Source organism: Chitinophaga sedimenti (assembly GCF_023156195.1).
Taxonomy (GTDB): domain Bacteria; phylum Bacteroidota; class Bacteroidia; order Chitinophagales; family Chitinophagaceae; genus Chitinophaga; species Chitinophaga sedimenti.
Window position 1 is genome coordinate 5,082,987 of record NZ_JAKUKA010000001.1, and the last position, 226,571, is coordinate 5,309,557.

At 49.6% G+C, this 226,571-nt stretch carries 258 protein-coding genes and 19 pseudogenes (2 of these 277 cut by a window edge); 178 read left to right on the top strand and 99 right to left on the bottom strand.

Going from position 1 to position 226,571, the window contains the following annotated elements; all coding sequences use genetic code 11:
* Positions 1-807, bottom strand: partial view of a tetratricopeptide repeat protein gene (locus MKQ70_RS29165; protein ID WP_248077621.1) — the 5' portion only. It extends 255 nt beyond the left edge of the window; the window shows 807 of its 1,062 coding nt (coding positions 1-807); the start codon lies at positions 805-807; the stop codon falls past the left edge of the window.
* Positions 808-1,037: 230 nt separating this feature from the next.
* A complete protein-coding gene (locus MKQ70_RS29170; protein WP_248077626.1) occupies positions 1,038-1,325 on the bottom strand; it encodes a hypothetical protein in 288 nt (95 codons plus the stop codon).
* A 454-nt stretch (positions 1,326-1,779) separates the two neighbouring features.
* On the opposite strand from MKQ70_RS29170, the gene MKQ70_RS29175 reads away from it, so the two are divergent.
* The 15 genes from MKQ70_RS29175 (at position 1,780) to MKQ70_RS29235 (ending at position 12,095) form a co-directional block, all read left to right on the top strand.
* The gene (locus tag MKQ70_RS29175) at positions 1,780-2,391 is read left to right on the top strand and encodes a helix-turn-helix domain-containing protein (RefSeq protein ID WP_248077631.1); all 612 of its coding nucleotides are present in this window, start codon (positions 1,780-1,782) and stop codon (positions 2,389-2,391) included.
* Positions 2,392-2,647: 256 nt separating this feature from the next.
* Positions 2,648-3,061, top strand: a complete 414-nt coding sequence (locus MKQ70_RS29180) for a hypothetical protein (protein WP_248077632.1) — start codon at positions 2,648-2,650, stop codon at positions 3,059-3,061.
* Positions 3,062-3,249: 188 nt separating this feature from the next.
* On the top strand, positions 3,250-3,558 hold the full coding sequence (locus MKQ70_RS29185) for a carbamoyl phosphate synthase preATP-grasp domain-containing protein (RefSeq protein ID WP_248077634.1): 309 nt from the start codon (positions 3,250-3,252) through the stop codon (positions 3,556-3,558).
* A gap of 170 nt (positions 3,559-3,728) precedes the next feature.
* On the top strand, positions 3,729-3,866 hold the full coding sequence (locus MKQ70_RS41600; protein ID WP_308199563.1) for an ATP-binding protein: 138 nt from the start codon (positions 3,729-3,731) through the stop codon (positions 3,864-3,866).
* Positions 3,802-4,308, top strand: coding sequence for an ATP-binding protein (locus MKQ70_RS29190; RefSeq protein ID WP_282456861.1), 507 nt, complete (start codon positions 3,802-3,804; stop codon positions 4,306-4,308). Before MKQ70_RS41600 ends, MKQ70_RS29190 begins: the two co-directional genes overlap by 65 nt.
* Positions 4,305-4,826 (top strand): hypothetical protein, encoded by a 522-nt coding sequence (locus MKQ70_RS41605; protein WP_248077635.1) that lies wholly within the window; start codon positions 4,305-4,307, stop codon positions 4,824-4,826. The genes MKQ70_RS29190 and MKQ70_RS41605 overlap by 4 nt, the downstream gene beginning before the upstream one ends.
* Positions 4,805-5,821: a carbamoyl phosphate synthase preATP-grasp domain-containing protein gene (locus MKQ70_RS41610; RefSeq protein ID WP_248077637.1), complete on the top strand. Its 1,017-nt coding sequence runs from the start codon at positions 4,805-4,807 to the stop codon at positions 5,819-5,821. Before MKQ70_RS41605 ends, MKQ70_RS41610 begins: the two co-directional genes overlap by 22 nt.
* A gap of 17 nt (positions 5,822-5,838) precedes the next feature.
* The gene (locus MKQ70_RS29205; protein WP_248077638.1) at positions 5,839-6,060 is read left to right on the top strand and encodes a hypothetical protein; all 222 of its coding nucleotides are present in this window, start codon (positions 5,839-5,841) and stop codon (positions 6,058-6,060) included.
* A 266-nt stretch (positions 6,061-6,326) separates the two neighbouring features.
* Complete coding sequence (locus tag MKQ70_RS29210) at positions 6,327-6,545, top strand: hypothetical protein (RefSeq protein WP_248077640.1); 219 nt, start codon at positions 6,327-6,329, stop codon at positions 6,543-6,545.
* Positions 6,545-8,392 carry a ComEC/Rec2 family competence protein gene (locus MKQ70_RS29215; RefSeq protein ID WP_248077647.1) on the top strand — a complete coding sequence of 616 codons (1,848 nt, stop codon included), beginning with the start codon at positions 6,545-6,547 and terminating at the stop codon, positions 8,390-8,392. The genes MKQ70_RS29210 and MKQ70_RS29215 overlap by 1 nt, the downstream gene beginning before the upstream one ends.
* Before the next feature lie 16 nt (positions 8,393-8,408).
* The gene (locus tag MKQ70_RS39960) at positions 8,409-9,092 is read left to right on the top strand and encodes a hypothetical protein (RefSeq protein ID WP_282456862.1); all 684 of its coding nucleotides are present in this window, start codon (positions 8,409-8,411) and stop codon (positions 9,090-9,092) included.
* Positions 9,038-9,922: a hypothetical protein gene (locus MKQ70_RS39965; RefSeq protein WP_308199240.1), complete on the top strand. Its 885-nt coding sequence runs from the start codon at positions 9,038-9,040 to the stop codon at positions 9,920-9,922. Before MKQ70_RS39960 ends, MKQ70_RS39965 begins: the two co-directional genes overlap by 55 nt.
* A 195-nt stretch (positions 9,923-10,117) precedes the next feature.
* On the top strand, positions 10,118-10,702 hold the full coding sequence (locus MKQ70_RS29225) for an RNA polymerase sigma factor (protein ID WP_248077649.1): 585 nt from the start codon (positions 10,118-10,120) through the stop codon (positions 10,700-10,702).
* The gene (locus MKQ70_RS29230) at positions 10,699-11,874 is read left to right on the top strand and encodes a carboxypeptidase-like regulatory domain-containing protein (protein ID WP_248077651.1); all 1,176 of its coding nucleotides are present in this window, start codon (positions 10,699-10,701) and stop codon (positions 11,872-11,874) included. Before MKQ70_RS29225 ends, MKQ70_RS29230 begins: the two co-directional genes overlap by 4 nt.
* On the top strand, positions 11,856-12,095 hold the full coding sequence (locus MKQ70_RS29235) for a TonB family protein (RefSeq protein ID WP_248077653.1): 240 nt from the start codon (positions 11,856-11,858) through the stop codon (positions 12,093-12,095). The genes MKQ70_RS29230 and MKQ70_RS29235 overlap by 19 nt, the downstream gene beginning before the upstream one ends.
* On the opposite strand, the gene MKQ70_RS29240 is transcribed toward MKQ70_RS29235, so the two are convergent.
* From MKQ70_RS29240 to mutY, 8 genes and pseudogenes are all read right to left on the bottom strand, one after another.
* Positions 12,096-12,233 carry a hypothetical protein gene (locus MKQ70_RS29240; RefSeq protein WP_248077655.1) on the bottom strand — a complete coding sequence of 46 codons (138 nt, stop codon included), beginning with the start codon at positions 12,231-12,233 and terminating at the stop codon, positions 12,096-12,098.
* An 8-nt stretch (positions 12,234-12,241) separates the two neighbouring features.
* Positions 12,242-13,471, bottom strand: a complete 1,230-nt coding sequence (locus MKQ70_RS29245) for a LutB/LldF family L-lactate oxidation iron-sulfur protein (RefSeq protein ID WP_248077657.1) — start codon at positions 13,469-13,471, stop codon at positions 12,242-12,244.
* A gap of 73 nt (positions 13,472-13,544) precedes the next feature.
* Positions 13,545-14,122: pseudogene (locus MKQ70_RS29255) on the bottom strand (DUF3109 family protein).
* Between the two features lie 9 nt (positions 14,123-14,131).
* Positions 14,132-14,494 (bottom strand): gliding motility lipoprotein GldD, encoded by a 363-nt coding sequence (gene gldD / locus MKQ70_RS43450; RefSeq protein WP_443657968.1) that lies wholly within the window; start codon positions 14,492-14,494, stop codon positions 14,132-14,134.
* Complete coding sequence (locus MKQ70_RS43455) at positions 14,407-14,691, bottom strand: hypothetical protein (RefSeq protein ID WP_443657969.1); 285 nt, start codon at positions 14,689-14,691, stop codon at positions 14,407-14,409. Before MKQ70_RS43455 ends, gldD begins: the two co-directional genes overlap by 88 nt.
* 42 nt (positions 14,692-14,733) lie before the next feature.
* Positions 14,734-15,999, bottom strand: coding sequence for a gliding motility-associated protein GldE (gldE, locus tag MKQ70_RS29260; protein ID WP_248077668.1), 1,266 nt, complete (start codon positions 15,997-15,999; stop codon positions 14,734-14,736).
* A 208-nt stretch (positions 16,000-16,207) separates the two neighbouring features.
* Positions 16,208-16,675: a single-stranded DNA-binding protein gene (locus MKQ70_RS29265; protein WP_248077670.1), complete on the bottom strand. Its 468-nt coding sequence runs from the start codon at positions 16,673-16,675 to the stop codon at positions 16,208-16,210.
* Positions 16,676-16,910: 235 nt separating this feature from the next.
* Positions 16,911-17,951: pseudogene (mutY, locus tag MKQ70_RS29270) on the bottom strand (A/G-specific adenine glycosylase); the annotation flags it as partial.
* A gap of 255 nt (positions 17,952-18,206) precedes the next feature.
* Here mutY and MKQ70_RS29275 point away from each other — a divergent pair.
* From MKQ70_RS29275 to MKQ70_RS29290, 6 genes and pseudogenes are all read left to right on the top strand, one after another.
* Positions 18,207-18,494 carry an HU family DNA-binding protein gene (locus MKQ70_RS29275; RefSeq protein WP_029464490.1) on the top strand — a complete coding sequence of 96 codons (288 nt, stop codon included), beginning with the start codon at positions 18,207-18,209 and terminating at the stop codon, positions 18,492-18,494.
* A 24-nt stretch (positions 18,495-18,518) separates the two neighbouring features.
* On the top strand, positions 18,519-19,364 hold the full coding sequence (locus tag MKQ70_RS41615; RefSeq protein WP_248077674.1) for a tetratricopeptide repeat protein: 846 nt from the start codon (positions 18,519-18,521) through the stop codon (positions 19,362-19,364).
* 816 nt (positions 19,365-20,180) lie between these two features.
* A pseudogene (locus MKQ70_RS42885) lies at positions 20,181-20,363 on the top strand (ribonuclease E/G); the annotation flags it as partial.
* A gap of 71 nt (positions 20,364-20,434) precedes the next feature.
* Positions 20,435-20,860, top strand: a complete 426-nt coding sequence (locus MKQ70_RS39980; RefSeq protein ID WP_308199244.1) for a ribonuclease E/G — start codon at positions 20,435-20,437, stop codon at positions 20,858-20,860.
* 32 nt (positions 20,861-20,892) lie between these two features.
* Positions 20,893-21,357, top strand: coding sequence for a ribonuclease E/G (locus tag MKQ70_RS39985; RefSeq protein WP_308199565.1), 465 nt, complete (start codon positions 20,893-20,895; stop codon positions 21,355-21,357).
* A gap of 120 nt (positions 21,358-21,477) precedes the next feature.
* On the top strand, positions 21,478-23,121 hold the full coding sequence (locus MKQ70_RS29290) for a L,D-transpeptidase family protein (protein WP_248077683.1): 1,644 nt from the start codon (positions 21,478-21,480) through the stop codon (positions 23,119-23,121).
* On the opposite strand, the gene MKQ70_RS29295 is transcribed toward MKQ70_RS29290, so the two are convergent.
* A complete protein-coding gene (locus tag MKQ70_RS29295) occupies positions 23,122-23,892 on the bottom strand; it encodes a CPBP family glutamic-type intramembrane protease (RefSeq protein WP_248077688.1) in 771 nt (256 codons plus the stop codon). It abuts the gene before it with no gap.
* A gap of 185 nt (positions 23,893-24,077) precedes the next feature.
* Here MKQ70_RS29295 and MKQ70_RS29300 point away from each other — a divergent pair, with 185 nt between their 5' ends.
* The 7 genes from MKQ70_RS29300 to MKQ70_RS29330 all read left to right on the top strand — a co-directional run bounded on the left by MKQ70_RS29300 (position 24,078) and on the right by MKQ70_RS29330 (position 29,121).
* Complete coding sequence (locus MKQ70_RS29300; protein WP_248077690.1) at positions 24,078-24,458, top strand: RidA family protein; 381 nt, start codon at positions 24,078-24,080, stop codon at positions 24,456-24,458.
* A gap of 79 nt (positions 24,459-24,537) precedes the next feature.
* Entirely contained in the window at positions 24,538-25,170 is a 633-nt protein-coding gene (locus tag MKQ70_RS29305) for a 3-hydroxyacyl-CoA dehydrogenase family protein (protein ID WP_248077691.1), read from the top strand.
* Positions 25,154-25,840 carry a tRNA (adenosine(37)-N6)-threonylcarbamoyltransferase complex dimerization subunit type 1 TsaB gene (gene tsaB / locus MKQ70_RS29310; protein ID WP_248077693.1) on the top strand — a complete coding sequence of 229 codons (687 nt, stop codon included), beginning with the start codon at positions 25,154-25,156 and terminating at the stop codon, positions 25,838-25,840. Before MKQ70_RS29305 ends, tsaB begins: the two co-directional genes overlap by 17 nt.
* A gap of 209 nt (positions 25,841-26,049) precedes the next feature.
* Positions 26,050-26,409 carry an ArsR/SmtB family transcription factor gene (locus MKQ70_RS29315; RefSeq protein ID WP_248077696.1) on the top strand — a complete coding sequence of 120 codons (360 nt, stop codon included), beginning with the start codon at positions 26,050-26,052 and terminating at the stop codon, positions 26,407-26,409.
* A 279-nt stretch (positions 26,410-26,688) separates the two neighbouring features.
* A complete protein-coding gene (locus tag MKQ70_RS29320) occupies positions 26,689-28,011 on the top strand; it encodes an MBL fold metallo-hydrolase (RefSeq protein WP_248077698.1) in 1,323 nt (440 codons plus the stop codon).
* A gap of 211 nt (positions 28,012-28,222) precedes the next feature.
* Complete coding sequence (locus MKQ70_RS29325) at positions 28,223-28,711, top strand: BON domain-containing protein (protein ID WP_248077699.1); 489 nt, start codon at positions 28,223-28,225, stop codon at positions 28,709-28,711.
* A gap of 26 nt (positions 28,712-28,737) precedes the next feature.
* Positions 28,738-29,121 carry a LysM peptidoglycan-binding domain-containing protein gene (locus MKQ70_RS29330; RefSeq protein ID WP_248077700.1) on the top strand — a complete coding sequence of 128 codons (384 nt, stop codon included), beginning with the start codon at positions 28,738-28,740 and terminating at the stop codon, positions 29,119-29,121.
* A 286-nt stretch (positions 29,122-29,407) separates the two neighbouring features.
* Here the strand turns inward: MKQ70_RS29330 and MKQ70_RS29335 are convergent, their stop codons facing one another.
* The 6 genes and pseudogenes from MKQ70_RS29335 to MKQ70_RS29360 form a co-directional block, all read right to left on the bottom strand.
* Positions 29,408-30,280, bottom strand: a complete 873-nt coding sequence (locus MKQ70_RS29335; protein ID WP_248077702.1) for a lysophospholipid acyltransferase family protein — start codon at positions 30,278-30,280, stop codon at positions 29,408-29,410.
* Between the two features lie 10 nt (positions 30,281-30,290).
* A complete protein-coding gene (gene nadB / locus MKQ70_RS29340; RefSeq protein ID WP_248081735.1) occupies positions 30,291-31,826 on the bottom strand; it encodes an L-aspartate oxidase in 1,536 nt (511 codons plus the stop codon).
* 115 nt (positions 31,827-31,941) lie between these two features.
* A complete protein-coding gene (locus MKQ70_RS29345) occupies positions 31,942-32,595 on the bottom strand; it encodes a lysoplasmalogenase (RefSeq protein WP_248077704.1) in 654 nt (217 codons plus the stop codon).
* A gap of 54 nt (positions 32,596-32,649) precedes the next feature.
* Positions 32,650-33,035: pseudogene (locus MKQ70_RS29350) on the bottom strand (sensor histidine kinase).
* Positions 33,005-33,709, bottom strand: coding sequence for a sensor histidine kinase (locus tag MKQ70_RS29355; protein WP_248077712.1), 705 nt, complete (start codon positions 33,707-33,709; stop codon positions 33,005-33,007). Before MKQ70_RS29355 ends, MKQ70_RS29350 begins: the two are co-directional and overlap by 31 nt.
* A gap of 62 nt (positions 33,710-33,771) precedes the next feature.
* Positions 33,772-35,340, bottom strand: a complete 1,569-nt coding sequence (locus tag MKQ70_RS29360) for a sigma-54-dependent transcriptional regulator (RefSeq protein ID WP_248077714.1) — start codon at positions 35,338-35,340, stop codon at positions 33,772-33,774.
* 354 nt (positions 35,341-35,694) lie between these two features.
* On the opposite strand from MKQ70_RS29360, the gene MKQ70_RS29365 reads away from it, so the two are divergent.
* The 15 genes and pseudogenes from MKQ70_RS29365 (at position 35,695) to MKQ70_RS29435 (ending at position 47,441) form a co-directional block, all read left to right on the top strand.
* Positions 35,695-36,054, top strand: a complete 360-nt coding sequence (locus MKQ70_RS29365; protein WP_248077716.1) for an efflux RND transporter periplasmic adaptor subunit — start codon at positions 35,695-35,697, stop codon at positions 36,052-36,054.
* Between the two features lie 4 nt (positions 36,055-36,058).
* Complete coding sequence (locus MKQ70_RS29370; RefSeq protein WP_248077718.1) at positions 36,059-36,745, top strand: HlyD family secretion protein; 687 nt, start codon at positions 36,059-36,061, stop codon at positions 36,743-36,745.
* On the top strand, positions 36,715-36,873 hold the full coding sequence (locus tag MKQ70_RS29375) for a hypothetical protein (RefSeq protein WP_248077720.1): 159 nt from the start codon (positions 36,715-36,717) through the stop codon (positions 36,871-36,873). Before MKQ70_RS29370 ends, MKQ70_RS29375 begins: the two co-directional genes overlap by 31 nt.
* Before the next feature lie 47 nt (positions 36,874-36,920).
* Positions 36,921-37,609, top strand: a pseudogene (locus tag MKQ70_RS29380) (ABC transporter ATP-binding protein).
* 11 nt (positions 37,610-37,620) lie between these two features.
* Positions 37,621-37,824, top strand: a complete 204-nt coding sequence (locus MKQ70_RS29390) for a hypothetical protein (RefSeq protein WP_248077724.1) — start codon at positions 37,621-37,623, stop codon at positions 37,822-37,824.
* A gap of 3 nt (positions 37,825-37,827) precedes the next feature.
* Positions 37,828-39,063 (top strand): annotated as a pseudogene (locus MKQ70_RS29395) (ABC transporter permease); the annotation flags it as partial.
* Between the two features lie 359 nt (positions 39,064-39,422).
* Positions 39,423-40,247 carry an ABC transporter permease gene (locus tag MKQ70_RS29400; RefSeq protein WP_248077725.1) on the top strand — a complete coding sequence of 275 codons (825 nt, stop codon included), beginning with the start codon at positions 39,423-39,425 and terminating at the stop codon, positions 40,245-40,247.
* A 19-nt stretch (positions 40,248-40,266) separates the two neighbouring features.
* A complete protein-coding gene (locus tag MKQ70_RS29405; protein WP_248077726.1) occupies positions 40,267-42,111 on the top strand; it encodes an ABC transporter permease in 1,845 nt (614 codons plus the stop codon).
* An 11-nt stretch (positions 42,112-42,122) separates the two neighbouring features.
* On the top strand, positions 42,123-42,665 hold the full coding sequence (locus tag MKQ70_RS29410) for an ABC transporter permease (RefSeq protein WP_248077728.1): 543 nt from the start codon (positions 42,123-42,125) through the stop codon (positions 42,663-42,665).
* Positions 42,666-42,723: 58 nt separating this feature from the next.
* On the top strand, positions 42,724-43,173 hold the full coding sequence (locus MKQ70_RS29415; RefSeq protein ID WP_308199246.1) for an ABC transporter ATP-binding protein: 450 nt from the start codon (positions 42,724-42,726) through the stop codon (positions 43,171-43,173).
* A gap of 32 nt (positions 43,174-43,205) precedes the next feature.
* Complete coding sequence (locus MKQ70_RS41620) at positions 43,206-43,385, top strand: ATP-binding cassette domain-containing protein (protein ID WP_308199247.1); 180 nt, start codon at positions 43,206-43,208, stop codon at positions 43,383-43,385.
* Positions 43,386-43,535: 150 nt separating this feature from the next.
* Positions 43,536-44,966 carry a TolC family protein gene (locus tag MKQ70_RS29420; RefSeq protein ID WP_248077730.1) on the top strand — a complete coding sequence of 477 codons (1,431 nt, stop codon included), beginning with the start codon at positions 43,536-43,538 and terminating at the stop codon, positions 44,964-44,966.
* A gap of 67 nt (positions 44,967-45,033) precedes the next feature.
* Positions 45,034-46,380: an efflux RND transporter periplasmic adaptor subunit gene (locus tag MKQ70_RS29425; RefSeq protein WP_248077732.1), complete on the top strand. Its 1,347-nt coding sequence runs from the start codon at positions 45,034-45,036 to the stop codon at positions 46,378-46,380.
* A gap of 49 nt (positions 46,381-46,429) precedes the next feature.
* A complete protein-coding gene (locus tag MKQ70_RS29430; protein ID WP_282457707.1) occupies positions 46,430-46,771 on the top strand; it encodes an NAD(P)-binding domain-containing protein in 342 nt (113 codons plus the stop codon).
* Positions 46,737-47,441, top strand: coding sequence for an NAD(P)H-dependent glycerol-3-phosphate dehydrogenase (locus MKQ70_RS29435; protein ID WP_308199248.1), 705 nt, complete (start codon positions 46,737-46,739; stop codon positions 47,439-47,441). Before MKQ70_RS29430 ends, MKQ70_RS29435 begins: the two co-directional genes overlap by 35 nt.
* 370 nt (positions 47,442-47,811) lie before the next feature.
* Here MKQ70_RS29435 and hemW read toward each other — a convergent pair whose 3' ends face one another.
* Positions 47,812-48,936, bottom strand: a complete 1,125-nt coding sequence (gene hemW / locus MKQ70_RS29440; protein ID WP_248077733.1) for a radical SAM family heme chaperone HemW — start codon at positions 48,934-48,936, stop codon at positions 47,812-47,814.
* A gap of 117 nt (positions 48,937-49,053) precedes the next feature.
* On the opposite strand from hemW, the gene MKQ70_RS29445 reads away from it, so the two are divergent.
* The 13 genes from MKQ70_RS29445 (at position 49,054) to MKQ70_RS29500 (ending at position 59,430) form a co-directional block, all read left to right on the top strand.
* A complete protein-coding gene (locus MKQ70_RS29445) occupies positions 49,054-49,974 on the top strand; it encodes a DUF4271 domain-containing protein (RefSeq protein WP_248077734.1) in 921 nt (306 codons plus the stop codon).
* Between the two features lie 198 nt (positions 49,975-50,172).
* Positions 50,173-50,658 (top strand): uroporphyrinogen-III synthase, encoded by a 486-nt coding sequence (locus MKQ70_RS29450; protein ID WP_248077736.1) that lies wholly within the window; start codon positions 50,173-50,175, stop codon positions 50,656-50,658.
* Complete coding sequence (locus tag MKQ70_RS29455) at positions 50,655-50,843, top strand: uroporphyrinogen-III synthase (RefSeq protein ID WP_248077737.1); 189 nt, start codon at positions 50,655-50,657, stop codon at positions 50,841-50,843. Before MKQ70_RS29450 ends, MKQ70_RS29455 begins: the two co-directional genes overlap by 4 nt.
* A gap of 111 nt (positions 50,844-50,954) precedes the next feature.
* Complete coding sequence (locus MKQ70_RS29460) at positions 50,955-52,634, top strand: thioredoxin domain-containing protein (RefSeq protein ID WP_248077739.1); 1,680 nt, start codon at positions 50,955-50,957, stop codon at positions 52,632-52,634.
* Positions 52,635-52,702: 68 nt separating this feature from the next.
* Positions 52,703-53,011 carry a hypothetical protein gene (locus MKQ70_RS29465; protein WP_248077740.1) on the top strand — a complete coding sequence of 103 codons (309 nt, stop codon included), beginning with the start codon at positions 52,703-52,705 and terminating at the stop codon, positions 53,009-53,011.
* 176 nt (positions 53,012-53,187) lie between these two features.
* Positions 53,188-53,535, top strand: a complete 348-nt coding sequence (locus MKQ70_RS29470) for a hypothetical protein (protein ID WP_248077742.1) — start codon at positions 53,188-53,190, stop codon at positions 53,533-53,535.
* Positions 53,535-54,560 (top strand): T9SS ring complex lipoprotein PorK/GldK, encoded by a 1,026-nt coding sequence (gene porK / locus MKQ70_RS29475; RefSeq protein ID WP_248077754.1) that lies wholly within the window; start codon positions 53,535-53,537, stop codon positions 54,558-54,560. Before MKQ70_RS29470 ends, porK begins: the two co-directional genes overlap by 1 nt.
* Positions 54,561-54,689: 129 nt before the next feature.
* Positions 54,690-55,430, top strand: coding sequence for a type IX secretion system motor protein PorL/GldL (gene porL / locus MKQ70_RS29480; protein WP_248077756.1), 741 nt, complete (start codon positions 54,690-54,692; stop codon positions 55,428-55,430).
* Between the two features lie 53 nt (positions 55,431-55,483).
* The gene (gene porM, locus MKQ70_RS29485; protein ID WP_248077758.1) at positions 55,484-57,037 is read left to right on the top strand and encodes a type IX secretion system motor protein PorM/GldM; all 1,554 of its coding nucleotides are present in this window, start codon (positions 55,484-55,486) and stop codon (positions 57,035-57,037) included.
* 24 nt (positions 57,038-57,061) lie between these two features.
* Positions 57,062-57,193 carry a hypothetical protein gene (locus MKQ70_RS39990; protein WP_282456865.1) on the top strand — a complete coding sequence of 44 codons (132 nt, stop codon included), beginning with the start codon at positions 57,062-57,064 and terminating at the stop codon, positions 57,191-57,193.
* Between the two features lie 86 nt (positions 57,194-57,279).
* Positions 57,280-58,086 (top strand): type IX secretion system ring subunit PorN/GldN, encoded by an 807-nt coding sequence (gene porN / locus MKQ70_RS29490; protein ID WP_248077760.1) that lies wholly within the window; start codon positions 57,280-57,282, stop codon positions 58,084-58,086.
* A 74-nt stretch (positions 58,087-58,160) separates the two neighbouring features.
* Positions 58,161-58,709 (top strand): Crp/Fnr family transcriptional regulator, encoded by a 549-nt coding sequence (locus tag MKQ70_RS29495; RefSeq protein ID WP_248077762.1) that lies wholly within the window; start codon positions 58,161-58,163, stop codon positions 58,707-58,709.
* 106 nt (positions 58,710-58,815) lie between these two features.
* Positions 58,816-59,430 carry a DinB family protein gene (locus MKQ70_RS29500; protein WP_248077764.1) on the top strand — a complete coding sequence of 205 codons (615 nt, stop codon included), beginning with the start codon at positions 58,816-58,818 and terminating at the stop codon, positions 59,428-59,430.
* Between the two features lie 255 nt (positions 59,431-59,685).
* Here the strand turns inward: MKQ70_RS29500 and MKQ70_RS29505 are convergent, their stop codons facing one another.
* The 8 genes and pseudogenes from MKQ70_RS29505 to gpmI all read right to left on the bottom strand — a co-directional run bounded on the left by MKQ70_RS29505 (position 59,686) and on the right by gpmI (position 65,938).
* On the bottom strand, positions 59,686-60,375 hold the full coding sequence (locus tag MKQ70_RS29505) for an excinuclease ABC subunit UvrC (RefSeq protein WP_248077766.1): 690 nt from the start codon (positions 60,373-60,375) through the stop codon (positions 59,686-59,688).
* 122 nt (positions 60,376-60,497) lie between these two features.
* Positions 60,498-60,608, bottom strand: a pseudogene (locus MKQ70_RS42890) (hypothetical protein); the annotation flags it as partial.
* 229 nt (positions 60,609-60,837) lie between these two features.
* Positions 60,838-61,503 (bottom strand): GIY-YIG nuclease family protein, encoded by a 666-nt coding sequence (locus MKQ70_RS29515; RefSeq protein WP_248077776.1) that lies wholly within the window; start codon positions 61,501-61,503, stop codon positions 60,838-60,840.
* 2 nt (positions 61,504-61,505) lie between these two features.
* Positions 61,506-62,078, bottom strand: a complete 573-nt coding sequence (locus tag MKQ70_RS29520; protein ID WP_248077778.1) for a hypothetical protein — start codon at positions 62,076-62,078, stop codon at positions 61,506-61,508.
* Between the two features lie 110 nt (positions 62,079-62,188).
* Entirely contained in the window at positions 62,189-62,551 is a 363-nt protein-coding gene (locus tag MKQ70_RS29525) for a hypothetical protein (protein WP_248077780.1), read from the bottom strand.
* 485 nt (positions 62,552-63,036) lie between these two features.
* Entirely contained in the window at positions 63,037-63,840 is an 804-nt protein-coding gene (locus tag MKQ70_RS29530) for an LVIVD repeat-containing protein (protein WP_248077781.1), read from the bottom strand.
* Positions 63,837-64,058: a hypothetical protein gene (locus MKQ70_RS29535; RefSeq protein WP_248077791.1), complete on the bottom strand. Its 222-nt coding sequence runs from the start codon at positions 64,056-64,058 to the stop codon at positions 63,837-63,839. Before MKQ70_RS29535 ends, MKQ70_RS29530 begins: the two co-directional genes overlap by 4 nt.
* 356 nt (positions 64,059-64,414) lie before the next feature.
* Positions 64,415-65,938, bottom strand: coding sequence for a 2,3-bisphosphoglycerate-independent phosphoglycerate mutase (gene gpmI, locus MKQ70_RS29540; protein WP_248077793.1), 1,524 nt, complete (start codon positions 65,936-65,938; stop codon positions 64,415-64,417).
* A gap of 255 nt (positions 65,939-66,193) precedes the next feature.
* Between gpmI and MKQ70_RS29545 the strand changes: the two genes are divergently transcribed.
* From MKQ70_RS29545 to MKQ70_RS29560, 5 genes are all read left to right on the top strand, one after another.
* The gene (locus MKQ70_RS29545; RefSeq protein ID WP_248077795.1) at positions 66,194-66,589 is read left to right on the top strand and encodes a DUF4783 domain-containing protein; all 396 of its coding nucleotides are present in this window, start codon (positions 66,194-66,196) and stop codon (positions 66,587-66,589) included.
* 93 nt (positions 66,590-66,682) lie between these two features.
* A complete protein-coding gene (locus MKQ70_RS39995; RefSeq protein ID WP_282456866.1) occupies positions 66,683-66,874 on the top strand; it encodes a hypothetical protein in 192 nt (63 codons plus the stop codon).
* Positions 66,874-67,530: a carboxylating nicotinate-nucleotide diphosphorylase gene (gene nadC / locus MKQ70_RS29550; protein ID WP_308199249.1), complete on the top strand. Its 657-nt coding sequence runs from the start codon at positions 66,874-66,876 to the stop codon at positions 67,528-67,530. The genes MKQ70_RS39995 and nadC overlap by 1 nt, the downstream gene beginning before the upstream one ends.
* Positions 67,531-67,546: 16 nt before the next feature.
* Complete coding sequence (locus MKQ70_RS29555; RefSeq protein WP_248077797.1) at positions 67,547-68,422, top strand: diacylglycerol/lipid kinase family protein; 876 nt, start codon at positions 67,547-67,549, stop codon at positions 68,420-68,422.
* A 10-nt stretch (positions 68,423-68,432) separates the two neighbouring features.
* Entirely contained in the window at positions 68,433-68,765 is a 333-nt protein-coding gene (locus tag MKQ70_RS29560) for a translation initiation factor (RefSeq protein ID WP_248077799.1), read from the top strand.
* A gap of 425 nt (positions 68,766-69,190) precedes the next feature.
* Here MKQ70_RS29560 and MKQ70_RS29565 read toward each other — a convergent pair whose 3' ends face one another.
* Entirely contained in the window at positions 69,191-69,934 is a 744-nt protein-coding gene (locus tag MKQ70_RS29565; protein WP_248077801.1) for a biotin--[acetyl-CoA-carboxylase] ligase, read from the bottom strand.
* A gap of 284 nt (positions 69,935-70,218) precedes the next feature.
* On the opposite strand from MKQ70_RS29565, the gene rsfS reads away from it, so the two are divergent.
* From rsfS to MKQ70_RS29600, 7 genes are all read left to right on the top strand, one after another.
* Positions 70,219-70,503: a ribosome silencing factor gene (gene rsfS, locus MKQ70_RS29570; protein ID WP_248077813.1), complete on the top strand. Its 285-nt coding sequence runs from the start codon at positions 70,219-70,221 to the stop codon at positions 70,501-70,503.
* A 195-nt stretch (positions 70,504-70,698) separates the two neighbouring features.
* Positions 70,699-71,088 (top strand): hypothetical protein, encoded by a 390-nt coding sequence (locus tag MKQ70_RS29575; protein WP_248077821.1) that lies wholly within the window; start codon positions 70,699-70,701, stop codon positions 71,086-71,088.
* Complete coding sequence (locus MKQ70_RS29580) at positions 71,043-72,044, top strand: ATP-dependent metallopeptidase FtsH/Yme1/Tma family protein (protein ID WP_248077823.1); 1,002 nt, start codon at positions 71,043-71,045, stop codon at positions 72,042-72,044. The genes MKQ70_RS29575 and MKQ70_RS29580 overlap by 46 nt, the downstream gene beginning before the upstream one ends.
* Positions 72,008-72,502 carry an ATP-dependent metallopeptidase FtsH/Yme1/Tma family protein gene (locus MKQ70_RS29585; RefSeq protein WP_248077825.1) on the top strand — a complete coding sequence of 165 codons (495 nt, stop codon included), beginning with the start codon at positions 72,008-72,010 and terminating at the stop codon, positions 72,500-72,502. The genes MKQ70_RS29580 and MKQ70_RS29585 overlap by 37 nt, the downstream gene beginning before the upstream one ends.
* Before the next feature lie 118 nt (positions 72,503-72,620).
* Positions 72,621-73,256, top strand: coding sequence for a LutC/YkgG family protein (locus MKQ70_RS29590; protein ID WP_248077828.1), 636 nt, complete (start codon positions 72,621-72,623; stop codon positions 73,254-73,256).
* Positions 73,257-73,286: 30 nt separating this feature from the next.
* On the top strand, positions 73,287-73,436 hold the full coding sequence (locus MKQ70_RS29595; protein ID WP_248077830.1) for a hypothetical protein: 150 nt from the start codon (positions 73,287-73,289) through the stop codon (positions 73,434-73,436).
* Positions 73,436-74,062 carry a UDP-2,3-diacylglucosamine diphosphatase gene (locus tag MKQ70_RS29600; protein WP_248077832.1) on the top strand — a complete coding sequence of 209 codons (627 nt, stop codon included), beginning with the start codon at positions 73,436-73,438 and terminating at the stop codon, positions 74,060-74,062. The genes MKQ70_RS29595 and MKQ70_RS29600 overlap by 1 nt, the downstream gene beginning before the upstream one ends.
* A gap of 170 nt (positions 74,063-74,232) precedes the next feature.
* Here MKQ70_RS29600 and MKQ70_RS29605 read toward each other — a convergent pair whose 3' ends face one another.
* The 6 genes and pseudogenes from MKQ70_RS29605 to MKQ70_RS29630 form a co-directional block, all read right to left on the bottom strand.
* Positions 74,233-74,520: a DNA repair protein RecO C-terminal domain-containing protein gene (locus MKQ70_RS29605; protein ID WP_248077834.1), complete on the bottom strand. Its 288-nt coding sequence runs from the start codon at positions 74,518-74,520 to the stop codon at positions 74,233-74,235.
* Between the two features lie 101 nt (positions 74,521-74,621).
* Positions 74,622-74,798: pseudogene (recO, locus tag MKQ70_RS29610) on the bottom strand (DNA repair protein RecO); the annotation flags it as partial.
* A gap of 15 nt (positions 74,799-74,813) precedes the next feature.
* Positions 74,814-75,008 (bottom strand): hypothetical protein, encoded by a 195-nt coding sequence (locus MKQ70_RS29615; protein ID WP_248077836.1) that lies wholly within the window; start codon positions 75,006-75,008, stop codon positions 74,814-74,816.
* On the bottom strand, positions 75,005-75,619 hold the full coding sequence (locus tag MKQ70_RS29620; protein WP_248077837.1) for a two-component regulator propeller domain-containing protein: 615 nt from the start codon (positions 75,617-75,619) through the stop codon (positions 75,005-75,007). Before MKQ70_RS29620 ends, MKQ70_RS29615 begins: the two co-directional genes overlap by 4 nt.
* Positions 75,620-75,650: 31 nt before the next feature.
* The gene (locus tag MKQ70_RS29625; protein WP_248077839.1) at positions 75,651-76,823 is read right to left on the bottom strand and encodes a PorZ beta-propeller-like domain-containing protein; all 1,173 of its coding nucleotides are present in this window, start codon (positions 76,821-76,823) and stop codon (positions 75,651-75,653) included.
* On the bottom strand, positions 76,820-77,029 hold the full coding sequence (locus tag MKQ70_RS29630) for a hypothetical protein (RefSeq protein ID WP_248077841.1): 210 nt from the start codon (positions 77,027-77,029) through the stop codon (positions 76,820-76,822). Before MKQ70_RS29630 ends, MKQ70_RS29625 begins: the two co-directional genes overlap by 4 nt.
* A 113-nt stretch (positions 77,030-77,142) precedes the next feature.
* On the opposite strand from MKQ70_RS29630, the gene MKQ70_RS29635 reads away from it, so the two are divergent.
* From MKQ70_RS29635 to MKQ70_RS43920, 8 genes are all read left to right on the top strand, one after another.
* Positions 77,143-79,131 carry an efflux RND transporter permease subunit gene (locus MKQ70_RS29635; RefSeq protein ID WP_248077843.1) on the top strand — a complete coding sequence of 663 codons (1,989 nt, stop codon included), beginning with the start codon at positions 77,143-77,145 and terminating at the stop codon, positions 79,129-79,131.
* Positions 79,067-79,468, top strand: coding sequence for a hypothetical protein (locus MKQ70_RS29640; protein ID WP_248077845.1), 402 nt, complete (start codon positions 79,067-79,069; stop codon positions 79,466-79,468). The genes MKQ70_RS29635 and MKQ70_RS29640 overlap by 65 nt, the downstream gene beginning before the upstream one ends.
* 314 nt (positions 79,469-79,782) lie before the next feature.
* A complete protein-coding gene (locus MKQ70_RS29645) occupies positions 79,783-80,460 on the top strand; it encodes an IS1595 family transposase (RefSeq protein WP_248077847.1) in 678 nt (225 codons plus the stop codon).
* Between the two features lie 718 nt (positions 80,461-81,178).
* On the top strand, positions 81,179-81,568 hold the full coding sequence (locus tag MKQ70_RS29650; protein ID WP_248077849.1) for a carboxypeptidase-like regulatory domain-containing protein: 390 nt from the start codon (positions 81,179-81,181) through the stop codon (positions 81,566-81,568).
* A gap of 38 nt (positions 81,569-81,606) precedes the next feature.
* Positions 81,607-82,992 (top strand): TonB-dependent receptor plug domain-containing protein, encoded by a 1,386-nt coding sequence (locus MKQ70_RS29655; protein WP_248077851.1) that lies wholly within the window; start codon positions 81,607-81,609, stop codon positions 82,990-82,992.
* A 16-nt stretch (positions 82,993-83,008) separates the two neighbouring features.
* The gene (locus MKQ70_RS29660; protein WP_248077853.1) at positions 83,009-84,400 is read left to right on the top strand and encodes a TonB-dependent receptor domain-containing protein; all 1,392 of its coding nucleotides are present in this window, start codon (positions 83,009-83,011) and stop codon (positions 84,398-84,400) included.
* A 168-nt stretch (positions 84,401-84,568) separates the two neighbouring features.
* Complete coding sequence (locus MKQ70_RS43915) at positions 84,569-85,303, top strand: SusD/RagB family nutrient-binding outer membrane lipoprotein (RefSeq protein ID WP_308199250.1); 735 nt, start codon at positions 84,569-84,571, stop codon at positions 85,301-85,303.
* On the top strand, positions 85,240-85,929 hold the full coding sequence (locus MKQ70_RS43920; protein WP_282457718.1) for a SusD/RagB family nutrient-binding outer membrane lipoprotein: 690 nt from the start codon (positions 85,240-85,242) through the stop codon (positions 85,927-85,929). The genes MKQ70_RS43915 and MKQ70_RS43920 overlap by 64 nt, the downstream gene beginning before the upstream one ends.
* 879 nt (positions 85,930-86,808) lie before the next feature.
* Here the strand turns inward: MKQ70_RS43920 and MKQ70_RS29670 are convergent.
* The 5 genes and pseudogenes from MKQ70_RS29670 to MKQ70_RS29690 form a co-directional block, all read right to left on the bottom strand.
* The gene (locus MKQ70_RS29670) at positions 86,809-87,237 is read right to left on the bottom strand and encodes a helix-turn-helix domain-containing protein (RefSeq protein WP_248077855.1); all 429 of its coding nucleotides are present in this window, start codon (positions 87,235-87,237) and stop codon (positions 86,809-86,811) included.
* A 325-nt stretch (positions 87,238-87,562) separates the two neighbouring features.
* Positions 87,563-87,841, bottom strand: coding sequence for a VanZ family protein (locus MKQ70_RS29675; RefSeq protein ID WP_248077857.1), 279 nt, complete (start codon positions 87,839-87,841; stop codon positions 87,563-87,565).
* Positions 87,842-87,878: 37 nt separating this feature from the next.
* Positions 87,879-88,258, bottom strand: a pseudogene (gene gcvH, locus MKQ70_RS42900) (glycine cleavage system protein GcvH).
* Positions 88,259-88,357: 99 nt separating this feature from the next.
* Positions 88,358-89,019: pseudogene (locus MKQ70_RS42905) on the bottom strand (peptidylprolyl isomerase).
* Positions 89,020-89,039: 20 nt separating this feature from the next.
* Entirely contained in the window at positions 89,040-89,372 is a 333-nt protein-coding gene (locus tag MKQ70_RS29690; protein WP_248077861.1) for a hypothetical protein, read from the bottom strand.
* Between the two features lie 308 nt (positions 89,373-89,680).
* On the opposite strand from MKQ70_RS29690, the gene MKQ70_RS29695 reads away from it, so the two are divergent.
* The 7 genes and pseudogenes from MKQ70_RS29695 (at position 89,681) to rsgA (MKQ70_RS40015) (ending at position 94,566) form a co-directional block, all read left to right on the top strand.
* Positions 89,681-90,682 (top strand): AAA family ATPase, encoded by a 1,002-nt coding sequence (locus MKQ70_RS29695; protein WP_248077863.1) that lies wholly within the window; start codon positions 89,681-89,683, stop codon positions 90,680-90,682.
* A 122-nt stretch (positions 90,683-90,804) separates the two neighbouring features.
* A pseudogene (locus tag MKQ70_RS43460) lies at positions 90,805-91,558 on the top strand (DUF58 domain-containing protein).
* 57 nt (positions 91,559-91,615) lie between these two features.
* Positions 91,616-92,575 (top strand): hypothetical protein, encoded by a 960-nt coding sequence (locus MKQ70_RS29710; RefSeq protein ID WP_248077875.1) that lies wholly within the window; start codon positions 91,616-91,618, stop codon positions 92,573-92,575.
* A gap of 18 nt (positions 92,576-92,593) precedes the next feature.
* The gene (locus tag MKQ70_RS29715) at positions 92,594-93,013 is read left to right on the top strand and encodes a BatA domain-containing protein (RefSeq protein WP_248077877.1); all 420 of its coding nucleotides are present in this window, start codon (positions 92,594-92,596) and stop codon (positions 93,011-93,013) included.
* Complete coding sequence (locus tag MKQ70_RS29720; protein WP_248077879.1) at positions 92,962-93,603, top strand: VWA domain-containing protein; 642 nt, start codon at positions 92,962-92,964, stop codon at positions 93,601-93,603. Before MKQ70_RS29715 ends, MKQ70_RS29720 begins: the two co-directional genes overlap by 52 nt.
* 35 nt (positions 93,604-93,638) lie before the next feature.
* Positions 93,639-94,085, top strand: coding sequence for a GTPase RsgA (gene rsgA / locus MKQ70_RS40010; RefSeq protein WP_282456867.1), 447 nt, complete (start codon positions 93,639-93,641; stop codon positions 94,083-94,085).
* Positions 94,078-94,566 (top strand): ribosome small subunit-dependent GTPase A, encoded by a 489-nt coding sequence (rsgA, locus tag MKQ70_RS40015; protein WP_308199252.1) that lies wholly within the window; start codon positions 94,078-94,080, stop codon positions 94,564-94,566. Before rsgA (MKQ70_RS40010) ends, rsgA (MKQ70_RS40015) begins: the two co-directional genes overlap by 8 nt.
* Positions 94,567-95,029: 463 nt before the next feature.
* Here the strand turns inward: rsgA (MKQ70_RS40015) and MKQ70_RS29730 are convergent, their stop codons facing one another.
* Positions 95,030-95,479, bottom strand: coding sequence for a gamma carbonic anhydrase family protein (locus tag MKQ70_RS29730; RefSeq protein ID WP_248077881.1), 450 nt, complete (start codon positions 95,477-95,479; stop codon positions 95,030-95,032).
* Between the two features lie 234 nt (positions 95,480-95,713).
* On the opposite strand from MKQ70_RS29730, the gene MKQ70_RS29735 reads away from it, so the two are divergent.
* Entirely contained in the window at positions 95,714-96,733 is a 1,020-nt protein-coding gene (locus tag MKQ70_RS29735; RefSeq protein WP_248077883.1) for an aspartate aminotransferase family protein, read from the top strand.
* Between the two features lie 54 nt (positions 96,734-96,787).
* Here the strand turns inward: MKQ70_RS29735 and MKQ70_RS29740 are convergent, their stop codons facing one another.
* From MKQ70_RS29740 to prfA, 4 genes are all read right to left on the bottom strand, one after another.
* Entirely contained in the window at positions 96,788-97,243 is a 456-nt protein-coding gene (locus tag MKQ70_RS29740; RefSeq protein WP_248077885.1) for an OmpA family protein, read from the bottom strand.
* Positions 97,219-97,470, bottom strand: a complete 252-nt coding sequence (locus MKQ70_RS29745) for a YMGG-like glycine zipper-containing protein (protein WP_248077887.1) — start codon at positions 97,468-97,470, stop codon at positions 97,219-97,221. Before MKQ70_RS29745 ends, MKQ70_RS29740 begins: the two co-directional genes overlap by 25 nt.
* Before the next feature lie 143 nt (positions 97,471-97,613).
* Complete coding sequence (locus MKQ70_RS29750; RefSeq protein WP_248077889.1) at positions 97,614-98,180, bottom strand: hypothetical protein; 567 nt, start codon at positions 98,178-98,180, stop codon at positions 97,614-97,616.
* A gap of 152 nt (positions 98,181-98,332) precedes the next feature.
* Entirely contained in the window at positions 98,333-99,397 is a 1,065-nt protein-coding gene (gene prfA, locus MKQ70_RS29755; RefSeq protein WP_248077891.1) for a peptide chain release factor 1, read from the bottom strand.
* 178 nt (positions 99,398-99,575) lie between these two features.
* Here prfA and MKQ70_RS29760 point away from each other — a divergent pair, with 178 nt between their 5' ends.
* From MKQ70_RS29760 to MKQ70_RS29770, 3 genes are read left to right on the top strand one after another with little or no spacing between them, the layout of a single operon-like run.
* The gene (locus MKQ70_RS29760; protein ID WP_248077899.1) at positions 99,576-100,082 is read left to right on the top strand and encodes an amidohydrolase family protein; all 507 of its coding nucleotides are present in this window, start codon (positions 99,576-99,578) and stop codon (positions 100,080-100,082) included.
* The gene (locus MKQ70_RS29765) at positions 100,063-100,647 is read left to right on the top strand and encodes an amidohydrolase family protein (RefSeq protein ID WP_248077901.1); all 585 of its coding nucleotides are present in this window, start codon (positions 100,063-100,065) and stop codon (positions 100,645-100,647) included. The genes MKQ70_RS29760 and MKQ70_RS29765 overlap by 20 nt, the downstream gene beginning before the upstream one ends.
* 28 nt (positions 100,648-100,675) lie before the next feature.
* Complete coding sequence (locus MKQ70_RS29770; RefSeq protein WP_248077903.1) at positions 100,676-101,620, top strand: mechanosensitive ion channel family protein; 945 nt, start codon at positions 100,676-100,678, stop codon at positions 101,618-101,620.
* Positions 101,621-101,864: 244 nt separating this feature from the next.
* Here MKQ70_RS29770 and MKQ70_RS29775 read toward each other — a convergent pair whose 3' ends face one another.
* From MKQ70_RS29775 to MKQ70_RS29790, 4 genes are all read right to left on the bottom strand, one after another.
* The gene (locus tag MKQ70_RS29775) at positions 101,865-102,179 is read right to left on the bottom strand and encodes a YbbN family protein (RefSeq protein WP_248077905.1); all 315 of its coding nucleotides are present in this window, start codon (positions 102,177-102,179) and stop codon (positions 101,865-101,867) included.
* Positions 102,180-102,210: 31 nt separating this feature from the next.
* Positions 102,211-102,381, bottom strand: coding sequence for a hypothetical protein (locus MKQ70_RS29780; RefSeq protein WP_248077907.1), 171 nt, complete (start codon positions 102,379-102,381; stop codon positions 102,211-102,213).
* 13 nt (positions 102,382-102,394) lie between these two features.
* Positions 102,395-103,000 carry a MerR family transcriptional regulator gene (locus tag MKQ70_RS29785; RefSeq protein WP_248077909.1) on the bottom strand — a complete coding sequence of 202 codons (606 nt, stop codon included), beginning with the start codon at positions 102,998-103,000 and terminating at the stop codon, positions 102,395-102,397.
* A gap of 119 nt (positions 103,001-103,119) precedes the next feature.
* Positions 103,120-104,085, bottom strand: a complete 966-nt coding sequence (locus MKQ70_RS29790; RefSeq protein WP_248077911.1) for a M23 family metallopeptidase — start codon at positions 104,083-104,085, stop codon at positions 103,120-103,122.
* Positions 104,086-104,418: 333 nt separating this feature from the next.
* Here MKQ70_RS29790 and MKQ70_RS40020 point away from each other — a divergent pair.
* The 7 genes and pseudogenes from MKQ70_RS40020 to MKQ70_RS29820 all read left to right on the top strand — a co-directional run bounded on the left by MKQ70_RS40020 (position 104,419) and on the right by MKQ70_RS29820 (position 108,419).
* A pseudogene (locus MKQ70_RS40020) lies at positions 104,419-105,071 on the top strand (alanine--tRNA ligase-related protein).
* Positions 105,034-106,599: an alanine--tRNA ligase gene (gene alaS, locus MKQ70_RS29795; protein ID WP_308199254.1), complete on the top strand. Its 1,566-nt coding sequence runs from the start codon at positions 105,034-105,036 to the stop codon at positions 106,597-106,599. Before MKQ70_RS40020 ends, alaS begins: the two are co-directional and overlap by 38 nt.
* Complete coding sequence (locus tag MKQ70_RS29800; protein WP_248077913.1) at positions 106,596-106,784, top strand: hypothetical protein; 189 nt, start codon at positions 106,596-106,598, stop codon at positions 106,782-106,784. The genes alaS and MKQ70_RS29800 overlap by 4 nt, the downstream gene beginning before the upstream one ends.
* Positions 106,730-107,167 carry a hypothetical protein gene (locus MKQ70_RS29805; protein WP_248077915.1) on the top strand — a complete coding sequence of 146 codons (438 nt, stop codon included), beginning with the start codon at positions 106,730-106,732 and terminating at the stop codon, positions 107,165-107,167. Before MKQ70_RS29800 ends, MKQ70_RS29805 begins: the two co-directional genes overlap by 55 nt.
* A gap of 259 nt (positions 107,168-107,426) precedes the next feature.
* Positions 107,427-107,564 carry a hypothetical protein gene (locus tag MKQ70_RS29810; RefSeq protein ID WP_248077917.1) on the top strand — a complete coding sequence of 46 codons (138 nt, stop codon included), beginning with the start codon at positions 107,427-107,429 and terminating at the stop codon, positions 107,562-107,564.
* A gap of 1 nt (position 107,565) precedes the next feature.
* Positions 107,566-107,745, top strand: a complete 180-nt coding sequence (locus MKQ70_RS29815) for a hypothetical protein (protein ID WP_248077918.1) — start codon at positions 107,566-107,568, stop codon at positions 107,743-107,745.
* On the top strand, positions 107,712-108,419 hold the full coding sequence (locus MKQ70_RS29820; RefSeq protein WP_248077920.1) for a PDZ domain-containing protein: 708 nt from the start codon (positions 107,712-107,714) through the stop codon (positions 108,417-108,419). Before MKQ70_RS29815 ends, MKQ70_RS29820 begins: the two co-directional genes overlap by 34 nt.
* Positions 108,420-108,482: 63 nt before the next feature.
* Here MKQ70_RS29820 and MKQ70_RS29825 read toward each other — a convergent pair whose 3' ends face one another.
* Both MKQ70_RS29825 and MKQ70_RS29830 read right to left on the bottom strand, forming a co-directional pair.
* Entirely contained in the window at positions 108,483-108,656 is a 174-nt protein-coding gene (locus MKQ70_RS29825) for a hypothetical protein (RefSeq protein WP_248077922.1), read from the bottom strand.
* A gap of 32 nt (positions 108,657-108,688) precedes the next feature.
* Positions 108,689-109,855, bottom strand: coding sequence for an aldehyde dehydrogenase family protein (locus MKQ70_RS29830; RefSeq protein ID WP_248077924.1), 1,167 nt, complete (start codon positions 109,853-109,855; stop codon positions 108,689-108,691).
* A 78-nt stretch (positions 109,856-109,933) separates the two neighbouring features.
* Here MKQ70_RS29830 and gatB point away from each other — a divergent pair, with 78 nt between their 5' ends.
* Complete coding sequence (gene gatB / locus MKQ70_RS29835; RefSeq protein ID WP_248077926.1) at positions 109,934-111,388, top strand: Asp-tRNA(Asn)/Glu-tRNA(Gln) amidotransferase subunit GatB; 1,455 nt, start codon at positions 109,934-109,936, stop codon at positions 111,386-111,388.
* Positions 111,389-111,463: 75 nt separating this feature from the next.
* Positions 111,464-112,618: an AhpC/TSA family protein gene (locus MKQ70_RS29840; protein WP_248077928.1), complete on the top strand. Its 1,155-nt coding sequence runs from the start codon at positions 111,464-111,466 to the stop codon at positions 112,616-112,618.
* A gap of 65 nt (positions 112,619-112,683) precedes the next feature.
* Here the strand turns inward: MKQ70_RS29840 and MKQ70_RS29845 are convergent, their stop codons facing one another.
* The 4 genes from MKQ70_RS29845 to MKQ70_RS29860 are packed head-to-tail and all read right to left on the bottom strand — an operon-like array spanning position 112,684 to position 117,085.
* Positions 112,684-113,151 carry a RagB/SusD family nutrient uptake outer membrane protein gene (locus tag MKQ70_RS29845; RefSeq protein WP_282457724.1) on the bottom strand — a complete coding sequence of 156 codons (468 nt, stop codon included), beginning with the start codon at positions 113,149-113,151 and terminating at the stop codon, positions 112,684-112,686.
* A complete protein-coding gene (locus MKQ70_RS29850; protein WP_248077930.1) occupies positions 113,148-114,092 on the bottom strand; it encodes a RagB/SusD family nutrient uptake outer membrane protein in 945 nt (314 codons plus the stop codon). The genes MKQ70_RS29845 and MKQ70_RS29850 overlap by 4 nt, the downstream gene beginning before the upstream one ends.
* An 18-nt stretch (positions 114,093-114,110) precedes the next feature.
* Positions 114,111-116,342 carry a SusC/RagA family TonB-linked outer membrane protein gene (locus MKQ70_RS29855; protein WP_248081741.1) on the bottom strand — a complete coding sequence of 744 codons (2,232 nt, stop codon included), beginning with the start codon at positions 116,340-116,342 and terminating at the stop codon, positions 114,111-114,113.
* The gene (locus MKQ70_RS29860; RefSeq protein ID WP_248077932.1) at positions 116,309-117,085 is read right to left on the bottom strand and encodes a carboxypeptidase-like regulatory domain-containing protein; all 777 of its coding nucleotides are present in this window, start codon (positions 117,083-117,085) and stop codon (positions 116,309-116,311) included. Before MKQ70_RS29860 ends, MKQ70_RS29855 begins: the two co-directional genes overlap by 34 nt.
* Before the next feature lie 491 nt (positions 117,086-117,576).
* On the opposite strand from MKQ70_RS29860, the gene MKQ70_RS29865 reads away from it, so the two are divergent.
* The 9 genes from MKQ70_RS29865 (at position 117,577) to MKQ70_RS29905 (ending at position 125,568) form a co-directional block, all read left to right on the top strand.
* The gene (locus MKQ70_RS29865; protein WP_248077934.1) at positions 117,577-118,524 is read left to right on the top strand and encodes an endonuclease/exonuclease/phosphatase family protein; all 948 of its coding nucleotides are present in this window, start codon (positions 117,577-117,579) and stop codon (positions 118,522-118,524) included.
* A 390-nt stretch (positions 118,525-118,914) separates the two neighbouring features.
* Positions 118,915-119,661, top strand: a complete 747-nt coding sequence (locus tag MKQ70_RS29870; RefSeq protein ID WP_248077936.1) for a heme/hemin ABC transporter substrate-binding protein — start codon at positions 118,915-118,917, stop codon at positions 119,659-119,661.
* Positions 119,662-119,664: 3 nt separating this feature from the next.
* Positions 119,665-120,831, top strand: coding sequence for a FecCD family ABC transporter permease (locus tag MKQ70_RS29875; RefSeq protein ID WP_248077938.1), 1,167 nt, complete (start codon positions 119,665-119,667; stop codon positions 120,829-120,831).
* Positions 120,716-121,501: a heme ABC transporter ATP-binding protein gene (locus tag MKQ70_RS29880; protein WP_248077940.1), complete on the top strand. Its 786-nt coding sequence runs from the start codon at positions 120,716-120,718 to the stop codon at positions 121,499-121,501. Before MKQ70_RS29875 ends, MKQ70_RS29880 begins: the two co-directional genes overlap by 116 nt.
* Positions 121,502-121,566: 65 nt before the next feature.
* Positions 121,567-121,989, top strand: coding sequence for a ChuX/HutX family heme-like substrate-binding protein (locus MKQ70_RS29885; protein WP_248077942.1), 423 nt, complete (start codon positions 121,567-121,569; stop codon positions 121,987-121,989).
* Positions 121,977-122,597 carry a ChuX/HutX family heme-like substrate-binding protein gene (locus MKQ70_RS29890; protein ID WP_248077944.1) on the top strand — a complete coding sequence of 207 codons (621 nt, stop codon included), beginning with the start codon at positions 121,977-121,979 and terminating at the stop codon, positions 122,595-122,597. Before MKQ70_RS29885 ends, MKQ70_RS29890 begins: the two co-directional genes overlap by 13 nt.
* Positions 122,598-122,876: 279 nt before the next feature.
* A complete protein-coding gene (locus MKQ70_RS29895) occupies positions 122,877-124,751 on the top strand; it encodes a TonB-dependent receptor plug domain-containing protein (RefSeq protein WP_248077946.1) in 1,875 nt (624 codons plus the stop codon).
* On the top strand, positions 124,637-124,939 hold the full coding sequence (locus MKQ70_RS42910; protein ID WP_372490043.1) for a hypothetical protein: 303 nt from the start codon (positions 124,637-124,639) through the stop codon (positions 124,937-124,939). The genes MKQ70_RS29895 and MKQ70_RS42910 overlap by 115 nt, the downstream gene beginning before the upstream one ends.
* Before the next feature lie 32 nt (positions 124,940-124,971).
* Positions 124,972-125,568, top strand: a complete 597-nt coding sequence (locus tag MKQ70_RS29905; RefSeq protein ID WP_248077957.1) for an HmuY family protein — start codon at positions 124,972-124,974, stop codon at positions 125,566-125,568.
* 40 nt (positions 125,569-125,608) lie between these two features.
* On the opposite strand, the gene MKQ70_RS43925 is transcribed toward MKQ70_RS29905, so the two are convergent.
* Both MKQ70_RS43925 and MKQ70_RS43930 read right to left on the bottom strand, forming a co-directional pair.
* Positions 125,609-127,111 (bottom strand): DUF5686 family C-terminal domain-containing protein, encoded by a 1,503-nt coding sequence (locus tag MKQ70_RS43925; RefSeq protein ID WP_504909802.1) that lies wholly within the window; start codon positions 127,109-127,111, stop codon positions 125,609-125,611.
* A 27-nt stretch (positions 127,112-127,138) separates the two neighbouring features.
* Positions 127,139-128,121, bottom strand: a pseudogene (locus tag MKQ70_RS43930) (DUF5686 family protein); the annotation flags it as partial.
* 130 nt (positions 128,122-128,251) lie between these two features.
* On the opposite strand from MKQ70_RS43930, the gene MKQ70_RS29920 reads away from it, so the two are divergent.
* The 8 genes from MKQ70_RS29920 to MKQ70_RS29955 all read left to right on the top strand — a co-directional run bounded on the left by MKQ70_RS29920 (position 128,252) and on the right by MKQ70_RS29955 (position 133,728).
* On the top strand, positions 128,252-128,884 hold the full coding sequence (locus MKQ70_RS29920) for a hypothetical protein (RefSeq protein WP_248077962.1): 633 nt from the start codon (positions 128,252-128,254) through the stop codon (positions 128,882-128,884).
* Positions 128,885-128,979: 95 nt separating this feature from the next.
* Positions 128,980-129,258, top strand: a complete 279-nt coding sequence (locus tag MKQ70_RS29925) for a winged helix-turn-helix domain-containing protein (protein ID WP_248077964.1) — start codon at positions 128,980-128,982, stop codon at positions 129,256-129,258.
* 249 nt (positions 129,259-129,507) lie between these two features.
* Positions 129,508-130,818 carry a cell envelope integrity protein CreD gene (gene creD, locus MKQ70_RS29930; RefSeq protein ID WP_248077973.1) on the top strand — a complete coding sequence of 437 codons (1,311 nt, stop codon included), beginning with the start codon at positions 129,508-129,510 and terminating at the stop codon, positions 130,816-130,818.
* A 20-nt stretch (positions 130,819-130,838) separates the two neighbouring features.
* The gene (locus MKQ70_RS29935; protein ID WP_248077982.1) at positions 130,839-131,294 is read left to right on the top strand and encodes a cobalamin-dependent protein; all 456 of its coding nucleotides are present in this window, start codon (positions 130,839-130,841) and stop codon (positions 131,292-131,294) included.
* The gene (locus MKQ70_RS29940; RefSeq protein WP_248077984.1) at positions 131,261-132,253 is read left to right on the top strand and encodes a B12-binding domain-containing radical SAM protein; all 993 of its coding nucleotides are present in this window, start codon (positions 131,261-131,263) and stop codon (positions 132,251-132,253) included. The genes MKQ70_RS29935 and MKQ70_RS29940 overlap by 34 nt, the downstream gene beginning before the upstream one ends.
* 3 nt (positions 132,254-132,256) lie before the next feature.
* Positions 132,257-132,661, top strand: coding sequence for a hypothetical protein (locus tag MKQ70_RS29945; protein ID WP_248077986.1), 405 nt, complete (start codon positions 132,257-132,259; stop codon positions 132,659-132,661).
* A gap of 35 nt (positions 132,662-132,696) precedes the next feature.
* The gene (locus MKQ70_RS29950; protein WP_248077988.1) at positions 132,697-133,065 is read left to right on the top strand and encodes a diacylglycerol kinase family protein; all 369 of its coding nucleotides are present in this window, start codon (positions 132,697-132,699) and stop codon (positions 133,063-133,065) included.
* A 27-nt stretch (positions 133,066-133,092) separates the two neighbouring features.
* Entirely contained in the window at positions 133,093-133,728 is a 636-nt protein-coding gene (locus tag MKQ70_RS29955) for a DUF1361 domain-containing protein (protein WP_248077990.1), read from the top strand.
* 74 nt (positions 133,729-133,802) lie between these two features.
* Here the strand turns inward: MKQ70_RS29955 and MKQ70_RS29960 are convergent, their stop codons facing one another.
* Entirely contained in the window at positions 133,803-137,177 is a 3,375-nt protein-coding gene (locus MKQ70_RS29960; protein WP_248077992.1) for a beta-propeller domain-containing protein, read from the bottom strand.
* Between the two features lie 55 nt (positions 137,178-137,232).
* Between MKQ70_RS29960 and MKQ70_RS29965 the strand changes: the two genes are divergently transcribed.
* Positions 137,233-137,877, top strand: coding sequence for an MBL fold metallo-hydrolase (locus MKQ70_RS29965; RefSeq protein ID WP_248077994.1), 645 nt, complete (start codon positions 137,233-137,235; stop codon positions 137,875-137,877).
* Positions 137,878-137,918: 41 nt separating this feature from the next.
* Here the strand turns inward: MKQ70_RS29965 and MKQ70_RS29970 are convergent, their stop codons facing one another.
* From MKQ70_RS29970 to arfB, 3 genes are read right to left on the bottom strand one after another with little or no spacing between them, the layout of a single operon-like run.
* Complete coding sequence (locus MKQ70_RS29970; protein ID WP_248077996.1) at positions 137,919-138,446, bottom strand: lipopolysaccharide biosynthesis protein; 528 nt, start codon at positions 138,444-138,446, stop codon at positions 137,919-137,921.
* Complete coding sequence (locus tag MKQ70_RS29975) at positions 138,430-139,431, bottom strand: lipopolysaccharide biosynthesis protein (protein ID WP_248078007.1); 1,002 nt, start codon at positions 139,429-139,431, stop codon at positions 138,430-138,432. Before MKQ70_RS29975 ends, MKQ70_RS29970 begins: the two co-directional genes overlap by 17 nt.
* Positions 139,432-139,467: 36 nt before the next feature.
* Positions 139,468-139,872: an alternative ribosome rescue aminoacyl-tRNA hydrolase ArfB gene (gene arfB / locus MKQ70_RS29980; RefSeq protein WP_372490044.1), complete on the bottom strand. Its 405-nt coding sequence runs from the start codon at positions 139,870-139,872 to the stop codon at positions 139,468-139,470.
* 33 nt (positions 139,873-139,905) lie between these two features.
* Between arfB and dtd the strand changes: the two are divergent.
* From dtd to MKQ70_RS30010, 6 genes and pseudogenes are all read left to right on the top strand, one after another.
* Positions 139,906-140,357 (top strand): annotated as a pseudogene (gene dtd / locus MKQ70_RS29985) (D-aminoacyl-tRNA deacylase).
* A 75-nt stretch (positions 140,358-140,432) separates the two neighbouring features.
* Positions 140,433-140,885, top strand: a complete 453-nt coding sequence (locus tag MKQ70_RS29990; protein WP_248078009.1) for a hypothetical protein — start codon at positions 140,433-140,435, stop codon at positions 140,883-140,885.
* A gap of 85 nt (positions 140,886-140,970) precedes the next feature.
* Positions 140,971-141,297: a nucleotide pyrophosphohydrolase gene (locus tag MKQ70_RS29995; RefSeq protein ID WP_248078011.1), complete on the top strand. Its 327-nt coding sequence runs from the start codon at positions 140,971-140,973 to the stop codon at positions 141,295-141,297.
* 28 nt (positions 141,298-141,325) lie between these two features.
* Positions 141,326-142,276, top strand: coding sequence for a YihY/virulence factor BrkB family protein (locus MKQ70_RS30000; protein ID WP_248078013.1), 951 nt, complete (start codon positions 141,326-141,328; stop codon positions 142,274-142,276).
* A 71-nt stretch (positions 142,277-142,347) separates the two neighbouring features.
* Positions 142,348-142,596 (top strand): hypothetical protein, encoded by a 249-nt coding sequence (locus MKQ70_RS30005; protein ID WP_248078015.1) that lies wholly within the window; start codon positions 142,348-142,350, stop codon positions 142,594-142,596.
* The gene (locus MKQ70_RS30010) at positions 142,503-143,774 is read left to right on the top strand and encodes a glycine--tRNA ligase (protein WP_248078017.1); all 1,272 of its coding nucleotides are present in this window, start codon (positions 142,503-142,505) and stop codon (positions 143,772-143,774) included. The genes MKQ70_RS30005 and MKQ70_RS30010 overlap by 94 nt, the downstream gene beginning before the upstream one ends.
* A 212-nt stretch (positions 143,775-143,986) precedes the next feature.
* On the opposite strand, the gene MKQ70_RS30015 is transcribed toward MKQ70_RS30010, so the two are convergent.
* Positions 143,987-144,463 carry a ferredoxin reductase domain-containing protein gene (locus MKQ70_RS30015; protein WP_248078019.1) on the bottom strand — a complete coding sequence of 159 codons (477 nt, stop codon included), beginning with the start codon at positions 144,461-144,463 and terminating at the stop codon, positions 143,987-143,989.
* Positions 144,464-144,615: 152 nt separating this feature from the next.
* Positions 144,616-144,849, bottom strand: a pseudogene (locus tag MKQ70_RS30020) (FAD-binding oxidoreductase); the annotation flags it as partial.
* Between the two features lie 102 nt (positions 144,850-144,951).
* Between MKQ70_RS30020 and MKQ70_RS30025 the strand changes: the two are divergent.
* The 4 genes from MKQ70_RS30025 to MKQ70_RS30040 all read left to right on the top strand — a co-directional run bounded on the left by MKQ70_RS30025 (position 144,952) and on the right by MKQ70_RS30040 (position 148,305).
* Entirely contained in the window at positions 144,952-146,070 is a 1,119-nt protein-coding gene (locus MKQ70_RS30025) for a transcription-repair coupling factor family protein (RefSeq protein ID WP_248078021.1), read from the top strand.
* A gap of 119 nt (positions 146,071-146,189) precedes the next feature.
* A complete protein-coding gene (locus tag MKQ70_RS30030; protein ID WP_248078023.1) occupies positions 146,190-147,572 on the top strand; it encodes a DEAD/DEAH box helicase in 1,383 nt (460 codons plus the stop codon).
* On the top strand, positions 147,569-147,772 hold the full coding sequence (locus MKQ70_RS30035; protein ID WP_248078025.1) for a hypothetical protein: 204 nt from the start codon (positions 147,569-147,571) through the stop codon (positions 147,770-147,772). The genes MKQ70_RS30030 and MKQ70_RS30035 overlap by 4 nt, the downstream gene beginning before the upstream one ends.
* 131 nt (positions 147,773-147,903) lie before the next feature.
* Positions 147,904-148,305 (top strand): TRCF domain-containing protein, encoded by a 402-nt coding sequence (locus tag MKQ70_RS30040; RefSeq protein WP_248081743.1) that lies wholly within the window; start codon positions 147,904-147,906, stop codon positions 148,303-148,305.
* 38 nt (positions 148,306-148,343) lie between these two features.
* Here the strand turns inward: MKQ70_RS30040 and MKQ70_RS30045 are convergent, their stop codons facing one another.
* Positions 148,344-149,885 carry a PKD domain-containing protein gene (locus tag MKQ70_RS30045; RefSeq protein ID WP_282456869.1) on the bottom strand — a complete coding sequence of 514 codons (1,542 nt, stop codon included), beginning with the start codon at positions 149,883-149,885 and terminating at the stop codon, positions 148,344-148,346.
* Positions 149,863-150,285 carry a lectin-like domain-containing protein gene (locus MKQ70_RS30050; RefSeq protein ID WP_282456870.1) on the bottom strand — a complete coding sequence of 141 codons (423 nt, stop codon included), beginning with the start codon at positions 150,283-150,285 and terminating at the stop codon, positions 149,863-149,865. Before MKQ70_RS30050 ends, MKQ70_RS30045 begins: the two co-directional genes overlap by 23 nt.
* A 304-nt stretch (positions 150,286-150,589) precedes the next feature.
* Between MKQ70_RS30050 and MKQ70_RS30055 the strand changes: the two genes are divergently transcribed.
* The gene (locus tag MKQ70_RS30055; protein ID WP_248078027.1) at positions 150,590-151,225 is read left to right on the top strand and encodes an SIMPL domain-containing protein; all 636 of its coding nucleotides are present in this window, start codon (positions 150,590-150,592) and stop codon (positions 151,223-151,225) included.
* A gap of 200 nt (positions 151,226-151,425) precedes the next feature.
* Here MKQ70_RS30055 and MKQ70_RS30060 read toward each other — a convergent pair whose 3' ends face one another.
* The 5 genes from MKQ70_RS30060 to MKQ70_RS30080 all read right to left on the bottom strand — a co-directional run bounded on the left by MKQ70_RS30060 (position 151,426) and on the right by MKQ70_RS30080 (position 156,101).
* Entirely contained in the window at positions 151,426-151,638 is a 213-nt protein-coding gene (locus MKQ70_RS30060; RefSeq protein ID WP_248078029.1) for a hypothetical protein, read from the bottom strand.
* Positions 151,635-151,922 (bottom strand): hypothetical protein, encoded by a 288-nt coding sequence (locus tag MKQ70_RS30065; RefSeq protein WP_248078052.1) that lies wholly within the window; start codon positions 151,920-151,922, stop codon positions 151,635-151,637. Before MKQ70_RS30065 ends, MKQ70_RS30060 begins: the two co-directional genes overlap by 4 nt.
* Positions 151,923-152,226: 304 nt before the next feature.
* Positions 152,227-154,305, bottom strand: a complete 2,079-nt coding sequence (gyrB, locus tag MKQ70_RS30070; RefSeq protein WP_443657848.1) for a DNA topoisomerase (ATP-hydrolyzing) subunit B — start codon at positions 154,303-154,305, stop codon at positions 152,227-152,229.
* 147 nt (positions 154,306-154,452) lie between these two features.
* On the bottom strand, positions 154,453-155,649 hold the full coding sequence (locus tag MKQ70_RS30075; RefSeq protein ID WP_248078054.1) for a hypothetical protein: 1,197 nt from the start codon (positions 155,647-155,649) through the stop codon (positions 154,453-154,455).
* Positions 155,604-156,101, bottom strand: a complete 498-nt coding sequence (locus MKQ70_RS30080) for an AsmA family protein (RefSeq protein WP_248078056.1) — start codon at positions 156,099-156,101, stop codon at positions 155,604-155,606. Before MKQ70_RS30080 ends, MKQ70_RS30075 begins: the two co-directional genes overlap by 46 nt.
* 207 nt (positions 156,102-156,308) lie before the next feature.
* On the opposite strand from MKQ70_RS30080, the gene MKQ70_RS30085 reads away from it, so the two are divergent.
* The gene (locus MKQ70_RS30085) at positions 156,309-156,812 is read left to right on the top strand and encodes a hypothetical protein (RefSeq protein ID WP_248078058.1); all 504 of its coding nucleotides are present in this window, start codon (positions 156,309-156,311) and stop codon (positions 156,810-156,812) included.
* Between the two features lie 31 nt (positions 156,813-156,843).
* On the top strand, positions 156,844-157,239 hold the full coding sequence (locus tag MKQ70_RS30090; protein WP_248078060.1) for a helix-turn-helix transcriptional regulator: 396 nt from the start codon (positions 156,844-156,846) through the stop codon (positions 157,237-157,239).
* A gap of 623 nt (positions 157,240-157,862) precedes the next feature.
* On the opposite strand, the gene MKQ70_RS30095 is transcribed toward MKQ70_RS30090, so the two are convergent.
* Positions 157,863-158,327 (bottom strand): hypothetical protein, encoded by a 465-nt coding sequence (locus MKQ70_RS30095; RefSeq protein WP_248078062.1) that lies wholly within the window; start codon positions 158,325-158,327, stop codon positions 157,863-157,865.
* Between the two features lie 400 nt (positions 158,328-158,727).
* On the opposite strand from MKQ70_RS30095, the gene MKQ70_RS30100 reads away from it, so the two are divergent.
* From MKQ70_RS30100 to MKQ70_RS41635, 4 genes are all read left to right on the top strand, one after another.
* Entirely contained in the window at positions 158,728-159,333 is a 606-nt protein-coding gene (locus tag MKQ70_RS30100; RefSeq protein ID WP_248078063.1) for a class I tRNA ligase family protein, read from the top strand.
* Positions 159,323-159,697 (top strand): hypothetical protein, encoded by a 375-nt coding sequence (locus tag MKQ70_RS30105; RefSeq protein ID WP_248078065.1) that lies wholly within the window; start codon positions 159,323-159,325, stop codon positions 159,695-159,697. The genes MKQ70_RS30100 and MKQ70_RS30105 overlap by 11 nt, the downstream gene beginning before the upstream one ends.
* Complete coding sequence (gene ileS, locus MKQ70_RS30110) at positions 159,628-161,925, top strand: isoleucine--tRNA ligase (protein WP_248078067.1); 2,298 nt, start codon at positions 159,628-159,630, stop codon at positions 161,923-161,925. The genes MKQ70_RS30105 and ileS overlap by 70 nt, the downstream gene beginning before the upstream one ends.
* 369 nt (positions 161,926-162,294) lie before the next feature.
* A complete protein-coding gene (locus MKQ70_RS41635; RefSeq protein ID WP_248078069.1) occupies positions 162,295-162,957 on the top strand; it encodes a TraR/DksA family transcriptional regulator in 663 nt (220 codons plus the stop codon).
* 137 nt (positions 162,958-163,094) lie between these two features.
* On the opposite strand, the gene MKQ70_RS30120 is transcribed toward MKQ70_RS41635, so the two are convergent.
* Both MKQ70_RS30120 and MKQ70_RS30125 read right to left on the bottom strand, forming a co-directional pair.
* Positions 163,095-164,606: a glycosyltransferase gene (locus tag MKQ70_RS30120; protein ID WP_248078071.1), complete on the bottom strand. Its 1,512-nt coding sequence runs from the start codon at positions 164,604-164,606 to the stop codon at positions 163,095-163,097.
* A 107-nt stretch (positions 164,607-164,713) separates the two neighbouring features.
* Positions 164,714-166,561 (bottom strand): ABC transporter ATP-binding protein, encoded by a 1,848-nt coding sequence (locus MKQ70_RS30125; protein WP_248078073.1) that lies wholly within the window; start codon positions 166,559-166,561, stop codon positions 164,714-164,716.
* A gap of 157 nt (positions 166,562-166,718) precedes the next feature.
* Here MKQ70_RS30125 and rbfA point away from each other — a divergent pair, with 157 nt between their 5' ends.
* Complete coding sequence (gene rbfA / locus MKQ70_RS30130) at positions 166,719-167,084, top strand: 30S ribosome-binding factor RbfA (RefSeq protein ID WP_248078075.1); 366 nt, start codon at positions 166,719-166,721, stop codon at positions 167,082-167,084.
* 10 nt (positions 167,085-167,094) lie between these two features.
* The gene (locus MKQ70_RS30135; RefSeq protein ID WP_248078077.1) at positions 167,095-168,321 is read left to right on the top strand and encodes an FtsX-like permease family protein; all 1,227 of its coding nucleotides are present in this window, start codon (positions 167,095-167,097) and stop codon (positions 168,319-168,321) included.
* A gap of 148 nt (positions 168,322-168,469) precedes the next feature.
* On the opposite strand, the gene MKQ70_RS30140 is transcribed toward MKQ70_RS30135, so the two are convergent.
* On the bottom strand, positions 168,470-169,306 hold the full coding sequence (locus MKQ70_RS30140) for a transketolase (protein ID WP_248078079.1): 837 nt from the start codon (positions 169,304-169,306) through the stop codon (positions 168,470-168,472).
* Between the two features lie 471 nt (positions 169,307-169,777).
* Here MKQ70_RS30140 and MKQ70_RS30145 point away from each other — a divergent pair, with 471 nt between their 5' ends.
* From MKQ70_RS30145 to MKQ70_RS30215, 15 genes are all read left to right on the top strand, one after another.
* Positions 169,778-170,626, top strand: a complete 849-nt coding sequence (locus MKQ70_RS30145) for an MraY family glycosyltransferase (protein ID WP_248078081.1) — start codon at positions 169,778-169,780, stop codon at positions 170,624-170,626.
* 106 nt (positions 170,627-170,732) lie between these two features.
* Entirely contained in the window at positions 170,733-171,296 is a 564-nt protein-coding gene (frr, locus tag MKQ70_RS30150; protein ID WP_248078084.1) for a ribosome recycling factor, read from the top strand.
* 81 nt (positions 171,297-171,377) lie between these two features.
* A complete protein-coding gene (locus tag MKQ70_RS30155) occupies positions 171,378-172,130 on the top strand; it encodes a PPK2 family polyphosphate kinase (protein ID WP_248078086.1) in 753 nt (250 codons plus the stop codon).
* Positions 172,131-172,195: 65 nt separating this feature from the next.
* Positions 172,196-172,582: a large-conductance mechanosensitive channel protein MscL gene (gene mscL / locus MKQ70_RS30160; protein ID WP_248078088.1), complete on the top strand. Its 387-nt coding sequence runs from the start codon at positions 172,196-172,198 to the stop codon at positions 172,580-172,582.
* A gap of 17 nt (positions 172,583-172,599) precedes the next feature.
* Positions 172,600-173,535, top strand: coding sequence for a DUF3078 domain-containing protein (locus MKQ70_RS30165; RefSeq protein ID WP_248078090.1), 936 nt, complete (start codon positions 172,600-172,602; stop codon positions 173,533-173,535).
* An 84-nt stretch (positions 173,536-173,619) separates the two neighbouring features.
* Positions 173,620-174,411 carry a segregation and condensation protein A gene (locus MKQ70_RS30170; protein WP_248078100.1) on the top strand — a complete coding sequence of 264 codons (792 nt, stop codon included), beginning with the start codon at positions 173,620-173,622 and terminating at the stop codon, positions 174,409-174,411.
* A complete protein-coding gene (locus tag MKQ70_RS30175) occupies positions 174,404-175,315 on the top strand; it encodes a helix-turn-helix domain-containing protein (RefSeq protein WP_248078102.1) in 912 nt (303 codons plus the stop codon). Before MKQ70_RS30170 ends, MKQ70_RS30175 begins: the two co-directional genes overlap by 8 nt.
* 384 nt (positions 175,316-175,699) lie before the next feature.
* Positions 175,700-175,918, top strand: a complete 219-nt coding sequence (locus MKQ70_RS30180) for a hypothetical protein (RefSeq protein ID WP_248081895.1) — start codon at positions 175,700-175,702, stop codon at positions 175,916-175,918.
* Complete coding sequence (locus MKQ70_RS30185; RefSeq protein ID WP_248078104.1) at positions 175,828-176,574, top strand: pirin family protein; 747 nt, start codon at positions 175,828-175,830, stop codon at positions 176,572-176,574. Before MKQ70_RS30180 ends, MKQ70_RS30185 begins: the two co-directional genes overlap by 91 nt.
* 42 nt (positions 176,575-176,616) lie before the next feature.
* Positions 176,617-177,096 (top strand): YceI family protein, encoded by a 480-nt coding sequence (locus MKQ70_RS30190; protein WP_308199256.1) that lies wholly within the window; start codon positions 176,617-176,619, stop codon positions 177,094-177,096.
* A gap of 56 nt (positions 177,097-177,152) precedes the next feature.
* Complete coding sequence (locus tag MKQ70_RS30195; protein WP_248078106.1) at positions 177,153-177,782, top strand: NAD(P)H-dependent oxidoreductase; 630 nt, start codon at positions 177,153-177,155, stop codon at positions 177,780-177,782.
* Between the two features lie 131 nt (positions 177,783-177,913).
* A complete protein-coding gene (locus tag MKQ70_RS30200; protein WP_282456871.1) occupies positions 177,914-178,324 on the top strand; it encodes an OsmC family protein in 411 nt (136 codons plus the stop codon).
* 150 nt (positions 178,325-178,474) lie between these two features.
* Positions 178,475-179,161, top strand: a complete 687-nt coding sequence (locus MKQ70_RS30205) for a pirin family protein (RefSeq protein WP_248078108.1) — start codon at positions 178,475-178,477, stop codon at positions 179,159-179,161.
* 51 nt (positions 179,162-179,212) lie between these two features.
* Positions 179,213-179,689, top strand: coding sequence for a Dps family protein (locus MKQ70_RS30210; protein WP_248078116.1), 477 nt, complete (start codon positions 179,213-179,215; stop codon positions 179,687-179,689).
* Between the two features lie 256 nt (positions 179,690-179,945).
* Positions 179,946-180,314, top strand: coding sequence for a hypothetical protein (locus MKQ70_RS30215; protein ID WP_248078118.1), 369 nt, complete (start codon positions 179,946-179,948; stop codon positions 180,312-180,314).
* Here MKQ70_RS30215 and MKQ70_RS30220 read toward each other — a convergent pair whose 3' ends face one another.
* The 4 genes and pseudogenes from MKQ70_RS30220 to dxs form a co-directional block, all read right to left on the bottom strand.
* The gene (locus MKQ70_RS30220) at positions 180,315-181,349 is read right to left on the bottom strand and encodes a PAS domain-containing sensor histidine kinase (RefSeq protein WP_308199568.1); all 1,035 of its coding nucleotides are present in this window, start codon (positions 181,347-181,349) and stop codon (positions 180,315-180,317) included.
* Positions 181,326-181,649: pseudogene (locus MKQ70_RS40030) on the bottom strand (PAS domain-containing protein); the annotation flags it as partial. The pseudogene MKQ70_RS40030 and the gene MKQ70_RS30220, both read right to left, overlap by 24 nt.
* 309 nt (positions 181,650-181,958) lie before the next feature.
* A complete protein-coding gene (locus tag MKQ70_RS30225; protein ID WP_248078122.1) occupies positions 181,959-183,017 on the bottom strand; it encodes an iron-sulfur cluster-binding domain-containing protein in 1,059 nt (352 codons plus the stop codon).
* A 72-nt stretch (positions 183,018-183,089) separates the two neighbouring features.
* Positions 183,090-185,018, bottom strand: a complete 1,929-nt coding sequence (gene dxs / locus MKQ70_RS30230; RefSeq protein ID WP_248078130.1) for a 1-deoxy-D-xylulose-5-phosphate synthase — start codon at positions 185,016-185,018, stop codon at positions 183,090-183,092.
* 199 nt (positions 185,019-185,217) lie between these two features.
* Here dxs and MKQ70_RS30235 point away from each other — a divergent pair, with 199 nt between their 5' ends.
* From MKQ70_RS30235 to MKQ70_RS30245, 3 genes are all read left to right on the top strand, one after another.
* Positions 185,218-186,219 (top strand): sensor histidine kinase, encoded by a 1,002-nt coding sequence (locus MKQ70_RS30235; protein ID WP_248078133.1) that lies wholly within the window; start codon positions 185,218-185,220, stop codon positions 186,217-186,219.
* Between the two features lie 173 nt (positions 186,220-186,392).
* The gene (locus MKQ70_RS30240) at positions 186,393-186,812 is read left to right on the top strand and encodes a LytR/AlgR family response regulator transcription factor (protein ID WP_248078140.1); all 420 of its coding nucleotides are present in this window, start codon (positions 186,393-186,395) and stop codon (positions 186,810-186,812) included.
* A complete protein-coding gene (locus MKQ70_RS30245) occupies positions 186,803-187,120 on the top strand; it encodes a LytR/AlgR family response regulator transcription factor (RefSeq protein ID WP_248078142.1) in 318 nt (105 codons plus the stop codon). The genes MKQ70_RS30240 and MKQ70_RS30245 overlap by 10 nt, the downstream gene beginning before the upstream one ends.
* A gap of 41 nt (positions 187,121-187,161) precedes the next feature.
* Here MKQ70_RS30245 and MKQ70_RS40035 read toward each other — a convergent pair whose 3' ends face one another.
* Positions 187,162-187,527, bottom strand: a complete 366-nt coding sequence (locus MKQ70_RS40035) for a geranylgeranylglyceryl/heptaprenylglyceryl phosphate synthase (protein ID WP_282456872.1) — start codon at positions 187,525-187,527, stop codon at positions 187,162-187,164.
* A gap of 14 nt (positions 187,528-187,541) precedes the next feature.
* Positions 187,542-187,901 (bottom strand): geranylgeranylglyceryl/heptaprenylglyceryl phosphate synthase, encoded by a 360-nt coding sequence (locus MKQ70_RS40040; RefSeq protein ID WP_308199569.1) that lies wholly within the window; start codon positions 187,899-187,901, stop codon positions 187,542-187,544.
* 475 nt (positions 187,902-188,376) lie between these two features.
* Here MKQ70_RS40040 and MKQ70_RS40045 point away from each other — a divergent pair.
* From MKQ70_RS40045 to MKQ70_RS41640, 5 genes and pseudogenes are all read left to right on the top strand, one after another.
* Positions 188,377-189,452, top strand: a pseudogene (locus MKQ70_RS40045) (ribonucleotide reductase barrel domain-containing protein).
* Positions 189,449-190,459 (top strand): ribonucleotide reductase barrel domain-containing protein, encoded by a 1,011-nt coding sequence (locus MKQ70_RS40050; RefSeq protein WP_308199257.1) that lies wholly within the window; start codon positions 189,449-189,451, stop codon positions 190,457-190,459. The pseudogene MKQ70_RS40045 and the gene MKQ70_RS40050 overlap by 4 nt, the downstream one beginning before the upstream one ends.
* Positions 190,423-191,556 (top strand): ribonucleotide reductase barrel domain-containing protein, encoded by a 1,134-nt coding sequence (locus MKQ70_RS30260; protein ID WP_308199570.1) that lies wholly within the window; start codon positions 190,423-190,425, stop codon positions 191,554-191,556. Before MKQ70_RS40050 ends, MKQ70_RS30260 begins: the two co-directional genes overlap by 37 nt.
* Before the next feature lie 1,640 nt (positions 191,557-193,196).
* Positions 193,197-193,775, top strand: a complete 579-nt coding sequence (locus tag MKQ70_RS30265) for a hypothetical protein (RefSeq protein WP_248078146.1) — start codon at positions 193,197-193,199, stop codon at positions 193,773-193,775.
* 100 nt (positions 193,776-193,875) lie between these two features.
* Entirely contained in the window at positions 193,876-194,277 is a 402-nt protein-coding gene (locus tag MKQ70_RS41640) for a YcxB family protein (protein ID WP_248078148.1), read from the top strand.
* A gap of 8 nt (positions 194,278-194,285) precedes the next feature.
* Here the strand turns inward: MKQ70_RS41640 and MKQ70_RS30275 are convergent, their stop codons facing one another.
* The 4 genes from MKQ70_RS30275 to MKQ70_RS30290 are packed head-to-tail and all read right to left on the bottom strand — an operon-like array spanning position 194,286 to position 195,650.
* Positions 194,286-194,555, bottom strand: coding sequence for a GNAT family N-acetyltransferase (locus MKQ70_RS30275; RefSeq protein ID WP_248078150.1), 270 nt, complete (start codon positions 194,553-194,555; stop codon positions 194,286-194,288).
* The gene (locus tag MKQ70_RS30280) at positions 194,552-194,734 is read right to left on the bottom strand and encodes a hypothetical protein (RefSeq protein ID WP_248078152.1); all 183 of its coding nucleotides are present in this window, start codon (positions 194,732-194,734) and stop codon (positions 194,552-194,554) included. The genes MKQ70_RS30275 and MKQ70_RS30280 overlap by 4 nt, the downstream gene beginning before the upstream one ends.
* Positions 194,735-194,737: 3 nt before the next feature.
* Positions 194,738-195,004, bottom strand: coding sequence for a ribose-phosphate diphosphokinase (locus MKQ70_RS30285; RefSeq protein ID WP_248078154.1), 267 nt, complete (start codon positions 195,002-195,004; stop codon positions 194,738-194,740).
* The gene (locus tag MKQ70_RS30290; RefSeq protein ID WP_248078156.1) at positions 194,982-195,650 is read right to left on the bottom strand and encodes a ribose-phosphate pyrophosphokinase-like domain-containing protein; all 669 of its coding nucleotides are present in this window, start codon (positions 195,648-195,650) and stop codon (positions 194,982-194,984) included. Before MKQ70_RS30290 ends, MKQ70_RS30285 begins: the two co-directional genes overlap by 23 nt.
* 91 nt (positions 195,651-195,741) lie before the next feature.
* Here MKQ70_RS30290 and MKQ70_RS30295 point away from each other — a divergent pair, with 91 nt between their 5' ends.
* Positions 195,742-196,083: a carboxypeptidase-like regulatory domain-containing protein gene (locus MKQ70_RS30295; protein WP_248078158.1), complete on the top strand. Its 342-nt coding sequence runs from the start codon at positions 195,742-195,744 to the stop codon at positions 196,081-196,083.
* A gap of 70 nt (positions 196,084-196,153) precedes the next feature.
* Positions 196,154-196,501, top strand: a complete 348-nt coding sequence (locus MKQ70_RS30300) for a hypothetical protein (protein ID WP_248078160.1) — start codon at positions 196,154-196,156, stop codon at positions 196,499-196,501.
* A 37-nt stretch (positions 196,502-196,538) separates the two neighbouring features.
* On the opposite strand, the gene MKQ70_RS30305 is transcribed toward MKQ70_RS30300, so the two are convergent.
* Genes MKQ70_RS30305 through MKQ70_RS30315 form a run of 4 tightly spaced genes read right to left on the bottom strand, consistent with a single transcriptional unit; the run spans position 196,539 to position 202,122 of the window.
* The gene (locus tag MKQ70_RS30305; protein ID WP_248078162.1) at positions 196,539-197,960 is read right to left on the bottom strand and encodes a TolC family protein; all 1,422 of its coding nucleotides are present in this window, start codon (positions 197,958-197,960) and stop codon (positions 196,539-196,541) included.
* Positions 197,914-198,576 carry an efflux RND transporter permease subunit gene (locus MKQ70_RS40060; RefSeq protein ID WP_282456873.1) on the bottom strand — a complete coding sequence of 221 codons (663 nt, stop codon included), beginning with the start codon at positions 198,574-198,576 and terminating at the stop codon, positions 197,914-197,916. Before MKQ70_RS40060 ends, MKQ70_RS30305 begins: the two co-directional genes overlap by 47 nt.
* Entirely contained in the window at positions 198,537-201,047 is a 2,511-nt protein-coding gene (locus MKQ70_RS30310) for an efflux RND transporter permease subunit (protein ID WP_282456874.1), read from the bottom strand. The genes MKQ70_RS40060 and MKQ70_RS30310 overlap by 40 nt, the downstream gene beginning before the upstream one ends.
* Positions 201,048-201,069: 22 nt before the next feature.
* A complete protein-coding gene (locus MKQ70_RS30315; RefSeq protein ID WP_248078164.1) occupies positions 201,070-202,122 on the bottom strand; it encodes an efflux RND transporter periplasmic adaptor subunit in 1,053 nt (350 codons plus the stop codon).
* Positions 202,123-202,599: 477 nt separating this feature from the next.
* On the opposite strand from MKQ70_RS30315, the gene MKQ70_RS30320 reads away from it, so the two are divergent.
* The 4 genes and pseudogenes from MKQ70_RS30320 to MKQ70_RS30330 all read left to right on the top strand — a co-directional run bounded on the left by MKQ70_RS30320 (position 202,600) and on the right by MKQ70_RS30330 (position 204,844).
* Positions 202,600-202,836 carry an acyl carrier protein gene (locus MKQ70_RS30320; RefSeq protein ID WP_012788038.1) on the top strand — a complete coding sequence of 79 codons (237 nt, stop codon included), beginning with the start codon at positions 202,600-202,602 and terminating at the stop codon, positions 202,834-202,836.
* Positions 202,837-202,860: 24 nt separating this feature from the next.
* Positions 202,861-203,696 (top strand): annotated as a pseudogene (locus MKQ70_RS30325) (beta-ketoacyl-[acyl-carrier-protein] synthase family protein).
* The gene (locus MKQ70_RS41645) at positions 203,636-204,112 is read left to right on the top strand and encodes a beta-ketoacyl-[acyl-carrier-protein] synthase family protein (RefSeq protein ID WP_308199263.1); all 477 of its coding nucleotides are present in this window, start codon (positions 203,636-203,638) and stop codon (positions 204,110-204,112) included. Before MKQ70_RS30325 ends, MKQ70_RS41645 begins: the two are co-directional and overlap by 61 nt.
* Positions 204,113-204,373: 261 nt before the next feature.
* Complete coding sequence (locus MKQ70_RS30330) at positions 204,374-204,844, top strand: putative dsRNA-binding protein (protein WP_248078166.1); 471 nt, start codon at positions 204,374-204,376, stop codon at positions 204,842-204,844.
* Between the two features lie 56 nt (positions 204,845-204,900).
* On the opposite strand, the gene MKQ70_RS30335 is transcribed toward MKQ70_RS30330, so the two are convergent.
* From MKQ70_RS30335 to MKQ70_RS30360, 7 genes and pseudogenes are all read right to left on the bottom strand, one after another.
* The gene (locus tag MKQ70_RS30335; protein ID WP_248078168.1) at positions 204,901-205,500 is read right to left on the bottom strand and encodes a GyrI-like domain-containing protein; all 600 of its coding nucleotides are present in this window, start codon (positions 205,498-205,500) and stop codon (positions 204,901-204,903) included.
* A gap of 62 nt (positions 205,501-205,562) precedes the next feature.
* Positions 205,563-206,534, bottom strand: coding sequence for a helix-turn-helix transcriptional regulator (locus MKQ70_RS41650; protein ID WP_308199571.1), 972 nt, complete (start codon positions 206,532-206,534; stop codon positions 205,563-205,565).
* 623 nt (positions 206,535-207,157) lie between these two features.
* Positions 207,158-207,460, bottom strand: coding sequence for an EamA family transporter (locus MKQ70_RS30345; protein ID WP_248078172.1), 303 nt, complete (start codon positions 207,458-207,460; stop codon positions 207,158-207,160).
* Positions 207,393-208,031, bottom strand: coding sequence for a DMT family transporter (locus MKQ70_RS30350; protein WP_248078174.1), 639 nt, complete (start codon positions 208,029-208,031; stop codon positions 207,393-207,395). The genes MKQ70_RS30345 and MKQ70_RS30350 overlap by 68 nt, the downstream gene beginning before the upstream one ends.
* A gap of 16 nt (positions 208,032-208,047) precedes the next feature.
* Positions 208,048-209,277, bottom strand: a complete 1,230-nt coding sequence (locus MKQ70_RS30355; RefSeq protein WP_248078175.1) for an ABC transporter permease — start codon at positions 209,275-209,277, stop codon at positions 208,048-208,050.
* A gap of 26 nt (positions 209,278-209,303) precedes the next feature.
* Positions 209,304-209,546: pseudogene (locus MKQ70_RS42915) on the bottom strand (ABC transporter permease); the annotation flags it as partial.
* Positions 209,513-210,376, bottom strand: coding sequence for an ABC transporter permease (locus MKQ70_RS30360; RefSeq protein ID WP_248078177.1), 864 nt, complete (start codon positions 210,374-210,376; stop codon positions 209,513-209,515). The gene MKQ70_RS30360 and the pseudogene MKQ70_RS42915, both read right to left, overlap by 34 nt.
* A gap of 213 nt (positions 210,377-210,589) precedes the next feature.
* On the opposite strand from MKQ70_RS30360, the gene MKQ70_RS30365 reads away from it, so the two are divergent.
* The 11 genes from MKQ70_RS30365 to MKQ70_RS40075 all read left to right on the top strand — a co-directional run bounded on the left by MKQ70_RS30365 (position 210,590) and on the right by MKQ70_RS40075 (position 218,109).
* Positions 210,590-211,183 (top strand): response regulator transcription factor, encoded by a 594-nt coding sequence (locus MKQ70_RS30365; protein ID WP_248078179.1) that lies wholly within the window; start codon positions 210,590-210,592, stop codon positions 211,181-211,183.
* A 4-nt stretch (positions 211,184-211,187) separates the two neighbouring features.
* On the top strand, positions 211,188-211,532 hold the full coding sequence (locus MKQ70_RS30370) for a hypothetical protein (RefSeq protein ID WP_248078181.1): 345 nt from the start codon (positions 211,188-211,190) through the stop codon (positions 211,530-211,532).
* A complete protein-coding gene (locus MKQ70_RS30375; RefSeq protein ID WP_248078183.1) occupies positions 211,493-212,491 on the top strand; it encodes a sensor histidine kinase in 999 nt (332 codons plus the stop codon). The genes MKQ70_RS30370 and MKQ70_RS30375 overlap by 40 nt, the downstream gene beginning before the upstream one ends.
* Positions 212,492-212,735: 244 nt before the next feature.
* On the top strand, positions 212,736-214,613 hold the full coding sequence (locus MKQ70_RS30380) for a CHASE3 domain-containing protein (protein ID WP_248078185.1): 1,878 nt from the start codon (positions 212,736-212,738) through the stop codon (positions 214,611-214,613).
* Positions 214,523-215,335, top strand: coding sequence for an ATP-binding protein (locus MKQ70_RS30385; protein ID WP_248078187.1), 813 nt, complete (start codon positions 214,523-214,525; stop codon positions 215,333-215,335). The genes MKQ70_RS30380 and MKQ70_RS30385 overlap by 91 nt, the downstream gene beginning before the upstream one ends.
* Positions 215,305-216,033 carry a response regulator gene (locus MKQ70_RS30390; RefSeq protein ID WP_248078189.1) on the top strand — a complete coding sequence of 243 codons (729 nt, stop codon included), beginning with the start codon at positions 215,305-215,307 and terminating at the stop codon, positions 216,031-216,033. The genes MKQ70_RS30385 and MKQ70_RS30390 overlap by 31 nt, the downstream gene beginning before the upstream one ends.
* Positions 216,027-216,326, top strand: a complete 300-nt coding sequence (locus tag MKQ70_RS30395; protein WP_248078191.1) for a response regulator — start codon at positions 216,027-216,029, stop codon at positions 216,324-216,326. Before MKQ70_RS30390 ends, MKQ70_RS30395 begins: the two co-directional genes overlap by 7 nt.
* 11 nt (positions 216,327-216,337) lie before the next feature.
* Positions 216,338-216,709, top strand: a complete 372-nt coding sequence (locus tag MKQ70_RS30400) for a response regulator (RefSeq protein ID WP_248078193.1) — start codon at positions 216,338-216,340, stop codon at positions 216,707-216,709.
* Positions 216,709-217,446 carry a CheR family methyltransferase gene (locus tag MKQ70_RS30405; protein WP_248078195.1) on the top strand — a complete coding sequence of 246 codons (738 nt, stop codon included), beginning with the start codon at positions 216,709-216,711 and terminating at the stop codon, positions 217,444-217,446. Before MKQ70_RS30400 ends, MKQ70_RS30405 begins: the two co-directional genes overlap by 1 nt.
* A gap of 70 nt (positions 217,447-217,516) precedes the next feature.
* Complete coding sequence (locus MKQ70_RS40070; RefSeq protein ID WP_282456876.1) at positions 217,517-217,789, top strand: chemotaxis protein CheB; 273 nt, start codon at positions 217,517-217,519, stop codon at positions 217,787-217,789.
* A 38-nt stretch (positions 217,790-217,827) separates the two neighbouring features.
* Positions 217,828-218,109 carry a chemotaxis protein CheB gene (locus MKQ70_RS40075; protein WP_308199264.1) on the top strand — a complete coding sequence of 94 codons (282 nt, stop codon included), beginning with the start codon at positions 217,828-217,830 and terminating at the stop codon, positions 218,107-218,109.
* 128 nt (positions 218,110-218,237) lie between these two features.
* Here the strand turns inward: MKQ70_RS40075 and MKQ70_RS30415 are convergent, their stop codons facing one another.
* The gene (locus tag MKQ70_RS30415; RefSeq protein WP_248078197.1) at positions 218,238-219,383 is read right to left on the bottom strand and encodes a sensor histidine kinase; all 1,146 of its coding nucleotides are present in this window, start codon (positions 219,381-219,383) and stop codon (positions 218,238-218,240) included.
* A gap of 38 nt (positions 219,384-219,421) precedes the next feature.
* Entirely contained in the window at positions 219,422-219,610 is a 189-nt protein-coding gene (locus MKQ70_RS30420) for a response regulator (RefSeq protein WP_248078199.1), read from the bottom strand.
* Between the two features lie 393 nt (positions 219,611-220,003).
* Here MKQ70_RS30420 and MKQ70_RS40080 point away from each other — a divergent pair, with 393 nt between their 5' ends.
* Positions 220,004-220,519, top strand: coding sequence for a CshA/CshB family fibrillar adhesin-related protein (locus MKQ70_RS40080; protein WP_282456877.1), 516 nt, complete (start codon positions 220,004-220,006; stop codon positions 220,517-220,519).
* A gap of 40 nt (positions 220,520-220,559) precedes the next feature.
* On the top strand, positions 220,560-222,443 hold the full coding sequence (locus MKQ70_RS40085; RefSeq protein ID WP_372490045.1) for a T9SS type B sorting domain-containing protein: 1,884 nt from the start codon (positions 220,560-220,562) through the stop codon (positions 222,441-222,443).
* Here the strand turns inward: MKQ70_RS40085 and MKQ70_RS30435 are convergent, their stop codons facing one another.
* Both MKQ70_RS30435 and MKQ70_RS30440 read right to left on the bottom strand, forming a co-directional pair.
* A complete protein-coding gene (locus MKQ70_RS30435; protein WP_248078201.1) occupies positions 222,444-222,722 on the bottom strand; it encodes a hypothetical protein in 279 nt (92 codons plus the stop codon).
* 2 nt (positions 222,723-222,724) lie between these two features.
* Entirely contained in the window at positions 222,725-223,192 is a 468-nt protein-coding gene (locus MKQ70_RS30440; protein WP_248078203.1) for a CDC27 family protein, read from the bottom strand.
* Between the two features lie 150 nt (positions 223,193-223,342).
* Between MKQ70_RS30440 and MKQ70_RS30445 the strand changes: the two genes are divergently transcribed.
* From MKQ70_RS30445 to MKQ70_RS30455, 3 genes are read left to right on the top strand one after another with little or no spacing between them, the layout of a single operon-like run.
* Complete coding sequence (locus MKQ70_RS30445) at positions 223,343-223,648, top strand: ACT domain-containing protein (RefSeq protein WP_248078204.1); 306 nt, start codon at positions 223,343-223,345, stop codon at positions 223,646-223,648.
* Positions 223,593-224,171 carry a formyltetrahydrofolate deformylase gene (purU, locus tag MKQ70_RS30450; RefSeq protein WP_248078205.1) on the top strand — a complete coding sequence of 193 codons (579 nt, stop codon included), beginning with the start codon at positions 223,593-223,595 and terminating at the stop codon, positions 224,169-224,171. The genes MKQ70_RS30445 and purU overlap by 56 nt, the downstream gene beginning before the upstream one ends.
* Positions 224,172-224,218: 47 nt before the next feature.
* The gene (locus tag MKQ70_RS30455; RefSeq protein ID WP_248078206.1) at positions 224,219-224,926 is read left to right on the top strand and encodes a TIGR02117 family protein; all 708 of its coding nucleotides are present in this window, start codon (positions 224,219-224,221) and stop codon (positions 224,924-224,926) included.
* A 12-nt stretch (positions 224,927-224,938) separates the two neighbouring features.
* Here the strand turns inward: MKQ70_RS30455 and MKQ70_RS30460 are convergent, their stop codons facing one another.
* Positions 224,939-225,373, bottom strand: a complete 435-nt coding sequence (locus MKQ70_RS30460; RefSeq protein WP_248078207.1) for a hypothetical protein — start codon at positions 225,371-225,373, stop codon at positions 224,939-224,941.
* A gap of 225 nt (positions 225,374-225,598) precedes the next feature.
* Positions 225,599-226,571, bottom strand: the 3' end of a protein-coding gene (locus MKQ70_RS30465) for a glycoside hydrolase domain-containing protein (protein ID WP_248078209.1). 1,997 nt of this gene lie beyond the right edge of the window; only the last 973 of its 2,970 coding nucleotides appear in the window; the start codon falls outside the window, past its right edge; it ends in the stop codon at positions 225,599-225,601.

The following is a 226,571-nucleotide window of genomic DNA, read 5'->3' on the forward strand; positions in this document are numbered from 1 at the left end:
GTAATAATCTTCCAGGCTTTTGCTTTTGGCCAGTGTGATACAGGTTTGCAACAGCTCATTGCTTTTGTCGTATTGCTTCATGGCGCTATTGGCCAGGGCAGTGTAATAGAGCACGATTTCCGGCGTTTGGTTGCGCAATGCAAGATATTCATACACCTCCACGCATTTTGCGTATTGCTTGTTGTAGTAACTGGCCGCTACGATATAGGAAAATGTGGTGGGCGATACAATGTTCGACCGCATGAGGTAGTCGCCAAGAGCCGCTACGCGATTGTATTGTTTTTGAAAATAGGCGGAGCGAACGGAAGCCGCTGTCACCAAAAACTGGGTAGAGTCGATGGTTAGATATGCATTGAGTACACTATCGGCCTGAAGGTACATTTTACGGTCAAGAAAGGTGTTGCCGAGGTGACCGGCAGTTTTGCCGTCGCGCGGATTCAATCTGCCAGCTTCTTTCAGGAAGTAAAAGGCGGAATCTGGTTTTTGTCCTTCTGCACAAGCGTTGCTAAGCAGCCTGTGATAGTTAGCGCTGCTCGGCTGTAATGCTACCAGTTTAAAATAAAAGGGAATGGCTATTTCGGGTTGACTGCGTTGCATCGCAATGCCTCCGAGGTAGTAATGAGCTTGTATGTTGGCGGTATCAAGCTCCAGTACTTTCTGGAAAACGGCCTCGGCGTCCGGTAATTGGGCGGACATGTAATAGCAATATCCGAGTGTGCTGAGTTGTTTAGGGTTGTCTGGCTCCATACGCTCTTTCAGGTATTGTGCGGCCACATCGTATTGTTGTGACTGCATGTATTCCATCACTACGGCTGGGTTAACCGGGTCCGGTATTGCGCCCGGCTTAAAATGGGCAGTAAGGAAACTAAAATGCTGGATAGGAGGATGCGCTTCATGGTCGATACTTTTCTTGTATCAATATTAAACTAATTAATTAGTTTTTAAAAGAAGAATTTAGTTGATTGGAAAATTGCGCGGTAAAAACAGCATAAGGCGCCATGGCTCCGGCCACAGCGCCCCTGTTGGTGAAGGAATCATTATCCCGCTTCCCCCGGGGAAGCGATGATGGTAATCATGTTCCGGATCGGCGCTTCCACTACCAGTTCCCGGTAATAGAGCGTTTTGGTGTTTCCTGTATTTGGAATGGCTACAGCATGCGTCTTTTTACTCGTGGTAAAATGACTCACACATCCATGGATAGTAATGGTGATGTGTGAAATTCCCTTGCCGCCTGCCTCGTGAATGGTTTTTAGAAATTGGGAAACAATGGAACGCAGCTTTTCTTCGGGAATGGTTGGCCCGTGAATAGTATGCATCTGCAACATAAGTGTTTGGTGAACAAAGTGTCTTGGGGGCTATTGGAGTAAAGTTGGGTGGCAGGTTTTGGGTTTTGTTTACGGTTGTGTGTACTATCGGGAACGGTACTTGTTGTTCTCCTCGGCTGTATTATGAAGCAGCTTGTCGAGGATCATCATCATTTTATCTTTCTCGGCATTGCTAAAGGTGTTCTTGCCTTTTGCCTTCCTGTAAAAAAGGTTGCCTCGCTCCATCCGCATTCGGCGCAAATGGCCTCCCTGAAGGCTCTTGGCAGATTCAGCAGGCGGGTGTGCGTGTCCTGAAGGATGTTGCTGGATGAAATTTTTTTAGTTCGCATATTGATAGTTTTTGGTTTAAAATGAGAGTTTCAGTGTCAATCTGTTATTAAAATTCTTATTTTAATAAAGGTGATGTCATTTTTATGTTTTACTATTTACACAATTATACCAATTTTTATTTACATTGAGCACTCCTCATAAAAATATTATAAACGAAGGCGCCCGCCTCAGGCAGGTGCTGAAAGATAAGGGTATTAAGGTGATAGACTTCGCGGCGCGCGCAGGTTTCAGTAATCAGATTGCGCATTATTATTTGCGTAAGGAGTCAATAAAGCGTGCAAAGTTGGTTGAGTTTTGTGAGTTTATCAATATAAGTCTTGATGATTTTTATTCATGGCGGCAGCAGCCTGCTACGGATGAGCCGGAGGAAACGCACCACGGCAAACGGCTTTCTACGCTGATCGATCAAAAGGGTATTAATAAGACGAAGTTGGCAAAACGGGCCGGGCTTAGTCGCCGCGCGCTTTATAATCTGCTGGAGCGCGAGGTGCTTACCTCCGAACAACTCCGCAAGATTTTACCCGCTTTGGAAATGACCGCCGGCGAATTCTTCAGCCCCAAAGGTTCGTTATACGACGGCGGGGCCAGTTATAACCAGCCCGAAGCCTGGCGCGAAAAGTACTATCGAAGCCTGGAAGATTACAAATCGTTAACACAGGAGATTGCCACACTTCGCCAGGAGAATGAACGGTTAAGAGCCACCATCGAATCGATGGGGAGGAGTCCTGATAAATAAAAAATGCTGTTGTCTTTCACAACAGCATTGCGGTTCTCATAGGTTATAGGGATTGAGGGGAATAGGCTTGTATATCGTCGATGTATAAACGTAATGTTTGGAATCGGATGCAAAATATCATTCATATTTGGATTTTTTATATCTGAAGCGGTATTTTATTTTCGAGATGCGGAAAAAGTTTTTTTTTAGTGTGATTCGCAGGTATTTCGCGAAACTTTATATATATTAGAGTTTCGATATATTTAAATCCTGTCCTATGAAAAAGACCTTTCTCGCCTTATGCGCATCGTTGCTGTTGATCGCAACCGCCGCCAGGTCTGGTGATTCCGGGCCGAAAGATTTTGAAGCTTTCTGGAAAAAACTCCACAACGCCATTATCAAAAAGGATTATAATTCGATCAGTCAGTTCGTGGAATTTCCATTGGTCGTGGAATTGAAGAAGGAAAATGGCTCTGTGGAAACAGTGAAGCCCGAAAATTTCCGGGATTTTTTCAATCGTTATCTTTCCCGCGAACACGAGGAGATTAGCCGTTACGAAGAACTCCGTGCTAAAAAAGAGCTCTCTGAAGAAGATCTGACCCTCATTAACGACGGCTCCGCCACAATTGATGATATGGAGTTTCAAAAAATCGGCGGCGCACGGAAGCTGGTGTATATTTATGCTGAGTAAGATCCTTATCAGTTCTTCATATAAAAGTATATAGGTATAAGAAAAAATCTACTTCTATCCTTATTTGGGAATTTCTTCAAAATTAATGCGCTGAAAAACTTTTTATCCCGTAATTTTGCACGATTTTTTTGTTCATTCGGACACAAGGATCGAGGTTAGTTTTTCATTTTTCAATCGCAAATTAGAAGATGCCCAAAGACAACTCTATAAAGTCTGTTTTAATTATCGGTTCAGGTCCTATTATTATTGGTCAGGCCTGCGAATTTGACTATTCCGGCTCCCAGGCGGCGCGTTCGCTTCGGGAAGAAGGGATCAAGGTGATATTGATCAATTCTAATCCGGCCACGATCATGACCGATCCCATGATGGCGGATAAGGTGTACCTGCTTCCGCTGACGGTAGAAAGTATCGAACAGATCCGGAGGAAAACCAGATCGACGCCGTACTCCCTACAATGGGGGCCAGACAGCACTGAACCTTTGTATGGAGGTAGATGAGCTGGGCATCTGGGAAAGTAAAGGTGTTAAGCTGATTGGCGTAGACGTTAAGGCGATCAAAAAGCGGAAGACCGCGAACTGTTCCGCCAGTGGATGATCGAAATCGGTATTCCCGTGGCTCCTGCCAAAACGGCTAACTCGTTCCTGGAAGGCAAAGAGTTTGCCCAGAGATTGGTTTCCCGCTGGTAATTCGCCCGTCGTTTACGCTCGGTGGTACCGGTGGCGGTTTCGTACATTCCCGCGATGAACTCGACGAAGCCCCTGGACCGCGGTCTGAAAGCTTCTCCCATCCACGAAGTACTGGTTGAGAAAGCCGTGCTGGGTTGGAAAGAGTTCGAACTGGAACTGCTGCGCGATAAAAACGATAATGTAGTGATCATTTGTACCGTGGAGAACTTTGATCCCATGGGCATCCACACCGGCGACTCTATCACCGTGGCGCCTGCTATGACCCTGAGCGATACTGCGTTCCGGGACATGCGTAATAAAGCGATCATGATGATGCGCGACCTCGGCAACTTCGCCGGTGGTTGTAACGTACAGTTCTCCCTCAATCCTGAAAATGAGGAACTGATCGCCATCGAGATCAATCCCCGCGTAAGCCGCTCTTCTGCACTGGCTTCCAAAGCAACGGGTTATCCCATCGCCAAAATTGCCGCTAAGCTGGCGATTGGCTACACCTGGACGAGCTCCAGAATCAAATTACAAAAACAACTTCCGCATATTTTGAGCCCGCGCTCGACTACGTGATCGTTAAAATGCCACGTTGGAACTTCGATAAGTTCAAAGGCGCCGACGATACACTGGGGCTGCAGATGAAATCGGTGGGTGAAGTAATGGCAATCGGCCGTACTTTCCCCGAAGCACTGCAAAAGGCTTGTCAGTCGCTCGAAAACGACGCTATCGGTCTTGGTTACTATGGCAAATCACTGATGCGGAATGAACAGCTGATCGAAAAGCTGAAACGCCCGACCTGGGATCGCGTGTTCCGTATTAAAGACGCACTGATGGAAGGCAACTCCGTGAAGAAGATCCATGAAATGACGTATATCGACCGTTGGTTCCTGAACCAGATCAACGATATCGTACTCATGGAGAAAAAACTGATGGAGTATGAACTGAACGACGTGCCTGAACTACTCTTGAAAGACGCCAAAACAATGGGCTTCTCTGACAAGCAACTGGCGCACTTCTTCGGTAACTGTGACGAGCAGGATGTATATGAAAAGCGTAAATCCCGGGCATCGTGCGTACCTATAAGATGGTAGACACCTGCTCCGCGGAGTTTGAAGCAAAAACACCTTACTTCTACTCTACATTCGATACACAAAACGAAAGCGTCGTAACAGATAAGAAAAAGATTATTGTACTCGGTTCCGGTCCTAACAGGATCGGCCAGGGTATTGAGTTCGACTACTGCTGTACGCACGGTCTGCAGGCTATCCAGGAAAGCGGTTACGAGGCTATCATGGTAAACTGTAACCCTGAAACCGTTTCTACCGACTTCGATATGGCGAACAAGCTGTACTTCGAACCGGTTTTCTGGGAGCACCTGTGGGAAATCATCGAACTGGAAAAACCAGTAGGTGTGATCGTGCAGTTGGGTGGACAAACTGCGCTGAAACTGGCGAAAACGCTGACCGAGAGAGGTATCAAAATTATCGGTACTTCCTTCGATAATATGGATATCGCCGAAGATCGCGGTCGCTTCTCCGACATGCTGAAAGAACTGGGTATTCCTTATCCGAAATACGGTACCGCATATAATACAGACGATGCTATCGAAGTGGCGAAAGAAGTGGGGTACCCCGTGCTGGTGCGCCCGTCTTACGTACTGGGTGGCCAGCGTATGCGTATCGTGATCAACGAGGAAGAGCTGGAAGATTCAGTAGTTAGTCTGCTGCAACACCTGCCAGGCAACAAAATCCTGATCGACCACTTCACGGATCGTTGCCGGGAGGCGGAAGTAGATGCGATCTTTGATGGCGAAAACTTCCACGTGATGGGCGTTATGGAGCACATTGAGCCTGCAGGTATCCACTCCGGCGACTCTAACGCGGTGCTGCCTGCGTTCAACCTCAGCCCGATGGAAGTAACGACTATGGAGTATTATTCTGAAAAGATTGCCCGTGCGTTGAACATCAAAGGTCTGATCAACATCCAGTTTGCGATTAAAAATGGCCGGTATTCGTTATCGAAGCCAACCCGCGCGCATCACGCACCACGCCGTTCATCGCAAAGGCCTATCAGGTTCCTTACCTGAACATCGCCACCAAAATTATGATTGGTGCGAAGAAGCTGACGGATTTCACTATCGAGAAAAAACTCGACGGCTTCGCGATCAAAGAACCGGTATTTTCCTTTAATAAGTTCCCTGGTGTGAATAAGGAACTGGGTCCTGAAATGAAATCGACCGGCGAGGCGATCCGTTTCATTAAAGACCTGCGCGATCCTTACTTCAGGACTTTATATAAAGAAAAGAGCATGTACCTGAGCAAATAACTCCAGGTTTACAGATATTAAGAAGGTCGGTCTTTTATAAAGGCCGGCCTTTTTACTTTTAGGTAGATGGCGTCGTTAATTTCATTCTTGTTGTTCTTACACAAATTTTTTTTTCAGGTTGATTTGATCCTTTGAAGGTCGTATCTGTCTTATTTTTCCGTCGGCAACCTATATTGTAACTATAACACAATTGTAGTGAAACTGACTATTTCTCAACACGTTATATGAATCCCTTCCCTAATTTTATACTGATTAAAAAATCAGGCATGTTTGTTACTCAATTTAAACGCGCGCCTTTCGTGCGTTTACTGCCGCCACTGGTGGCAGGCATTCTTCTTCAGCATTATCTACATTTTACCTTGTTGCCACTGTTTGGGTGTATGGTGCTGGCGACGGTATTGCTGATTAGCATGCAGTTTTGGGGCAAACGGCTTGTATTCGTGCTCAAGTGGGGCCGGGGAGTATTGGTCTTTTTTTTGAGATAATGGGCTCCCTGGCCCTTTATGTGTACGACGCGCGGAATGGTCCCGGGTGGCTGGGTGGCGTGTTGGCAGATAGTAGTGTATTGCAGGCGGTGCTACTGGAACCGCCGGTGGAACGTGCCGCCTCGTGGAAAGTGTTGGCAAGGGTGCAGGCGCAATCGGTGAATGGCAGGCAAGCTGACTGTTTCGGGAAAGTGTTGCTCTACTTCGCAAAAGACAGCATCGATCTGCAATTGCAGTATGGCAGCCGGTTGTTGCTGTATAACAAGCTGCAATGCGTCGCGGCAGCGGGTAATCCAGGTGCCTTTGACTACCGTGCTTACTGCGCACGGAATAATATTTTTTACCAGGCCGATCTCCGCAGTGCCGATTGGCACCTACTGGCGGGCAATGAAGGAAATTGGCTGATGGCGGCGTTGCTGAGGACGAAGCAATATTGTTTGTCGCTGTTGCGAACCTATGTACGTGGCGAACAGGCATCCGGTCTGGCGCAGGCGCTGCTGATTGGCTACCGGGAAGAACTTGAGCGCGATATCGTACAAGCCTACACGAATACCGGCGTGGTGCATATCATTGCTATTTCCGGCCTCCACCTCGGGCTGATATATGTCAGTCTGCTTTGGCTCCTGCAATGGTTGCCTGAAAAAGTTTGGGTCAACTGGACAAAAGTGTTGATCATACTCATGGTGTTATGGGGTTTTTCTATTATTACCGGCGCATCGGCTTCGGTACTGCGTTCTGCGGTGATGTTTACCATGATCGCAATTGGTCAGTTCCTGCTTGCGCGACATACGAACATATATAACACCCTGGCCGCGTCGGCCTTCCTGTTGCTCTGTTATAATCCCTACTTTATTGCGGATGTTGGGTTTCAGTTGTCGTATCTCGCGGTGTTAAGCATCCTGCTGTTTTACAAACCCATATATGCGTGTTGGGAGCTGAAGTGGGTGTGGACGGATAAGCTATGGCAGATGGTGGCGGTATCGCTGGCGGCGCAATTGCTCACCATCCCGGTGTGTTTGTACTACTTTCACCAGTTCCCGAACTTATTTCTATTGGCCAACCTGGTGGCAGTGCCGTTGTCTACGGCTATTTTATATGGCGAGATATTTCTGGTCATATTTGGCGGCGTGCCGCTGATAGTGGGCTGGTTGGGCAAGGCGGTGGAGTGGGGGATCATGGTCATGAACTTCGCTGTGGATTGGTTAAACCGGTTGCCTTTCGCGGTAACCGATAACCTTTGGATGAACGGTTACGAGGTGATGCTCTTGTATGGATTGACCGGCTGCATAGCCGTGTGGTGGTTGATGAAGCAGAAGTATGCGTTCTTCATTTCCGTGGGAGTGTGGCTTGTGTTGGCTGCGATGCATACCGGTAACCAGCTGCGTGCCCAACGGCAAAGACTGTTAATTGTGTACCAATTGCCGCGTCAAAAGCTGGTGGCCCTGGTGGACGGGCAGCGGCAACAACTGATAGGCGATACCCTGAGCGCGCAGCAGATGAATTATAGCGTTCGCCCTGTTCAAATGTATTATCGCCTCAAAAATGATAGCGTGGCGTACAGGCGGCTCGGTAACTTTATTCAATTTTATCATATCCGCCTCGTTATGATCGATGGGCGCGATACTTATCAACTATCTTCCCACAAGCTAAAAACGGATTATATTTTGCTCTCACATAATCCTCATGTAAGTATCAGGCAGTTAACACAACAATTTGAGTTTTCGGCGGTTATATTTGATGCGTCGAACCATGCGAAACGCATTCAGCACTGGAAAAATGACTGCAAGGCGCTAACTTTGCGCAGCTTTTCGGTTCCTGAGCAAGGGGCCTTCGTTTTAAATCTCTAATTAATTATTACCATTCATGCAAAAGCAAATTAAATCTGCATTGATCTCCGTGTTCTATAAAGACAACCCGGAGAATATTGTTAAGAAACTCGGAGAACAGGGTGTAACTATCTATTCCACAGGCGGAACTCAGCAATTTATTGAAGCGCAGGGCGTGAAATGTGTGGCGGTAGAAGATGTTACGGCATATCCTTCTATACTCGGCGGCAGGGTTAAAACCCTCCACCCTAAAGTGTTTGGTGGCATCCTTGCCCGTCGCGAAAATGCGCAGGATCTTGAGCAACTGGCACAATACGAAATCCCGGAAATCGACCTGGTGATCGTAGACCTGTATCCTTTTGAAGAAACGGTAAAAAGCACCAAAGAAGAACAGGCTATCATCGAAAAAATCGATATCGGCGGCGTATCCCTGATCCGTGCGGCTGGTAAAAATTATAAAGACGTAGTGATCGTGGCATCGAAAGATCAGTATGCAGATCTGGAGCAGGTGCTCACCGATGGCAACGGCGCCACTACAATTGAACAACGTCGCAGCTTCGCTGCCAAAGCGTTCGAAGTATGTGCGCACTATGACGTGGCCATCGCTGGTTACTTCCTGAACAACGAGTCTACGGATTATTTCCGGTATCTGCTCCGGCAGGCCAGGTGTTGCGTTACGGAGAAAACCCTCATCAGAAAGGTGTTTTCTACGGTAACCTGAACGACCTGTTCGAGAAACTGCACGGCAAGGAACTGTCTTACAACAACCTGGTCGATGTAGACGCCGCCTGCCAGCTGATCGCTGAATTCAGCGACACTACTTTCGCGGTAATCAAACACACTAACGTTTGTGGTGTTGCTTCCCGTCCGACCCTGGAAGAAGCCTGGAATGCTGCACTGCAAGGTGACAAAGAGAGCGCTTTCGGTGGTGTGCTGGTCTGCAATAAAGTGGTAGACGCGGCCACGGCTAAAGGCATTACAGAAATTTTCTTCGAAATATTGATTGCTCCAGGCTTTGAGCCTGCTGCACTGGAAATTCTCCGGGCGAAAAAGAATCGTATCCTGCTGCAACAGAAACAAACAGTACAAGCTAAACACATGTATAAAAACATGCTGAATGGCGTGCTGGTACAGCAAAACGATGAAGGTAGCTTCGTTGAATGGAAAGAAGTGGGCGCGGCAAACAGCACAGCTGCCCAGAAATCCGACCTGGAGTTCGCAAACATTGTATGTAAACACCTGAAGTCCAATGCAATCGCACTGGTTAAAGATCGTCAGCTGGTAGGTAAAGGCTGTGGCCAGACCTCCCGCATCGACGCGTTAAGGCATGCGATCGAGAAAGCAGCCCAGTTCAAATTCGACCTGAAGGGCGCTGTGATGGCTTCAGACGCATTCTTTCCTTTCGATGATTGTGTTCGCATTGCTGATGAAGCCGGTATTACTGCCGTAATTCAGCCAGGAGGTTCTATCCGCGATAACGATTCAATCGAATATTGTAAGCAGCACGGCATGGCGATGGTGGTTACCGGTATGCGCCATTTCCGTCACTAAACGGATTATAACAAGCTGATTTTATAAGCCGGCTAAAGGCACAGCAGATGGACACCCTCGGGCACATCGCGTTGTGTTTTTAGCCGGCCTTTTTTGAAATGTAGAGCCGACCCACCGGCATCTCACCCCAATTGCATAAATATTACCGGAAATTTTATACTATTGCCACTGAGAGATGAACTTTTGCGCCAACATATGAAGCCTGATGCAGACGATGCTGCGTTGGTCCGGGAATACAAGGCTAATGGACAGCTGGACACCCTAGCGGCGCTGTATCAACGCTACATGGACCTTGTCTATGGTGTGTGTCTTAAGTATCTCGACCCGGAAACTGCCCGTGACGAAGTGATGCAGATTTTCGAAACGCTGATAACCAAGCTACAACAGCACGAAGTTCAGAATTTCAAGAGCTGGCTCCACGTGCTTACCCGTAACCACTGCCTTATGAAACTGCGCGCCGCAAAAGGCCGCGAAGGACTCGAAGTGCCGTACGATGAACGGCCGGTTATGGAAAACGAAGAAAAATATCATCATGCAGAAGAAAATGGCCCTGGTCTTGAAAACAACCTGCAGGCCATGGAGAAATGTCTTGAAACGCTGCCCGAGGAACAAAAAAGAAGTGTAGACCTGTTCTTTCTACAGGAAAAAAGCTACCGGGAAGTGGAAGCGCTGACGGGCTATGACATCAAAAAAGTAAAAAGTTATATACAAAACGGCAAAAGGAACCTGAAGCTTTGCATGGAAAAACAGGCACTTAAAGCGGAAGGAGGTGTGAAATGACGGAAAAAGGCAAACATATAACCCCCACTGCGGAACTCATCCGGCTTTACCACGAAGGAAAGCTGGATGACCGGACAATGCACGACCTGGAAAAACAGGCGCTGGACGACCCATTCCTGGCAGACGCGCTGGATGGTTTTGCCGCCGCTCCCGCCGCCGCGGAGCCACAACACATAGAAGATTTACAAGCCCGGCTGGCAAAAAGAGTCAATTCTCAACAGGGAGGGCGCGTACGCCGGATAAGTTATTATTGGGCGGCAGCGGCAGTCTCACTGCTCGTCATCACCGCCGGTTTGTTCTGGATGATGCAGGCACCGCAAGAGAAAGGTGTAGTGGCCAAGCAGCTAACAATAGAAAATCACCAGGAGGCCGATACCGGTAATCGCAACATGCTGAAGAATGGAGTAGTGCGGGATACGGCATCTGTTGCATTAAGCAGTGCTGCCGAATCTGCAGGTGAGCTCGGTCCTGTAGTAACACAGGAAAAGGTAGTGCCCGCGCCCGTCGTAACAGCAAAAGATGCGCCGGTGGCAGCAGCTGCGGAAGCGAAAAGCGAAGATTACCAGGGTTTTGCGGATGCAGTGCCGTCGGTCCCCAAAAAAGAAATGCGTATTGACACGGCCACAGCAGCGAATATGCCCCGTAGGCAGCAGGCATTGGCGGCAAGAGAAGTTGAAAGCCGCGAAAAGGCATATACTGCAAGTATCCTGCGGGATAGTATGATGTCGAAAAATGCCTTTGCCACCGGGATAAACGCAAACGGTCAGCGATTCCAGCAGAATATCGTGCAGGGCCGTGTAACCGATGCCAGCAACAATCCATTGCCCGGCGTTACCGTGTTCCAGAAGAATAGACGCAATGGCGTGGTAACCGACAATCTCGGTAATTTCCGCATGCAGCTGGATACGGGAAGAACCGCATCGCTGGCAGTAAATTATGTGGGGTATGACAAACAGGAGGTCGCGTTAAGGCCAGGCGATAATAACCTAAGCATCGTCCTGAATGAAAGTCATAACGCATTAAGCGAAGTGGTAACGGTTGGTTACGGAGCCCAGATGAAAAAAATGGAGCGCCCATTCAACCTCCCCGTCCAAAAGATGGTTTTGAGGAATATGATGACTATCTCGCCGCCAACACGCAGTACTCCCAGCATATGCGACTGGTCGGCGTAAATGACAGCGTACAGGTGTCGTTTGATGTAACACGTGACGGTAGATTGGAAAATTTCAGGATAGAGAAGGGGTCAGGACTGGCTACAGAAGTAGACAAAGCCGCCCGTGCGGAAGCTATCCGCGTGATTAAAGAGGGCCCGAAGTGGGCACCCGCATCAAACCATAAAAAGACAAGGGTAAAGATATTTGTGAGGTTCCGCCCCGCGAAAAAGCAAGAATAACTATTTCTTCCTGTCCTTCCACATCTGGTTAAACGACTTCGGCGCAAACACCGGCATATCACGCTCACTTCCCCAGGCTTTTCCAAACAACTTGCCGATTACCAGGTTCTTAACACGTCCACTTGCCAGGTTCATCATCTTCCTGCTCAGGCACGCCTGTTTCCAGCCATACCATCCCAGTTTTCTCCTCCGGAAGTATGATTTTCATCCACCGCGCGGGCACGGTTATGCAGCAACAGTTCGTGCAGGTTGATGCGCACGGGGCAAACTTCCGTACAATTTCCGCAAAGTGAAGAGGCAAAGCTGAGGTGCATGTATTCGTCCATTCCCTTCAGGTGCGGTGTAATCACTGCGCCTATCGGGCCGCTGTAAGTAGTGCCATAGGTGTGGCCACCAACGTTTTTATAAACGGGACAGGCGTTCAGGCAGGAGCCGCAGCGGATGCAATACAATGCCTCACGCGCCTCCACATCCTGTAAGATGTTTGTCCGCCCATTATCCAGCAATATCACGTACATCTCGTCCGGACCGTCCGTCTCGCCGTCCTGGCGTGGACCGGTAAAGATGGAGTTATAAGAAGTTACTTTCTGACCGGTTCCATATGTTGCGAGCAACGGCCACAGGAGCGCAAGGTCGGTCATGGCAGGAAGCACCTTTTCGATGCCCACGATTACAATATGTGTTTTGGGAAATGCGGTGGTGAGTCGGGCATTGCCTTCATTCTCGGTTACACAGATCCCACCAATTTCAGGAATAATAAAGTTTGCGCCTGTAATACCGATTTCGGCCTGTACATATTTGAGCCGCAATTTCTCGCGTGCTACTAATGTCAGTTGTTCCGGGGTGAGGCCGGGATCAGTACCCAGCTTCTCTGCAAATACGCGGGCCACATCTTCCTTACTTTTGTGCATGGCCGGCGTAACGATGTGATATGGTGGCTCTCCATCCAGCTGCTGAATATATTCGCCCAGGTCCGTTTCAATACTTTCAATGCCATTCTGCTCCAGGAAGCCGTTGAGGTGAATTTCCTCGGTCACCATGGATTTACTTTTCACCACGGTTTTGCATTGCTTTTCGCGGCAGATGTTGAGGATTTCCTGTTGCGCCTGTTCGGTTGTTTCCGCCCAAAGCACTTTCCCGCCACGCTTTATGAGATTCATCTCGAAATCTTCGAGATACTTATCGAGGTTTTCGATGGCCCTCCACTTAATGTTCTTTGCACGCTCACGAGCCATGGGCAGTTCCGCAAACTGGTGCTTGCCGTTCTTCACTGCCGCATTGTACTTTCCTATGTTGAAGTTGATGGTGCCGCGATGTTTGAGGTCTGCAGCCTTATCCTCACTCTTCTCCAAAAAAGTGGTTGCCGTCTTGTTCATAAACTTGTTTGGGTAGTATCGATCCGTAAAGATAGAGAACTTTCATATAGCAACCGGTCTGAATTACGGGCTGCTAAATCTCATTCTCATATTGCTTTGTTGCAATCTTGTCCAGCACTTCATAAAATTCCGTGCCATATTTACGCGTAATCGCCTCCTTCAAAAAACGATACACCGGAACTTTCAGCTTATTCCCGTTTTTACATGCGGGTTTGCATACGTCCCAGCGGTCGTAGTTCACGGCCTCAAAAGATTCGTACTTGGTAATGCGGATGGGATAAAGGTGGCAGGAAATCGGTTTTTGTAATCGATCACGCCATCGTAATAAGCCTTTTCAATCGCGCAGCCCACAATCCCGTTGGCGTCGATATGTGCGTAGGCGCAAATTGCCCCGTTGATGATCGGCGTTACATAACCATGTTCGGGATCGATGGTGTGGAGTCCTGTTTTTTCTATTTCGCGGATGCCCTCTTCACGGAGATAAGATTTGATCTTCGGATAAATTTCCTTCAATGCTTTCAGTTCCGCTTCTTCAAGCGGCGCTCCACAATCCCCGGCAACACAACAGGCGCCTTTGCAGGCGGTCAGGTTGCAGACGAAGTTTTTTTCAATCAACTCGTCGCTGATATATTTATCGTCGATCACTATCATAGTGCAAAGTTACCGCCATTTCAGCGTTCCGACAAGGTGCTCCATATCGGCCTGTAAAAACTGGACTACCGGGGCCAGGGAATCGGCGTTCGGCGGCGCGTAAAAGTAGAGCGCGCCCCTTAGAAAATGATGGGTAGAATCCGTTACAAAAAACTGTTTGGCAGAGGCTGCATTACCGCCTACATCATAGTACAGGCCGTAAACGCGGTTCTCCGTCGTAATGTCCCGCTCGTTAATATACTCGGCTTTATAAGTATGCTTATACGTCAGCCGGAAGGCGTCATTTACCAGTTGGTCGAGGTTATTTTTACCACCAATAGTTTTATAGCTGAGGTAGATTTTACTGTTGAATTCCGGGATTTCCAGGTTAATCCAGTACGGATTTTCGGGAGAAGCGTCAAAAACACGGTATCCTTCACAATGTTGCCATAAGCGGGGTATTCAAATGTGTAAGGATATCCCGGTTCGTCAAACACCTTGTATTCCTTCTCCGGAAGGGGTATTTTGAAGTATCCCCTCGGTTTCGGTGTGTAAGTACGCTGACAGGCAGACGCTGCAAAAAGCAGCATCAGCGCCCCTAAAATCGGATAGTATCGTCTGTTCACAGAAAATTATGCGGTTTCGATACCGGATTTAATGCTCACCTGTATTTTCTGGATGCGCATCTTATTTACTTCAAGTACGGTAAAATCATAAGCTCCGTAGCTGATCACGCTGTTTTCGTCGGGGAATTTACCCGAAATCTCCAGCAATAATCCGCCCAGGGAATCACTTTCGCCCTTTACCTCTTCAAAAGTATCCGGTGCTATGTTCATAATACGGCAAACGTCGTTTAACATCGTTTTGCCCTCAAATACATAAGTGCGGTCATCGACCTTGTTAAAGTTGAATTCATCTTCATCGAATTCATTGATATCGCCAATCACTTCTTCAATAATATCTTCCAGGGTTACGATGCCCGAGGTGCCGCCAAACTCGTCCACCACCACGGCAAAATGCATGTGGCGGGTCTGGAACTCGTTCAGAAGGTCTTCGATCAGCTTGTGTTCATGCACAAAAAATGGCTGACGCATTACCTCGTGCCAGTCGAAATTGGCGGGTTTTCCGAGGTGTGGTAGCAGGTCTTTTGTATGAATTACGCCTACGATCGTGTCAAGGTTATTTTTATATACGGGTAAGCGTGAATAGTGCAGGTCTGCTACCTGCTTCACCACGGTATCGAAGTTCGCGGTATATTCAATGCCGCTTACATCCAGGCGGGTATGCATGATCTGCTTCACCGCGATGTTTCCGAACTTCAGGATGCCTCTGACAATATTTTTCTCTTCCTGCGATGCATCGGGGTCTACACTCATGGCTATCACCTCATCAATTTCCTGGTAGTTTACCGGTTTGGTATTGCGGTGAAACAAACGGCTTTCGATGCCTTCGCTTAAGCTCACAAAAAAGTCGCTGATGGGCTCCAGTGTTGCGTGTACGAGGTTTACGAACCAGGCGAAATAGGTGGCAAACCGAATATTATTCTGCGCCGCCCATGCCCTTGGCAGTATTTTTCCGAAAAACAGCAGTACGATCGTGATCAGCGCTATGCGCACCACGGCCGAAAGTACCTGCAGGCTTTGCAGGGCCTCCATCTGGTTAATCAGGTAGTTCGTGGTAAAGATGAACGAAATGTTCATCACGATGTTGCATATCTGCAAGGATGCCAGTAACGATTTCGGTTTCTCCAGCAGTTTGGTGATCAGTTTGCCGCTCTGGCTCTGACGGGTTTTTAGTACGTTCAGGTCCTTGTAATTCAGGGAAAAGAAAGCCACTTCCGCGCCGGATACCATGAACGAGAATAGGAGCAACATGAATATGACCAGCAAAAACGCCACCAGGTTAGGGGTTGGCGTCGCCGGCGCCTGAAGTAAGATAGTGTCCGTAAAATGAATGCTAGCCGGATGGTAAGCCAAGTGATAACGCTTTGGTAAACAATCAAAAATAAGGGGAAAGTAATTCAGGTCATTAGATCAGAATCGCTTTCCCTTTATGCAAATATATGGAATGTATTAATGCGAAATGTGTTGCGTTTCCCCCGATTGGCTAAAAGGGAAGGTCGTCCGCAGGCTCATTGATTGGCGGTATTTCCATACCCGGGTAGCCTTCACCGCCGGCAGGCGTTGAGCCCGGCGTGCCACCCTGGTGATGATGTATCGAATGTTCGCCATTGCTTACGTCCATGCGCTTGTCCAGCATTACAAGATTGTCGCCCACCACTTCGGTAGCGAATTTTTTGTTGCCTTCTTTGTCTTCCCAACTGCGTGTGCGCAGGCGTCCTTCAATATAAACCAGGCTTCCTTTATGAAGATATTTCTGCGCCAGTTCGGCCAGCCCTCTCCATAAAACAACCGTATGCCATTCTGTTTGGGAAATTAATTTTCCGGCTCTGTCCTTAAATGTTTCTGTAGTAGCGAGGGAGAACTTGGCGACGGCAATGTTGCCTTCGAGGAATTGAACATCGGGGTCCCTGCCTAGATTGCCAATCAGAATCACTTTATTAACACCTCTCATGATTGTAGGTTTTAATCTATTGTTAAAAATTCTTCCTGTAATCAATCAACCTTTCTAAAGTTAATGTTTTTTCAAATCAATACACAAAATTTTCGTGCCAAACAGCGGTGGTACGTTATTCTGAGATTATTTTTCAGTGCAGGTTACCGGCGATGAGTATTTCCTTCAGTCGCCGTTGTATCACTCATTACATCGGCAGCGCGCTGTTCATCATTGTCGCAATCGCACCTGTGCATCACGATATCCAACCTAAGCCGGTTAAATAACTCACCATCGTTTTCGGGAACGCGTATTGGTCCAGGTTGCGCAAAGGTACTGCTGTAAAGCCTTCCAGCGGGGGCAGTGCTTTGGCGAACTGCAGGTGGATGAACCGGGCGAAGATCGTTTGGTGCGTCAGTTGTTGCTTTAATGGTGGGGATACTTCCGTAATCGTAAACGCCTGCTTCCCGACCATTTTTTTAAATGCGGGCAACTTTACCAATGCCGCAGGATCTGTTTCTTCCGGTGTTTCCAAAAGCACCAGTTCGTGTAAATTCTGCCATATATCTTTCTCCATCCGTTTGTGGATGTATACATGGCCATTATGTTCCATCAGCAGGTAGTTGAAGTACCGCTTTTTAATTTTCAGCTTTTTGCTTTTTACGGGCAGCGCGCTGACGGTTCCTGCTGAATAGGCTTCACAATGACTGTTCAAAGGGCACTTTTCACAATCCGGCGACTGTGGTTTGCAAACCACCGCACCAAAATCCATGATGCTCTGGTTAAATTCCGCGGCCTGTCCTGCCGGCAACATTTCATCCGCCAGGGCAGTAAATAACTTTTTGCCGGCAGTGGTGTCAATCGGCGTGTCTATATTAAAGTACCGCGAGAGCACCCGGTATACATTGCCATCCAGCACGGCATGCGGCAGGTTAAAGGCAAACGATGCGATGGCTGCCGCGGTGTATGCACCCACGCCTTTCAATGACACAATACCTTCATATGTATCTGGAAATCTACCGTTATGCACGGCGGCGACCTGGCGGGCAGCGGCCAGCATATTTTTACAACGGGCATAATAACCGAGCCCCTGCCACAGGCGGAAAACCTCTTCATCGGCCGCTGCGGCGAGTTGCAGCACATCAGGGTATTGGGAGGTGAAGCGTTCGTAATAGGGCCAGCCCTGCTCCACACGGGTTTGCTGCAGAATAATTTCTGAGAGCCATATGCGGTAGGGGTCCTTTTCGCCTTTCCACGGCATTTGGCGGCGGTTTTGGAGCTTATTCCAGCGTAAAAGAGCGGTCGAAAAAAAATTTTTGGCTAATCACAAGAATAAATCTTTATACATTCCAATTTTTTTATATATTCGTGTTCTCGAAAAGTCACTATTTAGTGATTTTGAGGGAAGAAAATGCTGGAACAGGGGCTAAAATAGCTGATTTTTGATGGTGTTTATCCATATGAATTTTTAGTAAATTTTAGTGGCTTGAAAATTCGGCAATTAAATTTTTTTGAATAACTTTGAAACAAAGTACTAATCCTCCGCTCTATTATGAGAAAAGCTGACTTAATAAACAACATTGCTGAGAAAACCGGCATACCCAAAGTAGACGTGTTAGTTACTCTTGAGGCCATGTTCAAGGAGGTGAAAGAAGCGTTAGCTAATGGCGAGCATATCTACATCAGGGGTTTTGGCAGTTTTATCACCAAGAAAAGGGCCGCGAAGATCGGCCGTAACATTAAAAAGAACGTGGCAGTGGAGATCCCTGAACACTACATTCCTGCGTTCAAGCCATCAAAAGAGTTTGTTGCCGAAGTAAAGAAGCTTAAAAGTTCTTAATTTCGCATCCTAACATTTTTTAGGGTGCAGAAATCTCAACTAATTCTTATTGGCGGAGCCATCGCACTGGTGGCTACCTTGTTCATTTATGGACGTACATCTCCTGTGGCCGACAAAAAGGCCGCAGGCGAAGCTATGCCCGGCCAACCCGCAACGGTGGCCGCGGCTAAATTTGAGGATATCCTTCAAAAAGCGAAGGAAAAGGCGCCTGCTGCCCAGCTGGCCGAGATCAACAGCCTTGAGCACGCTGTTGTGAGAGGCGATGTAAAGTCCCAACAAATCGCCGTTAACCGCAAGCTTTACGAAATCTGGGAAGGTCTTAACGAAGAGCCCGTAGCCGCATATTATGCCGGTGAAGCGGCTAAGTTGGAAAATTCCGAAAAAAGCCTCACCTTTGCAGCCAATTTATTTTTTAAGCATTATGGCCACGCCAAAGATGCTGCAGTGATGAAGTGGCAGGCAGAGCAGGCTGTGGATTTGTTTGATAAAGCAATCGCACTGACTACTCCTCCCAAATCTGATACACTCAAATATTATCAGTCCCAGATCCTGTTGGAAACGGGCGAACCGATGGCCGCTGTAAGTAAACTGCGCGAAATCGTTCAAAATAATCCGGATAACGAAGATGCCCAGATCACCCTGGGTAACATGGCAATCACTTCCGGACAGTTCGATAAAGCCATTGAGCGTATGGACGGTTTCCTGAAAAGAAATCCGAAAAACGCGAAAGCAATGTTCATCCTGGCTGAAGCTTACAGAAGCAAAGGGGACAAAGACAAAGCTATTGCGCTATTTAAGCAGAGCCGCGCGTTAATTGCGGATCCCACGTTGGGAGCTGAGATAGACAAGTATATAGAAAGTATTAAGTAATAGATTATTAAACATTTAAATTTCATTAAGCATGCCTTGCGGAAAGAAAAGAAAAAGACATAAAATTGCTACCCATAAAAGGAAAAAAGGCTGAGAAAGAACCGTCACAAGAAAGGTAAAAAATAATACTCCTGTTTCCCGCCATTTATACTAACAGGTATGTTTTGCGGCGCGACAAGAATTTTTTATACAATACTGCATGATTTTAGCGATTATTCTTAAATTGCTGAAGTCATGCAGGCTGTTTAAATGAAATCTGCCGGCAAAATTTCCGAACACGACCTGTATATATCACTAAACCCTTAAGCGATCTATCATCACACGTTATGTGAGAATGCCAGACAATTACGTATGACAACCGCGTAATTGGCTACTTCCTGCTTTTGAGCTCGGGCATTTACATACATAAAAGGTGAAGTATTAAATGGTTAAAATTTTGGACCCTTGAATAAGGAACTTATTATTAATGCAGCACCATCAGGTGTTGAAATTGCATTGCTGGAAGATAAGAAACTAGTGGAGCTGCATCATGAGAGCGGTAACCCAAACTTCGCGGTAGGCGACCTTTACCTTGGAAAAGTAAAGAAACTGATCCCCGGACTTAACGCCGCATTTGTTGATGTCGGTTTTGAAAAAGATGCGTTCCTTCATTACACCGACCTTAGCCCTTACGTTCGCTCCATCCTGAAATTCACCCAGCTCGCCATCAATGACAAATCACCGGAAGGCTTCGATTTTTCTAAATTCAAAAACGAAGCCGAAATCATTAAAACCGGTAAAATCACGGAAGTATTAGGTGGCAAACCTAATATCCTTGTGCAAATCCTGAAAGAGCCCATCTCTTCCAAAGGCCCCCGTCTCAGTTGCGAAATTTCTCTTCCCGGCAGATTCATCGTACTAACCCCGTTTAACGATATTGTTGCCGTTTCCAAAAAGATTCATTCTTCCGAGGAAAGAAAACGCCTGCAGAAAATAGTGGAAGCGATCAAACCGCCGAATTTTGGCGTGATCGTGCGTACCGCCGCCGAAGGAAAGAAAACGGCCGAACTGCATGAGGACTGGTAACGCTCGTGGAAACCTGGAAAAACATCCAGACCAATCTCCACAACGCACAACCGCCGCAAAAGATATTGAGCGAGCAAACGAAAACGACCAGCATTCTGCGCGATCTGCTCAACGAAAGCTTCAACCGCATCGTCATAAATGATAAAAACATTTATACCGATACGAAAACTTATATCCAGAAGATTGCGCCCGAAAAGCAGGATATCGTATCCTACTATCACAACGGCGCCCCCATCTTCGATAGTTTTGGCGTAACCCGCCAGGTGAAGGCTTCGTTTGGTAAAACCGTGAACCTGGACAGCGGTGTATACCTGATCATTGAAGCTACGGAAGCCCTGCACGTAATTGACGTGAACAGCGGTTACAAAAGCTCCAGCAACAACCAGGAGCAGAATGCCCGGCCAGCAATCTCGAAGCTGCGGCTGAAATAGCCCGCCAGCTGCGCCTTCGCGACTTAGGCGGCATCATCATTATCGACTTTATCGATATGAAGCTGCCCGAAAACAAAAAAGCGGTGTACGAGGCCATGGAGAAATTTATGGCGCAGGATCGTGCGAAGCACACCATTCTGCCCATCTCGAAGTTTGGTTTGATGCAGATCACGCGTCAACGTGTGAAACCGGAAGTAACGATCTCCGTTGCCGAAGATTGTCCGGCCTGTAAAGGCACCGGTAAAATCGGCGCTTCCATGTTAATCGTGGAAGATATCGAGAAAAACCTGCAGTACCTGATCAACCATCAGCACAAAGGACTCAGCATCCGCATCCATCCTATATTACACGCCTATCTGACCAAGGGATGGTTGACGTCACGCCAGTGGAAATGGTATTTCCGCTTCAAAAAATGGATCAAATTAGTGGGTGACTCCAATTATCACCTGACCGAATACAAGTTCTTCGACGCCAACGACGAAGAAATCAAACTGTAAAACATGCGATCTTATTCGAGACGTCCCATCTGGCTTTCCGGATGGGACGTCTTGTTTTGTATATTTACCGAACTAATGCACCCGGTACCCTGTTATTAGGCTTTAATTATTGTATCTCTCATGACTACACGTTCTGTATTATTCCTCGTCTTTACCGCTATGGTGGCTGTTTCGTGTCAGCGTAACGCGCCTAAAAAGCAATTGGCCGTAAGGGACACGTCTCACTACACCAAAGAAGAGTACATTTCACTCACACTCGACAGTAACCTGCTGAACAACTTCCTGGCCCGTGATACGCAGTACGCCGAATATATCCGCGACTTTTATCAACGCAGGAATTATCACTTCGCCTGGATTAACGCCTCGGGTGTTACGGAGCAGGCAGGTAGTTTTTTAAATATGATGGGGATGGACGCCTCGTACGGCATTACCGCCAAAGATTCTTCGTTGTCCACCTTGTATGACACGCTCATTGCACAGGGCGATAAGTTGAAAGCCTCCGACACCAGCATTCCCAGGGCGGAGTTATTACTCACCGCACGTTTCTTCGACTACGCAAATAAAACCTGGGGCGGTCTTACATCCGACAAAGCCCGTGACCTGGAGTGGTACATCCCCCGGAAAAAGATTGATATGAGCAGCCTGCTGGATTCGGTAGTAGCGTCCAAATCGGGCGACCTGGCCGGCAAGGAACCCGTGAATAAGGCGTATAACCTGCTGCGGGCAAGGCTTACAAAGTTATCAGCCTTAGAAAAATCCCCCTGGGATTCTATCCATATAGAAAAGAAGAAAAGTTATAAGAAAGGAGACTCCTCGTCCGTTATAGCCACTGTAAAAACACGCTTACTCGCCCTCGAAGATCTCAAAGAAAGTGATACTTCCCATTTGTTCACCGCAGCACTGGACTCGGCGCTGAAAATCTTCCAGACCCGCCACGGCCTTACTGTAAACGGCGTAATTAACCAAAGCACCGTAAACGCACTGAACGTGTCACCCGCCAAACGCATCCGCCAGATACTGGTCAACATGGAACGTATCCGCTGGGTACCCGTAGACCCGGGAGGGAATTACATCCTGGTAAACATCCCCGAGTTCCGCATGCATATTTATGAAAACGATAAACTCGCATGGAGCAGCAATGTGGTGGTGGGCACGCCTGCCAACAGCACCGTGATCTTCAGCCGCGAGATGAAATATGTAGTGTTTGCGCCGTACTGGAATGTACCGCCGGGCATTTTAGGCAGCGAAGTATTGCCCGGCATCAAACGTAATGCGGGATACTTGGCGCGTCATAATATGGAAGTGGCAGGCGCGAGTGGCAATGTAATACCGGCATCGTCGATTAACTGGAGTAAATATACCGCGCGCAATTTTCCATACATCATCCGCCAGAAGCCAGGTGGCGCCAATTCGCTGGGCCGCGTGAAGTTCCTGTTCCCGAACGAATACAATATTTATTTACACGACACGCCGTCGAAAGGGCTGTTCAACGAAACCAAACGCAGTTTCAGCCATGGTTGTATCCGCGTGTCAGAACCCCGCCGGCTGGCTACATACCTGCTGCGTAACGACAGCAGCTGGACCGAAAAACGGATCGATGCGGCGATGAGCGCCACCAAAGAACAATATGTAACACTGAAGTATAAACTGCCCGTATTTATCGGCTACTTCACCGCATGGGTGGGCAGCGACGGACAACTCAATTTCCGCGACGATGTGTACGGCCACGATGCTAAACTGGCAGCCGCCCTGTTTGGCAAGTAGTTACCGGCCGGCCATTTTTTCGTATACCCGTTGCAGTAAATAGTAGCCTGGTGGCAGCAGCATACATGCCGTGACTACCAGTACGAAGTAAAGGAATTCACTGTCCACTGCTTCCGCCAGGCCATGTTGCCCGAACGCAAGAAGTGAAACCACACCAATGTTGTATACCAGGTGTATGAGTATCGACGCATATAACCCGCGGTGCGTGCGGAGATAAAACAGCCCGCAAAGCAATCCCAGTAAGAATTTGGGTAACATGTAAGCCGGGTTTAACGTGGCCACCGCGTAGATGAGTGATGATTGTAACAGCGCATATGCAGGCGGGTGTTTCTTTACCAACCCGTTCAGGACGATACCGCGGAACAGCACTTCTTCAAGAACCGGCAGCAGCAAGGCCGAACCCATGATCGACAGCACATTATCTGCCTGTACCGTCGCGAAGCTTACGGCCAGGAACGAAGGGACAGGCAACAACTTCAGCAGGATATCCCGCAGCACGAACATGGCTAACCCCATGATAATAGCGAGTACTGCTACTGATGGTTGCAACCTTGCGCGGGTGGAAATTTGGAAGTTCTCTGATTGGGCGGTGAGCATGTATACAATGATCACGGCACAGGCGGGCAGGTAACTCCACAAACCGGGTTGAGGCGCGGGTGTAATAAATAAAAGAAAAAGTGTGGCGCTGAAGATGAACAGCACGATGTAAAGAATAGCCAGTATAAGCCAGGCCTCTTTTACGGACAGTCCGTTTTGGCTGCTGACACGCATATAGTTTTTCAGGTATCCGGTTATGGGTTAAATACAAATTTGTCTTTCTCTGCTAAATCGGGGAACGTACTAAAAGGCGCAAATTAGTATAAATAAATAAGTTATCGGCCTGTGGCATACCGCAGTTTCGTGCAGTAACTGTCGAAAATGATGGAAAGCCGCGCTGAACATGTTATTTTTGCGTCATGGAAAAACAGATCATTAAGACAGACAAGGCGCCGGCTCCTATTGGTCCTTACAACCAGGCGGTAAAAGCAGGCAATACGCTTTATATTTCCGGCCAGGTGGCCATTGATCCGGCTACGAACGAAGTGAAGAAGGGGGATGTGACGGAAGAAACGCACCTGGTGATGAAAAACCTGCAGGCTATCCTGACCGAAGCAGGTTACAGCTTCGGCGACGTGGTGAAGAGCACTATTTTTATCATGGACATGAACGACTTTGGCAAGATCAACGAAGTGTACGGATCTTACCTGGATGGCAACTATCCCGCCCGCGAAACCGTGCAGGTGGCCGGTTTACCTAAAGGTGTAAACGTAGAAATTGCTATGATCGCTGTAAAATAACTGTTGCGCATGAACATCCACGGTTATTGGTGATGCATGGCGTTGGGAACAGTGGAAGCAGGAAGCAGGAGCGGAGGGCATGGAGTGGGCAGCAATGCTTTCTGAAGTAAGGGCCGACTGGCAGCAATACCGGCTGGTGATCGACCTTACATTCGATGACTTCCCCGAACGGGCAGGTGTTTACCGCACGATGCCCTGGCTCACTGTTTTGGCGAACATGCCGAAAAGCTCGTGGAAAACACTGCGCGCTGCGGGACAAACATCGTCCAACATCATTGGCATTAATCTGCTGCCGGGTTTCATGCACATGAAAGTAAAAGAAGTAACACTGGCGTTTCCCGAACAGCAGGCCATACTGCCTGCCTTGCTGCAGCCACTCGGCTGGCAGTTCGAAGTGGTGGGCGACCAGGTGGGCATGGTGACCCCGCGCGTAGTAAGCATGATCATTAACGAGGCATACTATGCCGTGGAACAACAGGTCGCTTCCCGTGCAGATATTAATACCTCTATGAAACTGGGGACCAATTATCCCTGGGGGCCGTTCGAGTGGTGCGAAAAAATAGGTGTGCAGCAGGTATACGAACTGTTGCAGGCCGTGCATGCCGAAACCGGCAACGAACGATACAAGATTAGTGAACTGCTGCGCGCCGAATATCTCCGGCACAAGGAGGCGCTCGCAGCCAACAGTGAAAATAGTGGCGCTGATACTTAATATAGATACCGCAACCAGCATTGGCTCCGTTTGCCTCGCAAAAGATGGCGAAGTATTGCATACCATCCGGAATGCCGAACAACGGGACCATGCCGCCCGATTACCTTTATTTGTCCGGGAAGTATTGCAGACTGCCGGTATCACTTCCGCGCAGCTGGATGCGATTGCGGTAAGCGCCGGTCCAGGTTCGTATACGGGTTTACGTGTGGGAGCAGCCACCGCAAAGGGCCTTTGCTATGCGTGGAAAAAACCCCTTATTGCTATTGGAACGCTTGAACTGATGGCCAATGGCATGATCAACGCTACCGGCAATAAAGATGCCTTGTACTGCCCTATGATCGATGCGCGCAGAATGGAAGTGTTCACCGCTGTATATGATGCATCTATTACGCCATTGCTGGTACCCCAGGCGCTTGTGCTCGACGAACAATCTTATCAAAACTGGATCACAACTTCTGGCGATATATTATTTTTTGGTGATGGCGCCGCCAAGTGGCAACCAATGGTAGCCGGTGCGCAAAATGCAAAATTCCCCCATACGAGATTTCCGCCGCAGATATGGCCCCACTCGCAGATAAAGCCTTCATTCAGAATAAGTTCGAAAACGTCGCTTATTTTGCCCCCAGGTACCTCAAAGCCTTCTTCCATCCGGGAAGCAAATAAGTACTAAGCCGGTCTGTCATAGAATTGTCAAATCATACGATTTTGGCATCTAATCGGGCTTATATATTAAAAAAGAAGGTATAGAAATTTTTTTTTTATTGTGAGTAATATTATAATTTTGTCTAATAATCGATACCCGAGATTGTTTTCTAACAGTCGCGTTATTACTGTCCGTTGATCCCTGTCATTTCATTATTATTTAAAAATTATTTTGCGATGGAAAAAACATTATTAACTACCTCTTCTAATACTCTTATTATTTCTAGGGGTAACAATGAAAAAGATCAGATCAAATTGGATTACATTGCCGTTAAAAAGGCAGCAATGGTACTGAGAGCCATCAACCATAAGCTGCGCCAGCAGATGATCAAACTGTTGGAAGACCATAAACGCATGACCGTGACTGAGATTTACGTTAAATTACGCCTCGAGCAGTCTGTTGCTTCACAGCACCTGGCTATCCTCAGAAGGGCCGGAATCGTTATCACAGAGCGTGATGGCAAGTTTATCCACTACACCATCAACAAACAACGTATTGCTGAAGTAGCGAAGTTTGTTGAAGAGCTGGTAGGCTAATATCTTTTTCAAGTCCGCTTTGCGGCGCCAAACATATTGAAGGCTTTCTCACGCAGGTGAGAAGGCCTTTTTGGCTTTTTACGAACCGATAAGCCCATCAATAATACCCATATCTTCCATTAGTTATTAATCGTAACTTCATGCTCCCCGAAGCCCAACCCTTCGGCTTAGATTTATTAACTTTGTGAAAATCAAAAACCATGTTCATTAAGCAGTTATATACGAACTGCCTGTCAGAAGCAGCTTATTTTATTGAGTCTGACGGTGTAGCTGCCGTAATTGACCCATTACGCGACATCGAAGTTTACGGAACTGGCGAAAGAACGTAATGCTACCATTAAATACATTTTTGAGACACACTTCCACGCCGATTTCGTATCCGGTCACCTCGACCTCGCCACTGCCACTAAGGCCCCGATCGTTTACGGTCCTGATACGGTAGCGGGTTTCGACTTCCACAAAGCAGCCGACGGAGAAGTTTTCCAGATAGGTAAGATCAGCATCACAGCCTTACACACACCCGGTCACACACTGGAATCTACCTGTTATCTGCTGAAAGATGAAGCAGGCGCAGATCATGCCGTGTTTACCGGCGATACGCTGTTCGTAGGCGATGTTGGCCGTCCCGACCTGTTCAGCGGCAACCTGCAGAAGGAAGACCTGGCCGAAATGCTGTTCGACTCCCTGCAAAATAAGATCAAGACTCTGGCTGATAACGTGATCGTATACCCTGCGCACGGCCCGGGTTCGGCGTGTGGTAAAAACCTGGGACCCAATACCCATAGCACCATCGGTGAAGAAAAGAGTACCAACTATGCACTGAAGGCGGAAGATAAAGCCGCTTTCGTAGAGGAGCTCACGAGCGGGCTTGCCGCACCGCCACAGTACTTCCCCATCAACGCAAAGATCAACAAAGAGGGGTACGATGCGCTTAACAATGTAATGGAGAAAGCCAACGTTGCCTTATCTATCCCCGATTTCAAAAAGAAAGTAAAAGAAGGCGCCGTTATCCCGGATACGCGTCATGCCAATACGTTCACCGAAGGATTTGTACCCGGCTCTATCAGCATCGGCCTGGAAGGTCGTTTTGCAGAGTGGTCGGGCAGCCTGTTACCATTCGATGAGCCAATGGTACTGGTAACTGAGGCAGGCAAAGAAGAAGAAACGATTATTCGTCTCGCCCGTGTTGGCCTGGACAAAGTAGAGGGTTTCCTTGCCGGTGGATTTGAAGCCTGGCAGGCAGCCGGTGAGCGCATCGATATGATCATTACCGTTGATCCGGATGAGTTAGCCATGGATATTCCCCACGATAATAACCTCGTGGTAGTGGATGTACGCAAACCCGCAGAATATGCGGACGGTCACCTGAAAGCGGCCATCAACCTTACGTTGAGCGATATGACCGACCCTGGTAACCTGGCGGATTTTGAAGACACTCACAACCTGTATGTACATTGCGCAGGCGGTTACCGAAGCGTAATAGCCTGTTCTTTGATGAAACGGGAAGGCATACACAACCTGCGTAATGTAGCGGGCGGTTATGGTAAGCTGAAGGAAACGAAAGGCATAGAAACCGTACAGGAGAAGAACGTACTGAACTAAGTTTTCATACTAAGACAGAGCCGGGCAAACTAATTGCCCGGCTTTTTTATTGCATGCTCATGAATCAGATACGTATATCAATCTTTCTTATATAGCAAATATATTAATTATTTTATATTCCATATACTTCTGCGCAACAATTATTTAAATCTAAAAAAGTGAACCGTCTGGCGCGTGATTTGTTTTTCTAAGTGATAAAATTTCTACCATCATGAAAAACAGACTTTTCTTATTTGCCTGCCTTCTTACTTTAGGTCTGGCTGCCTGCGGGCCGAATGACACCAAAATTAAACAGGAAGTAACCGACAAACTGGCTTCTACTGCCCCGACTACTACTGCCGATGTGCAGAAAGGTGTGGTAACGCTAAGCGGTGAAGTAGCCGACGATGCCACCAAAACTGCTGCGGAAGAAGCCGCTAAATCTGTAAAAGGTGTAAAATCCGTTTCCAACAACATCATGGTAACACCCGCCCCGGTGATGCCTCCTCCTCCCGTTGAAATTAGCGCGGACGATAAGATAAGAATGAGTATCGATTCTTCTATTGCAGCTTCCGGTGTAAGCGGTGTAACCGTATCGGTAATGAACGGCGAAGTAACACTTACCGGCGAAGTATCGAAAGACGATCTTAAAAAGGCTCGTCAGGCTGCGGACCAGTCAAAGCCTAAAAAGGTAATCAACAAGCTGACTGTAAAAAAATAATCCGGTAATCCTGTAAATGTAATCCCATGGCATTAAAAGATAAGTACGCAGACGTGATTCTCGCCGCTAACAGCGCGGGAGTGGCGAATTTACAAGCCACCGAGCAGGAGGGCGTGCTGTATGTAACCGGCACTGCGCCCAGCTTGGCCGCTAAAGATCAAGTATGGCATGCTTTTGAAAAGCTGGATCCCGAATACCGGGCTTCAGACATCGTGCTGAACATTAGTCTGGCCGAAGGCGCCGCTGCCGCTACAGTGGAATACGAAGTGAAATCCGGCGACAACCTGAGTAAAATCGCTAAGAATTACCCGGGCGTGTCGTGGAAAGACATATTTGAAGCAAATAAAGACCAGATCAAGGACCCTAACATGATCCATCCTGGTCAAAAGCTGAAGATACCGACTGTTTGAGAATGCATCTTTAATAGCAACCAGCCCCGCGTATTACGCGGGGCTGGTTTGTTTATATAGTATTAATATCCCACTTTTCATCCTGTATCGAGTCTCTATGGATCCTCTATGGATCCTATATGCTCGTGCCCTGAAACTCTTTGTGGTGCTGAAGGGGGATATAGGAACCTTATAGGATCCATATACCTTCTGTACAGGAATGCTTACTGGTGGCGGGTTGTAAAAAGGTAACAGGGGCCCGGGATGGCAGATACGAAATTTTTTATTGATGATATTTTAGCGGGTTTTACACCTCCGTCTCCCCTGCAATCCATTTATGTTTCCACCGCCGATGCGTCCAAACCCAGGTTTCCGGTTGTTCTTTAATCTGCTGTTCCGGGAACTTCACAAACGCAGCGGTGATTTCACCCTCCTGCGTTTTGGCAGGTTCTTCAAAAGCCAGTTCCAGGTTGGCATGGTAGTAACCGCGTTTCACTTTGCGGATGTCTGCAAAAACAACCGGTATATCCGAACGGCGGGCCGACATTTCCGGGCCTTTATAGAATAGTGTTTTCTGGTGCAGGAAATCGAACCAGAAGGCGCGGCGGCGTTTGCCCGGGTTTTGATCGGCCACCGGGGCAATCAGGTAATTTTTTTCCTTCCATGGCTCCATTTCTTCGCGGATGTTCCGCGCATTGATAAGGATGCTGCCCGCACGTTCACGGAACCGGCGGAACAGCCTGTCCATCGGTTTGGAGGTAAGCGGCATATACACCACCGGGAACGGGTACGTTACATTCTGTATACAACCCAGGTTGGCCCACTCCCAGTTAAACTGATGACCGAGGTGCAACTGGCAGCTTCTGCCGGTTTTATGGAGTTCGTTCAGCAATTCGTAATTGCAGGTGAAACGCTTATCCAGCTGCGCTTTGCTGATGCTGAGCAGCTTGATGGTTTCTACCATCATATCGGTGAGGTTGTGATAATATTTACGGGCCAGGCTGGTAATTTCCGCTTCCGGTTTTTCAGGAAATGATTTACGCAGGTTCTCGAACACGGTCTTCTTCCGGTAACCAACTACATAATACATAACCAGGTAAAGAAAGTCGCTCAGCAGGTACAGCACCGGGAAAGGCAACAGCGAAATGCTGTATAATACCAACATCATCAAATAATACATGCTACACGTTTTATAAAATTATATTCTGCACCAGTTCACATTTGAATGGATAGTCGGTATTGAAGTGCAGGCCCCTGCTTTCTTTGCGGAAGGCAGCGCTTTTAACGATGAGGTACCCCACGGTAATAAGGTTGCGCAGCTCGCAAAGCTGCGGCGATACGGCCGTTTTCTCGTACAGGTCTTCTGTTTCTTCGTGCAATATGTCCGGGCGTTTCAGTGCCCGCTGGATACGGGTGTTGGTACGTACAATGCCGACGTAATCGCTCATTACCTGTTTTAATTCCTTCAGGCTTTGGGTAATGAGGATCATCTCTTTTGGGGCGGTCGTACCGCTGGCATCCCAATCGGGTACATCTTCGCGGATGGTTACGCCATCTATTTCTTCCACGGCTTTCAGGAAACTGCGGTGCGCGAACACCATGGCTTCGAGCAGACTGTTAGAGGCCAGGCGGTTGGCGCCATGAAGGCCCGTGCTGGCACATTCGCCGCTGGCAAACAGGTGGCGGATGGACGTGTGCCCCCATTCGTCTGTTTTAATGCCGCCGCAGCTATAGTGGGCCGCCGGTGCTACGGGAATCATATCTTTTGTTACGTCTATCCCTATTGATTTACATTTTTCATAAATGTTGGGGAAGTGATGAATGAACTTCCCGATATCCATATGCCGGCAATCGAGGTATACATGTTCGGTACCGGTGATTTTCATCTCACTGTCGATAGCACGGGCCACAATATCGCGCGGGGCGAGGGACAGGCGTTTATCGTATTTGTGCATGAAGTCTTCCCCGTTCTTATTCCGCAAAATGCCTCCATCGCCACGCACAGCCTCGGTAATCAGGAACGAGGGGTTTACACCTGGCTGGAACAGGGCAGTAGGGTGGAACTGGATAAACTCCATGTTCTCGATACGGCCTTTCGCACGATACAACATGGCTACGCCATCGCCCGTAGCAATAACAGGGTTGGTAGTGGTGCGGTACACCTGTCCGTTGCCGCCGGTGGCCAGCAGGGTAATGCGGCTTAGTATCTTTTCAATGCGGTTGGTCTGAAGATTCAGCACATACACGCCGAAGCATTCGATATCAAGGGTGGATTTGGTAACCAGGTAGCCCAGGTGGTGCTGGGTGATGAGGTCTACCACAAAACAATGCGTAATAATTTCGATGTTGGGCCGGGTACGGATAGCGGCCAGGAGGGCGCGTTCCATTTCTTTACCGGTAACGTCTTTGTGGTGGATCACGCGGAACTCGGAGTGCCCGCCTTCTTTCCCCAGAGAAAAATCACCATTGGGGTTGCGATCGAAGTTGGCGCCCCATTCAATCAGCTCGTTCACCCGCTCCGGGCCCTCTTTTACCACGATCTCGACTATCTTTTCGTTGCATAGTCCATCGCCCGCAATGAGGGTATCATCTATATGCTTTTCAAAACTATCGTTCTCCAGGTCGTTCACCACGGCCACGCCGCCCTGGGCATATTTGGTATTGGTCTCGTCTTCCCGGGTCTTGGTGATGATGGTCACCTTTTTATCCGGGCAACGCTCCGCCACTTTCAAAGCATACGTTAAGCCTGCTATGCCTGAGCCTACTACAAGAAAGTCTGTTTTTGCATATGCCTCCAAAATTACGGCAGAGAAGGCAAATATTGTTCCCGCAGGTAAAAAACTAGCTTTTCATCTGTTTCAATGAGCCTTCTACCAAACACCATTGCGCCACGCCGTACGTAATCATCACCCCGATACCCGCCACTTCGTTGGGCGAATAAAATTTCCGTACGGCCAGCAGCGTGTCCGACAGTACGAATAATATGGCCCCTAAAATGCACAGGAAGGCGGCCAGCGAGTTCTTGAACGCAAAGGCATAAATAGCGGAGAGCATCATGGCAGTGAGCACCCCGGCGTAAATAAATACCGGTATCCGCAGCCCCGCCATATTGGGGTACAGCAGGTACAATAACCCCATCGCATACACGATGGCGAAGCAGGTCCAGGCGATATGCCGGGGCCGCACAAAACGCTCCGTATGCTCTACCTGCGCAAAGAACAGGATGTAGGCAATGTGCGCCATCAGAAAGCTCGTAAGTCCGCCAATAAAAAAGAGATTGCTGTTATGCTCGAACATCAGCAAAACGTCGCCCCACCAGGAGAAGATGAGTGCCGCGAAAATCAGGTTCCGCACCGGTTGCTGAATATTGATCGCTTCTGACCAGTAGTGTAAAGCCAGCAGCACCATGAGCAACGGTTTGGTAAAGTAACGTGGAAAAGGTAGTTGCATTGCAATGGCCAGCACATCCATGCCCAGCGCGGTGAAATACAACATTCCCCAGATTTTTTTCTCATAGAGAATAGTCGAATGCTGCAACTTACTGACTATTTAACTATTTAACAACACATAAAAAGTTGTACCATTTGCAGCCGGACTTACGACCTTGAGCTGGCCACCGTGCATTTGTATGATTTGTTGCGAAAGACTTAAGCCGATGCCCGAGCCTTTTTCTTGGTGGTAAAGAACGGGATAAAGATGCGGTCGAGCGCCTCTGGCTCAATACCGGGACCATTATCCGCAATTTCAATACACACCTGTTGCATGTTGCTGATGTAGCCTTTTACCTGGATCAGTGGTTTGTCGGTATGCTCCAAAGCATCCATCGCATTTTTTACCAGGTTGATGAGCACCATCTGCAGCTGGGTGGCGTCGGCGTGTATTTCAATATTTTCCGGGGCAACATTCACCTGGTAGGTGATGCCGGCCGCACGCATATATCGGATTGGAGCAGGTTGCTCACCGAATTAATGAGCGTTTTTAAGCTGACCTGGGTGAATTGTGGTTCAGGCAGCGTGGTGTAATCGCGATAAGCATTCACGAAGTTCATAATGCCCTTGCTCCGGCTTTCCACGGTTTGCAGCGCCTCCTTTAAATCTGTTACCGCTTCGTGACCGGGTTCTGCAAGCGGCGTAATATCATAATCCACGATATCGGTCATCGTGCCGATCAGCGAAACGATCGGTGTAATGGAGTTCATGATTTCGTGACGCAGAATTTTAGTCAGGTTCTGCCAGGCTTCCAGCTCCTTTCTTTGCAGCTCGGCGTGGATGTTCTGGATCGAAATCAACTTCACCAGGCGCCCCTGTAAACGCACGCTGGCGGCGTTGATCGACAGCTGCTGGCCATTTTGGGTGGCGAACAGACTTTTATGTCCGGCTTCCAGGTACATCATCAGTTCCGGCAATTCGGGATGCGTATGTTTCAGTTCATCGATGTACCGCAGGCGGTAAATTCCCAACAAACGGAAAGCGGCCGGGTTAATCAATTCTATTTTCCCGTCATTATCAAAAGAAAGAATACCGACACTGATGTGTTGAATGATAGTATCGATGTATTTGAGGCTGGCCTCTTTCTGCCCGTGTTTGCCGAAAGGCTTCCAGTACTTCATTAAACTGGTGGTTCAGCGCACTGAAGCTCCTGCCCAGCTTATTATCCGCGCTAAAGCGAATGCTAAAATCCTCGTACCGGATCGATTCCGGGAACAGGGTAAGCTTCCGGTTCACGCGGTTCAAATAATAGTACAGGCCATAAATCTGTAAGGCCAGCAGCGGCAACATACAACCCGCCAGGAAGTACATGTGCTGCAAGCCGAACCACACGGCCAGCGCAACGTTGATCGATAACCCCGCGATGCGGAGCAGAATATTTAAACTGAACCTGTTCACTATCAGATGTTATATTTTTCCATGCGGCGGTACAGGGCCGCCCTGCTTTCAATCCCAGTTCCCTGGCAGCTTCGGTGATATTACCATTACACTTTTTCAGCGCCTGGTTAATCATGTTCTGCTCCATTTCCTCCAGGTTGTAGCCGGTGTTGAGTTTCTCATTGCCGTTGGCGGCGTTGTTCTTCATGAACACATCTTTCGGCATCAGCGTTTTGCCCTGCGACAATATCACCGCCCGTTCAATGGCATGCTGCAACTCGCGGATGTTGCCCGGCCACTCGTATTGTTCCATTTGCTGCACGAGCGAATCGTGCAGGAAGGCTACGGGACGGTTGTATTTTTTCCGGTACATGCCGAGGAAGTACTCGGCCAGGGGTACAATATCTTCCGTACGCTCGCGCAGCGCCGGCAGTTGTATTTCGATAGTGTTGATGCGGTACAACAAATCCTGCCGAAACAAATACTGTTGCGCCATTTGTGCAATATTGCGGTTGGTGGCGCAGATCAGCCGTACGTTAACGGCAGTGTTTTTATTGCTGCCCACGCGGGTCACCGAGCGGTTTTGCAGTACGGTCAGCAGTTTGGCCTGGAGGGGAAGGGTAATGTTCCCGATCTCGTCCAGGAAAATAGTGCCGCCATTAGCTTCCTCGAAACGGCCCTGCCGGTCGTCGCGCGCATCGGTAAAGGCGCCTTTGCTATGCCCGAATAACTCGCTTTCGAACAGCGACTCGCTGAGCGCGCCGAGGTCAACGCTTACAAATGCTTTATCTTTCCTTAAGGATAATTGATGGATGTGCCGGGCCAATACATCTTTACCGGTACCATTTTCGCCAAGGATCAGCACATTAGCGTCGGTTTCGGCCACGCGTGCAGCCGTGTCCAGGATATCCTGCATCACTTTGCTTACGCTGATAAGGTTGTTGCTGGCGGCAGGCGCCGGTGTTTTGTCGGCATTGCCTGCCTGGCGGTTATCAAAAGCCTTCTGGATGGTCGCTAGCAGCTTTTCGTTTTCCCAGGGTTTGAGTACAAAGTCTACCGCCCCGGCTTTAATGGCGCGAACAGCCATTTCTACATCGCCATAGGCCGTAAACAATACGACCGAAGCCTTCGGGTTAATATCCAGTATGCGGTCCAGCCACTCAAATCCCTCTTTGCCACTGCTGGAATCGCGGGTGAAGTTCATATCCAGCAAAATCACATCATAATCGAAGTTGGTAACGAAGTACGGGATCTTCTGCGGGTTCTTCTCAAAGTCTACCTGAGAAAAATGGCGCTTTAACAGTAGCCGTGCGGCGCGTAATACATCCGTATCATCGTCTACAATCAGTATTTTTCCTTGCTGAATAGTTGTCATATCATTTTAGGTTGAGGAGGGAACCGCAAACAATGTTCCTTTATTAAGGTCGACAGGCCGCCGGACCCGGTGAGCAGCCTGTAAAGCAAGATAAATAAAGATTTGACGCGTTACACGTTTTTCTTGGGCCGCTTCCCGCAGCCATGGCCAACTGTCCGGAAACGAACACCGCTTGTCCGCCACAGGACGTTTTTATCTTGCTGATTTTGCTGAAATCAGCCATGGTAAAGGAAATGGCTCTTTGGCATATGGATTGGCTACTCCTGGGTGCAAACACATTTAATCGATGGATCGAAAAATAGAAAAGAAGTTCTGGAACAAAAAGCGCATCCTCATGATCGGCGGCGGTACCTGGTGGTGTGCCTGCTGGCCTACCAGCTGATTTTTGCCGATCACCGTTCCAGGCTCAATGTAGAAAAGGAAAAAATCACCGTGTCAACCGTAACCAAAGGTACGTTTGATGTATATATCGTGGTAACCGCCACTGTACAACCGCTCAAAACCATTCGCCTCGATGCCATTGAAGGCGGGTACGTGATGCAGAAGTACCTTGAAGGCGGCAGCAGCGTGAAAAAGGGCGACTCTATCCTGCGCCTGGACAACCAGCGCCTGATGATGGAGTTCGTAAACCGTGAAACGGAAATGTACCGCCTGATCAATGAATTGCAAAACACGCGTCTCCGGTTGAAACAGGATCGCTTCACCCCCGGATAAAACCTTGAGCGACCTGGATTACAACCTGGACCAGGCGAAAGACGTGTTTGACCGTAACGACAAGCTGTTTAAGGATAAAGTGGTATCCGAATCCGACTACCTCAAATCCAAACGCGATTATGAGCGCCTGAAACGTTCCCGCGAAATTGAGGTACAGTCGCAGAAGTACCAGGAAGATAACAGCCGCCTGCAGATCGTGCAGCTTGAAGCTACGATCGACCGTACGCAACGTAACCTGCAGCTGATGAAGAGCAACCTGGCCAACCTCGTGGTACGTGCCCCCGTGGCGGGACAACTTTCCTCCATCAACGTGGAAGTGGGCTCGAGCATCGTAGCAGGACAAAACATCGGCCAGATTGACGATATGGACGGGTTTAAATTGCGCGCTGAAATCGACCAGCACTACATTTCCCGGGTATATGTGGGACTGAAGGCCAACTTCGAGTTCAACGGCAATGAAAGTACGCTGATCATCTCCAAAGTATATCCCGAAGTAAAGAACGGCCGCTTTGAAGTAGACATGATATTCGACGGCAAAGCGCCCGAAGGTATCCGCCGCGGACAGGACATGCCGATTCACCGGAGCTGGGCAAACCTTCGCAGGCAATACTGCTGCCAACGGGCGGTTTCTTCTCCGATACCGGTGGTAACTGGGTGTATGTGCTGGACAAAGGCGGTAAAAAAGCCGTGAAGCGCAGCATTTCCCTGGGCCGTAAAAACCCGCTGTATTTCGAGGTGCTGGACGGTCTGCAGCCTGGCGAACAGGTTATCACGTCATCGTACGAGAATTTCGGCGACAAAGAAGTTTTATCATTTTAATAAATTGAGATCATTCCATCCACCCCTATCAATCCAAAAAAGAAAACATGATTAAGACAGTCAATTTACAGAAGATGTTTGCGACCGAGGAAGTAGAAACCACTGCCCTTAACGGGATCAACATGGAAATACAGGATGGCGAGTTTGTGGCTATCATGGGCCCTTCCGGTTGCGGTAAATCCACGTTGCTGAACATTCTTGGCCTGCTGGATAATCCATCCGACGGCGAATATCACTTCTGGGGTAAAGAAGTAGCACGTATGAGCGAGCGTCAGCGTGCGCAATTGCGTAAAGGCGCTATTGGTTTCGTTTTCCAGAGCTTTAACCTCATCGATGAACTTACCGTGTTCGAGAACGTTGAACTGCCGCTGTTGTACCTGAAAGTACCGGGCGCCGAACGTAAGAAGAAGGTGGAAGAAGTGCTGGAGCGTATGAGCATCATGCACCGCCGCAACCACTTCCCGCAGCAGCTTTCCGGCGGTCAGCAACAGCGTGTGGCCATTGCCCGCGCGGTAGTCGCAAGGCCCAACCTGATCCTGGCGGATGAGCCTACCGGTAACTGGACTCCACCAATGGGGAAGAGGTAATGAAACTGTTGCAGGAACTCAATAACGCCGGTACCACCATGATCATGGTAACCCACTCTCCCTACGACGCAGGCTTTGCACACCGCATTGTAAACCTGTTCGACGGCCGGGTGGTAACAGAGAATATCAAGGAACAATTTCACGTATAACCTTTACAGTTATGACCAGCGAAATAAAACCCGTGCTGAAACAGCTTTTGGAAATACAGGCCTTTTCCGGTCGCGCGGGCGGCAACAGTCTGCCCGCGGCCGATGTGCTAAGTCTGTACTGCCTGTTTGTTTTTCTCGGCGGGATAATGTTCGCCGGCCTTGTTTATTACCTGTTCATGCGCCGTCCGCGTGAATTACAATCCCACGCCCTGTAACCTATGTTCTTCAACTACCTCAAACTCGCCTGGCGCAATTTGTGGAAGCACAAGTTGCTCAGCTTCATCAACGCCGGCAGCCTGGCCATCGGCATCAGTGCGGCGCTGGTGATTTTCATGATCGTCCATTACGATACCTCGTTCGATAAATCGCACCAGGATGCCGACCGCATTTACCGCGTGGTTACCGAAAGCAATTCGGGCGGTTTTAACATGAAGAGTGCCGGAGTACCGTTCGTGATGGTGCAGCATGCGTCGGCAGAATTACCCGAGGTGGAAGAAGCGGTGTTTTTCTTCCGTAACTACGACGAAGTTAAAGTGACCATCCCGGGTACAGCGCCTAAAACATTCTTAGGAGAAAATAAAGGCATTTTCGCGGATAGCAGTTACTTTAAAATGATAAGATACCAGCTGTTGGCCGGTTCGCTGTTGCCTTTACGGGAGCCCTATACGGTGGTGCTGCCGCAAAGTACTGCAGCGCGTTACTTCCCGGGTGTATCGCCCGAGGCGTTGGTTGGCCGCGAAGTTGTGTACAATGATAGCATTCACACGCGGGTCGCTGGCGTGGTGGCAGACTTAAAACAACCTACCGACTTTGGCTTCAATGCGTTTATATCTATGCCCACGCTGTCGGCCATCAACCTGTTGCGGCCGCAGCAGCGTACATCCTGGGGCAATATTACTTCCGCGTCTCAATTGTTCCTGAAGCTGCGTCATGGCGCATCGCCCACAAAAGTGGGCGCACAACTTTCTGCCATGCCTCCCATCCGGAAAAACCAGGCGGCGAACGAACGCAACCAGTTTATACTACAACCCCTCGAAGATCTTCATTTCGACAGTCTCTACGGCATATACGAAAGCCGCGTGGCCAGTCGCAGCACCCTGCTGGGTATGGAGCTGGTAGCCCTGTTCCTGCTGTTGCTCGGCTGCATCAACTTTGTAAACCTGCAAACCGCGCGGGCCGGCGCACGCGCCAGGGAGATTGGCGTGCGTAAGGTAATGGGCAGTTCGCAGGGAAAACTTATTACGCAGTTTTTAGGCGAAAGCCTGCTGTTTACGCTGGTGGCCATGGTATTATCCTTATTGGCAGTGCCTGCGTTATTACAGTTATTTAAAGGATTTATTCCCGATGGCGTTACGCTCGGACTGCTGTTGCAGCCTGCGGCGCTGGGTTTCATTGGATTGCTGGTGCTGGTCATCAGCCTGTTTGCAGGCTTTTATCCCGCTATCGTACTGTCGCGCTTCGAACCTTTGCTGGTATTGAAGAAACAGGTAGCCGGGCGGGCCGCTAGGTCGTGGTTCCGGCCGGTACTGACGGTGGCACAGTTTACGATCGCACTGGTGTTTATCATCGCCACGATCATCGTATCCCAGCAAACCCGTTATGGGCTCACCAAAGAAGCGGGGTATCGTAAAGACGCCATCTTGCATGCTACCATCGCCTATTCGGCCAAAGCAGCCGACCGGAAATATTTTGCGGAACAACTGGCGCAGGTGCCCGGGATCAAAACCATTGGGCGCAGCAGTCAGCCCCCGGCTTCCACCAGCAGCATGAACACCGAGATCGCGTGGTACGAGGGCAAGGAGGAAAAAAGGCCATGGTGCAGATCAAATACGCCGATACGCACTACGCCGATATTTACCAGCTACAGTTCGTGGCCGGCCGCAACCTGCAGCCTTCCGATACCATGCGCGAAATCGTTATTAATGAATCGATGGCCCGCGAGGCTGGTTTTACCCGTCCGGCCGAAGCGGTGGGCGCTACTATGAAACTGTGGGACCAGCAGGTACCCGTGGCCGGTGTCGTGCGTGACTTTGATGCTCAGTCGATCAAAGCGGGTGCGAGGCCGCTGGTAATTTGCAGCGAAGCAAGTACCTATTACAGTTACGATCTGCTGCTGGAGCCCGGCGGCGCGGCGGTATGGCAACCCGCCATTCAACAAATAACAGCGCTGGCTAAAACCACCTTCCCCGATAAACAATTCGACATCAAATTTTTTGATGATGAAGTGGCGGCCTTTTATAAATATGAACAGGAACTCAGTGCCCTCTTATCCTGGTCCATGGCGCTGATGGTGTTGTTGAGTTGCCTGGGGCTGCTGGGCCTCTCCATCCACGCCACTACGCAACGAACCCGCGAAGTGGGCATCCGTAAGGTGATGGGGGCCAGTGTGGCGGGCATTGTCGCTATGTTTACCAAAGATGTAATTAAACTGATCGCGATCGCGTTGCTGATAGCCGCGCCGGTGGCCTGGTACGCCATGCATACGTGGCTGCAGGGCTATGCGTTCAGGGTGCCGATACAATGGTGGGTTTTTGCTGCGGCAGGCGCCGGCGCCATATTGGTTGGGCTTTTAACGGTGAGTGTTCATTCGCTGAAAGCTGCATTGATGAATCCCGTGCGCTCATTGCGGACGGAGTAACCAAAATCCGTTTAAAGTTATGATCAAGAATTATCTCAAACTCGCGTGGCGAAATATCTGGAAGTCCAAAGCCACTTTCGGCATTAATGTAACCGGTTTGGCCGTAGCGGTTTGCGCGGCATTGATCCTGTCGGTAACAGCTTACTACCAGCTTACTTTTAACCGTTTTCATAAGGACCTGCCGTCATTGTACCAGGTATATCATTATGAAAACGAGGTAAGGGGAGCCGACGCCAAATCCAATTTGCCGGTATCTTTCCAGGATGAAGTGAAAAACGAGTTTCCGGAAGTGGTGATGTCTACCCGCTACATGAGTACCGGCGGACTATACCGGTTCGAGGGCAAATCGGGCAGTACAGGCATCCGCCTGGTAGACCCCGATTTCTTAAACATGTTTTCTTTTCCCATCCTGAAGGGAGATAAAAAGCCGCTGGACAACTCGCGCCAGGTAGCTTTTTCAGACAAAGCGGCGAAGGCGTTGCTGGGCACCGACGATGTAGTGGGCAAAACCATCGCCATGAAAATAGGGGAGGAGTGGGATAACTTCACCATCTCCGCGATCGTAAAGGCGGCGCCGGACAACTCCGACCTTAACTTCGCCGTGTTGATGCGGTTCGATGCGCATCCGGTGTACGCGCGTAACAAGGGAATATGGGACAACTTCAATACCGAGATGTTCGTGAAACTTGTGCCCAAAGCAACTGCGGCGGATTTTGATAAGCATAGCCAGTCGCTTGTTAACAAATATTACCAGGACCAGCTGACCCGACTGAAACGCGATGGCGCCAAACCCGATGCGGACGGTTACATCATGAAGTTTGGCGTAATACCGGTGCAGGACATGCATTTTAACGGCATCAGCGCCAGCGGCGGGGGCAGCAGGAAGGTGACTACCTATATGCTGTTTATCATTGCGGGCTTCGTATTGTTCATTGCCTGTATCAACTTTATTAATTTATCAGTGGCGCGCGCCTTCAGCCGCAGTAAGGAAATGGGCATGCGTAAAATGATGGGCGCCGTACGTTTCCAGCTGATCGCACAGTTGTGGGGAGAGGCGGTGCTCATTTGCCTGATCGCCGGTGCGGCAGGCCTGCTCCTTACTTCCATACTGATGCCCGAATATAACGCCCGGATGCATACATCGCTTACAATGAGTCTTGTACTTAAACCCGCCATGCTAACGGGCATTTTGCTGGTCTTTATCATTATGACCGTGGTCGCCGGCGTGTACCCGGCGCTGGTGATGACGCGTATCAATGCCGTACAGGCATTGAAAGGCAGCATCAAACCCGGCCGCAAACAATATGTGCGGAATTCACTGATCGTGGTGCAGTTTGCCTTTTCGGCGCTGTTGATCTGCTGTACCCTCGTAGCCTGGCAGCAGAGCGTATACCTGCGCTCCAAACCACTTGGTTTTAATAAAGAACAGGTGATCAGCCTCCCGCTGTCTGGCAGCGATATCAAAAGAGGTACGCTGGTAGAATTGCTGCGCGATAACCTGGCCGGACAAACGGGCATCATGAGCGTAAGCGCCGCGGACAATAACCTCGGTATTGGTAAAGACGGCTCTTCTATGACCTCGCAGATGACCTTTGACTACAACGAACGCCAGTTAGGCACACACTTAATGACCATTGATTACGACTATACAAAAACGCTGGGTATTAAACTGGTGGCAGGCCGCGACTTTGATCGCAACCTGGCATCCGACTCGGGCGCCATCATTATTAACCAGGAACTGGCCCGTCAGCTGGGCGGAGATACCATCCTGAACAAGTTTATCCGTTTCGATTCAGACTGGAAGCCGCAGCAGGTAATTGGTATCACCGAAAACTTTAACTTCAAATCGCTCAATAAAAAGTAGAGGGGCTCACCATGCTGCTCGACCCCAAGCGCGTCGATTACGCCTACGCCTATATTAAAGTAGTGCCCAACGATTTGCCGGCGTCTATGGAAAGAGTGGAAAAAGTATGGGCCACGCTGATGCCGGGTGCGGAGTTTAGGGGGTCCTTCCTGGACGAGAACGTGGAACGGCAGTACCGGGAAGAGAAGCGTACGTCGCAGTTATTCATGGTTGGCGCGCTGCTCACCATCATCATTTCCTGTATGGGCCTGTTCGCCGTAGCCATCCTGGCCATTGCGCAGCGTACCAAAGAGATTGGCATCCGTAAAGTATTGGGCTCCAGTATTGCAGGCATCCTGCTGCTGCTGTACCGTGATTTCCTGAAACTGGTGCTGCTCGCCATTGTCATCGCTATGCCACTGGCCTGGTTCTTCATGGGTAAGTGGCTGGATTCCTTCGCTTATAACGTAGGCTTGCAGTGGTGGGTATTTGTCCTGGCGGGACTTACCGCCATCGCTATTGCGATCGGCACGGTGAGCATTCAGTCGATCAGGCGGCGCTGGCAAACCCGGTGAAGGCCCTCCGTTCCGAGTAACCGTATATTATTTATATTTATCTGACTAGCTATTTATTATGATCCATTTAAAACATATCTCTAAGCATTACCCGGTTGGATTTGGTAAAAATGAAGTGCTGAAAGACATCGACCTTGCCATACATGAAGGCGAATTTGTATCCATCATGGGCCCGAGCGGCTCGGGCAAATCGACCCTGTTGCATATACTCGGCCTGCTGGAAGAACCTTCCGGCGGCGAATACTATTTCGACAATGAGCTGGTAAGCAAAATGAACGAGAAAAAACGCACCCAACTGCATCGGGGCAGCATTGGCTTTGTGTTCCAGGCGTACCACCTGATAGATGAACTGACCGTTTACGAAAACATAGAAACCCCTTTGCTGTATCGCAATGTGTCGGCGTCTGAACGTAAAAGCCGGGTGGCCGATGTATTGGACCGTTTCAACATCGTTGCCAAAAAGACCTGTTCCCGAACCAGCTTTCGGGTGGGCAGCAGCAACTGGTAGGTATTGCACGGGCCATTATCGGCGAACCGAAAGTGATTTTCGCGGACGAGCCTACCGGTAACCTGCATTCGGACCAGGCGCTTTCCATCATGCAACTTTTCAAGGAGCTGAACGAAAAAGATAAAATCACCATTGTACAGGTAACCCATTCGGACGTGAACGCGACTTACGGCAACCGGATAATCCGTATTATGGACGGCCAGGTACAATAGCCTGGCAAAAAAGCCTTTCGTATGATGTTTTCCTTTAAATTCGTATGGCCTTGCGCCATGCTCACCCCTAAATTGCCATTTATCAAGAAGGGGAGATCGGTGTCTTTACAATTATTATATTTTTGCCAGGCTATGAGATTAAATCGATGCATGAAAGCCGCCCTGCTTTCTTTTTTATTGTTTGTTGGTACCGTTTCTGCGCAGGCGCAGGATAAGTGGAGTTTTGAAAGATGTGTGGCGTTTGCATTGGAACATAACCTGACCATCAAGCAGTCGGAATTACAGAAGCGGCTGTCGGAACTTACCTATAAGCAGAACCAGCTTTCCCAGCTGCCCACGGTGAACGCGGGAGCCGACATCGGTTATAATTTCGGCCGTTCCATTAACCCGACCACCAACTCGTTTGACAATACCACCCTGTTCAGCAGCGGCCTTAGCCTCAGTGCCGGCGCCAACCTGTTTAACTTTATGCGGGTGCAGAACACGATCAAGGGAAGCAGATACGAACTCGAAGCCAACAGCTTCCTGCTCGAAAAAGCGCGGAACGATATGTCGTTCAACATTGCCAACGCGTTCCTGCAAATCCTGCTGGCCAACGAACAGGTGAAGATCAGCGAATCGCAGGTAAGCCTGTCGACCACCCAGCTGAATAACACCAAAAAGCTCGTAGCCGCCGGCTCCGTGCCTGAAAGCAATCAGGCCGACCTGGAAGCACAGCTGGCCCGCGACAGTTCTACGCTGGTGACTGCCCGCAACCAGGCGATCATCACGGTACTTACCATGAAGGCATTACTGAACCTTGATTTCAATATTCCTTTTGAACCGGAACTGCCGGGCAATATTAAGACTACGCCGGTATTAGATGTTGCGCAGACCGCACCGGAAATGGTGTTTTCCGCCGCACTGTCTAACCAGCCGCAAACAAAGGCCGACCGTGCTAACGTAATGGCTTCCGAACGTTACCTGGCCTCCGCCAAAGCGAACCAGTACCCCAGCTTACGCGCTGCGGGCAGTCTGGGGACCAACTACGCCGGTACCTCGCAGGAAGTATTTGGTGCGCCTGTATTCAGGGGCTTCGATACCATTGCAGCCGTAAACGTATCGGGTACAGAATATGGTGTTTACCAGCCGAACTATGGTTTCAATACGCGCAAAACACCCTTTGGCACACAGATCAGCAACAACTTCAGGCAGTACATCGGCCTAAGCCTGAATATTCCCATCCTCAACGGCTGGGCGAACAAAAGCGCCGTACATCGCGCCCGCATCGATCTCGAAAACCGTGAACTGACACAGGCGATTAACCGCCAGCAGCTGCGCCAGGATATTTATACCGCCCATGCCAATGCCGCCGCGGCCCTGCAGAAGTATCATGCCGCAGAATCAACCGAAGCTGCCTCCCAAAAAGCCTTCGACTTTGCGACCAAGCGGTACAATGTTGGTTTAATGAACTCGGTGGAGTATATTACTACGCAAACAAACCTGTATAAGGCACAGATCGATAAGGTATCTGCCCTCTACGATTATATATTCAAAATCAAATTGCTGGAATTCTACCGCGACCAGAAAATAACCCTGTAAACGCGCAGGAGCCCGGCCGAAACAGTCATGTTTATGAAAAAAAAGGAAAAGAAGAGTAGTCTACATTGTGCTGGGCCTGCTAGTCTTAATTGCCGCCATTTGGATCATTAAAGGCAGAAAAAAGGATGACGGGATTACCGTTGCTGTTGAAAAAACAGCCACGCGCGACATTATTGAAGTGGTTTCGGCTACCGGCAAAATTTACCCCGAAATTGAAGTAAAAGTAAGCTCCGACGTGTCCGGCGAAATTACCGACCTGCTCGTGCAGGAAGGCGATTCCGTAAAAAAGGGACAGGTGCTCGCCCGCATTTATGCCGACGTATACGGATCTGTAAAAGAGAAAGCATCGGCCATGGTAAGCCAGTCGCAATCGCAACTCGCCACCCGCGAAGCCACTATTGCTGCTTTCAAAGCACGGCTTGACCAGGCTAAAATCATCTACGATCGCAATAAGAAACTGCTTGAGGATAAGGTAATCGCGAAAACAGAGTTTGAAACAGCGGATGCCAACTACCAGGCGGCCCTGTCTGATTATAACTCCGCCATGCAGCAGGTGAACAGCGACCGCTTTGCTATCCGCAGCGCACAGGCAGATCTGAAAGAAGCCAATACCAATTTGGGGCGGACAACGATTTCCAGTCCCATGGGCGGTATCGTTTCCATGCTTCCTGTTAAGAAAGGTGAACGCGTGGTAGGTACGGCACAGATGGCCGGTACCGAAATGCTGCGCATTGCCAATATGAACGTAATGGAAGTACAGGTAGATGTGGGAGAAAATGATATCCCTAAAGTAAAATATGGCGATACGGCCGTAATTGAAGTGGATGCGTACAACAACCGTAAATTCAAGGGCCTGGTGACGCAGATCGCCAGCTCCTCCAAAGATGCGGCCAGCGCTACTGCCACCAGTTCCACCGAGCAGGTGACCAACTACATCGTACACATCCGCGTATTGCATAGTTCCTATGCCGACCTGTACGATCCGAAACACCCGAACATCTATCCGCTGCGCCCGGGTATGAGCGCCAGCGTGGATATACAGACCCGCTATGGTAAAGGGGTAACATCTATACCCATTACCGCCGTTACTACCCGCGATATGAACGATACGGGTAAAGTCCACGCTAAAGGCGGCAAAGGAACTAAAGGACCGGCTGCGAATGTGGACGAGGGGCCGGAAAAGAAGAAAGATATCCGTGAAGTAGTATTCGTATTGCAGCCGGATGGTACCGCTAAAATGCGCGAAGTAACCATCGGCATCCAGGACGATAATAATATCGAAGTACGCAGTGGCCTCAAGGTGGGCGAGCAGGTGATTGTGGCGCCGTACGCCGCCGTGTCGCGCGAACTGGAGAATAACAAAAAGGTGAAAGTGGTGCCTAAAAGCGAGTTGTTCACCGGGCCGGGCAAATAATATCCCGCAATATTATTTACATTGCAGGAAATTTCCTGGAACGTTGAGCATGGGTAATAAAATCGGTATTATCGGCAGCGGCAGCTGGGCTACGGCTTTAGCAAAAATCCTGACCGATAACGGGCACCAGGTGGGTTGGTGGATACGCAATGAAGATACCATCCGGCACCTGCAAACAAGACATCATAACAAGCATTATCTTACTTCTGTATATTTCGATACACAACTGCTGCACCTCAGCAATTCGGTGGCCGACATTATAGCGGCCAGCGAATACATTATCCTCGCCGTGCCTTCCGCATTCCTGCGCGAAGTCCGGCGCCGCTCTCCAATGATGCGTTGCAGGATAAAAAGTGGTGAGCGCCATCAAAGGCCTCATTCCCGGCGATAATATGCTGATCAACGACTTCCTGGCAGAAACATTCGATCTGCCAAGGGAACAGTATTTTACGATTACTGGCCCCTGTCATGCCGAAGAAGTAGCGGCAGAGAAGCTCTCGTACCTGACGTTTTCCGGTGTTGATCTGTCGGACACGCAACTGTTGGCCGACCTGTTCACCAATACTTACTTACAAACCATCGTGAATCGCGATGTACTGGGCGTACAGTTCGCCTCCGTGCTGAAGAACATTTATGCACTGGGCAGCGGCATTGCACACGGACTCGAGTACGGCGATAACTTTCTGAGCGTATATACGACCAACTGCTTCCGCGAAATGCAGGTGTTCCTCGAAACCTACGAGCGCCAGCAGCCGGAGGGCGACGCCACGCAGCATAACTATAACGCCAGCGCCTATCTCGGCGATCTGCTGGTAACCTGTTACTCGCTGCACAGCCGCAACCGCACGTTCGGTAATATGATCGGGAAAGGATACAGTGTAAAGGCCGCGCAGCTGGAGCTGAACATGGTGGCCGAGGGGTACTACGCCGCGAAGTGCATCTTCGAGATCAACAAAACCATCGGTGCGCATATGCCCATCGCACAGGCGGTGCACGCCATTCTCTGGGAGGGATTAAACCCTGCCGAGGCTTTCCTCGCTTTGGAAAAAGAGCTAATTTAGTATTTAACCAACTTTTGATACCTCCTCAGCCGCCGTTGTGATTTACTTCGGCGGCTGTACTGTTTTAGGGCATAATGGGTGGTGAATGCAGTCGAAAAATGTGGTGAAAGCGCTTGAAAGTGGGGCTGGAATCGGAGTAAGTCCTATAATCCTTCGATGATCCCTCGGTGATCCTTCGGTCATCCTTCGGTTAAACCCCGTCAAAACCGCGTTGCGACCGAACAACACCGAGGGATCATCGAAGGATGATAGAAGGACGATTCTTACTACTGCTTTCGCTGATCCTTCGCTTATCCGACGTTAAAACCGCTGTCACAGCCACTTGAGCGTAAGATGAGCGAAGGATCAGCGAAGGGGGCAGTTAGGATGCTTAAGAGAACAATTCAGCGGCGATGCCATCGGCAAAGAACTTCCCTTCGCGGGTGAGCCGCAGTATGTTACTGTCGAGACGCATCAACCCTTTTGCAATGAAATCCTCACTGGCTTCCGGGATCTCTGCACTTTTATCCTGCCCGAACCTTTCCGCCACTACGCTTAAATCGCAGCCATTGGCGGTGCGCAGGGATATCATAATAAACTCGTTCAGCATCATGACCGGTGTCAGCGTTTCAACTTCAAAAGGCACCTGCCCCTGTTTGATGGATTGAATATACAGCGCATTGTTCGCCACGTTCCACTGCCGAGATGTGCCGTTAAACGAGTGGGCGGAAGGGCCCAGACCCAGGTAGGACGTGCCTTTCCAGTAACTGCTGTTGTGGCGCGAATGCCAGCCGGGCAGCGCGAAGTTGGATATTTCGTAGTGTTCGTATCCCGCGGCGGTGGCCCAGTTCATCAACATTTCAAGGTGACGGGCGGCGCGGTCGGGATCTATGGGTTCGATTTTGTTCTTCTCGATGAAATGGTCGAGGGCGGTGCCAGGTTCCACGGTAAGCGCGTAGCAGGAGAGGTGGGGAACACCGAGTTCTATAGCTTTTGCCACGTTCTGCGCCCACCGTTCGTCGGTTAGCGTGGGACCGCCGTAAATCAGGTCGATGCTGATATTGGTGATGCCCGCTTTGCGCGCCTCCGTGATGCAGTTTGCTGCCTGTTCCGCGTTGTGTGCCCGGTTCATCCAGCGCAGGTCGTCTTCGAAAAACGATTGAATGCCGATGCTCAGGCGGTTCACACCGGCCGCAGTCAGTTCTGCCAGCTTTTCGGGCGTAAGATCGTCGGGGTTCGCCTCTAAAGTAATTTCCGGGTTGTCTGTAACAGGAAAAAGGGAGCGTGCCTTATTGAGCAGCCGTTGTACATCGCCGGCTGGCAGTATGCTGGGCGTGCCACCGCCGAAATACAGCGTGGATACGGGCGCATCGCCCAGGTAATGATGCTGGAGATCCATTTCCGCTAACAGGCAGTCCGTCATTTCGCCACGGTGCTGCTGCGAAGTGGAAAAATAAAAATTACAATAGTGACACGCCTTTTTACAGAAAGGAATATGAATATAAATGCCGGCCATTAAAAAAGAAACTGATCGAATATTTGCAAACCTCAAAAATACAAGGGAGTTTTGTCAAAATTTCGGAACAAGAAATAGTTGCACTATATTCGGTGCGGCAGTCAAAAATAGCTATCCGTGCGAATTGTATCTTTCCTTGTCTTATTATTTGCTTCCTTCCCGCTGTTCGCGCAAACGGACACGTTACCCGCCGCTGCTGTAACGCAGCCGCCAAAGCCCGCCGTTCGCATAACAACGCCCAAAGTTAAGATAGATTCCTCGATCCTCCCGAAACTGGCTGCAGACTCGGCACAGGCGGAGCTAAAAGATAGCACGCCAGCGGTTAATCACTACGATACGGCGATGGCCGGTCTTGCAAAACGTAACCCGCTGCTAAGCATCAAAGCCGATCATCCCTACTACGATATCAATCCCCTTCACGACGTGCCGGACGAAGACTGGCTTGTATACACGGTGGCCGGCGTCCTCCTGTTGCTGGGCATAATCCGTGCGGCCTACGTCAAATATTTCTCCGACCTGTTTCGTGCGTTTTTCAATCCCACGCTTAGCCAGCGCCAGTTGAAGGATCAGCTGTCACAGTCGCCGTTCCCTAACTTTCTCATGAACGTATACTTCGTGATCAGTATGGGATTGTACCTCTATTTACTGATGAAGCGCTTCGATTACCCGGTTGAAGAAAAGGCCCGGATCCTTATCCCGGCGCTGATCGTACTGGTAGCGGTGGTGTATTTCGTTAAATATATAGTGCTGCGGTTCTGCGGCTGGCTGTTCGGTAACGCCGAACTGATCGACGCTTATGTGTTCGTGCTCTACCTCATCAACAAAATATTAGGCATTTTGCTGGTGCCGTTTTTAGTGCTTTTAGCCTTCGGTAAACCCGAATTAGCCATGGTCATGCTCTATATATCATTATTCTGTATAGTGTTACTGATTGTTTACAGGTATATAAGGTCTTATTCATTGGTTAAACAATACTTATCTTTCAGCAGATTGCATTTTTTCTTTACCTTTGCGCATTCGAAGTTGTGCCGGTGTTGATTATAACAAAGGCGTTACTAAAACTATTGGTTAACTAGTAATTCAAATTACTGCGATTGTTAACGACAAGAGCAAATTACGTATGACTAAAGGCGGGCCAAAAAAGAATTGCAAGAAAAACAACTGTCAATCCTAATTTCCCAACCTAAGCCAGAGACAGAGAAATCCCCTTACTACGACTTAGCAAAGAAATTCAATGTGCGACTGGATTTTCATCCGTTCATCCGGGTGGAAGGTGTACCTGGAAAGGATTTTCGAAAGCAAAAGGTAGATATTCTCAACTACACTGCTGTCATTTTCACCAGTCGTAATTCCGTGGACCACTTCTTCAGGGTCTGCGAGGAGCTCAAGCTGAAGGTTTCCCAGGATTGTAAATATTTCTGCATTACAGAAGCTGTTGCTTTGTACCTGCAGAAGTTCATTCTTTACCGTAAACGTAAGGTGTTTTTCGGGGCTGATGGTTCTACCAAAAGCCTGTTGGACGTCATGAACAAGCACAAGGAAAATGAAAAGTTCCTGTTCCCGAGTTCAGACAGCCAGAAAAAAGACATCGAGGAATGGATGAAGGCGAACAAATGCGAGTATGCAACCGCCAGCCTGTACAAAACCGTTTCCAATGATGTGAAAGACGTGCTGTCGGCCACTTCCTACGACCTGATCGTGTTTTTCAGTCCTTCGGGGTGAAGTCGCTCTTCGAGAATGTGCCCAAATTTAAGCAAAACGGTACTGCAATCGGCGCCTTTGGTCCCACCACTTCCGCAGCGGTGGAAGAAGCAGGTCTTCGCCTCGATCTTAAAGCGCCAGCTCCCCAGGCACCGTCTATGGTTGCTGCTTTAGAAAAATATCTGAGCGAGCTGGGCAAAAAATAAACAGAATTCATAAAAATATCATTACTTGCAAGGGAACGGCCAGAGCCGTTCCCTTGCTGCGTTTGCGCGGCCTGTAATTTGAGAGTTATTTTATAAAAGCCGATACACAACATGCCTGCACATACCAACAGGCTGGCCGGAGAGGCCAGTCCTTACCTGCTTCAGCACGCCCATAACCCGGTAGACTGGTACCCGTGGGGCGAGGAAGCCCTGCAGCGGGCGGTTGCCGAAGATAAGCCCATACTCGTGAGCATTGGGTATGCCGCCTGTCACTGGTGCCATGTAATGGAACGCGAGAGCTTCGAAAATGAAGCGACAGCGGCCATTATGAACGAGCATTTCATCAATATAAAAATAGACAGGGAGGAGCGCCCCGACCTCGACCACATTTATATGGACGCACTGCAGGCCATGAGCGGGCAGGGCGGCTGGCCGTTGAACGTATTCCTGTTGCCGAACAGGCAACCGTTTTATGGTGGCACTTATTTTCCACCGGTGCAGGCATATAACCGTCCGTCGTGGACGGAAGTTTTACAGGCCATAGCGGCGGCTTTCCAGGAAAAGAGAGGGGAGTTGGAGGAGCAGGCCAAGCATATGACGGAGCACCTGGAAAACGCCAATAAATTTGGCGTAGATGCGGCGAAGAGCGTAGAACTGGTGCCGGTAGCCGAGCTGTTTACCAAACAACAGTGCCACGATGCGGCGAAAGCCATCATGGCGCAGGCGGATAAAGAATGGGGCGGATTTGGCCGTGCGCCAAAATTCCCGGGTACCTTTTCCATCCGTTACCTGTTGCAATATGATCACGCTTTTGGCGATGAAGCCGCAAAGGCACAGGCCTTGTTATCGCTGGACAAAATGATCCAGGGCGGGTTGTATGACCAGCTGGGTGGCGGTTTTGCGCGCTATTCCACAGATGCCATGTGGCTGGCGCCGCATTTCGAGAAAATGCTCTACGATAATGCGTTGCTGATAGACGCCATGGCGGACGCCTACCAACTCACTAAAAAAGAAATCTACCTCGATACCATCACCCACACAATGGAATTTATCCAGCGGGAAATGACTTCGCCCGATGGAGTGTTCTATGCTGCGCTGGACGCAGATTCTGAAGGAGTGGAGGGCAAGTTTTATACCTGGTCGAAGGAGGAGATCGAAAACATCCTGGGCGACCAGGCAGAGTTGTTCTGCCGGTTTTACGATGTACGGGACGGGGGAAATTGGGAACACACAAATATTTTATGGGTTACCGAACCGCTCAGTGAATTTGTAAAAGGGACCGAATTAACCATTGAACAGCTGCAAGTTATGCTCGCCGAAAGCCGCGCAAAACTGCTACAGGTGCGAAATAAACGCATTCGTCCGGGGTTGGACGATAAAATATTATTAGGCTGGAACGCGTTAATGATACACGCGTGTTGCAAAGCGTACAGCGTAAGTGGTACAAAATCGTACCGGCATATGGCAGAAAGGGCCATGACCTTTTTGCTGGACGCGCTGCAACAACCTGGTGGAAGCGGGGCTCTATACCATACTTACAAAAACGGCGCTGCCAAATACCCTGCTTTCCTGGACGACTACGCGTATGTGATCAGGGCGCTGATAGCGCTGCAGGAAGTGACGGGCAATCTTTTCTACATCCGCCGTGCGAAGGCGCTGGCGTCTTTGTGGAGGCAGCTTTCGGCGATGAAGAAGAAATTTATTTTTACTATACGGCAACCGGTCAAACCGACGTTATCGTACGTAAGAAGGAAATTTATGATGGCGCCGTCCCCAGCGGTAACGCAGTAATGGCCTGCAACTTGTGGTACCTGTCCATCGTATTCGATGAGCGACAATGGGCAAAAAGAGCAACCGGTATGTTAGCCGGGCTGGCACAAACGACGGTAAGATATCCCACCTCGTTTGGCGTATGGTCTGGGTTGCTGATGCAGTTGGTGCTGGGAACCAAGGAATTAGCGGCGGTTGGCCCCGAATTTAACGACAGATTGGATGAGATAAACAGCCGGTATATTCCCTTCAAAGTGTTGCTGGGGGCGGAAAGAGACGAGCCGGACATGCCGCTTTTACAGGGCAGGGGGAATTTAAACGAAACATTAATTTATTTATGCGAGCATTATGCTTGTATTAAGCCTGTGAAATATATATCAGAAATATATAATTTGTAATGAAAATTGATTATTTTTGATTGTAATCTCAAGATTTTTTGGCTGATATAATAAAATGTTAAAAATCTCGTTTAAATTAGTTACAGATATAAAGCGGGGTGTGAAAAAGTTGTGTAAAAAGTAACTACGGATTAAAAATAATTATTACATTTGCTATCTTTCTGATAAACAACCAGGTGAAACGTGATGATCAAAAACTGTTTAAAAGGTTGGCAGAAACGCATCTGGCAGGTAAAAGGAAAACGCATATTCTAATGAAAGTCACCCTTATGAAGATTAATTATTGCAAAGGGCTTTTGGCTATATTGCTGCCTGTTTTGCTGGCAAGTTGCGGCGGCAGCAAGACTCCAAAAAACGCACAGGGGCAACTGATCGGTGTGAGCCCCAGGCCCAAGTATTATCCTCCTGTACCTTATGGAATGGTGTATGTGCCGTCCGGAACTTTTCACATGGGCCCCAGCGATGAGGACGTGAACTATTCCTTCACAGCCAGAAACAAGGCCATCTCTATCTCAGGTTTTTAATGGACGCGACCGAGATCACGAACAATGAGTATCGCCAGTTTGTGGGTTGGGTAACCGACTCTATTGCCCACGTATTAATGGGGCATGTGAAAAATGCGGACGGTATTGATTATGTGGACTGGAAACAAAAGATCAACTGGAAGGACAAAGCGACCCTCGACAAGATCGATGCGTTGTTATATTCCGAGGAAGAGCGTTTGTACGGCCGCAAGGAGATTGATGTAAAAAAATTGAAATTTCACTCTGAAACCTTTAACTGGGACCAGGCAAAGCTGCGTGAAAACGCGAATGTGCCGCGTTCTAAGTTCGTGGTGAAGAAAGATACAGAGATTTACCCCGATACGCTTTGCTGGATCAGGGACTTCTCCTACGCTTATAACGAGCCGATGACCAGGATGTACTTCTGGCATCCGGCCTTCGACAACTACCCGGTAGTTGGCGTAACCTGGCACCAGGCAAATGCCTTTTGCGAATGGCGCAGCCGCTTCTGGGACGATTACCGCACTTCTCACAAACTGTATACGGAAGATAAGTTTCAGCTGCCTTCCGAAGCACAGTGGGAATATGCAGCCCGTGGCGGCCGCGAACAGGCGCCTTACCCATGGGGAGGTTACTATCCACGTAACAAAAAAGGTTGTCTGCTGGCTAACTTTAAACCTGGTCGCGGTAACTACCCGGAAGACGGCGGTTTTTACACCGTACGCGCCGATGCTTACTGGCCTAACGACTATGGTTTGTACAACATGGCTGGTAACGTAGCCGAATGGACACAGGATATCTTCTATGAAAATGCATATTCTTTTACTTCGGACATGAACCCTTACCTGCGTATGGACATTCCGGACAACGCAGCGCCGAAAATGAAGCGTAAAGCAGTAAGAGGTGGTTCATGGAAAGATATAGGTTACTTCCTTCAGAACGGTACACGCTCATACGAGTTCCAGGACAGTGCTAAATCCTACATCGGTTTCAGGTGTACGATCGCCTTCCTTAGCCGCTCTAAGAACGACTTCAACAAAAAATAAAGACCGATAGCTATAGGGTGTTGAAAACCCTGCATTTCAAATCAAGTCATGAGAACACTATATTCTATAAAGAGCTTTTTAACCTTTAAAAAAAACACAAATTTTAATCTAAAATTTTGACCTATGGCTATGAATAACTCTACTGGGAAATGGCTGAATTTTGGTGTTTGTACTGCTGCTGCCGTTGTAATTATGGGAGCGCTGTTCAAAATTCAACACTGGAAAGGCGCCGACGTTGCGCTGATCGTTGGATTATCCGTGGAAGCGATGATCTTCCTGATCTATGCATTTATTCCGGATAACTCGCATGCAGCAACGCCTGTTGAAGTGACGGTTGCAGGTGCAGGTCCGTCCAGCACCGCTGCAATGGACAAAATGCTCCAGGAAGCAGACATTACTCCCGCAAACTTAAAACGCCTGAGCGAAAACTTCCAGAAACTGGGTACTACAGTAGAAGGAATGAAAGACGTAAGCAACGTTGTTGCCGCAACCGGCGAATACACCGCAAAAACTAAAGAAGCTACACAGGCCCCGGGCGCAGTGACCAACGCGTACACCAGCGCAGCAGCCGCAGTTGCTTCCTTCAACGACGCTTCCGGCTCTACAAGAACGTTCCATGAGCAGGTACAGGTAATGACCAAAAACCTGGCTTCTCTGAACGCGATCTATGAACTGGAACTGCAGGATACCAATAATCACCTGAAAGCAATGAACACGTTCTACAGCAACCTGCTCACAGCTTCCCAGGCGATGACAAACAGCGCAGAAGACGCCAAGAAAACGCAGGAGCAAATCTCCCTGCTGGCGAAGAACCTGGGTAACCTGAATACCATTTATGGTAACATGTTGACTGCAATGCAAGGCAGATAAGGTATCGCATATAGATTGGAACAAAGACATTAATCTAAAATTTGTAAACAACTATGGCACTACCTAAAGAGCCCAGGCAAAAGATGATTAACATCATGTACCTGGTTTTGACGGCTATGCTGGCGATGAACGTATCAGCAGAAATCCTCAATGCTTTCGACATAGTAAATGATTCTATCATCACTTCGAATAAATCTATCGACACAAAGAATAACGTTACCTACGATCAATTCGCAAAACAGGTAGCGGAAGATGCCGCAAAAGCAGGGCCTTATAAAGAAAAGGCCGATAAAGTGAAACAACTTGCTGCAGAAGCGGTAGCCTACATCGAAAGATTGAAGGATACCATTATCATGCAGAGCGATAAGTTAGACAAAGTTCCTGCTGATAAACAACTTGTAAAAAGAGACGATCTGGATGCTCCTACACGCATCATGGAAAATGGCAAATCCGGCCCCAGGCTCGAAGCCATGTTGAAAGAGTTGCGTGTAAACATGCTCAACCAGGTAGATCCCAAGGAAAGACCGGCGATGGAAAAAAACTTCCCGCTGAACATCCAGGTGGGTCATGCTAAAACTGGTCATGGCGACGAAAAAGGACCTAAGTCCTGGACGGTATACCACTTCAACATGGTGCCTTCAATCGCGGCCATCACCATCCTGAGCAAATTCCAGAATGATATCAAAAACTCCGAGTCGATGATTATCGACGAGCTGTTTAAAGAAATCGGCGCTAACGATATCCGTTTCGATGCCATGGAAGCATTCGTTTCCATGAACTCGAAAAACTTTACGCCCGGCCAGCAGCTGGAAGCTAAAATTGCGATCGGTGCTTACAGCACTACGGTGAACCCGGAAATTATCGTAAATGGCGCTACACTGCCGGTGGTAAACGGTATCGCTACTTTCACCTCGCAAACCGGTGCGGTGGGCGAACACAGGCTGACAGGTTCTATCTCCCTGAAAAAGCCCAACGGTGAAACGATTACCCGCCAGATCAACGAGGTGTATAATGTAGGTGCTTCTGCTACCGCGGTTTCTGCAGATAAGATGAACGTACTGTACATCGCTGTGGGCAACCCGATCTCCATCTCTATCGCTGGTACGCCTGCTGAAGCAGTTTCCGCCAGGATCGAGGGTTCTCCGGGCGCACGCATCGAGAAAACTGCTCCTGGTAAGTTCGTAGCGCATGTTACCACACCCGGTAAATGTGTGATCGTTCCGATCAGCGGCGACGGCAAACCGATGGAAGGCAAAGAATACCGCGTGAAAATGATCCCTGATCCGATCGCGATGGTAGGTTTGGCTAAAAGCGGCTCTGTTAAAACTGCAGACTTCAAAGCACAAACTGGTGTAAGGGCTGTACTGGAAAACTTCGAATTCGAAGGTGTTAGATACGATGTAATGGGCTTCCGTATCGGGGTAGACGCAAAAGGTAAAGACTATGTGGACGAGGTGGCTAATTCACCGATCTTCCCTGGTCCTGCACAGGCTGCGATCAGATCACTGAAACCCGGCGACCGCGTTTATATCGAAAATATTAAAGTGAAAGGTCCGGATGGTAAAGTACGCGAGATCCCGTACAACCTGACCTACAATCTCAACTAAGTCAAAGTATAAACCTCATTGGTTATGCGAGCAGAAATGATTAAACATATTGGTTTTGGCGCGCTGTTGCTGACAGCAATCGCCAGCACAGACGCAGATGCACAACGCCGTCGTCGTACAGATACGCCACCGCCGACTACTGAGCAGCCCCCGTAACGAATCCTGCTACCGGTAACCCGGTAACACCTCCGCCAGCCGGCGTTGCACCAGCATCGGCTACTAACCCGGAGATTCCGGCGCCGATGGCACCGGGCAGCGATACGCCCAGGAAATCGCTCCGTATCGATGGTGTGGTGGAAAGAACGCTTAACCGCGAACGTATCCCCATCCAGTACGATTACATCCGCGAAGACGACCGCTTCTGGGAAAAAAGGCTCTGGCAGGTAATTGATACCCGCGAGAAAATGAACCTCCCCTTCCAATACAACGTGGAAGATGAAACCGGTGTAAACCAGCTGTTCATCAACATTCTGCTCGAAGCCATCAAGAATAATGAAATAGAGGCCTTCAGCCCGGTAGACGACCGTTTCAGCACGAAACTGAGCTGGCAGGAAATTCAAACTAAAACCGGTGGTGAGGAAAGAACGGTGAGAAGCATCGACCCGGTGACCGGCGAAGAAAAGCTGGTAACCACCCGCGATGAGTTCAACCCGCTGACCGTGAAACAGTTTAAAATCAAGGAAGTTTGGGTATTCGACAAAGAAGCGTCTGCACTGAAAGTGCGCATCCTCGGCATCGCGCCGCTGATGTCCCGCTTCAATGAAGACGGCTCCTTCCGCGCCTCTGTACCACTGTTCTGGGTTTACTACCCCGACCTGCGTCCTGTACTGGCCAAATACGATGTTTACAACCAGAACAACGACGCGGCTACCATGAGCTGGGAAGACCTGTTCGAGATGCGCTTCTTCTCCAGCTATGTAGTGAAAGAGCAAAACAACTACAACCGCGAGATCCGCCATTACATCAAAGACGGTGTAATGCAACTCCCGGAAGGTCAGTCTATCAAAGAAAAGATCTTCAACAAGGAGCAGGACCTGTGGCAATACTAATCGTGTAACGACAAATCCTGTATAAAGAGGCTGCCCCACCTGGGGCAGCTTCTTTTTTATATCTTTCGGAAGATATGGATACCACTTCCCTCAAATCTGCCGTATATGCCACCTTGCAACTGCCCGACGATGCCTGGGAAGACCTGGCCGCCTGCTGGGAGCCGGTTACTTTTAAGCGCAAGGAAATGGTAACCGCGATCGGGGAAGTGGAGCGCTATGTATACTTCGTGCTCGATGGTGTGCAACGCGCCTTTTTCCTGGAGGGCGACCGTGAAGCTACGCTGGTATTCAACTATACAGGTTCCTTTTCCGGTGTGATCGATTCTTTTCTGTTACAGCAACCTTCCCGCTATTATTTGGAAACCCTGACTGCCTGTCGTTGTTTACGTATGTCTTACGCCGATACAGCCCGTTTAATGGACAAACACCCGATGGTCGAGCGCTGGGTACGTATCGGCACTACGTGGGCCTTATCGGGCGTAATGGAGCGGCATATAGAAATGCTGACGAGCAATGCGGAACAGAAGTTCCGGAAGCTCCTGAAAAGGAGTCCCCATGTACTGCAGATCATCCCGCATAAATACGGCTTCTTACCTGGGTATAGACCCGGCCACTTTTTCTAAGTTGATGGGCTCCATCCGTCTTGAATAACGCCTTTCTCAAAAATGTTGATCTGCACCAAGATTTTCCGTGGCGGGCCATACTACTTTTGCATAAACACTTTGAGATATGAAAACATTTGACCGCCTGCAACTCATTTATGCCCTGCAAACCGACGTGGTACGCATCGAAACCGCCATCAAAGAACAGTTGTCCTGCTTAACCCCCAGCGTATTATTACAAGCCCCCGAACCCGGCAAATGGAGCATTGCTCAATGCCTCGAACACCTGAATGGTTACGGCCGTTATTACATTCCTCACCTGGAAGCTGCCATCAGCAAAGGCGAACAGCTAAAGGCCATTGCGCCGGCAACGTTTCGCAGCAGCTGGTTAGGTAATTACTTCACCAACCTGATGAAGCCGAAAGAAGACGGTACACTGAAAAGTAAAATGCAATCGCCGAAGGACCATCGCCCCGCGCCCGCGCTGGATGCTGCTGCGGTGTTGCAGGAGAGCTTACATCAACAGCAACAATTGATGCGTTTATTGCAACGCGCGGAGAAAATAAATCTGCAAACATTAAAGGTGCCCATATCTATTAGCAGGTGGATCAAACTCTCTGCCGGCGATACTTTCCGCTTCCTCATCGCGCACGAGCAAAGGCATATACTGCAGGCGCTCCGCGTTAAGTCGGCTATAACAGGTGTCAAAGATATTTCACCGGCCATTCTCCTTGCCATATAACAGGCCACAGTAAAGGCTTTGCGCTGCGTAATAAATGTTGTAACAAGTGTGTTACACCGCGTTGATATTTGGGATGATAACAAGCCCTTAACATAAGAATAATCAACCCATCACTATTTTTATATCGTGCAGCTAAAGTCAATGCTGTACCAGCAATAAGCCTATAATCAACCGGTAAAACCGGGGTTCAAATATCTGTGTCTTTTAATGGTTAACTTGGGGAATGAGCCTGGTTATACAACCGGGCTCCCTTTTTTAAGACACTTTATCCTCTCCTTTGTGAAAATAATCATACACGATCTTTCCTTTTGCCTGCCCGATTTCCTTTACTAGATCATCCAGCGATAATGCTTTTACTTTCGTGACAGAACGGAACGTTTGCAGCAGCTGCGTAGCGGTGTTTTCACCAATGCCTTTAATGCCTTCCAGCTCGTTTTTAAACGTGCCTTTACTGCGCTTCTGGCGGTGAAAGGTAATACCAAAGCGGTGCACTTCGTCGCGTATGCGGCGGATCAGCTTCAGGCTTTCACTGTCGTAGGGGAGTTTGATAGACTGGCTATCACCAGGGAAAAATATTTCTTCTTCGTTTTTGGCGAGACCAACAACCGTCATGCTGCCAATAAGATCGAGTTTGCGGATACTTTCGAGCGCCGCGCCCAGCTGGCCTTTACCACCATCGATGATGACCAGTTGCGGGAGTGGTTGCTGCTCGTCCAGCAGGCGTTTATACCGGCGGTACACCACCTCGGTCATGGATGCAAAGTCGTTGATGCCTTCTACCGTTTTAATGTTGAAATGACGGTAATCCTTTTTCGACGCCACCCCGTCCTTAAACACCACGCAGGCAGACACAGGATACGCGCCCCGGAAGTTGGAGTTATCGAAACACTCGATGTGTACGGGCAGCTCCTGCAGCTCAAGATCCGCCTGCAATTTATACAGCACGTTCTTTTTTCCATATCGCTTTTGCCTTCGAGGTGCAGTATCTTCTTTTTGTATAACTCTTCGCGGAAGTAATTCACATTTTTGGTAGAGAGGTCCAGCAGTTTCTTTTTATCGCCGCCTTTAGGCACCGTTACCGTCACATTCTCTTCGGGATAGATGATCTCGAACGGCACGATGATTTCCCGCGTAAGGCTTTTAAAAGCTTCACGGAGATAGGAGATTGCGTATGGCAATACCTCTTCATCGGTTTCCTCGAGTTTTTCTCCAGCGTGATGGTTTTTGTATCGGCAATCGTGCCGTTCAGTACGCGCAGGTAGTTAATGTACGCATGATTGCCCTCGCTGATTACCGTAAATACGTCGAGGTGGCCGAGACGGCTGCTGACGATGGTTGATTTGGCTTTATAGTCCTGCAGACTTTCAATTTTCTTACGGGTGATTTCCGCTTTTTCGAATTCCATGTTCATCGCATGCTCCTGCATTTGCTCACGGAACATATTAAGCACGGGGAGAGGTTACCCCGCAGGATTTCCTTTACCTGCTGCAGTCCTTCGCGGTAGTCTTCCTCATCCTGCCGCCCTTCGCAGGGACCTTTACAGTTGCCCAGGTGATATTCGAGGCATACCTTAAACTTTCCCTTTTCAATATTTTGTTTAGAGAGATTGAGGTTGCAGGTGCGCAGCGGGATATTGTACCGGATCACCTCCAGCAGTTCGCGTACGCGGCCCACGGAGGTAAAAGGGCCCAGGTATTCGGAGCCATCTTTGATCACGTTACGGGTCAGGAATACGCGGGGAAATGATTCGTGTTTGATGACGATAAAAGGATATGTTTTATCGTCCTTTAACTCAATATTATACCTGGGTTTAAACTGCTTGATGAGAGAGTTCTCAAGCAAAAACGCGTCCTGCTCCGAATCAACGATCGTAAACTCAATATGGTGGATGTTTTCTACCAGCTTTCGCGTTTTATAATTATCGTGATTTTTAACGAAGTAGGAACTAACCCTTTTACGCAGGTTAATCGCCTTTCCCACGTATAGCAGTTCGTTGCTTTCGGAAAAGTACTTGTAAATGCCTGCGTGGCTGGGTATGGTGTGCGATATTTGTTGAAACTCTGCTGCGGTCATAATTACTCCTTGTTTTGCGCGCCAAACTGCACGTTCACTTCCATTTCTTCTTCCGCCAGGAACGCTACTTTTTGTACCGTGGTGATGCGGATTCCTTTGTTGCGCTCGTAATGCAACTCCTGTTTAAACCGGTACAGCAGGTTGTTTGCTGCCGATGTAATGTCGGCCGAACGCAGCTGCCTGTCCCGGCCTATATTCAGTATCACCTGCGAGGGCCGGCCCTGGTTGCCTTTTGCCATGTACATCACGGAAGTATCGCCATTAAACTCATTGGCGATTTTAGCCTCGCTGTAGGCGTCCTGCAGCGATGGCTTACTGATATCCGCTTCCATAAATGGCTGGAACAGCGCCGGGAGACTGGCGGTATCTGCCAGGGTAGTGGTGCTGGTAGTGCCGTTCAGCCGCACTGTTTTGGTGACGGCGGGACGTTGCTGCTCCACTTTGGCTGCCTCTTCTTTAAATATCTGTTTCAGGTTCCGGTAGCTGCCTGTAGGTTGTGCCTGCTGCTCCGTGCCGGTACAGGCGGCCAACCCCATCAGCGTACCCATCAGCGATAACCGGGCTATTGATCTCATAGCCACAAAATTAAGGGAAAACCGGCGCACCGGCGGTGTTAACATGTACTGAAAAAATAATGCGCCGTTGAGACGGCGCATCTGATGCATGAGCAAATCTGTCGAGAGCACTAAAGCGTTACACCGATTTTAAAGGCAAACCGGTTAATATTATATTCAATTGTTCGTTTGTAGTCTGCCACCTGTTCTCTTGCCTCCCCTTTGGTGGCTGCGTACTGGTAACCAATACTCAGCAGGAAGGCGTTACGCTCGTTCCAGTGAAACGCCGTACCGATTCCCAGGTCCACAAAGGGGGCGAACGTTGCCGGTTCCCACTTCGTGTAATCAATGGTCATCGTAGTAAGATGCAGGATTCCCGGATTTCCATAAATGAACGGCGTTATTTTTTTATCGAGTATATAATAACGCAGGTCGGCATTTACCATCCAGCCATTTAGTTTGTTCAGGTTACGGTCGTCTACCTTGAACAACATGAATTCCGGAAGCCGGCCCCGATACCTGCGGAGTAGTGCTTGTGGAAACGATAACCGAGAGCGCTTTTAATCACGATCCCGGCATCGCCTCCGGCATTTCCGTAAAGCATGCCTGTTTCCGTAATATTATAAAGAACATTTTTCCGCTTCACTGCAGGCGTTTGTGCCTGACTGTTAGTATACGCGAACAAGAAAAGCAGTACAAGGATAAAAACACGTGTCATCGTTGTTAATGCTTGCTGGTTATAGCGATTTTACTCAATAAAACCGGGTTGTTCAAGTTCTTGTAATCGTATTGATATAATCCATCCAGTGCACTTACCAGTAATAAATTATCATGTGGGATCACGTCATAAGTTTCGAGGCCTTCGAGCCATTTAACGGTCTTTATGTCTAAAGTATTGCTGGCGTCTAAAAACTTTAATCCTGATTTTCCTTCGCAGATAAACAGTCGTCCGTTATCAATACCCAGTCCCCATGGATTTTCATCTCGTATGTTTTAATCCGCTTAGGTTGTGTGATGTTTTTACATCCAGCACATCCAGCTGATTGGCGGTGCCCGTACAAGTGTTGCCATTGCGCAACGTCACATAGGCCACATCATTTTCTACTACCACCGGATCGCATGCCCGCATATGTTCAAAGCGGCCTTTCAGTACCGGCGCTTTAGGGCTGGCAGCATCCATGATGTACATGCCCGTTGAAGCGCCTACGAACAGGTATTGTTTGTAGGGGAACAGTGTTTCAATGCCGAACGGCATAGGCGTACTGGTCGACAGTACCGGGTTTTGCGGTTGTGCAATATCAAAGGCGTGAATCGTATGTTGGTCGATGGTGTATAATGTTTGGTTCATCACCGTAAACCGCGCCATGGAACCGCCTTTGGTAATGCCTCCACCGCCGCTATTGCTGCTGGCGCTGTTCAGTGCCTGTCCGCCGCTGGCGCTGGAATAATAAAAACCATCGTAACATACGTACACAAGCGGGCCTGAACATTCTTGTTCGTACGTTGTATCACGCGGTGCGTAGCCGGTGATTAACGTATCGCGGCTGTCGGTGAACCGGTACTGATACGCGGTCGTAAAGGCAAAGTCTGACCGGTTTTTCAACTGCGGTGCAGCAGGGTTGCTGATGTCAAAGACCAAAAGATCCATGTAACTGTCTGCATACAGGGTATTGCCCGTAATGGCCAGATCTACGTTTCCAGGGATGTTAATGAATGAAATATTTCTTGGCTTCGAAGGATTACTGTTATCAATAACGTGGATACCCTTATTCAGCTCGTTCAAAAAATATAGTTGCCTTTCATGTAAATTTTCCCCGGCGCAGCTATTTCCGCGGGAGCCTGAATCTGGTATTCCGCACGGACATCGGCGGTAGCCTTCAATACCGGCGTGTACATCGTGAGCGTAACGGTTGTCTTGCACTTGTCTTTTACACATCCCTGGTGACTAATCCCAATTGCGACTGCTGCAAAAAGCAGCCATGATTTGTAAAGAGCTTGCATGAGGGGATAATTTGCTTGTTAAACGGGGGAGGAGAAGTAAAAGTTACAGGTAGCGAAAAAATCCCGTTCTGTATGAGGATCTTAAGAGGATCTTAACTGGATGGTTACTGGATTGTTACTGAAATCGACCTGTTTCAGTAGTAAACAGCCGGATTTTAGTTACAGTTAGTTACGATCCCCTGGGGATGCTCTTATTATTGCCTTCATCAAAGAGGTAACGAAAGGGGAGAGAACAACTGCCGTGGTTTGGCTGAAGGAGTGGCTCAAAGGTGTCTAACTGCTTAATCAACAGCGAGTTAGTTAAAAAAGCCCCGGTCATGAACTGCCGGGGCTTTACGAACGTATTTTTGTAAACGTTATACGAGGATGTTACCGGTCATTTCTTTCGGAACCGGCAAGCCCATGAAGTGCAAAATGGTGGGTGCGATATCGCCCAGTTTGCCGCTTTTTACAGGGCCTCTGAAGTCTTTGTTGATGATGAACAGCGGCACCAGGTTCAGGGAGTGCGCGGTGTTCGGCGTACCGTCTTCGTTTACCATGAAGTCGGCGTTGCCATGGTCGGCGGTGAGGAACACGGTGTAGTCGCTAGCCAGGGCGGCGGTTACAACGCGCGCTACGCAGGCGTCTACGGTTTCAACGGCTTTTACTACTGCCGGCCAAACGCCGGTATGGCCCACCATGTCCGCATTCGCGAAGTTAAGTACCACGAAGTCAGCGCTTTTGGCTTCCAGCTCGGGTACAATCATGTCGGCGATCTGGTTGGCGCTCATTTCGGGTTGCAGGTCGTACGTGGCCACTTTCGGAGAAGGCGCCAGCAGTCTTCGTTCGCCCACGAATTCCGCTTCGCGGCCGCCGGAGAAGAAGAACGATACGTGCGGGTATTTTTCAGTTTCCGCGATGCGGATCTGTGTGCGGTTATTTTGTTCCAGCACTTCGCCCAGCGTCATGGTCAGGTTGTCGTTCTCAAAAATAACGTGCACGCCTTTGTACGATTTGTCGTACTCGGTCATGGTAGTGTAGTTGAGCGCCAGCGGGTACATGCCGAAGTCGGCAAACGGTTCCTGCGTGAGTACCTGCGTGATTTCGCGGCACCGGTCGGTGCGGAAGTTGAAGCAGATCACGGCGTCGCCGGGCTGTATAGTTGTAAGTGGCTTCTGGCCGTCTTCTGAAACGATGATCGGTTTGATGAACTCGTCCGTAACGCCTTCGGCATAAGAGGCTTTAACGGCGGTGATCGGGTTCTGGGTGTAAGTACCGGTGCCGTGTACCATGGCATCGTAAGCCAGTTTTACGCGCTCCCAGCGTTTGTCGCGGTCCATCGCGTAGTAACGGCCGGTAATGGTGGCCAGTTTGCCGGTAGTAGCGGCGAGGTGGGGAAGCAGGTCTTCCAGGTAGCCCAGGCCGCCTTTGGGATCGGTATCGCGACCGTCGGTAAAGGCGTGTATAAATACGTTGGTGAGGCCTTTTTCCTTCGCGATCTGCGTAAGGGCCTTCAGGTGATTGATGTGCGAGTGTACGCCGCCATCGCTCACAAGGCCTATCAGGTGCAGGGCTTTGTTGTTATTAAGTGCGTAGTTAAGCGCGTTTTGCAGCTGCCCGTTGGCAGCCAGTTCGCCGGTGCGTACGGCCACATTGATGCGTTGCAGTTCCCGGTAAACAATACGGCCTGCGCCCAGGTTCAGGTGGCCCACTTCGGAGTTGCCCATCTGGCCTTCCGGCAAACCTACGTCTTCGCCGCAGGTGATCAGGGTGCTATGCGGATATTGTTGGTATAAAGCGCTTACAAAAGGCGTTTTCGCGTGTGAAATGGCGTCGGCGGCAGGCACTTTGCCCAGGCCCCAGCCATCCATAATGATCAGGATTGCTTTCTTATTTTCCATACAATATCCCAGGCTTTTTATATTTTAATATGAGGTCGTGAAATTAGAAAAAAAAACAGCGTTCATCACGTGAATGTTTGCCTACGCTAAAAAATATGAGGCTTTCACGGCCCTGATCTATTACATGCCAAATAGTTTCTATAAATTGAACGCTGATTTATATAGCACAATAGTGCTATTTTGTAAGCTGATGCTGTGTTTGGCATGCTTTTGGCGTCTCAAGTAACCGATAAAAAGTATATTAAAAGAACGGACATGAAAAAGATATTTTTTGCACTGGCTTCCCTTCTGGTAGTAGGAATGTTCTCCGCATTCACACTGTTCGCAGGGCCATTCGACGATGTGGTCGGTGCAATCAAAAAGAGCGACGCGGCTGGATTGTCCCGTTACATGGATAACTCTATTGACATTACCATCGGTGGTAAATCCGCCTCTTACAGCAAGGCGCAGGCGGAAATTATCCTCAAGGATTTTTTCGGTAAAAACCAGGTGAAAACAGTCGAAGTGATCCATAAAGTGGAAAGCGGCAATGGCTCCGTGATGGCAGTAGCCAACGTGGCCAGCGGCGGCGGTAATTACCGTACTACCATCTACCTGATGAAAAAGGGTAACAACACCGTACTTAACGAGCTTAAATTCGAGAATAAATAAACCAAAAGTTGAAATTAATTGTAAAAGCCCCGGGTGCTTCGCTTAAATTGCGGAGCACTTTTTATTTTTGGGCCCGCGATCAAAAGAAGGATTATGAACGAGCAAGCACTCAGCGCTTTTATTACGGCCGCACTGGCCGAAGATATTGGTACCGGCGATCACAGTACACTGGCCTGTATTCCCGCCGCCGAAAGGGGCAAGGCCGTATTAAAGATTAAGGAAGATGGCGTACTGGCCGGTATGGAAGTGGCTGAGGCTATTTTCCGCCGCCGGATTCAGAAGTAGTGTTTACGCCCTTTAAGAAGGATGGCGATGACATGAAATACGGCGAAACTGCGTTTGAGGTGAGCGCCACGGTACATGCGCTGCTCTCCGGCGAGCGCCTGGCGCTGAACTGTATGCAGCGCATGAGCGGCATCGCCACGCTTACCCGCACCTATACCGATAAGCTGAAAGGTTATCATACCCGGATCCCGGATACCCGCAAAACCACGCCCAACTTCCGCATGCTGGAAAAAGAGGCCGTGCGCATCGGCGGCGGCGTTAATCACCGGATGGGATTGTACGATATGGTAATGCTGAAAGATAATCACATCGACTTCGCCGGCGGCATTACTGCGGCGGTAGAGCGTACAGTGGCGTACCTGAAGGCGAACAACCTGCCCCTGCAAATCGAAGTAGAAACCCGTACCCTGGCCGATGTGGAGGAAGTGTTGAAGGTGGGACAGGTGCAGCGCATTATGCTCGACAACTATCCGCCCGCCCGCATTACGGAGGCGCTGGCGTTAATCCAGGGGCGTTACGAAACGGAGGCTTCGGGCGGTATTACGCTGGCCAACCTGGAAGACTACGCCAAAACCGGGGTGGACTTCATTTCCGTTGGCGCGATCATACACCATGCTGTAAGCCTTGACCTAAGTCTGAAAGCGGTTACGCAATAAACGCAAACCTATTTTCTTGAAAAAGATCCTCATCATTATTAACCGTAAGGCTGGTACCGATCGCGAAAAGCGGATGGAGCAGCACGTACAGCGTTACCTGCCCGAAAACCAGTTTGAAGTAAATACCCGTCACCTGGAATACCTGGGCCATGGCGCCGACCTGGCCCGGGAAGCCGTGCGCGACGGCGTGCACGTGGTGGTGGCTGTAGGTGGCGACGGCTCCATTAACGAAATTGCGCAGGGGCTGGTAGGCGGATCCACGGCACTGGCTATTGTGCCCCGCGGCAGTGGTAACGGGCTGGCCCGCGCCCTGAAAATTCCGCTGGATGTGCCGAAGGCGCTCCAGCTGGTGGCGGCTAACAAGCAGCTGCCCATGGATGTGGGGTATGCTAATGAATACCTGTTTTTAAGCAATGCCGGCGTGGGTTTTGATGCCTTGATCGCAGACCGGTTCCGGCACAGCAAAAAGCGGGGCCTTGTGAACTACGCGCGGCTCATTCTTAGCTACTTCCGCCGTTACCGGCCCGAGGCGTACGATATGCAGATCGATGGCAGCGCGCAGAAAACACCTGCTTTCCTGCTAACAGTAGCCAATGGCAACCAATTCGGCTACGAGTTCAAGATTGCGCCACCGGCAAACGTGTTCGATGGGGTGCTGGATGTTTGTATTGTAAAGCCCGTTCGTTTCTGGGACCTGTTGCCGATCAGTATCCGGTCGCTGGCAGGGAATATTCATAAAAGCCGCTACATGCAGCATGAGCGCGGTAAGGAGATTGTCGTGAGCAGTCCCGGCCTCGATAGTTTGCAGGTTGATGGCGATGCCGTGGAGCTGAAAGGACGGGAAGTGCGCTTCCATGTTGTTCCGGCGGCATTGCGTATTATTGTACCATAAATAAAAGGTAATGAATAAGAAGAAAAATAACCCTGGCGGGATTGTGTACTCCACCAACCCCGATTTCTCATTCGATAACGGTCCCGAAGAGGAGCAGGATACGCTGGCGCCCGGTCAGCAGCGGCTGAAAGTGTTGCTGGACAAGAAGCAGCGTGCCGGTAAGGTGGTGACGTTAGTGGAAGGCTTCGTGGGTAAGGCGGAGGATCTTGAAAAGTTGGGTAAAGACCTGAAAACCAAGTGTGGTGCCGGCGGTAGTGCTAAAGACGGTGTGATACTGGTGCAGGGCGATTATCGGGAGAAGGTGATAAAATGGCTGCAGGATTGGGGATATCACGCGAAATAGTCAATAAAAAATATTTGAAGAAAGAGGGGGTGATCCGTTCGGGTCGCCCCTTTTGCGTTCCGGCGGATGAGTATGGTACTTGTTATCGGTGTGTGATTTTATGTAATGTGTGGTTGAAGTGCATCTGTTTTTTGTTTTTGTGATGACTGGCCGATTTTTTGCAAAAATCCATCGAACTGTTCCGGTTACCGGACTTTTTCTTTAAAAAACTAATATTATTAATGATAGTAATAAATCAATGTTGTTAAGGCATTGTGATGAAATCGTTAACAAAAATGCAAAAATGTTGCAGTTTTTGATTTGTAAAATTTAAAAAGAATGGGCATCTTGGAAGTCCTTCCACTTTATCAACCAAAATTTATAACGCCCCTACGCCTGAAAACTTTGGAGAAGCATGCTTCTCCAAAGCAGGCGGACCAAATAAATCACTTCGTAAATACAAATTCAATCTCACCAAACCCGGGTTCAAGTATTTGTTGATCGTTTTTTTCGAGGCGCAGTCTTCCGTCGAGCAATACGTCCGTGATGGTGGCTTCGAAAAGCTCTCCGTTTTGCCGGTACAGGGCGGTTTCATTAAAGCGCAGCAGTTTGCTTTTGTATTCGCTAAGCAGGTCGTTGTAACGGGCAGGTTCCAGTTGGCGATAGCGGCGGTCGAAACAGCGGCAAAGGTCCTTTGCCAGTTCGATCGCGTCCCATTCGCGGCCGGTGATTTGCCGCAGTGATACGGCTTTGGTGAGGTGTTCGGGGAAATGACCGGTGTTAATGTTGAAGCCGATGCCTACAATGGCATATTGCCAGATGTTGCCGCGGAGTACATTTTCGATGAGCATGCCGGCTGCCTTTCTGTCACGCCAGTAAGTATCATTGCTCCACTTAATGCGGGTTTCGTCACCTGCATATTTCGAAAAGAAATCGCAGGCGCCCAGGGATATGGCCACGCTCAGCATAAACTGGTCGGTAAGCGGTATAGCGGGCTGCAACACGGTTGTGAGCAGGAGGTTTTCGCCGGGCGCACTATGCCATACCTTTCCGCGTTGTCCTTTTCCGGCGGTTTGCTCCATGGCAAACCAGGAGGTGCCTTCTGCCACGGGGCCTTCGTTCAGACGGGCCATGGCATAGTTATTGGTGCTGTCTACACTGGCTAAAACATGAAAATGATCTCCTATCACTGAGGTCGTTTGTTTTGTTAAAAAGACAAAGTAAGTGAATTTAACATTTCCGAAAGTGTGGCCGGGGGCTGATTGAATGTTTTACCCCATTACGCATACCACTATTTCAGCTATTGTTTTAGTAATTTTGGTAATTAAAGATTATTTTTAACGAAAACAAGGAATTTATTGGCACCCTTAACCATTCTGAATACGAGGAAAAAGGCGGGTAACCGCATCACAAGGAACAGTAAGATTTTTACAACCATCATAAAGGCCATCCAGAAAAAAAAGGCGAGAACATCGTGTCTCTCGATCTGCGCAAAATCCCTGAAGCAGTCGCCGATTTCTTTATCTTATGTGAGGCCAACTCCACTAACCAGATTAAAGCAATCGCAGACTTTGTTGAGGATGAAGTGCAGAAGCAAACGGACGAATCTCCTTACAAGCACGAGGGGTACACTGGACAGCAATGGATTATCGTGGATTATGTAAACGTTGTTGTGCACGTATTTCAGCCGGAAACGCGGAAATTCTACAATCTCGAAGAGATGTGGAGCGATGCGGAGCGGATGGAGCACCTGGGTTAATGGCTGCCGGTTGAACAAAATAGCCTTAATATCATTTATAATAATACTGATTGCATAAAAAAACGCGCTAAGGAGCGAAGCACATGGAAAAAGGAGGCAACAATTACTCAAAGGGATCAGAAAAATCTCCAAAAAAAAGGACCAAAGTTCAATATATACTGGGTATATGCCTTTATTGGTATTGCCTTTCTTGCAATGAACCTTATATATAACTCGCGCAGCGGCGTCGAACCGATCAGCTTTGAGCAGTTCGACCAGAAGTACCTGAAAGCGGGTGATGTAGATAAGCTCGTTGTCGTTAACAAGCGATATGTTGAGGTATATATCAAAAAGGATAAGCTGAAAGACCCCAAATTCGATAAGGTGAACAAAAACCGCTTCGGATCTGAAAACCCCGGTCCTCACTTTACCATCAGCATTGGTTCTATAGAAGATTTTAATAAAAAGATGGACCGCGCGCAGGAAGCCCTGCCGCCCGGTACCGCCCCTGTAGATATTTTTATGATGACAAAGCGAACTGGTTCGATCAGTTTGCCCCCTTGTTACTGCCGCTTATCCTCATCATTGGTTTGTGGATACTGCTGATGCGTAAAATGGGCGGTCCCGCAGGCGGAAGCGGCGGTCCGGGCGGCATCTTCAACATCGGTAAATCTAAAGCCACCCTGTTCGATAAAGGCACCCGTGTTAACATCACATTTAATGATGTTGCCGGCCTGGACGAAGCAAAAGTGGAGGTAATGGAAATCGTGGACTTCCTGAAAAATCCGAAAAAATACACCTCTCTGGGTGGTAAAATACCAAAAGGCGCGCTGCTGGTAGGTCCTCCGGGTACGGGTAAAACCCTGCTCGCCAAGGCCATGGCCGGTGAAGCGCAGGTGCCCTTCTTCTCTATGTCCGGTTCCGACTTCGTGGAGCTCTTCGTAGGTGTAGGCGCCAGCCGTGTACGTGACCTGTTCAAACAAGCCCGTGAAAAAGCACCCTGTATCATCTTTATTGATGAGATAGATGCGATTGGCCGCGCCCGTGGTAAAAACGTGATGATGAGCAATGACGAGCGCGAAAACACGCTGAACCAGCTGCTCGTGGAAATGGACGGTTTCGGTACCGACAGCGGGATCATCATCCTGGCTGCCACCAACCGCCCGGATGTACTGGATAGCGCCCTGCTGCGCCCCGGCCGTTTCGACCGCCAGATCTCCATCGACAAACCCGATCTGAACGGTCGCGAACACATCTTCGAAGTACACCTGAAACCGATTAAGAAATCGGCTAACCTCGATATTAAAAAACTGGCTTCCATGACCCCGGGTTTCGCCGGCGCCGACATCGCGAACGTTTGTAACGAAGCCGCGCTGATCGCTGCCCGTAAAGGCAAAACCGAAGTGGAAATGGATGACTTTAACGACGCGATTGACCGGGTAATCGGTGGCCTGGAGAAAAAGAACAAGATCATTTCCCCGGAAGAAAAGGAAATCATTGCCTACCACGAAGCCGGTCACGCTATTTGCGGCTGGTACCGGAGCATGCCAATCCGCTCGTGAAGGTGACCATCGTACCGCGTGGTGTTGCTGCGCTGGGTTATGCGCAATACCTTCCGAAAGAACAATACCTCTATAACACCGAACAACTGATGGACGATATCTGCATGACCCTTGGCGGCCGCGCGGTAGAAGAGATCGTATTCGGTAAAGTGAGTACCGGTGCACAGAACGACCTGCAGGTAATTACCCGTATGGCTTACGCCATGGTAACCGTGTACGGTATGAATGATAAAGTAGGTAACGTATCCTTCTACGATCCTAACAGCGACCAGGCCTTTACCAAACCTTATTCTGAGGAAACGGCGAAACTGATCGATGAAGAAGTGCGTAAACTGATCGACGAGGCCTACGTTCGCACCAAAGGCATGCTGACGGAAAAACTGGGCGATGTGAAGAAACTGGCGGAAGAGCTGCTGAAAAAAAAGAAGTACTCTACAAAGACGACCTGGAGCGCCTGATCGGCAAACGTCCTTACGATACACACAAAGAACATCAACTTGGAAAAGAAGGGCTGACCACCGATGGTGTACATCCTTCGGATATCATCAATCCTTCCCCGGTTAACGTAACTGAATAATGAAAGTATCCCCGGCCAAGGAAAATATATTGAAGAAAGTCCGGAATGCGCTGAGCCAGCCGGTTCAGCTGCCATTCCCGAACGCGGAGGGTAACAGTTCCGTATTTGTTACGGAACACGACGGCCTGGAGCTGAAATTTGCTGAAGAATTTAGTCGCCTGCAGGGTAAGTTTGTCTATTGTCCGTCAAGGGCAGAACTGGCAGATAACCTGCAGGCGCTTGTTGATCATAACGAGTGGAGCAATATTATTTGTGCTACTCCCTCGCTGCTGAACATGTTGGCGCCATATAACCCGCCGTTTCTGAACGCGGGCGAACTGGATGATATGGATGCGTCGATTACCGACTGCGAACTGCTGGTAGCCCGTACCGGCAGCATTATCCTTACTTCTGCACAGCCATCCGGACGGGTACTCCCCGTGTACACACCGGTGCACATCGTCATCGCTTTCACCCATCAATTAGTATTCGACATTCGCGACGGCATCCTTAAACTAAAGGAACGTTACGGCGAAAATCTGCCCTCGCAGATCACGCTGGCAACAGGCCCGAGCCGCACGGCGGATATTGAAAAAACGCTGGTAGTCGGTGTACACGGCCCAAAAGAAGTATACGTATTTCTGCTGGACGAGTAAACAATGGGTACTTCCGCTATCTTTGCACGCATGCAAATCGAACTTCCTTTAAACAAACGTGTTTATTTCGCATCTGATTTTCACCTCGGCGCACCTACGCCGGAGAAAAGCCGTGCGCGGGAAAAATACATCCTGCAATGGCTGGAAATGGTGGAGCAGGATGCTGCTCACATTTTTTAGTGGGAGATATTTTCGATTTCTGGTTCGAGTATAAAACCGTCATTCCTAAAGGATATACGCGCCTGTTGGGTAAACTCGCGCAGCTGACCGATAAAGGGATTGGCATTTCGGTATTTATCGGCAACCACGACATGTGGATGGACGGGTATTTTGAAGATGAACTGAACATTCCTGTATATTACGAGCCGCAGACGTATAATATTGGCGGAAAGAAATTCTACGTTGGTCACGGCGACGGCTTAGGCCCCGGCGACCATGGTTATAAATTCCTGAAAAAGGTTTTCCGTAATCCCGTTTGCCGCTGGATGTTTTCTGCCCTGCACCCCAGCTGGGGCATTTCTGTGGCTAATTATTTCAGCCGGAAGAGCCGTGCGAAAACGGGCATGGAGCTGGAAAAGTTCTTAGGGGAAGAGAATGAATGGCTGGCCATTTATTCAAAGGAGCAATTACAGAAAGAGCATTTCGATTACTTCATTTTCGGGCACCGGCATTTGCCGCTGGACCTGGAAGTGGGCGCAAACAGCCGCTATATTAACCTCGGCGACTGGATCAATTACTTCACTTATGCCGTGTTCGATGGCAATACTACCGAATTAAAATACTACAAGGAAGGAGCCCCGAGCTGACGGTTAATCCAGGATTTCGTGGAGGATTGGCGGCGAATTGAGTTCCGTAAAGTCCGGAAGATGCAGGCGGAAGAAATCGAGGTACGCATACAGCAGGAAGCGGCGGCGCTCTTTGTTCATGGCCACCTGGTCCAGATCCGTGGTGTTGGGGATACTTAGCAGCCTGTCGGTCAGTTCGCTGTTGGTGGGATCCAGGTGATAGTTATGGTGGGGGGAAGGTCGGTGTATATGCCTTCCTGTAAATCGAGGAACGGCGTGTATTCCGAAAAATGGCCGTTGATGCGGAAGCCCAGCTGCTCCGCGAGCTTAAGCGTAAAGTACAAGGGGATATTAGCCGCCACGGCGGTGCTGGAGAGATCGAGGGCCTGTAAGGTAGTGCTGGTAAAGTAAAACAATGCAGGTTGATGTTCCGGCTGCCGCAACGATTTCTGTAATAGTTCAATGATAAACAGCGCCACCGTATTTTTACGATGTTGGTGTGAAGCGCCGTATATATATAGGACATTTTGTACTCGGAAATCCGCTGGATGTTCTTTGTTTTCCGGTGATACACCACCAGGTCGAGGATGTTGCCCGGTTGCAGCAGGTTGCCCTTGCTGGCTTTGGGTTTGGACGACCGCGCCCCGTTTACGATGTAGGATTGCACGCCGAACAGCTCCGTGAATATGTTCACGATAACGCTGGTTTCGCCGTACTTCACGACGCGTAATACAATGCCGGGTGTTTTATGCAACATGGTGAAGCGGCAAAATTAGTGAATGAACACAATTTTTGTAACGAGCTTTTCTGCGCCTGTATCGTCGGATGAAAATACCAGGTATACGCCGCTCTGTGGCCGGTGTCCTGTATAATCCTGCCCGCTCCATACGGCCTGCCCGCCCTGGGCCCTGGTTTGGAACACCAGTCGTCCGCTGATATCCGTGATTTTTACGAGCGCATTGCTCACCAGTCCCCTAATCGCGATGGTGCCGCCGTAGCCCGGTGGTACCGGGTTCGGAAATACCAGTACTTCCTGTTTATTATGCGTGGTGCCGCCTTCGGTGGCCGTACCCCGGTAACTGAGCAGGCCTGCGCCGGTAGCAAAAAGACTTCGCCGGTACGTGGATGCACCACAATTTTCCGCACTTCGTTGGAAAGCAGCGGACTGTTCTCCATGTTAAAATGTTCAATGATTTTATCGCCAGCCGGACTAATCAGCCATACGCCGTTTTGTGTGCCTACCCATTTGCGGTCAGCGCCGTCTACGGCGATTGTATTTACCTGCTCGTTGCGGAATAAATAGCCCGCGAAGTTACCCTGTTGAAGAATGGGAATGTACGCCTCGCAGCCCTGCGCCGCCGTAGCCTGCTGTGCGCACTGCACCACCGCCACGCCCATCGCCGTACCGATCCAGATATAGCCACTTTTATCTTTAGCCACGCAGCGCACATCGTCGGTGGGCAGGTTGCCGCGGCCCGCGCCGCTTTGATAAATGAACCATTTGTCGTCCGCCGGGAGGTCTATGTTCGCGCCGTGGTTGTATACGATTAGGCCGTTCCCCCGGGGGCTACGATCCATTTTTGATTGTAATCATCGACGAGTACCTGTCCTACGGCATTGGAACCAAGAAAATAGGGGATGATAAAGTTTTGCCAGGAACCGTCTTTTTGCGCAGCGCCAGGTTGCGGTTGGCGCCGTAGCAGGCCAGCCAAAGGTTGCCGTCGTTATCTGCCACTGCGCCGCTTACGCGGTAAGCCGTGAGGTCGTTAAGGGCAGCATCTATGTAAGGTTGTTTAAAGATGGTTTTATCGGGCATGGATACCAGGCCACCGCCGAAAGAGCCGGCCCACAGCTTATTGTCCCGCGGGGTGTAAGCCAGCGTGACCAGGTCGGCGGGGAGGTCGTTGTAATTCGTCCATTCTTCATTTTCCAGTTTGAAGAGTTTCCCGGTCCTGCCGGTCGCCTGCCAGTTGGCCGTTACCGCGCCTGCACTGCCCCAGAGCGTGTTCCCGGCAACGAGCAGGTCGCCCAGGGTTATATCGTCGGGCGCATTGGGATAAATGGGCGTATAGTTATCGTCGTGAATCACGAGCCCGCGCGTACTGTCAGCGATGTATGTGATACTGCCGTTGCTGAGCGCCTGTAACGGCGTGCCCCCGGGCTGCAAAGTAGATTGCGCTATGCCGGCGGTGTTTGTAATCATTACCTGGTTGGCAGCGGTAATGGTGAACAGGTTGCCACTGACACTGATGTCATGGTACATGCCGCCCGGCCCCCATGGCTGCCAGGCAGTTTGCTGCCAGCGGTATAGCGCCCCGTTTCGCAGACCAATGACGGTATTGCCGACGGCGGCAATATCGCTCACCGGCATAGCTTCCATGGCCTGCCAGCTTTCGTAGTTCGCGAGGTTTGCGCCTTGCAGCGGTGCGCGTTTAAGCCCTTCGGCCGTGGCGGCGTACCACCAGGTATCATCGTGCGCCAGGGCGCTCACTTTGGTAAAATTGCCGCCGTTGCCGGGATACCAGGTCGCCGCAATTTGCTTCTTGCCAAGGTCTAAGACCATTACGCCAAAACCGGTGCATAGCAGGGCGTTGTCCTGGAAAAAGCTGATATGGTAGATAGATTTATCACCATTGACTTGTTTCCGCAGTAAATCGGGGATATTAATGATATTTTCGCGCTGCAAAATATCAATGTTACCGTTGCGGTAACCGACGACCAGGGCGGCGGAATTATCGTGGTAAGCAATTGTGGAAATGCCCGCATCGTGTAAGCCGCTCAATTTGCTGTACCGGGTGATTTCATGACTGGTACCGTTACCGAAAAAAGACCGTAATTCGCAGCGCAGTACACCGTGGCGGGCGAAACGGCGATGGCGGTCACCTGGTGGTAGGGCAGATGCTCACGCCAGTGGCCTACCGGTACGGTTTGTGCGACAGTGGTAAGATGCGCCGTAGTGAGGAGAAGCAGCAAAAGGGTGCGGTACATGTATCAAAAATATTCATTATTGTCTGAGTTTCGCATTTGTTTGACAACTTGGCGATAGTATATAATCATTTTCTTTAATTACCTTTACGGAATTACAAAACTGTAGAAACCTTATGTGGCAGCGCTTAGCAGGTCTCGTATTAAAATTCAGGTTAACATTATTGGCTTTGTTGATCATCAGTACCGGAATTATGGCCTGGTTCGCCGTAAAGGTGCAACTGTCGTACGACTTCACCGGTGCGGTTCCCAGGAGCAACGAGAAATACCAGCAATACCGGGAGTTTAAAAAGAAATTCGGGGAGGATGGTAATATGATGGTGGTGTCTGTAGAAACAGACAGCCTGTTCACCTTATCGTTTTTCAAGGATTACGTAAAACTGAACGACGATATCCGGAAAATACCTGCAGTAGAAAACGTGCTCAGTGTGCCCATTGCGGTGAACATGGTCAAAAACGACAGTACCCGCAAGCTGGACGCGCGTCAGATCTTTTCACCCATCCCGCAGGACCAGGCTACACTCGATAGCCTCAAAGATGTGTTCTTCTCACTGCCCTTCTATAAAGGATTGCTTTATAGCCCGAAAGTAAGCGCTTTCCTGATGGCGGTAAACATTAATAAAGACACGTTGAACTCCAAAGCCAGGATCAATGTGGTACAGGCGATACAACGGGTAGCCGGCGATTTCGGCGAGCGCCATAAAATAGATGTGAAGCTGAGCGGCCTCCCGCTGATCCGTACGATCATGGCCACCAAGGTAAAAGATGAACTGGTGATGTTCCTCGGCATTTCCCTGGTGCTTACCGCGGTGATCCTGCTGTTGTTCTTCCGCTCGATCAGCGCCGTGCTCATGTCGATGATCGTGGTAATTATGGGTGTAATATGGTCCGTGGCCACGATTTACCTTTGTGGATTTAAGATTACCCTGTTAACCGGCCTTATTCCGCCATTGATCGTGGTAATTGGTATCCCGAACTGTGTATACTTCCTCAATAAATACCATACAGAATACGCCATTCATGGCGATAAAATGAAGGCCCTCACCAGAATGGTGCAGAAGATGGGGATCGTGACACTGTTTACGAACCTGACCGCTGCCATTGGTTTCGGCGTCTTTTACTTTACAGACAGCGCCATCCTGAAAGAGTTTGGTATCGTGGCAGGTATTAATATCATGCTGATCTTCCTGATCTCCTTTATTTTCCTGCCTGCTGTATTAAGCTACCTGCCGCCGCCGAAGAGCAAGCATACCAGCTACCTGGACAGCCCCCTGTTTAACAAACTGCTGACGATGCTGAATACCCCGGCCTTCAGGCACCGTCCGGCCATCTATACGATCACCGCCGCCATGGTGATTGCGGCTATCCCGGGAATGATGCGTTTGAAGCCTGTCGGTTTTATCGTGGACGATATCCCGAAATCAGATAAGCTGTACAAAGACTTAAAATACATTGAGCAGAATTTTAAAGGCGTAATGCCGCTGGAAATCGTGCTGGATACGAAGCGTAAGAACGGTGTGGTAAACCTGAAAACCCTGGAGAGCATCGATAAATTCACTGCGGAAATTGCCGCTAAGCCACAGTTTGCCCGCCCGCTTAGTGTGTCGGAAGGTATCAAGTTTGCACGCCAGGCGTACTACAATGGCGACAGCACCAGTTACTCCGTTCCGAACCAGTTCGATATCGGTTTCCTGGCGCCATACATGCGCATGAAAGCAACGAGCGATAATCCGACCGCCTTCACCAAGCTGGTTACGTCCTTTATGGACAGTACCCGCCAGGTGGCGCGTATCAGTGTGAACATGGCGGACGTAGGCTCACAGGAGTTGCCGAGGTTGCTGGACAGTCTCCGTCCCCGCGCCGCACAGATTTTCGACACCGCACAGTATAAAGTGACCTTTACCGGTACCAGCGTGATCTTCCTGGAAGGTAGCCGCTACATTATCAACGGTTTGCTGGAAAGTATCGCCCGGCGTTTGTGCTCATCGTGTTTTGTATGCTGTACCTGTTCCGTTCTGGAGAATGCTGATCATCTCCATCGTGCCGAACATCATTCCGCTGATCGTTACCGCTGGCGTAATGGGCTGGATGGGCATCGCTATTAAGCCGTCGACCGTACTGGTATTCAGTATCGCCCTTGGGATAGCCATCGACGTAACCATCCGTTTCCTTGTCAATTTTAAGCAGGAATTGGAGCACCACGAATCCAATATTTCTGATACCGTAAGGCAGACCATTAACCACACCGGTTTGAGTATCATTTATACCTCTATGATCCTGTTTGCCGGTTTCATGATCTTTAGCTTCTCCGAATTTGGTGGCACCAAAGCCCCTGGGCTGGTTAACTTCACTGACCCTGGTAATGGCGATGGTGACAAACCTGACCATATTGCCGGCCATGTTGTTGTGGATGGAGAAGGCTTTGTTGAAGAAAGCGCGTAAAAAAGAATTATGGAAAACCCCTGGATGAGGAGTAACTAGCTGTCCAGGTTAATAATACTAGCAGGCTTATGGCGTACAATGCCATGCCTGCTTTATTTTTCGTATATATCTATTCCGGGTCTTGATAAATATAGATGTTAAAAACCGATGAAAATCCAATTCCCTGTTGAGTTTCTCCCTTTTACTAAAGTTTTAGTAGTAAAGTAATCTAGTGGCAATCATTCATCATATATTTATCGCCGCTTGTATAAACCCCTGTGGACACAACTGAAAAATTTGGAGGTTTATAATGCCATTCTCAACCTCTTAGTCCCATGAAAAATAAGTACTTAAAGGGCGCTCACTTGTCCGAGCGGAAATTTAAGGAGATTCTGAAGCTATTTTCAGAAGATCTCACTGCTACGCAGATAGCTAGTATCAGCGGTGTTAGCAGGGTAACGGTTAATAGCTACCTGAAGAAGATCAGGATGCAGATCGTTAAATTTTGTGAAACTGTAATGCCGGAACCGGCCGGCTATCCGAAAGTTCAGCACAGGAGCGGTCACGATACCATCGTGGCGGTGAAGAGTGAGGTGGACCGGATAGTAAAGCCTGTGATATTCGGTATTTACAAAGCTGACGATAAGGTATATACGGAAATATTACCTGAAGTCAGCCGTTCTATGATCCAGGCCATTGCCCGGGGGCGGTCTGTACTGGAAACAGTAGTTACAGTAGATCGCATCCGCAGATTCCACGGGGTGGTGGACCTTGGACAGTACCGCTTATATAACCTGAGCGGGAATAGCCACGGTGAAAACGGAAAACAGCTGGACGACGTTGACGGCTTCTGGGGCCTTACCAAGCACAGGCTGGCCAAGTTCAAAGGACTCAACCGTAACACAGCTTATCTCCATCTGAAAGAATGCGAATTCCGTTACAACTACCGTAACGAGGACCTTTTCCAGGTTTTATTGACATTATTAAAGAATTATCCGCTCAACTTATCTTGACCCGGACTGAATTGGCATGTGAAATTGCTATCCAGGACATCGGTCAGGGGCATTGGTTGACGCCATGCAGAAGCGGGCGGGTGTGACTTTAACAATGGCGCGTTTGCGCCCGTCCGGATTTTGCGGGGCAGCCAGGCTGCTTTGAACGAAGAATTATGTGAAGTTAAAGAGCCCCGGGCCTACGCCAGGTGGTACCTTGACAGAACTGTATAAATTATTAACAGGTTGGTGGAAGCTGACCTCATATTTTTTCGATTTAGATTTTGGTTGATGACAAGCGGGCGATTTTTATTGCCTGCTTTTTTTTTTATTGAACCTTCTCCCCAAATATTTGTTAAATATAATAACATGATTAATCCGCGATATACTGCAAAATGGGCGCAGCAAGTCCCCCATCGAGCTTTGTATCGACTTAAAGAGAATAGTGACCAAAATCTTCCTCAAAATGGATATAAATAGCTTTCGACAGACCGGAAACGAGTATCTTGATAAGAATAGGCTGAAAATGCCCTTTTCTTAGTCTCCTGGTCATCAGTTACCCAAGGCTCTACTAATAGCTCATTATAAGCGATTTAGTCATTTTGACAGATATTTTTTTCAAGTATGTTAAAGAAACGTTAAAACTGGTAAGTAATTTGTAGACTTAATGGCTGTTGAATGATCCTGTATCATAACTTAGCTGTTAAATTTTCGTTAAACGTTAAACCAAACTTTGCTTATGAGGAAAAGTCTATTGGCGCTTTTCCTGTCCCTGGTGTGCATTGTCGCCAGTGGTCAGGTATTCGCGCAGAACCGTACCGTTACAGGGACGGTAACAGCAGCAGAAGATGGTTCTCCCATCCCCGGGGCGACCATTATCGCTAAAGGAACTAACATAGGAACGGTAACAAATGTGAGCGGTGTTTTTACGCTTAACGTTCCTCAGGGTACTACGGCCCTGCTGGTGAAATTCGTGGGCATGAAAGACCGTGAAGTGGCACTTTCCGGCGCAGGTCCTTACAATGTTGCACTCGCAGCAGACATTACAACACTGAATGAAACGGTGGTTACAGCAAACGCAATCCGCAGGGAAAAGAGCTCCCTGGGCTATCGTCGTCCCCTACCGTAAAAAATGAAGAACTTACAAAAGGCCGCAGCAACAGTGCGTTGAACGGCCTCGTGGGTAAAGTGGCAGGTGTGAATATTACTACCACGGCCTCTGCTCCGGGTAGTTCTTCGCGTGTGGTACTGCGCGGTGGTTCCTCTATCACCGGTAGCAACCAGGCGCTGATCGTAGTCGATGGTGTGCCGATCGATAACTCCAGCATCATAGGTGGCGCCGACAGCCGCTCCAGTATCGACTTCGGTAACCGCGGCAACGATATCAACCCGGAAGATATCGAGTCAATGACCGTTCTGAAAGGTCCGGCCGCTGCGGCATTGTACGGTTCCCGTGCATCCAACGGCGCTTTGATCATCACTACTAAATCAGGTAAAAAAGGCGCTAACCAGAAAAACGAAGTGACCTTTAACACCACCACAACCTTCTCCAACATCCTTAAGTTCCCTGAGTTCCAGACGCAGTTTGGCCAGGGCGGCGACGGTGAACCCGATCCCCGTGAAAACTGGAGCTGGGGTCCCGCTTTCGATGGTTCTATGAAACCATGGGGACAGTCGATCAACGGCGTACAACTCGAAAAGCCTTACGTTAACCAGCCAGACAACGTGAAGAAGTTTTTCGAACTCGGCACAGCGCTCACGAATAACCTGTCGCTCTCCGGCGCAGGAGAGAAAACCACTTACTACCTGTCGCTGAACACGCTGAACTCCGACGGAGTGATGCCAGGTAACTACGACAAGTATGCTAAGTACGGTGTTCGTTTCAACGCTGCTACACAGCTCTCGCACAATATCACCTCGTCCATTAACGTGAACTACAACAAGATCCAGTCGAGCATGATCCAGGGTGGTCAGGGACCGGGTTCTGTGTACGATAACGTGATCCAGACACCAAGGGATATTCCATTGCACAAAATGGGCGACCTGAACAATCCTTACTACAGCTTCGGCGGTGTGCTGTTCGATGCTGATGGTAACGATCAATATGGTTACTACGGTGCATATACCAACAGCCCTTACTGGGTGTTGAGAAACTACAAGAACCAGAACGAGGTGGATCGTATTACCGGTAACTTCTCTATCAGCTATCAGCCGGTTAAATGGTTGACATTGTCAGAGCGTTTAGGTATTGATAACTATGCGGACAGGCGTCGTTACAAATATCCGAAGTTCAACTTTGCGCCGGCAGATGATGCAGGTAATTATGATCCCGACCAGGTGCATACCGAAGTGGGTAAATATGAAGAAGGCAGCTATAACCTGAGCGAAATTACCCATGACTTCATGATCACCGCTCAGCACCAGTTCAGCCCGGACTTCAACGCCAGCCTGATGTTGGGTAACAACATCCGCCAGCGTAACTTCTCATCTGTGAGCGCCGCTACGAACGAGGCGAATGGTCTGGTAGTGCCAGGCTGGTATAACCTCGGATAACAGTAACGGTCCAGTATTGGCCTCCAACGAAATCATCAACCGCAGGCTGGTGGGTTTCTATGGTGAGTTGAACCTGGCGTATAAAAACATGTTGTACCTGGGTGTAACTGCCCGCCAGGACTTATCATCTACGCTGCCTCAGAGCCAATACGCGTTTTTCTATCCGAGTGTGAACGCATCATTTGTGTTCTCCGAACTGCTGAAGAACTCAGGTACGGCTAACTTCCTGAACTATGGTAAACTGCGCGCCAGCTGGGCTTCTGTGGGTAACGATGCGGATCCTTATCTGCTCGCTACTTATTTTGTTAAAACAGATATCATCGGTGGCTTTGGTAGCACGACCTTCCCCTTTAACGGCATTCCAGGTTATTCACTGAGCGATCGTATCGGTAACTCCGATATCAAACCGGAAAAAACACAGGCCTTTGAAGTTGGTACAGAACTGGGTTTCCTGAACAACCGCATCTCCTTAGACTTCTCTTACTACCAGAACAGGTCTAAAGACCAGATCATCGCCGTGCCGATCGCTGCATCTTCCGGTTACGCCAGCAAAGTGATCAACGCCGGTGAAGTGGAAAACAAAGGTGTGGAACTGACGCTGCGTGGTACACCGATAAAAACTGCGGACTGGACCTGGGAAGTGTATGGTACTTACACCCATAACCGCAATAAAGTGATCTCACTGATCGACGGTGTGGACCAGCTGGTAATCGGTGGTTTTGGTGGTATGAGTATCGTTGCTGCTGTAGGCAAGCCCTATGGTACTTTCTATACGACAGATTTGCGTAAAGACGCAGAGGGCCGCGTAGTGATTAACCCGGACAACGGTTTGCCTTATTTGTCTGAGCAGGCGCAATACCTTGGCTCGTACAATCCTAAATGGCAGGGCTCACTGGGTACCAACGTTACTTACAAATCTTTCTCCTTTAACGTACTGTTCGATACTAAACAGGGTGGTAAATTCTATTCCCGTACGAAAGACATCATGGACTTCGTAGGTACTGCGAAAGAAACAGCGGTAGGGAACCGTGAAGAGCAGATTTTCCCGAATTCAGTGTACCCGGATAATGATGGCAAATCAGTGGTGAATACGGAGTACCTGTACTATCCGCAAACTTATTTCTCCAGCCAGATTCCTGCAGGCCAGCACGTGCTGGATGCTTCTTACATCAAGCTGAGAGAGGTAAGCCTTACTTATCGCATTCCTAAACAAGTATTGAACAGGACTTTCCTGGGTGATGCTTCCGTTGGCGTATTTGGTAATAACCTTTGGTTAAAAACGGCCAGCAACAATAAGTATGCGGATCCTGAAATTAACTCTGGCGGCGCAACAAATGAGCAAGGCCTTGATTTTACCGCGCAACCTTCGCTGCGCAACTTTGGCTTTAACCTGCGCGTAACATTCTAATGTGAAACGTGCATTACCATCTGGAGTTAACTAAAAAGAAAAGAAAATGAAAGTATTACTAAATATGAGAAACATTCTTCTGGGACTGGCGATTACAGCGGTGGCTTTACCGGGCTGTAAGAAGTACCGGATGTAAATGATAATCCGAACGATCTGAAAAATGCGGATGTGGCGTTGGTGTTGCCTGCAGTGCAGGCGGCCATCGGGCATGCGCTGGGTAACAACTTCCAGGTTTATGGCGGTATCTGGGCACAGTACTGGACGCAATATTGGTTGTCGTCCCAGTATAAAACCATTGACCAGTATCAACCGGTAGCGAGCAACTTTGACCGCGCCTGGGGTATTTTGTATAATGGTGCGTTGGCGGATGCTGACTACATTACCAGCCAGCCTGCCGTGGCAAAATTCAACCAGTATCGCGGGATTGCTTTTATCATGAAAGCATATGCCTTCCAGATGCTGACCGATGCTTTCGGTGATATTCCGTTGAAGGAAGCATTGAAAGGCGGTGAGGCTAACCTGAGCCCTGCATATGATGCCCAGTCTGAAGTATACGATTCGATCTTCGCTTATATCGACAGGGGTGTGGCGTTGATGGATGAAGATTCTGAATTTAAACCTGGTTCCGTGGACCTGCTGTTCGGCGGCGATCCCGATACGCAGGCTACCAACTGGATCAAATTCGGCAATACCCTGAAACTGCGCGCTTACCTCCGTATTTCCGGTGTGGCCGAAGCGAAGGCGCGTGCCGGCATTGCTGCTTTGTATGCTTCCGGCGCTGAGTTCCGGATGAAGATGCGCAAATTGAGTATACTTCTACCGGTGGTAACCAGAATCCGCTGTTCGCAGAAATTCTCGGTTTGGGCAGAACACAAAACCTGTACGCAAGTGCTACTGCGGTAGATACTTTGCAGAAGGGCAGAGATCCGCGCGTGAAAGTATTCTATCGTAACGTAACGAATACTGATACCATTGTGGGTATTCCGCAGGGTAGCTTTGAAAGCACCCCTTCTTCCACGATTACCGGCGGTTTGCGTTCATCCGCTTCCTACCGTGTAGGTGCAAGAGGTGGTGATGATAACTCAGCACTCGCTCCGGTGAAATTCATTTCTGCTGCAGAAAGTTATTTCCTGCAGGCGGAGGCGATCGTGAGAACTTACGCTACCGGTGCTGCACAAACATTGTTTACCGAAGGTATCAATGCCAGCTTTGATGCTTACTCGGTAGCAGGTGCCGACGACTATATTGCCACTTCTCCGTCGGCTGCATGGCCTGCTACTGCGAATGCGCAACTTCAGGCTATCCTGTTCCAGAAGTGGGTAGCGATGAACGGCAACCAGGGTTTTGAAGCCTGGACAGAATGGAGACGTACCGGTTATCCGAACATATTTAAACAATCTCAGGCATCTGTACTGGGCGCCGGTGTATTCCCTGCGCGCTTCCTGTACCCCGGTACTGAGCTGACCCGCAACCGTAACTTCCCCGGCCAGAAACTGGTAGAAGACAAGGTTTGGTGGGACGTAAACTAAGCATTTCTCATTTTATTGTTATTAAGAGGCTGCCTTTGCGGGCAGCCTCTTTTTATTAATGGTTGGTGATGTTTTTGAGGGAAGCCGGCAAAGAGTTGCCAGCCGTTTTTTCGTTTAGTAAACCCTATGTTTAGAACAGTAAAAAAACATAGGATCCCATGTTTGCTATGTAGTGTTGTTATGAGCATTTGTGTCGTTTGCCTGCCGCCACGCAGTTGCGCTTTCGCTGCGCCGCCAGTTATACCTGAAGCCCAACGCTATACACGTTCGTATAGCGCGTGCTTCATGGTAACAACAAACAAGATCGTTAGCCGTACACGGTTCTTTTAACCCTTAACGCTGCAGGCTTTTCCGCAACAATTGCTGCCTCATTCATTACAGCGTCGTCCGCGGATTGGCCCGCAGGTTAAAGGTTCACATCAAGTGCTTATCGGGTGCACAAGTGCCCCGCCGACAAGCGTTTATACTCTCCACCACAAGTATTTCTTCTCAAAATCTCTTACGGGCTTTGCCTTTCATGGGCTTCTGCAATCGTTATTCATGTAAATACCATTGAAAAATGAATAGGCTTCCGAAGGCCGGCACAGATAGCCACTCCTGCCACCCAGGAGCATACTTAAGCATGCAAATGACTACTGTACCGGCGTTCGGAACATACAAGTAACTTACCCCTCCCGGAGAGGGAAAGAATTTTTTGAGGGTAACATGCTATCCAGTCGGGATTACCGGGCAACAAAGTGATGTAACTATGTCTTTGGGTAGGGCATGCTCCTGCCGGTTTGTCAAACCGGACATCTCTGACTTAATGCTATTGGAAAATTTGTAATCGTTATTTTTTATCCCTGATCAGTAACAATAATTCCTGCTGCTGTTCGGCGATCAAGGCCAGTTGTTTAGTATGTTCGGCCATACTGTACGCCAGGCGTGTGTTGGTTTCCGCATCCCATTCAAAAGATTGATCATGGCCTTTTTGTCCCGGATGCTTTGCTCAACAACCGCCATTATGCACGAGGCATAAAATTCATCCTCATCTTCCGTTCTCCCATCTTCCGGCTCCATCGAGGAGATGCGGTACGGCTTCCTGAGGTCGTAATTGATGATCTCTGAAAACTCGATCTCCAGTACCTGCGCGATCTGCAACAACCGCTCTACCGTCAGGTCTTTAACAGTACCCCGCTCTATATTCCCATAAGAACTAACACCCATCTTCAGGCGATTCGCCATGTAGTCCTGTGTATAGTCTTTGAGTTCTCTTAACTTCTTGATCTTCGCACCAAGCCGCATAATAATGATGACCTTGATCGTCATTTGGTTGGATTTAAAAGTAGAGCAATAATTAATCGCCGAAAAAAATAAAGTGGCGATTCTGAGAAATTGTTAGAATGGCTGTAAGAGGGTTGCAGAAATTCTGACATTTTAGGGGTAATGATGCACTTTTGCTTCCTCAAAAAGATGGATATTGGAACAGAAATGCAAATGCAGCGGATCAAATCCGCGCATAAAAAGGGGTAATGAAGTGAAGGCTAAACGTTTTTCTGAAGAAATCTTTTTCTCACAAATTTGAATACAAGGATACCTGCAAACGCGCCGGCAGCATCGGCCGCTACGTCCCACATATCAAAGCTCCTGCCTACTACCGGTACTTCTGCATGTATTCTATCGCCAATCCGTAAGCCGAGGCCAGTAATGCGATCAGGATAAGCATCCCATTGCTGATATGGCCTTTCTGGCGATAATAGCCTATGCTCAGCCACAATACAATGCCGCCGAATAAGCCAAAGTGTACAATCTTATCTACGTGTAATTGATCAAACAGCGAAGCCTGGGGGATATCTTCGCCCGGGAGGGCACATAGAAAGAGAATGAGGGCAATCCAAACAACTGCGGGTAAATAAAATCGGATAGTCCTCATTCTCTCTGTGTATTTCGTTAATTAATGTGTCTTATTGTTATTCGCCAACCAGCTCTTTATAAGCATCTGCGCTCAGCAGGCCTTCTACGTCTGCAGGGTTGTTAACGGTTACTTTCACCATCCAGCCTTCGCCGTAAGGGTCGCTGTTTACGAGTTCAGGGGAACCATCCAGCGCAGGGTTTATCTCACTAACCGTGCCAGCTACCGGCAGGAAAGGTCTGAAACAGTTTTTACTGCTTCTACAGTGCCGAAAACTTCTTCCGCAGCCAGTGATTTACCAACTGTAGAGATGTCCACAAACACGATATCGCCCAACTCACGTTGCGCAAATTCAGTAATACCAATTGTAGCCGTATTACCTTCAAGCAGGACCCACTCGTGATCTTTGGTGTAACGGAGATTTGACGGAAAATTCATGGTTTTTTGATTTTGAGCCGTAAAATTAAAGATTACCTATAGAAAAATAAAACTTCTATCGACAGTTAACTTAAATATGAAAAAGCATCATATCTCCTTTTAGAAGATGAGCATCTTTTTCACCACTTTGACCTTGAAAGGAACATCCGTTAGCGGACGATTGTTTTTATCTGTTTTAACTGCCGCTATTTTGTCAATCACCTCTATGCCTTTTATCACCTCCCCAAACACGGTATAACTCTGGTCCAGGTGCGGCGTGCCGCCTGTTTTTTTGTACACAGCCCGCTGGTCTACCGGTATTTTCCGGCCACCCAGGCGATTCTTTTCCACTTTATCCAGCTCTTCGTCCGTGAACTTTTTGCCTTGTACGATATAAAACTGGCAACCGTCAGAGGCTTTCGCCGGGTTATCGTCCCGTGCCGCGGCCAACACTCCTTTCTTGTGAAAGAGGTCCAGCTGGAACTCCGGCGCGATGGTATATCCCACGCTGCCATTGCCCAATTCCGCACCCGGTTTGGCCTTGCGCGAATCCGGATCGCCCCCTGGATCATAAAATTGTTGATCACCCGGTGAAATAACAGGCTGTCGTAAAAGTGGCTCCTCGTTAGTTTAAGGAAGTTGTCGCGGTGCTTCGGTGTTTGATCGTACAGTTTAATGATCATCGTGCCGTAAGGCGTGATCACTTTCACTTTGCGGTTCTTTTCGGCCATGGCAGGTTGTATGGCCAAACAGAAACAAAGCAGGAGGACAAGGTTACGCATGGAATAGGTCGGTTTGGTTGTTAAATTTCGAAATATGTGAGTACATGTTCTTTGATGAAGTGCTCCTGTTCTAACAGCTCCATCTTGGGCACCGCCTGTTTTTCCGTAAAATGCGGCCAGCCGTCCTTATCAACTCCCGCAAATTCAAAATAGCCGCTTTGCGACAACAGGGTGCACATCGCAATATGCATTAAATCCTGCTTTTGCTCTTTGGTAAATTTTTTCTTGGTATAGTTCCCGAGTTCCCGGATACCTATAAGGAACAATATCGCCTCCATATTGGGCGTTTTTCCGAAGCGTTCTTTCAGCATTGTTTCCAGCTGATTCCATCTATATTCAAAGTCTTCCTGCATAATATTTTTCTTTTTAGGTGGATGGGAAACCGGCGTTTGCACATCCTACGTTCGTCTTTTGCCGACCGCTTTCCCGCTACTGACGGCAAATGTACGGTTTAAGTAGCGCCGGCCATAAATGGGGCTTTGAAAAAATGTTGCGTAATATCAATCCCCTTTATTAAATTGAAATTTTTTATAAACCATATCCTGCCTTGAGGGAAAGCCGTTCATATATCATTTAACAGCATTTTAACGGGCTAACCCCGCCATGGCAGGCGGTTTTGAAAAGAGAATGTTTATTTTAGCAACCTCGAAATGTAAAAATAATGGAAAATACATCGTACGATATTCGCCAGTTAAACGAAAAGATCCACCAGGCCAGCTCTTTTGTCGATTTGCTGCAAATGGAGCTGGGGAAGGCCATTGTTGGACAAAAATACATGGTTGAAAGGCTGCTGATCGGTCTCCTTGCACAGGGGCACGTGCTCCTCGAAGGTGTACCCGGTCTGGCTAAAACGTTATCCATCAAATCGCTCTCGCAGGCAATCAACGCCAAATTCAGCCGTATCCAGTTTACACCGGACCTGCTGCCGGCCGACGTGGTGGGTACGATGATCTATAACCAGCAGAAAAATGAATTCGTGGTACGCCGCGGTCCCATCTTCGCCAACTTTATCCTGGCGGATGAGATCAACCGCGCCCCCGCCAAAGTGCAAAGCGCCCTGCTCGAAGCGATGCAGGAACGCCAGATCACCATCGGCGACACTACTTTTAAGCTGGAAGAACCTTTCCTGGTATTGGCTACTCAAAACCCGATCGAACAGGAAGGTACGTATACACTGCCCGAAGCGCAGGTCGACCGCTTCATGCTGAAAGTGGTAATCGGCTACCCTACCAAAGAGGAAGAGCGTATGATCATCCGCCAGAACCTTAACCCGGAAGGCATGACCAGGATTTCGCCGATCATTGATCCGGCCGATATCATGAACGCCCGGAAGCTGGTGCGCGAAGTGTATATGGACGAAAAAATTGAACGTTATATCCCGGATGTGGTATTTGCCACCCGTAATCCGGAAGAATATAAATTGCAGAAACTGAAGCCGCTGATCGCCTACGGTGGTTCGCCCCGTGCGAGCATCAACCTGGCGCTCGCCTCCAAAGCATATGCATTTATGAAGCGTCGTGGTTATGTAATTCCCGAAGACGTACGCAGCGTATGTTTCGACGTAATGCGTCACCGTGTAGGTTTAACATACGAGGCGGAAGCGGAAAACGTAACCAGCGAAAACATCCTCAGCGAAATCCTGAACGCAGTAGAAGTACCATAAAGCGCAACGCCATGGACACCGCAGAAATTTTAAAGAAGGTACGGCAGATAGAGATCAAGACTAAAGGACTGACGAACCACATTTTCGCCGGGGAGTACCACAGCGCCTTTAAAGGTCGTGGTATGTCGTTCAGCGAAGTGCGCGATTATACCGTGGGCGACGATGTGCGCGCCATTGACTGGAACGTGACGGCGCGCTTCAACCACCCGTTTGTAAAGGTGTTTGAAGAGGAACGCGAGTTAACGGTGATGTTGATGGTAGACGTGAGCGAAAGCGGTATGTTCGGTACGGCAAAGCAGACCAAACGCGATCTTGTAACGGAATTGTGCGCGGTACTGGCTTTCTCTGCCATCAAAAATAATGATAAGGTAGGCGTGATTTTTTTTAGTGATGGGATGGAAAAATACATTCCACCGAAAAAGGTAAATCGCACATCCTGTTTATTATCCGCGAACTGCTGTCGTTCCAGCCGAAACGTAAAGGCACCAACATCGCGGAAACGCTTCGCTTCTTCAATAATATGAATAAGAAGCGCACCATCGCCTTTTGATGAGCGACTTCTTTTCCGGCAACTACCAGGACGCGCTGAATATTGCGGCGAAACGCCACGATATTATAGGCATACAGGTATTTGATCCGCGCGATAAAGAGTTGCCGAATGTGGGCCTGGTCCAGATGCGCGACGGAGAAACCGGCGCCATGCAGTGGGTAGATTCGGGCGACAAAAGGGTGCGCGAGTACTATACCAACCAGTTCGCGCAACATTCTCAATATTGTAAAACAGCTTTCGTAAAGAGTGGCGCAGAGCTCGTAACCATTCGTACCAACGAAGATTACGTGAAGGCGCTGCAAACGTTTTTCCTGAACAGGGCATAGCTTAGTAGCAATTATGCAAAAACACATCAGAGCGATAAAACAAGTCTTTTTATATTGATGATGGGCGTGTTGGCTTCCCCGCTAACACTGTCTGCACAAGACTACATGTCTATCAAAGCCGTGCCGGATACCATGGCGATCCGTATTGGCGAGCAGTTTAAAGTGATGCTGGATGCGCGGGTGCAAACATATGCCATCCCCGGCGTTCACTTTAAAATAGTGTTCCCCAGCCTGCCCGATTCCTTCAATCATTTTGAACTGATCGGACAATCGGAGATCGACACTACCGGTAGTAATAATGTAGAAAAGGTTTTTCGTCAAACCGTTACACTGACCAGTTTCGATAGCGGCCGCTGGGAAGTACCGCCGATGAAGTTCGAAGTGTTTTCGGCAACGGATGGTTCTTACGATTCTGTGTTTACCAAACCATTCGCCATTGATGTAAACACGGTGGCGGTAGACACCAGCAAGGCTTTTAAACCGATCAAGCCGCTGCGTACCGTAAAATGGCTGTGGACGGATTACATCCTGTACTTCGCTGCCGGCCTTACGTTATTAGCTGTTATTATTATATTGATATGGTTTGCCCGACAGAAGAAAGTGCCGAAATACGTGGCGCCTCCGCCGGCAGAAACGCCCTATGATGCAGCTATGCGCCAGTTGCGGCAGCTGCAGAACGAAAAGGCGTGGAACAACGGCGATATCAAAACTTACTACACACAACTGACGGATATATTAAGGGTATATATCGAAAAGCAATTCCGCATCCCGGCGCTTGAGCAAACCACGGCGGAACTCTTGCAGAATATTAAACCCATTACGATCCTGAACCAGCAACGCGACAAGCTGAGCGGCATCCTTACGCTGGCCGACCTGGCAAAGTTCGCCAAGTTGCAACCGGCGCCGCAGGAGCATGAGCAATGTTTGCAAACGGCTATCGAAATTGTGGAATGGAGCAAGCCGAGAGCGGTGGCCGAGGAAGCAAAGCAGGAGGGAACCGAAAATCCGAAAGCATAAGATAAAGCATTAGAAAAGATGAACCTGGATACCTGGAAAAGTATAGAATTTGCCCAACCCGGATTTTTCTGGCTGATGTTGCTCATCCCGGTCATGATCTGGTGGGAAATTTCAAGGCGCAAAAAACAGCAGGGCGCTATGAACGTGTCGTCGCTGCAGGGTTTAAAAGGCCTGCCCGTTTCCTGGAAAGTGCGGCTCCGCCCGGTGCTGCTCGCATTACGCCTCCTCGCGCTCGCCGCGCTGGTAACAGCCCTGGCGCGTCCGCAAACGTCTAATACTTCTGAAAATATTAATAGTGAAGGCATCGATATCGTACTGAGCATCGATATTTCGGGCAGTATGCTGGCCGAAGACCTGCAGCCCAACCGTATGGAAGCGGCTAAAAGGTGGCGCAGGACTTTATCGACAGTCGCATCAGTGACCGTATTGGCCTGGTGATTTTTTCGGGAGAGAGCTTTACGCAGTGCCCCATCACCACAGATCATGCGGTGTTAAAATCGCAGCTTTCTCAAATACGCAGCGGTATGCTGGCCGATGGTACGGCCATTGGTATGGGCCTGGCCACTGCGGTAGACCGCCTTCGCAGCAGCAAGGCTAAAAGTAAGATCATCATCTTACTCACCGATGGTGTAAACAACATCGGGGCTGTGGATCCGCTCACCGCGCTGGAAATTGCGAAAGCATTTAAAGTACGCGTGTACACCATCGGAGTAGGTACGTACGGCAAAGCACCGTCGCCCGCCACGCTGCCCGATGGCACAGTGGTAATGCAAATGCAGGATGTGCAGATCGACGAGCCGCTGATGAAACAAATGGCAAAAGAAACCGGCGGTCAATACTTCCGCGCTACCGATAATAAATCGCTGGCCAACATCTACCAGGAGATAGACAAACTGGAGCGTACCAAGGTCGAAATCACTTCCTATAAACGTTTCGCGGAACACTTCTTCCCACTTGCCATGTTGGCACTGGCCTGCATATTGCTCGAAACAGTACTGCGCTACACGGTTTTCCGTCGCCTGCCATAATAAAATCCGCTACCTTTACGGCATTTTAATGGCAGATGCAGGCACTCATATACAAATCAACGGGTAGCTGGTACGTGGCTAAAACCACCGAAGGTGAAACCTTACAGGCCCGGATGAAGGGCGTTTTCAAAATTGATGAGGACATTACCTCCACCAATCCTATCGCCGTGGGCGATGAGGTAACGCTTGTGCGGGAGGAGGGAGAGGCCGGCAATGCCATTATCACCGCTATAAGTGACCGCCGTAACTACATCGTGCGCAGCTCGCCGCATGGTAAGCATAAAAAGCATATTATTTCCGCTAACCTCGATCAGGCTGCACTGGTGTGTACGGTGAAAGAACCGCGCACTTCCCAGGGCTTTATCGATCGTTTCCTCGTAACGGCCGCAGCCTATCATATTCCCGCCATACTCGTCTTCAATAAAAAAGATCTGTACAAAGCGAAGGAAAGAGAAGTTCGAGCATTGGAAGGAGGTGTATGAGGCCATGGACTACAAAGTATTACTTGTATCTGCCGAAAAGAAGGAAGGGATTGAAGAGCTGGTGGCATTGATGAAAGGCAAAACCACCTTGATGTCCGGCCACTCTGGCGTGGGTAAATCCTCGCTCATTAACCAGATCATGCCGGGAAAGGAACTGAAGACCAAAGCTGTAAGCGGTTGGAGCGGTAAAGGTTTGCATACCACCACGTTCGCGGAAATGTTTGATTTGCCCTTCGGTGGCCGTTTAATTGATACGCCGGGCGTACGCGAGTTCGGGATCGTAGATATTGAAAAAACGGAACTGTCGCACTATTTTTTGGATATGCGCCCATATATTACAGCATGCCAGTTCAATAACTGTCTTCACATTAATGAGCCGGGGTGCGCGGTGCAGGTAGCGGTAAACGAAGGTAAAATTGATGTGGATCGCTTTGTGAGTTATGCATCCATGTTGGAGTCGATCGACGAAAAGCAGTATTAATAACGACTCTTCCTTTTAAACAGGCCTTTTTTCGGTGGCCTGCTCATCTCATCTAACACTTTTTCCGCGCCCATGTTACGTTTTGGAGTAGGACAACCCGTTTTGGGCGTACGACAGCCGGCAGCCATTAACAATACGGCGGTCACTATCAGCATATGTCGCATGCGGATTCTCATAGCAAATCTTATGAATAACGCGCTAAAACAGCTTATTCATATGTTTGGCGGCGCGTTTATTTTGTTTGGCGTTGTCGCCCGAGTAAAAATTATTGCCGGGACAGCCTGACTTCTGCGAAGCGCATCCTGTCGCCAGGAACGCGATCCATATTACTAGCAGCCACTTTTTCATAGGTGCAGGGAAGTTTAGAACTGCAATATAACGTTTTTTTATAACGCATCTTAGTCTTTAAACCAGCTGCTATACATCAGGTAGTTATTAGCGATGCGGTTAATTTCTCCACTGATCAGTTCTGGCTGATTTCTTTCACTTTCTTTGCCGGTACGCCTGCATAAATGCAACCTGCTTCTACTTTGGTGTTTTCCAGTACCACGGCGCCCGCCGCAATAATGGTATTGCTGCCGATGTGTGCATTGTCCATAATAATGGCGCCCATGCCCACGAGTACATTGTCGTCGATAGTACAGCCGTGTACAATTGCGTTATGCCCGATAGACACATTATTCCCAATGATCGCCTTGGTTTTTTCGTACGTGCAGTGGATAACGGCGCCGTCCTGTACGTTCACTTTGTTGCCCATGCGGATGCTGTTCACATCGCCGCGCACCACGGCGTTGAACCAGATGCTGCAGTCATTGCCGGTAACTACGTCGCCTACGATAGTAGCGTTGGGGGCGATAAAACAGTTTTCTCCCAGCTGGGGATGTACGCCTTTAACAGGTAAAATAACGGGCATGTTTCTTTTTTAGATGGATCAAAGATAGGAACTAACTTCGCATCCAATTAATGTAGTGTAGTGAAATGAATAACAGGCAGCTTTTTTGCAGCACGTAGCGCAAACTTCGGACGCTCCGCTGGCGATTGAAATGGTGAAGGCGTCCGGCATGTACATGACCGATGCAACGGGTAAACAATACCGGATCTGATCGCGGGTATCAGCGTTTGCAACGTCGGGCATTGTCATCCTGCGGTGGTAACGGCGATCCAGGAGCAGGCGGCGTCCTATATGCACCTGCTGGTGTATGGAGAGTTTGTGCAGAGTCCGCAGGTAGCGTATGCAAAATTGTTGTCCGATCATTTACCGGAAGCGCTGAATTGCGTGTACTTCACCAACTCGGGCAGTGAAGCGACCGAAGGCGCCATGAAGCTGGCTAAAAGGCATACCGGCCGAACGGAGATCATAGCTTTTAAAAACAGTTACCATGGCTCTACGCAAGGCTCCCTGAGCATTATGGGCGATGAATACTGGCGCAATGCCTACAGGCCGCTGTTGCCCGATGTGCAGCATTTAGATTATAATTCGTTTGATGCGCTGGAGCAGATCACTACACGTACTGCCTGCGTGATCGCTGAAACCGTGCAGGCTGAAGCCGGTGTGCGTCCGCCGCAACACGATTGGATGCAGGCACTGCGTAAGAAATGTACCGAAACAGGCACCTTATTAATTCTTGATGAAATTCAATGTGGGCTGGGCCGCAACGGTAGTTTATGGGCTTTTGAGCAATTCGGTGTAGTGCCGGATGTGCTCCTGCTCGGTAAGGCGTTGGGTGCAGGAATGCCGCTGGGCGCCTTTATCGCTTCAAAAGAAATTATGTGGAGCCTGACCAATAACCCTGTATTAGGACATATCACCACGTTTGGCGGCCATCCTGTAAGTTGTGCCGCGGGCATGGCAGGTATGAAAGCCTTGCTGGAAGAAAATCTTATTGCTACCGTACATGCCAAAGGGCAGCTGTTCGTGCAGCAACTGCAGCATCCTTCTATTAAAGCGGTACGCTGCCCGGGCCTCATGCTCGCCGTTGAATTCGAAGATTTTGCATTTAACAAAAAGGTAATTGACTACTGCATCGCGCATGGCGTAATGACCGATTGGTTCCTGTTCGCGCCGGAGTGCCTGCGCATTGTGCCGCCGTTGATTATTTCAGAAGATGAAATAGGTAACGCCTGCAACATTATCCTGGAAGCCGCAACCGCTTTGGCTAGCGCATAAAAAAGCCCCCGAAAAATCAGGAGGCTTATCAAACGCTTATGAAGAATTAATGTTTTATTGCTTACCGGCGTCGTTCTTCGCGTCGGATTTCATTTTCTCGTTCGCGAAAATCGAGAACTCTACACGACGGTTCTGTGCGCGGTTTGCTTCAGAATCATTCGGTACTTTAGGCTGTGTTTCACCATACCAGAACGTTTGCACCCTGCCCGCAGCTACACCCTGACCTTTCAGGAAAGTGGCCACTGCATTCGCGCGTCTTTCAGACAAGCTGTAGTTGTAGGAGTCGGTACCTTTGTCGTCGGTATGACCTTCTACACGAACGTAAGTGTCCGGGTATTTGTTCAGGATGTCGGCCAGTTCTTTAATATTGGTTTTCGCTTTGTCGGTCAGGTCCGATTTATCGAAACCAAATAAAACGCCCGAGTCGAAGGTAACGTTGATGCCTTCACCTACCCGTTCAACGGTGGCGTTGGGCACCTCGTTCTTTATCTCTTCGGCCTGTTTGTCCATTTTTTACCGATCAATACACCGGCTGTGCCACCTACTGCAGCACCAATAATAGCGCCGAGTGCAGTGTTACCTGCTGCACGACCAATTGCCGCACCGGCAGCCGCGCCACCGCTTGTACCGATTACCGCACCTTTGCCCGTGTTGTTCATACCGTTCCAGGTGTTACAGCTGCTGAACACGATTGTTCCCGCCAAAGCCGCTACCACCATAAGTTTCATTCGTTTCATCTTGGATGTGTTTTTTATTAAATGCTGCACTACGTATAGCCGCGCAAAGGTACAAAACAAAATCTTTGCCAGTTTCGGTTTTTAGTCACAATATGTTGATAAGCAAAACCTAAAAAATAGCAATTTGTAGTAATTGTTGGTTTTTAGTTGAATAAACCACCCAGTAATCCACCAAGGTCGCCACCGCCGCCTTCTTTCTGTTGCTTTGCGCCTTTGCTCAGCATCGCGGTCAGGTCCTGGAAATCAACATCGCCATCGCCATCTTTATCCAGGCCCATTTTACCCAGCATGCCGCCCAGGCCGGATGCATTGCCGCCGGTAAGAGAGCTGAGGATATCGGGCAAACTGAAGCTGCTGTCGCCCGGATCGTTGGTTTTTTTCACCAGCTTACCGAGCACGGCGGGGATCAGTGAGCCTGCCAGGGCAGATGCTGCACCGCTGTTCAGGCCAAATTTCTGTACCAGGCTGCCTACGAGGTTACCGGAAATGTTATTTACTACGGGATTGTGCTCGTTAGCCTCGGTTTTGCCGCTCAGCAGGCTCAATACGCCCCTGGGTGTTTCCGTTGGCGAGCTCGTCCTGAGTCCGTTAGCTACCGCGCTGGAGGCTTCCCGGATAACCGCTTCGTTGTGTTCGTTGGGAACGGCGGGGTTAGCTACCACCGACTCGCTGGCGGAGCTTTGCACCAATTGTAATAATTGATCTAACATAATTTTAGTATTTAGGGGGATTGATGGTGTTTTCGTATACAGTTACCGGCTTAGAAAACAACGCAGCTGTGGGGAAAGTTTACCAGGGCATAAAAAAGGTTGATGTAATACCTGTTACGGTCATCACATCAACCTCAGCTATTTTGGTAAAATTACTGCTGTCCTTTCATTTTTTCCGCATTCTCCGCAAACTGCAGCGCCTGAATCATATCCTGTATGTCACCGTTCATGAAGGCGTCCAGGTTGTATACGGTCATCCCGATACGGTGATCGGTTACACGACCCTGCGGATAGTTATAGGTGCGGATTTTAGCGGAGCGGTCGCCGGTGCTTACCAGTGACTTACGCTGAGCGGCAATTGCGTCTTCGTGTTTGCGCACGGCTACTTCCCAGATACGGCTGCGCAGCATTTTCATCGCGATATCGCGGTTGCTGTGCTGGCTGCGGCCTTCCCGGCACTCCACGACCGTACCGGTAGGGATGTGCGTAAGGCGTACGGCCGATTCCGTTTTGTTTACGTGCTGGCCACCCGCGCCGGAAGAGCGGAAGGTGTCCATTTTAATGTCCGCCTCGCGGATTTCCACATCTACCTCATCGGCTTCGGGCAATATCGCCACGGTGGCGGCGGAGGTATGTACGCGGCCGGAAGCCTCGGTGGCAGGTACGCGCTGTACGCGGTGTACGCCCGACTCAAACTTCAGGGTGCCGTATACATCGTCGCCGGTTACCTCGAGCACTACCTCTTTGTAGCCGCCCGCCGAACCGGGAGTTTCGTTCATTACCGCTACCTTCCAGCCCTTGTTTTCGCAATAGCGGAGGTACATGCGCAGCAGGTCGCCGGCAAAGAGGCTGGCCTCATCGCCGCCGGTGCCGGCGCGTATTTCAAGCTGAGCGTTACGCTCATCCTGGGGATCTTTCGGGATCAGCAGGTTACGGATAGTGGCTTCCGCCTCCTCCTTCTGCTCGCTAAGAGACTCGGTTTCGGCCTTGGCCAGCTCCCGCATCTCTTCGTCGCCGCTTTCCAGTACTTCTTTGTTAAAGGCAATAGCGTCCAGCAGGTCGGTGTAAGCCTTATAGGCCTTCACGATCTTTTCCAGCTGGCGGTATTCCTTGCTGAATTTGGAAAACTGCTTGTTGTCGCTCACCACCTCGGGGTTGGTCAGCGCCAGCGATACCTGTTCAAAACGGCCTCTTATGGCCTCCAGTTTATCTATCATGGTTATCTTTGATACCTGTTACGAATCCGCAAACCACTTTTCCGTTCCCGGGAAGGGGCTTGCAGGGTTGCAAAATTAACACCAATTCACGTAAATAGTACAGCATGTCGGAATGGATTAAGTTAACAGCCCCGGATATCTTTGACGGGCGCAGGTTTTAGGGCAGGATAAAGTTTTGGTGCTGCGGTCAAACGGCACGGTGGAGGCTATTATTGACCGGTCGGAGGCAGGGGACAACATCCGGGAGTTTGGCGGCTGGCTTGGTCCCGGCTTCGTTAATACGCATTGTCACCTCGAATTGTCACATATGAAGGGCCGTATCCCGGAAAAAACCGGCTTGCCCGACTTCCTGACTACCGTAATGACACAACGCCAGCCCGATAGTCCGGAGCAGATCGCCGAAGCTGTTGACGTCGCGGAAGCAGCCATGTTGGATGCCGGCGTGGTGGCGGTCGGAGATATTTGTAATACGACCAATACCCTCCTCCAGAAACAAAAAGGAAATTTGTATTATCACTCTTTTATAGAATGTATGGGCTTCGGGGATGCCAGCGCCGCCGCGCGGTTCGCGCCCATGCAGGAGGTGTATTCGGCCTTCCGCGGGCTGAACATGCCCGCTACACTGGTGCCGCACGCGCCATATTCCGTGTCGGCCCCTGTTCGGCATGTTAGCCGGTCTTGCTGAAACCAGCCCCATTACCATCCACAACCAGGAGTGTTTCGCGGAAAACATGCTCTACGAAACCCGTACCGGCGCCTTCCTCCAGTTTTATCAGAATTTTGGGATGGATATCAGCGGCTTCCGGGAAAGCGGGAAAACCAGTTTGCAGACCTACCTGCCTTATTTCCGGTCGCCGGGTAATATGCTGCTCGTTCATAACACCTTTACTTCGGAAGAGGACATCCTGTTCGCACAGTCATCAACAAAAAATATTTACTGGAGCCTTTGTCCCAACGCCAATATTTATATCGAGGACACACTGCCCTATCTCGCGCTGTTCCGCAAACATGGTTGTAAAATGACCGTGGGCACAGATAGCCTCGCCTCCAATCATCAGCTATCTGTCTGGGAAGAAGTAAAAACGCTGCATGAGCACCATATGGAAATTCCCCTCAGCGAGATTTTAAACTGGGCTACGCTGAACGGCGCGGAAGCACTGGGTATTGCAGACACCTTCGGCAGTTTCGAAAAAGGGAAACGTCCGGGTGTGGTAAACGTAGACAAAGAGAGCAAAAGCGTGCGGATTTAAGTTAATTTGCACCGGCATAACTACTACTATGAACGAGTTTTTGAACAGAGATTTTTTCGGCAACCCTATACAGGATTACCTGATCGTGGCGGGCGTTGTTTTGTTGGTATTGATTATCCGGCGTGTACTGTCCAAATGGGTGGCGTCGTTATCGTTCAATTTCATTAAAGGCTGGACGCCATCGCTCAAACGTAGCGACTTCGTAGACCTGCTGGTGCGTCCGCTGGAATATCTACTGGTGTTCGTGGCCTTTATGCTCACCATTAACCGACTGCATTTTCCGCCGCAGCTGGACTTTACGATCTATCGTAAAATGCACTCCGTTACGGTAAACGGTACGGCCGTGCAGCAAATGAACACACTGACCATTCACGATGTACTTACCACTTTGCTGGAGCTTACCGTAAGCCTGTGTTTTATCTGGATCTTCTTACGACTGATCGATTTCGTGGCGTTGGTGCTGGAAGCAAAAGCAGATCTGACGGAAGATAAAACCGATAACCAGTTCGTCAGCTTCTTTAGCGATTTTTTTAAGGCGATTGTGATGATTATCGGCGCGCTGATCGTGATCCGCGTACTGTTTGGTCAAACACTGGTAGAAAAGCTGGTGGCGGGCCTGGGTATCGGTGCGGCGGCGCTTGCACTGGCCGCCAAGGAAAGTATCGAAAATCTTATCGGTTCCTTTATTATCTTTTCCGACCGGCCTTTCCGCGTAGGTGATTTTGTGAAGGTAGACAGCTACCAGGGCACGGTGGAAAAGATCGGTTTGCGCAGCACACGTTTACGCACTGTGGAAAAAACATACGTGACCGTGCCGAATAAAAAGATGGTAGACAGTGTGCTGGATAACCTGTCGCTGCGCACGCAGCAACGCGCCGCAATACGGGTGGAAGCGGCTGCCGATACGCAGGCCGATAAACTGGAAAGGGTGATCAAAGACATCCAGCAATACCGGAGTTACATAAAAATATAGAACCCGATTACGTGGTGAACCTGAACGACTTCACGAAGGATTCATATGTAATTCAGGTGATCTACCTCACCTACATCTGGATGGCGGGCGTTACAACGCCCTGCGCGAAGATGTGAACCTGGCGATCATGCGTTCGCTGGAAGAGCATGGTGTAAAGCTGGCCGCGAAGGCGGAGACATCAGGTAACTAAACGAAAAAAGCTGCAAGGATTACCTGCAGCTTTTTTTTATGTTGATGCGATAAACTATTTATCGTTGTTCCGCATGATTACCTGTGCAAGTGCATCTTCCAGGCTTCCGTTGGGCTCGCCGGAAATACGGCCAACCTCTTTACCTTCCTGGAGCACCAATACGGTGGGTGCCTTTTTCACCTTGTAGGCCTGGTCGGCATCGGTACCACTTTGCTGGTTCTGATCTACCGTATAGGCTTCAAAGTTAGCGTCGGGCACACTGGCCAGGATCATTACCTTATAGAATTGAGGCAGCAGTTTTTTGCTGGAAGCGTCCCAGGTGCTGGCTACCGCTACGAATTTATATTTGGTGTTGTTTGCTTTAATCACGTTTACAGGTACTTCCTTTGCTTCGTACCGGTTAATGCCGGTGTGGAACCATGCCAGCTCCCTGGTCGTTGGTCATTGTTTTCAGGTCTACCTTGCCTTTCATGATCTTAGAGCCATCCGCTGCTTTGCCGGCCTGGGTCTGCGCCATTACTACGGAAGACAGGAGTAAGCCGCAGCCTGCCAGTATTGTCTTTAATCGCATGATGTATTAATTTTTATAATTGGTCTTTAAGTTCAGATAAAAATCCTTTGACTTTGAGCAGCGATTGCACCATTTCAAAGTTACGGGCGGCGGTTTTACGGTCGTCGCGCAGCTTTTGTTTGGCGCCTTCTATGGTGTATTTGCGTTCGCGCAGCAGGTGGTAAATGAGTTTCAGGTTTTGAATGTCTTCGGGCCGGAACAGGCGGTCGCCTTTACGGTTTTTCTTAGGTTGAAGAATATCAAACTCGTTTTCCCAGTAACGGATCAGGGAGGTATTTACGCGGAACATGTTAGCTACTTCGCTGATCGGGTAGTACAGTTTATCCAGTTTCAGTTTATCGATTTCCTGGATGATCTGCGGATCGTCGGCAGTGTCTTTCAGCGATTTGCGGCCTCGTTTTTTCGGCTTGGCTGCTGCTGGTTCCGGCTGTGGTGGCGGCGCGGCGGGCCGCTGAACGGTAATGCTTACCGCTACGGTGCCCGGTTGTACTGCTGCCGGCTGCTGCTCTATATGTTCGCCATCTTGTTGCCTCACCTCCTGTTCTTTCACTTGCGGCTGCGCCTTTTCCTTAACCGGTTGCGGCTCAGGGGATCCAAAAAGGTCTAGTTGCTGGATCATGATGTTACTGTTAAGGGTAAGCTGATAGTGATTACAAAACTAATACTTAAAATCCTGCGCTCCGATCAAAGCTACCTTAAATTCACATCATTTTTCCCACGGGTGCAATAATCATTCCATTAATCCAGTGACTGGTTGCCGGAACGCGCGATCTTCAGCATCTTGTCAAATTGTTCGGCGTTAAGATCATTAAAGAAGAAGAATACAGGGTCTACCTTACTGGTGTTTTTAATGACCTCGTAGTGGCAGTGCGGGCCGGTGGATTTACCGGTGCTGCCTACCCACCCCACTACATCGCCGCGTTTAACCTGCTGGCCGCGCTTTACTTTTATGCGCACCATGTGGCCATACAGCGTTTTGTAGCCATAACCATGGTTCAGCAACACGTGGTTGCCGTAGCCCGTTTCGCTCAGGCTTGCATCTTCCACCGTGCCGTCGCCGGTAGCGTAAATCGGTGTGCCGGAAGGCGCCGCGAAATCGAGCCCGCTATGAAACTTAACGGTTTTATAAATGGGATCCACACGATAACCAAAGCCCGAAGCGATACGGTCCAGGTCTTTGTTGGCCACCGGCTGAATGGCCGGGATGGAGGCCAGCATTTTCTGCTTGTTGCGGATAAGATCGTCTATTTGTGCGTAGGATTTTTCCTGTGCTTTAACACGGTTGGTCAGTTCGGTGAGGGTCCCGGAGGTAGCCTCGATCACTTCGCTGTTGGTCAGCGCCAGCAGTCTTTCTTCTCTTTTCTTCACTTCGCCGGCCCTTGCACTGTCAGCAATAGGCGCGGCCTCAAATATTACCCGGTAAATTTCATTGTCGCGGTGCTGCAGTTCTGTCAGCTGCCCTTTTACCTCGCTCAGGCGGTCGGTCAGCAGGTCGTATTGCTCCTTCATCTGGTCAATTTCCCTGCGCAGGTTCTTTTCCTTGGGAGAATCCAGGAAGCGGTAAGCTACGGAAAGGAACAGGATACCTGTTACAATAGCGGCAGAAAGAAAGCCCAGTATACGCAGGATTTTTACGCGTACGGATACGACGAGCTTTTCATATTTGAGCGTTTGCGTGTTGTAGAAATACTTAACCTTCTTCATTGACCAGGTGTGTCTAAAGCTGGACGCGCTCATCACTGAACGCAGGGCCACTTGATTTATTTCAGCGCGCTTCCGTCCATTCCGGGCTAAAAACGCTTTTCTGCTTCTTTTTTAATAATGTTACAGCTTTCAATATTTTTGCACCGCGCATAAAAATTGGCGGCGAAAGGATTGGGCTGGCACAGCGGGGTTAAACATAATGGAATTTCGCGAACAATCAACGTCAGTCCGGTAACCGGCTAAAAACGCAGCCGGGTTACAAATTAAAGCCAAAAATCACATAGTCGCAATTATAAAATTTAAAATAGATATTAATATATAGCAATTCCTTTTATGACAGCAGCCCAGATCAGACAGCAATTCTCGGATTTCTTCGCTTCCAAAGGCCATACTATTGTGCCTTCGGCCCCGATCGTGTTGAAAAATGACCCTACCCTCAAGTTTACCAATGCGGGTATGAACCAGTTTAAGGACTATTTCTGGGCAACCAGGTCGCGCCCTCGAAACGCGCGGCCGACACGCAAAAGTGCCTCCGCGTAAGCGGCAAGCATAACGATCTCGAAGAAGTGGGTATCGACACTTACCACCATACGATGTTCGAAATGCTGGGTAACTGGAGCTTTGGCGACTATTTTAAGAAAGAAGCCATCGCCCGGAGCTGGGAATTGCTGACGGAAGTATATAAAATTCCCAAAGATCGTCTCTATGTGACTGTTTTTGAAGGAGATAGTAAGGAAAACCTGGAGAAGGACACCGAAGCGTACGAGTTCTGGAAAGCATTCGTGGCGGAAGACCGTATCCTGATGGGAAATAAGAAAGACAACTTCTGGGAGATGGGCGACACCGGCCCATGTGGCCCTTGTAGTGAAATTCACGTGGACTGCCGCCCGGATAATGAGCGCGCAGCTACGCCGGGCGCCGCACTGGTGAACGCCGACCACCCCCCAGGTGATCGAGATCTGGAACAATGTATTCATGCAGTTTAACCGCCTGAAAGACAAAAGCCTGCAACCGCTGCCCGCACAACACGTAGACACCGGAATGGGCTTTGAGCGACTGGTACGCGTACTGCAGCAGAAATCGAGCAATTACGATACCGACGTGTTCCAGCCAACGATCCGCTTTACCGAAGGACTTTGTGGTAAGAAATATGGCGACAGCGAGAAAACAGACATCGCTTTCCGCGTAATTGCCGACCACATCCGCGCTATCTGTTTCGCGATTGCCGACGGGCAGCTGCCCTCTAACACCGATGCCGGTTATGTGATCCGCCGCATCCTGCGCCGTGCCGTTCGTTACTACTTCTCGTTCCTGGACGTGAAAAAGCCACTGCTGCACGAGCTGGTGCCGCAACTGGCGGAGCAGTTCGCGCATGTATTCCCCGAACTGGGCCAGCAGGTGGATTTTGTGAAGAAAGTGGTGTTCGAGGAAGAAAATAGCTTCCTCCGCACACTGGACAGCGGCATCCGTCGCGTAGAAGACGTGATCAGCAATGCTAAAGGAAAGAATATTGACGGTCCTACTGCCTTCGAATTGTACGATACTTACGGCTTCCCTTATGACCTGACCGCCCTGATCGCCGGTGAAAACGGCTTCACCGTGGATGAGAAAGGTTTTGAAGCCGAACTGAAAAAGCAGAAAGACCGCTCCCGCGCGGCCACAGCGCTCGATATGGGCGACTGGACCTCGCTGAGCGAGCAGCCTTCCGGTAAATTTATCGGTTACACTACGCTGGAAGCCGATGCCAAAGTGCTCAAATACCGCAGTGTAAAGGCGAAAGGTAAGGAGCAGTACCAGATCGTGCTGGATCAGACACCTTTTTATGCAGAAAGCGGTGGACAGGTTGGCGATACGGGTATCTTATATTTTGATGGCGAAGCGATTGAGATCACCGATACCAAGAAAGAAAACGACCTGGTCGTACACTTTACTGATAAGCTGCCGGCTAACCCGTCTGCCCCGGTAAAAGCCATAGTAAACCGCGAGGTACGCATCAATACAGAGAAGAACCACTCGGCCACACACCTCTTGCATGCGGCCCTGCGCAGCGTACTGGGCGCACACGTAGCGCAAAAAGGCTCGCTGGTGAATGGTGAGTACCTGCGTTTCGACTTCTCCCACTTTGCAAAAGTAACCGACGAGGAACTGGCGCAGATAGAAGCGATCGTAAACCAGAAAATCCGGGAAAATATTCCCGTGGTGATAAAAGAACTGCCGAAGGAAGAAGCCCTGAAGCTGGGTGCTATGGCGTTATTCGGTGAGAAATACGGCGACGTGGTACGCGTGGTGATCATGGACCCCGCGTATTCTGTGGAGCTTTGTGGTGGTACACACGTAGGTGCTACCGGCGAGCTGGGCATCTTTAAATTTACCGGCGAAAGCGCGGTAGCTGCGGGTGTTCGTCGTATAGAAGCGGTAACCGGCGCTAAGGCAGAGGCCTTTATTAACGAACAGTTCGAGATCCTGAAAGCGGTGAAAACCCAACTGAAGAACCCGAAGGACTGGCTAAAGTGATCGAGAACCTGGTAAACGACAAGGCCGCCCTGGAAAAACAGCTGGCTGCCCTGGAACTGAAACAGGTACAGCAACTGGCCACCACGCTGCCGGAAAAAGCGGTAAATGTGAATGGTATCAACTTCCGGGAATGCTCGTGGAAGCCGGTAACCCGGACACGCTGCGCCAACTGGCCCTCGCCCTGAAACCGCTGATGGAAAATTATGTTGTCGTGCTGGCAGCGGAAGTGGCTGGTAAGGCACAGGTAGTGGTAAGCATTGCGGATAATCTCGTAGCCGAAAAAGGCACGGAGGCACCTAAAATCATTAAGGATAAAGTTGCCGGCCTCATCAAAGGCGGCGGCGGCGGACAGAAAAAACCTGGCATCTGCCGGCGGACAGGAAACCGGTCAGCTGCAACAGGCGATCGATGCGGTCAAGGCTTCCTTGTAATTAACTGGTTTACAATAAGTAGGGCTGTAGGCATCTGCTTACGGCCCTTTTTGTTTCCCGGCATGTCGATATATGTAAACCTTAATCCGGATTATTTAACATCGATGTACACCTATTCCAGGACTAGACCGCCCTAAGGGCATCTTTTAAACATCTTAGGCTCATCCTAGGTTCATCCTAGGTTCAAGGTAGGTTCAAAGTAGGTTCACGAACCTGGCTTGAACCTAATATCAACGAAGTATTAACCTTATATCAACGAAGGATGTTACCAGGATGCTGATAAGCAACCCCAACCATTATTTTAACATTCCCTTAGCCCCGATCCGTCGTTTTTAACTTTTTCTTTTTAACCTCCGCCGATAAATTTGTAAGCATAACCATCAACTATTATTACCAATGATGAACAAACTGTTATATGCACTCGGTCTGGCAGGCATGATCGCCGCTACTCCGGCTTTTGCGCAGGACAATCACTCCGGCAAACTGGGAGAGTATGACGAAATCATCTTAAAAAGAAAACGGGAAAGATGGTAAAGTGACCATCGAGATTAAGGCAGGTGAAGTATACGTAGACGGTAAAAAACTGGAAGACTATAAAGGCGGTGATATCTCCGTATTACACCGCCGGAATACGCCGGTAGACGGCAATACGTTTAACTTCCGCGGCGCCCCCGTGGCGGGATGCAATTTTACCGTGGCGAAGGTGATCCGATAGCGCCAAAGGCCCCTTCGGCGGTGCTGGGCGTTATTACGGCGAAAGAAGATGCGAGAGGGGCGACCGTAAAGCAGGTGTCTGAAGGTAGTGCGGCCGAAAAAGCAGGACTGAAAGAGGGTGACATCATCACTAAAGTCAATGATGAAGCCATCCGGGAGCCACAGGAACTGTTTGAATCAATCGGGACGAAGAAGCCGGGGGATGAAATAACTATTACCTATCTCCGGGATAAAAAAGAGAGCAGGGTGAAAGCGAAGCTGGACCAACGTCCGGAGTCACAAATACGCTCGTTTAATTTTGGTCAGGATGATGATGCGTTCAACTTCCGCAGCGTGCCACGTGGCGGCGACCTGGATGAACTCTTTGGCCGCATGGAACGCCGTGGTGGTGGTAACGAAGCGAAACTGGGCCTGTCTGTACAGGATACCGAAGAAGCCACCGGTGCAAAGGTACTGGGTGTGACAGAAGGCTCCGCAGCGGAAAAGGCGGGCTTTAAGGAGAATGATATCATCACTGAAATCGCCGGTTCGGCTGTCCGCAACGCCCGCGACGTGGTGAGCACTTACAACGTGAATAAAAACAAAAGTGAAGTAAGCGCAAAAATCATTCGTGGCGGCAAGGCTCAAACCCTTACGGTAAAGGTGCCTAAAAAGCTGAACAAAGAGAATTTGTAAGTTTTCATACAATAGATATAGTTTAAGTGTTAGCGAACGAAAGCCTGCTTAGCGCAGGCTTTTTTATTTCAGGAAACGCTTTACCAGCGCCAGTTTATCGCCAAACGGTGGATATTTTACGGCGATATCGAGCCAGGTGCCTGTTTTCATCATGCTTTTACGATGCGAAAAAGTATCGAACCCGAATTTGCCATGATAACGCCCCATGCCGCTGAAACCTACGCCACCAAAGGGCATCTCAAGATTAGTGAAATGTATGAGCGTGTTGTTTATGCAACCGCCGCCAAACGCGATACTATCCGTAAATACTTTTTCACTGGCTTTATTTTTGAAAAGAGATACAGCGATAAAGGGTAGGGGTGCTGTTCTATGAGCGCCTTCGCCTGCTGCGCATCGGTGTAAGCAATGACAGGCAGTACCGGCCCGAAAATTTCTTCCGCCATCACTTTTGCACCTTCTGCAATGTTGGTTAACAGCGTAGGCGCTATGTAGCATTGCTCGCGGTCATGCTGCCCGCCATGGACCACCGTCCCCTCTGCCAGGTAAGGCAATAGGGCATCAAATCTTTTCTGGTTGATAATGCGGGAATAGTCGGGGCTTTGCAGCGGATCGGCGCCGAAGAAACTGGTGATCGCTGCCTGCAACCCTTCGATCAATTGTTGTTTCACGCTTTCATGCACCAGCACGTAGTCGGGTGCAATACAGGTTTGTCCCGCATTCCAGAACTTGCCCCAGGCAATGCGTTTGGCGGCTACGGCGATATCGGCGGTATCGTCTACGATGCAGGGCGACTTACCACCCAATTCCAATGTTACGGGTGTAAGGTGCGGCGCGGCCATGGCCATGATCTGTTTGCCCACGGTGGTACTGCCTGTAAACAGCACATGATCGTACCGCCGCTGCATCAGCTGTGGTATTACCACATGACCTTCGCCGGTCACCACATCAATATAAGCAGGGTCAAAATTGGCGCGGATCATATCGGTGATCACGGCCTCGGTATGCGGCGCCAGCTCCGAAGGCTTGAGCAGCGCGCAGTTGCCTGCGGCCATGGCGGCAATCAGCGGCGCCATCACCAGTTGAAAAGGATAATTCCAGGGGGCAACGATCAGGGTAAGTCCCAATGGTTCCTTTACCATCCAGCTGCGTGTGGGGAATTGCAGCAGTGGCGAAGCCGCCCGCTCCGGCCGCATCCATTTGCGCAAATGTTTAACCGTATGACCTATTTCGGCATACAACAGGCCCACTTCGCTGCTGTAGGCCTCCACGGGGTGTTTGTGCAGGTCGGCGGCCATGGCTTCCAGGATGCGCGATTCGTAGGTAAGAATGGCGCTTTTCAGCCGCAGCAACTGCTCCCGGCGAAATTCGTACGAACGGGTGTGACCGGCGGCAAACCAGGCACGTTGGGCTTCATAGCGTTGGATAGTGTATTCCATGGTCCTAATTTCGGAAAATTCCCAGCTTTAGGCTACTTTGAATATCTTTGTACGAATCAGTCCGGACACAAAAATATCATGAGCTTGAACATCGATTATAGCAAGTATGAGGCCGTAATAGGGCTGGAAGTACACGCACAGCTTCAAACGGAAAGCAAGTTGTTTTGTAACGACAGCGCAGCCTTCGGCGGCGCTCCCAATACGCACATCAGTCCAATTACCCTGGCCCACCCGGGTACGCTGCCATTCCTGAATAAAAAGGCGGTGGAATATGCTATTCGCCTGGGCCTTGCATGTCATTGTGAAATTGAGAAGGAGAATTACTTCGCCCGCAAAAATTATTTCTACCCGGATCTTCCGAAAGGTTACCAGGTATCACAGCATACCGCGCCTATCTGTAAGGGCGGCCATGTACGCATCGCCACCGAAGCCGGCGAACGCGATATACAGCTGAACCGCATCCACCTGGAAGAAGATGCCGGAAAATCCATACACGACCAGGACCCGAACAACTCACTGATCGATTATAACCGCGCGGGTGTACCCCTGGTGGAGATCGTGACGGACCCGGTGCTGCATACGGCCGATGAAGCCTATGCTTATCTCACTGTTTTACGCCGCCTCGTGCGCTTCCTCGAAGTGTGCGACGGTAACATGGAAGAGGGTAGCATGCGCTGTGACGCCAACGTGTCTATCCGCCTGAAGGGCGATACCAGCCTGGGAACCAAGGTGGAAGTAAAAAACATGAACTCTATCCGCAACGTAAAACGTGCGATCGAAAATGAGGTGAAACGCCAGATAGAAATGACGGAACGCGGCGAACGCATTGTGCAGGAAACGCGCAGCTTCGACGCTTCCAACGGCAGTTCATTCCCGCTTCGCTCCAAAGAGGAAGCGAACGATTACCGCTACTTCCCAGAGCCGGACCTGGCCCCGTTCAATTTCTCCGACGACTTCATCGACAGTATCCGGGCCAAACTGCCCGCACTGCCGGAAGAACTGGTGCAGAAGTACACGCAGCAACTCGGTCTGCCGGAGTACGATGCCCGCGTGTTGTGCGATGACCGTGAAACTGTTACGTATTTTGAAGCGCTGATCGCCGCCACGCCGCACTATAAAGCCGCGTCCAACTGGATGCTTGGCCCGGTAAAGTCCTACCTGAACGAGCATAGCCTCGGCATCGACCAATATCCCCTGCCGGCAAAAGCCCTTGCCGCACTGATTGCGCTGGTGGCCGAGGGTAAGGTGAATTTCTCTATCGCTTCTTCCCGCATCCTGCCCGAACTGATTAAAACACCGGATAAAGCGCCAATGGATATTGCCACGGCACTGAACCTGGTGCAGGATAACAACGCCGGCAATATTGCCCCTATCATCGACGAGGTGCTGGCAAAGTATCCCGATAAGGTGGCCGAGTTCAAAGCCGGGAAAAAGGGTTTGATGGGCTTATTTGTGGGCGAAGTGATGAAATTGTCGCAGGGAAAGGCTGATCCTAAGCTGACTAACCAGTTGCTGGCGGAGAAACTCCGTTAAAGTAAGGTTAACCTGCCTTCCGGTTTCCGTTTGAAATCCTATTTTTGAAAGATTGATCAATATAAAAGACCCGACATGAAAAAATCAATAATACTGTCTGCCGTCGCTGCTACTATAATGGTTGCAGGCTGCAATCAGCAGGAGGAGAAAGGGGAGTTCAGGATCGATGTGAAACTTGACCACGCGCCGCTCCACAGTGTAGTGCTGGAAGAGATTGCGCTGGATGGTCCCAAAATCGTGGACAGCACCAAGATCACCGATCCGGCGGGTAAGTTTACACTGAAAGGACTGGTGAACAGCCGGGGCCTCTACCGCATTCAGTTCGAAGATGGTAAATTCCTGTTGCTGGCGCTGGATGCCGGCGATATGGCCATTGACGGCGATTATAATCAGCTGGAAAAAGTGGCGATCAAAGGTTCTGACGGTACCGTTGAGATCCGCGACCTGCTGAATCATTATAATGAAAAAGCGATTTCGCTGACCAGCCTGCGCATGCGCCTCGACAGCCTGCAAGCCCTGAAAGGAACAGACAGCCTGGTGGGTGTGGTGAATGAGCAGTTTGAAAAAGGGGTGATGGAAATGAAGAAGAATGTAGACGACGTGGTAAACGGCACTAAAAACCCTGCCACCGCTATTTTCGCCTTGTCGCTGGTGCCCGCTGAAACGGCGGAAGAAAGAGCCGCTTACCAGGCACAACTGGCCAGTGTACGCAAACGCTTTCCGGAAAATGCTTTCGTGCTCGCCGTAGCACAGCGTGTAGACGAAGACATGAAAGCGAAACCCCGTCAGCCCGCGGCTGATGGCCCCGCAGCGATGATCGGACAAACAGCGCCCGACTTTACCCTGCCCGATGTGAACGGCAAAATGGTAAGCCTGAGCGCGATGCGCGGTAAATATGTACTGGTAGATTTCTGGGCCAGCTGGTGCGGTCCCTGCCGCCAGGAGAACCCGAACGTGGTAGCCGCTTTCAACACTTACAAAGCGAAAAACTTCACCATCCTCGGTGTTTCGCTGGACGAAGATAAAGGCAAATGGCAACAGGCTATTGCAAACGATAAACTCGCGTGGGCGCATGTAAGCGACCTGCGTCAGTGGGAGTCTGCTGTAGTGCCGTTGTACAATATCACTGGTATTCCTACGAACATCCTGCTTGACCCTTCCGGTAAAATTATCGCTGCCAACCTGCGCGGCCCCCAGCTGGAAGCGAAACTGGCAGAAGTGCTGAAATGATATCAACATAAACAAATAAACAAGGGGCTGACCATTTACGGTCAGCCCCTTGTTTTTGCAGTGGGTTATTGATCGTAACCCTGGTTTTGTTCCAGCGGATTTACGTTTCGTTCCGTTTGTGGAATGGGGGCCACTACGATATTGGCATCTGCTTTAATGGTGCAGCTGCCGCTGGTGGCGGTATAAGTATTATTACAGAAGTTGCGGACAATATCTTTTCCATTGCGGATAAGATCGAAGAAGCGGTGACCTTCGAAGGCAAACTCACGGCGCTTTTCGAGCAACACGGCATCGAGTACGGCAGCATCGGCAGGAACCGGTGTGATGGCGCCCAGGCCGCGTTGCGTACGTAAAATAGTAAGGTCGGCAAGCGCCGCCCCAAAGTTATTGCTCTTCGCATTGGCTTCGGCGCGGATCAGGTAGGCTTCCGCAAGCCGCAGTATTTTCGGACTGTTAAGGCCCTGTATGCCATTCTGCGAAATGAACTTGGTGCTCTGCCACTCCGCACGGCTGTTGGAAAAGGTGTCGATCAGTTTTTACGTACATCCGCATCATCGTAAATGCTGCGCAGATCGGGCGATACACGCACATCGCCGTAACCGGGTTTTAAATACATATTACCGATGTTGTCAGATCCCAGCGTTTCCACTTCCGGGAAGTGCAGGGTGAAGATGTCTTCTGCCGCACCCGGATCGGCAAAGTAACCGGCGAAAGAGGCAGCGGGTGTAAGGGTATAACCTGCATTGATCACTTCCGTAGCTTCGGTGATAGCGGCGGCATTGTTGCCCTGGTAGAGATAAACCCGCGCCAGCAGTGCGGCGGCCGCATATTTACTGGGTTTCAGCTTTTCTTCGATAGTGGTGCTGGCCAGCAGTCCTTTTGCTTCCGTAAGATCTTTTATGATCTGGGCATAAACTTCAGAGAGCGGCGCCCTTGCCGGTGTAGCTACTTCAAACTTTAAGATCAGCGGCACTCCCGGTTGTGCGCCGGCTCCCTGGTTATACGGTTTTGCGAAAATGCGTGTGAGGTCAAAATGAACAAGTGCGCGAATAAACAGCGCCTGTCCTTTAGCCACGTTCTTTTCGGTTTCATCACCCGGCACATTGTCCACGTTGGCGATGAGGTTATTCGCGCGCAATATTACGTTATACGCCGTGTTCCAAAAACCGGATACATCGCTGTCCAACACGGTATACTCACGGCGGTAACTGCTCAGGAAGCGATTACTGTTTACTTTGGAAAGATAAACATTGTCGGCGCCCAGTTCGGGAATCAGTATATAGTTGCGGCCGTAGTAATTTACCGATTGCATGCCGTCGAAAGCGCCGGTGAGCGCGGCACGGAGGCCGTCCATATCGGTAATGGCGGTACCGGAGGTCAGCGAATCCGAGGGCTCCAGGTCCAGTTTGTCGTTGCAACCCAACAGCAATCCGAGGCTGGTGGCCGCTATCATCAAATATTTAGCTAGTTTCATGTTGATGTGCTTTACAGGTTAGAAAGTGATTTCCAGTCCTACAGTGTAACTTTTGCTTACCGGGTATTTGAAGAATTCTTCGCCTTCAATGCCCACTTCAGGATCCACGCCCAGGTATTTCGTAAAGGTGAGCAGGTTTTGTCCCTGCGCATAAACGCGGGCGCCGTTCAGCTTCAGCGCATTCAGTGCAGCTTTGGGTAATGAATAGGCGAGCACCACGTTTCGCAAACGGATATACGAAGCATCTTCGAGATAACGGCTGGATGCGCTGCTGCTTAGCTTGTTGCCGTTAACAACCGGTTTGGGACGTTCGGCAATATCACCCGCTTTTTGCCAGAAGTTTTCACCGGCGACTTTCATGTAGTTCCAGCCAAAACGGGCGCCGTCACCGTCGGAGAAACGACGGGTATTGTTGTACGCAACATTGCCTTTTAATGCATAAAAGAAGGTGGATAAAGTGATGCCTTTAAAGCTGAAATTGTTTGTTAAACCCACGGTATACTTCGGCTGTGTATTGCCCAGTACGCGGAAGTTTGAAGCGGCAAAGGTGTCTGTTGTTTTGCCGTCTGCGCGATACCAGAGCGGATCGCCGTCTTCCGGTGCAACGCCGGCCCATTTTTTCATATACCAGCTGTTAAGCGGTTCACCTACCCGGATGATTTTATTACCGGAAATGATATCCTGGTTTTTATACAGCTCATTTACCTTGTTACGGTTGAGCGTATAGTTGATCTCTGTTTCCCAGCGGAAGTTACCTACCAGGTTCTGGCTGCTGAGCGTTACTTCCACACCCTTGTTCGTGAGTTTGCCAAGGTTGTCCGGGCGCGTGGTAAAACCGCTCGTAGCCGATATCGGCACGTTCAGCAACATGTCTGTCGTTACACGTTGATAAAGGTCAATGCTGGCGGAAATGCGGCTTTGCAGCACGGCCGCCTCGAGGCCGAGATCCGTCGTAGCTACCTGTTCCCAGGTGAGTTCGTTGTTACCGATCGTACTGGGACGGCTGCCCGGCGCGCCATAGTAAGAAGAACCGAATGCATACAGTTGTTTATAGCCAAAATCAGAGAAGCCCGCATTGCCCGCGGTACCATAACTCACGCGGAGTTTCAGGTCGTTAATGGCTGCCAGGTTTTTCATGAAGGGTTCATCGGAAATACGCCACGATCCGCCTACGGAACCGAAGAATTTATAACGGTCATCCGCACCGAAACGGGAGGAGCCATCAATACGGCCGGAAGCGGTCAGGTAGTAACGGTTGTTAAACGTGTAGTTCAGCTGACCGATGTAACCCAGGAACGCATAATCACTGCCGGCGCCGCCAACGTCCAGCGGCGTAGCGGTTACGTTCAACACTTTCAGTTTGCCGTTGACGAGGCCCTGTCCTTCTGCGCTGAAATTAAGCGAGGCCGTGGGCTGGTATTCCATCATGACAAGGAAATCAAATTCATGCCGCTCGTCTCTCTTCCATTTAAAACCGCCGGAAAGGCTGGTCTGGCTCGTAATAGCGCGGTTCTGCTGATACCCGTCGAAGATGCTGCCGCTCTTTTCCGGTTCCTGCAAATTGATCGCATCGGAGGTGGTAGGATCATAGAAACTTTTCTGGCGCGTAAAGATCATGTCTACCGCCGTGGTTTGTGTGAACTTCAGCCAGTCGGTGATTTTATAACCGAAAGAGATGCGGCCGAGTCCGCGAAAGTTATAATTGATGTTGGTGTTCAAAGGAGTGGAGTAAAGAAAGTTGTCGCCAATAGGTGTAGGCCACTCATCTTCCCAGCCTTTATAATAGCTGCCGTCCGGTTTGTATGGATTAATCATCGGACTAAGAGAGAATGCGGCAATCAGCGGGCTGGCAAAACGGTTGCCGGCTACGGCATTATTGGTGGTCGAGTAGCTCAGGTTCAGATTAAGGCTGATGTCGAGGCGGTTGTTTACCTGTTGTTGCAGGTTGCTTACCACGCTGTAGCGTTCAAAATCAGACGCAATAACGGCACCCTGTTGTTTCATGTAACCGGCGGAGAGATAGTATTTTGTTTTATCGTTACCACCCGAAGAAACGATTTCATATTGCTGTGTATGACCGTTTTTAAAAGTTGCGTCTACCCAGTCGAAACCGTGATCGAGCAGGGAGTCGGGGTACTCTGCATCAAGCTGTGCGGGCGTAGCGCCGGCGAGTTCACGGACCTTACGTTCATAGTTCCATGCTTCCCGCGTGTTCATCACTTTCCATTTGCCGAAGCTGGGATTTGTGATACCATATTGCGCACGTGCGGTGAGCGTAGAGGTGCCGGCCTTGCCTTTTTAGTAGTAATAACGATTACCCCGTTACCGCCGCGTGCACCGTACAAAGCCAGTGCTGTCGCGTCTTTCAGGATGGTTACATTTTCTACGTCGTTGGGATTGAGGTTGGCGAGGATGTCGCTTGTTTGCGTAGATACATCGAAGTTGAATTGTCCACGGGCTACGATGATGCCATCGATTACGTAGAGCGGTTGCTGATCGGCATTCACCGAACCCACACCGCGAATGAGTACACTTTGCCGTGCACCGGGCTGCCCGGACGGTGACGTTGTTTGTACGCCGGTAGCGCGTCCCTGCAGGATCTGGTTAATATCCGGCATCGGAACATTTTCGATCTCCGCGCGTTTTACCTCGGCGGCCGCAGTAGCTGCTTTTCGTTTGTCTACCTGCGTGTAACCGGTGATGAGCACTTCTTCCAGCGTTTTATTATCGGCCGAAAGTGTTATGTTCAGCGTGTTGCCGGTACCTACCCGTTGTTCGTGCGTTTCGTATCCAACAAAGCGGAATACCAGTACGCCGGACGATTGTGCGGGCAGTGTAATCTGGTAGGCGCCATCATCGTCTGTGTTGGACCCTGTGGTGGTGCCTTTAATAATAACAGTTACGCCGGGAAGTGGTGCACCATCGCGGGTGTCTGTTACACGGCCGCGGATAACGCGGCCCTGGGCAAAGGTTTGCCCGTAAAGAGCAAACAAACTAAGCAGAAGTAGTAAACTTTTTTTTCATGTTCGTTCAGATTTTGATTGTGATATGTGGGATGGGTATAGCGCAAACAATAAAGGGTCACATCTTCACGGCTGGTGAAGACAATACAATAGCAGTAGCCTTTTCAGGCTATACTTTTTCAGGTTACAATAAATAAGCAATCAATGATTGAGGTATACGCGTTCACTGCCCGGCTGAATACCGGGTTGTCTTAAGCAATCAATGACTACGGAGGCGTTTAAAGGCCCTGGGCTGCTGAAGAATGACGGATGAATAGCAAAAAGTTGTCTTACCGCTGGTTAATCATCATAGTGAAAAAATTAGATCTGGAAATTGGATGATTTACGATTTTGGTTACTTTCTCACAAACTGGTCCGCAATGCATGGCGGTGGGTTACGGATTGTTACTAATTTAGCGAATATTCCGTAACGAAAATCATTTTTTAAATAATTCCTTTGCGATAACTGCGTTTTAAAAGCTATGCCGACTGTTCCGAAGCAAATACTATTTCTCTGTATCCTTTTATTGACGGCCTTTTCGGCCAATGCTGCTGTTTTCGTATGTACCTGGAACCTGCGTGACTTCGGCCGTACACGCAGCGATGAAGAAATTGCATACATCGCGCAAACGATTAAACATTGCGATGTGTTAGCGATACAGGAAGTAGTGGCCGGACCCGGTGGCGCACAGGCCGTGGCACGCCTGGCGCTGCAACTTAACCGCAGCAGCGGTGGCCACTGGGACTATGTGATCAGCGATGCTACCAGCAGCAGTGCGTATAAGCGCGAGCGTTATGCCTTTATCTGGAAAACCAATCGCGTAACGAAAGTGGGCGCACCAAGACTTGAAAAGCAATATCACCTGAGGATCGACCGCGAGCCTTTTTACATTGATTTCCGGCAGGGTAAGCACACATTTACGCTGGCCGGCTTTCATGCAATTACGGCTAAAAAGCAACCTGAAAAAGAGGTAAAATACCTTCGTTATGTATCTGCGTTAAAAGGGCCGCATCCGCTGGTGTTTTGCGGTGACTTTAATTTACCATCTACCCATACCGTGTTTAATCCGTTAAAAAAGATGGGCTATCAACCCATCTTGGAAAAGCAGAAAACTTCTTTACGTAAACAATGCAAGGCAGATGGTTGCCTGGCGTCTCCGTTTGATAATGTGTTCGTGCCCGTGAAGCAGTTAAGGGTATTGCGCTCCGGGGTGATCCATTTTTATAGGGACTTCCGGAATTTGAGAAGGCGCGGCGGATTTCCGACCATATTCCTGTGTTCGTGGAAATCGATTTTGTGGCGGACAGCTCCGCCAAAGAACTTAAGAGGGCGTCGTAAATCCGATTATAACGTGCCCTTTACGTCAGTTCGCAGTTTAATTCTTCCTCATTGCGTAAATAGATTGTCAAAATTTTCCCGATTCGAGTAGTACGTTACAGTTTTATGACTTAGCTTTGTCCCACTCAATTACTCCGCGCCAAATACCTGAGACTTATCCGGTAACAATCCGCCGTTACCTGGTTGGCCTTTACAATTCGACCTACAAACTCATTTCGTGTGTGCTGACCGGCCTATAGCCGGAACGCTAACCTATTGCTTGAAAGATAACTTGCCGGGCATGGCGGAGTAATTGCTCCGGTGAGCTGGTGGTTGGCCCGGTTCGCGACAGGGCCGATCATCTTTTCTAACAGCGCTTTTTGTGTTGAAATATTAAATCGTTTTTCGAATGAAAGCTTTAAGGAGAGCCTGCGTTGCGGCATGGCTGGCGTGTGCGCTGTTTGCAGTCAACGCTGCAAATGCCCAAACATATAAACGGATTGTGTCGCTCAACGGCACAGTTACTGAAATTCTTTGCGCGCTCGGTTTTGAAAAGCAGATCGTGGGCACAGATGTAACGTCTACTTATCCCGCCTCCATGCAACAAGTGGCCAAAGTTGGCCACAACCGTAATATTACAGCAGAACCGGTGCTGGCGTTGAAACCCGACCTGGTCATCACTACAGCCAACTACATTTCGCCGGCTGTGATCGAACAGTTTAAAGCAGTAGGTGTAAAAACCGTAGTACTGAAGCAGGATTATTCCATCGAAGGTACCTGTGCGCTGATCAACCAGGTTGGCGAAGCATTGGGTGCAGCCGCTAAAGGTGCGGCGCTGTGCAGGCAGCTGGAAACAGAAAAGCAAAGTCTTATACCTCCTTCCGCCACCAAGAAGGTATTATTCATCTACGCCCGCGGCGCCGGCACCATGATGGTGGCTGGTAAAGAAACCGCGCCGGACAAAATGATCGGCCTGGCGGGCGCTAAAAACGCCGCAGGCGATTTCAAAGACTTCAAACCGTTAACTGCCGAAGCACTGGTAGCCGCCAACCCGGATGTGATCCTCATGTTCGATTCCGGCCTCGAAAGTATGGGTGGGGTAAACGGCTTACTGAAAGTGCAGGGCGTGGCGCAAACCACTGCCGGTAAGGAAAAGAAGGTTATCGTGATGGACGGCCAACTGCTTACCGGTTTCGGTCCGCGGGTAGTACAAGCCGTTAAAGAACTGACGCAGAAGATCGGAGGATAATAGATGAATACCGGATTAAAACGATTGAGCATCGTCACTATTATGAGTCTTGTGCTGCTTGCAGCTGTGGTACTCAGTACCGGCACCGGCGCTATGCACATTCCGCCTGCACAGGTAGTAGCCATCCTCTTATCTAAGATCGGTATTCATTTACCGGTGGCTTATGAAGAAGGAACGGCGGCTGTGTTGTGGATGATCCGCCTGCCGCGCGTAGTGCTGGGTGTAATCATCGGGGCCGGACTCGCCATTGCCGGCGCGGCTTTACAGGGATTGTTCCGCAATCCGCTCGCAGATCCCGGGCTCATTGGTGTATGCTCCGGCGCATCGCTCACCGCGGTCATGCTCATTGTATTGCAATCCAGCTTTTCGCTCTTTACAGGTACGCCGCTGCTGCATTTTTATGTGATGAATTTCGTGACGTTCTGCGGCGCGATCGCAGCAGTGCTGGTCGTGTTCCGGATTTCGCTGCGTAACGGGCAGGCTGTCATGTCAACCATGTTGCTCGCCGGTATCGCTATCAATGCTTTATGCAACGCCATCACCGGACTAATGACGTACATCTCCACCAATGAACAATTGAGGAGTATTGTTTTCTGGTTGATGGGCAGCCTGGGTGGGGCCAGCTGGCAGACCGTACTGGCCGTGTTGCCATTTGTACTGGTACCGTTGGTGTTACTGCCCCGTATTGCAACAGCGCTGAATATATTTGCGCTCGGCGAGCGGGAGGCCATGCACAGCGGTGTAAAAGTGAGCCGTTTGAAAACACAGCTGATCATTTATTCCACGCTGGCGGTTGCCGCCGGTGTAGCAGTAGCAGGGGTAATCGGTTTCGTGGGACTGGTAGTACCACATATAGTGAGGCAGATAACAGGTCCGGATAATCGCATCCTTATTCCCTGCTCGGCTTTGCTGGGTGCGGTGTTACTTACCCTGTCCGATTTGCTGTGCCGCACCATCGCGGCGCCCGCGGAAATACCGGTAGGTATTGTGACCGCAATTATCGGTACGCCCTTTTTCATCTGGCTCATCTTAAAAGAAAAAAATCGCTTGCCATATGATGCTGGAAGTAAACAAACTCTCTGTAGAATTGGGTGGTCGCCTTATTCTCCGCAACCTGTCTCTTCAGGCGGGCCCGGGAGCTTTGTGTGTGTTGATGGGCGCCAACGGTGAAGGTAAAACAACATTGCTGCGCACGCTGGCCGGTGAGTATCCGCATTATACCGGCGATATCCAAATCGGAGGCCGCAATCTGCGCCAGGTCAGTATTCGCGATCAGGCGGCGCAACGCGCAGTATTATCGCAACAGTTAAGTCTGCAGTTACCTTTTACGGTGGAAGAAGTAGTAGCGATGGGCCGCTTTGTATACGGAGGTGGCAACACCGCGCATGACAAAGAACTGGTGCAATACGCGATGAAGCAATTGCAGGTATTCGATCTGAAAGAAAGAAATTACCTCACCCTTTCGGGCGGACAAAAACAGCGGGTACAAATGGCGCGTGTGTTGGCGCAACTGCTGGAAGTACCCGATATCAATGGCAAAGATTATGCGGGTAAAAAAATGTTGTTGCTGGATGAGCCGGTTACCGGCATGGACATCCTGTACCAGCAACTGGCCCTGCAACTGGCCGCGCAGCTCGTCAAACAGGGCGTGTTGGTCGTTGCCGTGCTCCACGACTTTCAAATAGCCGCAGCCTACGCAGATCGCGTATGGATGCTGAAGAACGGGGCTGTTTATGCCGAAGGCGCACCACGCCAGGTATTTACGCCCGATCATATCGCCGCCTGTTTTGGCATTGCAGTCCAGTGCTGGAGCACCCGGACTGCGACTATCCGCTGGTAGTAACCATGGGCGGCCAACAACCCATTCCATTATCAACTGCCGCTACGGCATTAAAATCTTTTAACATGAGTACTTTGACTGCCGCATCGCTGAAAGACAAATGGCTGCAATTTCGTGCCGATAACCCTAAAGTGCGCATCCGTGAAGCCGCACATCAACTCGATACGAGCGAAGGTGCACTCGTGGGTGCTTTTGTTGGCGCCGGTGTAACCAGGCTGAAAGCTGATTTTCGTGCATTGGTAAAACGTATGCCGGAAGTAGGAAAAGTAATGGTGCTGACGCGTAATGAAAGCTGCGTGATCGAAAGAAAAGGGGTGTTCGAAAAAGTAGATGTGGACAATCCACATGTTGGTATTGTGCTCGGTGCTGATATTGATCTGCGAATGTTCATGAATAAATGGGTGCATGGTTTTGCACTGGTGGATAACGACATATCCGGCTTTAAAACTTCTATCCGGTATTTGATGCGCAGGGCGTGGCAGTCGTAAAGTTTTATCCTGCAGATGCTACGAACTTGCCAGCATGGCAGCAGCTGGTGGCTGATTTCACGGCGGATGAACAACAGGGTGAGATACCCGAAGCAGCGCCCGGCCGTAAAGCTGAATATGCGGAAGCGGTTGATAAAGCTGCGTTCCTGGACGAGTGGGCGGAGTTGAAAGACACGCACGATTTCTTTCCCCTGATCATGAAGCATAAAGTTTCACGTACACGGGCGCTGCAGCTGGCAGAAGGTCGCTTTGCGCGCAAAACATCCAACGATGCGGTAAAACAATTGCTGGAGCAGGCCTCCGCATCTGGTTTAGAAATAATGATTTTCGTAGGTAACCATGGTAACATCGAAATTCATACCGGCCCCGTAAACAAGATCCTGGAAATTCCGGGATGGATCAATGTCATGGACCCGGACTTAAATATCCACCTGAAACTGGAAAACATTTCGCAGAGCTGGATCGTAGAGAAACCATCTATAGATGGCGTGGTAACTGCCCTTGAAGTATTCGACGCTGCCGGCGAAATGATCGTACAGTTCTTCGGTAAACGCAAGCCTGGTCAGCCGGAGCTTGAAAACTGGAGAGCATTGGCCGCCAGACTGTAAGCCAGCCATTGTTATATATGGAGAATCCCGGTAGTGATACCGGGATTTTTATTTCCCTCCGGGGACAAGTTTTTCCGGATTGCGTAAATCATTTTCCCATTTACAGAAACCCATGTTTGTTTGAACATCTAATTTTGTCATTACTCCGCCCACCACAATCTCTTTATCCGTTTAAGCAAACGCCTGCACGCGTTTGCGGGGATTGTATTACCTGCTTGCTAACAATTCAACTCACAGTCCGGTATCATGTGCCTGAGCAGATTTTTATATTCAGTATTGTTGTGCGCAGGTTCAACCGCCTCCTTCGCACAAACCGACACTTCCCTGCAACAGCGTGAGCTGGGCGAGGTGGTGGTCACCGCTACGCGTACAGATAACCTGAGCAGCAAAGTACCAGTTCCCGTTACCGTGATATCCCGCAAACAGATCGATATGATGGGTAGCCGTCGGCTGGACGAAGTGTTACGCGAACAAACCGGCCTGGCGCTGGTGGGCGATGTGAGCGGCAGTGCGCACGGCTCCGGGTTACAGTTGCAGGGATTTGATCCGGCGTATACGATGATCATGATCGACGGGCAGCCGCTGATCGGCCGTACTTCCGGTAAGCTGGATTTATCGCGCATCACGGTGGCCGATATTGAGCGTATTGAGATCATCAAGGGGGCGAGCAGCTGCCTGTACGGCAGCGAAGCCTTAGCCGGGGTTATCAATATCATTACCCGTAAACCCCTCAGCACACAAAGCATCAGCGCCAACCTGCGTTACGGCACCTATAATACGTTAGATGCGATCGTGGAAGCAGGCACGCCTTTTCATCATAACAAAGGACATATTTCATTCGCCGGCAACTACTACCGCACTGACGGTTTCAACGCTAATCCTACAGCGCAGCAGGCCAATACCGTATTGCCCTTTCATTCGTATACGCTGCAGGCCCGCACCGGTTATATGATCAACCCGCAAAACCGCTTAAATCTTTCTGCAAGATGGGCCCATCTGCAATCACATAATGATTACGGTTACGCTTCCGGCATTACCACCGCCGATAAAACGTCGGAGAAAGACCTGAACATGATGGCCACGCTGGACAGCCGCCTGCACGACAGCAGCAACCTGCGCGCGCAATATTACCTGACCCGTTACGGCACGAACGAGAGCATCCGCAACAAAAGTACCGGTGCGGGAATAGCAGTCAATTTCTTTACGCAGTATATGCAACGCGTAGAGTTGCAATACAATAAAACTTGGTTTACCGGTGGCGCCGGCGGTACGCTGGAATCGCTGGAAGCCACACGCTATTCCGCGAAGCAAAATATGCAGAGCGTCTTCGCCTATGTGCAGGCCGATTGGAAAATGGGAGAGCAGTTCGGTGTATTGGGCGGACTGCGTTATGATCGCAACAACATTTATGGCGATCAGCTGAGTCCGAAGCTGGGTATCCGTTACACGCCCAATCACTTCATCAATTTCAAGGCTTCCGTGGGGCGTGGTTTTAAGGCACCGGACTTCCGGCAGTCGTACCTGTCGTTTACCAACGCCCAGGTGGGCTATACGGTGTTAGGTGTGGAGGAATTTGAAACCGGGTTACAACAGTTGATAGCCGCCGGAGAAATTGGGAATGTATTGCCAGCGGCATCCGGCATTCATTCTTTAAGTCCTGAAAGGTCTATCTCTTACAATGTGGGCTTTATCGTAACGCCGGTAAACAAAGTGAAGATCGAAGCAAATGTTTTCCGCAATGATGTGACAGATCTGATCAATACCATCACCGTAGCGGAAAAAACGAACGGCTGGCAGGTGTATTCCTATGTGAACGTGTCGAAGGCCCGTATGCAGGGACTTGAGGTAAATGCCAGCTGGCAGCTGCCTTATGGTTTTAGCCTCAGTGGCGGTTACCAGTTGCTGTACGCAAAAAACCGCGACGTGATCGATTCGATTAGAAACGGTACCGGTCATATGCGTCTGTTGCCGATCCATTCGGGCATGCACGCCGCTCCGCAACCAGCGACTATTATGGTATCGAAAACCGGTCGAGGCATATGGGTAACCTGCGCCTGGCATACGAATACAGGCCCTGGGGTATTACCGCTACGTTGCGTGCGAATTATCGCGGCAAGTACGGTTACAGCGATACGAACGGTAATCAGTTCATAGATGGATATGATCGTTTTGTGAATGGTTACACGTTGCTGAATGCATCCGCAGGTAAAACATTCCTGCAAAACCGTTTATCCGCACAGCTTTCGGTGGATAACCTTACCGGGCATAAGGATCCGTTTATTCCTAACCTGGCGGGTCGCGTGTATACCGTTGGCCTCGGCTGGAAATTCATAAAACAGTAAATCCATCTTTTTCATATTCTAAACATTCAAACATGCGTATCAATTACAAGCAAGCATTAGTAACAGCATCTGCAGCAGTAGTCATCCTCGTGGCCTGTGGCAAAGACGATGAAAAACCAGCCATTAAAAATACCGGTGTTATGATCACCGACCTGGCAGCGGACACCGCGGCAGCCACCGGTGCGGGCGCTAAAGCCCCACGTTACTTTACCTTTGCAACCAAATTAATTTCCGCGGCCGATACCGGTAAATGGGATATTTCCTTCACCGGCACCTATAACGGCGACGTAACCGCTAAAAACGGCAAGATCGCATTTGTAGACTCTTCTTTTGATGCACTGACTACCGTGCCGAATGATACGGCGTTTAAATATTCGGCGTTCGGCATCAACGCCTTTATGGGTAGCGTGGGTTGGTACAACTACGATATGACCACACATATCCTGACCGCATTACCTAACCGCACAATGGTATTTAAAAACAATACCGGCCAGTATGTAAAACTGCAAATGATCTCTTTGTACAAAGGAAACCCGGTTGCGCCCACCAGGCAAACACCTGCGCCTTACCTGACGTTCCAATACTTTGTACAAACGAACGGCAGCAAAAACCTGGCAACAGTAAAATAAATGCAAAAGGCCTTCCGGGTGGAAGGCCTTTTATATGTTTTTAGAAAGATAATTTGAAGCTGCCGAATACCCCGAACGTTCTGTTGTATTCTTCTCCCGGCTTGCGGCTTGGTGCTACCCGCCACACAAAATCAACCCGAAGGAATTTTAAGATGTTCTCCACACCGGTGCCTATTTCCAGGTACGGACTGCTCTCCAGTGTTTTAAATGCATAACCGTTGTTCAGGTTCAGTGTTTTATTCTTTTCAGATAACTTGCCAATTACCCCTTTCGCGGTCCAGAACTGGCGGAATTTAAGTTTGCGCACCAGCGGAATGTAATTGAAAATGCCGCTGCCGATCGTATGTTCCACGTTGAAGCCCGCATATTCATCACTCAGGAACTCAAACCGGTTCATCATGTTGAAGGCGTACTTGTTGTAATAGTAAATTTCGTTGCCCGGGTGTATTTCCAGTAAGGGGTAGGGCAGGGCAGGACCAAATACCTTACCGGCAAACAGGTTGTAGTAAATCGTACCGAGCGCGCCCACCTTCCAGTAGTCGGATACGGTGAGCGCAATTTTTTCATAAGAATAATTGCTGCCCGCGATACCCGGAATGCCTACAGAAAAACGGCCTTCTACTACAGGATATTTGCTGCCCAGGCTGTAACGGTAGTAGTTACCTTCCAGGAACTCTTCACGATACGCGTAACGGAGTTTTAAGGACACTTCTGAGTTGGTTAAAGGCGAGCCGCCGCCTACTTCCTTCGGATAGTATTCCTTGCCGGGAAGGGGCGCAAAAGGCATGAATTCTTTATGTGTCAATGACAGGTGATGCGAGAAGCCGTTATAGTATTCTTTGTAGAACTCCACGCGTTTTTCGTCGATCATCATAAACTTCTGCGGCACACCCTGTTTACGGATGGCGAGTGAGAAGATGTTATCGGTGCCTACCTCATCGTAATAAGTGGCGCCGTTATCAAGGTCGCGGGTGTAAGAGGCGTACAGGTAGGTACGTGGTGCACGGTCCAGGATCCAGAGGCCGGTCATTTTGCCTTTGAAGCGCTGGTCGCCAAAGCCGTAAGCCAGGTAGCCATAGAGGTAAATATCCTTGTGCACCTGCGGGGTGGTGCCCAGGTCCAGGCGCATACGGAAACCTTCCAGGCGGTTCTGGCTGAACAGGTACCAGTAAGGACCCCATTCCAGCGGGCCGAAAGCCTTATAACCGGTGGCGATGAACTTAATGGTATTGGAATACTTCTGGAACAGCGGCATGCGTTGCAGGGTGTCTACCATTTTGTAAATGGCCACTTCGTTTTTAGACAGGGTGTCGTGGCGGGCGCCGCTCCAGTAGTCATCGTCGCGTTTGCGGGCACTGTCGGCGACAACAATGTTCTGGGGATATTTCTTCCGCTCGTCGAATATATTGGTGGCGGCAGTGTCGTTCACAACGATCTCTTCGTAACTGGTGGTTTTACGACCAATGAATTCAAGCGTTTTTGTCGGCTTGGGACTCGGCGTCCAAAAGTCAACGATGAACTTATCTTTCGCCGGGAACCACATCGAACTATCTTTGATCGGTTTGAACTCCTGCACCAGGCTGATCCTTCTGACAAAGTTGATATTGGCATCGCCCGGCACCGACATGCTCATTTTTTGTACGGCATAGGTGCTGTCCTGCACCCATACTTCGCCCACGAACACGTTTTCCCCTTTACGTTTCGGTAAAAGTTCAGTTTGATGTACCGCTTGTTGGCCACATACTGCGTGTCCGTAATACGATAGTTGTAAAACATGGCGCCACTGTTGGCGATCGGACTTACAAACTGCTTGTCGAATACGGGAATATAGTTGTCGTACACATTAATGTTCTGGTACATGCTGCCCGGGAACTTGGTCACACTTTCATTATCCAGTCCGGACGTACGGCTGGCCTTGATAATTTCCTTCTCCTTACGGGGGCTCCGCTGAAAATAGTAGTCCGAGATAGATTCAGTAAGGAACACGGGTAAAAACGGCTTGCTTTCCGAGGTGCTGTCGATGTTCTTCAGTACAAAGGCAAAGGGTTTGGTAAAGCGGTTTTTAGACAATTTCACCGTGTTAAGGTTCTTCATGTCCAGTTCCAGCTTGTTATATACCTCGTATTTATAGTTTTCGAGCTTGTCGTAGTTGTTTTCCGGTTTCCGGCGGATGATCTGCCGGAGCAGGAGGAGGGCGAAATTAACGTTGGCTTTTACTTCGAACTGTTTCAGGGAAACATCGGAGCGGTAGATGTCAAAATTGATGACCTGCGCCGTATCAGTTTTACTGACGTGCATTACGGTTCGCTGGTATCCCATCACCCTAACGAGTAACGAATCAGATGGTATTCCGTTTAGGTTAAACTGATAATAACCCTGTTCATTTGTGACCATTCCCTCGTTGGTACCTACGAACTGTAAAGTAGCAAAAGGTATTATTTCCTGGGAATGCGCATCTTTAACAACACCACTGACCTTATATCGTTGAGCCTGAAGGCCTGAGCAACTAACAATGCCGATAATCACAGCTAAAATTCTTTTCCATGCGGTCATACAGACAGCAAATTAGATATTTTAGGTCTATTTAAGTGCTGTACCTATAAAATGCCGTCATATTTACATCAAAAAATATATTTGGAGGATTAGAAACTTTTAATAGCTTTGTAGTGCAAAGTGCTTTTTTATGAATGAGCAACAACATCTCGATACCCTCACCGACATCAAACGGATGATGGAAAAATCTACCCGCTTCATTTCTCTGAGTGGCCTCAGCGGCGTTATTGCCGGTGTAGCTGCGCTGGCGGGCGGTTTTGTCGGTTACTGGCTGATTAAAGACTATTATTACCAGTGGGATGTGTTGGGCAACCATGCGTATAACGCCCTTTTTCACCTGAAGGTGAAGCTGGTGGCGATTGCATTAGCCATATTGGTGGTGGCGATCGGCAGCGGTTGTGTGCTTACCTGGCGCCGGGCACGCCGTAACGGCGAGGCCATCTGGGACGGCGTGGCACGAAAGGTGCTGATTAACCTGGCTATTCCGCTGGCAGCCGGGGGCATTTTTGTACTGGGCTCGTTGTATAATGATATTCCCGTGCTGGTGGCGCCTGCCTGTTTGATCTTTTATGGACTAGCGCTGGTAAACGCCAGTAAATATACCCTGTCGGACATCCGTTACCTGGGACTTGTAGAAATCCTGCTGGGCGCGCTGAACCTGTTCGCCGTAGGATATGGCCTTTACTTCTGGGTGGTAGGTTTCGGCATCATGCATATCGTATACGGCACGTCTATGTGGATGAAGTATGAGCGCAAACAATAGGCATTTCTGATTTTGAAGAAGTTTATGGAACTTAGTGTGGCCGTTAAATGCAGGCCGGTGTTTTTTAAAGCGAAGTAATGAATCCGATCGGTAACTTGAACAAGATTTTCGAAAGCCGCATCCGTCTTGGCGTGATGAGCGTTCTGATGGTCAATGAAGAAGTCAACTTCAACGACCTGAAAGAAGTGCTCGAGGCAACGGACGGCAACCTGGCGTCGCATCTTAACACGCTGGAGGAAAACGGGTTCCTGAAAGTACATAAAGGGTTCATCGGCCGTAAAACAAATACGACTTATTCTATCACTAAAGCTGGGGAGAAGGCCTTTAAAGGACATATTGCGGCGCTAGAACAAATGATCAAGTTTTCACAGTAAATTTTTTTGTACCTACACTTTGAATTGCAAAGTGCTTTTTAGATAGATTTTCTTTTGCTGCCGGTGTTACTGGTAGTGAAACTAACGCAGGAATGCGACTGGCTTTGCCATGCCCTTTAACGAAGGCCGGGCAACAATGCCGCGCCGGGCAGCGCCATGCCCCTTAGGTCCCGAATGACGTGGAAATACCGGCCAGGCGTGCTTTTTCACCGACGAATCAACACATCATCAACATAAAACTATACTATCATGGAAGAAAAATGGACTAAACGCTACGCATACGCTATCAAAGCCGCTATTGTACTGGTTATGGTAATTGTATTACTGATTCCTATGCAGATGATCGACTCAATGATCACCGAACGCTCGTCACGGCAGGAAGAAGCGATGAAAGACATCAGCAGTAAATGGGGCGAAGCCCAAACGCTTACCGGGCCCGTACTGGTGGTGCCGGTTAAAGGTGAGGAAAACGGGCAGCGCCGCAGGTATGCGTACTTCCTGCCCGATCAGCTGGAGATCAACGGCGACCTGCAATCGCATAACCGCAGCCGCGGTATTTATAATATGGCGGTATACACGTCCGCAATAAAACTGAAAGGCAGCTTTAAACGGCTGGTCACCGACGGACTTACCGCGGGTATTACCACCGGCAACCTGAATTTCGCGGAGGCGTATCTTGCCATCGGGGTAACGGACCTGCGCGGCGCCAAAGAGATGAAAGCCGCCTGGAACGGCAGTCCCGTCGTATTTGTACAGGGCACCGGGGACGACGATCTTTTCGCCAGCAGCATACAGGCTAAAGTGCCCGTTGCCGGCGATAGCACGGACCAGCACTTCGATATCAACCTCTCGTTACGCGGCTCCCGCCAGTTCAACTTTTCCCCGATAGGCGCCAATACAACCATTAATGTAAGTTCCAACTGGACATCGCCCAGCTTCGACGGCGCGGTATTGCCGGAAACCCGCAGCATCGGTTCCGACTCGGGCTTCATCGCAAAGTGGGAAATGCTCAGCATCGGCGCTTCTTTCCCGCAATCCTCGAGCGGCAATCATGTTAAACTGAACGGCTCCGATGTATCCGTGAAATTGTGGCCCGCTATCGACACGTACCAGCAATCGCTGCGTTCCGTGAAGTATGCGGTACTCATCATCGGCCTTACATTCCTGCTGTTTTATTTTATTGAATTGCTGCAGCAACGTACCGTTCATCCCCTACAATACATGTTGATCGGTCTCGCCCTGTGCGTATTCTACACCTTGCTGATCGCGATTTCGGAGCAGCTCAATTTTACGATCGCTTATATTATTGCATCGATCATGACCGTTGGTTTGATCGTGTTTTACCTGGCCAGCGTGTTTAAAAACCTGCGTACGGGGCTTGGTATCGGCGGGGCGCTGGCGGGATTGTACGCCTTCCTGTACGTGATCATCCGCTCCGAAGACCAGGCATTGCTGATGGGCAGTATTGGCCTGTTCGTGATCCTGGCCACGGTGATGTTTATCAGCCGCCGCATCCGCTGGGAACAATTGTCCGCTCCTTCCGCCTCCATTCAACCATAACCCGGAAAACTGTCCGCATCATGAAAATCAAAATGATTCTTCTCGCGCTGACCGAAGCTAAAAGTCCGTTCTGGCGGCCGATCAAATATTCGTTGTTCCCGCCGCTGGGACTGGCCACCCTGGCCGGTTACTGCAGTAAGGATGATGAAATAGATTTGCAGGACGAGCATGTGGAAGTATTGCGAACGGACGATCAGCCGGACCTGGTGATCATACAGGTGTATATCACCAATGCTTACCGTGCTTACGCTTTGGCGGACTATTACCGCGCAAAGGGTTGCTACGTTTGCCTTGGTGGCCTGCATGTGACTTCGTTGCCGGAAGAAGCGGCCCCGCATGCGGACAGTATTTTCCTGGGGCCGGGCGAAGATATTTTCCCCGCGTTCTGGAAGATTTCCGGAACAGGCGTCCATTGCCACGTTATACCTCGAAAATACGAACGTTGCAGGGCATTCCTAAAGTGCGCCGCGACCTGATCAAAAGGTCCTATTATCTCGTACCGAACTCCATTGTTGTAACCCGTGGCTGCCCGCATCACTGCGACTTTTGCTACAAAGATGCCCTCTTTGAAGGGGGACGGTCGTTTTACACCCAGACCGTTGATGATGCTTTGTCTGAAATAGACCGTCTCCCCGGGCGCCACCTTTATTTCCTGGACGATCACCTGCTGGGTAACCAGCGTTTTGCCAGCGGCCTTTTCGAAGGTATGAAAGGCATGGACCGCGTATTCCAGGGCGCCTCCACCGTAGACGCTATTCTGCGTGGCGACCTGATCGAGAAAGCCGCGGAAGCCGGTATGCGCAGCGTGTTTGTAGGTTTTGAAACGTTAACGCAGGGCAACCTGCTGCAAAGTAACAAGAAGCAAAACCTGGGTAAAGACTACGCCGCGGCCATCCGCCGCCTGCACGATTTAGGTATCATGATTAACGGGAGTTTCGTGTTCGGATTAGATGAAGATGGCCCCGATGTATTTGAACGCACGGTGGAATGGGCGGTAAAAATGGGCCTTACTACCTGTACATTCCATATTCTTACGCCGTATCCCGGCACCGGGCTGTATAAAGCCATGGAGGCCGACGGACGGCTGCTGCACAACAACTGGGATTTGTATGATACCCGGCACGTGGTATATAAAACGCGGGGCTTATCGGCGGAACAATTGAAGCGGGGCTACGACTGGAGTTACAGGGCGTTTTATTCGTGGAGCAACATTGCCCGCGCCTCGCTGCAGCACGACGACATCAAACATCAACTAAAACATTTTGCTTACGCAGGTGGATGGAAAAAGTTTGAACCCCTCTGGAACTTTATGATCAAGCACCGCCACCTGAACCAGATGCTGCCGCTGCTGGAGGCGATCCTCTCCAAAGTGCGGCATACGCCGCAACCAACGGCCGGCATGGCTGCATTTCCTCATCAACCTGAAAACAGATAAATAATGAAAACAATGATTCCTAACTCACGCTGGCCCATGTGGCTCGGCATTTTCCTCACCCTGCCCGCAGGCTGGTTAATTATGACCACCATCCTCAAATACGGCATGGGGTACAACTTCCTGTCCGACTGGTCGGAGCCGGTGGCGGCGCGCCTGGGACTGGTCACCTACGGACTTGGTTTTAACCTGCTGGTGATCCTGGCGCCGATGATCGCGGTGATTATCAATGTGCTGTCGTTTACACATTATGAGTACACCTTTTACCGTCATTTCATTTCGATGCGGTTTATGGTGCGTAAAAACTGGTGGAATATGGCGGTTGCGGCCAACGGGTTGCTTATCTTAGGCCTGGTATTTATTTATTTGCTGGGAGAGAACGGATGGCGCTTTATGTTCCTCTTTGAATGACTGCCCCAACGTCCTGTCCTGATAATATTTTGTGTATGTCCATTTTTAAACAAACCATCAACAACCGGCTACGGAGTTTCGGTTACGCCTTCAGCGGAATTATCGCTTTTCTTAAAAGTGAACCGAACGGCAGGGTACACGCGGTAGTAACCCCACTGGTGATTGCCGCGGGTCTGTATGTTCGGTTGTCGCTGGTGGAGTGGTGTGTACTTGTTTTAGTAATAGGATTGGTATGGATCACGGAGATGCTGAATACCGCCGTGGAAAAAACGATGGATCATTTGTCGCCGGAGCGGCACGAATCGGTAAAGTTTGTGAAGGACGTGGCGGCCGGTGCTGTGCTCATTTCCGCTGTGGTGGCGGTGGCAGCGGGGCTGATTATTTTGTGCCAAAGGTGCTGGTGATTTGCGGCATCGATTAAAATTTTAATCATGAAATTATTGACTGTGCGAACGGGTGTAACGCAGCTGCTTACACGAAAATATACTTTAACACACATGGCCTATCTCGCCACGTTGTTTTGCCTGTTCCTCGTAGCCGTGCGCATGCGCTACACAGGCACTACGGCCTACGCGTTCATGATATGGAATCTTTTCCTCGGCTATGTACCGTTTATACTGAGTAACGCGATGGCGGTGGTAAAACCGTTGGTGCAGCGCTGGTGGCTGTTATTGCCGATGCTCGGATTGTGGATTATTTTCCTGCCAAATGCGCCATATATGATTACCGATCTTTTTCACCTGGAGCCTTTTGGCGCCGTGCCGCAATGGTTCGACCTGTTTCTGCTTTGTTCCTTTGCGTTTACGGGAGTGCTGATTGGTTATTTATCGATGGCGCAGGTGAAAGGCCTGTTACAGCAACGCTTTGAAGCGAGGCTGCGGGGATTTAATCTGCCTGTAATATGGCTTTGTGCGGCCGGTGTGTATGTGGGCCGTTTTTACGCTGGAATACCTTGGATTTGTTTACCCGTCCTGCGGCTGTACTCCGTGATTTTTTCGGCATTGTTTTTCAACCATCTCATTACCCCGGTGCATGGGGATTTACTTTTTGCATGGGTTGCTTTATGAGCATCCTTTACTACACCGCAAAAAAAATCCCGGGCCGTATCTGACCCGGGATTTTTCTCTTTTTATCGAATTGTTTAGAAGTCAACTCCCATACCGAAGGCCCATACCGGCTTGCTGCCGAAGAACTTGATCATCGGCCACCCTGCATCGACACGCAGATAATAACCTGCAATTGTCGTTCTGGCGCCGAAGCCGTAGCCACCTACAAACGGTCCGAGGAAACCTTCTTTTACCCGGGTAACGATACCGTCGCCGCTGTAGAAGTAGGTGTAGTTCGCATCTTTAAACTTCAGTTTTTCATACCAGGCGGTGCCCAGGTCAATGAAGGAAGTGAGCATAAAGTTGCGGAGGAAAGCCGAGTTGATAGGTTTATCCATCAGCGTGGTGAATACCGGCATACGCAGTTCGGTGTTGAACAACATGACGTTGTTACCGTTCCGCGCGTTCTGACGATAACCGCGCATATTGTTGCTAAGCGTTTGGTAGGCGTAGTTCGCCTCGTAATTAATCGGGTTGTTGCTGTTAATTTTCGGGTTGAATTCATTATCTGCACCGCCGAGGTAGTACAGGATTTTACGTCCGCCCCATGATACGTCCGCAGAGAAGCGGGTAGCCCAGATGAAGTTGCGGAAAATCTTGTGGTAGTGGCGAACGTCTACACCCATGTTGTAGGTGAATTTGTTCTTCGCTGCAAACGGATTGGCCACCGCGCTGTAGTTACCAACGATCAGCGAATTCACGTCCATATACACCTTATAACGGGTACCGTTCCAGATGTTAATGGCCGGGTTGATGGTATTGTCATACACATATTCAAGGCGCCCCACAATGCTTTTATCTTCCACATCGGGTGTTTTGAGCGACAGCTCATCGTTCGCAAGTATCGTCTGCCGGTCTGTACGCCAGCCGATCTGTAAACGCAGGCTGCGCGCCTGGTCAAACGGATAACGTACTTCCGCCTGGTACAGGTTGGTTTTCATCTTCGCGGGGTAATCCACGTTATTGATGGTATCGATCAACGACCCTTTATCCACCTTGCGGTAGTAAGTAAATTTGTAATCGAAGCGGCGCTTCAGGTAAGAAGCCGAGGCGAAGTATTCACTACCGTCCAATGAGGTGGGGATACGGAAGCCGCCGTTGAATTTCCAGTCTTCCATCAGATCGCTCACCCCGATGCGGATCATACCGTTTACGGGGTCGGCCAGGCGGATAGGTGCAAAGGGGCCGCCGGAAAATGGCTGGTAACGGGTAATCAGGACCGAGTTATCGATCTGCGCCACCAGGTAATCGGTGGAGAACTTAAGGCGGTAAGCCGACAGGCGTGCGCTTTTCAGCACCGGCGGTTCGGTAACGATCGGCATATCCGGCACATTGCTGGCCGTTTGCACCGACGTGTCGATTGGTTCATTGCCGAACTCATTCTGGAAGAAGTTTGTTTTCGGCGTGGTGTCGATCTGCTTCTCGAAATACATCGGGATGCCCATTGCGATGCTGTCTTCACGCATCTGCTGCGCGCGGAAGCGGGTCGGACGGGCGTTCACATTGCGCTTACGCAGGGTAACCGTATCTACCTTTAATTTGAATAAACGTCTGAAATTGGCCAGGCGCACTACTTCCGATACCTGTCCCTGGTCGCCGGCAGCCCTTGATTCCCGGATGCCGTACTGGTAGTTGGTGATCGGGAATACGTAAGTAGAATCCTTTGTAATGGAAATAGCCATAACCGTATCTGGCGCGGTGGAGCCATAAGCCTGCAGCGCAGAATCCAGTTCTTCGCGGTCCGGGTTGGTCAGCAGCTCGGCGCCGATCTGGTACACGCTGTCAACACCCGCTCTTTCCGTCTTAAAGAAGCCCGCATAACGGTTGGAAATACCGTTAGCATCCGACACGAAGGTGAAGTGCGTGGTGTTATACTGCACCGGGAAACGCGCATTGCCGTACTTCATATCGGTCAGCTGCGAAATTTGTTTCTCGGAAGATTTATTCCAGTTATCGATCAGGAAGACATTATAACGATTGTGCGGCAGTACGGTGTCGGACGTACGCGCTTTTGCGGAGGGGCGGTTAGAGCTGTAAATGATACCGCTCTTGCCCGGGAAGGCCACGAATGAAGGGTCGAGGTCATCGTACACGTCATTGGTAATTTGCTCCGTTTTGAAGTTGGAAGCGTTGTAAGTGTAAATATCCGTATGGCCATTTTTGATGGCGGAGAACAGGAACGAGTTATCATGCTCCCAGAAGAACTTCATGTCCACCACGCGGTCGAACATGGTAAGGTCCTGTACCGTACGGATTTTGGAGATAAGGTCATAGATCAGCAGTTTGGATTTGCCTTCATGTTCGTAGGCTACCGCGATCTTGTTACCCTTCTGGTTCCAGGCCAGCAGCGGGTAGTTCGGGTCCAGTTTATTGGCTGTCATCCGCACACCGCTTTTCAGGATCACTTTGGGCGTGCTGTAAATACCCACCTGTACCTGCACTTTATAGCGGCCGTTTTTGTATTCGATGGCGGCGTAGGAGTTGTTTTTCGGATTGGCCGCAAAACGGAAGTAATCTGCTTTGGTGCTGATTTCCCGGGCTACGATACTTTGTCCGCGTGTCACCTGGCGGCGGCGGCGGTTATCTTCCTGGTAGCGGCGGGTATTGAACAGCATGAAATCTTTCTGGGCATTTTTAGGCGACATGCGTAATACCTGCTCGAAGCCCTTTTTAAGACCGCGGTTAATACGGGTAATGTACATGAGGTAAGGCACCGCATCTTTCCCGTACTTGCTTTCCACGTAGTACCAGAACGCCTGTCCCGCCAGCAGCGGTTTTTCAAACGCCAGCTGATTAAACGTACGGTAACGGCCGGAGGCCAGGGTCACTTTCAGTTCTTCGTCCAGTTGAGAGTTCCAGTTTTCGGCAGCGTAGGAGATAAATCCGTCCGTAAACCAGTTGGGGAAGTCGATCAATACCGCGTTGCCTGCAAATTCGCCGATGTCCTCACCGAAGAGGAGGGTTTCCAGCATTACCCGGGCAATACCCTGACGGATCTGTTTGCGGAGGTGTTCATGGTCGCCATCGAAATATACCAGCAGCTTGTTGCCCACGAGTTTGGTTACACCGCCGGTATTTTGCCAGTCGATGCCGATGCCTATATTGGACTGCTTCATCTCCCCGAAGCTGTTGTAAACAACAATGTTTACACGCTGGCGGAAGGTGAATTCCATGAATTGTTCGAGCTGAGGCAACTCTCTTTCTGCAGCCTGCGCCACATATTTACCCAGTTCCAGGCCATTCTGACTGAAATAAGTATAAAAATGGCGGGTGGTATAATAACGCCATTTGAAGTTTTTATACTGTACACGGTTCTGTCCAAATTCTACTGTATTCGTCTGTGCTTTCAGTATCAGCGGGCCACATAGGATACCGGATAAAATTAATAACCTGGTAATAAATCGGTTCATACAGAAAGATTGATAATATTGTATCAGGAATAAAATTAGCTAAAAAACGGTAACAATGATTGAAATCAAATATTTCACCTTTAATCCTTTCCAGGAAAATACGTACCTGCTTATAAACGATAAAAACGAGTGTATCATTATAGACCCGGGCTGTTATTTTGAGAATGAACGGAAAGAATTACAGGATTATATCGCAAACCGCGGGCTAAAGGTTGCCCGGCTGCTGAATACACATTGCCATATTGATCATATTTTCGGTAATACTTTTGTATCCCGTACCTATAATGTCGGGCTGGAGATACACCCGGCCGATCAGGTGGTGCTGGACAGCTCGCCGCAGGTGGGGCAGATGTACAATATTCCATTCGAACCATCGGTGAACCCGACGTCATATTTGCAGGAGGGAGATAAAATCCAGTTCGGGGACGATGAGCTGGAAGTGCGGTTTACGCCTGGGCATGCGCCGGGGCATGTGGTGTTTTACTGCGCCAGTCAACAGTTTGTGATCGGGGGAGATGTACTATTTTATCTGAGTGTGGGAAGGACGGATCTTCCGGGCTGTGACCATGCCGCGCTGATGCGTTCGATCAGGGAGCAGCTGTTTACCCTGCCGGACGAGGTAAGGGTATATCCCGGGCACGGGCAATCGACGACCATCGGGTTTGAGAAGGAGCATAATCCCTTTATGAAGGAAGAATAGCAAAAATAAGGGCATTCCCGCGGGAATGCCCTCCATATACTTTAGCCCCTGCGTTTGACGAGGTTTACAAATCCCACACGTTCCCGCTGCCACACAAAACCGATGTAAACAACCATTCCGGCCACCCCGCAGGCAATTCTCAGTACCTGGGAGGTCAGCTGCGCCGTTCCGAAGTAATACGCCGCATAAATAGCCAGCGCAAGCAGGAGGTAACTGCAGATCGCCTTCACGTTATAAGGCACATAGTAGTACTTCTGCCCCATGAAATAAGTGATCACCGTCATCACAAAATAGCAGATCAGGGTGGCCCAGGCGCTGCCCACGAACCCGATCCTCGGGATCAGCCAATAGTTAAGCACAATGGTAATCACCGCGCCAATAACGGTAACGTATGAACCGAGCAGGGTTTTATTCGTCAGTTTATACCAGATAGTCAGGTTGTAATAGATACCGAGGCAAACATACCCGAAGGCCAGTAAAGGAATAACGGGCAGGCCGGCCAGGTATTCCGGGTTGGTGCGACTGTCTACCAGGTACCGGATCCACACCGTATCAGCAAATAACACCACGACCGGGGAAGACAGCGAGGCAAATGATGGTAAAAAAGTACATCACCTTGGCGTACACCTTGGGCGCATCGCTCTTATTCGACTCGTTAAAGAAGAAGGGCTCGGCCCCCATGCGGAATATCTGGATAAAGATGTTAATGAGCGCAGCGATCCGGTAACTGGCGCTATACACGCCCACGAGCGACTTGTTGGTAGCCTCGTCGTACGGCAGCAGTTTACTCAGCAGGGTGCGGTCCAGCGTTTCATTGACCATGCCGGCTAAGCCTACTACCACTAGGGGCAGGGAGTAGATCATCATCTGTTTCCACAGGTCTTTGTTAAACCTGGGGCGGAACTGGCCCAGCTCCCTGGACAGCATCAGCAGCGTGGCCACGCTGGCAATAAGGTTCGCGATCACCGCGTACGCCACCTGGGAAATAGACGGGTCGTAGATTTTCAGGAAAATACTGTCCGGGTGGTGCGCCTGTAACCAGGGACAAAGTCCTACGAAATACAGGGTACATGTCACCGAAATGATAATATTAAAAAACTTGATCAGTGCATATTTCATGGGCCGCCCTTCTTTGCGCAGTTTGGCGAAAGGGATGGTGGCGATGGCGTCCAGGCCGATAATGAAAGCCAGGTACACCACGTATTCCGGGTGCAGCTCCAGTTCCATGAACCGGGCAATCCACCCGGACGAGATGACCATGGCGGCGCTGAACAGCACGGACGTGCCTATCAGGGAGCTGAGGGTGGTCGAATACACGTCGTTCCGGAACTCGTCCATTTGCGCAAAGCGGAAATAGGACGTTTCGGTGCCGTAAGTAAAAATGACGTTCAGGAAAGTAGCATAGGCATATACCAGGGCATAATCTCCAAATTCCGCCGAACTGTGAAACAGGTAGGTAAGTCCGAAGGAAATCAACACGTTCAAAAATCGGCCAAGGATCGTAGGTACGCCGTAAATGAGGGTTTGTCCCGCAAGTTTTTTAATACTGCTCAAGGAAAATGAGTTTGAACAAAAATAGAATTAATCCGATCAATAGATATTTCCGCGCCGGTTTTGTTTCTTTTCAGACAGGCGTTTCTTCAGTTGGATCCTTTTTTCCTTTACAGCGGCAGTGGGTTTGGTGGCCACCCGTTTCTTGCGCACGGTAAGGGCCTGGTTGATCAGCCGGTTGATTTTGTTAATGGCCTCCATTTTATTCCCGAGCTGGGTGCGTTCTGTTTGCGATTTCACCATCAGCAGGCCTTCGCTGTTGATCTTGCTGGCCAGTTTCTCGTTCAGTAATGCCTTTTGCTCTACAGACAGCCGCAGAGAGGCCAGTATATTGAAATACGCCTCTACCATGGTTTCAACCTTGTTAACGTTCTGTCCTCCCTTGCCTCCGCTGCGCGCCGTTTTAAACGAGAGCTCGGGCGTAATGTCGATATGTTGTTGCATAAAACTATCTTTATTCCGCAAAAATAATGATTTATGAAAGCGGTGATTCAACGGGTTTCGCAAGCATCGGTAGTAATTGACGAAAAGGAAAAGGCGGCGATCGGGGCGGGGCTGCTCGTCCTGATCGGCATCGAAGACGCGGACACCGCCGAAGATATTGACTGGCTGAGCGCGAAAATCGTGAACCTGCGCATCTTTGGCGACGAAGCCGGGGTGATGAACCTGTCCGTAAAAGACATAGCGGGCGACGTATTGCTCGTGAGCCAGTTTACCCTGCATGCCTCCACGAAAAAGGCAACCGTCCCTCGTACCTCCGCGCCTCCAAGCCCGATATCGCCATTCCGCGCTACGAAAAAATGATTGCCCGGCTGCAGCTGGACCTCGGTAAGCCCATTTCTACCGGCGAGTTCGGGGCCGATATGAAGGTGTCGTTGCTGAACGACGGGCCGGTGACCATTCTCATCGATACAAAAAACCGGGAATAGGCTGTAACTTTTAGAGCAGCCCGGGCGCTTTATGTTTGGTAACCGACTTATCTCCCTAAACAAACAATTCCCGCTATGCGTTTATTCCCAATGCTCCTCCTTGTCCTGACCTCCCTTTTTGCCTGCAAACGCGACAAAGACGATGATCTTACCGGCATTTGCCCGCCCGGCGTTGGCTCTTCTCCATTACAGGTAGTGCTTACGGACAAGGACGGCAAAAACCTGCTTTTCGGCCCCGGCGCAAAGATTAACCCGGACAGCCTCAGTGCTAACAGCATGTATGAAAGTTACATCGGCAAGCCGCAGATGAACGCAGCCGAAGGGTACATACAACTCAATATGATGTGCGGTGCCCGCAATACGTCTACGTTGTGGGTAAAGTTAAATGGCCAGCAGAAAATCTTTCATATTACGTTTGATATGAACAAGGCCACTAACTATACCACGGCGTCTAAAATAAGCGTCGACAATGGTGGTAGCGGCAATGCCAAAGCTACTCCTTATCCCACCATCAAACTTCCCTACTAGCTTCGTTTTCCCGTTCAGTATATTGAGAAACCGCCCGGCTGTGGCGGTTTTTCTTTATCTTTACCCGGCAAAAACAGTTTTTGTTATGACGATTAAAGAAGCCCGGGAGCGGGTAGACGCACGGATTAACACGACCGGCGTGCGTTATTTTTCCGAATTAACCAATATGGCGATTCTAACCGAGGAAGTGGGAGAGGTGGCCCGCATCATGTCGCGCCAGTACGGTGACCAATCGTTTAAGGAATCAGATAAAAAGAAAGAACTGGCCGACGAGCTGGCCGATGTACTGTGGGTACTGTTGTGCTTGGGCAACCAAATGGGGATTGATCTCACAGAAGCCCCGGAAAAGAACTTCGAGAAGAAGAATATCCGCGACGCCAACCGCCACCGCGAAAACGAAAAACTACAGTAAACGGCACGGGCCTTGATACGGTTCCCGTATGAAGCTTCACATCAATTTTAGATTCTACTGGCAGGTCCTGAAGCAGGCGGCGACAGATTTTATGAGTGACAAGGTGCTCAAAATGAGCGCGGCCCTTGCGTACTATACCATATTTTCCATTGCGCCGATGATGATCATCGTGATCTTTCTCTGCGACATCTTCCTCGGGCGCGAAGCGGTGGAAGGCAAGCTGTTTAACGAGATACAGGGCATGGTAGGCCCCGAGGCCGCCGCCCAGATCCAGCAGATGATCCAGAACGCCTCTTTGTCCAACAACGTGAGCTGGGCCACCATCGTTGGTGTTGTAACGCTCATTGTGGGCGCTACCGGGGTATTTGGCGAGATCCAGGATTCCATCAATACCATCTGGCGACTGAAAGCCAAGCCTAAAAAAGGCTTCGTCAAAATGATCATTAACCGGTTATTGTCCTTTTCCCTGGTGATCAGCCTTGGCTTTATCCTCCTGGTATCGCTGGCCCTTAACACACTGATGGAGGTCATGAGTGACCGCCTGTTCGCTTTTTTCCCGGAAGCCGAGGTGGTAGTCGTTTATATCGCCAATATCGTCATAACCCTAATTATCATTTCGCTCTTATTCGCTATCATATTTAAAGTACTGCCCGACGCAAAAATCCAGTGGAAACATGTACTGGTGGGCGCGGTAGCTACTGCTATCCTGTTTATGCTGGGCAAGTTCGGCATCGGGTTGTATATGGGCATGTCTAAAGTAGGCACCACTTACGGTGCGGCGGGTTCTATCGTAATTATCCTGCTGTGGGTCTACTATTCATCTGCTATCCTCTACTTTGGGGCAGAATTTACCCGGTCCTGGGTAGAAAAGAAGGGCTGCGAAATTGAACCTAACGACTACGCCATCTGGGTAAAACAGGTGGAAGTGGCTTCCGACGGTATCATGGATGAGCGGAAAACTGCTGCGCGTAAAGTCTGATAATAATCGATAAACATAAGGTAAAATAAATCCATGCGTGATTTCGATTTTGGAATTTATATTTGCGAACTATGGCAACTGATCAAAATAAATTCCAGGCGATCATTTCGCACTGTAAAGAATATGGATTCATTTTCCAGTCGAGCGAAATATATGACGGTTTAAGCGCGGTATACGATTACGGTCAGTACGGCTCTGAGCTCAAACGTAATATCCGTGAGTACTGGTGGAAAAGCATGACGCAGATGCACGAGAACATCGTGGGCATCGACGCGGCTATTTTTATGCACCCCACTACCGGAAAGCATCCGGCCACGTAGACAACTTCTCCGACCCGATGATCGATAACAAGGATAGCAAAAAACGCTACCGGGTAGATCACCTGATCGAGGCGCATGCCGAAACGCTGGATAAAGCGGCGGGCGAAGCGCTGTTGGCCCAAATGGACGAATTACTTAAAAACGATGATTTCAATGGTCTGCGTGACCTGATCATCGCCAATAATATTAAATGCTCCGTAAGCGGTACCCTGAACTGGACAGACGTTCGTCAGTTTAACCTGATGTTCAGCACCCAGCTGGGTAGTGTTTCCGATGAGTCCAGCGAAATTTACCTCCGCCCGGAAACAGCGCAGGGCATTTTCGTAAACTTCCTGAACGTGCAGAAAACCGGCCGTATGAAAATACCGTTCGGTATCGCGCAGGTGGGTAAGGCTTTCCGTAATGAAATCGTGGCCCGCCAGTTCGTGTTCCGCATGCGTGAATTCGAGCAGATGGAAATGCAGTTCTTCATCCGTCCTGGCACTCAGAAAGAGTGGTACGAGTACTGGAAGGAAGAGCGCATGAAGTGGCACCTTGGTCTGGGTATTTCTAAAGAGAAATACCGTTTCCATGACCACGTGAAGCTGGCATTTTATGCGGATGCAGCCTGCGATATCGAGTACGATTTCCCGATTGGCTTTAAAGAAGTAGAAGGTATTCACTCCCGCACAGATCACGATCTGGGCCGCCATCAGCAATTCTCCGGTAAAAAAATGCAATACTTCGATCCGGAGATCAACCAGAACTACGTGCCTTACGTAATCGAAACCTCTATCGGTCTTGATCGTACGGTGTTGCTGGTACTCAGCGAAGCATATAAAGAAGAAGATCTTTCCAAAGACGGCAAAGAAGACAGCCGCGTAGTACTAAGCTTCCCGCCGAAACTTGCACCCGTTAAGCTGGCTGTATTCCCGCTTACAAAAAAGATGGTCTGCCTGAACTGGCCGCGCGAACTGATGGCCGATTGCAAACAGGACTTCTACTGTTTCTACGAAGAGAAAGATGCAATTGGTAAACGGTATCGCCGCCGGGACGCGATCGGTACGCCGTTCTGTGTAACTATCGACCACCAGACCAAAGAAGATGGCACCGTAACCATCCGTCACCGCGACAGCATGGAGCAGGAGCGCATCCCAATGTCATCGGTACGTGAACTGGTACGCCAGGCGATCCGATAGTCAGTTATCATATTCGAAAAGGGTCGCAACGTATAGTTGCGGCCTTTTTATTGTTGACCAGCTATGGTAAATCCATCAACCGCCCTTGGTCACGTTCTCTCATTAGTCATGAAAAATCAGCACTAATGCTATTTTACCCTTAGTAGCGCCCCATACCGCCTCATCCACCCATTCGTTGCCCGTTCGATAAGCCTTCTGCACAGGTGGAGGTGTTACAAACCGGCTCCCTGGTATCCGAAGATGCCAGCGACGCAGCACTTCACCGCAGGGATAAATTCAGGGAGCAGGGGTATTTGTAAAATGGAAAGGAAAAAGATGAACGGAGCGTCGCAACGGCGGCTACATCGGGAATCAACCGTAGAGTTCCGGTGAATATCCTTGCGGTCATACCCCATGGCCAGGATACGCTGCTTGGCCTCGTCGATCATGGCCTTCCAGCCGCAGAGATAAAAACTGGCCGGCCGCCTGTCCGCCAGCAACCCCTCGTACACATTGTGCACATACCCGCGCTGCCCCCACCAATCCGCATTCTGATCACGACTTAGCGTGGGGAGATATGTAAAGCCGGGCATTTCCTGCTGCAGACACCGCATTTCCTGCGCGTACAGTAAATCCTGCTCCGTGCGGGTGCCAAATACCAGGTAAATAGGCGGGTGCGGAATTTGATGGAGATGCAGATAGTGCACCATGGCCCGGAACGGCGCAATGCCCGTACCCGTGCATACGAGGAAAAGGTCTTTTTCCAGCCGTTCGGGAAGGGTAAAAGCGCCTGCGCTTTGCTCACCACCAGTTCGCTGCCCTCATGGATTTCGTTAAACAGGTAGGTGGTGCCCGCGCCGCCTTCCAGCAGTACGATCACCAGCTCAATTTCGTTGGTGCCGTTCGGATGCGAGGCAATTGAATAGCTTCGCCAGCGCTTGTTTTTCTTTTCGTGAATAGGCAGATCGAGGGTAACGAATTGGCCAGGCTTGAAGTCGAACCGCGCCAGTTCCGGCATTTTAATCCAGAACCTGCGGGTATTGGGCGTTTCCTGGTGAATGCGGGCGACGATGCCGGTATACCATTGGTCCAACATAACGCGGAGTTTATATAAATATAACTAAAATCCGTGTGACCCGTTTTTAATGTCAATCATCGTATCTTTGCATCCTTCATGAATCTACAGGCAGTACTTCAGATGTATGAACGGGACCCCCGCCTGCGCAAGCTGGCGACAGGACTCACATTGCCCGTTCCGCGGTATTTTCATCTAACCGGTCTTACCGGTAGCGCCGCAAACTTCGTAGCAGCCGCCATTTGGGCGGGCTCCGACAAGAATCACCTTTTTATTCTCAACGACAAGGAAGAAGCCGCTTATTTCCATAACGACCTGGAGCATTTGTCGCAGGCGCTGGATATTTTCTACTTCCCCGACTCGTTTAAAAAGACCGGGCAGTTCTCGGAGATCAACAGCAGCCACAGTATGTTACGTACAGAGGCGCTGATGAAGTTTTCCGGTCCCTCGATCCATAAAAAAGTGCTCGTTACCTACCCGGAAGCCCTCTGGGAAAAGGTGGCGGGTAACACCTCCTTCACCGCTAACATGGTACAGTTGAAAGTGGGCGAAACCGTAAAGGTTGATCCGCTGCTCCAGAAGTTGGTAGGCTGGGGGTTTGAACATACCGATTTCGTGTATGAGCCTGGCCAGTACGCCGTGCGCGGTGGTATCCTGGACATCTACTCTTTCGGTAACGATAAGCCTTATCGCTTTGAGCTGTTTGGTGACGAAATAGACTCTATCCGCATTTTTGACGCGGAAACCCAGCTGAGCGAACGCAAACTGATGCAGGTAACGCTGATCGCCAACATGGATACCCATGCGGTGGAGCATACCAAATCATCGCTGCCGGATTTTCTCCCCGAAAACACCGTGGTGTGGATGAAGGACCCGGCGTATGTGCAGGACGTGGTGCAGCAGATGGAACAACGTTTTCATGACTGGCTGCAGCTTGGCCAGAAGGTGAAAGTGGGCGAAGAGGAGGAACTGGAAATGACGGAGCGCGACTTTGTACCCGGCAACGAACTGATCCGCCAGCTACAGCAAAAGCATAACATCGTGATCGGTCCTAAGTTTACACACGAAGGCCAGTCACCGGAAGTCATTCATTTTAATACGCAACAGCAACCGGTATTCAACCGCCAGTTCGAAATGCTGATCAAAGACCTGGCGCAACACAATGCGGCCAAACAAACGATTTTCATCTTCGCGGAAAACCCGCGCCAGCTGGACGTTTACGCAGCATCTTCGAAGACCTAAAGGCTGATTTCGTCTTTTACCCGATACCCACCCCGATCAGTGCCGGTTTTATCGATGCCGATCTGAAAATACTTTGTTACACCGATCACCAGATCTTCCAGCGTTTCCACAAATACAAGGTGAAACAGGCCTACAATAAAAACAAGGCCATCACCCTTAAAACGCTGAAGGAGCTGCAATCGGGCGACTTCGTGACCCACATCGATCACGGCGTGGGCGTTTACAGCGGGTTGCAGAAGATAGAAGTGAACGGAAAGATGCAGGAAGCGATCCGCATTATTTACAAGAACAGCGATCTGCTGTACGTAAACATCAACTCCCTTCACAAAATCAGCAAGTATTCCGGTAAGGAAGGCGTGGTGCCCAAAGTGAATAAGTTGGGCAGCGATGCGTGGGATAAGCTGAAGGAGAAAGCGAAAACGCAGGTAAAAGATATTGCCAAAGACCTGATTCGCCTGTATGCCGCGCGTAAGGCACAGCAAGGCTTTGCGCACTCACCCGACACGTACCTGCAAACGGAACTGGAAGCCTCGTTCATTTACGAAGACACGCCCGACCAAAGTAAAGCTACGGCCGACGTGAAACGCGATATGGAAAGCGGCGCGCCCATGGACCGCCTCGTATGTGGTGATGTGGGCTTTGGTAAAACGGAAGTAGCCGTGCGTACAGCGTTTAAAACCGTAGTTGATGGTAAACAGGCCGCTGTATTGGTCCCTACGACCATCCTCGCATTCCAGCACTACAAAACATTTTCTGAAAGGTTGAAGGATTTCCCCTGCACGGTGGATTACCTGAATCGCTTCAAATCTGCAAAAGAAAAGAAAGAAACCCTGCAGCGCCTCGCTGAAGGAAAGATCGATATCATCATTGGCACCCACGCTTTGCTGAGCAAAGATGTGAAGTTTAAAGACCTTGGCGTGCTCGTGGTAGACGAGGAACAAAAGTTCGGCGTAACGTCCAAGGAGAAGCTGAAACAGTGGAAAGTAAACGTGGATACGCTGACCTTAACGGCCACGCCTATTCCAAGAACATTGCAGTTTTCGCTGATGGGCGCGCGCGACCTCTCCGTGATCAATACACCACCGCCGAACAGGCAGTCGATCGAGACCGAGGTGCATGTGTTCAATGCCGACCTGATCCGGGATGCGATCTATTACGAAACGGAGCGTGGGGGACAGGTGTACTTCATTCACAACCGCGTAAACGGTTTGCGTGAGATGGCCGGTCTTATCCGGGAGCTGTGCCCCGACTTGTCCATTGCCACCGCGCACGGGCAAATGGAAGGACATAAGCTGGAGGAAGTGATCCTGAACTTTATTGACCGGGAGTACGACGTGCTGGTATGTACCAATATCGTGGAAAGCGGCGTGGATATTTCCAACGCGAATACAATTATCATCAATAACGCGCATCACTTTGGATTAAGTGACTTGCACCAGCTGCGTGGCCGTGTGGGCAGAAGCAATAAAAAGCGTTCTGTTACCTGCTGGCGCCGCCGGTGAGCACGCTGCCGGCCGACAGCCGCAAGCGACTGCAAACGCTGGAACAGCACAGTGAACTGGGTAGTGGTTTCCAGATCGCCATGCGCGACCTCGACATCCGTGGAGCGGGTAACTTGCTAGGCGGTGAACAAAGCGGCTTTATTGCGGAAATAGGGTTCGATATGTACCAGAAAATCTGGACGAAGCCATCCGCGAACTGAAGCAAACCGACTTCAAAGACCTGTTCAAAGATCAATTAGAAGAGAAGAAGGATTACATCAGCGATTGTACCATCGATACCGACCTGGAAATCCTGATCCCGGATTCTTATATCGAAAGCATACAGGAGCGCCTGAATCTTTACCAGGAGCTGGATAATATCACTTTGGAAGAAAAATTACAAGCCTTCGAAAAAGACATGGTGGACCGCTTTGGCCCGATTCCCGGCCCGGTGCAGGACCTGTTCATCACCATTCGTACCCGTTGGCTGGCCATCCGACTGGGCTTTGAAAAAATGATCCTGAAAGATGAAAAGCTGCGCTGCTACTTTATCAACAACCCGGATTCACCTTACTTCGAATCGGTGACCTTTAATCACCTGTTGAATTATATCCAGACGCGGACCAATAATGCGCGCCTGAAACAGGTGGGGAAGAACTTTATGTTGGTAGTGGAGAAGGTGAAGAGTATGGAGCAGCTGCATCGGTTTTTGGAGGGAATTGTGAAGAGCCAGGATGCGAAGGTGGGAGCATAGAAAAACATTAGGGCCGGTATGTATACCGGCCCTTTCTATTATCGTATAAGCGTTACAGTGCCTTTCCTTAACACATCGCGCCCCATATAATCCTTGCCGCTGATCGCCCACACATACGTTCCCATGGGCATAGGGCGCCCGTTCAAGCGGCCATCCCAACCTACAGACAGCTGGTTGGTGTAAAATACCTCGCCACCCCAACGGTCCCACACCCGGAAATAATCGATTTTAGGAATGCCGGGAGCAATGGCCCGGAACACGTCGTTCAGGCCATCATTATTAGGCGTAAAGCCCGTGGGCACCCAAAACTCCGGCCCCCTGTATACTTTGATATTGATCGTATCCATATCCACACAACCTTCGCCGGAAGTAGACGTCAGTACATAAGTTTGATCTGCATTTAACGTGGCTACCGGATTAGCAATAAACGGATTATTTAACCCCGTGGATGGCTGCCAGGAAAATGAACTGGAGCCTGTGGCGTTCAGTTGCAGCGGCTGTCCCATCGCGATCAGCGTATCGGTGCCCGCAAAAGCATTTACAGCGACCACGCGTACGGTAGCACTGGCGGTTTCGGACGGACAGCCATTTGTGCCGGTGGCAGTAGCACGGGCGATGAACTGTCCGCCGGTAGCATAAGTATGGCTGAAGTTATCGGACTGGCTGGTTTGCTGGTCGCCCAACTCCCACGCCCAGCTCATTACCGGTGAAGCGGCGTTGGTGCTGGTGGCGGTGAAAAAGGCTTCTTCTCCCAGGCAAACAGCCGTGCTGGCGGTAATCGCAATATCCGGAGAGGGCAATACCTCCACTATTTTCCTGGCGCTGCCAGTGCAGCCTTCAGCGGTAGTAACGGTGAGTTGTACGGGATACTGCCCGGCCGCATAATTAATACTGGCGGTGGAGCGGTCGCCCGTTTGCCCGTTCCCGAAGTCCCAGGCCCAGCGGTTTACGGTGCCTACCCTTACGGTGGAGGCGTCCGCAAATAAGGAGGGAGGGCCATCGCAGAGCAGGTTAGGGGCGGTGAAATCCACCACGGGGTAAGTGCCCAGTGTTACTTTCTGAAACAGGGTATCGGATATACAGCCGCTGTTGTCCTGTATCACCAGTTTTACATCGTATACACCTGGCTGGTAGTTATGAATGGGAGGATTGGGTGCGGCCGGATCGGTGCTTAGGTAAGTGGTGCCGTCGCCCAAATCCCAGAACCAGCGGGTAATGCTGCCGAATGAACTCGAATTATCATATAGCTGCACGGGTGTGCCTTCGCAAAAGATGGTTTGTCCGCTGGCGAATTGCGGCCGAAGTGCCGCGCAGAATTGCTGCAGGTTGGACGAACCTCCGGTGGAGCCCGCGAAGCCCCAATATACCATGGGATCACCGCCGAATACGTCGGTTACAATGTCTTTGGTAAGCGTCAGGCGGTTTTCTCCGTCCATATCTACCGTAAAGGTTAACGTAGTGGCATCCCAGGAAATCTTAAAGATGTGCCAGGCGCCATCTTCAATATTATCGCTGTTGGCCAGTGCCGTTACTGGCCCTGCCAGGTTATTGGATGCATTATGATCGCTGATGCCATTCATCTGGATGGCTACGTGGTCGTAGGGGGATCGTTTTCATTGTTGTTCTGCCGGTATCGATCAAGATGCCAATCGAGGGACTCACACCTGCAAACCCGATACCTTGTCCCGTAGCGCCCAGGCTGGTACCTTGCGTTTGGAGGATGAAGCCGATGCCGTCTGCACCATTGGCATCTTTGCTGCCAAGATTTACATCGAACGTATATACAAAGGAGTTAGCCAGGCTGATCTTGTTGCGGTTCCGTGCAGTGCCGCTCTGTGTGCCCTGGTCGGCCGTTAGTTGATAACAGTTACAGCTTTTCTGCTGCGCACTGCCGTTAAGTATGTAGTTGTTTTGCGCCAGCGTAAGCTGTGCACAACAAACAAGAACTGCTGTGAAAAATAATGGTATCGCTCTGAACATTAGCAAACAAACCCCAGCTGGCATAAAATTGGCCGGAACAGGCAAGGAAAATACTATATTTTATCGATTGTGCACCGTAAAGGCAGGACAGCCGGAAATATAATATCAACCTAAATACATTTATGTTTGTAACATAAAATGTTAAAGAACGTTAAAGTCTAAAAGCATTTATGGAATCAGGAGGCAACCCCGCATCCTGATTACGAAAACAAAAAGAGAAACCATGAAAAAGTTGATTTTAGCATTAACCGGTTTAGTTATGACTATGGTAGCAAATGCACAAACGAGCTCAAACATTCCTCCCGTGAAAAAAATTGAGGTGACTGCTTCGGCAGAACTGGAGATCACGCCTGATGAACTCTATTTCAACATCTCCCTGCGGGAATATTTCAAAACAAAAACAAACAAGGTAGATATCAGCACGCTGGAGCAACAGTTGCAGAAAGCAGTGCAGGCGGCCGGCATTCCGAAAGAGAACTTCACTATCGAGAACGCATATGGCTATAATGGCGTACAGTGGTGGAAGAAGAAAAAGCCAACCACAGAGGAATTCCTGGCCCGCAAGCAATACCGCCTGAAACTGGCCGATCTGAAAAAGATCAACGGCATCCTGGCTGGTGTTGATGAAGAAGGTATCGAAAGCGTAAACATCGCATCATTTAACCATAGCAAAATGGAGGAGTTCCGTAAGCAGGTGAAAATTAACGCGATCAAAGCGGCCAAAACCAAAGCCGAATACCTGGCTGCTGCAGCTGATGAAAAACTCGATGGTGTACTCGAAATCCAGGAGATTCCGACAGACAGCTATGCTGATGCGCGTCCGATGGTCGCTTTTTCAAACGCCCGTATGGCGGCCGGCGACGCAGTACCGCAATCTGATATCGATGTAAAAACCATCAAGATCCGTGGTGAAATGAGGGTGGTATACAAAATCAAATAAGGAATACTTTTATAAAACAGAACCGGGCAGTGAGCGTTAGCTCTCTGCCCGGTTCTGTTTCAGTAGGTGTCGGCCATTTCGTTGATGACCAGTTCATGGTGGTCCGTGTGATACTAAACTGTCATTTCATTCGCTATTTTGCAGCTTGCGCACCTGTGCCCGGCAGAGACGCGCAATAATTTATAGTCAGGTTAAATGGCCTACGGCGTAACCGACACGTCGAACTCACCATTCGTAATTTCCATCGTTGATTCCGGGTCCATATCGCTTAGCAACAAACCGCTGAAGCTGCCCTCCGCATGTGTGCTGCTGATTTTCGTAATTGTTATCGATGCACGGCCCACAGATGCTTCATTATTATAAGAAGAGAAACCGCTCATATCGGGGAGCGTAACCCAGCCAATCGCGTTCATCGGATTCGTTTCGGAAGAGAAAGTGCCGGTCTGCAGCTTTTTTCCGGGAAAAACACGTTTACGGTAGCAATCCATTTGTTATTGCCTGAAGCGGACATTACCAGCATATAACCGCCCAGCGTGTCCATGATAGTACCGGAAACCAGGTTTTTATTAGCGAGATATGTGCTGTCGGAAATGTCCAGCTGCATGGTGCCGCCGGGGATGAGGTCTTTTGCCTTTTCACAGGAAAAAAGACCGGTTATAACTGTCCCGCAGATCAGCGCGAACAGGAGCGTCTTCATTTTCATAGGATGGTTCTAAAATTAGATTTTCAATAGGTGTATTCGGTTCTCAGTGTATTCGGTTTGTCAATCGGTACTAAAAAGTGTGTATCCGGTGATAGGTTCGTTACCTAGTGTTTGTTTGCAATGTATATGCAATATATGTCATATGTTTGGTATTATTAGTATTAATTCTAATGCTTAACAGGGGCAAATGGCTAAAAGAATGAGGATAAAGGGGTTAGCAGGAAAAGTTTTTTCCGGGCGTGCGCGATGCGCTGGTGGAGGCCTGAAATCCTTAACTGCGTTGGGTTTCGGTCGGTATCTATTGATGTGTGCAGCGAGGTTTTGCTTGACTATCAATGAGGTATAAACGCGAAAAGGGCCGGCAATTGCCAGCCCTTTTCAGTATCCATAACGCTAAGATCTTAAGCGTCGATTTTTGCATATTTCGCATGTGATTCGATGAACTCACGACGTGGGGGACCTCATCGCCCATCAGCATGCTGAACACGCGGTCAGCTTCTGCGGCGCTCTCGATGGTAACCTGCTTCAGCGTACGGGTAGACGGGTCCATGGTAGTGTCCCACAACTGCTCGGCGTTCATCTCACCAAGACCCTTATAACGCTGGATGTTCACGCTATCTTCTCTGCCGCCACCCAGCCGGGCTACAGCCGCTTTACGCTGGTCTTCGTTCCAGGCGTATTCCTGCTCTTTACCTTTCTTCACCAGGTACAATGGGGGTTGCGCAATGTATACGTAACCCTGGTCTACCAGGTCTTTCATATAACGGAAAATGAAGGTCAGGATCAGTGTGGCAATGTGGCTACCGTCCACGTCGGCATCCGTCATGATAATCAGCTTGTGATAGCGGAGTTTCGCGAGGTTCAGCGCCTTGTCGTCTTCTTCGGTACCGATGGTTACGCCCAGTGCCGTAAAGATGTTTTTGATCTCTTCGTTCTCGTAAATCTTGTGTTCCATAGCTTTCTCCACGTTCAGGATTTTACCCCTGAGTGGCAGGATTGCCTGGAAGTTACGGTTCCGGCCCTGCTTCGCAGTACCGCCCGCGGAGTCTCCTTCGACAAGGTACAGTTCACATTTGTGCGGATCGTTGTCGGAACAGTCGGCCAGTTTACCTGGCAGGCCGCTGCCGCTCATCACGCTTTTACGTTGTACGAGCTGGCGGGCTTTACGGGCGGCTTCACGTGCCTGTGCGGCCAGCACCACTTTATTAATAATGATTTTCGCTTCTTTCGGATGTTCTTCCAGGTAAGCATCGATCACCTGCGCCACGGCGCTGTCCACCACACCCATTACATCGGAGTTGCCGAGTTTGGTTTTGGTCTGACCTTCGAACTGCGGCTCGGGAACTTTTACGCTTACGATCGCGCTGAGTCCTTCACGGAAGTCGTCGCCCGTAACCTCGATCTTGGTCTTTTCGAACAGTTTGTTTTTATCACCGTACGATTTAAACACACGGGTGATGGCACGACGGAAACCCGCTACGTGGGTACCTCCTTCAATGGTGTTGATGTTATTCACGTAGGAGAAGATATGCTCGTTAAAAGAGTCGTTGTAAATCAGCGCTACTTCTACTGCCACGTTGGAATTAGCATCATGTGTTTCTGCATAAATGGGGCCGGGCAGCAGGCTGTTGCGACGTCCGTTTTTATCCAGCATCTGCACAAACTCAATGATACCGCCCTCGCTGTAGAATACCTCGGATATCGGACTGCCGTTGTCGTCTTTCTCGCGTTCGTCCGTGAGCACGATCCTGATTTTGCGGTTCAGGTAAGCCAGTTCACGCAAACGGCCTGCGAGTATTTCGCGGCTGTAGGTAGTTTCTTTGAAGATTTCCCCGTCCGGTTTAAAATGAACGGTGGTGCCGGTAATCTCGCTCTCGCCAATTTCGCGTACAGCGTACTGCGGGTGGCCCTGGCGATATTCCTGCTCGAATATTTTGCCTTCGCGTCTAACGGTAACGGTAAGAAGAGAGCTCAATGCATTCACACAACTTACACCCACACCGTGCAAACCACCAGACACTTTATAAGTATTCTTGTCGAATTTACCACCAGCGTGCAGTACCGTCATTACCACCTCCAGGGCCGAACGGCCCTCTTTGGGGTGCATGCCGGTCGGAATACCACGTCCGTCGTCTACTACGCGAATGGAGTTGTCTTCCAGTATATTTACTTCGATATTTTTACAGTAACCTGCAAGGGCTTCATCTATGGAGTTGTCGACTACTTCGTACACGAGGTGGTGCAAACCTTTGACACCAATGTCGCCAATGTACATCGCCGGCCTTTTACGCACTGCTTCCAATCCTTCTAATACACGGATGCTACCCGCATCATAACCGCTGTTTTGGGTAGGTGCTTTCACTAGTTCTTCACTCATATTTTTGATGAAATTCTTTTTTAAGAAAAAGGTCGAGAATCATGCAAAAATAAGCAAAATGGAGCTGATTTCCATAAAATAAGCCCCGTTTTTAGGGTGGCAATATGCCCTAAAAACAAGGCCCGGCAGTAAATGTTGAAAAGTTGTTTATAATGCCTGTATCGCATCCGTCGCCGCAATCTCCATCAAACCCTTCGAAAGTGTCTTCCAAACAAGATTAAAATAAGACTTGCGGATATCGCGGCGATAGCTGGGATAAGCCACCCGCGCGGCTTCGTTGGGCGCCGGGTTGTCCTGTTTAATCGCGATCATGTTCGCCAGCATCGATTTAAAGCCCTTCTTTTTCACCTTTTTGGTTTCCTTGTCCTCATCCAATACGCTTATCTTGAGGTCATTATAAAGGAATTTTACCACGCCTTTCGCATTCATCTCATCCCCGTCGATGTTAAAATCAACTGACTTTACATTACACGATTTTATCTCCACCATGGCCAGTCCGCGCACCACGGGAGTAAACTCCTGTGCGTTCATGGCGCCAAGGTGACCCGAAACGCTGAATGCGCCCGATGTATCGGCCAGTGAGAAGTCGAAACGCGCTTTCAAAGGCCCGTTTTGCATTACTTTGGTGTGTAAATCGGCCACCATGTGTTTGTTACGGGCAATCGCCGTGTCTACGTTCGTTATATTCGTTAACGTGCCGCCGGCGTCAAGAAACTTTACGGTGCCGGTTTTCTTCGTCTTGGGATTCAGTTCTGTATAAGATATATCCACCGAGCCCGGTTTCAGCGTATCCAGCTTCAACGGGAGTTTCATTTTCAGGATCATCTGGTTCGGGAAGCTGCCAAGTTTATTGCCGGGCGGCATGGGCAGGGTGCGGTTACGATAAACGTCCAGTTTACCCCCGCGCATTTTAAGGGTGCGGACGAATAGTTCGCCCGCCATGAGGTGCTGTGGACTTACCCCTTCTGCGGTAATACTGTCCATCTTAATATCAAACCGGTCTTTCTGATACCCTACCATTTTATCCTGCTCCGCCCGGGAATAACGGGGCTCCAGCACGATCTGCGAGGTGGTGAGTTGCTGACTGGCAGCGCGGTATTTCAGGTCTTTTATGTGCACCCAATACAGGCTGTCCGGCGTCCGGAAATCATACTTTTTTAAATCAATGTCAAACTGTTTGGCGTAAAAGAACCGCTCCGGGTCCGTGGAGGCCAGGGAGTCCAGCTGCAGGCTGCGCACCCGTACATTCACTTCGGTCAGTTTCGTAAGTACCCGCACACTGTCTTTTCGTATGCGTGTCATCGAAAAGGTAATATTAGACAGGTCGATGCTGCCCACAGACAAGCCCTCCAGCGAGCTTTTGCCTTTTTCTGCGTGGTGTCCACACTTGTTTCATCGCGGACCATTCCTATTTCAGGATCGTTCAGCTGCAAACTGCCGATGGCGATCTCATGTTTCCTCACATAGCGTAATATTTTCACACCCCGCAATTCCAGTCGGGGCGCCTTAATAGAGAACACGGCCTGCGCCGCCCGTTGTTGGGCCTGCAACTGCTTGTACCTCGCACTGTCTGGCCGCAACTCCGCATTCCGCAGGCTTACATAACCGGTGAGCAGGTTCATGTCAATATCGCTATAGGTAAGGTGGTAAAGGCTATCCGTCGATTTTTGCACGTAGTTTTTCAACTCCTTGTTCAGGATTCCTTTCCAGTGCTGGTTCAGGTAAATGCCCGTAATTACGACTGCGACGATCAATGCTGCCAGACTTATTAACACTACTTTTAAGAGCTTTTTCATGCACGTTCGATTAGTGGCTTATACGGGTACTAAATCCATACCAAGCAGAACTGCGCTCGGAACACCTCCGAAATTAAATATAGTCGTTATGCGTTATTGTATTGATTGTCAGGGGCAGTTACTTCATCGTTACCACAGAATTGTAAGGGGACTGTCAAACCGGGAAATCATAAAATATGAATGTGTATTTTTGCCAGGCTTTAACAAATGAAAGATTTACAGGACATATTAATGCTCGCGATCCAGCAGCCCGCCATGAATGACCAGCTAAAGCTGGCCGAATCGGATGCTGTGGCCGTGCCCGATTGCCTGGATTTTACATTACAGCGCTTCACGTACGACAGGCCTTTGCCGGTAGAAGATGTGGCTATGGTGGTGTATCAGCCTGCAAAAAGGGGACAATCCGCTGCAATTGAGCTGCGCTACTGCGTGGCCGGCAGCAAATACTGCACAAATCCCGGTTGCACCGATCAGGTATGCGCCGGTGGTAATAAACGCGACAAGGAATCCTGTAACGAACGCGTGCCTTCGGTAGATATGATTACCGTACGCTTCCAGCCAGGTTTTATCCAGTCGCTGCAAAAGGAAATACTTCCTCAACACTCTTCGAACTGCAATCAAAGAAGCCGTTTACGAAAACCATTACACCCTGCACTAAATCCAAACAGGTGCTCGAGCAAATGGTGCATCACAACTACGACGGCATTCTGAAAAACATCTTCCTGCAAAGCAAGGCCCGGAGTTGTTGCTTTTCAGTTCAGACCAGTTCATTCAAAATGATACTGACGAGCGTTATGGTTGCCGCTTCCTTACGCACATGGAAGATCGTGAGAAGATTAACAAAGCCCGCGACATCCTGCTGGAGCAACTCGACGCACCGATCACCATCCGTGAGCTCGCGCGCCGTGTGGCCATGAACGAATGTTACCTGAAAAAAGGTTTCAAGGCCACCTACGGTACCACCATCTACGACTATTTCCAGAAAGAGCGGATGGAAAAGGCCAAAGGCCTCCTCTACGAAAGAGGTCTTTCCGTTTCGGAAGTCGCTATCATGATGGGTTACTCTTGTATTTCGCACTTCTCTACCGCATTTAAAAAACACACCGGCTTAAAGCCCTGCGAATTACTTTTACGCTAGAAGTTATTGACTATCAATATAGTAATGCTCCGGAAACGGGGCATTTTTCTTTATGTACTTAGCATTTGTTTCCCTAATCATCCCCCGTTGCGTCGCACACTTCGGCCTTATGCTCTCTTTTTCCCGATCCGATCTTTTCTTTTCCCGATTTCGAAACTAAGGCTAAATACTTTGGTGTTTCTTTGTATCACGATCCAAGGATATCTATCCGGATTTTCATAAGCTTCCTTATCAGATTTGACCTTAAAAAAGGAAAAGCTTGCAGACGATAGTAAAGCCATTATTAAACGGCAGTGTATATCAAACACCATTGCACTGCCCAGTCTACAGTTTTTTCCACCGTAATTTGCATAAATCCGTCTCGTCTATCGGGACGGATTTTTTATGGATAGTCCAGTGCATCCTATATGGATCCTATATGCATCCTATATGCTCGTTCGCTGAAACCCGCCATGGTGCACATGGGGGATATAGGATGCATATAGGATCCATATACGTTTGTTAAATAAGGTGGCTAAATAGAAAGGAACGGGACGCATACTAAAAAAAGAAAACCCCGCCCAAAAGAGCAGGGTCTGTCCTATTTATCCCTATACCTATGAAATACGAATGTTGATGGCGATCTACTCGGTGATCGTTCCGGCTTCATTCAGCAACACTGTTTTGGTTGCGCCGTTGTCATCGATGTTGATCTTGTAATATGCCGCTACATCTGAACGCTCGATTTTCCAACCTTCTTTCACTACTGCAGCGGGATATTTTGTTTTGAGGGTAGTGTTAACTCCTTCAGGGATATTAGCACCGAACTCAGACCTGGTTGCTACCCAGGCACCCTCTCCACTATATTCAGCCGATGTTTTCACATCAGATTGAGTAAAGCTCGCGATCCAGTTACCGGAACTGGACTTTGTCCATTTAACGTCGGAAGACCCAGTAAAGTTTTGTTGAAAAGCAGTTTTAACATTTTCTGGGGCCTCAACTTTCTTTACAGCAACTTTCGTTGTTTTTTTGGACGACTTCTTTTGTTGTGCAAAAGCCATGCCTGAAGACAGCAAGGCAGCACAAATAATTAAGGTTACTCTTTTCATAAAGACATGGTGTTTGATATGGTTAAATTGCTTAGCTGTAAACTCTAGACACTAAGCGAAAACAATGCCAAAAACGAAACTTAACACTTAATTATTGTAAATTACTCAAATTTCAGATCAAATTTATTAAAATTCCACGAAATTTTCCCAAAAAGTGGTTAAGTGGCAATACGAGCGTATTTTGTAACTTTGCAGTCTTTTATATTATACTTATAACAACAAAGGGAAGGGGATAGTTTATGTCCAGCAAATACCGGGAATATAGCCAATTGAATTTACCACAGATAGAAAGAGAGATACTTCAAGCGTGGGAACAACACCAGATATTCGAAAAAAGCGTAGACGGCCGTGAGGGTTCGGAGCCATTTGTATTTTACGAAGGTCCCCCAGCGCTAACGGTATGCCGGGTATTCACCACGTGATTTCCCGCGCGGTAAAAGACCTCGTTTGCCGTTATAAAACCATGCAGGGCTTTCAGGTGAAGCGCAAAGGCGGCTGGGATACCCATGGCTTACCCGTGGAAATTGGCGTGGAAAAAATGCTGGGCATCACCAAAGAAGACATCGGTAAAAAGATCTCGATCGCGGAATATAATGATACCTGCCGCCGGGAGGTATTGAAATTCAAAGATAAATGGGACGAACTCACCCGTAAAATGGGATATTGGGTTGATCTCCGGGACCCCTACATCACCTTTGACAATAATTATATTGAAAGTCTTTGGTGGGCACTCAAAACCCTGTATAACAAAGGCTTCCTCTATAAAAGTGTAAGTATCCAGCCGTATTCTCCGGCCGCGGGTACCGGTCTTAGTTCCGCCGAGCTCAATATGCCCGGTACTTACAAGGATGTGAAAGACACCACGATCGTGGCCATGTTTAAGGCCGTGCAATCAGCGCAGTCGCAGTTCCTTTTCGATGCGGCCGGTAACGACCGGTGTTTTTCCTGGCCTGGACTACCACCCCCGGACACTGCCTTCCAACCTGGGCCTGACCGTGGGCGCTAACATAGAATACGTGCTGGTAAAAACCCTCAATCAATATACTCACCAGCCGATCAATGTGATCATGGCGAAGGCGCTGTTAGGCAAATATTTCAAAGCCGAGGCAGAAAACGCTGATTTTGACGCATTTAAAGAAGGTGACAAACTCATCCCCTGGACCATCCTGAGCAGCTTCAAAGGCAGCCAGCTGGAAAACCTGCGGTACGAACAGCTGTTGCCGTTCGCACAGCCGGAAGAAGGGGATCCGTTCCGTGTGATCTGGGCGACTTCGTCACTACCGAAGATGGTACCGGTATCGTGCATACCGCGCCGGCGTTTGGTGCGGACGATAATCGCGTCGGTAAAAAGTATGGCATCGGCATTTTAACGCTGGTGGACCGGCAGGGCAAATTCACCGATAATGTGGGCGAATTCTCCGGCCGTTATGTGAAAAACTACAAAAACGATCCCCAGTTCGCAGATGTGGATGTAGACATCGCCATCAAACTGAAAAAAGAAAACCGCGCCTTTAAGGTGGAGAAATACGAACACACGTATCCCCACTGCTGGCGTACCGATAAACCCGTACTGTACTACCCGCTGGATGCCTGGTTCATCAAAACCACCGCGGTAAAAGACAGGATGGTGGAACTGAACAAAACCATCAACTGGAAACCCGCGTCTACCGGTACAGGCCGTTTTGGTAACTGGCTGGAGAATATGGTTGACTGGAACCTCAGCCGCAGCCGCTTCTGGGGTACTCCATTGCCTATCTGGCGCACGGAAGACGGCAGCGAAGAGATCTGCATCGGCAGCATCGAAGAACTGAATACCGAAATCCGCAAAGCCAGCGAGGTATTAGGCGGTGATGTAAATAAAAACTACCTGCACGAGGGCATCCTCGACCTGCATAAACCTTACGTAGACGACATCATCCTGGTTAGCGCTTCGGGCAAACCGATGCGTCGCGAGCCGGACCTGGTAGACGTTTGGTTCGACAGTGGCGCCATGCCGTACGCGCAATGGCACTATCCTTTCGAAAACCAGGACATGGTAGATGCGCCCGCAAAAGCGTTCCCTGCCGATTTCATTGCTGAAGGTGTGGACCAGACCCGTGGATGGTTTTATACATTGCATGCGCTCGGCGTAATGCTGCGCGATAGTGTTGCATTTAAAACCGTGGTTTCCAATGGTTTGGTGCTCGACAAGGAAGGTAATAAGATGAGTAAGAGCAAGGGTAACGTAGTAGATCCCTTTGCTACCCTCGAGCAGTTTGGCGCCGATGCCACACGTTGGTACCTCATTACTAATGCTTCTCCCTGGGATAGCGTGAAGTTTGACGCCGAAGGCATTAAAGAGGCCCAGCGCAAAATCTTCTCTACCTTATATAATACGTACAACTTCTTTGCGATGTACGCCAACCTGGATAAGTTCAGCTTTAAGGAAGCGTACGTTCCATTGGCAGAGCGCCCGGAAATTGACCGTTGGATCATTTCATTGCTGAATACCCTGGTTAACAAGGTAAATGCAGCGTTCGATGATTACGAACCTACGCAGGCAGGCCGTGCTATACAGGAATTTGTGGACGAGCACCTGAGCAACTGGTATGTGCGGCTGTGCCGCCGCCGTTTCTGGAAAGGCGAGTACAACCAGGATAAGATCAGCGCCTACCAGACGCTGTACGAATGCCTGGAAAAGATCGTACAAATGATGGCCCCGGTATCGCCGTTCTTTTCAGACTGGATGTTCCGTAACCTGAATAGCGTAAGCGGCCGCATCGGTGCGGAGTCCGTTCACCTGACTAACTTCCCGAAAGGCGACAATACCGCGATCGACGCAGCGCTGGAAGAAAGGATGCAGCTCGCGCAGGATATTTCATCCCTGGTGCTGTCGCTTCGCAAGAAGACCAATAATAAGGTAAGACAACCCCTGCAAAAGGTGTTGATTCCGGTTTTAGACCCTCATATGCAACAGCAGGTGCAATTGATTGAGCACTTGATAAAAAGTGAGGTGAATGTTAAAACTATTGAGTATCTTACCGAAACCGAGGGTTTCATAAAGAAAAAGATCAAGGCGAACTTCAAGACCCTGGGTAGCAGGATGGGTGCTAAAATGAAGGCGGTTGCAAACGCGATTGCAGGATTTTCCCAGCACGACATTGCCACGATTGAAAAAATAGGTGAGTTTGGCTTAGAGATTGATGGTGAGCACATCAAGATAGGTTTATCAGATGTGGAAATAATCTCCGAAGACATTCCCGGATGGACAGTAGCCAACAAAGGCCCACTTACAGTAGCCCCGGATATTACCATTACTCCCGAATTACAGGACGAAGGAAATGCCCGCGAACTGGTGAACCGTATCCAGAAAATCCGGAAGGACAGTGGATTTGAGTTAACAGACCGGATAGAGGTGACGGTAGCGGCTACAGACCTGCTGAAATCGGCAATTCTTAACTTTAATAACTATATTTGCACGGAAATTTTGGCAGACAGGCTGGAATTAGTGCCGCAATTGCAGGAAGGAACGGAGATTGAAGTTAACGAATTGAAATTTAATATATTAGTTAACAAAAAAGCTAGTCCCCATGGCAACAAAAAAGAAGGTTGCTACTAAAACTACCAAAAAGGCCGTACCGGCTAAACCGGCTAAAAAAGTTGCCGCAAAGCCAGCACCTGCAGCTAAAAAAGCTGCAGCGAAGCCTGCCCCCGCCAAGAAGGCCGCTCCCGCAAACCAAACCGGCTCCTGCGCCTAAAAAAGCAGCTGCAAAACCGGTAGCCAAAAAGGCTGCGCCGGTTAAAGCAACGCCAAAAAAGGCGGCGGCTAAAGCTGTTCCGGCGGCTAAACCAACGGCTAAAGCTAAAGTTGCCCCGGTTGCAAAAAAGGCCCGGTAGTTGCTAAGAAATCAGCACCTGTTGCCAAGGCACCAGCGATTAAAAAGGTTCCTGCAGTGCCGCAGAAACCTGATAAAAAAGCATTCCGGCAGTGAAAACTTCAAAACCGGTCATTACTAAACCCGTAGAAAAAGAAGATATGCCAGCAAAGAAAGTCGTAACGGAAAAAAAGGAAAAGGAAACGAGCAAGGCAGTAAAACAACCGGTAGAATCACCTAAACCTGTTGAAAAACAACCTCCGGTGGTTCGTGCTACCGTAAGGCCGGGTTCCTCAAGGGCGACCGAGAGCAAGCCGTCTGCTAAAACTGTTATTCAGACCGTTTCTTATCAGCCTGAGTTTACCAAATCTGTACTGGATCAGCCCGATGCAGTGGTAGGCCCCGTTTATCGCTACAGCGATTCAGAACTGGGAGAATTTAAGGACATTATTCTCAAGAAACTGGACGCCGCCAAAAAAGAACTGGTGTACCTGCAAGGCCTCATTACCCGTAAAGACGAAGCGGGCACTGACGATACCGAAAACAAGTACATGAGCATGGAAGATGGCAGCGGTTCCCAGGAGCGTGAACAACTGAACCAAATGGCAAGCCGCCAGATCCAGTTCATTGATCACCTGGAAAAAGCACTCATGCGTATCGAAAACAAAACCTACGGCATTTGTCGCGTAACCGGCAAATTGATCGATAAGGCCCGCCTCAAAGCGGTACCACACGCTACGCTGAGCATCGAAGCCAAATTGGCTAAAAGCAAATAATGAATTGAACTTCTTCTAATAGAAAAAGGCCACCTGTTTTCAGGTGGCCTTTCTGTTTGTAAGGCTGCAGTGAGGATGTGTTGGTGTTTTAATCGTGATGGCGGTGATTAAAACTATTTCTATCTTTTTATGATTATTTAACAAGGCTGCGCCGCCGGCTCTTTCCGCAATGCACGCACCGTTAGGTATAACACGCCTGCCGCCCCCAGGCACAGTAGACCGCCCATGCCGATGCGCCGCACCCGTTTTTTCTGATGCCATTTTTCTTTCAGTTTTTCCGGACTTGCCTGTGCTATTTCCAGCAACGGGGCTAACCGGCTGCCACGAATTACCTTGTCGGCCACTGCGTGCACTTCCTCATCCTGTGGATCAAAAGCTACACCAATGCCCGATTCGCGCAACATATCCACGTCCATTGCTCCGTTGCCGACGTAGATGATATTTTGCGACGGAATGTGATACTTTCTGTTGATGTAGGTTAGCAAGTGCCGCCTGTTGTACACGGGTGTTTGATCTTCCGAAAGGAAAAAGTCGGACACCGTTAATTCGCCCGTTGCCACACTGTGAAATAGATGCAGGCGGTTTGCGAATGCGAAGTCCATACCCAATTGATTTTTCATGTGATTGGCTACACATTCGAAGCCGTCGGTGACGAGTCCCACTACATACCCCCTTTTCTTCAATGCTTTTACCACACCTCGGATGTCGTCTGTAAGTGGAATTTCGTCTGCTACTTCCAGTAATTCTGCAAGATTTCTATCCCGGAACAATGCAGCGCTGCGTTCGAGAATCGTGATAGGATCTTTATAATGATGCAGGATCTGCACGAGTGCTTCTTCCTTATCGAACACCGCAGCGGCGAGGTACAAATAACTTTGCTGGAAAATGGTTTCATCAAGATTAAAAATCACCATCTTCTGCAGTTTGTCAATCGACTCAAGAATCGAATATTCCATCTGTTCGCGGATGATGTTGATGTTGCCGAGTGTTTCGAGGTTTTGCTGCGGAATGCTTTCCGCTTTCTGCAAAATAGTACGCGATACTTCGCGCGACATCTTACTCAGTTGCTCCCAGGTTTGCATGGCATTTTCGACACGACCGATATTCACTTCCGCGATGCGTGCGCCACGAAGGTGCATGTCGATCAGTATGCCGATGTCTACCCCATAATCATTTTCGAATTTGATCTGAGAGAGAAACGACTTACGTGCGGCGATCATGCCGCTAAGCGGTTGCTGAAAATGTTCCAGTTCGGGAAACAGGATACTAAGCAGGGGTTTGGCGACCAGTTTGGTTACACGGCCAGCCTGTCTTTCGAAAAATGATTTGCAGAAATCTGCTTCTTCGTTCACGATCGGATCAGTCAGCAGTTCTACGATGTTATCAGGATAAGTAAGAATATCGCCATCTACATAGGCAACGATGTCATGTTTGGCGGCCATCATGCCTTCGCGCATGCTCACGCCTTTGCCGCGTTGGCTGCTTGTGATCACCCGCACTTTTTCCTTCAGCGCTTCTTCCACCGAGTTATCGGACGAGTTGTCGTCCACTACGATGATCTCAATTTTCCGGGATGTTTTTTTGATGGTCCTGATTACCTGCCTGATAGTGCTTCCTTCATTCAATACGGGTATCACAATCGATATCATAGGCTATACAGTTTTAGTTCGGCAGAAAGGCCCAAAAATGATACCAGAGGGGACAAAAAAGGAACGGGGAGCACCCGTTCCTGTTAATTTATCGTAGTATTTTCCGATTATTTGAATTCCTGCATTTCTACCAGTTTCTTATAGATGCCATTGCGTTGTAATAACTCCTCGTGTTTGCCGCGTTCCATGATTTCTCCCTTTTCCATCACGATGATTTCATCGGCATGCTGAATGGTAGATAACCTGTGCGCAATCACAATGCTGGTACGGTTTTTCATGAGGTTGTTCAATGCTTCCTGCACTAGTTTTTCCGATTCTGTATCGAGTGCTGAAGTGGCTTCATCAAGAATGAGGATCGGTGGATTTTTAAATACCGCGCGGGCAATGGTGAGGCGCTGACGCTGGCCACCACTCAGTTTCAGGCCGCGGTCGCCAATGTTGGTATCGTATCCGTTTTCTAAATCTTTAATGAATTCGTGCGCGTTTGCGATTTTCGCGGCCTGTATTACTGCGTCTTTATTAGCATCGGGTTGGCCAAATGCAATGTTGTTAAACACGGTTTCATTGAACAGGATAGCCTCCTGCGAAACAATGCCCATCAGTTGCCGCAGGTCATTCATTTTTAAATCCCGTACATCTTTTCCATCTATTTTGATGCTGCCGGTCGTTACATCATAGAACCTCGGTAAAAGGTCGACCATCGTAGATTTACCGGCACCACTACGGCCTACGAGGGCAATCATCTTTCCTTTTTCAATATTAAGGTTGATGTTTTTTAATACATGTGTTTCATCATTATAGCTGAACGACATGTTATCGTATGCGATGCTTTGTTCAAACGTTTTGATCGTTTCTGCATTTGGTTTTTCCGTAACGGTGATCGGCGCGTCTAATACTTCGTAGATGCGCTCCGCTGCCACCAGGCCACGTTGCATCGTCGTGATGGCGTTCGAAATATTTTTGGCGGGTTGAAGAATTTGTGAGTACAACGCGAGGTAGGTGATGAATGCAGCGGCGGTGAGTGAGCCGCCTTGTCCGGATAACACCAGGTTGCCACCATACATCACCAATATAACAACAACGCCTATACCCAGGACTTCTGATATCGGCGAAGCTGCTTCGCGCTGGTTAAACATCGACCGGCTGATTTTTGAAAACATGCGGTTGATATCCGCCAGTTTATGCTGCATGAATGTTTCTGCGGTAAATCCTTGAATAATACGCACACCACTAACTGTTTCTTCTGATACGTTCAGAATTTTACCCAGCATTTCCTGGCTGTATCGGCTTTTGTTTTTTAACTGCTTGGATATATACCCGATCAGCATACCGGAGAGCGGGAAGAAAATAATTGTAAATAAAGTAAGTTTTGTGGAGATCAGGAACAGCACAACAAAGTAGCCGATGATAATAAACGGGTCGCGGAGAAAGACCTGGATAGAGTTTACGACAGAGTTTTCTACCTCCTGCGCGTCATTCGTTAACGTAGAGAGAATCTGCCCTTTCTGCCGTTTGTGGTAGAAGTCGAGCGACTGGTGGGAGAGGCGTGCAAATACCTGGTTGCGCATGCTTTCAAGTATTTTCATCCTCAGCCGGCCCATCACGCGGATGGCCAGGTAGCGCGATATGTTCGCCAGGATAGATGCGGCAACAATAACGGCGCAAACGAAGCCCAGCGCAAGTAGTTGCTGTTCTCCGTTGTGAGAGATCCGGCCATAATAATACTCGAAAGTGCCGGTCAGAAAGTCCGTCAGGTGAGTAATGGAAAATTCCGGGGCGGCGGCCGGGTACACGTGGGCTTTTTCCTTAGTCTGGAAAATAGTATCCAGCAAAGGAATGAGCATGGTGAAGTTCAGCATGCCGAAGATGATGCCGAAGAAGGTATAGATGATATATTCCGGTAAAAAATGATGTAAAGGTTTGGCAAATAGCAGCAGTCGCCTGAATACTTTCATTCTCAATAAATCTTTGTAAGTCCGCAAATTACTACATTTATCCGGTTTGGGCCGCGCACCGTTTATCCGCAGGAAATGGTTAATTTCGTGGCGGAAGAAAGTCCCGGTGCGATTGGTATGGAAGTGGGAGGGATGTATTCCGGATAAAAACGTAATTATGTCAGAAACTAAGCGGCAGAAACAAGTAGCGCAATCAGTACAGGAGGAAATGAACGATATATTCCAGCGCATGGGATTAAGCATTGTAGATGGTGGAATGATTTCCATCTCCTCTGTTAAAATGACCCCTGACCTGCTGGAGGCGCGTATTTACCTGAGCTTTTTCCAGATAAAGGACCAGGTGGGCATGCTGAATAGTATTAAAGAACGCGGCAGCGAAATCCGAAAGGAGCTGGGCAACCGTATGGCCAAACAGTTGCGCCGTATCCCCTACCTCGCTTTTTTCCTCGATGATACTTTGGACTACGTATTCAAAATGGAAGAGATTTTCAAGAAGATCAACAACGACGAAAAGAAAGACTAACGTATAAACCATGATCTGGCAATTCGCATCCCGTTACTTCTGGGCCAGGAAATCTACCAATGCTATTAATATCATTGCCTGGGTAAGTGTGGGTGCTATTGCCGTGGGCACTGCCGCCCTCATCATTGTATTAAGCGTATTCAACGGCTTTGAAGGGCTTGTGAAGTCGCTCTATTCCTCGTTTTATCCTTCGGTGAAAATCGTTCCCGCCAGTGGCAAGACCATGCTGCTGAAGCCGGAGCAATTACAGCAGATCGCTAAAACGCCCGGCGTGGCGCATTACACCGAAGTGATCGAGGAAAAGGCCGTGATCAGTCACGTAGATCACCAGACGATCGCGGTCGTAAAAGGAGTAGACGATAACTACCTCAAAGTAGCCACGGTGCAAACCAAACTGGTACGTGGCAAATTCGAAACGGTAGACGATAACGGTTACCGGGCGGTGATGGGCATTGGCCTTGAAACTGCATTGGCCGTGGACGTAGAGCGGAGCATGGTGCCGGTATCGGTGTACGTGCCGCGGCGCGGGGCGGGGGCCGACCTCTCATCGCCCGAACAGGCGTTGAATAACGGGGTAATTTACCCGGCAGGCACCTTTGCCATTCAGCAAGACTTCGACAGCAAATATGTGCTGACGCATATCGATTTCATGCGCAGCCTGCTGGATATGCGGCCGGACGAGATGTCTGCCGTAGAAGTCGCCATCACGAGGGAATCGGGCGATCGTGCTGTGCAAAAGCGACTCCGGGAACTGCTGGGCGACAATGTTAAAGTGTTAACCCGCTTCGAACAAAACCAAACCCTTTACAACATCATGCGCACGGAAAAGTGGGTCACCTATGTTTTCCTGAGCTTCATTTTAGTCGTTGCCGCTTTCAACATGCTGGGCTCCCTGTCCATGTTGGTGCTCGAAAAGCGGAAGGACATCACCATTCTCAAAGCCATGGGTAGCACCGACGGCCGCATTCAGCGTATCTTCCTGAGCGAGGGGCTTATTATAGCGGGCATGGGCTCGCTGATCGGTATCAGCCTGGCGCTGGTTGTCCTGTTGCTGCAGCAGCATTTCGGGCTTATAAAACTGGGTGGCGATTCATTTCTCATAGATGCGTTCCCGGTGGACATGCATCCCGACGACTTCCTGTTGGTGGCGGGTACTGTAGTGGTGATCGGCTTCCTGGCCGGCTGGGTGCCGTCTAAACGGGCGTCTGCACAACCCATTGACTTAAAGGCTACTTAGGTTGTTTTCCAGCATTGCAGCTTTCTTCAACGTCCCTGATGGTATTTTACCAAAAGGTTGGTTAAGAGCGCGCTTTGGTACGCGTGTATGAAAAAAGGCTGCCTGCACCAGCAAACAGCCCATTTCGTATATCCTTAAGGCGATATGATTAGTAGTCACCCATTGTTTCAGGCAATTGTGCCAGCGCTTTAGCGAGTTGCTCATCGTTGGGAGCAATACCGTGCCATTCGTGCGAGCCTTCCATGAAGTCAACGCCCTTACCCATTGCGGTTTTCATGAGAATGCAGATAGGCTGGCCTTTACCAGTGAGGCTTTTCGCCTTTTCCAGCACCGCTACCACATCGTCCATGTCGTTACCGTTCATGTGCAGTACGTTCCAACCGAAAGCTTTGAATTTAGCTTCCAGGTCGCCGAGGCTCATCACCTTGTCGGTCGGACCGTCGATCTGCTGACCGTTCCAGTCGATGGTAGAAATCAGGTTGTCTACTTTATGGTGCGCTGCAAACATCGCTGCTTCCCATATCTGGCCTTCATTCAGTTCGCCATCACCGTGCAGGGAGTAAACGAGGTGTGAATCCTTGTTGAGTTTCTTAGACAATGCCACGCCAAGGGCTACACTCATACCTTGTCCCAGGGAGCCGGAAGCGATCCTGATACCTGGCAGGTGTTCGTGTGTGGTGGGATGACCCTGGAGGCGGGAGTCAATCTTGCGGAAAGTGCTCAGTTCCTCAATGGGGAAGTAGCCAGATCGGGCCAGGGCACTGTAAAATACGGGAGAGATGTGTCCATTGGACAAGAAGAATGCGTCTTCATTCGTAGCGTCCATATTGAACTTCTCAGGCTTGTGATCCATGGCCTTGAAATACAGGGCCGTCAGGAAGTCTGTACAGCCCAGAGAGCCGCCAGGGTGGCCACTTTGAACAGCGTGCACCATTCGCACAATGTCCCTCCTGATCTGTGTTGCAATATCTTTCAGTTCTGGCATGATAATTGGCGTTTTATGAGCCGCAAATGTAATAAGTTTTAGCAGCAATTTGTAGTGCAAAGGAGTAAAAAAGGGGGATAAATGGTGAAAGGCCATGATTTTTATAAATTGCTGATACACATTTCACTGAATTTAATATCTTTGTAAGACAACCCCCGATATGGAGAATGTAATTATCGCTACCGTACTTAGTTTTGTTATAACCTATCTTTCAGTCCCCATCCTCATAAGGGTGGCAGATTTGAAGCATCTGTATGATGAACCTGACGAGCGGAAAGCGCACAAACATCGTATTCCGGCTTTGGGTGGCGTGGGATTTTTCTCAGGCTTCTTCATCGCTATCGCAACGTGTATACCTACGCAAAGCGGCTCGCCATTACAGTACTTCATGTTGGCTGCTTTCGTAATATTCATGGTAGGCCTCAAGGATGATCTTGTAGGTCTTTCTCCGTTTAAAAAGTTGTGGGCCAGATGGCAGCGATTTTCGCGATCGTTTACCTTGGCAAATTACAGATCAATAACGCTTTCGGACTGTTTGGCATACATGAATTGCCGGAGCAGTTGAGTTCCCTGCTTACTTATTTCACGATTCTCGTTATTATCAATGCTTTTAACCTGATCGACGGGGTGGATGGTCAGGCCGGCAGTATTGGTATGCTGGTATCCGCTATTCTTGGTGCTTATTTCATGCACGTAGGCGAAATGGTGTATGCAGTGATGGGATTTTCACTGGCGGCAGGCCTCGCAGGTTTTCTTATCTATAATATTTCACCAGCAAAGATATTCATGGGAGATACGGGGTCGTTACTGATCGGTACGATCAACGCTATCCTCATCGTTAAATTTATTGAAGTGGGCGGTAACCCGGCCAGCAGGATGCCGATCGAGGCGGTTCCTGCCGTGGCTTTCGGTGTGCTGATCGTTCCGCTGTTCGATACACTCCGGGTATTCTCTATCCGCATGATGCGCGGCCGTTCTCCTTTTTCGGCCGACCGCAACCACATCCATCACTACCTGCTGGCGCTGGACATGAACCACAAACAAACCACTATGACAACTGTACTGGCTAACGCCGGTTTCATCGTAATGGCGTTTGTGCTGCAGGGTCTTGGCACTACCAACCTGTTGTTGGTTGAACTGGCCGCAGCCACAGGGCTCACTTACATGTTGTATACGCTGAAGAAAAGGCATGCCGAAAAATTGGTGCGCCTGGCTGCTGAAGCTGCTGCGGCTGCTGCTAATACTGCCGCTGAGGTGCCACAACTGAACAAGGCCAAAATTCTGCGCGTTACTACTGACGGCGTGCTGGAAAACAAATAGTGCCTGCCTTTCCCACCCATCCTTACCAATCTGCATGAATCATCAAACGCCTTTGATGATTAAAATAATTCATGTAGGTTTGCAAGCACTTTAAGTTTTTATTCTTATGCAAGACGATCTTAACTTAGTTCTGGAAGATGCCCGCGAGACGATGGAAAAGGCCATTGGCCACCTCGAAGTTGAATTGACGAAAATCCGCGCCGGCAAAGCCAATCCCCAGATCCTGGACGGTATTACTGTAGATTATTACGGTTCGCCAACAATGATCAACCAGGTAGCTAACGTAGCGATAGCCGATGCCAGAACGCTGACCATTCAGCCCTGGGAAAAAAACATGTTACAGGCCATCGAAAGAGCCATCATTGCTTCCAATATCGGTCTGAACCCGCAAAACGACGGACAGATCATTCGCCTGTTCCTGCCCCCACTGACAGAAGAAAGGAGGAAGGAGCTCGTGAAAAGAGTAAACGGCGAAGGCGAACATGGCAAAGTAGCCATCCGCAACATCCGCCGCGACGCTATCGAGCAGATTAAAAAATTGCAGAAAGATGGTTTAAGCGAAGATATTGCTAAAGGCGCCGAAGGCGATGTGCAGCAGCTTACCGACAAATACATTTTGCTGGTGGATAAACACTGCGCTGCAAAAGATAAAGAGATCATGGCTATTTAAGCTCAGTTGGTCGATTTCATTAGAAAGCGGGACCGGTCGGTCCCGCTTTTTTATTACATTTATCTTTATAAAACTTACCGCATGCCGCCACTGAAATTATCTAAAGTAAGCACCAAAGCCCCGGCTAAGCTGGATAAAGATCATACGAAAGCAGATACACAGAAGATACTGGAGGAGCTGGACGAACTCCAGAACCTGCTGTTCGCGGAGCATAAGCATTCATTGCTCGTTGTGTTGCAGGGCATGGACGCCAGCGGAAAAGACGGCGTGATCCGCAATGTATTCGGGAAGCTGAACCCGCAGGGGGTGCAGGTATATTCGTTCAAGGCGCCTACAGATGAGGAAAAGAACCACGATTTTTTATGGCGCATCCACAAAGTGGCACCGGGGAAGGGCAACATCGTGCTGTTCAATCGCTCGCATTACGAAGATGTGCTGGTTCAGCGCGTACACAAATGGATCGATAAACCGGTAGTGAAGAAACGTTTTGCGGCCATCAATGACTTTGAACGGATGCTCGAAGCGCATAATGACACCCGCATCCTGAAATTCTACCTGCATATATCGCCTGAAGAGCAGCAACAGCGGCTAAAAGAACGCATGCAGGACCCGCGTAAGATGTGGAAGTACAATGCGAACGATTTTGAAGAGGCGAAACTGTGGGACGAGTACCGCAAGGCATACGATGATGTGTTTGAACAATGCAATGAAGTGCCCTGGACGATTGTACCTGCCGATCAGAACTGGTACAAAGAATATGTGATCGCTAAAACAGTGAGAGACACACTGGTAAAGCTGAAAATGGCCTATCCCGGGTTAAAAAAATCGCAATAAAGAGAACAAAATATTAATATCGCGTGTTCTTTCCGAAGAACCAGTAACCATTTAAACCTTACAACATGTCATTTTTTAAAGAGTTCAAAGAGTTTGCCACTAAGGGTAATGTAATTGATCTGGCTGTCGGCGTAGTGATCGGTGCAGCATTTGGTAAGATCGTAAATGCATTGGTTGAAAACATTATCATGCCATTGGTAGGCATCCTGATCGGTGGCTTTGATTTTAAGACATGGATGATAAAAGTGGGAACCGCAGAAGTGAAGTATGGCATTTTCATCCAGGTTTTCTTAGAGTTTATTGTTATTGCCTTTGCTATATTCCTGGTGATCAAAACCATCAACCGATTTAAAAAGAAGGAAGAAGCAGCGCCCGCAGCCCCCGCTGGTCCTACTACAGAAGAAAAACTGTTGATGGAGATCCGCGATGCTATCAAACAGAAGAATGTTTAAATAAACCATTACGAGAAATGAAGAAATTAGGTCTGTTCACCGCCCTGCTACTGGCGGTGAACCTGCTATATGCACAAGATGCCTTAAAGAAAGCCCGCGAAGAAAATTGGAAGAAGATCAAACGGAATGATGCCGATACCTCCAAAAATCTATGGAAAAAAGGGGGAACCTTCAACTTGAACGCTAACCAGGGCTCGCTCACCAACTGGGCGGCGGGCGGTGATAAATTCTCCCTGTCAGCCGGCGCAACACTGTCTGTATTCGCGAATTATGCCAAAGGCCGCAATGCCTGGGATAACACGCTGGACCTGGCCTATGGTTATGTGAAAACCACGAGCCTGGGTATGCGTAAAAGTGATGACCGTATTGACCTTACCACCAAATATGGTTATGATATCGGCAGCAACTGGTATGCGAGTGCACTCTTTAACCTGCGCACACAGTTTGCCAACGGTTACCTGTATACGGACACGTCGCGGCAGCTGGTGTCTAAGTTCTTTTCACCGGCGTATATTTTACTCTCTCCCGGTCTGGATTATAAGCCTAATAAAGAGTTCTCATTGTTCCTGTCGCCGGTAACCGGCCGCTGGGTGGTGGTGTTGTCAGATTCCCTGTCTGCACGCGGCGCCTATGGCGTGGATACGGGCAGGCATGTGAAGAGCGAGTTCGGCGCCTACTTATCCGCCAACTGGAATAAGGAGATCATGAAAAACATTGTGTATAAAAGCAAACTGGAACTGTTTTCCAACTATAAACAGAATCCGGGTAACGTAGACGTGTTCTGGACCAACGTGTTATCTATGAAGGTGAACAAATACCTGTCGGCAACGGTGAACTTGGATATGATTTACGACGATGACGTGAAGGTGTTCGAGAACACGAAAACGGGTGTCATGGGGCCACGGCTACAGATAAAACAGGTGATCGGGATCGGCTTTGCGGCCATCTTCTGATTCCGGGAAAATTATGTTATTTTTGATAAACCTGCTGGTCTTAACAGCAGGTTTATTGCTTTTAACTAACTTATAATCAAGGTCTTGGCAGAACAAGAAATATATAAAATCAAGCTCCCGCAGTTCGAAGGCCCCTTTGACCTGTTGTTGTTCTTTATTGAGCGCGACGAGCTGGACATCTACAACATCCCCATCAGTGGCATTACCCGCGACTTCCTGAATTACATTCATGAAATGGAATCGCTGAACATTGAGCTGGCGAGTGAATTTATACTTTTCGTGAGTACACTGATGCGCATTAAGGCTAAGATGTTGCTGCCGCGCAAAGAGATCGACGAGGCGGGTAATGAGATTGACCCGCGCCAGGAGCTGGTAGACAAGATCCTGGAATACAAACGGTACAAGCAGGCGGCGATTGAACTGGCGGAGAAAGAGGCGGAGCGAATGTTGCAGATCAGACGCGGTAACATTGCGAAGGAGCTGAACCTGATCGGTGAAATGACCAGTGAAGGTACAGAGGTGCAAACGCTGACGCTCTTTAAGCTTACGAAAACCTTTGAGAAGGTAATGCAGCGCGTGAAAGAGCGCAACAACAAACCGCAGCACGTGGTGTATAAATACGATTACACCATGGAAGGTTCCCGCGAGTATATGATGGAACTGGCGGCAGGTGAGCGTACTATGGCTTTCGAGAAGATATTTGATCACTGTAAAGACCGCATACACGCCATTTTCCTGTTCCTCGGTATGCTGGAACTGGTGCAGGCAAAGTATTTGTCGATCATGGTGGGAGAGGGCCGCAACAATTTTATTATTGAATATGTAGATCCCGCTGACCGCCCGGAAGACGCTGAGCCGGTTGTATTTGATGAGTGATAAACGCGATCATATCGAAATAGTGTCCCTGCCGGATTACGGCCAGGAAGAAACACCTTTCATCGTATCGACCATCTGCAACCTGGGCGATACCTTTTTTGAACATAACGAAACACCACATCGCCACGACTTTTATTCCATCTACTGGATTAAATGTGGTCACCTGAAACATACCATCGATACCGTTACCCACGAGGTGCAGGATAACACGTTGTTTTTTCTCGCGCCTGGCCAGGTACACAAGATGGAATTCTCAGATAAGGCCGATGGTTATATGATCGCTTTTCACGACGCGTTCATGTGTCTGAAAGATCAGGCGCAGTTATCATCAGGTATTAACTCGGGTTTGTTTTTCAATAGCCATTTCAGTTCCGTGTTGCATTTGCCGGAAGAGCAGCAGGCGGATTTCGAATGGCTGGTAAAAGCAATGGTGAAGGAGATTCATCATAAGGAAAGTGACTACGAAAGTGCGTTTCATGGACTGCTGCGTTATTTCCTGGTGCTATCGTCACGCCTGCAGAACGCGAGAGATACCTTTGCACCGGATACGCATTTATCGCATAACAGTTCGCTGTTTCTGCAGTTTAAAACACTGATCGAAGAAAAGTTCCGCGACCTGAAGAACGTGTCGGATTACGCGGGCCTGCTGCATATCAAACCAGTGTTGTTGAATGAGGTGAGCAAACAGTTGTCGGGAATTACGGCAGGTGAGCATATCCGGAACAGGATTATACTGGAGGCGCAACGGTATTTATACAATACCGATTTAACAGCGAAGGAGATTGCGTATAACCTTGGGTTTGAAGACCCGCATTATTTCAGCAGATTTTTTAAGAAATATACGAACCAGACGCCATCGGAGTTTAAAGAGGCTTCGCGGGTAAATGGGGTGTTTACCCATTGATATTGAAGAAAGGGCGACGATGGTTGCCCTTTTTTATTGGGCTATGTATACATGGCCCCAACGCACCTCTGAACGCAAGAGGGTGTACCATGTATACATGGCCCAGGGTACCTCGGATCTTATACATGGCTCAGCGTACCTCGGATCTCAAGAGCGTGCACCATGTGTACATAATATATCCATCAAATCCCCCATCCCTATGACAATCCACCAAAAACTACCCATACCTTACAAACAGGCCTCATATTAGCAAAATCAAATCATTGATAATCAATGATTAAGTAAAAAAGGATAAAAAGTCCACCACTTACAGCAATTAGTCCATTCAGGAAAGATGTTATAACACGTATTTTTGTGCTGTCAACATCAAAAAAGGAGACAACAATGAAAACCAGCAAACAAGTAACGCAGGTGTACAAAGGATCAAAACCCAATATGGTGGGCGATGGATTCCGCGTACAGAACCTCTTCCCCAGCGGTAACCGCATCGGGAAAGCCATTAGCCCGTTCTTTTGCTCGATTATGCCGCCCCGGTATACTTTCCGCCAACTGATAAGCCACGGGGCGTTGACCAGCACCCTCATCGGGGATTTGAAACGGTGACCATCGTTTATCAGGGAGCCCCGGAGCACCGCGACTCTACCGGTGCATACGGCAAACTGCGCGAAGGCGACGTACAATGGATGACCGCCGCCTCCGGTATCGTGCACGAAGAAAAGCATGAAGCCGGGTTTTCAAAACGAGGCGGCACCATAGAGATGGCACAATTGTGGGTGAATTTGCCCAAAGCACATAAAATGACTAAACCGGGATACCAGACCTTATTAAGAGAAGACATCCCGGTGAAATCCTGGAACGACGGCAGCTACCTCCGCGTAATTGCCGGTGAGTTCGAAGGGTTGTACGGTCCCGCCCGCACGTTTACACCAATTAATGTGTACGATGTGCAGCTGAAAGCAGGCCGCAATATCACCCTGCAACTGCCCGAAGGTTACAATACCGGCGTCGTGGTACTGAAAGGAGAAGTGGAATTCAACGAAACACATCTTTCCAAACAAGTAGAGATCGTAAGTTTCGGCAACGAAGGCGAAGAAATAAACATAACTGCCGTTTCCGATGTTTCCTTACTGGTGCTTAACGGCGAACCAATTAACGAACCGGTATTCGCGTATGGCCCCTTCCTCATGAATACGCAGGAAGAAATTACGCAGGCCATACAGGATTACAACGAGCCGCATGGGACGATTGAATTAACTTGATCATACACACTCTTATCTACTAAAAAATTAAAATTAACAACAATGGCAACCTGGAAAATTGATGCTTCACACAGCGAAATCGAATTTAAAGTAAAACACCTGATGATCACTAACGTGAACGGTTTCTTTACTGATTATGACGCTACTGTTGAAGCCGCCAATGACGACTTCTCTGATGCTAAGATCTCTTTCGAAGCGAAGGTAGACAGCATCAACACTAAAAACGAACAACGCGACGGTCACCTGAAAAGCGACGACTTCTTCAATGCCGCTGAATTCCCGCTGATCAAATTTGAATCAACAGGTATCGTTAAAAAAGATAACGAGCATTACAAGCTCACCGGCAACCTTACTATCCGCGACAATACCAAACCGGTTGAACTGGATGTGGAATACGCTGGTATTACCGTAGACCCATGGGGTCAAACCAAAGCAGGTTTCGAAATCTCCGGTAAAATCAGCCGTAAAGATTGGCCTGAAATGGACAGCTACTACAGAAGCTGGTGGTATTGTGGTAAGTGATGACGTGAAATTGCTGGCGAACGTTCAGCTCATTAAACAAGCTTAATTATTTAGTAATGGATATTCTTGAAAAACTGTCGTGGCGCTATGCTACGAAGAAGTTTGATCCGGTGAAGAAAATGAGTGCCGCGCAGTTGGACAGGATACTCAGAGCAACCAATCTCTCAGCCTCCTCTTATGGCTTGCAGCCCTATAAAGTAATAGTGGTAAATGATCCGGTGATAAGGGAACAATTGAAGGCGGTATCGAATAACCAGTCACAGATAACAGATGCTTCGCACCTGGTGATTTTTGCAAGAGTGGACGAACTGGCCGATACCCATATAGATGATTATGTGAAGTTGACTGCAAGCACACGTAACGTGGAAACCGATGCCCTCGAAGGGTTTGCGGCGATGATGAAGGGACAGATTCAAAAAATGGAACAAGAGAAAGCGGCAGTGTGGACCTCCAAACAGGCGTACATCGCCCTTGGCACACTACTCACTGCCTGCGCGGTAGAAGGAATCGATACCTGTCCCATGGAAGGGTTTAACGCAACCGCTTACGATGAAATTCTGGGGCTGAAAGAAAGGAACCTGCGCACCGTAGTATTGGCCGCAGTTGGCTTCCGCGCCGCTGACGATATTTATCAGCATAAGAAGAAAGTACGGAAACCGCTGGAAGATTTTGTAGAAATAGTGTAGAACGGTTGTCAGGAGTTAAGTGTAGCCGGGTAATGCTTGCATTGCCCGGCTTTTTATTTATCTTTAAGAACGGCACTGCATTTGCGGCCGTTAACCATCTAAAAATTATTCACCCAAAAAAGTATATTTCCATGAAAAGATCTGCTACTGCCAATTGGCAGGGTACCGGTAAAGAAGGCAAAGGCAAACTCTCTACCGACAGCGGCGTATTAAAAGATACCCAGTATTCGTTCAACACCCGCTTCGAAGACGGCATCGGCACCAACCCTGAAGAGCTGATCGCGGCCGCACACGCCGGTTGTTTCACGATGAAACTGAGCTTTAATCTTACCGGCGCGGGTTTCACGCCGGGTAACATCGATACCAAAGCGGCTGTTACATTTGAAAATGGCGCTATTCCCAACATTCACCTCACCGTGAAGGCTACCGTGCCGGGCATCGATAAGGCAAAATTCGATGAACTGGTGCTGGATGCAAAACAGAACTGTCCTATTTCCAAACTGTTGAATACGGACATTACTTACGAAGCAGAACTGGTATAGTATTACCACATATTGTACGAAGCCCCGGAACACTCCGGGGCTTTTTGCTTTTAGTTGGATGGATAAAAATGTACACCATTTATGCAAATTCGTCCATTGTAAAACGGGGTGTTTAAGCGGACATTTGTGTCGTAATTAAAGCACAACGATATGCAAAAGATCATTCACCGTGCGGACTCACGCGGGTGTGCCGATCACGGTTGGTTAAAGAGTTATCACACCTTCAGCTTCGCGCAATATTATAATGCAGACCGCATCCACTTTGGTGCCTTGCGGGTGCTTAATGATGATGTGGTGGCCGGCGGTATGGGCTTCGGCGCACATCCGCACGATAATATGGAGATCATTAGCATCGTGCTGAAAGGCGCGCTGGAACACCGGGATAACCTGGGCACGCATGGTGTCATCAATGCGAACGATGTACAGATCATGTCGGCCGGTACAGGGGTGGTGCATTCTGAATTCAACGCCTCCAAAACAGAAGCCGCGGAGTTTTTACAGATATGGTTGTTCCCGCGCGAGCGCAATGTAACGCCGCGGTACGATCAACGTTCGTTTGATCCTGCCGGTCAGCATAATCAACTGCAAACCATCATCTCTCCCAATAAGGAAGATGATGCCCTCTGGATTCATCAGGATGCCTGGTTTTCTATAGGCAACTTTGATGCAGGAAAAGAGCTGGTGTACACACCGCACGAAGCCTATAACGGCGCGTATATATTCGTACTCGAAGGTACGATAGAAGTAGAGGGGAAGTGTTGCAACGCCGTGATGCGATCGGCATCAGCAGCTTTAGTGCAGCATCGATCAAAGCACTGGATGCGGCAAAGTTTTTGATTATCGATATTCCGTTAACACAATTTACTCATTAATATAACCCTTACTCATATGGCAACAAATACTGCAACAATAGGCCTCGAGAAAAAGACCGCAAAAGAGCTGGCAGATAAACTGAATAACCTGCTGGCCGCATACCAGATATTTTATCAGAACACCCGTGGTTTCCACTGGAATATTAAAGGTGATAAGTTTTTTACCCTTCATGTGAAGTTTGAAGAACTGTACACCGACGCACTCGTTAAAATCGATGAAATCGCAGAAAGGATCCTGACCCTGGGCTTTACTCCTGTACACAGTTTTTCTCAATACGTGGAACTGTCTGCTATCAAGGAAATTACCAACGACAGCGGCGCAGAATCCACGGTAAAGCACATCCTGGAAGGTTTTAAAACGCTTATTCAGCTGGAAAGAGAGGTAAGCAGTGTAAGCGACGAATTGGGCGATGATGGTACCAATGACCTCATCACTACCTACATTCGTGAACAGGAGAAATTGGTGTGGATGTACAATGCATTTTTACATTAGAGGTTACAACAAACAATAAACAGGCGAATCAGGCCCTGCCGAACGGCGGGGCCTTCGCTTTTTTGTGCAAAAAGCCCTTGTCCCATATAGGGAAAACGTCGTAACTTAGGTATACAAGAGCAAACAGAAGCATGGCCATCGTTCCCAACATAATGATACCGCAGCCATTAGCATCCTCGCCCATGAAACGATATTGACAAGCCATAGTGAATGATGAGCATGCACTCAATAATCCGAAACGCAAAATCAATTGATCATGGAAATTCCAACACAAACCGCAGAACAGGAACAGTTGCTGTCCTGGAAACATGAAGTTGAAGATGTTCGCCAGGAAGTAAAATCAATGCGCGACCTCCGTCTCGAACGTATTTCGCGCCGCGACATGACACGGGAACGCATGGTGCAGGTAGAGCACTTCCAGAACCTGTTTATCCGCCAGCTCGAAGTGGCTGATGAGCTGTTCCACGATCTGAAGCAAACCAACCGCAGGCTCAACAATGCGTGGATCGAACATCACGACCGCCCGGTCGAGGGCCACGACGAATTACATGAACGAATGGGGACTTTCCATAAGTTATACGATGAATTAAAAGGGGATTTCTTTCATTTTGAAGCTCACCGATAGTTAAAGCAGGTCGTCTTCCTGCTGTTTCAGTTTCGATTGCATCCGGTGGATCATTTCATCCAGCTCGGTAACAGACTTTTGCAGCATGATAATCAGGCGCAGGTTAGTGGCCTGGTCGCTGCTGTCTTTATCGATCAGCGAAGTAATGGCCAGTATGGAAGATACGGGACGCCTTAGTTCGTGCGAATTCATCCAGGCAATTTCGCGCAGGGTATTGTTTTGCTCCTGCAGCTGTGTTACGAACTGCTTCTTTTCAGTGATATCGGTTTGAATGGAAATGAATTTTTCGACCCGGCCATCGTCGTCCAGCACCGGCGTTACAGTCATATACGCCCAGTAGCTTTCGCCGTTTTTACGGTATTGTACCAGCTCCGCGGAGAAAGGGATGCCGGCGGTCATTTTATCGCCTATCCGCTTCAGAGCATCCATGCTAGTATCCGATCCGGCCATTAATTCGCTCGGGTGTTTGCCGGTAGCTTCTTTCAGGGAAAAACCGGTATGATGGCAAAAGGCGTCGTTCGCCCATTCGATACGTCCATCGGCATCCGGGATGAACACGGTATTGGTGGTCTGACTGGCCACTAACGACAGCAGGGTAATTTGTTCCTGTTGTTTTACTTCTTTATCGATGTCCTGCACTACGCCCACCATGCGCTGTCCTTCCTGCTGTTTATTGTAGATGATGCTGCCACGCGCGTAAACATGTTTATACTCACCGTTCGAGCAACGGAAGCGATAACGTTCCGACCAGTGTACGTTGCCAAAGCGAATGGCGTTGCGCAGCGACTTTAATACCCGGTCATAATCGTCTGGATGTATGCGCACTTCCCACCATTGCAGGCTGGACTCCACTTCGCGCTCCTGGTAGCCGAAAAGTGTGCTGGGCCCATGGTTCCAGGTAACGGCGTTCGTGCGCATATCCCAATAGTAAATAGCATCGGGTGTTACTTTGGCCAGCAGTTCGTAACGTGTGCCGAAATCGCGCGCCTGTACGGTAGATTTTATTTCCGCATCAATATCGATAGCCATGACCATGCGCCCGATTTTACGGTGATAGTGACAGGGCACGGAGTATATTTCCACCATAAAATTCTCACCCGTCTTTTTGCGATGCTGCCATATGCCGCGGTACGATTTGCTGAGAACGTTGTTTCGCTGCGCTTCGAGCAGCTTAGGCCCCTCATTTTCATTCCTGATCTGCAAAATAGTCATGCGCAGGAACTCTTCGCGGCTGAAGCCGTAACGTTCTATAGCCGCATCGTTCACCGCCAGAAATCTTAATGTATCGGTATCATATACCCACATCGGAAGTGGGTGCCCGTAGAACATATCTTTGTAAGGGGCTGTTCTGCGCGCGCTGTCCGCGTGGCATTACGTACCATCAGGTACACCGCCAGGGCAGATATCAGCACAAAAAAGAGAGTAAAAGATGGTGTAAGATATTGGGGGCAATGGTAGGAAACGCAGTGATGCCGCGCGACAGCAACCGGTCGTTTATATTCACCCACACCAGTCCCCACACGAGGAATAAACAAGCCGCTTTAACTGCCGAATGGCGCATCCGTTTCTACGTTTTCGGTTGAAATTATGTAAATAAAACCAACTATCAAACGGCCGCAATGCGCAAGCCACCGCGTTTACAGCTTACATTTCTATTTTCACGTGGCCGGAAACGGGATAAGCTACGCAGGTAAGAATGAAGCCCTGCGCTACTTCATTGTCCGTCAGCACTTCGTTTGCGGCCATCCATACCTTGCCTTCGGAACACCTTGCAGTACACGATCCGCACACGCCGCCCTTGCAGCTGTAAGGCATTGTTATTCCTTTGTTAAGGGCCGTTTGCAGGATGTTTTGATTACCGGCCACATCGAATTTTATCTCATTCCCCTGCCGGATAAGTGTTATTTGTTTTAGGGATGTGTCGGTCGGTATCCCTGCTTTCTGTATCAAAAATTGGGTGTTTACCGTAAAGTTTTCTTTACGCAGTTGATCTTCCGAAAAGCCCATGAACGTAAGCGTGAAAATGCACATGCGCATATATTCGAGCGGACCACAAATAAAGAACTGCGCGTCTTTGCGCGCATAGGCCAGGTGTTTAGGGGTGAGTATTTCCAGCAGGCCATTGCCGATACGCCGGTAGGTATATTCACTTTTTTCGGTAGGATCACTAAAAAAGAATAACAGTGTAAAGCGCGCAGCATGTTCAGCGGCCAGTGCCCGCAACTCGTCATGAAAAGCAGCGTGCTGCTCGTTTTTGCTGCTGTAAATCATCGTGATCTTACTTCCCGGTTCATCGCGCAACGCTTGTCGCAATAGGCCATATAAAGGCGCAATGCCGCTGCCTGCACCCAGTAGAAATATATCGCGCTGGTTGTTCGCATCCGTCTGCAACGTAAACCGCCCCGACGGCAATAACGACGTTACTACATCGCCTACGCGCCAGTGATGGATGATATGCCGCGAAACTTCGCCGTTCTCACGCCATTTCACTGTAACCGCAGGTTCGGCATCAATGCCCGGCGTGCTGCTCAGGGAATAGGAGCGGCGCAATTCCAGGCCATGTAAGTGAATAATGAAAGTGAGAAATTGCCCGGCTTTATAGGAGAGCAGTGCACCGTCCGTTCGTTCAAAACGATAGGTGAAGGTATCGTGTGCTTCTTTTTTGATCCCTGTGATGCGCAATGATATATATAGCTCGTCCATGTTTTTCGGGCAGGGTTTTCGTCATAAAAAAGGGCAGTATCGCTACTGCCCCGAAATCTTATTAGCCGGCTGTTAAGCGTTGCTTACAGTCACCTGGCTGCTCATCATTTCCCTTACTGCAGATGCAATGCCGGCAGCGTCGTAACCACATTCGCGGTGCAGTTCGGCGGGTTTGCCATGTTCTACGAGGTGATCGGGAATGCCGAGGATTTTAACATCGGCCTTGTAATTATATTCGCTCATAAACTCCAGGATCGCACTGCCGAAGCCGCCGCGCACCGCGCCGTCTTCTACCGTGATCACTTTGTCGAAGCGGGAGAATACTTCATGCAATAATTCTTTGTCGAGCGGCTTAACGAAACGGATATCGTAGTGTGCCGGCTCCAGTCCGTCGTTCATCAGCTGGCGGCAGGCTTCGGTAACGAAGTTGCCCGGGTGCCCGAACGAGAGTATTGCTACATCGCGGCCATCGCGGATTTTACGGCCCTTGCCAAACTGCATCCTGGTAAACGGTTTGCGCCAGTCGGGCATTACGCCTTCACCACGCGGGTAACGGATCACCACTGGTGATTCCTGTTCGGGCAGCTGTGCCGTATACATCATGTTACGCAGTTCTTCTTCATTCATCGGTGAGCAGATCACCAGGTTGGGAATGCAACGCATAAACCCGATATCGTACGCACCATGATGCGTAGCGCCGTCTTCACCTACCAGGCCGGCACGGTCGAGGCATAACACAACGGGCAGGTTCTGGATCGCCACATCGTGTACCACCTGGTCGTACGCGCGCTGCATGAACGAAGAGTAAATGTTGCAAAACACCCGCATACCCTGCGTAGCCAGGCCGGCCGACAGTGTCACCGCGTGTTGTTCACAGATGCCTACATCGAATGCGCGGTCAGGCATCTTTTCCATCATGAACTTGAGCGAAGAGCCGGAAGGCATAGCGGGGGTAATACCCATCACCTTATCGTTCTGCTCTGCCAGTTCTATCATCGTCAGACCAAATACATCCCGGTATTTAGGTGGCTGTGGTCCTTCGGGAATTTTCTTGAAGATCTCGCCGGTGATTTTATCGAACAGTCCGGGCGCATGCCACTTGGTCTGGTCTTTCTCGGCGAGGGAATAACCTTTACCCTTGGTGGTGACTACGTGCAGCAGTTTCGGGCCCGGAATATCTTTCAGGTCCTGTAGGGTATCGGCGAGTTTGGAAATGTTGTGGCCATCGATGGGACCGAAGTAGCGCATGTTCAGCGATTCGAACAGGTTGCTGGATTTGGATACCAGGCCTTTGATGCTGGCTTCGAATTTAGAAGCCATATCGCGCGTGAACTTTTTACCTACAGGCAGTTTGCCGAGCATGTTCCATACATCGTCGCGCAGCTTGTTATAGGTGTGCGAGGTGGTGATGTCGGTCAGGTACTCCTTGAGGGCGCCCACGTTCGGGTCAATGGACATGCAGTTATCATTGAGGATAATGAGCACATTCGCATTGGCCACGCCTGCGTGGTTCAGCGCTTCGAAGGCCATGCCCGCGGTCATAGAGCCATCGCCGATAACAGCAATGTGCTGGCGGTCGTGTTCTCCTTTGTATTTTGAGGCCATGGCCATGCCCAGCGCCGCCGAAATGGAGGTGCTCGAGTGGCCTACGCCAAAGGTGTCGTAATCACTTTCCGACCGTTTCGGGAATCCACTGATGCCCCCATATTTACGGTTAGTATGAAAAACGCTCTTCCTGCCGGTGAGAATTTTGTGTCCGTAAGCCTGGTGACCTACGTCCCACACCAGCTGATCGTAAGGCGTATTAAAAACGTAATGCAGGGCTACCGTCAACTCCACAACACCAAGGCTGGCGGCAAAATGGCCGCCATGCACGCTCACCTGGTCTATAATAAACTGGCGCAGCTCGTCGCAAACCTGGTGCAATTGCTCCCTGCTCAGTTTCCTCAAGTCGGAGGGATATTCGATCTGGCTCAATAGTTGACCTGCCGTAATGTCCATATCAGCTTTAGGGTTTTAAAACTCAAAAATAGCATAATATCCAATGCGGCCCAGCTTTTTCATGGCTTTCCCATTTAAACGGCTATACCACCATTGGTACAATTTGCCTTCAGGTGGCCATGGTCATACGGTATTTTTGATTTAATCAGAGGAGTTCCCTAATTTATACTATGCTTAATCAGCTTTCTAAATATTGGTGGTGTCAGATTTTGGGGTGGGGACTCTATGCCGTTATTTTCATTTTTTTGCCTTTTTCTTCGACCGGGTAGACCTTTACCTGGTGCTGTATACCTTTATGGTGGTGTTGCTGGGCATCCTGCTCACCCATGCTTTCCGCTCCGTGGCGGTGCAATACCGCTGGATGGAGCTGCCTTTTGAGCGGGCGGTTTTCTATTTTTCATTCGGTATTATCTTTTGCGCGGTGCTGGATGCAGCGGTGCTTACGGCTTTCCGGCTGTTATTCAGCCCGGTGGGAGAGAGTATGGTGCCTTCGTTCATGTATTCCTTCCTGCAACAGTCGGCCATTTTAACCTTATGGGCGGCGATTTACTTTACCTGGCATTACGTGGAAAAGAGCCGGAATGTGCAGCTGGATAAACTGAAGCTGGAGGCTACGGTGCGTACGCTGGAACTCAAAACCATCAAGGCCCAGCTGAATCCGCACTTCATTTTTAATGCCTTAAACAGCATCCGGGCTTTGGTAGATGAGAACCCGCAACGTGCGCGTACCGCCATCACCGAGCTGTCTAACATCCTGCGCAGCTCCATGCAGGTAGAAAAAGTGGAAATGGTAAGCCTGGAGAATGAGCTGAACATCGTACGAGATTACCTGGCGCTGGAACATATCCGTTTCGAGGAACGCCTGAAAATACAATACGACATTGATCCGGAAACGCTGGAGCTGCCAATTCCCCCGATGATGCTGCAAACGCTGGTGGAGAATGCCATTAAACACGGCATTTCCCGGGAAATAAGGGGAGGGGTGATTTCCGTGGCTTCACATTTGAAGGACAATACACAACACGAACTGACGATCCGGAATACGGGACAAATCAGGGAAAGGTTATCGAATGGCGGTGGATTCGGGCTGCAAAGCACCCGCGCAAGGCTGGAAATACTGTTCGGCAAACGCGCCTCCTTCGAAATCCGGAACCTCGATGCACAAACGGTTGAAGCTAAAGTGTTAATGCCGCTCTTTTAACACATTATTTTTCCGCTCGTCACTAGGTAAACCGGTTTAGCACGGATTTTTTTAATAATTTAACATCTGAATCGAAAACGCATCTGTCGCACACCAATGAGGGTTATGCAGTGTAAGCTGGCAATAGCCGGGCTACGGCAGTTGAAATTTCATCAACCAATTACAAAGACGGTATGAAAAAAGCATTGATTATTGATGATGAGCGCCTGGCCAGGAGCGAGTTAAAGAAGCTGCTGGCAGACCATCCGGAGATCGTAGTGATTGGAGAGGCGGTAAATGCGAAAGATGGGGTAGAAAAGATAGAGACGTTACGCCCGGACCTCCTGTTCCCGGACATCCAGATGCCGGACAAAACGGGCTTTGACCTGTTGGCAGAGCTGGAGCGTGCGCCACAGGTGATTTTTACTACGGCGTACGACGAGTATGCGCTCAAAGCGTTTGAGTACAATGCCCTGGACTACCTCCTTAAACCGGTAGAGCCCAAAAGGCTGGCAGACGCTATCCATAAATTACATCAGCAGGAAGAAAAGGAGCGTTTGGCCGCAGCAGCCGGCCTGCGTAATATCCTCTCCGAAAACGACCAGTGTTCGTAAAAGATGGTGATCGCTGCTGGTTCGTTAAACTTCAGGAGATCAGGCTGTTCGAAAGCGTTGGCAACTACGCCCGTGTATATTTCGAAACCAATAAGCCGCTGATCCTGAAATCGCTGAATGCACTCGAAGAGCGCCTCGACGAAAGGGTGTTTTTCCGTGCTAACCGCAAGCATATCGTGAACCTGAGGATGATCGAAAAGATCGATACTTATTTTAACGGTGGATTGTTACTGGAAATGAAAGGTGGGGAAAAGATAGAAGTGAGCCGGAGACAGGCGGTGAAGTTTAAAGAAATGATGAGCTTATAAAAAAGAGAAAGGGTTTGATGTTAACATCAAACCCTTTCTCTTTAGATCTTAACCGGGGCGGTGTGTACCGCGTCCGCTATCTCTTTTATGAGGGAAATATCTTTCTCTATTGCGTTGCCCACTACAATAATGTCGGCCCCGGCTTTACAGTTCAGGTAGGCCTTTTCGGCATCGCGGATGCCCCCGCCCACAATTACCGGGATGTCTACCATGCTGCTCACGCGGTGGATCATACTTTCGGTGATCGCTTTACGCGCGCCGCTGCCGGCGTCCATATATATTACTTTATTGCCCAGCATTTCACCCGCCATGGCCGTCGCCATTGCGATATCGTCTTTATCTGCCGGAATGGGATTGGTATTGCTGATGTAGGATACTGTAGTAGGGGCGCCGCCGTCTACCACCATATAGCCTGTGGAAATTACTTCCAGGCCGCTTTTTTAACCGGAACGGCTGAAATAACGTGTTGTCCGATCAGTAATTCTGCATTACGACCGGAAATGACAGAAAGATATAACAATGCATCTGCGTACCTGGAAACCTGTGAAGGGCTGCCCGGGAACAATACTACCGGGATGTCACAAGTGGCTTTGATCTGCTGGATCACTTCATCGAGATGATTGGTGATGACCAGGCTGCCGCCCAAGAACAGGTAGTCGACCTTGGCTTCGGTGCATTTCGCAGTGAGTTCGGCTATCCCGTCAGGCGTAACCTTGTCCGGATCAACCAGAACCGCAAACGATTTTAATCCTTTGGCCTTTTTTCTAGGAATGAGTTGTATATTTTTTGTACATCAAATGCATTGTTCCGGTTGTCGCAAATGTATAAATTTTTTGCTAATAAGCTAGTAGCTGAAACAAATATGCTTTACGGTAATTTATGATGCTAGTTATCAACGCCTATACGTGGATTTGCGCTTCCTTGTTTAAGTAATACGAGCAACTGCTGTGCCAGACCTTAAACAATTCATTAACAATTATTTGAAGTGCAAAGTTCACAATGCACATCCTGTGCATAACAAAAGTGCGATAACCTTTTTCGTTGCGTTATATTAGTAATCCATTCGAGATTACAATATTCTATTTGCTAAATCTTTCCAAAAAAATCCCAAGGGCATGAAAAATCAAGAGAAAAGAAAAACCGGGATTGCCTTCGCCGGGCATTTCACCAGGGACGGCGTAAGTCCATTTGACCAATTTGAATATGATTTACGAACGTCGGTGATCCGGAATCCGGGCGGTGATGTGGTATTTGAGATGACGAACGTGGAGGTGCCCCGTGGGTGGTCGCAGATCGCGACCGATATTCTGGCCCAGAAATATTTCCGTAAAGCCGGTGTTCCCCAGCCTGATGGCAGCCTTGGCCGTGAAACTTCCGTAAAACAGGTGGTGCACCGCATGGCTAATTGCTGGCGTATGTGGGGAGAACGGGCTGGATATTTTGCCTCCGTGGAAGATGCGACGATATTTTATGAGGAGTTGTCCTACTGCATGCTCAACCAGGCCTGCGTACCCAATTCTCCCCAATGGTTTAACACCGGTCTGCACGAAAGCTACGGCATCACCGGCAAGCCACAGGGTCATTATTATGTAGACAATACAACGGGTAAACTGGAAAAATCCACTTCCGCTTACGAACGTCCGCAGCCCCATGCCTGTTTTATCCTGAGTGTAAGCGACGACCTGGTGAACGATGGCGGCATTATGGACCTGTGGGTACGGGAAGCCCGCATCTTTAAATATGGCTCGGGTGTGGGTACCAACTACTCCCACATCAGGGCCGAAGATGAGAAGCTGAGCGGCGGCGGATCTTCCAGCGGCTTAATGAGCTTCCTGAAAATTGGTGACCGCGCGGCAGGCGCTATCAAATCGGGCGGTACTACCCGCCGGGCTGCTAAAATGGTGTGCTGGACCTGGACCACCCCGAAATTGAAAGTTTCGTGAACTGGAAAGTAGAGGAAGAGAAGAAAGTGGCCGCGCTGATCGCTGCCGGTTACTCCTCCGATTACGAAGGAGAAGCTTACCGGACCGTGTCCGGGCAAAATTCGAATAACTCGGTACGCATCCCTAATACCTTCTTTCATCAATTAGATAAAGATGGAGATTGGGACCTGATCGCCCGTACCACCGGTAAAACCATGCGCTCGATCAAAGCGCGCAGCCTGTGGGACCAGATCGCCTACGCTGCATGGCGTTGTGCCGATCCGGGTACACAGTACGACACCACTATTAATGAGTGGCACACCTGTCCCCAGGGCGGCCGTATCAACGCGTCCAATCCCTGCTCGGAATACATGTTCTGGACAATACCGCCTGCAACCTGGCCTCTGTGAACCTGCGCAAGTTCTTCGACGAGGGATCAAATACCTTCGATGTAAGCGGTTTTGAATATACCGTGCGCCTGTGGACCGTAGTGCTGGAAGTGTCCGTACTCATGGCGCAGTTCCCGTCGCCGGAAGTGGCGCAACTGAGCTACGAGTACCGTACGCTGGGACTTGGTTACGCCAACCTCGGCTCTATGCTCATGGTAAGCGGCATTGCGTACGATAGCGAAGAAGCCCGGGGCATCGCTGGCGCCATTACGGCGATCATGACCGGCGTATCCTATAAAACCTCGGCAGAAATGGCCGCTCACCTGGGCGCCTTCCCGAAATACCGGGAGAACCGTGAAGACATGCTCCGTGTAATGCGCAACCACCGCGCCGCGGCTTATGATGCGGTAGACGCCTACGAAGGCATCGAGATCAAGCCACAGGGTATAAATGCCCGTTTTTGCCCGGATTACCTGCTGAAAGCGGCCACCAAAGCCTGGGACGATGCCGTGCAGTTGGGCGAGAAATATGGTTATCGCAACGCTCAGGCAACCGTTATTGCCCCCACCGGCACGATCGGGTTGGTGATGGATTGCGATACTACCGGTGTGGAACCCGACTTTGCGCTCGTGAAATTTAAGAAACTGAGCGGTGGCGGGTATTTCAAGATCATTAACCAGAGCATTCCCACGGCGCTGCACAACCTCGGTTACAAGGAAAACGAGGTAAAAGCGATCGTGGATTATGCCAAAGGCACCGGTTCCTTTACCGGCGCGCCCTATATTAACAGGCAAACCCTCAGCGAAAAAGGGTTTATCGCCGATGAGCTGAAAAAGCTGGATGCCGCCGTGGCGTCTGCCTTCGATATCGCCTTCGTGTTCAATGTATATACCCTTGGCGAGGAATGCCTGCAACGCCGGGCTTTAAACCGGAACAATATTTCAACTTCGAATTCAATCTCCTGCACGAGCTGGGCTTCTCGGACGAACAGATCGATGCGGCGAACGACTACGTTTGCGGCACCATGACGGTAGAAGGCGCACCTTACCTGAAAGAAGCGCACCTGCCCGTATTCGACTGCGCCAACAAATGTGGTAAAAGCGGCCAGCGTTACATTCACCCGCATGGCCACATCCGCATGATGGCCGCTGCGCAGCCCTTTATTTCTGGTGCGATCTCTAAAACAATCAACCTGCCCAACGAGGCGTTGGTAGACGAAATAGCGGACTCCTATCGCCTTAGCTGGGAGCTGGGCCTTAAAGCCTGCGCCCTGTACCGCGATGGCTCCAAACTGAGCCAGCCGCTGAGCAACAAAACCGAGAAAAAGAAGAAAACCGAAGCCGAAGAGGAAGTACCTGCAGCCGCCAGCCAGATCATCGACCTGAACCAGCTCACGGTGGATGAACTCCTCGAAGAAGTGAATAAACGTGTACAGGAAAGCCCGGATACGAAGCTGAAACGCGCATTGAGCCGCATCATTGAGCGGAAAACGCTGCCTGCTAAACGGCGTGGCTTTACCCAAAAGGCAAAAGTGGGGGGACAGGCCGTGTTCCTGCGTACCGGCGAGTATAGCGATGGTACCCTGGGCGAGATCTTTATTGACCTGGCCAAAGAAGGCAGCACATTGCGAAGCCTGATGAACTGTTTCGCAATTTCTGTGTCGGTAGGCCTGCAATACGGCGTGCCGCTGGAAGAGTTCGTGGATAAATTCGTGTTTACCCGCTTTGAGCCCTCCGGTATGGTGGACCATCCGAACATCCGCTCCGCAACCTCACTGATCGACTATATTTTCCGGGCGCTGGGGTACGAGTACCTGAACCGTACAGACCTGGTGCATGTCCACGACGAGCCGGGAAACACCGGCGAAGAGGAGTGGGATGAGCCCGTGGTGAAGCCGGAATTGTCGAATGTGCGGATTATCGGGGCTGTTAACCATCCCGCGCCGCAGCAACCGGCAAAAGCTAAACATGCGGTATCAGCCGCCAATGGCGAAAATAGTACCCAGGATTACATGCGCAGCATGCAAAGCGATGCGCCTGCCTGTAATACCTGCGGCCACATTACCGTACGGTCCGGCACCTGTTACAAATGCCTGAACTGCGGTAACAGTATGGGTTGCAGCTGATACGGGTATGGCGGCGGCCTGTTACTGGACGTCGCCGTTTCCTAACGAAGTATTAACAAATAGTCTAATGCCGCCTGTTTTGCTAAACGCCGGAACCGCCTGTGTGTATAGCTTTCGCGGAATGTAGACTTTGTTAATAATTTGTTATTCGGAGGCAAAAATTTCAAATAAAGTTAACACGCATGTACCTTTGTTATCAAATAGGGTTTTCATAGGATAGTAACAAATTGAGGGCGCTTTTCTAAGTGCCCTTTTCTTTTCCCTCAATCGCTGAAAATCTCCATCACACTACATTTCAGGAAGCTTCTTTCTCACCCGCTACGCTCTTCTTCGTAAATATTTATTTCGTACTTCTGCCCGCTTACCTTCTAAAAGATCGTGTTCGTTCTGTTAAAACATCCGTTCGGATCCTTACATTTTACCCTTTTTCTGGCATGACGATGAAACTTTACCAGTTGCGCTCGAACTAGTAGGGTCTGTGGAAATACTACGCAACATTCCCCAATGTCGCATTATTATAATTATTTATATAATATCTAAAAAGCAGCCCCTTCTTTAAATATTTCTTATTTATTAAGCTAATTTTTAATGTTTGGCTATTTCTGATCTGGACATATTAATAATGTTTAAATATTATTATATTTGCTACTGTATTAATTTTTATATGGTTACTGTCCTATGAAAAACCAAAAATATTCCTACACCGCGTGAATCTTCATGCACCGTAAAATGACTCTCGAAAGCAATGGTTCGCCCATTGCTTTTGTTTTTTAGCCAGTTTTATTCCGCTGTTCGGCCGCCACTATAATCCACTTCATAGTCTGGCTCCCGTTTCAACTTATTTTTAGCTCTTGCATTTTGCCCAACAATAATGCTACTCTTAGCCAGGATTTTTAACGCGGGTGCAATCCTATCAGGACGAACCAAGCCCTTATACTGATTAACAACAACAGGTGTGAACCTTAATCCGGTTTATTGACCTGGGTGTAAACCGAAAACAAAGTACCAGGAAACTGCCATGTAAACCCAAATCAGGATTATTATTTAGTAGTGTAAACTTAAATCAGGATTTTCTAACGATTAATGTAAACCTATTCCGGGACCTAGACCAGGACTAGACCCTCCCTGCGCGATCCTATAGACATCCTAGGTTCATCCTAGGTTCAAGATAGGTTCAAGGTAGGTTCGATATAGGTTCACAAACCTAGCTTGAACCTAAGGTGAACGAAGTATAAACGAAGGATCAACGAAAGATGTGACCGAGGTCTGCCTGGGATCCATGTGGAACGACAACGAGCTGTGCATAATGAACCTCATCCGTAAGGTTATCGTTAGCGGAGCCGGACCTCGTGGGTCTTCGCGCAGTAATTCCGGGAGTGTGGCTGCTCCGCCCTAATAGCCTGCCGGTCGGTTGCCGGTACGCCTATGCTTGTCGTACCTGTCTAAGGCTGAAGGGAGCGACGCAACGGCGGCCGGGGAGAGATAAAATGCTGGCGACCAGATAATATTGAAGCTGCCTCCTGCGTTTAAAGCCCGTGCGGTCAGAAGGGGACCAAATTAAATTTGGCCAATGCCTCCCCAAAATGTGGAAAACTTGTTTTTATTTACTATTTTTAAGCCATCAAAAAGCATTTACCCTTATGAAAAAGCAGTTGTTTTTGCTGTCAATCGCACTGGTTACAGCCGCATCAGCGTCAGCTGAAGGCGACTGCCAGGCAGGACCTGTTCCGGGTCCGGGCGATGGGGCCGTTGTTTTTAACAACGGCGATAAGGGTAATAATAATGAGAAAGGCGGCCCGGCGGGCAGCACTTCTTCCTCCACCACAACTACAACTACCACCACCAATACAAGGAGCACTAAAAAGGCTACACGTTTCGAGGATTTCATCTGGACGATGCCCAATAATACCGAGGCAGTAAAGGTGGACGAGGCTGAAATGGAAAGTGCAGTGGTGGGGTTATACAAATGGTACCTGCAAAACGAGTCGAAGATTAATAATAGTCAGTCGACACAGGTGTCGCAGGGCAAAAGCATGGCTGCGCCCTTTAAAATTGATCCGAAAGCCTTACAACAATACTTCCAGTTCATTAAAAAGAACTTCCCGGGACTTAATGAAGAGAGCCTGGGCGAAAAGCAGGCTTCTGCCGTGCAGAAGAAACTGGCCCCCGTTACCGCAGTGGATGACGTAGAGGCGCCAATGCCTATCACCAACAAGTAAATTTTTGTGACACACGCGAATGCATATTCAGTTCAGGTACGACAGACACGACGTTATTAATGCATTGCGTTCCCATTTTATGCGGCGGGGCGAAATCAGGGTGTTCAGCTATACATTTCTCCTCCTATTGCTGGTAACGATTGCAGGGTCTATATTTAACCTGGTTAACGTTGGTGCGGTGACCGGGATTATTATCATGATACTGCTCATCAGCGCTACCTTCTGGTTCCTGCTTCCTATTTCCATCTATAATAAATCTTACACCTTTAAGGAGTTTATCCGTCTCGGCTACACGGAAAGTGAAATGACCATCGGCACTGAAAATGGCGACCGGCCTATGAGCTGGAGTAACTTTTCGCAGATCGTGGAAACCCGTACTTTCTTTTTCCTGTACCGGGATAAAAAGTCTTTTTTCTTGTTCCCCTCAGCGCATTTCCTTCTGATGAAGCGGCCGACGGTTTCCGCTCGCTGCTCAAAAACAAGTTCGACAGCTACCAGGTAAGCCGCTGATTACAGTTGTTTGCTCATTTCGTAGTGTGGAATGTCTACTTCAATAAACTCATCGCCATCGATCATGTACCCATTGCGTTCGTAGAACCCAACGGCTTCCTTGCGCGCGTGCATCATGAGCCGGCCGTACGAATCCTGCTTGGCCTGCTGCTCCGCATATTCCAGTAAGCTATTCCCGATACCCTGCCCCTGGTAGGTTTTATCCACCGCCATCTGCCGCAGCTGCACGGTGGTATCGTTCACAGGGCTCAGGATGCAACAACCGATCATGGGACCTCACCCCGGCCTTTTTCACGGGTAAAGCAGCCAATCAGTTTATCGTTGATCTCCTGGCGCAGGTATTCCTCGGAGAAAGTAAGTCCGAGCGGTTTGCGGAGGATGTTATCGCGCAGGTGTACCATGGCACGGTAGTCGGCACTGCCGTAATCGATGATGCGTAAAGAAAACATAATCTATTCAAAATAATCTACAATCAGTTTATTCACGGACCGCACGGTGAGCATCGGGTCATTGATCTGCCGCGCGTTCGGGTGGGTATCCGTACAAACCAAACGGCTGATAACGCCGCTTTGTTTAATCTTATCAAATCCCCGGCCAGCAAAAATGCCATGTGTAGTGATCACGGCAATGTCTTTGGCGCCCGCTTCCAGGTATGCTTCAGCGGCATGCAGCAGGGAGCCGCCCGTCCGGATCATATCATCGTAAATGATCACCCGCATGTTCTTCACATTGGCGCTGATAGCAGTGATCGCCGTTTCTTCCCCGAAATTCGTTCTTAAAAACAAAGGCAGGCTGCACATGGAGGTCATTGGCCAGCGACTCTACCCATTTAGCACGGCCGGCATCGGTACTGGCGAGAATAAAGGGCTGTCCATCCGCTATTTCCAGCGCCGCCTCTTTCACAATATCCTTTGCATACAGGTGCACCGGGCGAATCTTGCTTTCAAAATAATAAGAAATGCCATCGGCATGCAGGTCGATCATGATCACCTTATTGCCCATAGACGTGGCGGGCAGCGAGGAAAAGAGGATGGCGCGGTTTTTGGCTTTCACGATTTCGCCCTCCTTTACGGCGCGCTCCATAGTGGAGTAGCCAAAATAAGGAATTACCATGTTGAGCGACAGGGCGCCCAGCTGTACGCAGCCATTGGCAAGGTCGAACAATTCCAGCGTTTCACAATCGTCGATCGTGCCGCCAACGATGATCACTTCCTTGCCGCTAACGTTACTGGTTATACGGTGATAGTGTTCGCCATCGGGGAAATCGGTAATTTCCATTTGCCCGTTTTCCCAGTTCGTAATCGCCAGGATGTCCTGTTTCAGGTAGTCGTACCGTTGGGTAGAAAAGATAATTTTTTGAGGCATACGTAAAAGTATAAAACTCCCGGCAAAACGCTGTACTGTGGAAACTTTTAACTTTTCATTTGCCAACGGAAAGCTAAATTTGGAAGATTGTATGAGGCATTTTCTGATCAGATATACCGCGGCACTATTCCTGTTATTGGCCCTGGCTGCGCAAAGCACAACAGCACAGGTACGCATTTCGGGTACGGTGGTGGATGTAGACACACAGGAAGGCGTGGCAGGCGTTTCCATCAGGGCCGTGAAAGGCCGCTACGGCACCATCAGCAGTGAAGCCGGCCGGTTTTATATTGAAGCCAATCCCGGTGATACGCTGGAATTCAGCATGATCAGTTATGTACGTTATGAGTTCCTTGTACCCGCTATTTCCGGTACCTTCACCATTTCCATGAAAAGGCAGGTGATTACCCGGCGGTGTAGGCGTTCGCGGTCGTAACTACCAGCGCGACTCTGCCGCCATCCGCGACGAATACGGCAAATACTTTAATTATAAAAAGCCCGGGGCCATGGATGTGTTAAAAACATTGCCATCCAACCCGATCACCGCACTCAGTTACATGATCCCGAACAAGGACCGCAAACGTAAGGTGGCCTTCCGCGAACAGTTGCAGTATTGGGAAAAGGAAAAGTATGTAGATCACCGCTACTCGCCCGAACTGGTAAACCGCATGACGAAGCTCGATGGCGCGGAACTGGACAGCTTTATGTTACGTTACCGTCCTTCGTACCAGTTTTTAGAAGAGAGTACGGAATATGATCTGCTGCTGTTCATCAAACAATCGTTCGAAAGGTATCAGCAGGAAAAAGGAGTGAAGAAGAAAGAAGAAACGCCGGATACCACGGCATCTAAATAAATGAAAAGTCCCGGTGTTCATATGCCGGGACTTTTTTTTATCGTAACAGGTCGCCCCGCAGCCGGAGCAGTTCCGTTTCTGCAAGTTTGGTATTGTATCGCGCCTGAATAAGACGGTTGTAAGAATCTTCAAGGCTTTGCTGTGCTTCTTTCAGTTCCAGCGTAGTAGATACCCCCTGGCGGAAGCGCTCCAGCGCTACCATTACGTTTTCTTTAGACAGTTCCAGAGTCTCTTCTTCCAGTTCCAGCGCCTGTTTAAAGTATTCGTAGTCTTTAAAAGCATTGGTGAGCGACAGGTTCACCACCGAACGGCGGTTTTCCAGCGACAGTTGCTGGTAAGCAATGTCCAGTTTCGCGTTTTTGATCTCGCGTTGCTTATTAAAGCCGTTAAAGATCGGCACCGTAGCAGAGAAGCCGTAGTTAAGGCCGCCATTCTGGTTAAAGATGGTGCTGAACTGGTTGGTTGCGGCGTTCGCACGGTTGCGGTTAAAGTTATAAGCCGAGTTGAAGGCGATCACGGGGAACAACTCGCCTTTACGCTCCCTGAGCGCCAGTTCTGAAATGGTGATGTTCTGCCTGGCTACTTTCAGATCGGTATTTATCGTATCGATGCCCTGCTGCAATGTTCCATAGTTCAACTCAAAATTAACGGGTATGCTATCGCGTACATCGTAGCCGATATTTGCAGGATCTACCCCCATCAGCTGGTTCAGCGAGGCTTTTGCCTGTACGATCAGTGTTTGCTGGCGCAGGTGGGCGGCCTTTTGAGCGTTGTAATCCACCCTGGCCTGCAGCCAGTCCGTTTTGGGCGCTAAGCCCGTCTGGAATTTCGCATCGGACAGTTTAACCCTTTCATCGGAAATCGACATTTGCTCCGCCAATGCCCGCAGCTGTTGCTTTTGCTGCGCAATATTGTAGTAACCGTTAATCACAGCGGCCATGGTATTTACGATCTGGTTCTTTACCGTAAGCTCGCCCAGTACTTTAATATTCTCCACACGCGAGCGGGTGGCAAACATCTTCAGTCCGTCGAACAACACCCATTGCAGGTTGATGCTCGCCTGCAACTGCTGGTTTTTAATACCGCTGGTATCGCGCTTGTTGCCATTTGCCAGTTCCTGTTTAATAGAGCTGGTAGTCCAGTTTTTACCGGCAGTGGCATTCAGCGTGGGCAGGAAGGCGAAGTTCGCGTAGGCGTAATCGTTAGCCGACACTTCTGCATCGTTCCGGGCCAGGCGCAGGTCGTAGTTATTCTTTAATGCCGGGTCAATTGCCTGTTCCAGCGTCAGGATGTCCTGCGCATGGGCGCCCAGTGAAAGGCAAAGCAGTAAAAGACCGGATAAGGATATTTTGATCAACTTCATTTTATATTGATATAAATGCCGGCGGACGGCGCCGCCGGACTTAGCTTCTTTATGAATGTGCCATCGCTGCTTCCGCTTCTGCCTCTGCTCTTTCATCTGCGATCGCCTGTTCAAATTCAATATTCTTCTTCCTGCGTGACATAATGGCGTACATCGCGGGAATCACGTACAGGGTCAGTACCAGTGAGAACATGATACCACCCACGATTACAATACCCAGCGGAATACGGCTGGTAGCCGCCGCACCGAGCGACATGGCAATAGGCAATGCACCCAGCGCCATGGCAAGGCTGGTCATCAGAATCGGGCGTAAGCGCATCGAAGCGCCGGTCACCGCGGCTTCGTCTTTCTTCAACCCTTCGTCGCGTTTGTGGTTCGCGAACTCCACGATGAGAATACCGTTTTTGGTTACGAGACCAATCAACATAATTACCCCGATCTGGGAGAAGATATTCCAGGTTTGCCCGAAGATGGTAAGCGACAGGAACGCGCCCGCGAAAGCCAGTGGTACGGTGAACATAATGATCAGCGGATCGATCCAGCTTTCGAACTGCGCGGCCAGTACCAGGTAAATGAGCACCAGCGCCAGCACCAGTGCAAACATGGTGTTGGATCCGCTTTCTGCATAGTCGCGCGAAGAGCCGGACAGCGCGGTGCTGAACGTATCGTCAATCACTTTTTCTTTCTGCAGTTTGTCGTAGATGTTATACATCTCCGGATGCCATCACCGATGGTTTTGCCCGGCGCCACGTTCGCGGAGATCGTGGCCGATTTGTAACGGTTATAGTGGTAAATAACGGGCGGGCTGGTTTCCTCCGTGATAGACACGAGGTTATCGAGCTGCACGGGTTCACCGGCCGCGTTACGTACATAAATGTTTTGCAGGTCATTCGGATCATCGCGGTCGCCCCGGAAAACCTGTCCCATTACCTGGTATTGTTTACCGTTGCGCACGAAGAAGCCATAACGCTGGTTACTGAGCGCCAGTTGAAGGGTTTGCGAAATATCCGCCACCGATACACCCAGCTCCGTTGCTTTTTCACGGTTAATGTGAATGCGCAGCTCCGGCTTGTTAAACTTCAGGTCTACGTCCACACCCTGGAAAACGTTGCTGTTATTGGCTTCTTCCACGAAGCGCGGGATGGCAGACGACAGCTTATCGAAATTAATGTTTTGCAGTACGAATGCCACGGGAAGCCCCTGGCGGCGGCCTACCTGGATGGTTTGCTGCTCAATGGCGAACACCTTACCCTGTGGGAACTGGTACATGTTCTTGTTCACCATGTTTACGATCTCCTTCTGCGAGCGGGTACGGTCTTTGGGGTCTACCAGCGCCACGTTGGCAAAGGCGGAGTTTACCGCGCCAGCACCGGAGAAGCCCGGCGCCGTTACGGTGAGCACGATCCGTTTTTCGGGGATCGAGTCGGCCATGAATTGCGAAAGCCGGTCTACATACCGCTGCATATAGTCGTACGAAGTGCCTTCCGGCGCCGTTACCGACAGGCGGAACGTACTGCGGTCTTCCATGGGCGCCAGCTCCGATTGTAAACCTTTAAAGAGGAAGTACATCATGGCCAGGCAGCCCACGATAATCACGGACGCTATCCACTTTACCTTCATGAACTTTTCCAGCGACGACTTATAGCCATCTTCCATCCAGCGGAAAAAGGGTTCTGTTTTAAGATAGAATTTGGAATGTGTGTGCGTTTTACGGCCCATTTTCACGTTCAGTACCGGCGTTAACGTCAGTGATACGAACGCCGAAATAATCACCGCACCGGCGACGACGATCCCGAACTCGCGGAATAGCTGTCCGACGAAGCCCTGCAGGAACACGATGGGTAAAAACACGAACGCCAGCGTAATGGAGGTGGCGATCACCGCAAAGAATATTTCCTCGGAGCCTTCCTTGGCGGCGCGCATACGCGGCATGCCTGCTTCGATTTTCTTATAAATATTTTCCGTGACCACGATCCCGTCATCCACCACCAGGCCAATGGCAAGTACAATTGCCAGCAGGGTGAGGATGTTGATAGTGAATCCGAGCACATACATAATAAAGAACGCGCCGATCAGGGACACCGGGATATCCGCCAGCGGCCGCACGGCCATGAGCCAGTCGCGGAAGAACAAGTAAATGATCACCACCACGAGAATAAGGGAGATGATCAACGTTTCTTCCACTTCAGAAATAGAACGTTTAATGAATACCGTATTGTCCAGCGCGATGTTGATATTGAAGTCGTCGGGCAGTTCTGTTTTCAGATCGGCATAACGCTTATAGAACTCATCGGCGATGGCCACGTAGTTGGAGCCGGGCTGGGGAATGAGCGCCAGGGCGATCATGGGGACGCCGGATTCTTTCAGCATCGTTTCCTCGTTCTCGGGCCCGAGGGTCGCCTGCCCGATATCGCGTACGCGTATTTCGCTGCCGTTTACATTTTTGATGATGAGCTCATTAAATTCTTCTTCCGTATCGAGCCGGCCGAAAGTACGCACGGTGAGCTCTGTGGCGTTACCGGCGATTTTACCGGAAGGCAGCTCCACGTTTTCCCGCAGCAGCGCCTGTTGCACGTCGCCAGGTGTAAGACTGTACGAGGAAAGCCGGGCTGGGTCCATCCAGATGCGCATCGCGTACCGCTTTTCGCCCCATATCTGGATAGCGGATACGCCGGGAATGGTTTGCAGTTTTTCGAGCAATACGTTGGTGGCATACTCCGTAATTTCAAGCTGGTTGCGGGTGTCGCTTTGTACGGTCATGGAGATGATCGCATCGGAGTTGGCGTCGGCCTTGCTCACCACGGGCGGAGCGTCCAGGTCATCGGGCAGCGAGCGCTGGGCCTGCGATACCTTGTCGCGCACGTCGTTGGTGGCAGCTTCCGTGTCTTCACCCAATTCAAATTCCACGGTAATATTACTGCTACCCTGGCTGCTGAGTGACGAAATATTTTTGATACCGGCAACGCCGTTGATGGCTTTTTCAAGCGGCTCCGTAATCTGTGTTTCAATGATGTCGGAGTTGGCGCCCGGGTAAGAGGTGCGCACGTTCACCACCGGCGGATCGATGGCCGGGAAGTCGCGCACCCCCAGGAAGGTGTAACCCACCACGCCGAAAATCACGATGATGATGTTCATCACGATCGCGAAAACAGGACGCTTAAGGGATATGGAAGGTAAACTCATAATAACTTCTAGGTGGATGCCTTTACTGCACTTTGTTATACTGGATAACGCTTCCCGGCTTCAATTGCTGAATGCCGCTGATGATCACGGTGTCGCCGGGTTCCAGGCCGCTGGTGATCTGCACATTGTCTTTGTCACGGATCCCGGTTTCCACGATAACGAACTTAGCCCTGCCACTGTCGGCCACGATCACCTGTTTGTCGCGGGTGCCGGGAATCACTGCCTGCGTGGGTACCATAATGGCGTTGGGGATGTCTTTTAATAAGATGGTCATTTTTACGAATGAACCCGGGAACAGCTTGCCACCTTTGTTGGGCAAAATAGCGCGGATCTTTACGGTGCGGGTGGCCAGGTCTATCTTGGGATCGATGGCATAGATGCTGCCCTTGTAGGAATCCGGATCGCCTGCTACCTTAAAAGAAACGATGTCGCCCTTTTTAACGGCGAGGCGGTATTTCTCCGGTACGGCAAAATCGATCTTGAGGGGATCGATCTGTTGCAGGGTGGTCATGATCGTGGTGGTAGATACAATCGCGCCTTCGCTCACGTTACGGAGACCGATGGTGCCGCTGAAAGGGGCACGGATCTCTGTTTTCTGCAATTGTATCTTATTATATTCAATATCGGCCTGGTAGGCACTCACCTGGTTGGCGGTCACGTCTACGTCCTGCTGGCTGATACCGTTGATCTTCAGCAGGTTTTCCTGGCGTTTGAGCGTGGTTTTGGACAGGTCCTGCTGCAGTTGCAGCTTCTGGATCTGGGCTTTGATGTCGCCGTCGAACAACTTTACCAGCACGGTGCCTTTGGCTACATTGGTACCTTCCTTAAAGTAGATGTTGGTAATACGGCCACTGATTTCCGGCTGCAGTTGTACCTCTTCATTGCTTTGCAGGGTACCGGAGGCATCAATCGTCTGGTCGAGCTTCACAGCTTTGGCAATAACAGCGTCGGACTTTACGGCGCGGGCTGCCTGGCGTGGGGCGGTAGCGGATGCGGCAGGGTCCTTTTTCTTGCCGCACGCAGCTAAAGCCACCGCAGCCATCAATAATACAGTTCTTAAAGTCTTATTACGCATGTGTGGTTCAATATGAATTAATCTGTCAGGTATTGGTATCAATAAATGAGTCTTAGGTTAAGTGGCGTGGAAGTGTCCTCTGGTGTTGTTTCATGAACGGGCGCTGACACTGCAAGATACTGCTTTTCCCATCTGGACAAATTTAGTAAATGAGGTTGACGGCGTCCATTATAAACGGGTTATTATGGTTAAGTGGTTGTAAAGCCGGGTGAATGGACGAAAGGGGTAGGGTGGGAGCTGGTTCGGTATTTGATGCCCTTAAAACACGTTGTTAAGCGGTTGCATTATTAATATACGTGGAAAGAAATCTTGTGGAGAATTGGGGCGGTGTGGCTATAACCCTTACTGGGATTGCGTTTTGGGTCGTGAAAAAATGGAAGTACGGCAAAATCTCCGTTAAAATTTCGGCCGAGCCTTGGCAATTCAATAAAAAGTATATTTTTGCAGTCAAGTTTTAAACCAAAAACACTTAAAATTATGTCAGACATTGCATCAAGAGTTAAAAAGATCATCATTGACAAATTAGGCGTTGACGAGGCCGAGGTAACTCCTGAAGCCAGCTTCACCAATGACTTAGGCGCAGACTCTTTGGATACGGTAGAACTGATCATGGAATTCGAGAAAGAATTCAACATTTCCATTCCTGACGAACAAGCTGAAACTATCACTACTGTTGGCCAGGCCGTAGCTTACCTGGAAGAACACGTAAAATAATCCAACTAACTCAGAACTGTTTTAATGCAACCAAGACGAGTAGTCGTTACAGGTTTAGGTGCGCTGACACCGCTCGGCAATTCCGTTGAATCTTATTGGCAGGGATTGTCGAGCGGTGTTTCGGGCGCCGACTTTATCAGGCAGTTTGATCCTTCAAAGTTCAAGACCCGCTTCGCTTGCGAGCTGAAAGACTTCGATCCGACCAACTTTATGGATAAGAAGGACGCGCGCAAGATGGACCCGTTTACACAAACCGCTGTTATTGCTGCCGATCAGGCAGTGGCAGATGCTAAGATCGACCGTGCTACGGTGGATCTTGACCGTGTTGGTGTGATCTGGGGAACCGGTGTCGGCGGGATGATCAACTTCACGCAGGAACTGAAGGAGTTTCACCAGGGAGATGGAACGCCACGTTTCAGCCCGTTCCTTATTCCCAGGCTTATCCTGGACATTGCGGCAGGGTATATCTCTATCCGTAATGGTTTCCGGGGCCTAACTTCTCCTGTGTTTCCGCTTGCGCTTCCGCTACCAATGCCATTATTGAGGCCATGAACCACATCCGTTACAACAAGGCGGACGTGATCGTGACCGGAGGATCCGAAAACATCATCAACGAGCCCTGCGTTGGCGGCTTTAATGCCATGAAGGCCTTGTCTGAACGAAATGACGATCCTAAAACCGCTTCCGTGCCTTTTGACCTGGACCGTGACGGTTTTGTAATGGGAGAGGGAGCAGGTGCGCTGGTACTGGAATCATATGAGCATGCCATGGCACGGGGGCTAACATCCTTGCGGAGATCATGGGCGGCGGTGCTACAGCCGACGCATACCATCTTACAGCGCCACATCCGGAAGGATTAGGCGCCAGGAATGTGATGAAAGCCGCGCTTGCAGACGCTGGTATGCAGCCGGACGACATTGATTACATCAATGTACACGGCACTTCCACACCACTGGGCGACGTAGCTGAAGTAAAGGCTATTCAGGCAGTGTTCGGTGAAGCAGCGTACAAGATGAATATCAGCAGTACCAAATCCATGACAGGCCATCTTTTGGGAGCAGCGGGCGCTGTAGAGTCCATTGCTGCCATCAAGTCCATCATTCACGGACTTGTTCCGCCTACCATCAACCACTTTACAGACGATCCCCAACTGGACCCGAAACTTAATTTTACCTTCAACGTTGCGCAACACCGTGAGGTTAGAGCAGCATTAAGTAATACCTTTGGGTTCGGAGGGCATAACGCCTCGGTTATTTTCAAAAAATTTGTTCCTTGATTGTGTGAAAATACTTCCAGGTTTTCTATATCGTATTGTTTACAGGAAAAGGCAACTTCATAATGACCTCTATAATTTATTAGGCTTTGTTCCTGGTAATTATGCACTGTATGAAGTAGCCCTTAGCCACCGCTCCAGCAAAGAGAAGTTTCTCGAAAGCAACGAACGGCTGGAGTACCTCGGCGATGCCATATTGGGAGCTATCATAGGCGACTATCTTTTTAAAAATATCCTTACAAAACCGAAGGCTACCTCACAGAGATGCGCTCCAAAATCGTGAACCGTCAGCAATTGAACGATATCGCGATTAAAATGGGCCTGCGCAAACTTACTATCTACGACAAATACAACAGCTTCCTCAAAATCAGCCAGATCTTCGGCAACACGCTCGAAGCACTGGTAGGGGCAGTTTACCTGGACAAAGGATATAACCGTACCAAACTCGTTCACAAACGGATACTGGTACCTTATATTGACCTGGAAGCCCTCGAAACCGTGGAAATGAACCACAAGAACAAGCTGTACGGCTGGGCCAATAAAAACGGTAAAACGCTGGAGTTTGAACTGCTGGAAGAACAGATGGACAACGGCCGCAGGATTTTTACGGTGGGCGCTATGATCGACGGGGAAATGATTTGCAGCGGAAAGGCGTTTAATAAAAAAGACGCCAGCCAGATAGCGGCACAGCAGGCCATTGAGTTGCTGGGCATTGCAGATGGCAATAAAGATTGAATATGCTTAACTGAAGATACCAGAAAGCCGGTCTTACGCAGACCGGCTTTTTTATTTCATTTCACCGGGAACCGGAGAATAGTGCGCATCTTTTCCGGCGCGGCTTTACCCGGCTGCGTCAGGTAGATTTCATGATGCAGGCCGTTTTGCACGAGGTTATGTGTGTCCATGTACTCGCGGATTTTACCCACGGTCGCGGGCTCGTCCGCATAAGGCCCGGCGTGCAGCATCTGTACACACAATCCTTCTTCTATATTTTCAAATTTTACGGCTTCGATCTGCGGTTCCGCTTTCTTTTTAAACGCGAGTGCAGCTGCCTGCCGGAAGTCGGCGGCCGATACGAATGCAGGCATCTGGATCAGTAACTTCCAGAACCATTCATCGCGGCTCACGGTTTCAAACGGTTTGTTTACGTTGATCCACCAGAGTCCCTCCAGTTTGGGAACGGTAAAGAGGTTACCCTGTTGTTTATGCAACGCACGAATGCTGTAGGCAACGGCGTACAGCGCGCCAACCGTCACGGCAAAAGGCGGCTTGTCCGGGTCGCCCTGCCCTTCGATCGTAAGGAAGTGGCCTGCAGGGATGGTAACCAGTTCGGGGCGGGGCGCGGCTTTATAATAGCGGGGATACGTTCTTGTAAGGTCCAGGTTCGTCATGTCATAAGCATTTACGACAAAGTAAATGCAGGGGAATGACAACAGTATGTCAGCAGTTGAAATTATTTGTGGTAATGGTCGTGCACCGAACGACAGAGGTCCCGCATAATGTCCTGCAGGCTGGCCGGCGCCATGATCTCTACCTCGTTGGTAAACATCAGCAGCCACTGGCCAAAGTAGTTGTAGGAGCCGGTCATGAAGGTCATTTCCACCGTACTGCCGCAGTCTTTTTCCTCCACGAAGCCCATGTAATACTTGCGCTCCTGAATATACCGCGCTACCTCTTTCTTAAAACGCACCTTTACTTCCAGTGGCATTTCCGCATTGTGGTTTTTATCGAGGTATTCTCGCAGCGTAAGGTGGGCGGATTTCTTGTAATTGATGTCCAGCAGCGACAGAGACTTGATGCGGTCGATGCGGAAGTCGCGGTAATCTTTGCGGAGGCGGCAATAGGCAATCAGGTGCCAGCTGTTACCCACGTGAAAGATGCCGATAGGCTCCGCTTCGCGGCGATTCACGGTACTGTTGTGGTAGGTGTAATAATCCATGGCAATCACCTTTTGCATGGCCACTGCCTGCTGAATTTCGCTGAGGAACCGGTTGGGAAAGCCCTGTTGCGGCTCCTGAACATGGCTGTGGGTAAACATCTCCATGCTCGATTCGAGCGATTCAAGATAATCCTTATCGCTATTGCGCAGCACCGCACGGATCTTTTGCATGGCGGAAGTAAAGAGGCGGTCGGTGGAGCGGTCGCCGAACTTTGCCATCAGTTTTTCGCCAGTGAGCAGGGCAGCGGCTTCTTCCTTGTTAAACATCACGGGTGGCAGATGGTACCCGTCCACGATGTAATACCCGGTTCCTGCCTCCGCGCCGATGGGAACGCCGGACTCCTGCAACGCTTTCACGTCCCGGTACACGGTGCGCAGGCTGATATCGAACCTTTCGGCGATTTCGGCGGCTTTTACAACCCTTTTACCCGGAGTTGAATAAGAATGGCAGTGAGGCGATCTATGCGGTTCATGCTGCCAAATTATCGAAAAATAATTTCCGGGTGATTAAACCCCGGCAGAAAAAGATCGTCCAAGTGGTTGGCAACTTCTGTTTTGAAGTGCCCGTATTGGTTTAAAACACTTGCCTTTAGGGCATCAAAGATACTAGTTGCTGTTACAGCATATAGTTAGGTTAAATGGTAAAGCCCTGGTAAATCCTTACCGGGGTTTCTTTTTGTCTACACATGCCCGGGGCGTCACATCTTAGTGTGATAACAATAGATTAACACAGTCGCGCAGGCAATCTGCCTATTTTGCTGATAATTAACTGATTCATTAATATTATTCTCTGCAAGTTGAATGTTCAAGTTATTTGATTACAAGCGGCCGGTACTCTACCGGCCGTTTTTAATAACATGTTAGTGTGATAACAAACGCTTAACAGCGATATGACCCGCAGGCTTATAACTTAGTAACTCAGCAATATCATAATAGGTTTTTTCAAGCATGATCACCTAACAAAAAGTAAAACGCGATTGGAGGCGCCTGATATTTATCGGGGCTCAATTTTGGAAGATGCCTTCTTCAACGTGCTAAAGGCCGGTCTTGTCTATCCGCGATCAGGCAACCTTTCCGGCATGGCGGGCGCTAAACCGGCGGCTGAAGCATCATTGCTGTTCTCCTGTTTTCATTTTTTGGGCAAGATATAAGCCACCGATCACCAGGGCGGTGCCGGCAAATGTGAAGGCTGTAATCGGCTCGTGCAGCAATATGTTGGAATATGCGAAACCGAAGATGGGACAGAGAAAGAGCCATACCGAAGCTTTCACCGCGTCGATGCGGATGAGATAAAACCAGAGTTGCATGGCGATCATCGATACCGGTACGATGAGCCAGAACACGCTACTCCAGAAGGTTAAGTTCCATTTTGTTTGATGAATGCCGGTAGTGAGTAGGGTGAGCGGAAGCAAACAAATCCCCCATCAGCACCTGCCAGCCGTTGATGACCACGTTGCTCAGCTCCCATTTAACACGGGCATAAAATACGGTGGCGATCGATACCGATACCATACCTCCAAGAAGAATCAACAAACCTTTGAGCGTAGCATGACTGTCCTGCAGCAACGGATAGGTAGCTATAGCTACGCCGCAGAACCCCATCGCGATGCCGGTAATTTCCTGCCAGCGCAGTTTACGCCGCATCCAGATGGCAGACATCAGCACGATGAAAAGCGGGCTGGTGGCGGTAGACAGGCTGCCTATTCCCGCAGATACTTCTTTCATCGCGGTTACATAAGCGCCAAGATAGATCGTGGTATTAAGCAGTGAAAAGATCAGCAGGTTGCGCCACTCGCGGCCTTTGGGCAACCGGTTTTTCGAGCCCCGGATACCGTAGGCAAATCCAAGCATCAATCCGCCGGCAATGAAGAAGCGCACGGTTGCCAGCACCAGCGGCTGTGTAGCCTGGATGCCGATTTTGGTAGCCACCGCAGCGGAAGCCCATAACATGGCGAAGATGATTCCCGAGAAGATTTGTCGCATTACGCGGCAAAGCTAATCATTTCGGAGATTGTCTGCCGGATTCGCTGATGCCGCCCGCCATGTTTGCGACAGCACGGCGCTGAGTGCAATGAGCAGCATGATGCCCCAGGCAAAGCAACAGGCTGCCGATGCCGATAGATGCCCTGTCCGCAAAGTTCTGCAGGAACAAGGCACTCAGCACATAACCCAGCGGCAACGCAATACCACCGGCAATGATGAGCAGCTTCACAAAGCCTTTGGATAACAGCCACAGTAAGTGCCGGACGTTGGCGCCCATCACTTTACGGATGCTGATTTCCCGGCGGCGTGTTTCGGTGGTGTAAATCACCATGGCAAGCAGTCCGAGGGCGGCAATCACGATGGTCATGAAAGCGAGGTAACTGATTTGCGATACCGTATCGGCCTGGCTGTTGCGTTGACGAATATCTTCATCGAGCCAGCTGAACTCGAACGCCTGTGCAGGATACAACCCGCTCCATACCTCGTTTGCCAGCCGGGCCGACTGCGCCCGGTTGCCCTGTGTTTGCACCAGCAGGTAGCGTTGTGGCGTGCCTTCGTTCGCGATGATCAGCGGTGCAAGATTGCGGCCGACGTTTTCGTACATAAAATCGCGCAGCACCCCGGCGATGGTCATTTGCGTGGAATCGTTTACCCGTACCGACTGACCAAGTGCATCGTCGGGCCGCTTATAACCAAGTGCCGCAACGGCTTTTTCGTTGATCAAAGCCTCGTTGGGTTGAACGTTATTGCGGCCGGCCACCAGTTGCAATTTTAACAGGGATACGATGCCGGTATCGGCAGCCCAGTAGTTAAGCCGCGTATCGTTCACGTTGATGCTATTGTCGTTGCGGCGGCCAATGTTCGCAGAAGCACTGGCGGTGCGGCGTACGGCGCCAAGGTTGGCGAGCTCACGTTGCAATAACGGCGCTTCGGCCCCATTTAGCGGAATGCTCATCACGTTAGCGGTACGATGATCGTAATCTGCCTTACGGCCCATGTGTTCGAACTGGCGGTAAAACGATAACAGGAAAATGCAGGTAACGAGCGACAATACTAACTGAAATACAATAAGCGACCGGCGCAGGTTCAGGTTGCCGAACAGGCGGTTGAGGCCAATGTTTTTAAGTATTTCAGCAGGTTTGAACGAGGAGAGTACCCAGGCAGGCAGCGCGCCGGCCAGTAAACCGGTGAACACAGCAAAGCCAAAGAACAGCAACAATACCGGAAGTCGAAATGCTGCGGCCACTCGCTGAAGATACCGGCAGATACCAGCCAGCTACCCAGTATGCCCGCCAGCAGCAAGGCGAAACAGGCAAGTATAATGGCTTCTAAAATGTATTGCAGGAAAATTTGTCCGCGGTGTGCGCCGCTTACCTTACGGATACCTACTTCTTTGGCGCGGCTCAGCGAGCGGACAATCGACAGGTTGGTATAGTTGAAACAGGCGGCGATAAGGATGATAAGTGCGATGGCAATAGGCCCTAATATTTTGCCCCAGGTGGCGCCACGGCTGATGTCGTGTACAGGTCATCGCTGCCGGGTGTAATCTTGCTGAACGGTTGTACGATGAAACGCAGGCTGCCCTGTCCCTGGTTTTGTTGGGCGGTAAGGCGGTCCAGCGTGGCCTGCAGTTCATCGGCGGATTTGCCGGGTTGCAGGGTGACGTAGGTATACGCGTTTTCAAAACTGTTCCGGGAAGTGCTGCGTTCGGGCAGTAACTTGTTTTTTTCGAGAGCGGGCAGGCTGGAGAGCGATACGTAGGCATCGAACGCCAAGTGCGAGCGGGACGGTGTTGGAGCCAGTACGCCTGTCACCATAAAGCTGCCGTAGTTGCCATAGATGATGGTTTTGCCAAGGGCGGGCTGCTCACCAAAATATTTGTTGGCCACGGCTTCGCTGAGGACGATGCTGTTCGGAAGCGTCAGCGCGCTGGCGGCATTCCCTGATTGCAGTGTAAATCCGAATATGTTGAACAACGACGGAGAGGTAAGGGCCGCCTGCAGCTCTATTTCCTTTTGAGCTGCCCGGGCAGGGCTGTGCAGGGCCGGATAGAGCATTACCTGCTGGTCAACCAGCGTACTGTCACGTTGCAGTTCCGCAGCCAGTGGCAGGGGAGAACTGGCGAGCAGCCAGCTTTGTCCCGCTGGGTTGGTCAACTTGCTGGTGATGCGGAAGGTGTTATCCGGCGCTGGATTGAAACTGTCGGTCCGTAACTCTTCGCGGGTGCTGACGAGCACGATAAGACATACGCTCATGCTGAGTGCGAGTCCGCCGATGTTGATCAGTGCGAATAATTTATGCTTGGTGAGATTCCTGAACGCGATTTTTAAGTAGTTACGGAACATAGCGACGATATTTATCTGGAAAGCTTGGGGACAAACAAGATACCATGTTTTGCGGCTATTTCATATCAATAAACTATGATTTAAAATTAATTTCATATGTTCGTTTCCGGTCAAACACCGTACAGTCGGGAATCCTTATAAATAAAGGGCTTCACATTTGGAATTAGCTAGAAAATATAACTATATTGACCTAGTGCTAACCAATCTTTTAGTATGCAGAATCCTTATATCCCGGTAGTAGAAGATGAGCGGCTGGTGGCAGAAAATGTCGCTTCCATTCTGGCGCAGGCTGGATATCCCAAAGTATGGCTGGCTGACACGTCTCAGGCAGCAATTGACTACGCGCAGAAGTACCCCGTGAACCTGTTGATATGTGATATACAGCTGCACGGGCAACTTGTGGGTACATCTATCGTAGAGCAGATCAAAAACTTTCGCCAGGTGGCGGTTATTTACCTGACGGCGCACTCTGACCAGCAAACGTTGGACATGGCATTGGCTACCGAGCCGGTGGCGTATCTGTTGAAGCCTTTTACGGACAGGCAGTTGCTTGTGGCGGTGAAAATGGGGCTTCGCACGCAGGTGGCAGTGCCGGGGGCAGATAGCTTGCCCGGGGCATCGGCGAGGGAAATTGAGATCATTCAATGCCTGGCAGAGGGGATGAGCAGCAGTGCCATCGCTCAGAAACTCAATATCAGCGAAAACACAGTGAACACGCACCGTCGCAACCTTTTAAAGAAGTACGACCTGGAGCGCACCTCGGAAATGGTGGCGATTGCCATCAAACAAAAATGGATCAAACTGTAGCGTTATGAAACAGCGGGTCAGGAACTTTACGGCGCTGATCGCCGGCGACGATGAAGATTTCTCATTCAGTCACCGCATCTTCAACCTTATCAGCTTTTTCATTTTTCTCTTTACTATTATCGGCGGCACCTGCAATTATCTGATAGGGCTGCATCCGATGACTATTTATCTCTCGATCCTGGGATCGGGTATTTCCGGTTTTTTGTATTATCGCTCGCGCATCCGGCGGATATTTAACCTGTATTCTATCTTCGCTTATACGCTGGGCACCATGGTGTGCCTGGGCGGCATGTACTTTTTAATGCGGGCATGTCCGGCACCACCGTGTACCTGGTCATTATGTTACTGAACGTGCTGTTGATCATTGTACCGCCGGTGCGCCGCAATTACTACTGGCTTTGCGGCGTGTTGTACCTTACCATACTGGCCGATCTGCTGCTGGAGTATTTTTACCCGGCATGGATCGTGGAATACCGCACGCCGAGGGAAAAGGTGCTGGACCATGTCATGACACTGGCCTATTCCATAATCACTACCATGATCGTAATCATCGCTTTTCGCCGCAGTTATGACAAGGAGCGCGAGATGGCGATCCGCCATAACAGGGAGTTGCAATTGCTGAATGATCGCATTGCACAGCAGCGGGAGGAGCTGGTGGCGCAATCGGCAGCACTGGAGTTATCTTACCAGTCGGCCATGGAGCGTAATGAAACGATCCAGACGCTGTTAAAGGAATTGAATCATCGGGTGAAAAATAACCTGCAGGTGGTATCGAGCCTGCTTAGTTTGCAGGGCGGACGCACGGAAGACGAGGCGGCCAAACAGATCGTGCTCGAAAGTAAAAACCGGCTGGTATCGCTGTTGCTGGTGCACCAGCGGCTATACGGAGACGATCACGCCACAGAAGTGCCCATGCAGGAATACCTGCCGGAACTCGTGGAAACCATCATGTACTCGTACTTCGGCAACTTCGAGGAAGATATGATGGAATATAATGTAGCCCCTATATCGCTGCATGTGGAAAAGGCCATTCCGCTGGCGCTCATCGCCAATGAATTGATCACCAACAGTTTTAAACATGCATTTGCTGAAACACCCGAGCCCCGGCTGCGCGTGCGATTCGAGAAATCTGGCGGCGACTGCCTGCTGGAAATCAGCGACAATGGCTGCGGATTGCCGGCGGATGTACACGCGGCAGGACATACATTCGGGCTAAGCCTGGTGGAGTCGCTGGTAAAGCAGCTGAATGGTTCGTTGCACATGAAAACGGCGTTTGGTACGCACGTAACTGTGACGTTTTCATGTTAGTTGCTGTGTTTTGTAGAAAAATATCCCCACCTCTGTTATCTCAATATTCATGCTACCATAGCGGGTTTCAGGCATTTTTAGAACTATATTTTTTTATTGATGCACAACATATGCAACGCTATTATATTTGCGGGCGTCCAGATCTAATTACAGATCCGGTTGCTCGTGCCAAATATCGTCAGGGAATAGTTTCCCGCGTTGTATTTGCAGCCTGTACCAGATAAAATTAAAAGCACTACGTTCCATGAATTCTTCTTTTAAACGCAACCTGCTGATTGGTTTCGGGCTATCGCTCCTGTTGCTGATCATTAGTTCTGTAGCGTCTTACAACAGTATTCAGAACCTACTGACAACTGCCGGCCTGGTGGACCATACCAATACGGTGATCCAGAAGCTGGAAGGGGTCTTGTCAATGATGAAAGATGCGGAAACCGGCCAGCGCGGTTACCTGCTTACCGAGGATGAAACATTCCTGGACCCGTATTATGGTGCGGCCGATAGCGCCCTTACGCAATTGGCCGAGGTGGAAGCGTTAACAGCCGATAATGAGTTGCAGTCCGCCAGTATAAAATCTTTGCGGACGGTGATCAACAGGCGGCTGAGTATGTTGAAAAACCTCACCGAATTTAAACGTAACCGGCTAAACATCAATGCCGATTCGCTGCGTATTGGGAAATATCATATGGACGAGATCCGCGGCATCGTAAAACAGATGTCTGACCGCGAACGGCTGCTGTTGGATACGCGCACCGAACGACTGAACCGTGTATCCGGCTTTACGCCCATCCTGATCATCATAACCGCCATATTATCGCTACTGATCACCTCCGTATTTTATATCCGTGTTAAGACCGACTTTGACGAACGGAGTCGCCTGCACGGTGCATTACAGGCGAAAGAGACGGACATTACGCGACGCATCGATATTATTCAAAGCCTGGCGGGACAAATTGCCGAAGGCGATTATTCGGTTCGCGCGAAAGACGATGGCAGCGATGGACTCGGCAGCCTCGCATTTGCGATAAACCGCATGGCGCATAACCTGGAAGCATCGTTCAGGCAGTTATCTGAAAATGAATGGCTGCAAACGGGGATCGCTGGTTTGAATGATAGAATGGTAGGAGAAAATGAAACGGACGTGCTTACCGCCAGCGTGCTTGATTTTCTCGCTAATTATACCAACAGCCAGGTGGGCGTGTTGTATGTAGCAGAAAGTGAGCAGCTCCTGCGCCTTTACAGTGGTTATGCGCTGGCCTCTAAAGATCGCCGGGAGTTCGTGGCGCCCGGCGAAGGAATTGCCGGACAGTGCATGCAGAGCGGTAAGATAGTATGGTTAAAGGATATCCCGGCCGATGCCGTAACGATCAGTTACGCAGCCGGTGAGATCAAGCCTGTTAATATTGTTGCGGTGCCGGTGATGTACGAACATCGTATCGTAGCGGTGGTGGAGCTCGCATCTATCCGCGAATACAGCCAACAGGAAGTAACGTTCCTGAACAACGTGGCGCATAACGTGGGCATCTCTATTGTGTCTGCAGAAAACCGCCGCCGGATGCAGGAGCTGCTTGAAGAAACACAAGCCCAGAGCGAAGAGCTGCAAACACAACACAGCGAACTCGAAAACCTGAACATGGAACTGGAAGCACAAACCCAGAAACTGCAGGTGTCCGAGGAAGAACTGAAAGTACAGCAGGAAGAGCTGATGCAATCCAATACCGAATTGGAAGAACGCAGCCGCCTGCTCGAAGAAAAGAACCAGATAATTATTAACCGAAACCTCGAAATCCAACAGAAGGCAGAAGAACTGGAGCTCAGCACGAAGTACAAATCAGAGTTCCTCGCGAACATGTCGCACGAACTCCGTACGCCGCTGAACTCCATTCTGCTCCTGAGCCGCCTGATGTCGGAGAACAACGACAAGAACCTCTCGGCCGACCAGATAGAGTATGCAAACGTAATCTTCAGTTCAGGTAAAGGTTTGCTGACCCTGGTAGATGAAATCTGGACCTGTCCAAGATTGAAGCCGGCAAAATGGAACTGGAATTCCAGCAGATACATTTGTCGTCTGTCATTTCCAACCTGCAATCTTTATTTGAGCCGATGGCGAAGGATAAGGGGTTAACGTTAAATATTAATACAGCGTCGGGTTTACCTGCCACCATCGAAACCGATCATTTAAGATTGGAGCAGGTGTTGAAGAACCTGTTATCGAACGCACTTAAGTTTACATCGCAGGGCGCAGTGAGCCTGCTGGTAGGAATGAACCCATCGAAAGATGCCGTAACCTTTACCGTGAAAGATACCGGCATCGGCATTCCAGAAGAAAAACAACAGGTAATTTTTGAAGCGTTCCAGCAGGCGGACGGATCTACCCGCCGCAAATATGGCGGCACCGGTTTAGGGTTATCTATCAGCCGTGAGCTGATGAAGTTGTTGGGAGGCACCCTGAGCCTGCGCAGTGTGCTGGGCGAGGGCAGTGAATTTACGGTGACGGTTCCGCTGGTACCGCCGACAGAAAAACCGGAAGAACCGGCCGTTGCGCCACAGCGCGTGCGCACGGCGGCCCAGCAACCGGCAGAAAATACAAGGCAGCAGTATATATCGGACGTTATCCCCGAAGCGATCAACGACGATCGCGAAACCATCCAGCCGGGTGACAAGGTAATCCTGATCGTGGAAGATGATACGCCGTTCGCCAAGGCCCTGCTTAGCTTCACCCGTGCCCGTGGATATAAAGGGGTGGTGTCCGTACGTGGTGACGAGGCATTGTCGATGGCGCTGAAATATCAGCCGATAGGCGTTCTCACGATATCATGCTGCCGGTCAAAGACGGCTGGCAGGTAATGGACGAACTGAAAAGCGAGCCGCGGACGAAATCTATTCCCGTTCATATCATGTCTTCCCTGGAAATGAAAAGGGAAAGTCTCATGAAAGGAGCGATCGACTTTATCAGTAAACCGCTTGCTGCAGAAGGTATGCAGGTGATTTTTGAAAAGATGGAATATGTGCTGAACCGCTCCACGAAAAAAGTACTGATCGTGGAAGAGAACAGCAAGCACGCTAAAGCACTGGCTTACTTCCTCGGTACCTATAATGTAACCTCCGAGATCGGCGACAGCGTGGATAAAGGTATTAACCTGCTGCAAAACCGCGATGTGGACTGTGTGATCCTGGATATGGGCATTCCCGACCAGCAGGCGTACGCCACGCTCGAAGCAGTGAAGGAAATTGAAGGACTGGAAAAACTGCCCATCATCATCTTCACGGGTAAAAGCCTGAGTAAAACCGAAGAACAGCGCATCCGCCAGTACGCAGATTCGATCGTGGTGAAAACGGCGCATTCGTACCAGCGCATCCTGGATGAGGTTTCACTGTTCCTGCACCTGGTAGAAGAAAATGATAAACAGCCGGAAGCTGGCGGACAGAAAATGTCGGTACTGAATGAAGTGCTGAAAGATAAAGTGGTGCTGGTCGCGGACGATGATGTGCGTAACATCTTCTCCCTGACCAAAGCCCGGAAAAACACAACATGCGGGTGGTGAGCGCGACCGATGGCAAGGAGGCGCTGGAACAACTGCATGCAGGCCCGGTACCCGACATTGTGCTGATGGATATGATGATGCCTGAAATGGATGGTTACGAGTCTATCGCCAAAATGCGCCAGGACCCTCGCTTCGCGAACCTGCCTATTATCGCGGTAACCGCCAAAGCTATGATGGGCGATCGCGAAAAATGTATACAGGCAGGCGCTTCTGATTATATTTCCAAACCGGTTGACGTAGACCAGCTGTTGTCGTTACTGCGTGTATGGCTGTACGACAGGGCTTTCAGATAACATTAAACAAGATGGACAAAGACCTCCTGATAGTTGATGACGACGCCCGCAACATTTTCGCTTTGAGAGCGGTGTTGAAAAGTCGCGGTATAACCTGTGTTACCGCAGGCAGTGCGGCGGAAGCCCTCACTTTGCTGAAAAACAGCAACAACATTGGTATGGTGCTCATGGATGTAATGATGCCCGATATGGATGGTTTTGAAGCACTACAGCTGGTGCGCGCAATGGAGGCAACAAAATTGCTTCCTGTTATCGCGGTAACCGCGAAAGCCATGAAAGGCGACCGGGAAAGATGCCTGGCCGCCGGGTTCGACGGCTACATTTCTAAACCAATAGAAGTAGACGACCTTTTGATCAAAATTAAAGAACACTTTGCCGGCTAATGTTGCGCGCCCATTACATAAGTGAAGAAGAAGTAAGCATCCTGCTGAATGATGTGCTGGAATTGTATGGGTACGACTTTACAGACTACGCGCATGCATCAATCAACCGGCGGGTAAACTACCTGTTCAAAAAAGACCGCTTTACCAGCTTCGCCGAATTCAGGCATCGCATCATCAATGATAAAACGTATGTGACCCGCTTCGTGGAAGAAATTACCGTGAACGTGACAGAGATGTTCCGGGATCCCTTTTTCTACAGCGCTTTGCTGAAACAGGTGTTACCCGTGCTGGCCACTTATCCTTTTATCAGGATATGGCATGCAGGTTGCTCCACCGGCGAGGAAGTTTATTCGCTCGCGATCCTGCTGGAAGAAAACAATATGCTGCACAAGGCCAAGATATACGCCACGGATATTAATAATACCGTGCTCGACAAAGCCCGCAAGGGTATTTTCCCCCTCGCGCACATGCAGCAATATTCCCGCAATTATATCCAGATGGGTGGTACACACGACTTTTCGAAGTACTATACCGCTAATTATGAATACGCCAAGTTTTCGGAACATTTCTCCAAACAGATCGTGTTTGCGGCGCATAACCTGGTAACTGATCATTCCTTTAACGAGTTTCAGCTGATCATTTGCCGCAATGTGCTTATCTACTTCAATAAACAGCTGCAGGACAAAATTCTGCAACTGTTTGATGACAGTCTTGAGACCTTCGGTTTCCGGCGTTAGGGTCAAAAGAAACCCTGAACTTTACCGGGATCGCTCCCAAGTTCAAACAGCTGGAAAACAGGCAGAAAATATGGAGGAAAATATCGTATTAAAACAGCCGCGCCTTATTGTGATTGGTGGTTCCGCAGGCAGCCTGCGCACCATCCTGGACCTGTTGCCCGGACTCGATACAAACCTGCAGGCAGCTATCATCGTGGTACTGCACCGGCATCATATTTATGATTCCGCGCTTACAGAGTTATTAGCTCTTAAGACAAGTTTGGCCGTAAAAGAAGCCGAAGAAAAAGAGGATATCATTGCCGGTAATATTTACATCGCCCCGCCGGATTATCATCTCTGGTAGAATCAGATTATACTTTATCGCTTGATTATTCTGAAAAAGTGAACTACAGTCGCCCCAGCATCGATGTAACACTCGATACTGCCGCACCCGTATACGGCCCGCGTATGGCGGCTTTGTTGCTGAGTGGCGGCAATACGGACGGTACCGAAGGGCTGGGAGAGGTGCGTGAATTTGGTGGTATGATCGCCGTGCAGGACCCGCTCGATGCGGAAGTGGATTACATGCCGAAGCATGCCCTACAGACATTAGGTGTGAAACTCGTATTAAAAAACGGGATGATGGCAGATTTTATTAATGCCTTTGCCGCCGGGCGCTTATAGCAACTCGCCGGATAATTCCTTCGCCTGCTGTTTTTTACTCTCCGGCTGCGACAGCGGCAGCACAAATATAAACTCAGCTCCCTCGTTCAGTTGACTCTTTGCCGTTATAACGCCATCGTGACGCTCAATTACTTTTTGGCGATGGCCAGCCCGATGCCTGTTCCTTCGTAACGGTCCATGGTATGGAGGCGCTGGAAAATGGTGAAAATTTTAGGCAGATATTGTTCATCGAACCCGATACCATTATCGCTGATGGTGATGCGGCAGTATTGTCCGTCTGCGTCAAGTGGTGCGTTTACATCGCAGCTGCTTACCAGTTCGCTGTGAATCGTTATTTCCGGCGACACGTCCGACTTGGCGAATTTTAAAGCATTGCTGATGATGTTCTGAAACACCTGCCGTATCTGACCAGGGATAACCTCAATATGTGGAATTTCCGACACATGAAAATGCGCGTTTTTTTCCTGTATAGTTAATTCAAGGTCACTGAGAATGTCATCTACCAGTTGATTGATATCCGTTTTCTCGAAACCGGTAGAGGCAGAAAGGCGGGAGAAGTTCAGGAGATCGTTGATCAGTCGTGTCATGCGGTTGGACGAATACACGATCCTGTTCAGGAATGGCTTAATCGCCTCGTCCGAATCCGGAAACTTATCGCGTAGCATGGCGCCGAACAGGTGAATTTTACGCAACGGTTCTTTCAGGTCATGCGACGCTACCGAGGCAAATTGTTGCAGATCGTGGTTGCTTTCTTCCAGCGATTTGTTGATCTGCCACAGTTCTTCGGTACGTTCCTGCACTTTCTGCTCAAGTATTTCGTTGGCCTGCTTCTGTAGTGAAATGTCTGTAAACGTACCGATCCACTTCACCGTTTGACCGTCTTCCCGCATCGGCGTTACCCGCAGCAGGTGGCAGCGGTATTGACCATCGTGCAGGTCTTTGATATAGGTTTCCTTTTCCAGCGGCGTGCCCGAACGAAAGGCCAGTTGCAGGTCTTCGTCGAGCGAACTTTCGCCGGCGGCGGTCTGCGGCATTACCGACATGTTGGGTGAATAACGGAACCAGTGTTGGTTGGCGTATTCGATACGCCCTTCCGCCGAAGCTGTAAATGCGATTTGCGGCAGCGATTCCAGGATCGTATGCAACTCATTTACTTTTTTATTCAGCGCCGCCTGGGCCTGTTTACGCACTTCTACTTCCTCACGCAGCGACTGTTGCACCAGGTTCAATTCCTGGGTTTGCTGGTACATGCGGTAGAAGGACTTCACCTTCATGATGAGAATGTCAGGGTCTACCGGTTTGGTGATATAGTCTACCCCGCCGGAATCGTACCCCGGGTGATGAACTTTTTATCTTTATTAACCGCGGAAAGAAAAATAATAGGAATATCACGCGCCTTGCTGTAGCCCGACAACGCCTCCGCCACTTCGAAACCGTCCATACTGGGCATTTGTACATCAAGAATGATCAGTGTGTAACTTGTTTTCAGAATTTTCTTCAACGCTTCCTCACCCGAACTGGCGCTGTCTACCTGGAACTTGTAAAGCTCCAGCGTTTTTTTTTAGTGAGAGGATGTTTTCAGGCTTATCATCAACTATAAGAATCATACGATTGGTGCGTTGTGCTGGCGTTGAAAAGGCGGTTAAAAAATTGGTTCGTGGTCCATTTCGAAATAAGTATAAGGAAATGCCTTTTTCAAACGGCAGCATAAAAGATAGCAAAATTCCTGCCGTATTCCCCTCTCTGCCTGATCGTCAGCGTTCCGCCCGAAAACTTCTTTCCGCTTGAAATCCAGCCTTTTAGCCGCCAAATGCCTGGTTTTACTACATTTAGGAGTAAAAACCGACTGCGCCTTTGCTATATTTACGCCGCCTTTGCCCCGTGGGAAACAGCTATGAGAAAGAGACTCCTGACGATATTGCTACTACTCTGCAACATAGTAGCCCTCGGCCAATACGCCGATAAGGGCAACGGTACATTGCGCGAACAGATCTGGTGGCTGGACTGGAGCGACTTTCCCATCACGGCTTCCCATTCAATGACAACGACAGACGGACTGGTGCTGACCTTTACGGCCAGCAATGTAACCGGGGCTGTACCTGTTACCTCGGTTATGAAAACCTGGGGAGCCGCGATGCTGTATTCGCTGTACGATTTCAATTCGCCTAACCTTAAACCTGCGTTGTATTCGGTGGGCAACAACGAGAATACGACTTTCCGGTTAACGGTGCAGGCTACGCGCAACGGGCAACCGGCTGCATTTACCCTGATCACTGCGGATGCGGAGGCGAGCGCGCCGAATGAGGTGACCACCATTACTACCAGCGGTGATGCCGGACGACGATCGATTTTTTCAGAAATACGAGCCAGACAAGTAACCCTGCGCAGGGCTGTGGAACAAAAACCGTAATGATTACGGATACCTACGGACAGATCATGAATGCGTTGCGTTGTACGGACAGAACCCTATCCCGGCCACGAGTGCAAACACCGGCTCCCTCACGCTTGATATTGAATACAATAAGAACGGCGCCTACGGCGGCATGGCCCTGGCATTCGGCATTTACGCCCCCATCGATCGCGGCGATCTGCCGGTTTCGTTCGGAACGGCGCAGCACCGCTTAACGTTTCAGAGCATTAACAGCTGCAATTTTAATCCACCTTATCCCACACAGCAATCCTCGCAGGCATTGAAACTTGGCGCCGTGGCGGGCGATGCGGACGGACAACAAACCACCGACGATAACGCCGTTGGCGCCGACGAAGATGCTTTCACTACTTTCCCGAATTATAACGGCGGCGGTACCTATTCGCTGATGGTGCCGCTTTCGAACACAAGTGGCGCGAGCGCTTATTTATACGGCTGGTTCGATAAAAACAACGATAAGCAATTTACCCCCGACGAGCGCGCCGGCGCCGTTGTAGCCAATAATGGCACTTCCGCCATACTGACCTGGACAGGGCTTCCTGCCGAACTTCCGGTAACCGGTACTGCCGATTACCACGACTTCGGACTGCGACTAAGGTTCTCGTCCGACCAGGCAGCCGCGCAAAATGCGGTGGGCAGCGCGCCGGATGGAGAGGTAGAAGACTATCTTGTACCGATGTACATTCCCTGTACATTTACGATGCCTGCGGGTCGTACGATCCCGTTATGTGCCGGCACCACCGTACAGTTAAATGCAAGTAATCCTAAAGCCGTGCGTTATCGCTGGACCGGTATCGGATTAAGTAATGATGCAGTGGCTAATCCGACCGTAACGCCTGCTGTCAGCACGGTGTACGATGTAGTGGCGACCGATCTGCGTGGCTGTTCGGACGACGCGCGGTTTACGATAGATGTGCATCCTTCGCCCGTGATTACCACGGCTAACAGTGTGCGTATTTGCAAAGGTTTATCAACAACGCTTTCGGCATCCGCCGCGGTGAATGCAGCGTTTAAATGGTCGCCGGCTACTGGCCTGAGCGACGCGAATGTGAGTAACCCAACGGCATCGCCGGCTGCTAATACTAATTATACTGTTACCGCTACCAGCGCAGATAATTGCATCGCTACTGCCACGGTGGCTGTTAATGTGATGGATGCCCCGGAATTTGAAGTCACGCCGGCGAGCCAGACGGCCTGCGCCGGTGAAACCGTAGCCTTCAAAGCCAGCGGAGGAGATATTTACACCTGGCGTGCGCCGGACAATACGGTGCTCGGTTCCGGGGATGCGCTGACAGTGCGGCCGGGCGCAAGTGGTACCTACAGCGTGGAAATAGAAGACCAGGTTTGCCATACCGATAAAATATTTAATCTGCCCGTGGCGGTGATTCCCTTACCCCAGGCGTCTGTGGCCAAATCGAATGATTTGGATTGTACACATGGCAGCGCTGTCCTTACCGCGACGGGCGGACTTACTTACACCTGGGAGCCTGCAAACGGCCTGCGGGCCACTAATGGCGCACGCGTAACGGTCGCGCCGCCGGAGCCCACGATGTATTACGTCAACATCAGCAATGGTGGAAAATGTGTAAAAAGAGATTCGGTATTTGTTGACTTCAACGCCAATAGCGAATTAAGTTCTTACCCCATGCCCAATGCCTTTACCCCGAACAATGACGGGCAAAACGACTGCTTCGGACTAAAGCAGTGGGGGCCGGTGCTGGCGCTCGATTTTGCAGTGTACAACCGCTGGGGCGAAACGGTGTTTCGTACCAATGATCCCCTGCAATGCTGGGATGGCACCTTTAAAGGCGCGGCGCAACCAGCCGGTACCTATGTGTTCGTCATCAAGGCGCGTACCGCCTGTGGCAACGGGGAGCGTAAAGGGACGGTGGTGCTGGTGCGATGATCACAGTACTGCCACTTCTTTGCGCGACAACCACAGCCATTTCTGGTTCTGCCGGCGCACGTAACGTGGGTGCAGACTTATCTCTTTAATAACAGTTTGAAATTGCGCCTTGGCTTCAGCCGGGCGCTGTTGTTTTTTGAGGAACATACCGTAACGATAGGCGCCTTCCAACGAATGATGCACGCGCACAATGCGTTTGTATTCTGTTTCCGCTTTTTCGTGATAACCGCTGCTATCCAGCGCCTGTGCGTAAGCCAGTTCGTCTTCCGGCTTTTTCATCACTATTTTTTGGAAGCAAACGCACTTTCAAAAGTGGCTATACTTTCGGCGTACAACCCGCCATGAAACTGTAATCGTGCCAGCAGCATGAGGATGCCCGGATCATTGGCATACAGGTCGCCCAGGCAGCTCTTGACGAGCGCTATCGCTTTGTCGTACTGCTTCTGGTCGCCATATGCCTCGGCAAGCAGCAGGCGGTTGGTTACCGTATCGGATATACTGAGCTTACGTTCAAGATCGCGAAGGAGGCTTTTCGGGAAGATGTAGCGTTGCAGGTTGCGGAAGAATTCTCCGCGGTTGATTTCGGGCAGTATTTCCAGCACGATGTACAGCAAAGAGCCGATTCCCGGTAAAAAGATCAGCAGGTAAATCATATCCCGCCGGCCCGTTTTAAACGCGTGGAAAATGCAGATCAGTTGCAGGCCAAGTATCAGTAAATACGCATTATGCCAGTATAAGAATGGGTTCATATTGCAGGAAAGGGAATTTAACAGTTGACTGCGCAATAATAGAATTTTTTTACGGCTTGATGCCAGCCAAATTTGGCGGTTTGGCAGTCAGTTCGTTTAAATACCGCTGCATTGGAATAGCGACTGGTTTTGCTTATTTTCAACCTTACTATGATTATCGTTATTCAATGCACGGACCAGGTAGGCCGTGTAGCCGCCATATCCGGCGTTCTGTCACAGGAAAAGCTCAACATCGTATCACTGCGCGAGCACGTGGATATTGACCAGAACCATTTTTACATGCGCGTGCAGGTAGAGCAGGACGCGCCGGCCGCCCCGCTCACCGAAAAGCTGCGCGCGGTGCTGCCGGCCGACGCTATCGTACAGGTAAACCCACGCCCCGAAAAAAAAGGTAGTGGTGATGGTAACAAAAGAATACCATTGCCTGGCCGATATTCTCGTTCGTCATCACTTTAAAACCCTGGGTGCACATGTGCAGTGCGTGATCGGCAACCATACAACCCTGCAGGATATCTGCAACCGTTTCGATGTGCCGTTTTACCCGGTGCTGCACGATCCCTCTGATAAAGTAAATTTTGAGGCAGATATACTGAAAATCATCAGCGAGCAGGAACCCGACTATATAGTGCTGGCCAAGTTCATGCGGATTTTGTCACCGGACTTCGTAGCCAGGTTTCCAGGCCGCATCATCAACATACACCACTCTTTTTTACCCGCTTTCGCCGGCGCTAATCCATACAAACGGGCGTTTGAACGAGGCGTTAAAATGATCGGCGCCACCGCCCACTTCGTAACCGACGAACTGGACGAGGGGCCGATCATTACGCAGCAGATCAATCCCGTAAACCATACCTATACTTCTGCGGGCATGGTAAAGGCTGGGAAGGAAATAGAAACCGCCGTGCTGGCCCGTGCGCTGCAACTGGTGTTTGAAGACCGGGTGTTCGTGTACAAAAATAAGACGGTGGTGTTCGAATAACCGGGTTACCAATGTCATTTTTGAGTATATAGAAAGAAAGGCCCGCTATGAAAAGTGCTGTTCGCAAAAGTGCCAGGATATTGCTTTTTATCCTGATCTTCCTGGTCGGTTTTGTGTTGTTATACCTGCTGGCAGCCTGGGGACTTTCGCGTATCGCTGTAGCCCGCGAAGCCGGGCCGGAAGAGGTAGAGATCTATTTGTTGTCCAATGGTGTGCACAGCGATATTGTGGTACCGGTAGCGAATGAACTACGCGACTGGCGTAGTAAAGTTCCCGTAATACATACGCGGGGCAAAGACAGCTCGGCCATTTGGTTGGCTTTCGGTTGGGGCGATAAAGGCTTTTACCTGGAAACGCCTACCTGGAATGACCTCTCCTTCTCTACGGCCTTCAAAGCTGCTTTCGGGTTAAGCTCCGCGGCGATGCATACCACCTATTATCATTATATGCAGGAGGGCAACGATTGCAAACGTATAATGATCAGTAAAAATCAGTACGAGCGCCTCATCCGGTTTATTGATGAAAGCTTTATTACAGATGCCGGCGGTGGTTTCAGGCTGATTCCCACTAACGCGAATTATGGCCGGAACGATGCTTTTTACGATGCACACGGCCGTTATCATCTGTTTCATACCTGCAATACATGGACGAACAACGCGCTCAAAGCCTGTGGACAATTGGCCTGTTACTGGACGCCGTTTGATGAAGGGATTTTTATCAGTATAATAAGCGATAAAAAAGCCGGTCAGTGTTGACCGGCTTTGTTCTTAGTGTTGGAAGAGGAACACACGGTAGTCGTACCCCGATTCAGAAGGTACGCGCAGGTAATACTTCAGTTGCGTGGCGGTTACCTCGCCCAACATATATTCAATACCGTTAATCGTAATTTTTCTCCTGCTAAAATCCATGGAATACGACACCTGGTAGCCGGTTTCCGAGCTTTCGCAAAGTGTTTCTCCTTTGGAAACAGTGATTGAGTCTTTGCTGAACTTATAAATATCGTCTTTCTGGCACTCAAGTACCGGGTTGTATAAAAGCTTGCCGGCGGGGCTGGTCACCGGGTTAAGGTCGATGACAGACGGTTTCCACTCGCGCGATTTCAGTAATCGCTCGGCAGTAATGGCATTATCAATCGTATCTTCTTTCGTGCAGGCATAAAAAGTGGCGGCGATGGCTACCACGACTAACAAAATTTTTTTCATGCTAAAGCGGCGTTGTTAAGATGACTCGTAACCACGATGGAAACGGGCGCAAGATACATTATTTTCCGCGCCTCCCGGATTACAAGCCTGTCCTGGAATTGTTAAATGTTCGATTGCTGAAACGATATAGTACTGCATTTTGTTACATCGGGCGGGCGCTGCCATAAACGAAAAAATGCCTATCACCCGCCACTGGCAAGGATGATAAGCATTTTGTTAAAAATATTACTGGAGGACGAGCAGCCAGCCTTTTCCTTTCTGTACCGGAATGGAAGCGCCTGCTTCGAAGACCTTGCCGGGCTGGAAGTTTGGGATAGCCGGCGCCGTAATCGATCCTTTCGCCGGATCCAGCCCCAGGGCGGCCCAATCTACCTCCAGTTGGATATTGGTATCGCTGTTCGCCCAGCTGGCCAGTGCTACCAGCGTTTTGCCTTCCTTTTTGAAGATGGTGGCCAGCACTTTATCATTGCCCGTCTTTACCGGGTTGTTGTTCACCCAGTACCCGATCATCTTCGTACCCTTCATGCCGAAGGCGTCCCACGCGCGCCAGATGGGGCGGGGATCGGCTTTGTCGCTCCGGGGCATGCGGTTGGTCATGCCATACACCATGCCGCGCCAGGGATTGCCGCCGTCCTGCAACATTTCGCCCATGAGTCCGAACGGTATACCCGATACTTCCGTAAGGAAAAAGTCGGGGCTGTTATGTTCATAATCGAAGTATTCGCCGAACCAAAGACGGTCCAGGTACGGAAAGTGCTCCATGTACAGGTTGGCGCTGTTGTTAAAGCCGTCGTTCTTATTGTACTGGTTGGCCGAATGCAGGTCGATAATACCCGGGTGCCCGCTCTTAGTCAGCACCCGTTTGATGCGTTTCATCGTGATGCGGTCGAAGGCAACGTCATCTAGATAAATACCGTCGATACCCACGTTTTGTACGAGCCAGTTCATGCCCTCCACATAGTAGTTGTGCCAGCGGCTCATGCCACTGTTCACGATCGCCGCATCTTTATATTCGGGCACATACCAGGCCGCTATGTAGTCGCTGCCGAGGTGCTCCTGTAACCAGGAGTAACCGCCACCGTTGCCGGGCGAGTAAATCTCGTGGCCGAGGCTGCGCATAGGGAACGTTTCGTACGCACTGTTCGAGAGTTCGCGTATGGTGTTATAGATCTTTACTTTTAATCCCATCGCATGCGCC

Coding starts and splice junctions, on each gene's coding strand:
- MKQ70_RS29525 (WP_248077780.1), bottom strand. CDS start 62,551: ATGTTGTTCAAGGTAGACGACCGTAACCTGAACAAACTAAATGGCTGG.
- MKQ70_RS29295 (WP_248077688.1), bottom strand. CDS start 23,892: ATGCGTGTCAGCAGCCAAAACGGACTGTCCGTAAAAGAGGCCTGGCTT.
- MKQ70_RS29225 (WP_248077649.1), top strand. CDS start 10,118: ATGAAGCCTGATGCAGACGATGCTGCGTTGGTCCGGGAATACAAGGCT.
- MKQ70_RS30310 (WP_282456874.1), bottom strand. CDS start 201,047: ATGAGTTTACCTTCCATATCCCTTAAGCGTCCTGTTTTCGCGATCGTG.
- MKQ70_RS41645 (WP_308199263.1), top strand. CDS start 203,636: ATGGGCGGCGGTGCTACAGCCGACGCATACCATCTTACAGCGCCACAT.
- MKQ70_RS29840 (WP_248077928.1), top strand. CDS start 111,464: ATGAAAAAATCAATAATACTGTCTGCCGTCGCTGCTACTATAATGGTT.
- MKQ70_RS29730 (WP_248077881.1), bottom strand. CDS start 95,479: ATGCCCGTTATTTTACCTGTTAAAGGCGTACATCCCCAGCTGGGAGAA.
- MKQ70_RS30350 (WP_248078174.1), bottom strand. CDS start 208,031: ATGCGACAAATCTTCTCGGGAATCATCTTCGCCATGTTATGGGCTTCC.
- MKQ70_RS30335 (WP_248078168.1), bottom strand. CDS start 205,500: ATGACGAACCTGGACCTTACAAGAACGTATCCCCGCTATTATAAAGCC.
- MKQ70_RS29820 (WP_248077920.1), top strand. CDS start 107,712: ATGCAATTTTACCGTGGCGAAGGTGATCCGATAGCGCCAAAGGCCCCT.
- MKQ70_RS29290 (WP_248077683.1), top strand. CDS start 21,478: ATGACTACACGTTCTGTATTATTCCTCGTCTTTACCGCTATGGTGGCT.
- MKQ70_RS30155 (WP_248078086.1), top strand. CDS start 171,378: ATGCCGCCACTGAAATTATCTAAAGTAAGCACCAAAGCCCCGGCTAAG.
- MKQ70_RS30405 (WP_248078195.1), top strand. CDS start 216,709: ATGTTGCGCGCCCATTACATAAGTGAAGAAGAAGTAAGCATCCTGCTG.
- MKQ70_RS29210 (WP_248077640.1), top strand. CDS start 6,327: ATGTTTGTTACTCAATTTAAACGCGCGCCTTTCGTGCGTTTACTGCCG.
- MKQ70_RS29810 (WP_248077917.1), top strand. CDS start 107,427: ATGATGAACAAACTGTTATATGCACTCGGTCTGGCAGGCATGATCGCC.
- rsgA (WP_282456867.1), top strand. CDS start 93,639: ATGCAGGCACTCATATACAAATCAACGGGTAGCTGGTACGTGGCTAAA.
- MKQ70_RS29990 (WP_248078009.1), top strand. CDS start 140,433: ATGCGTTTATTCCCAATGCTCCTCCTTGTCCTGACCTCCCTTTTTGCC.
- MKQ70_RS29325 (WP_248077699.1), top strand. CDS start 28,223: ATGAAAAACAGACTTTTCTTATTTGCCTGCCTTCTTACTTTAGGTCTG.
- MKQ70_RS29235 (WP_248077653.1), top strand. CDS start 11,856: ATGCGACTGGTCGGCGTAAATGACAGCGTACAGGTGTCGTTTGATGTA.
- MKQ70_RS30315 (WP_248078164.1), bottom strand. CDS start 202,122: ATGCGTAATAAGACTTTAAGAACTGTATTATTGATGGCTGCGGTGGCT.
- MKQ70_RS30065 (WP_248078052.1), bottom strand. CDS start 151,922: ATGAAGACGCTCCTGTTCGCGCTGATCTGCGGGACAGTTATAACCGGT.
- MKQ70_RS29180 (WP_248077632.1), top strand. CDS start 2,648: ATGAAAAAGACCTTTCTCGCCTTATGCGCATCGTTGCTGTTGATCGCA.
- MKQ70_RS29575 (WP_248077821.1), top strand. CDS start 70,699: ATGAACCTTATATATAACTCGCGCAGCGGCGTCGAACCGATCAGCTTT.
- MKQ70_RS29355 (WP_248077712.1), bottom strand. CDS start 33,709: ATGAAGTACTGGAAGCCTTTCGGCAAACACGGGCAGAAAGAGGCCAGC.
- MKQ70_RS29710 (WP_248077875.1), top strand. CDS start 91,616: ATGATGGGCGTGTTGGCTTCCCCGCTAACACTGTCTGCACAAGACTAC.
- MKQ70_RS29245 (WP_248077657.1), bottom strand. CDS start 13,471: ATGAACAAGACGGCAACCACTTTTTTGGAGAAGAGTGAGGATAAGGCT.
- MKQ70_RS30125 (WP_248078073.1), bottom strand. CDS start 166,561: ATGAAAGTATTCAGGCGACTGCTGCTATTTGCCAAACCTTTACATCAT.
- gpmI (WP_248077793.1), bottom strand. CDS start 65,938: ATGGAAAATAAGAAAGCAATCCTGATCATTATGGATGGCTGGGGCCTG.
- MKQ70_RS30370 (WP_248078181.1), top strand. CDS start 211,188: ATGAAACAGCGGGTCAGGAACTTTACGGCGCTGATCGCCGGCGACGAT.
- MKQ70_RS30390 (WP_248078189.1), top strand. CDS start 215,305: ATGCTGCCGGTCAAAGACGGCTGGCAGGTAATGGACGAACTGAAAAGC.
- MKQ70_RS29465 (WP_248077740.1), top strand. CDS start 52,703: ATGTTAGCCGGGCTGGCACAAACGACGGTAAGATATCCCACCTCGTTT.
- MKQ70_RS30285 (WP_248078154.1), bottom strand. CDS start 195,004: ATGCGGGTGATCATTTACGATGATATGATCCGGACGGGCGGCTCCCTG.
- MKQ70_RS30045 (WP_282456869.1), bottom strand. CDS start 149,885: ATGAATGGCATCAGCGATCATAATGCATCCAATAACCTGGCAGGGCCA.
- MKQ70_RS29535 (WP_248077791.1), bottom strand. CDS start 64,058: ATGCAAGCTCTTTACAAATCATGGCTGCTTTTTGCAGCAGTCGCAATT.
- MKQ70_RS30360 (WP_248078177.1), bottom strand. CDS start 210,376: ATGTTCCGTAACTACTTAAAAATCGCGTTCAGGAATCTCACCAAGCAT.
- arfB (WP_372490044.1), bottom strand. CDS start 139,872: ATGCAACAACATATCGACATTACGCCCGAGCTCTCGTTTAAAACGGCG.
- MKQ70_RS29345 (WP_248077704.1), bottom strand. CDS start 32,595: ATGTTGTATTTCACCGCGCTGGGCATGGATGTGCTGGCCATTGCAATG.
- MKQ70_RS30100 (WP_248078063.1), top strand. CDS start 158,728: ATGCCGGGTATTCACCACGTGATTTCCCGCGCGGTAAAAGACCTCGTT.
- MKQ70_RS30435 (WP_248078201.1), bottom strand. CDS start 222,722: ATGAAAAAGCCGGAAGACGAACTGGCTTACGCACAGGCGCTGGATAGC.
- MKQ70_RS29305 (WP_248077691.1), top strand. CDS start 24,538: ATGGAGTGGGCAGCAATGCTTTCTGAAGTAAGGGCCGACTGGCAGCAA.
- MKQ70_RS29240 (WP_248077655.1), bottom strand. CDS start 12,233: ATGATGAACCTGGCAAGTGGACGTGTTAAGAACCTGGTAATCGGCAAG.
- MKQ70_RS29520 (WP_248077778.1), bottom strand. CDS start 62,078: ATGAGATCAATAGCCCGGTTATCGCTGATGGGTACGCTGATGGGGTTG.
- MKQ70_RS30015 (WP_248078019.1), bottom strand. CDS start 144,463: ATGGTGCACTATCTGCATCTCCATCAAATTCCGCACCCGCCTATTTAC.
- MKQ70_RS29515 (WP_248077776.1), bottom strand. CDS start 61,503: ATGACCGCAGCAGAGTTTCAACAAATATCGCACACCATACCCAGCCAC.
- MKQ70_RS29330 (WP_248077700.1), top strand. CDS start 28,738: ATGGCATTAAAAGATAAGTACGCAGACGTGATTCTCGCCGCTAACAGC.
- MKQ70_RS29590 (WP_248077828.1), top strand. CDS start 72,621: ATGAAAGTATCCCCGGCCAAGGAAAATATATTGAAGAAAGTCCGGAAT.
- MKQ70_RS30280 (WP_248078152.1), bottom strand. CDS start 194,734: ATGTTTTCTTTACGCATCATCGATTACGGCAGTGCCGACTACCGTGCC.
- frr (WP_248078084.1), top strand. CDS start 170,733: ATGCAAGACGATCTTAACTTAGTTCTGGAAGATGCCCGCGAGACGATG.
- MKQ70_RS30300 (WP_248078160.1), top strand. CDS start 196,154: ATGGATGTGTTAAAAACATTGCCATCCAACCCGATCACCGCACTCAGT.
- MKQ70_RS30180 (WP_248081895.1), top strand. CDS start 175,700: ATGAAAACCAGCAAACAAGTAACGCAGGTGTACAAAGGATCAAAACCC.
- MKQ70_RS29995 (WP_248078011.1), top strand. CDS start 140,971: ATGACGATTAAAGAAGCCCGGGAGCGGGTAGACGCACGGATTAACACG.
- MKQ70_RS29205 (WP_248077638.1), top strand. CDS start 5,839: ATGATTGGTGCGAAGAAGCTGACGGATTTCACTATCGAGAAAAAACTC.
- MKQ70_RS29825 (WP_248077922.1), bottom strand. CDS start 108,656: ATGCCCTTTGGTGGCGTAGGTTTCAGCGGCATGGGGCGTTATCATGGC.
- MKQ70_RS30400 (WP_248078193.1), top strand. CDS start 216,338: ATGGACAAAGACCTCCTGATAGTTGATGACGACGCCCGCAACATTTTC.
- MKQ70_RS29360 (WP_248077714.1), bottom strand. CDS start 35,340: ATGACAACTATTCAGCAAGGAAAAATACTGATTGTAGACGATGATACG.
- MKQ70_RS39990 (WP_282456865.1), top strand. CDS start 57,062: ATGCGAGCAGAAATGATTAAACATATTGGTTTTGGCGCGCTGTTGCTG.
- MKQ70_RS29495 (WP_248077762.1), top strand. CDS start 58,161: ATGGATACCACTTCCCTCAAATCTGCCGTATATGCCACCTTGCAACTG.
- MKQ70_RS29830 (WP_248077924.1), bottom strand. CDS start 109,855: ATGGAATACACTATCCAACGCTATGAAGCCCAACGTGCCTGGTTTGCC.
- MKQ70_RS29740 (WP_248077885.1), bottom strand. CDS start 97,243: ATGGACAAACAGGCCGAAGAGATAAAGAACGAGGTGCCCAACGCCACC.
- MKQ70_RS29230 (WP_248077651.1), top strand. CDS start 10,699: ATGACGGAAAAAGGCAAACATATAACCCCCACTGCGGAACTCATCCGG.
- mscL (WP_248078088.1), top strand. CDS start 172,196: ATGTCATTTTTTAAAGAGTTCAAAGAGTTTGCCACTAAGGGTAATGTA.
- MKQ70_RS29645 (WP_248077847.1), top strand. CDS start 79,783: ATGAAAAATAAGTACTTAAAGGGCGCTCACTTGTCCGAGCGGAAATTT.
- MKQ70_RS40080 (WP_282456877.1), top strand. CDS start 220,004: ATGAGAAAGAGACTCCTGACGATATTGCTACTACTCTGCAACATAGTA.
- hemW (WP_248077733.1), bottom strand. CDS start 48,936: ATGGCCGGCATTTATATTCATATTCCTTTCTGTAAAAAGGCGTGTCAC.
- gatB (WP_248077926.1), top strand. CDS start 109,934: ATGAGCTTGAACATCGATTATAGCAAGTATGAGGCCGTAATAGGGCTG.
- MKQ70_RS30215 (WP_248078118.1), top strand. CDS start 179,946: ATGGAAATTCCAACACAAACCGCAGAACAGGAACAGTTGCTGTCCTGG.
- MKQ70_RS29850 (WP_248077930.1), bottom strand. CDS start 114,092: ATGAAACTAGCTAAATATTTGATGATAGCGGCCACCAGCCTCGGATTG.
- MKQ70_RS29960 (WP_248077992.1), bottom strand. CDS start 137,177: ATGAACCGATTTATTACCAGGTTATTAATTTTATCCGGTATCCTATGT.
- MKQ70_RS30385 (WP_248078187.1), top strand. CDS start 214,523: ATGGAACTGGAATTCCAGCAGATACATTTGTCGTCTGTCATTTCCAAC.
- MKQ70_RS30240 (WP_248078140.1), top strand. CDS start 186,393: ATGAAAAAAGCATTGATTATTGATGATGAGCGCCTGGCCAGGAGCGAG.
- MKQ70_RS29635 (WP_248077843.1), top strand. CDS start 77,143: ATGTGGCAGCGCTTAGCAGGTCTCGTATTAAAATTCAGGTTAACATTA.
- MKQ70_RS29885 (WP_248077942.1), top strand. CDS start 121,567: ATGAGTACTTTGACTGCCGCATCGCTGAAAGACAAATGGCTGCAATTT.
- MKQ70_RS29905 (WP_248077957.1), top strand. CDS start 124,972: ATGCGTATCAATTACAAGCAAGCATTAGTAACAGCATCTGCAGCAGTA.
- MKQ70_RS30190 (WP_308199256.1), top strand. CDS start 176,617: ATGGCAACCTGGAAAATTGATGCTTCACACAGCGAAATCGAATTTAAA.
- MKQ70_RS29805 (WP_248077915.1), top strand. CDS start 106,730: ATGCTCGTGGAAGCCGGTAACCCGGACACGCTGCGCCAACTGGCCCTC.
- MKQ70_RS29460 (WP_248077739.1), top strand. CDS start 50,955: ATGCCTGCACATACCAACAGGCTGGCCGGAGAGGCCAGTCCTTACCTG.
- MKQ70_RS29620 (WP_248077837.1), bottom strand. CDS start 75,619: ATGGATCGTAGCCCCCGGGGGAACGGCCTAATCGTATACAACCACGGC.
- MKQ70_RS29390 (WP_248077724.1), top strand. CDS start 37,621: ATGACCAGCGAAATAAAACCCGTGCTGAAACAGCTTTTGGAAATACAG.
- MKQ70_RS29945 (WP_248077986.1), top strand. CDS start 132,257: ATGAAAACAATGATTCCTAACTCACGCTGGCCCATGTGGCTCGGCATT.
- purU (WP_248078205.1), top strand. CDS start 223,593: ATGGTAACAAAAGAATACCATTGCCTGGCCGATATTCTCGTTCGTCAT.
- MKQ70_RS30265 (WP_248078146.1), top strand. CDS start 193,197: ATGAAAAAGCAGTTGTTTTTGCTGTCAATCGCACTGGTTACAGCCGCA.
- MKQ70_RS29715 (WP_248077877.1), top strand. CDS start 92,594: ATGAACCTGGATACCTGGAAAAGTATAGAATTTGCCCAACCCGGATTT.
- MKQ70_RS30175 (WP_248078102.1), top strand. CDS start 174,404: ATGAGTGATAAACGCGATCATATCGAAATAGTGTCCCTGCCGGATTAC.
- MKQ70_RS29560 (WP_248077799.1), top strand. CDS start 68,433: ATGAATAAGAAGAAAAATAACCCTGGCGGGATTGTGTACTCCACCAAC.
- MKQ70_RS30210 (WP_248078116.1), top strand. CDS start 179,213: ATGGCAACAAATACTGCAACAATAGGCCTCGAGAAAAAGACCGCAAAA.
- MKQ70_RS29430 (WP_282457707.1), top strand. CDS start 46,430: ATGGGTAATAAAATCGGTATTATCGGCAGCGGCAGCTGGGCTACGGCT.
- MKQ70_RS30460 (WP_248078207.1), bottom strand. CDS start 225,373: ATGAAAAAAATTTTGTTAGTCGTGGTAGCCATCGCCGCCACTTTTTAT.
- MKQ70_RS29745 (WP_248077887.1), bottom strand. CDS start 97,470: ATGAAACGAATGAAACTTATGGTGGTAGCGGCTTTGGCGGGAACAATC.
- MKQ70_RS29315 (WP_248077696.1), top strand. CDS start 26,050: ATGGAAAAAACATTATTAACTACCTCTTCTAATACTCTTATTATTTCT.
- MKQ70_RS29405 (WP_248077726.1), top strand. CDS start 40,267: ATGATCAAGAATTATCTCAAACTCGCGTGGCGAAATATCTGGAAGTCC.
- MKQ70_RS30025 (WP_248078021.1), top strand. CDS start 144,952: ATGTATGAACGGGACCCCCGCCTGCGCAAGCTGGCGACAGGACTCACA.
- MKQ70_RS30050 (WP_282456870.1), bottom strand. CDS start 150,285: ATGTTCAGAGCGATACCATTATTTTTCACAGCAGTTCTTGTTTGTTGT.
- MKQ70_RS29650 (WP_248077849.1), top strand. CDS start 81,179: ATGAGGAAAAGTCTATTGGCGCTTTTCCTGTCCCTGGTGTGCATTGTC.
- MKQ70_RS30000 (WP_248078013.1), top strand. CDS start 141,326: ATGAAGCTTCACATCAATTTTAGATTCTACTGGCAGGTCCTGAAGCAG.
- MKQ70_RS40035 (WP_282456872.1), bottom strand. CDS start 187,527: ATGGTGGTAGACGGCGGCGCCCCTACTACAGTATCCTACATCAGCAAT.
- MKQ70_RS29265 (WP_248077670.1), bottom strand. CDS start 16,675: ATGAGAGGTGTTAATAAAGTGATTCTGATTGGCAATCTAGGCAGGGAC.
- MKQ70_RS29420 (WP_248077730.1), top strand. CDS start 43,536: ATGAAAGCCGCCCTGCTTTCTTTTTTATTGTTTGTTGGTACCGTTTCT.
- MKQ70_RS29955 (WP_248077990.1), top strand. CDS start 133,093: ATGAAATTATTGACTGTGCGAACGGGTGTAACGCAGCTGCTTACACGA.
- MKQ70_RS39960 (WP_282456862.1), top strand. CDS start 8,409: ATGCAAAAGCAAATTAAATCTGCATTGATCTCCGTGTTCTATAAAGAC.
- rbfA (WP_248078075.1), top strand. CDS start 166,719: ATGTCAGAAACTAAGCGGCAGAAACAAGTAGCGCAATCAGTACAGGAG.
- MKQ70_RS29750 (WP_248077889.1), bottom strand. CDS start 98,180: ATGTTAGATCAATTATTACAATTGGTGCAAAGCTCCGCCAGCGAGTCG.
- MKQ70_RS43925 (WP_504909802.1), bottom strand. CDS start 127,111: ATGTGGTTCCCGGCGAAAGATAAGTTCATCGTTGACTTTTGGACGCCG.
- MKQ70_RS30095 (WP_248078062.1), bottom strand. CDS start 158,327: ATGAAAAGAGTAACCTTAATTATTTGTGCTGCCTTGCTGTCTTCAGGC.
- MKQ70_RS30140 (WP_248078079.1), bottom strand. CDS start 169,306: ATGCCAGAACTGAAAGATATTGCAACACAGATCAGGAGGGACATTGTG.
- MKQ70_RS30225 (WP_248078122.1), bottom strand. CDS start 183,017: ATGGACGAGCTATATATATCATTGCGCATCACAGGGATCAAAAAAGAA.
- MKQ70_RS29300 (WP_248077690.1), top strand. CDS start 24,078: ATGGAAAAACAGATCATTAAGACAGACAAGGCGCCGGCTCCTATTGGT.
- MKQ70_RS29690 (WP_248077861.1), bottom strand. CDS start 89,372: ATGCAGGAAGACTTTGAATATAGATGGAATCAGCTGGAAACAATGCTG.
- MKQ70_RS29415 (WP_308199246.1), top strand. CDS start 42,724: ATGATCCATTTAAAACATATCTCTAAGCATTACCCGGTTGGATTTGGT.
- MKQ70_RS30330 (WP_248078166.1), top strand. CDS start 204,374: ATGCGCTCCAAAATCGTGAACCGTCAGCAATTGAACGATATCGCGATT.
- MKQ70_RS30440 (WP_248078203.1), bottom strand. CDS start 223,192: ATGAACCCATTCTTATACTGGCATAATGCGTATTTACTGATACTTGGC.
- MKQ70_RS29400 (WP_248077725.1), top strand. CDS start 39,423: ATGGTGCAGATCAAATACGCCGATACGCACTACGCCGATATTTACCAG.
- MKQ70_RS29880 (WP_248077940.1), top strand. CDS start 120,716: ATGATGCTGGAAGTAAACAAACTCTCTGTAGAATTGGGTGGTCGCCTT.
- MKQ70_RS29170 (WP_248077626.1), bottom strand. CDS start 1,325: ATGTTGCAGATGCATACTATTCACGGGCCAACCATTCCCGAAGAAAAG.
- MKQ70_RS30060 (WP_248078029.1), bottom strand. CDS start 151,638: ATGAACGCGATTGGCTGGGTTACGCTCCCCGATATGAGCGGTTTCTCT.
- MKQ70_RS30365 (WP_248078179.1), top strand. CDS start 210,590: ATGCAGAATCCTTATATCCCGGTAGTAGAAGATGAGCGGCTGGTGGCA.
- MKQ70_RS30120 (WP_248078071.1), bottom strand. CDS start 164,606: ATGATATCGATTGTGATACCCGTATTGAATGAAGGAAGCACTATCAGG.
- MKQ70_RS29780 (WP_248077907.1), bottom strand. CDS start 102,381: ATGCGATTAAAGACAATACTGGCAGGCTGCGGCTTACTCCTGTCTTCC.
- MKQ70_RS29185 (WP_248077634.1), top strand. CDS start 3,250: ATGCCCAAAGACAACTCTATAAAGTCTGTTTTAATTATCGGTTCAGGT.
- MKQ70_RS29950 (WP_248077988.1), top strand. CDS start 132,697: ATGTCCATTTTTAAACAAACCATCAACAACCGGCTACGGAGTTTCGGT.
- MKQ70_RS30145 (WP_248078081.1), top strand. CDS start 169,778: ATGGCAGCGATTTTCGCGATCGTTTACCTTGGCAAATTACAGATCAAT.
- MKQ70_RS30195 (WP_248078106.1), top strand. CDS start 177,153: ATGGATATTCTTGAAAAACTGTCGTGGCGCTATGCTACGAAGAAGTTT.
- MKQ70_RS29695 (WP_248077863.1), top strand. CDS start 89,681: ATGGAAAATACATCGTACGATATTCGCCAGTTAAACGAAAAGATCCAC.
- MKQ70_RS29275 (WP_029464490.1), top strand. CDS start 18,207: ATGAGAAAAGCTGACTTAATAAACAACATTGCTGAGAAAACCGGCATA.
- porL (WP_248077756.1), top strand. CDS start 54,690: ATGAATAACTCTACTGGGAAATGGCTGAATTTTGGTGTTTGTACTGCT.
- MKQ70_RS30205 (WP_248078108.1), top strand. CDS start 178,475: ATGCAAAAGATCATTCACCGTGCGGACTCACGCGGGTGTGCCGATCAC.
- MKQ70_RS30290 (WP_248078156.1), bottom strand. CDS start 195,650: ATGCCTCAAAAAATTATCTTTTCTACCCAACGGTACGACTACCTGAAA.
- MKQ70_RS29790 (WP_248077911.1), bottom strand. CDS start 104,085: ATGAAGAAGGTTAAGTATTTCTACAACACGCAAACGCTCAAATATGAA.
- MKQ70_RS30275 (WP_248078150.1), bottom strand. CDS start 194,555: ATGATCGGTTGTTGCATCCTGAGCCCTGTGAACGATACCACCGTGCAG.
- MKQ70_RS40060 (WP_282456873.1), bottom strand. CDS start 198,576: ATGTATAACATCTACGACAAACTGCAGAAAGAAAAAGTGATTGACGAT.
- MKQ70_RS29675 (WP_248077857.1), bottom strand. CDS start 87,841: ATGAGGACTATCCGATTTTATTTACCCGCAGTTGTTTGGATTGCCCTC.
- MKQ70_RS30085 (WP_248078058.1), top strand. CDS start 156,309: ATGAAAGATTTACAGGACATATTAATGCTCGCGATCCAGCAGCCCGCC.
- MKQ70_RS29935 (WP_248077982.1), top strand. CDS start 130,839: ATGAAAATCAAAATGATTCTTCTCGCGCTGACCGAAGCTAAAAGTCCG.
- MKQ70_RS29770 (WP_248077903.1), top strand. CDS start 100,676: ATGAACGAGTTTTTGAACAGAGATTTTTTCGGCAACCCTATACAGGAT.
- MKQ70_RS30320 (WP_012788038.1), top strand. CDS start 202,600: ATGTCAGACATTGCATCAAGAGTTAAAAAGATCATCATTGACAAATTA.
- MKQ70_RS29785 (WP_248077909.1), bottom strand. CDS start 103,000: ATGATCCAGCAACTAGACCTTTTTGGATCCCCTGAGCCGCAACCGGTT.
- gyrB (WP_443657848.1), bottom strand. CDS start 154,305: ATGAGTGAAGAACTAGTGAAAGCACCTACCCAAAACAGCGGTTATGAT.
- MKQ70_RS40070 (WP_282456876.1), top strand. CDS start 217,517: ATGGAGGAAAATATCGTATTAAAACAGCCGCGCCTTATTGTGATTGGT.
- creD (WP_248077973.1), top strand. CDS start 129,508: ATGGAAGAAAAATGGACTAAACGCTACGCATACGCTATCAAAGCCGCT.
- MKQ70_RS30135 (WP_248078077.1), top strand. CDS start 167,095: ATGATCTGGCAATTCGCATCCCGTTACTTCTGGGCCAGGAAATCTACC.
- porM (WP_248077758.1), top strand. CDS start 55,484: ATGGCACTACCTAAAGAGCCCAGGCAAAAGATGATTAACATCATGTAC.
- dxs (WP_248078130.1), bottom strand. CDS start 185,018: ATGGACATTACGGCAGGTCAACTATTGAGCCAGATCGAATATCCCTCC.
- MKQ70_RS29630 (WP_248077841.1), bottom strand. CDS start 77,029: ATGTACCGCACCCTTTTGCTGCTTCTCCTCACTACGGCGCATCTTACC.
- MKQ70_RS29670 (WP_248077855.1), bottom strand. CDS start 87,237: ATGACGATCAAGGTCATCATTATTATGCGGCTTGGTGCGAAGATCAAG.
- MKQ70_RS43455 (WP_443657969.1), bottom strand. CDS start 14,691: ATGCTGCTTTTTGCAGCGTCTGCCTGTCAGCGTACTTACACACCGAAA.
- MKQ70_RS30305 (WP_248078162.1), bottom strand. CDS start 197,960: ATGAAAGAGCAGAGGCAGAAGCGGAAGCAGCGATGGCACATTCATAAA.
- porN (WP_248077760.1), top strand. CDS start 57,280: ATGGCACCGGGCAGCGATACGCCCAGGAAATCGCTCCGTATCGATGGT.
- MKQ70_RS29965 (WP_248077994.1), top strand. CDS start 137,233: ATGATTGAAATCAAATATTTCACCTTTAATCCTTTCCAGGAAAATACG.
- prfA (WP_248077891.1), bottom strand. CDS start 99,397: ATGATAGATAAACTGGAGGCCATAAGAGGCCGTTTTGAACAGGTATCG.
- MKQ70_RS29190 (WP_282456861.1), top strand. CDS start 3,802: ATGAACTCGACGAAGCCCCTGGACCGCGGTCTGAAAGCTTCTCCCATC.
- MKQ70_RS30080 (WP_248078056.1), bottom strand. CDS start 156,101: ATGAAAAAGCTCTTAAAAGTAGTGTTAATAAGTCTGGCAGCATTGATC.
- MKQ70_RS29865 (WP_248077934.1), top strand. CDS start 117,577: ATGCCGACTGTTCCGAAGCAAATACTATTTCTCTGTATCCTTTTATTG.
- MKQ70_RS39995 (WP_282456866.1), top strand. CDS start 66,683: ATGAACGAGCAAGCACTCAGCGCTTTTATTACGGCCGCACTGGCCGAA.
- MKQ70_RS30380 (WP_248078185.1), top strand. CDS start 212,736: ATGAATTCTTCTTTTAAACGCAACCTGCTGATTGGTTTCGGGCTATCG.
- MKQ70_RS30295 (WP_248078158.1), top strand. CDS start 195,742: ATGAGGCATTTTCTGATCAGATATACCGCGGCACTATTCCTGTTATTG.
- MKQ70_RS42910 (WP_372490043.1), top strand. CDS start 124,637: ATGGGTAACCTGCGCCTGGCATACGAATACAGGCCCTGGGGTATTACC.
- MKQ70_RS30165 (WP_248078090.1), top strand. CDS start 172,600: ATGAAGAAATTAGGTCTGTTCACCGCCCTGCTACTGGCGGTGAACCTG.
- MKQ70_RS29595 (WP_248077830.1), top strand. CDS start 73,287: ATGCAAATCGAACTTCCTTTAAACAAACGTGTTTATTTCGCATCTGAT.
- MKQ70_RS30455 (WP_248078206.1), top strand. CDS start 224,219: ATGAAAAGTGCTGTTCGCAAAAGTGCCAGGATATTGCTTTTTATCCTG.
- porK (WP_248077754.1), top strand. CDS start 53,535: ATGGACGCGACCGAGATCACGAACAATGAGTATCGCCAGTTTGTGGGT.
- MKQ70_RS29500 (WP_248077764.1), top strand. CDS start 58,816: ATGAAAACATTTGACCGCCTGCAACTCATTTATGCCCTGCAAACCGAC.
- MKQ70_RS29545 (WP_248077795.1), top strand. CDS start 66,194: ATGAAAAAGATATTTTTTGCACTGGCTTCCCTTCTGGTAGTAGGAATG.
- MKQ70_RS30375 (WP_248078183.1), top strand. CDS start 211,493: ATGTCCGGCACCACCGTGTACCTGGTCATTATGTTACTGAACGTGCTG.
- MKQ70_RS30005 (WP_248078015.1), top strand. CDS start 142,348: ATGGCAACTGATCAAAATAAATTCCAGGCGATCATTTCGCACTGTAAA.
- MKQ70_RS30220 (WP_308199568.1), bottom strand. CDS start 181,349: ATGGTCATGGCTATCGATATTGATGCGGAAATAAAATCTACCGTACAG.
- MKQ70_RS29335 (WP_248077702.1), bottom strand. CDS start 30,280: ATGTATTATTTGATGATGTTGGTATTATACAGCATTTCGCTGTTGCCT.
- MKQ70_RS30200 (WP_282456871.1), top strand. CDS start 177,914: ATGAAAAGATCTGCTACTGCCAATTGGCAGGGTACCGGTAAAGAAGGC.
- MKQ70_RS30415 (WP_248078197.1), bottom strand. CDS start 219,383: ATGAAGGTGAAGTCCTTCTACCGCATGTACCAGCAAACCCAGGAATTG.
- MKQ70_RS30445 (WP_248078204.1), top strand. CDS start 223,343: ATGATTATCGTTATTCAATGCACGGACCAGGTAGGCCGTGTAGCCGCC.
- MKQ70_RS29920 (WP_248077962.1), top strand. CDS start 128,252: ATGAATGAGCAACAACATCTCGATACCCTCACCGACATCAAACGGATG.
- MKQ70_RS29215 (WP_248077647.1), top strand. CDS start 6,545: ATGGGCTCCCTGGCCCTTTATGTGTACGACGCGCGGAATGGTCCCGGG.
- MKQ70_RS29875 (WP_248077938.1), top strand. CDS start 119,665: ATGAATACCGGATTAAAACGATTGAGCATCGTCACTATTATGAGTCTT.
- MKQ70_RS29765 (WP_248077901.1), top strand. CDS start 100,063: ATGTTAGCCGGTCTTGCTGAAACCAGCCCCATTACCATCCACAACCAG.
- MKQ70_RS29410 (WP_248077728.1), top strand. CDS start 42,123: ATGCTGCTCGACCCCAAGCGCGTCGATTACGCCTACGCCTATATTAAA.